The following is a 230,686-nucleotide window of genomic DNA, read 5'->3' as shown; positions in this document are numbered from 1 at the left end:
GTATAAACCTACTGTGTAACCGGCTTCCTGAAGTACGGATGCCAGCATATTGCTTGATGATCCCTTTCCATTGGTACCACCAACGTGGATGCATTTTATTTTTTCCTGAGGATTTCCAAAGTAATTACAAAGCTTGGTGATATTGTCAAGACCCGGCTTATAAGCCTGCTGTCCATCTACCTGGTAGTTGGGCATTTGTACGAAAAGCCATTCGATAGCTTCCTGATATTGTTCGTTTGTCATGATACAAAATTCTCAAAAGTTTTATTAAAATGAAACTATTTTTTTCAATCTGTAACTTTTTTATATTTACTTCGTCTAATAGGGAAAAATCTTAATATGAAATCGTCATGATTTGCAGACACAAATACTGATGAAGATGACGTAGATTTCATATGACCATTAAAAACAAATAAACATTTATATATGAAAAAAGTTTGGATTATCGTTTTTGGATTAGGCTATCTGGGTTTAAGTGCTCAGAAGAAATGGTCCTTAAAAGAGTGTGTAAGCTATGCAGTGGAGCATAATCTTCAGGTTATCCAAAATCAATATACCAAGCAAAATCAAGAATACAACCTTAAAGCAGCCAGAAAAGATTATTTACCTTCTGTATCGGGAAGTATGATGAACGGAGTGAGTTTCGGACAAGGATCATTAGGAGCAGGTAGTTATAGAAACGATAGATTCAATAACAGTGTTGGAGTAAGTGCCGATGTTCTGGTCTACAATAATGGAAGATTAGAGAAGAATGTGAGAAAGCTTCAGTTTGATGTAGAAGCCAGCCAATACGATATCGAAGCTATCAAAAATGATATCTCTGTACAAATTGCCCAACAATACTTAACAGCTTTGCTAAACAAAGAAATTGTTAAGATTTCTCAAAGTGCTGTAGAAAATGCTAAAAAACAGTACGATAGAGCGAAGATAACAACCCAGGTTGGAACTACAGCCCAAACTGTTTTGGCAGAAGCCGAAGCAGCACTAGCCAGAGAAAAACAAAATCTAAAAACAGCAGAAGTTAATGTGGGAAGAGCTCTATTTGCAATCGCTCAGCTTTTACAGCTTTCAGATTATAAAGATTTTGATGTAGAAAATGTAGATGTCCCTGAAGCATTAGATTCACAGTTGGTAACTACTGATGAGGTTCTGACAAAAGCCTATGAAATTCAGCCTCAGATCAAAGCCGCCGAAAGCAGGATAAGATCTGCCGAAGCACAAACTGAGGTAAGTAAAACAGCATTCTGGCCTACATTAACAGCGAGTGCTGGGCTTAATACTTTCTACAACAGATCATTTAATGTTCCTCCCGGTATCGTACAGGGAACTTTTTTTGAACAATATAAAGATCAGTTTGGACAAAATGTAGGATTGTCATTGAACATCCCTATCTTCAATAAAGGGAAAACAAAATTACAGGTTGAGCAGTCTAAATTAAATGAAAGCGTTAGCAAAATTACCCTTGAACAACAAAAACAAACCGTAAGACAGAATATACAGAAGGCTCAGTTTGATGCTGATGCGAACTATGAATCATATTTAGCTGCATTAGAAGCAGAAAAAAGCTCTAAGCTGGCACTTGATTTTGCAGATAAGAGTTATGCGGCAGGAAAAACAACCATTTACGACGTTAATGTTGCAAGAAATAATTATGCAAATGCACAGGGATCAGTAGCGCAGGCGAAATATAATTATCTTTTCAGCCTTAAATTATTGAATTTCTATGCAGGAATTCCACTAAGTTTGTAGAATGTCTATCCAATCGTTAGAAAAATATTTACCACAAAACACGCTTAAGTATTTAAGAATTTGGTTTTCAGATTATTATATTCATATAAAAGTCACAAGAAACAGGAATTCTAAACTGGGAGATTATAGAAAGCTTCCGGATAATTCTCATGAAATTACAGTAAACTCTACGCTTACTCCACAACTTTTTTTCTTTGTGCTTACTCATGAACTTGCACACCTGATTGCTTTTGAAAAATACGGAAGAAGAATTTCTCCCCATGGTAATGAATGGAAAGAAACCTTTAGAAATATGCTGCTGGAAAGCCTTGAAATTTACGATGAAGAACTGAAACCTATCATTGTGAAATTTTCAAAATCACCAAAGGCTAATTTTATGGCGAGCCCTGATCTTGTAAGATATTTTCATACTGAAAAACAAGATGATAGCCTCCATTTTATCGAACAGCTTCAAAAAGGAGAATTTTTTATATATCGCAACGAAAAGTATTTATTAGAAGGTCTGATTAAAAAAAACTATCTTTGTAAGAACCTGGCTACGGGAAGGAAGTATTCTTTCAAGCCTTTAGCAAGGGTAGAAAAATGTAGCTAAGAATGTTAAAATCAGATAGATACTGCGTAATAATGGCTGGAGGAATCGGGAGCAGATTCTGGCCAATGAGCACGCAGAAATTTCCCAAACAATTTCAGGATATTTTAGGAACAGGACGTACCATGATTCAGCAGACTTATGATAGAATCAGCAAGGTAATTCCAAAAGAACATATATTCGTTATTACAAATAAAGAATATATTGCGCTTTCCCATCAGCAACTTCCGGAAATTCCTGAGGAAAATATTGTGGGTGAGCCTCTGATGAAAAATACAGCAGCCTGTAATCTGTACATGGCTAATAAAATTGGTGAGATCAATCCGAATGCTACTATGATTGTTCTTCCGGCAGACCATCTGATCCTGAAGGAAGATGTATTTCTGGAAAAAGTAATGCTGGCATTTGACTTAGCTTCTAAAAATGACTACCTGGTAACACTGGGAATTACCCCAACAAGACCTGATACAGGCTATGGATACATCCAGTTTGTAGAAAAGAAAAATTCAGAATATTTCAAAGTAAAAACATTTACTGAAAAACCAATTCTTGAAATTGCCCAAAACTTTTTGGAAAGCGGTGATTTCCTTTGGAATGCAGGAATTTTTATCTGGAATATCAAAAGTATTCAACATGCTTTCGAGAGTTATCTTCCCGACATGACACAACATTTTATGGCTTGTGAATACAATTCTGAGAAAGAAAATAACTGTATAGAAATCATTTATCCTAAGGTTCAGAAAATTTCCATTGATAATGGAATTTTAGAGAAAGCCAAAAATGTATACGTTATTCCATCTGATCTGGGTTGGAGTGATCTTGGAACATGGACTTCTATCTATGAAAATACAGAAAAGGATAAGAACGAAAATGCAGTGAAAATAAAGCATTTACTCACTTATAATTCAAAAGGAAACATTATCCGTTTAAAAAATAACAACAAAGCAGTTATTATTGACGGTCTTGAAAACTATATCGTAGTAGATACAGACAAAGCTCTTCTTATTTGCCCCAGAGACAATGACCAATTAATCAAGGATTATGTTCTGGATCTGAAAAATTTCAAGAAAGGAGATAAATTTATGTAGTATTTGGTATCTTTTATGCTTATTTTTAGGCTATGATTAAATATACACTCCGATTCGCGACTTTAGCCCTTTTACTTTTTAGTATTCTGGGATATGCTCAGGAAAAGAAAAAGTTTTCTGGTATCTCCAATATATTACAGAGAATTGAACCTGATGCTAAGGTAGATCCCTGGGTTTTGGTATACAACAGCTATGGAAAAGGAGAGGAGCTTAAAACTTCCGGAGGGAAGTTAAGCTATACACCCCAGTTTTCCGGATTTAATCTGTTTCCTAATGAAGACAGTTTTTATTATATAGCCTATTCTTCCGGAGGGAAAATTAATTACATTCTTGATACAGAAACTTTAAAGAATTTTGTAGGAAAAATTGATAATGCTCAGGAAGCTGCTATTATATTGGCTTCCGATGGTTATATGGTGGATGAGGAATTCAAAGATCTTGCAGGTAATTATCATGAAGATCAAAAGAACTACTACCTGGACCTTGGAAAACTAACTTCAAAGGAATGCCCTTATCAGAAAACCCATTATACATTAACGGTTAATAAAACAACCGGGCTTGTAACGAATGTAAAAGATAATGGGACCTATATTGAGCTTTACAATAAAAAATGTGCTAATAACCCAAGACTTCTAAAAGTCGAAAAAAAAGAAGAACCAAAGAAAAATGAGCCTCAAAAAACACCCAAACGCAGATAATACCTATCAAACTGAACGACTGATACTTCGTCCCATGTCTGGTGAAGACAGAGATTTTATTTTTGAACTTTATAATCGGCCTAAATTTGTTCAATATATCGGTAACCGAAATGTAAATACAATTGAAGATGCTGAAAACTATATCCTCAACAGATTTGCCCCACAGATCGAAAGACTGGGGTTCGGGAACTACCTTTTAATAACCAAGGATACTAACGAAAAAATAGGAGCCGTGGGAATCTTTGAAAGAGAAGGGCTTGACATTGTAGATATCGGTTATTCTTTATTGGAAGAATTTGAAGGTAAAGGGTATGCTTATGAAGCGGCTCAGAAGGTGAAATCGATCGGTATGGAAGAATTTGGACTGCCAAAAATATCTGCAATTATATCAAAAGATAACCTTTCTTCACAAAAACTGATCGAAAAATTAGGGTTGAAGTTTAAGAAAAATGTTACCCTGCCCGGTGAAACAGAAGAACTGAATTATTACGAAACAGAATAATCATTACAATACAAAAAATCCACAAAGACTCTTGTGGATTTTTTTTCTTTTTATCAGTACTGGAAATTATCCTTCTAAGATCTGTTCAGCAGCTGTTTTTGAAGTTACTTTCTCAATAACTCTTGTACAAACGCCATTTTCATCAAAAATAAATGTGGTTCTTACAATTCCCATATACGTTTTTCCAAACGTCTTTTTCTCCTGCCAAACCCCAAATTTTTCAATAATATCACGGTTTTCATCCGCAATAAGATCATAAGGAAAAGCAAATTTGCTATGGAAATTTTTCTGTTTTTTTACAGAGTCTCCACTTACTCCCAATAGCTGATATCCAGCTTTTTCAAGCTTTGAATAATTGTCACTCAGATTGCAAGCTTCAACAGTACATGTAGGAGTACTAGCCTGTGGATAAAAAAAAACAACTAATTTTTTTCCGATTAAGTTTGATGAAGATACTGCTTCTCCATCTTGATTTGTTCCTTCAAATTGAGGTAATTTATCTCCAACTTTCAACATAATGATTTAATTTTGTTCAAATTTAAGGGTAAAATGACAAAAAAGCAAAGAGCTGAGCTCGTTCAGATTGAACTGGATAAATTGTATCCTACTACGCCTATTCCTTTGGATCACACCGATCCTTATACTTTAATGGTTGCCGTTGCCCTTTCTGCACAGACGACAGATAAAAAAGTAAATGAAGTTACCCCAAACCTTTTCGAGGTTGCAGGAACTCCACAGAGAATGGCGAAATTGGAAGAATTTCAGATCAAGGAATTAATTAAAGAAATAGGATTATCCAATACCAAAGCCAAAAACTTAAAGAGAATGGCCGAACTGTTACTGGAGAGGCATAATGGTATTGTTCCGCAAACATACGAAGAACTAGAGGCGCTTCCGGGGGTTGGACATAAGACGGCTTCTGTAGTGATGAGCCAGGGATTTGGATTCCCTGCTTTTCCGGTAGATACCCATATTCACCGCCTGATGACACAATGGAAACTTACTTCAGGGAAAAACGTAGTGGAAACGGAAAAGGATGCCAAGAAATTATTCCCCGAAGAAGTATGGAACAAACTTCATCTTCAGATCATTTTCTATGGAAGGGAATATTCTCCGGCAAGAGGAAAGGGAGAGAAAGACTTTATTACCAAAATGATGTTTGAAAAATAGCCAACATTTCTAGTGTAATGTTCGCGAATTTTATAATAATTGCATTAAAATAGTTCGCAAGGATACTTCATTTAGTTGTGGAAATCAAATTCTTAGCTGAGTAAAGTGTCCTTGCGAACTTAAGATAAAGCGCAGCGTGATATCACCTTATTTCCTTTGCATTCAATAGACTGTAAAAAACTAAATATCCAATAACCGTCTATGATAATTAATCTGTCCTAAATGATAATCCAGATGAGAGAGCAGATGAATCAGAAAATAGCCTGTTGTCATTTTATCTTCAAAAACAACAAGTGGATATTCTTTTTCCATTTCGCTCTCCGGAAGTTGGCTTACAACAAAATCTATCATGGTTGCTGTTGCCTCTATTTTGTCAATAAGTTCTGCTCTTGGAACGTCTTTTAATGAAAACTCTAACTCACGATTTCTTACATAACCGGTGTTCCCAAGGTAGGTTCCGATGAAATGATTAAGGTTTCCTATCAGGTGCAGACATAGATTTCCTGCAGAATTGGAAATGTTTTTATCAACTTTCCAAAGGTTTTCTTCTTTTTGATAAGCTTCTATCTCTGTTTTCAGTTTATTTAAATCTCTGTTGTAAAGAGATCTGAGACTTTCTGTGATCATGTTTTTATTTTTTTTAATTATTCAATTTTTTGAATAAGAAATACAAAAAAAGGTACTGTTTTTTTCAGCACCTTTTGTTTTTATTTTTGTTTTTTAGCCCAAAGCTCCATCTTTCTGTTCAGAACATCTAATGGAAGGCATCCCTGACTTAATACTTCATCGTGGAAGCTTGCCAGATTAAACTTATTACCCAGCTCTTTCTGATATTTTTCTCTCAATTCACGGATTCTTAAAGACCCTATTTTATATCCTAAAGCCTGTCCAGGCATAGCCATATATCTTTCCACTTCAGCTATTGCCGCTCCTTCATCATAAGAAATATTGCTCAGAAAATACTTTATAGCTTCTTCTCTGCTCATTTTTCCAGTGTGTAAGCCAGTATCTACTACTAATCTTACCGCTCTAAGCATCTGGTCACTTAAATAACCCATTTTCTGGTAAGGATCAGTATACAAACCAAATTCAGGACCTAGAGTCTCACAATAGTGTGCCCATCCTTCTCCATACGCTCCAAACCATCCGAATCTCATGAATTTTGGAAGTTTTGTGTTCTCCTGTTGCAGAGAAACCTGATAATGGTGACCCGGAATCGCTTCGTGTAAGAATAAAGATTCCATTCCTGAAGTGACATTGAACTTGGTAGGATCAGGAAGCGGAACATAGAAAATTCCAGCTCTTTTTCCATCAGGAGTTCCGGGAATATATTCTGCACTTGCGCTGGCTTCTCTGAATTTTTCCGTTTGTCTGATCTCAAACTTTGTTTTAGGAGTAACGTTGAACATAGTCTTCAGCTTCGGAGTAATCTTTGTCAGAATGCTATTGAACCCATTTAAGACATCCTTAGACGTCTTATAAGGCATTGCTTTTGGATCTGTTTTCACATAAGTGATAAACTCTTCCAGGGTTCCTTTAAAACCAACCTGCTGCTTCACTTTTTCCATTTCTGCGCGAAGCATAGCAACCTGCTGTTGTCCGATTTTGTTGATCTCATCCGGAGATTTTTTCGTTGTTGTCCAGCTTTTTACATAATAACCATAGATTTCATTTCCGTTAGGAAGACTGTTGTATCCGTCAGTATCTCTGCCTTTTGGTAGATATTCTTTTTCAAAGAATGCTCCCATTTTAGTATAGGCCGGAATAATTTTTTTAGTAATAGCGTCCTTGTAAAGTGCTGAAAATTTATCTTTTTGAGCCTGAGTGAAATTCTTCGGAAAGTTTTTAATCGGGCCGTAGAAAATATTTTTCTCCATATCCTGAGTCGTGATTTCCTCGGCTTTCATTTGAGGAATCATTTTCACAATCAGTTTTTTAGGAAGCACTATTTTATTATTAATCCCTTCACGGAAGTTATCTGCAGCCGCATCCATCCATTCCGGGAATTTTTCCATTCTTTTGAGCCAATCGCTGTAATCTTTTTCAGTTTTGAAAGGCTGGCTTCCCTGTCCGCTTCCGTACAAAGGAAAGTTCAAAGGAAGACCTCCAAACTGAGTGAACGGGATATATTCCGGATGATAGGCATAGGCTTCAATTTTATCTTTTAAAGTATAATCCAATACATCGTATACCACTTTGTCTTCATCAGAAAGTGCCTTATAATCTACATTTTCCAGCTGTTTCTGTACCGAATTGTAAAAAGCAATTTCTCCTGAGATGAAATCTTTATCAATATTGATGGGAAGTTGGTCATTATATCTTAGATCTCCCTGAGAAGTTGCATCTAAAGGATAGAGTTTAAGATACTGTTCATAATAATTGGACGCAATAGAATCCAGATTGGTAGGAGTCACCTTTGTTAGGGGAGAATCGGTCTTTTTGCACGAGGCAAGGCCAATCAAGAGCCCCAGTCCCAGAATACTTTTTGATAAAATACTTTTCATTTTCAGAATCTTTATAACAACAAAAGTAAGTATTATTGGGAGATTCATACCATTCTATGAATTGATTTTAAAAAATAATATTCAAAATCCTTTTCACATTAAATCAATTTTTTATCTTTGTCTAAAACGTTTAACAATCATATTATTACAGCTCTTTTTTAAGAAAAAATGAAAGGGATTTTAAAAATTTACCATCCGGACGAAACGCTAAAATACAATATCAGAAATACTTATTGTAAAGCAGTTTACAGCAACCAGCAACATTTTTTAGAGGTTGAAATTATTACGGATGACGGTCTGGATCACGTAGACGATGATTCATTACAGTACAATTTTCCGCAGCTTTCACTTGAGATCTTCGATTTTCCTATCGACTCTGCGGAAATAGAAGGAAAAACAATCAAAATCAATGACTCTGATGAAGAAACTTATACAGAGGTAGATCTCTTCGATGATGAAGAGGCCTATATCTATGATAATGAGCTTCTTTTTGAAAAAAATGAGGAGGGTGAGCTTCAGATGATATGGAAGGGAACCATTGATGATTTCTATACCGGATCAGATACTCCGATTCCGTTTAGGCTAAAATGCGAGTTCAAACAGGATGATATTGAAGTAGACGAAGACTAAACGCTGCTTATCATTCTTTTTAATACCAGATTTCTTTTCAAAATTTCTTTTGGAAAGAAATTTGCTATTTATAAATCATAACAAACTTTAAGTTGTTTTTAAGCAATTTTTAAGAGAGCAATTCATAATATTCCACTACATTTGTCGTTGAAACTTTAATAAAATTCACATTTAATGCTGTTAACGGAACTTTCTCAGATTTTATTTGCACAAATCACTACACCTGCAGTTGCCGCAGACAATTTAGAATTTTCATTCTGGAAAATCATGTTCCACGGAGGAGCCTTCGCTAAAATAGTGATGGCGACCGTATTACTGTTGGGCGTATTTTCCCTGTATCTGTTTTTTGAAAGATTTTTCTTTATTAAAAGGCTAACCTCAAAGACAGATTCTAACTTCATGAATAATATTGAAGACTTTATTAAGGCAGGAAAGATAGAAGCTGCAGCAGATTATTGTAAAACACAGAACTCTCCGGAAGGAAGAATTCTGGAAAAAGGGATCTCAAGACTGGGACGTCCTGTTTCTGATATCGTAAGTGCGATGGAGTCTCAGGCTCAGGTAGAAGTGGCCAATATGGAAAAAAACCTGAACCTTTTGGCGGTGGTGCCGAGTATTGCACCAATGTTGGGGCTTTTGGGAACAGTAATCGGGATGATTATTGCCTTCTTTAATCTATCACATGCAACCGGATCTTTCTCTCCGAAGACCCTTTCGGAAGGGATTTATACAGCCTTAGGACAAACGGCGGTAGGTCTTGCAGTGGCAATTCCTGCGAACTTCTGTTATAATATTCTTTTGACAAAAATTGACAAGTTTGTACTGAAAGCTCAGAATATGTCTGGAGAATTTTTAGATCTTATCAACAAACCTTTATAAGTCTTGTTATGAAATCGCTTTCAGAAAAAGTTCTTTATAAAGAGTTATCATTTGAGCGATTCCATCTGACCCTTAAAAATAATAGAATAAACAGATGAAAATTCAGAGAAGAAATAAAGCGAATCCGGAATTCAGTTTAGCAGCGATGACAGACGTTATCCTGTTAATGTTGATATTCTTTATGATTACCTCTTCTGCAGCCAATCAAAGTGCTATAGAGGTGAATCTGCCGAAAGCCGGAGCTGTTGAAGATAATATTCCCAATCCTGTCGTTGTAAGCATTAAACCGGATGGGGCTTATTTTGTAGATGACAATCCTGTGAACAGAGGTGATCTGGAGAAGATTATTGTGGATAAATTGACAAGCCAGACCAATAAGTCTTTTACGATCAGAGCAGATGAAAATACGATGCATAAAGATGTTGTTTTCGTAATGGAAATCGCTGAGAAACATAAATTTAACATTGCTATTGCCACCGTTAAAGATAAATAAATGCTAAGAATCATTTTTTAAGATGAGAAGCTATACTACAAACAAAAACGAGGAAAACCGGGACCGGATAAAGAGCGCATTACTTTCTATCCTGATTTGGTGTGCCATTCTGCTTTTTGTTTTTTATTATAAATTAAAGCCTGAACTGGATAAAGACCCTGAAGTAATTACAACAATGTTAGTGAACTTCGGAGACAACAGAAACGGAAATGGAGCTGAAGAACCTGCAGAACAACCGGGAAGTTTAGCTGCTGAGACAGAAGTGGTAACACCGGAACCTGTAGAAGTTCCTGTTCCTGAAACAAAAACAGAAGTAAAGCCTGAACCAGTAGTAAAACCTGAACCCAAGAAAATAGAAGCAAAGGATAAGGTTATTACTGGAAATAATTCAAAGAATACCGTTCCTAAAAAAGAGGAGTCTAAAAAAGCTGAGAAAAAAGAAGCAACAAGTACGAGTACCTCTAAAAATACTAAAAAATCAGGAGCTGCTAAAGGCAATTCAAAAACCGGAAACGGAGACGGACAAGGAAATGCTGCCATTGGTAAGTTTCTTGGAGGAAAAGGACAAAAACCTGGAGGACAGGGAGATGGGAATGGCCCAGGAAATGCAGGAGATCCACTAGGTGGAGAAGGAAATGGGGACAGTAAAGTAGGCATCGATAGAAAATTGGTAGGATATATTCCCGGAACCATGGGAAGAGGAGGTGCTCAACCTTCTCACAGTTGTACAGCCAGTGGATCTATAACCATTGCCTATACGGTAGATAAAGCAGGAAATGTAGTATCTGCAAGAAGGGCAGGAGGTATTTCAGATGCTTGTGTATCGTCTACATCCGTTGCCTGGGTGAAGAAATATGTAAAGGCTGAGAAAGCCAATGTATCCTCAAGCGGAACTTATAAAATAACATTCTAGAAATACAAAAGCACTTTATTCAAGTGCTTTTTTTAATTCGTTTATTCTGTTGATAACGGGAAGGGCAAAGATTCCACTGGTCTGAAGATATAGTTCATAGAATGTCTTTGCTTTATCCTGAAAATCTTTATTTTGATCACGTTTGCCTGTGAAATAAAAGAGGTTTCCAAGCATTTCATAATAATCTTTATGATCTCTTTCCTGTCTTTCATTGACAAGGGCAATCATTTCTTCTTTGGTCATTGAAGATACTTCTGCGAAGTTCATCTTAAAAATATCCCGCATCAAAGTATCAAAATCCAGTTCTTTCTGTAGTAAACTTTCTTCTGGTTTATCCAGTATGAGTTTTTCTAATGCCTGAGTGAGCTGGCGGATAAGTCTTAATGTGAATTCTTTATCTGTAATCATAAGGGGTAATTTAGTTGCTAGTTGCTAGTTATTGGATTATGTACGCCAGCTTAGCTGAACATATTTTATAAAATTATTTATTTTTCCTCCTAATAGTCTATATTGTTCAGATTTGTCTTTAAATTCTTGGCTTAATTCTGGGTAAAGTCTTGTGATTTTTGATAAGTGACATACAGTTTCATCACAACTTGCCTGAGAATAAGTGAGAAATCTGATAAAGTCTCCTTTGTAATTATTTCTTCCATAGCCTTCTGCAATATTTGTGACAACTGAGTCTGCTGAGCGTCTTAATTGACTACCAAGTTCATATAGTTCATACTTTGGTAGTTGAAGTGACAATTGATGTGTTTCAATAAACAATTCAAAAGCAATATTATAAATATCAAGTTTATTGTAGCTCATATATCATTTTTTAACGGTAAGAACCAGCAACTGACAACCAGCAACTATATTAAGCAAAGAATAAATAAGCAAGCGCTATAGAGGTAATAATACCTACCAAATCGGCCAGAAGCATGGCTATTACCGTATATCTTGTGTTCTTTATAGCTACGGCACCAAAGTATACCGCAATTACGTAAAATGTAGTATCTGAACTTCCCTGAAGAACGGCTGCTAACTTCCCTTGGAAACTGTCTGCTCCAAAAGTTGCCATCGTGTCTACCATCATTCCCCTTGCTCCCGAACCTGATAAAGGCTTGATTAATGCTGTAGGAAGTCCATCCACAAATCTCGGATCCAGTTTGGCTGCATTGGCGATCCATTTCATGCCGTCAATAAGAACATCGAAAACTCCGGAAGTTCTTAATAAGGAGATAGCGATCAGCATTCCAACCAGGTAAGGAATAATCTTTACACAGGTGGTAAATCCTTCTTTGGCACCTTCAATAAAGGCATCAAAAACGTTGATCTTTTTATACACGGCTCCAAGTACGATCGCAAGGAAAATAAAAAGAATAAGCCCGTTGCTTAATACTTTGCTAAAGTCATCAAGCTCGTCTTTGCTCAATTGTACAAGATAGACAACTAATAATCCGATAATCGCTGAAATTCCCCCCACATAAGCAATAACTATTGGACGAAGAAGATTGATTTTTTGGTATAAAGAAACAATAATCATAGCCGCCATAGTTGCGGTAAAGGTGGCAATCATACAAGGAAGGAAGATATCAGTAGGTGTTTTGGAACCCATCGAAGCCCTGATGGCAATAATTGACACCGGAATAAGTGTCATTCCTCCTGCGTGAAGACACAGGAACATGATCTGAGAATTACTGGCAGTATCTTTATTGGGATTTAAGGTCTGTAGACTTTCCATTGCTTTCAGTCCGAATGGAGTAGCAGCATTATCCAACCCCAGAAGATTAGCACTGAAATTCATCAGCATATGGCCAAATGCCGGGTGATTTTTGGGGATGTCTGGAAATAGTTTCGAAAAGAAAGGTTGAATAAACCGGCTTAAAAGATTAATTCCGCCTGCTTTTTCAGCAATACTCATGAATCCCATAAAAAGGGTCATGATTCCAATCAAACCCAAACATATTTTTACTGCAGTTTCTGAAGTTCCAATAACTCCATCAGCTTCCTGAACACGGTAAACTTTTACATTTTGCTTTAAAGAATCTGTTTTATAATGAATTCTGCTGTCTGCAAAATCATTTTTTTTCATCAGGCTGTCCTTCACAATTGGAGACAGGGTATTCATAGGCTGGGAGGTGATCTTCACTGTGTCACCGCCTTTTCCTACCACCATATCGTTAAAAATGGTTTTGTAATGGCTTGATGAAATGTATTTTATACTGGCAATGGCAATGGCAATGATAATAAAAGCCGACCAAATTCTGCTAAGAACCATTCGATTGATTTAATTGTTTAAACTTATCAAAAATACTTTAAACTACAAAAGTCACAAAAGAATTAAGTATTTAAGTTTTTAAAAAGTTTGGACTATATGGCTGAAAAGTATTTAAGCTTTTGAAAATCTTTGATTTCGACTTATGTTTTTATACAGATTTGTTTTAAGGCAAAATTCACAAAGGTTTTTATTGGAAAATATAAGTTTTACGTTAGTATTCAGCAGAGATTATTATTAAAGACCATTGCTGAATGAAGTGGCCTTGTGAACGAAAAATACCACAAGGTTTTATTGTTTATTTGCGCATTTTTAGCGTTTGAAATAAAAATAACAGGCACTCATCATTGTAATTCTGAGAAAGAAAGAATCTCAATGATACCTTAGATTCTTCATTTGAATTCGTTACATTAAAAATGACAGAACATCATGACTACCCCATAAGAGCAATATAAAATTTATATATTATTAAAAATTACTCTTCCAGATAAACAAGATGTCCTTCAAAATCATCATCCAGATTTTTTAACACCTTGGCATCATCCATCTTTTTTACTAATCCGTCTATAAAAAAGCTTTTTTCAAAGAACTGGCGGTGGATTCCTGGTAATAGCTCCATAAAATAATCCATTCCGAACTTGTTATTATGAAGATCCATTTTGGTTTCCAGAGGTTGATTGGGGAAAAGTTCTTCGTGCATATCGGTCATTCTTTTACAGAAGTCCAAAGCTTTTTTAGGCGAAGAAATTTTGCTGCAATACATCATAATGAAACAGCACCAGAGCGCATGCCTGAAAGCATTTCCTATCCCATTATTAGAGGCAGTAGCGGGAAATTTTGTCTGTGCAATGGTATATGCTTTAACGGTAGCATGAAAGCTGAGTATGGCAAAAAGAGGATGGGGGAGAATCAGTGATAAGAGACGGATGATCTTCTTAAAACTCATACTCCTGATGGTATTGAAAAATATTTTAAAAGTCCTCATAAAATAAAAATCTCTCCCTAATTAGAGAGAGATTGTATTGTTTTTGTTACAGAAACTATGCTTTAGCAGCTAATAAATTAACAGTTTTAGCTACAGTATCCTGAATTTCAGTTCTTTTTACAATGAAGTCAACAAATCCTTTTTCCTGTAGGAATTCAGAGGTCTGGAATCCTTCCGGTAGGTCTCTACCGATGGTTTCACGGATTACTCTTGGACCTGCAAATCCGATTAATGCTCCCGGTTCAGCCATGATGATATCAGCAGTCATCGCGAAAGATGCTGTAATTCCACCAAAAGTTGGGTCACAAAGGTAAGCGATATATAAAAGACCAGCTTCTGAAAGCTGAGCCAATTTAGCCTGCACCTTAGCCAATTGCATCAAAGAATAAGTGGCTTCCTGCATTCTTGCACCTCCCGACTGACAGATAATCATATACGGAAGTTTGTGCTGGATACAGTAGTCTACTGCTCTTCTGATTTTTTCACCCATTACAGAACCTAAAGATCCTCCAATAAAAGCAAAGTCCATACAAGAAACTACCATTTCAGTTCCTTTTACAGTTCCTACAGCGTTTCTGATAGAATCTGTAAGTTTTGTTTTTGCTTTTACTTCTTTTAAACGGTCTTTATAAGGTTTTGTATCCTTGAAGTTTAAGATATCAATACTTTCAACATTGGCATCCAGTTCGGTAAATTTACCACCGTCAAAAAGGATGTCAAAAAATTCCGCACTTCCTATTCTTACATGAAATCCGTCTTCAGGAGAAACATAACTATTTCTCTTTAATTCATCATGTTCCACAACTTTTCCGGATGGAGTCTGATGCCATAGACCTTTGGGAACGTCCTTTTTCTCATCAGTAGAGGTGGTAATGTTTTTTGCTTTTCTTTTAAACCAGTCGAATGCCATTTTTAATTGTATTAATGTATAAATGTAAAATGTACCAATGTAATTATATTCATTAGGAATACGTATTACATTGATACAGATGTACAGTTCTTATTTTAAAGTATTTACGTTATTTAAATCTTCAAATGCTTGTACCAATCTTGTAGAGAAAGTTTCCTCACCTTTTCTTACCCAAACTCTTGGGTCATAGAATTTTTTGTTTGGCTTTTCTTCACCTTCAGGGTTTCCGATTTGAGCTCTTAAATAATCAATATTGTTTACCATATAATCTCTAACCCCTTCTGTATATGCAAACTGAAGGTCAGTATCGATATTCATTTTGATTACTCCGTAGTCGATTGCTTCTCTGATTTCTTCCAAAGTAGATCCTGAACCTCCGTGGAATACAAAGTTAATTGGCTTATCAGCAGTTCCGAATTTCTCCTGAACATATTTCTGAGAGTTGTCAAGGATTTTTGGGGTAAGAACCACGTTTCCTGGCTTGTAAACTCCATGTACGTTACCAAATGCAGCCGCAATCGTAAAGTTATCAGAAATAGCTTTTAATTTTTCATAAGTATAAGCTACATCTTCAGGTTGAGTATATAATTTAGAGTTATCAACGTCTGAGTTGTCAACACCATCTTCTTCACCACCCGTTACTCCGATTTCTACTTCAAGAGTCATCTGAAGCTTAGCCATTCTTTCAAAATATTGAGCTGAAATTTCAATGTTTTCTTCTAAAGGCTCTTCAGAAAGGTCTAACATGTGAGAAGAGTAAAGAGATTTTCCTGTCTGCTTGAAGAATTCTTCGTTAGCATCCATTAATCCGTCGATCCAAGGCAATAATTTCTTTGCACAGTGGTCTGTGTGAAGAATTACAGTTGCTCCGTAAGCTTCTGCAAGAGTATGAATATGTTTTGCTCCTGCGATAGCTCCTAAGATTGCAGACTTTTGTCCGTCATTGCTTAATCCTTTTCCTGCATTGAAAGCCGCTCCACCGTTTGAAAACTGAATAATTACAGGAGAGTTTAATTTCGCTGCAGTTTCCATTGTAGCGTTTATGTTGCTTGATCCAATTACGTTTACTGCAGGTAATGCAAATTTGTTTTCTTTAGCATACTGAAAAATATCAGTAACTAACTGACCTGTGGCAACTCCTGCCGGAAAAATTCTGCTCATGTTTTACTTTTTATTATAAATTTATTAGGTGCTTAATTTCGTGTAAAGGTAATCATTTTTAAGAAATCATTAATTTCTTTTGTCACGTCCCCAAAGCAGCTTCTGACGGATGGTTTCGTAAAAACTCAAATTGTTCGGTTGTACCAGAAGGAGCTGAAAGTCTGCTTTTCTGATGATGATTTCCTTATCGGTTTCAATATGGATCAGTCTGGAGTCTAAAGACAATGAATATTGAGGGACTCTGCTTTCTACTCTGAATTTAATTTCCACTTTATCGTTTACTACTAAAGGTCTCACATTCAGGTTGTGAGGGGCAATAGGAGTGATGACGAAGTTTTCGTTATTCGGAGAAATGATGGGGCCGCCACAGCTTAAAGAATAAGCCGTAGATCCGGTAGGAGTGGAGATAATCACTCCATCCCCCCAGAATACATTTAAAAATTCATTATTAATATAAGAATCTACCGTAATCATGGAGGTGGTCTCCTTTCTTGAAATCGTTACGTCATTTAAGGCATAAGGAAAAGATCCTTCCAGATTTGGAGAAACCACTTCAATGACTGAACGACGGCTTGTTTTTACATCTCCTTTTAAGATAGAATCCAGTTCTTTAAAGGCCTCTTCTTTGGTAAAAAAGGCAAGAAATCCTAATCTTCCGGTATTTACACCTACGACTGGGATCTCAAGATCTTCAATAAATGTAAGGGAATTTACAATGGTTCCATCTCCCCCGAAGGTAAAGAAAAGATCTACCTCCTTATCTAAAAGGTCCTGTTTATTATTGAACGTTTCGAAAATTTTTGAAAACTGAAGTGCTTCAGCCATTTCATCATACAGAACAGATTTTACACCTCTGGTTTCAAGTTCAGAGATAAACTTGCTTAAATATAAAAAAGTATCAAGATCTTTTTTCTGAGAATATATGGCTGCCTTCATGTTATATTTCTATAAATTTTTGGAAAAAACCGAAGCGGTCTTTAAACAGATCGGATTTCTCATCAGAATAGTATTTTTCAACAATTCTGTAGTCGTACCGGTCAAAAGTTGAGTCTATCGAGGCTAAGTTTTCATTGCTGATCTTGATGGTAATGTGAATGACCTCATCTGACATAAAGCTAATGAATCCCCCATAAAATTTCGAATTATTGCTTTCCACAATATTGGCAATTTCCGTCATTGAGTATTTTCTGGCAGGCGTCTCTATCGTAAGAATAGCTCCTGATTCTGAAAATAGGGGATAACGGGAAAGGTCCTGAAAAATATCATCACAGGTAATATAACCCAAATACTTTTCACTCTTATTAATTACCGGGATCACATTGGTGCTAAACGTATAAAACAGACGGATACTGTCCATAATATTATTATCATCCAAAATGGCAAATCGTTCGATTTGATGCTCAAGATCCTTCAAAGTTCCCCCTTCCTCTTCGTATAAAAAGTCCTTAGCAAGGGCTCCATAAAAGTGGTGGGATTTTTTGATGAAAATATGAGAATATCCGAAGGCTTCCAATGTATTTCTTGCCGACTCTATAGAGTCCGACAAGCTAAAACATGGAAAATCTTTTGAGATATAGTCCTTGATAAACATTGTGCTAATTTATAAAAAATTAAACGAAACTGTTTCTGAAAACACGACTTTTTTTAAGTTAAAACAAAAAAAATGCCGTTAAAATTTGTTTGTAAACAAAAAAAAGGTACCTTTGTCGCCTTTCATTTTTACTTTTTATTAGATTTATTTCAAACTGCACTGTCTACTAATGACATATGCAGTTTTTTTATTTTAGGGCTTTTGCAAACTCCCACATTACAATTCCACCACATACACTTACATTAAGAGAATGCTTGGTACCAAGCTGTGGAATCTCTAGAAATACATCTACATTAGGGAGTACCTCATCACTGATTCCTTCCACTTCATTTCCTAAAATCAAAGCATATTTTTTTGATTTGTCAATAGTGAAATCTGTAATCATCTGGCTGCCGGTAGTCTGTTCAATTCCTATGATTTCATATCCTTTGCTTTTCAGATCTGCAATAGCATTGTTGGTGTCTTCTTCATGAGACCAGTCCACACTTTCTGTTGCACCCAAAGCCGCTTTGTGAATTTCACGATGGGGCGGTTGTGGAGTAATTCCGCAAAGAATTATTTTTTCAATTAAAAAGGCATCTGCCGTTCTGAAGGCAGCACCTACATTGTGCATACTTCTGATGTTATCTAAAATGACGACCAACGGAATTTTTTCAACTTTCTTAAATGTTTCTACATCTATTCTGTTCAGTTCCTCCAGTTTTAGTTTCTGTACCAATTGTATTATTTTGTTGAGATTAATTTTCCGTCTTTATAGACCTCTGTTTTTTCAATGCTTCCGTCTTCACGGTAATGGATTCTGTTGCCATTCCATTTATCATTGACAAATTCTGTTTCACGCTGTAGTTTGCCTGATGGATAAAATACTTTCCATTTTCCGGTGGCAAGACCATTATCATACAATCCGGTCTGCTTTATGGATTTTCCATCTTCATGAAAAAGTTTGGTTTCTCCATTCAGTTTTGCAAATTTATAATTAGAAACCTCTTCTACAACTCCTTTGGGAGAATAAAAAGTAGCGGTAAAGCTGTTATCATAAACATTTTTATCACCATTTCTATATATTTCTTTAGCAGTAAGCGTTCCATTTTTATCATAGTAAACCCATTCTTTTACTTTGAAATCTTTTTTGAATTCACCTTTTGCGTTTACTTTTCCGTTATCGTGATAAAAAACAGCATCCCCTTCTTTTTTCCCTTTCTTCCATTCGACCGTATTTTTTACCTGTCCGTTGTCATAGAATTCCTTGCAGCTTCCTTCCTGCAATCCGTCTTTATATCCACAAGGTTTCTGTGCCAGTCCCATCATGGAAAAAGAAAAAAACAATAGAAAAATGTATTTCATAGCTATTTTTATTTCAAAAATAGTAAAATACTTATATTTGATTCAAAAATATACTATGAAAAAATTATTCACTTTATTTATACTGATGTTTGCTTTTTTGCATACACAAGCACAAAATACGTATTATCCACAAGCTTTCTTTGATAAAAAATTAGCCCGTGATATGCTGGCATTCGGAAATTCAACGATTGAAGGGGTTGCTTCTACCAAACAAAAAAATAATTGGGGAATCAAACCATTGCTAGGACAGAAACATTATGCTCCGAAAGGAACAGTCATCATGCTTTTTCCGGTAACTCCTTATTTCGAAGAGTTTTATAATATGAGAAAGAAGTATGAAAATAAAAAAACAACGGTGTATATGTCTGAAGAGGCCTTTAAATATAGAGTGGAGGCTTTAACGGATGACCACGGGAGATTTAAATTTGAAAAACTGAAGCCTGGCAAGTATTACCTCGAAACGATTGTGAACTTTACGGCAACGGGAAGCTATCAGCAGCAGACCGGAACAACAGATACTTATAATGGATTGGGTAACTATTTGTATTCATCCCCTATCTATTCCACATTTTTCTACGGTTACGATGCTGCCAACAGAGAAAGTAAGTTTGTAGAAATTAAACAAGACGGAGAACTCAAAGAAATCAACCTTTAAAGGTTGATTTCTTATTTTTTGCTCATGATCTGATGAACATTTTTCTCAATATTCTGGGCTATTGTCTCCATTGGGATATCATTTTCATCATTGTTGAAAGGATCTTCTATCTCTTCAGCAATCATTTCAAGACTCATCAGTACATAATAGACAAAAACAGTAAGAGGTATCATGAAAAGCCCTATCGTAATCACGTAAGCAATAGGAAGAGCAAGTACATATAGGATGATGAATTTTTTAATAAACGAGGAATAAGAATAGGGAATAGGAGTATTTTTAATCCTTTCACATCCACCACATACATCAAGAAACCCTGACAGCTGAGTGTCCAGATACAGCATTTCAATCTCTGAAATCTTGCCTTCTTTTTTTAATTGGCTAAGTTTATGACTTAAAAGAATAATAATTTCACTCGGCCCATGGTTTTTCAACGTTTTTTCAATCTCTGAATAATCTCCGTCCAATGCCAGTCGGGTAGATTCCTTAGAAAGGTGTTTGGCTAAAAAGTGAGGGAAATATTTTAAATATCTTGAAACCTGTTCTGCATCCTGACGGTTATCTCCAAGAATGGTATTGATTTTTATAGCAAAGTTTCGGGTATCATTCACCAGCTTTCCCCAAAGTTTTCTTCCTTCCCACCATCTGTCATACGCAGTATTGGTTCTGAAGACCAGTAAAAGAGACAATACAAATCCCAGCAGGGAATGAATCATCCCTACATTACTGATGCCTGATTTTGCAGTAAGGTGAAAATATCCTACTTCCAGATACTGAATTCCCCAGGAATATAATCCAACCATAATCATACTTGGAAAAAGAATCTTCAGGGTATCACTTTTGTGTAAACTGAAAAGTATTTTAAGGAAATGTTTCGTGTTATAGACTCTCATAAATTCGCTTAATACCACAAATATAAATTTTTCATCCGAGCTCTGCTAATAAAGTAAGGAAGTCTGAAGTTGGAAAAGGGAAGTAATTGAAGCAAAAGAACAGGGATATCACGCTTTTAATGTCTTTGACAAATCCCGTCAATTTTATTATAACCGAATTCTTTTTTGAACCAACATTAACCTCGGGCCTCCTTTTTCCGGCTTCCCACCTTTTATCTTAATTTTTACGGTTTTCAAAAAAACACTATTTTTAATTCACATTAAATACAAAGTATATGATCCTCGAAAACGTAGATGTAGTCAATGATATCAGTAAAGAAGATTTTCAGAAGAATTATTTCAAAAAGCAGAAACCTCTTTTAATCAAGAATTTTGCGAGCCGTTGGGATGCTTTTGATCAATGGAATCTTGCCTATATCCGAGAGAAGGCAGGCGACCAGGATGTTCCTTTGTATGACAATAAACCTGCTGATGCGGCTAAAAGTTCCGATGCTCCGGTAGCCAATATGAAAATGAGGGATTATATTGATACGATAAAAAGTAAACCTTCAGATCTCAGGATTTTCTTCTACATTATTACAGACAGACTTCCGGAACTGCTTAAAAATTTCACCTACCCTGATCTTGGGATAAAATTCTTTAAAAGGCTTCCTACGTTATTCTTTGGGGGAAGTGAAGCTCATGTTTTGATGCATTATGATGTAGATTTGGGGGACTTTATGCACATCCATTTTGAAGGGAAAAAGAGAATTTTGTTATTCGATCAGAAACAGTCGCCGTTTTTATATAAAGTTCCATTATCTGTTCATACTATCTATGAGGTAGATTATGAGAATCCTGATTATGAAAAATTCCCGGCACTGAAGTACGCGAAAGGATATGAAATCTTTATGGAACACGGAGATGCTCTTTTCATTCCTGGAGCATTCTGGCATTTCAACCGATATCTTGAACCTGGATTTTCATTATCATTAAGAGCACTTCCCAATAAACCCAATGTGTTTGCCAATATGCTGTATCATGTCTTTATCATGAGATATACAGATAAGATTATGCGTAAGCTGTTTAAATCAAAATGGGTAGATTATAAACAAAAGTGGGCCTATAAGAAGAGTTCAGAAGCTTTGGAAAAACATTTGAGGGAAGGAAATTAGAAGTTTCTACCCTCCAGCATCTTCTTTCAACTTCCAGCCTTATTTATTAATCAACCCGAAGATTTTAGCGTCCACAAATTTTCCTTTTTCGAAAAAATAGTCCTTGAGGGTTCCTTCTTCCTGAAAATTCAGTGAGGTCAGAAGCTTTTCGGAGGAAATATTAGCAGGATCAATAAAAGCATCTACACGATGTAATCTCATACGTTCAAAACCGAATGTAAGAATAGGAAGAATGGCTTCTTTCATATAAGCCTGTCTCCAGTAAAGAGGATTGAGTTCATATCCAATTTCAGCTTTGAAATGTTCTTTGTACCAGTTATGATAACCGCAGGTTCCAATTACTTTACCATCTGATTTTAGCTGTAAGGCCCAACGGTAACCTTTTTCTTTCTCAAATTCACTGTTGAAATGCTGAATAATTTGCTGGGCATCTTCAATAGATTTGAATGCTTCAAGATCATAATATTCCATGACTTCTTCCAAAGAAAAATATTCGAACAGATCTTGGGTATCATTAAGGGTAAGCTGTCGCAAAATAAGTCTTTCAGTTTCTAAAACAGGAAATTCCATGGATGTGATTTTATGGTGAAAATACAATTAATTCCTGATAAAGAAAAGTTATTCAGGGATAACCGTGAAACAATTCTGTAACCCTGGATTTATTTTTTTAAATTTGGGGCTCATTTTTTACTATGGCAAAATCGAAGAAGGAAACTCCACTCATGACTCAGTATAACACCATCAAGGGCAAATACCCGGATGCACTTTTGCTTTTCAGAGTAGGAGATTTTTATGAAACTTTTGGGCAAGATGCCGTGAAGACCTCTCAGATACTGGGAATTGTTCTTACCAAAAGGAATAACGGAGAAGGAAGTGTAGAATTGGCAGGATTTCCGCACCATTCAATAGATTCTTATCTTCCCAAATTGGTAAGAGCTGGAATGAGGGTGGCTATCTGCGATCAGTTGGAAGATCCCAAAATGGTTAAAGGCATTGTAAAAAGAGGCGTTACAGAATTGGTAACTCCAGGGGTTACTTTCAATGACCAGGTTTTAAATTCCAAAAAAAATAACTTCCTGCTTTCCCTTCATAAAGAAAAGGAAAAATATGGAATTGCTTTAGTAGATATCTCTACGGGTGAATTTTTAGTAAGTGAGGGTAATCTTGAAAAGCTATTGCATATTGTCAATACTTTTGATCCCAGTGAAATCATTTTCCAGAGAAGTGTACAGATTCCAGAGCAAATTAAGAATAAAAATTCCTTTAAGTTGGAAGACTGGGCTTTTCAATACAGTTTTGCCTACGAGAAATTAACCAATCATTTTAAAACGAATTCCTTAAAGGGATTTGGAGTGGAAGCTCTTCCGTTAGCTATTACTGCAGCAGGAGCTATTTTTGCATATCTTGTAGAAGATACTCACCATAATTTACTTTCTCATATCACCAAACTTCAGATCATTCCACAGGAAGATTATCTGATGATGGATAATTTTACATTAAGAAACCTGGAGATCATTTATCCAAGCAACCCACAAGGAAAATCATTGCTGGATATTATTGATAAAACCTCAACCCCAATGGGAGGAAGGCTGCTAAGAAGAAGGATTATTCTTCCTTTAAAATCTGTTGATGAAATTTCGAGAAGACTTTCCCTGATTGATTTCTTAAACGAAAACGATCATCTTAAATATGAAATAGGGCAGCTATTAAAGTCAATTTCCGATCTTGACCGATTGATGGGGAAACTGGCTGCAGAGAAAATTTCGCCTAGGGAATTAGGGCATCTGCGTCAAAGTTTAATCAATATTCATAAAATTAAAGCATTATTGCATCCTCATGCGGATGTACTGGCATGGTTAGAGCCTCTGTTTGATCTTGAAGAACTGATCAAGTTCCTGCAAAATAACCTTAATGAAGAACTTCCGGTAAGTATTGCCAAAGGAAACGTAGTAAAAGATGGGGTTTCTGAAGAACTGGACCGATTGAGAAATCTTCAGAGCAAAGGACGTGGATTTCTGGATGAAATGTGCCAGAGAGAGATTGAAAGAACAGGTATTACAAGCCTTAAAATTGATTTTAATAATGTTTTCGGATACTATATTGAAGTCCGAAATACTCATAAAGACAAAGTTCCGGATGACTGGGTGAGAAAACAAACACTTGTGAATGCAGAACGATACATCACTGAAGAGTTAAAGGAATATGAAAGCCAGATTCTGGGTGCTGAAGAAAAAATAGGCGCTTTGGAAAGCCAACTGTACAGAAATGTATGTGCTGAAACTATGGTTTACATTGATCAGATTCAAGGAAACTCTAGTATTATTGCCCAGATTGATGTTGCTGCAGGGCTATCTGAGCTAGCAGTGTCAGAAAGCTATACTAAGCCTATCTTAAATGACGGCTATGCTATTGATTTGAAAGAAGCAAGGCACCCGATCATTGAAAATGCGCTTCCGTTAGGAGAAAAATATATTCCGAACGATATCTTCCTGGATAAAGATTCCCAGCAGATTATCATGGTTACTGGTCCCAACATGGCCGGTAAATCTGCGATTTTGCGTCAGACAGCTATTGTGTGTCTTTTAGCTCAGATTGGAAGTTTTGTACCTGCTAAATATGCGGAAATCGGGCTGCTGGACAAGATCTTTACAAGAGTAGGAGCTACAGATAATATTTCTGCAGGAGAATCTACTTTCATGGTGGAAATGAATGAAGCAGCCAATATCTTGAATAATATATCAGAACGAAGCCTTATTCTTTTGGATGAAATTGGGCGTGGAACGTCTACGTATGATGGGGTTTCCATTGCATGGGCTATTGCGGAGTATCTTCATCAGCATGTTACACAGGCTAAAACTTTATTTGCGACTCATTACCATGAACTGAATGAGATGACTGTGAATTTTGAAAGAGTAAAAAATTTCCATGTTTCTATTCAGGAGAACAAAGGGAATATTATCTTCATGAGAAAATTGGTTCCAGGGGGCAGTGAGCATAGTTTTGGTATTCATGTGGCTAAATTAGCCGGGATGCCTGCCAAAGTAGTAAACAGAGCGAATGAAATTCTTAAAACCCTTGAGGCGAGTAGAAGCCAGGAAGGGGGAGCTTCAGAAAATATCAAAAGGGTAACCGAAGAAAATATGCAGCTTTCTTTCTTCCAGCTGGACGATCCGGTTTTGGAGAATATTCGGGAAGAGCTTACAAAGATAGATATCAATACTTTGACCCCGATTGAAGCTTTAATGAAGCTCAACGCCATAAAAAAAATGATTGGAGGATAATCCAATCATTTTTTATTCTTAATATTTAAACTTGATTAACAGCAGTATCCGTCTTTACCTCTAGGACCGATAATCATAAAATGGCTGCTTACTCCTCTAAGTTTGCATAGGTCTTCTGCACAGTTGGCCTTAGCCCCACCGCTAATCTCCTTGAGCTCAGCTTTGGTAAGCTTCTTTTTTTGAGTGAATGATTTTTTCATATTTCTTAATTGGGTATTATTAATCTGTAACTAGCAGCAAGGTCCATCCTGAATGCCATAAACTCCATATAATTCTTCTCCTGTATTTCTGTCAGTACAGCTGAATACTAACGGACAGATAGGCCCTGCTCCGTTAATTGATTTCATTTCTCTCTTAGTAAGCTTCTTTTTTTGAATGGTTGATTTTTTCATAATAATTTGTTTTGATTGTATTCAAATATACAAAATTATCCAAATAATTCTATTGATCGTGAAAAAGATGTCAATGTAAGATAATAAAAAAGAGAGACTTAAGCTTTGTTGTATGTTTTAGAGAGGGAAAGGAGATGTTTCGAAGTGATTATGTTTTGTATACTTTTGATTTACATTATTTTATTAAATTTGAAGATGAAGAATTTATTAACACTCCTTGCAATCTTTATGTTCTGCACACTATATAAAGCTCAGCAGACCGAAATTTCTGTTTTGAAATACGAAGATCTGGAAAAGAAAATCCAATCGGAGAAAAATAAGTTTCTGGTCGTTAATTTTTGGGCAACCACCTGTGCTCCTTGTGTGAAAGAGCTTCCTCATTTTATGGAAATCAATAATCAATATGCCGGTAATTCTAAGTTTAAGATGATTCTGGTTTCACTAGACAGGCTGGTAGATAAAGAAAGGGTTTTAAAATTCATTAAAAACAAAAATCTGACCGCTGAAGTTGTGCTTTTAGATGATATTAAAAGAATGAATATCTGGATTCCAAGATTTGAAAAAAAGTGGGATGGAAATATTCCTGTAACAATTTTTTATAAAAACGGAGAAAAAGTATATTTCAATGACGGAGAAATGAGTAAAGAGGATCTTGGGAAAACAATTACTGAAAATCTACAATAAATAATTGATTATGAAAAATCTGAAAATTTTAATGGCAGCTTTTATCGCTGGATTAGGCTTATTAAGCTTTACAACAATGAATCACGATAAAAATAAACCTCAAAAAGAAAGTATTTCAGCTGTAAAAGGCTACGAAGTGGGAGATGAGGCTACTGACTTTAAGCTTAAAAATATTGATGGAAAAATGGTTTCCCTGAGTGATTTTAAAACAGCCAAGGGGTTCATTGTTATTTTTACCTGTAACCATTGTCCGTATGCCAAGAAGTATGAAGACAGAATCATTGAGCTTGATAAGAAATATAAAGATCAGGGATATCCGGTCATAGCAATCAATCCAAATGATCCAAATGTACAGCCTGAAGACGGCTACAAGCAGATGATAGATAGAGCGAAACAAAAAGGATTTACTTTTCCATATCTGGTGGACGAAGGGCAGAAGATCTATCCGCAGTATGGAGCTACCAAAACTCCGCATGTTTTTATACTACAGAAGGAAAACGGGAAGAATATTGTAAAATATATAGGCGCTATTGATAACAATTATGATAATCCTAATGATGTATCAGAATACTATGCTCAGGACGCGGTAAATGCTCTAATAAAAAGTGAACCATTAAAAATGACAAAAACGGTTGCTATCGGCTGTACAATCAAGGTAAAGAAATAATATATTTGTCAGAATAAAAATCGGTGTTTTTAATGAATGCCGATTTTTTATGTCCTAACTTTTAATAAAACATACACATGAAATTCCAATTTAGCCTGAAATATCTCCTTATCTCAATTTTTATTTTCCTTGTTGAGGTACTGATCGCAACAAAATTAAAGGATATTTTCTTTGTAAGAGCTTATCTTGGAGATGTCATTGTTGTCATACTTCTTTATACTTTTGTGAAAAGCTTTTTCAGAGTTAATAATGAAAAACTTATTCTTGGAATTTTAATTTTTTCTTGTTTCGTAGAGTTTGCCCAATATTTCAATATTGCGGAAAAACTAGGCTTCCGTCCTGGAAGCCTGATGTATATTGTGATTGGAAATTCTTTTTCCTGGATTGATATTCTGTGTTATGTCGCAGGTTGTGTATTCCTCTATGTGTTTGTAAAGCTGACAAAAAAAGAAAACTTAATCTCACCTTCAAACTCCTAGTTTTTTCTATCTTCCAAAGCTGTCATATTTATCTTCAGCATATTTAATAAATTTGTTCAGGAGTGCCACATTATCTTTTTCCATAGGGGAAAGCTCGTTATCTACATTATTGGAAACCGGAATATACCAATTGGTCTGTTCAAAGAAATCCCTGTAAGTTTCTTTTTTAAAGGAATATCCATGTCTTGCAAATACGGAGTTCTTGATAATTTCCAGATCCAGTTTTCTTAAGTTTTTAAGGTCTTTTTCATTGAGTTTTTGTTTAGAGGCATTCAGCTTAAAGACGGCATCAGAAGCTACCCGATTTTTTGATGTTGTATAGCTTTCGGTTTTCCCATCACTATCTGTGTACTTCTCAACAAAAGACTTAGGATTATTCCAGTCTACCAGGTTTGAATCCGGATCAAGCATAAAATTGGGGTTATAAACAAATTCCTTTTTAATGAGTTTGAGTGATTTTAGAGGAGCTTTTACTCCTTTTGTGTTGAAGGCATTCCATTTTCCCGTTAAGCTATCTCCACTCAGTTTTACCTCAAATCTGCCATCTGTTTTATCATTACCCGGCTCATCCAGTACAAAAGATTTTGACGTTTCATTAAAAACTCCTCTTACCGGGCGTTGGTTTCCATTCACAATGCTTTGTCCATACACACTGTCTTTGGTAATCCTGTTGATTTTTAGAGAAATTTTTTTGTAGACGCTCTCATTATATTCAGAGCCATCTACATCGTCAACTATTTTTTCCATTCCTGCAAAATCACCGGTGTAAATCCCGTAATATTCCTTATGGATCTCAGGAATGACCACAGAGTCTTTTTTTGCTGTTAGGGAATCTTTGTTGGATTCATTCGGTTTTCCATCTTTTTTACAGCTAATAAGCACTGCTGCAAGAAGAGAAATAAAGGTGTAATTTAAAATTTTCATATCTGTTTTTTTGTGATTAAATATTCAATTAAAAGGATATTGGGAATCCATCCCAGCCATGCAATGATTTGGTAAACATCCATAGGATTGGGATGAAATAAATATACGATAATAACTTTCCACATCCGTAATGTGATGGCTGATAATGTAAAAGCAAAGCTCCGCCACATCCATTGCTTATGTTCTTTAAACCTTTTCTGTCTGGCCAGCTGATAAGCTTTGAAGGTAGAAAACCACCATAAAAAGCCCAGTATAACGAATGAAATCTTTGAAAAAAGTCCTCCATTGGCAAAAAATCCCATATAAATTCCAGAAGGGGCAGCCAAAAACAATATAAGAAGAATATAGAGCTTTCCTATATTTCTGTGGAAATTTTTTAGCCTGAAATCTTTTCGGAGTATTGCAAGAAACCCTGAAAGAAGTACAAAAATACTGGTGTACACATGAGCGTAGAAAAAATAGAGATATTCCGGCCTGTGCTCCACTTCAGTTTGTTTAATCATCAGGAAGCTAACGTTAGGATTCAAAGGAATATATTCCAGAGTAATCATAACCATCAGCCAAAAGAAATATATAAATCCTATGATGAGCAGGATTTTGAAAAAAGTGATATTTCTTTTGGCTGAAAGCATACCCATATTTTAATCAAAATCTATCGACATTGGAAGGGTATACCAATAGTCTACAGGTTTGTTTTTATAAACTGCGGGCTCCCATTTTTTGTTTATGGTATTGATGACCCGTATCAATTCTTTATTAAAGCTTTCCTGCTCTCCGTTCGCTGTCACAGAGCTCAGTTCTCCCTTGGAATCAATTAGAAACCGTATCTCTGAGTTTGCTGAGTCTGTAATGGTACTAAAATTTAATTTACTCATAATGAGTGTTTTGAATACAGCAATTCCTCCTGGAAATTCAGGTCTTATATCTGCTTTATTGGTGTAATCTTTTACAGGGGATTCTGCCGGGTCCTGTTTTGCCTGAGAAAAACACAATGTGAACCCAAACGTAAATAATAGAAATATTAATTTTTTCATGTGTCGTTATCCTTATTTTTAGTGATTTTTTATAGGGAATTTAAATCCTGTGCAATCAACCAACCTTCACTCCAGCAGGCCTGAAAATTGAATCCGCCTGTTACAGCATCTATATTCAATACCTCTCCGGCAATATAAAATTTGGGAAGAAGTTTTGAAGACATGTTCTTAAAGTTAATTTCCTTTAAATCAACACCTCCTGCCGTTACAAATTCGTCTTTAAATGTTGATTTTCCGGTTACCTGAAACTTTTTCTTACATAAGTTTTCAAGGATTTTCTGCATCTCCTTGCCTGAAATATTGGCTACCTGCTTATTGAGATCTACCTTTGAAATATCCAGAATTTTCTGCCAGAATCTATTCGTAATATCAAAAATCTTCGATTGTCCGATGGTCTTTTTAGGATTGCTCTGTTTAAAGTTATGGAACATTTCCTCGGCATCTTCTAAATCAATCGAAATAAAATTAACCTCAATTTCAAAATTATATTTAAGCTTGGCCAAACTTATAGCCTCCCATGCAGAAATTTTCAAAACAGCAGGTCCGGAAAGTCCCCAATGGGTAATCAATAGAGGTCCGCTTTCATCGGTTTTCAGCTTAGGAATAGAAATTCCTGCGTTTTCAAAGCTTGTTCCCGGAAGATCTTTTAAAAGTTCATCTTTGATATTAAACGTAAAAAGAGAAGGAACAAGGTCTACAATCTTATGACCTAGATTCTCTACAATTTTTAAAGATTTAGGGGAGCTTCCAGTACTATATACGATATAATCTGCCTCAAAATCTCCGGAATTGGTTTTTACAAGATATTTTTCATCCTGTTTTTCAATTTCCTTTACAGAGCATTTTGTCTGCACCACCACATTTTTCTTTTGAGCTTCATTCAAAAAGGTATTGATGATGGTCTGTGAAGAGTTGCTTTCAGGAAAAGTTCTGTTGTCATTTTCTATTTTCAACGGAACATTGCGCTGATCGAACCATTCCATGGTGTCACCCGGTTGAAATTTGGTGAAAACGCTCAATAATTCCTTGTTTCCACGAGGATAGAACTGTACCAGTTCTCTTGGATCGAAGCAGGCGTGGGTCACATTACAGCGTCCCCCTCCGGAAATTTTAACTTTCTGAAGGACATCTGAGTTCTGTTCTAAAATCGTAATTTTATATTTCTTTTCGTCAAGGTTGGATGCGCAGAAAAAGCCTGCAGCACCACCTCCGATAATAATGATCTGTTTCATGTATGGGTAATCCTATGCTGAAGATTATTTTTTCAAAAGTACAATTTTTATAAACCATCTTATTTGAGTATTTTTGAAGATTATAATTTTTTATTATACCCAAAACGATTTCAGTATGATTTTCTACCATAAATTTGAAGTGCGTTGGAGCGACCTTGATGCCAATAAGCACTTAGCCAATTCATCATATGTACAATATTGTGCGCAAGCCAGGATGGCTTTTATGACCAAAGAGAAAATGGGGGTTACCCAATTAAGCAGATGGGGAATCGGTCCTGTTATCCTGCACGAAAGATATTCTTTCTTCAAGGAGATCTATGCTGATCAGGTAGTTATTGTAAGCGTAGAAATAGATGGATGTTCAGATGACTCTGCTATCTATCGTTTCGTTCATAAATTCTACACTCCGGATGGGGCACACTGTGCTACTGCCGAAGCTACGGGAGTTTGGATCGATATGATGTTAAGAAAAATGACAACACCACCAGATGATGTGGTGGAAGCAATGAATAAATACAAAACACCGGAAACTGTGGTACTATCAAAAGAAGACTTTAAAAAGTTTCCTTTTCATCCACACAATGTTGATCCGGCAGAATTTACAAAGTAATTCAACGTTTAAAGTTCAGAGTTCAGTGGTATAACAGACTTCCAAAGCTTTATACCATTTTGCCGTGAACATTGTACAAAAAAGAAATTTTATGTTTGAAGATAAATCCCAGGAGCTGACGCCCATTTCTAAATTAGGAGAATTCGGTCTTATTAAGCATTTGACTGAGCATTTTCCTCTATCCAATGAATCTTCGGAGCTTGGAGTAGGAGATGATGCAGCAGTGATTAACCCAGATAATAAAAAAGTAGTTCTTACTACGGATGTTCTGGCGGAAGGCGTGCATTTTAATTTAGGGTATGTTCCATTAAAGCATTTAGGTTATAAAGCAGTAGTTGTAAATCTGAGTGATATTGCAGCTATGAATGCGGTTCCTACACAGATTTTGGTCTCTTTAGCAGTTTCCAACCGTTTTCCGGTAGAGGCTTTGGAAGAAATCTATGCAGGAATTCAGGCTGCGTGTGCAAGATATAAAGTAGACCTGATTGGTGGAGATACCACAAGTTCCAACTCTGGATTGGTAATGAGCATTACAGCAGTAGGAATTGAAGCGGATGAAAATATCGTGAAGAGAAGTGGAGCAAAACCTAATGATCTTCTTGTGGTAACAGGAGACTTAGGAGGAGCTTATATGGGACTGCAAATTCTGGAAAGAGAGCATGCTGTTTACCTTGCAGATCCGAATATGCAGCCGGAAATGGAAGGGTATGATTATATCCTGGAAAGACAATTGAAACCTGAGGCAAGAACAGATGTTAAAGCAATTCTGGAAGAGTTGGATATTAAACCGACTTCCATGATTGATATTTCAGACGGTTTAGCTTCTGAAATCCTTCATCTTTCCGATCAGTCTAAAGTAGGATTCAGACTGTATGAAGAAAAGGTACCGTTGGATAACCTTACCATCTCTACCGCAGACGAAATGAACTTAAATCCTGTAATGACGGCATTAAGCGGCGGTGAAGATTATGAATTACTATTCACAATTTCACCAGACGATTTTGATAAAATTAAAAATCATCCTGACTTTACCATCATAGGACATGCTGTTGAAAAAGAAGAAGGGAACTTTATGGTAGCAAGAGGATCAAACCAATTGGTCGCTCTTACTGCTCAGGGATGGGATGCCTTTTTAGGAAACCAGAACGGATAAAATTATTTAATTTTAAATATTGTAGAAAACCGCAGCACTTTTTTTGCTGTGGTTTTTGTTTATAGAGTAACGATTAAAAAATACATTAATGATTATACCAGAAAAAGAAATACCAATGCATCATCTGACTTCTGAAAAATTTCAGATGAGCACTTTGAGTGCGGCTGGTCCAGAGAATTTTCATGATGTTCACCGGCATAATTTTTTTGAAATTATCTGGTTCAGAGAGGTGTATGACAATAGTTGTTTAGAACTGGATTTTGAAAGCTATACACTTGAAAACAATCAAATCTGTATTATTGCACCAGGGCAGGCTTTCAATATGAAAATAGAAGGAGAGGAAGGATATGCCATGGCCATAAGCCGTGAAATCTTCAACGAAGCCTGTGATATTGAATCTGTACTTACCGGAGGAGTGCTTCCGTTTTTTTTAGACCCTAAAAATGAGAAAACATGCAGTACAATCCTTTCATTGATTGAGCAGGAATACAAAGCAACGTCAAGGACAGAACTTTTAAAGGCCTATCTGAAAGCGTTTTGTATCATCATTGGAGAACAAATTAAATCTCAGGAACCTTTATTGAATGACCGTCAGCGAATTCAGGACCTGATAGGATTCATTGAGAAACATTATATAGAGCACAAAGAAACAAGTTTCTATGCTGAAAAATTGAAGATAAGCTCCCATCACCTTAATGACATTGTGCGTGTTCTGAGGGGAACAACAGTAAAAAAAATGATTGCCCAACGCCTTATCCTGGAAGCCAAAAGAGAACTAAGTTTTGGAGCGCTCACTGTGAAAGAGATTGCTTTTAAACTCGGTTTTAACGATGCTTCATATTTTTCAAGGTTTTTTAAGAAACATACCGGTCAAAACCCTGACTATTTTAAGAATAATGAAAAAAGATAATCTTCAGTATTTACAATTTTGATAAGCCTAAACTGATTGTTTTCATTTGTTTCTGTATTTAAATCTTCAGTTTGTCCTATACTTCCTTCAGTTCTTTTATTGTAATTTTTTGCTTTTTAAGGCAATTTTGCATCCTGAAAAAAAATCGCCTGTGAAGGCTTACAATTTATGAAGAAGTTAGGTATTGTAGTGTTTATTTTAGCATTACTCAACACGTTAGAATCCTTAAGTATAGATCTTTATCTTCCTGCTTTTCCGAGCATGGCTGAAATTTTTAAAACCGATATCGGGCATATTCAGATTTCTATTTCTGTTTTCTTTGCCGGATTTGCTTTTGGACAATTATTATGGGGACCTTTATCAGACAAAACAGGTCGTAAACCGATGTTATATTGCGGGCTTCTCCTTTTTATCATAGGAGCTACAGCCATCTATTTTACCTCAGACATTTACGTTTTATGGGCTATGCGTTTCTTACAGGCTTTTGGAGGAAGTGCAGGGATTGTTATTGGAAGAGCAATTATTATTGATCTTTATGATAAACAAAAATCAGTAACCATTTTTGCGCAGCAATCTCAGATCAGTGGAATTGCCCCTATTGTAGCACCCTTGATGGGAAGTGTATTTCTGAAATATTGGGGCTGGAACAGTTCATTTGCGTTTTTATGTATCATGGGACTCATTACCTTCTTTATGGTATACAAATATGTTCCGGAAACGAATACTAGAATCAACCTTCCTGATCATGAACGAGTTGATGAAAAAGGGTTAAAAGATCAGCTGAAAATGATTATTTCCAACAAAGAGTTTATCAACAGTACAATGGTTGGAAGTATTGCGTTTGCTTCTCTGATTATTTATATTTCAAATGCTCCGTTTTTATTTATGGAACTTCACGGGTTTTCCAGTGAGACTTTCAGTTTTATATTTGCATTTAATTCACTAGCCCTGATAACTGCGGCTTATATTACTCCGAGACTGATTAAAAGAATCAGTAATTCAGATCTTTTATTTGGAGCTACATTAATGTTGTTACTGGTATGTGCACTGCATATTCTGATTGCAGCAGGAAGTCTTTCTGTAGCATTGGAAATAGCAATGCTGTATTTATCATTGCTGGCCATAGGAATTCTGTTTCCTATTACTTCGGCACACGCTTTATCTCCTTTTAAAGAGGGAAGAGGGACTGCTGCAGCATTATTAGGATTCATGCAGCTTATGGTAACCTTTTTAATTTCGGGATTATTGGGTTTCCTGGAAGCAGATTCTATTATGCCGATGGTGGTTACACGCACCGGAATGGCGGTGGTGGCTGTATGGTTTGGATATCAGATTTTTAAAAGTAAAAAGACTACAGTACAGCAATCTGTTGCTTAAATGAGTAGGGAAGGGGAAAGAATAGATATTATTGAAAGTTGCTAAATTTCCGATTCCTCTTCCGAATGAAAATGTTTATCCTGCCATTGCTTCTATTGGTCATACTAATTAGACACTTAATCAAGTAATTTTTGTAAAAAATAGTCAAAAGGTTCTCTTTGCATAAAATTTAGAATATGAAAAGAAACCTTTTGACGGCTTTTTGCTGTCTGCTGCCGTTAGGGTATTGGGTAAATGCACAATCGGGAATCTCTGCAGAACTTAAAACAGAATACATTCCGTCCTCCAATTATATCCGCCCGGAAGACAGTGTGAAAACCAATTCCAAAAGTGATTTTAAAAGAGTAAATCTGAACCTCAGCATTCCATTATCAGTAAAAAAAGACAAAGAAGGGAAGGTAAAAGCATGGTCTATGCTGCTGAGTGGGTCTTATGCAAAAATGTCACACAAAAACTACGAAACTCCGTTATTTCCGGAGCAGATGCTGAACGCACAGGTCGGATTACAGCATGTAAGACCTTTAGGAAAGAAATGGAGTATGATGATGATGGCTTCAGTAGGAGTATATACTGATATGGAAAAAGTAAGCTTTGATGATGTGCTGGGGCAGGGAGGTATCGTATTTATCAGGCATTTTAGTCCGAATCTTGCTTTGGGTGGAGGTCCGGTGCTTACGACGGCATTTGGGGTTCCAATGGTTCTGCCATGGATTTATTTCGACTGGAAAACCAACGGGAAGGTCAAGTTCAGAATTAATTTCCCAGAAGGTGCGGAAGCCGGATATGAGTTTTCAGATGCTTTTACCTTAAAAGCAGTGGTTAACCTTAGTGGAATGACCGTAGAAAGAAAGAAAGACGGAGAATCTATAATGTTTGGTTATCAGCAGATCACAGCAGGACTAAGACCGGAAATAAAGCTCAATGATAAGCTGAGCATAGGAGTTACAGGAGGGTCAACCTTGGTAAGAAGCTTCACAGAAAGTGAGCGAAAAATCAAAAGTATCTTTAAAGAGAAAAAAATTGCAGATCCTAAGTTTGCCAGTACGTTTTATGTAGCTGTTTCTTTACGCTGGAATTTACCTTAAAATAGAAGAAAAGAGGCCGGAATGTATTTATTTGATCTTTTTTTTAACTTGAATAATTCCCCCATCATTTTCCGGCTTCTTCTTTTATTTACTAATCAGCTTTTTATACACCACCTGATTGAGCAATTCTTCTTTTCGGGTACGGGAAATGGGAAGCTCTGTTTTATTGATAAACAGGCGGCCTCCGGAGATCATATCAATATGGATGATGTTGATTAAAAACGATTTATGAATTCTGAAAAAATGTTCAGAAGGTAAGGATTCTTCAATGGCTTTCATCGTCTGATGAATGACCAGAGATTTATCCTTAAAATGAAGCTTGGTATAGTTCTGCATACTTTCAATATATAATATATCTACCCAGGAAACCTTGATAAAGGTATCAGACTGCCTCACATAAAGAAAAGGATCATCCAGAGGGGTGTTTTTCCTTAATTTTTCATTAATGATAAACTGTTGCTGAGCCTTATTCACCGCCTGATAAAAACGGTTAAAGGCAATAGGTTTTAAAAGATAATCCACCACCTGAAGCCTGAATCCTTCCAATGCGTACTCGGAATAAGCGGTTGTGAAAATACATAATGGCGGGTTTTCAAGCTGCTCAAGGAAATCAATACCATTCAGATAGGGCATGTTGATATCCAGGAAAAGAAGGTCTATTTCACTTTCTTTTACTTTGGCATCTGCTTCCAGAGCGGTGGCACAGGTTCCTTCTACAGACACAAAATCAATCTTGTCTGCCAGCTCCTTAAGGTGGAATCTTGCCAGAGGCTCATCATCTACGATAAGGCATTTCATTTTAGGAATATTATTGCTCATTTTCAGATAGTTTTAAGGTTAAATTTACTTTATAAATCAGATTATCGGACTCAATTTTAAGATCATAAGCATCTGGATACTGCAATTTCAGACGTTTCTGTACATTTTGGAGCCCAATTCCGCCATCTTTCTTTTTATGAACTGCCATTTCTGAATATGAATTCTCGACATAAAAATAAAGAGTATTGTTTTCCTCTTTGCAAGAAATTTTAACATAGCCGGTTTGCCCAGGCAGCCTGCAGACATATTTAAAGGCATTTTCAATAAAAGGAACCAATAATAGTGGAGCAATAAGAGCTTTTTTACTGTTCAGTTTAAAGGTTGATTTTACATCCAATTCATTTCCCCATCTTAATTTTTCTACCTCAATGAGATTTTGAAGATATTCAATTTCCTTGTCCAGAGAAACTAGATTTTGATTGCAATGATACAGCTGATACCGTAGAATATCTGAAAATTTCATTAATAAATAATCTGCAAGCTCTGTATCATGTTTCATCAGGATATGAATGTGGTTCAGAATATTGAATACCACATGTGGATTAATCTGATCCTGAAGAAGCTTAAGTTGATTTTCCAAATGTGCCTGTTGAAGAAGAATATGATCTCGCTCTATTTTTCCGAGCTCCTGATAGAACTTAATGCCACATGCGGAGCCATTAATTAAAAAAGAGGCTGGTAAACCCATATAAAAACCCCGCCATAAAAAAGAAAGGTGACCGGAAAAATTATCAGGAAGAGAGCCTTCAAATGCTACATCAACATAGGTATAGATACAAGAGTATATTAAACTCAGAATCAATATTATAATTGAAATCTCAATAAGGAATCTTTTCATTTTTTTTAACCGTAAAGCCTTAGGAAGTAGCTTATTGGTGAGAAAATGGGTCAAAATAAAAGAGCTGATGATAATAAGAATAGACTGGATAAGGGCAGACAGAGCTCCTGCCGAAACCTGTATATTACACCATAATACAACAGCGAGGGCAAGCCAAAAAATAAATGAAAAAATATATTCTTTTAAAACAATGGGTTTTGTCATAGGACGATTGGAAGAATGGGTTTATAAAAAATTAGAAACTGTAGAGGGCACAGTTTCTAATAAGTAAAGATAATTCAAGTTTTTAGAATAGGAAATAACCGATCCCAAGACTAAAGCTGTGAGGCTTGGATTTAAATTCCTTACTGATATTGGAAAGCCCGTTTTCGTATCTCAGGTCTACCGTGAAATTTTTATAGTCTACACCTACACCTCCAGTAATTCCAATATTTGACTTGTCAAATTTTTTAAAACTCTCCTGTATTGATTCAGAAGTGGATAATTTGTTATTGAAAGCATAGCTGTATACACCACCGGCAAATATTCTTACATTAAAATCATCATTTTTGATAAGTTTGTATCCAATTACTACAGGAATATCAATGGCGTTCCATGTTAGCTTGGCAGAACCGGAATCGTTTGCTTCGTAAGTTGTTTTTCTTTTGTTGAACAAGGTTTCTCCTTGTACATACAGGCTTCCAATATCCACTCTTGCCATTACACCTGCCTGATAACCGAAACCGTATTTCCCTTCCAAGGAAGAAGATTCCGTTGAGGTTTTTGTAAAATTTGTACCTCCCTTTATTCCGATGTGAATAGATGGAGTCTGCTGGGCCTGTGTATCCATAGAACAAGTGATACATAATAACAGTGAGCAGAATGCTAAAAATTGTTGCTTCATAAATTGATTGCTTTTAAAAATTTGATACAAAGCAAAGAATCTTAAAGAACGGTGGAAATTTTATTTGATGAATGGTAGAGATGCTTTGATAAGAATTCGGTTTTGGATGAATAAAAAAACGGAAGCCATTGTAGCTTCCGTAGATTTATTTGATTTATTTTTAATAAGGCTGTTCTGTGCAGTCATTTGGTGGAATACATCCACCGGTACCTCCACCACCAGGATTTCCACCGCCTCCGACGGCAATGCATTGTCCCGGGCTTCCGTCATCATACATTTCGCAGGCTTTCCCCCAGGCACATTGGCAGTCACTCTGGCAGTTATAGGAATCTCCTCCCATATGGCAGTTGTCTATTCCATTACCAAGAATCGTTGAAAGATCCTTTCTCAAAAGTTTTTTCATGTTTTTCATAATGTAATCTGATATTAAAATTAATAGTTTTGTTAATCTGTCATCAGTAAATATAATGAAAAATGAGATTGGTTATGCTTTTAACTCTCCGTAAATGAATGGAATATAAGTTGGGGTGGGTAAGAGGTAAAAAATAAACCCACTGTGAAGCGGGTTTATTGTATTTATTTTTTAAATGTTAAAACTAGTGGTAGAGATACCGTAGATGATACCGGCTTCCCATTAATTTCTGCGGGTTTCCACTTGCCTTTTTCCTTAATACGATAAAAGGCGGCTTCAATAAATGCATTCACATCTTCATTATTTCCCTTTGCCTGGGCATCCAAAGCATTTCCTTTAGAATCTACTACAAAGCTTAACGTTGCTTTATAAGAATTCGAAGCGTAGTTTAAGAAAACAAGATCAACTGTTTCATACAATGACTTTTGAAAAACTGTTTTTCCAGCTTCGTATTCCGCTTCTTTTGTCAATTTAGTTTTCACAGGAGGATCATTGGCCACTGCTTTCTTATCGTTTTCGGAAATCTTATCCAGAGCATTTTTATAAGATGTTATTTTGTCTTCTGTAAGAAGCCACTCTAGCTTAGTTCTCAAATCATTGGGCTTAGGGTATTTGTTGTACAATGCCGTTTTTTTTCTTTCATACTTAGAATCGGCCTTCTGAAATGCAGATATCTGAGCACTTCCGAAAGCAAAAGATAATATGAAGGCTAATGCTAAGAGTTTTTTCATCTCATTATGCTTTTACAATATTAATAATCACTTCTGTTGCCTTCTCCATACTTTCCAAGGCAACATATTCATACGGTCCGTGAAAGTTGATTCCTCCAGCAAAGATATTCGGACAAGGAAGTCCCATATAGGAAAGCTGAGCACCGTCTGTACCACCTCTGATGGCTTTGATTTTAGGCTCAATACCAGCTTCAGTCATTGCTTTGGCAGCAAGATCTACGATGTGCATTTTGCCTTCAAACTGCTGTTTCATGTTTCTGTATTGCTCCTTGATCTCCACTTCAGCGGTTCCTTCACCATGTTTTTGGTTGAATTCAGCCACTTTTTCTTCCATGAATTTCTTTCTTGCTTCAAATTTATCAGCATCGTGGTCACGGATGATGTATTGAAGTTTCGCTTCAGAAATATCAGCTGTAATGTCCATTAAGTGATAGAATCCTTCAAATCCTTTAGTGGTTGCTGGGGTTTCATTAGCAGGTAATGTTTGAGCGAACTCTGCAGCTAACAAAGCCGCATTAATCATTTTACCATAAGCATAACCAGGGTGTACACTTAATCCGTGGATTTTCACTACGGCTCCGGCAGCGTTAAAGTTTTCGTATTCAAGTTCTCCAACTTCTCCACCATCCATTGTATAGGCCCATTCAGCCCCGAATTTAGCCACATCAAATTTGTGGGCACCTCTTCCGATTTCTTCATCAGGAGTAAATCCTACAGCAATTCTTCCGTGCTTAATTTCAGGGTGAGCGATAAGATATTCCGCCGCAGTTACAATTTCTGCACAACCTGCTTTATCATCAGCTCCAAGAAGGGTATTTCCATCTGTAGTAATTAACGTCTGGCCAATATATTTTTTTAAACTTTCAAATCTTGAAGGTGATAAAGTAAATCCTGTGGTCTGGTTCAGTAAAAGATCATTTCCATCATAGTTTTTCCAAACCTGAGGTTTTACATTTTCTCCGTTGAAATCAGGAGATGTATCGTAGTGTGAAATGAACCCAATCGTAGGCCTGTCATCATTTTCAAGGTTAGAAGGAACATAGCCCATAATATAACCGTGTTCGTCAATTGAAACATCTTCCAAACCGATTGTTTTCAGCTCTTCTGTAATGTAATTGGCAATATCCCACTGGCGCTCAGTAGAAGGTGTTGATTCACTTTCAGCATCACTTGTTGAATATATTTTTACATAGCTAAGAAAACGGTTCAGTAATTTCTCTTTCCATAATGGATTGAATTCTATTGTACTCATCAGATTTATCATAAATTTTAACAAAGTTAGCAAATTTGATGCTCAGAATACATTATTTGCGAGTTAATATCAGTTATCGAAATTATAAATCAGATATAAAACTTTGAAAATCAAAATAATGTTAGATTTGTATGTACAGTATACTAAGTAGTTTAGTTTTATTATATTTGAGAAAATCAAAAAGTAAAAATGTTTCTTACCGAATGTCCTAGAGATGCAATGCAGGGATGGGGAGAGTTTATCCCTACTGATAAAAAGATAGATTATATCAACTCCTTAATGGATGTTGGTTTTGATGTATTGGATTGTCTGAGCTTTGTTTCTCCCAAAGCAATTCCCCAAATGGCTGACTCTGATGAGGTGGCTGAAAATATTGATAAATCCCACTCCAAGACCAAAGTTTCTGCTATTATCGGAAACTATAGAGGGGCTGAAAAAGCTTTAAAGCATGAGTCTGTAGATATCTTGGGGTTTCCTTTCTCTATTTCTGAAACATTTCAGCATAGAAATACCAATAAAAGTCAGGAAGAAGCTTTTGATGAGATCATTAAGATGCTTGAGTTGGTAAAAACTGAAGGAAAGCAGCTGAATATTTATTTCTCTATGGCCTTTGGAAATCCTTATGGAGAAATGTGGAAGTGGGAAGATGTAGACCAGTGGGCACAAAGATTCTCGGATATCGGCGTTAAAGATATTCTGCTTTCTGATACCACAGGAGTCGCAACACCTGAAACCATTGCTCTTCTATTTGAAAAAATTCCAGCAAAATACCCTGGAATTAATTTCGGTGGGCATTTCCATAACCGTTATGAAGAGTCATATTCAAAACTCAAGGCAGCTTATGATCAAGGTTGCAGAAGATTTGACAGTGCCATCAAAGGAATTGGCGGATGTCCTATGGCAAAAGATGATCTGGTAGGAAATATGCCTACAGAACAGGTGATTAATTTTATGAGTGTTGAAAAAGCAGATCACAAGCTGAATCTTTTAAACTTTGAAAGCTCTTATAATAAGGCTAAGGATATTTTTCATTTTTAAAATGACTTAGAATCTCTGGCAGATATAGCAAATTACGCAGATAAGACACTGGAAAATGAGGATCTGCTTGAAATCAAAATATAAATAGGAGCGGACTTTAGTCCGCTTTACTATATTCATTAATCCATTGGCTTTGGCCCAAACTTTATTACAATAACCTAAAATCAACACAATGTCTCCAATAGTTTCACCCTCTGATTTAAAAAAACTTCCAACGGAAAACCTCATCATTCTTGATGCAAGAGTAGGGAAAGATGTACAACAAAACTATCTTGAAAAGCATATCAAAGGAGCAAGGTTCATTGATTTGGATAAAGATCTGGCTGAAATAGGACCAGATGCTGCTTTTGGAGGAAGACATCCGCTTCCAACACCAGAAAAATTTGCAGAAACATTATCCGACCTTGGAATAGCTGAAAATTCTCATGTTGTTGTATATGATGATAAAAACGGTTCAAATGCTGCTGCCAGAGCATGGTGGATGCTCAGATCCTTTGGTTTTGAAAACGTACAGGTTTTGGATGGCGGAATCCAGGCTGCTGAAAATAATGCTATGGAACTTTCATCAGGAGAAGAGACTTTTGAAAAAGCTCCAACAATAAAAAAAGAAAATTGGACTCTTCCTATTTCAAGTTTGGAAGACGTTGAAAATGAATTGAAAAGCAATGTTTCCACCGTTGTTGATGTAAGAGATGCTTATCGGTACAGAGGAGAATCTGAGCCTATTGACCTGGTTGCAGGACATATTCCGGGGGCAATCAATATTCCTTTTTCTGAAAATCTGGATGAAAATGGATTCTTCCTGAGCCCTGAAGTTCTTAAGGAAAAATATAGCCGATTACTGGAAAATAGACCTGGGAACCTGATTGTTCACTGTGGTTCAGGAGTTACGGCATGTCATACTATTTTAGCATTAGCTTATGCGGGGTTAAAAATCCCTAATCTTTATGTAGGTTCATGGAGTGAATGGAGCAGGAGAGAAGGAAAAACAATCGCAAAAGAAGTGTAAGAGCAACCCTGAATTTGAGGTTTAACAATACAAAAAAGGATGTCATATCATGACATCCTTTTATATTTTCATATTACTTTTTACCCAATTGCAGCAGTGAGATAATGATAAACCCTATGCCGGTTATAAAAGGAGGCTGAGCCTGCATTTTAGATCCCAGATAAAGCATATATATACCTAAGAAAGCGAGGAGTATTGCTCCTATCTTTTTTGCCATAATTACTGAATAAATAGTTAGTAATATTAATTTTATCTGAGTAGAAAATGCTTAAGGTTTATAGCATTCCCAATTCAAATTTTGCTTCTTCGCTCATCATATCCTTATTCCAGCTCGGTTCAAAAGTAAGTTCTAAGTCAACACTTTTTACATGTTCTACTTCTGCTACTTTATCTTTTACTTCCTGAGGAAGTGTTTCTGCCACCGGACAGTTTGGAGTGGTAAGGGTCATTATTATTTTTACGTCAGCATCATCGGAGATCTGTACATCATAAATAAGCCCTAATTCGTAAATATCTACCGGAATTTCGGGATCATATACGGTTTTTAGCACGCTGATGATTTCTTCACCAATGTCTGCAATTTGATCGTCTGTAAATTTCATTTTTTAATCTAAATTGATATTCCTTTTCAACAAATCTTCCTGACGCAGGCGTCGGAAAATATTTGCCAAAGTTAAGACATCTTTTTCACAATAATCAACAATTCGCTGCAAGTCTTTTTCTATGTAGTAAATTGATGAAACCATTGAGCCATCGATATCATCCTTGGGAGTGGGAATGCCAAAGACATGAGCCAATAATTCCAGTGATACAAAACTTTTATAATCCCCGAATTTCCATAGTTCCATCGTATCTATATGAGGAATTTCCCACGGCTTTTTCCCAAACATCTGAAAAGGAGCAGGCGGCTGCATTCCGTTGATGAGATACCTTCGTGCAATCCATGGAAAATCAAATTCTTTTCCGTTGTGGGCGCAAAGAATGACATTATAAAGCCTTGGACTGTTGAAAATTTCTCCAAATTCCTGGAGCATCTTTTTTTCATCATGCCCTGAGAAGCTTTTGATCTTTAAAGTTTCGTTCTTCTCCACCATTCCGATCGTGATGCAGATGATCTTACCGAATTCTGCCATAATTCCGGCCCTGTCATAAAATTCAGCTGCCGAAACATCTTCTTTTCTCTGGAATCTGGTTTTCTTATCCCAAAGATGCTGATCTGTTTCAGATAAATCGTCCCATGATCCGGCCTGTGGAACGGTTTCAATATCAAGGAATAAGACCTTTTCTAATGGTATGTTTTGTATCATTGTGTGTTTTTTATTTGCTATCCTACCTGCATTCCGTTTTTAGTAGGTAATGAAGGGGCTAAAAGAGTGACATCATTTTTATCTTCTCCATATAATCCGAGAACTAAACATTCGCTGAAGAAGTTGGCAATCTGTTTTTTAGGAAAGTTAACCACTGCCAGAATCTGTTTTCCTACCAATTCTTCTTTCTGATAAAGAGAAGTGATTTGTGCAGATGATTTCCTGATTCCTAAGTCACCAAAATCAATCTCCAATTGATAAGAAGGATTTCTGGCTTTTTCAAAATCATTTACTGAAAGAATGGTTCCGCATCTGATGTCTATTTTTTCAAAATCTGCCCAGGTTATGTCTGGTTTTACGTTCATGGTAATGTATTAATTAAATGTTCTACTTCTATTTTCTGTTCTGCATATTTCTGTTGTAATTCCGAACCTTCGCCCATTCTTTTATAATATTCCAGGGCTTTTCCGCCAAAGAATTTTTTATGAAAAGCCGAAACCTCAGGAACTTGTGGGAAAACCTTGTGAAAAAGCATTTCATAGTAAGCCTGAAACTCTCTTTCATTTTTATCTTCAATTACCTGCCCCGGAGCCTTTTGTCTTACATGAAGCATTTCGTGGGCTACCATATTGAGGACAAGATTCAGATCAAAATCAAATAAATTTCTAGGAATCATCACAGTTTGAGGTCCTCCCAATTCTCCTTCTGCAGTAAGAAGCATCGAAGTAGGGGAAAGCTCTTCCCTGAAACCAAACCCTGCAAAATTGTCATGTTCCAGATCAAAAGAATGGATCAGATATTTTGCCGCATCCAGAATCTGATTATGTTCTTTATAGGCTTCAAGGTGTAGATTTATCTGCTCGAAATTCATTTGAAGTATGTTTTATAACAAATGTATTAAAATATTGAGAATTAGAGTATGTTTTGAAAGATAACCTTTATTGAAAAAAAATATGGAGAATAATCAAATGGAATTAGAAAATGAACCTCAAAATTCAAAAAAGAAGAAAAAGGATTACTAAATAGATTTTCAATTGTACCCTTCCAAATATAAAAATCTGTGTCTGTGTTCATTCATAAGTTCTTTGCAACTTTACACCAAGAAAAACGTATAATAACAGACGCATGAAAATTACACTAGTAGGCTTTAAAAAAGAAGACCGTTTTTCGGTGGGAGTAGCCAATGATGAAGATACGGAACTGATTAATTTTCTGAACAACAAAGGTGTGGATATTGTTCCCACCATTTGGAATGATGAAAATGTGGACTGGAGTCAGTTTGATGTGGCTATTATCAAGTCTCCGTGGGATTATCATAATCATTTGCATGAATTTCTGAACTGGCTGGATCATCTTGAAAGATTAGGAATTAAAGTGTTAAATCCAGTGGAAATCATCAAATGGAATTCAGATAAACATTACCTGAAAGATATTGCGGACAAGCAACTTCCGGTCATTGCCTCAGAATATGTGGAAAAAGGATCTTCTTTTGGTAAACATTTTTTTGAAGTTTTTGGAGCTGATCAATTGGTTGTAAAGCCTTGTGTGAGTGCTGGAGCTCAAAATACGGTAACCATAAACCGAGATAATTTTGATAAACGATCTAAAGAAATTAATGAGTTTCTGAAAGAACAGGATTATATGGTACAGCCTTTTGTAGAGGAAATTAAAAATGGAGAATGGTCATTCCTGTTTTTCAACGGAAAATATAGCCATTGTTCATTAAAAACGCCTAAACAAGGTGATTTCAGAGTGCAGCATTATCATGGCGGAAGTATCAGTTATCCAACCCCGGATCCGGTGCATATAGAACAGGCTGGGACGTATTTAAAAACTTTACCCCAATCAACATTGTATGCGAGGGTAGATGGTGTATTAATCAATAATTCATTTCACTTAATGGAACTGGAGCTTATTGAGCCTTATTTGTTCCTTAATGGCAGCAGTGAATTGCAAGAAAATTATTATCAGGCATTAATGACTTTGATTTCCTGATAATTTTATATTATTATATTAAGGATGATCTTCTACGTTGATAGCGTAGAAGATTTTTATTATTAGGATTATTTTATGATCTCATATTTTGAGACGGGAATAATTGCTGTATTTTCTGGCGGATCAGTGGTATTGGAGAAAGTTAGTCCTTGCGGGTTGGCTTTCAGTTTAAATCCGCCATTTGAAAAACTTCCATCAGGATTATTACTTTTTATCATATATATTATATTTCCAGACGTTAATTCTTCATTCATCTCACATTTAATCTCCTTAATCTTATAATTGGTGACCTTTTTGTCTTGTTTATTAGGCATTTGAATAATGGTTCTGATACTGGAATTAGCCGGATCGATGATAATTTCAGTTTGAATAGGTTGTTCATAATGGTCGGAGGTTAATATAATTTTATCAGAAGTCAGTTTCAACTTTTGCAGGCATTGTTTACTGGTCTTTTGTGCAGTCAAAGGAATACTTCCGATTAACAGCATACAGATAGTGAGGAATCTATAATAAAAAGAATTAGACTTCATAATACTTTGTTTTACAATAAAATTACAATTTATATTAAAATAAAAGTGATCGTTTTAATCCTAATGCTATTTGATTTGCAGAGATTATGGAGTAGAAATCAAAATAAGACCGAAGAAAACTCCGGTCTTATTAAACAAGATTAAGTGTAAAATTTAACCTTAAAAAGGCAAAAAAGGATAATTCAAATATGATTTTTATTGATTGAGTCTTAATCTATGTTTAGGGGGATTGATAGTAATGGAACTTTATTTTTATAGGCCATGATGGCTGTTTTGCTTCGATGGAAAAGAGATTCTACAAGATTATACCGGTAAGGAACCATTGTCAGGAGATCTGCATTGGCTAATTTTACTTCCTCCTCAATCGCTTTGATGATTTCAATAGATTTTATCATCTTAAAGCTGTATTTAATATCATCAAGATCATAACCGGAATTCAGATCGATATCATGAATGACTTCCGTAAAATCCTCTACACCCTCACCTACATTAAATACTTCAATTTCTGCATTGAACTCATTAATGAAAGAATAAATGTCATTCATAGCAGACCAGGTAATGGATTTATGAGTATCATAGGCAAAGAGAACCTTTTGGATTCCTGTATATTCTATATGTCCCGGAATAATTAATATCGGTTTTTTGATCCTGTGAATAGCCTTGATCACATTGTTCCCTAAAAGCCTTTGTTCAAGCGTTTTTTCTCCCATCCCCATCACAACAAAATCCCCATTTGTGGCTTGTATACAGTTATTCAGCTCATCAATGAAATTTCCTGAAGCTAGATAATACTCTGTTTTTACAGCATATAAACGATTTATCTCCATGGATTTATCAGTAAGCTTTTGTTGGTTTTTAAGGGTCTGTTCATAGAAAAAATCAGCAGAAATCTGAGCATTCAGGGCATGGATAGAAATGCTCTGTAAATTGAACAGTATAATATGATATTGGTTTTCTTTAGCCATAGAAGCTGCATAATGAATTGCATTTTCAGCTTCCTGGGAAAAATCTGTGCAGACAATTATTGTTTTCATTGTACCGATTTTAATACTGCAAAACTAGGGTAGAAGCCCGTGGCCTTTTATTAAAAATATGGTGATGTTGCATAAAATGATGATGAAATGTATTTTTCAGGTGATGAAACGTCAGGTTTCATTTGAACTTGTTTATTTTACGTTTCAGGGACGGTTTTGGCGGTCTCGTTAAAAATAGGGCATGGGCTTCTAAAATCTATTTTTATATTTACATTCACAAAGTCCCGGATATGAATAGGGTTTCTACGATTAGAAAAAATTTAGTACGAAGTAAAAAGATCCTTTCCGCTATGAAAAGGAGGCTGGTAATTTGGGCCGTAGCAGTAATTGCTTTCTGCGGATTTTCCTATCTTATTGATCCTTTTGATCCTGTTTGGCAAAGGTATTGGGAAACTCCATTGAAAATGTTTATTGAAGATGCTTTGTGGGTATTCTTTTTTTCAATCATCATTTCAGAGGTTAGTATTTTTATAGATTCTACTCTCAATAAGCTGCTTCCGTGGAAAGATAGAACGGTTAAGCGATTACTCATCCAGGGATTTCTTCAGATTGTAGGAAGTGTTTTGATTGTAATGATTATTAATGCCATTGTAGACTGTACCTCTGATAATTTACCGGAAATGGATTCCCGAAAAGAATATACACTATTAGGACAATGGGTTGCTACGAATATTGTGATTTCGTTGATTATAAGTGGTTTTAATACAGTGGATTATCTGCTTCAAAATTGGAAAAGGACTGCTGTAGAAGCAGCTCAGCATAAACTTAGAGCCTCCAAGCATAAACAGGCAGCTATGGCCGCTGAACTTCAGGCTCTTAAATTACAAATAGATCCCCATTTTATCTTTAACAACCTGAGTGTTCTTTCCGAACTAATTCTGGAAGATCAACAGTTAGGGTATGAATATTCAGAAAAATTTGCCCGTGTATACCGGTATTTGTTGGTGAACTCTAAAAAAGATATCATAGCCGTAGAAGAAGAACTGAAATTTTTAGATTCCTATATTTTCCTGATTGAAAAAAGAATTGGCGAGGGAGTATTATTTAAAATTGACATCCAAGAAGAATACAGATCTATGTATACGCTTCCATTATCCCTGCAGCTGTTGGTTGAAAATGCTATTAAGCATAATCAGACCTCAAAGGCGAACCCACTGGAAATTCATGTGTATACAAACTCAGAAAAAGAGCTGGTAGTTGCTAATACCTTTTTGCCATTACTCAATAAGCCGGATTCTTCAGGAGTAGGGCTTACCAATATCATTGCAAGGTATGAGATTCTGGGCTATACAAAACCGATTATAGAAAAAACTGAAGATAAATTTATTGTAAAACTCCCGTTGATATGAAGATTAATAAAATTTTAATAGTTGAGGATGAAAGACCCAATGCAGACCGGTTAAAAAGGCTGTTGCTAAAGTTAAGACCCCATATTGAAATTCTTTCCGTAGAAGATTCCATAACCTCTACTGTTAATTGGCTGGAAAACAATGTTGTTCCGGATGTCATTATGATGGATATTCGCCTGGCAGATGGTTTAAGCTTTGAAATTTTTAATAAACATGAAGTCAAAAGCGCCGTAATCTTTACAACAGCGTATGATGAATATGCCGTACAGGCTTTTAAATACAATAGCATAGATTACCTTCTGAAACCCATAGAAGAGGAAGAACTGGATGCCGCATTGAAGCGCTATGAGACCTTTATGGAAGCAGTTCCTGTTGTAGGATCAGCCATTGAGGGGCTTCTCAATTATATCCAGCCCAAAGACTATAGAAAACGATTCCTTATCGTTCATCGTGATGGATATAAAACAGTATTGGCAGAAGACATTTTATACTTTTATACAGAATTGGGAATCAGTAAGGCCATGCTGAACACTGGTGTAGTAGAAAATATTCCTCAAACACTGGAGGAGCTTGAAAAACAATTGGATCCGAAGTTCTTCTTTCGGGCCAACAGACAGTTTATCATTCATATTGATTCTGTAAAGCAGATTTTCAATCATTTCAATGGAAAACTGAAACTGGAGCTGAGAAAACAACCTGAGATGGAAGTGATCGTAAGCCGGGAAAAGGCATCAATTTTTAAATCCTGGATGGATTATTAATGGTAGGATGCTGGAGGTTATTGAAGACTGAAAAACAAAAGAAAATCAATTTAATTAACGCTTTTCAGAGAGCCTCAAACCTTTCTGTAGCTATTAGATTTTGTCTGCACAATAGTAACTTCCAGCTTCCAATCTTATAAATAAAAATCCCCCCAGGAATTGCTCATGAAGGGATCATATGAAGAAAAAGCTATGAATTAAAGATTACAATGGAATAGCATATCCTAGAGAGATCGCAAAACCTCTGTTTTTTACATCTACTCCTTTCTCATCGGAGATATTATTTAATCCTAAATTATATCTGCCATCTACAATTACTTTTCCGGGTCCTGCAGGAATGGCTACACCAGCTCCCATCTGTAATCCAAAATCTATGGATTTGGTTTTACCATATGCTGCTTTTACCTTATCATTCTTTCCCATCAGGAAGCCTATAGAAGGTCCTGCATTTACATACACCGGACCAAAGCTGTATTTGGCTAACACCGGAATTTCTAAATAATTAAAGTTGTACGTTTCACTTCCAAAGCTGTTTTTAAACTTTGTTCCCTTGCTGATAAAGTTAACTTCAGGCTGTACAGAAAAGTTTTTTATTCCTGTTTGAATATTTACCCCTAAGCCGGCCTGAAAAGATGTTTTTGATTTCTCACCATTTACATTTTTAATAGATTGATTGGCAATATTGATTCCGGCCTTTGGAATTAATTCTATCCCTGATTCCTTTTTCGGTGTTGTAGTTTGAGCCTGTACTCCTAATCCTAATACGATCGCTGTGATTGCTAAAAACTTTTTCATTTGATAAAAATTTAAATTATTGACTTATTTTTTGATGTTTTGATACTGCGAAATTAGAAGGGAAAATAACCTGAACGATGAGTTTTAAAAGTGAAACGTATAAATTGAAACCTCAACCGTATTTTTGAAATACTAAAGTGATAAAGCCCTTTTTTATCGATCTGAATGGTAGAAATAACCACTTTTCCTTTCATTTTTGGTATCATACGTTTCACCTGCGATTAACTACGTTTCACCGGATTTTTACATGCACATCCTTATTATATGAACTTATTTTGCTGTTGTAAAATTTAAAAACAAATGTTATGAACTACAGAAAAGGATATCTGGCACTTTCACTTATAACTGCAGCAATATTGTACTCCTGCGGTTCGGGAAACGCGCAGGAAAATGCGCAGCAGGTACAGGCACTTCCTACTGACTTTATCCAGGTGAAGTCAGGAAATGAAGATGTTGCAACGGGGTATCCCGGAAGTATAGAAGGGCAGGACAATGTAGAAATAAAAGCTCAGGTAACAGGATACCTGGAAGCTGTATACATAAAAGAAGGACAATATGTGAGCAAAGGGCAAACATTGTTTAGAATTAATCCATCGGTATACAATGAACAGGTAAATACCAATGCAGCCGCTTTGAAATCCGCTTTAGCAGCTCAGGAATCGGCAAAACTGGAAGTTGAAAAGCTGAAACCTCTTGTAGAAGGAAAAGTAGTTTCTGATATGCAGCTGAAAACAGCACAGGCAAGTTTAAAGGCAGCATCAGCACAAGTGGCTCAGGCACAATCTTCTTTAGGTTCTTCAAAGATCAATGCTAATTTCGCATACATTAAGGCACCGGTGAGCGGTTATATAGGAAGAATCCCAAACAGGGTAGGAAACCTCATCAGCCCGTCTGATGCATCACCATTAACAACACTTTCTAATATAAGCAGTGTAAATGTCTATTTCTCAATGAATGAGGCAGACTTTATTGCTCATAGCAGAGCTGCTGCTTCAGGTGAAAACACAGAGAATGTAGAGCTTATTTTAGCAGACGGTTCTACCTATGGTTTTAAAGGAAGGTTGGAAAATGCCAGTGGGAACTTTGACAGAAATACAGGAAGTATCCAGATGAAAGCTGTGTTCCAGAATCCGGATAAACTTTTAAGATCCGGAGGAACAGGACGTGTGATGATACACAATGCATTAGATGGTGTAGTAAAGCTTCCGAAAACGTCTGTAAAAGATATTCAGGATAAGTTCTTCGTCTATAAATTAGAAGGTAAAGATAAAGTGAAAATGATGCAGATTGAAGTATCTGGAAGCACTTCTCAAGATTACTTCGTGAAAAATGGAGTGAACGCAGGAGACAAAATCGCCATCAACAGAATAGATGCCCTTGCAGATGGGGCACAGGTTGTGGCGAAAGTATCTCCTTCAAAATAATTTTATAATCATTCTTAGAAAATTCGAAAATGTTAAAAAAGATAATAGACCGTCCGGTACTGGCGACGGTAATATCCCTTATCATTGTCATTTTAGGGATCATCGGGTTAAACCAGCTGGCAGTGACCAGGTTCCCGGACATTTCTCCACCCACCATTACCGTTTCAGGTTCGTACCCAGGAGGAAACAGTGAAACGGTAATCCGTTCTGTGGTAACTCCTTTGGAAGAGCAGATCAACGGGGTAGAAGACATGAGCTACATGAAGTCTACGGCAAGTAATGACGGAACATTTACCATTTCTGTAATATTTAAGCAAGGAGTAAATGCCGACCAGGCGGCGGTAAATGTACAGAACAGAGTACAGCAGGCCACACCGATATTACCTCAGGAAGTGGTAAGAATGGGATTAACGACCTCAAAGCAACAGAATAGTATGGTATTGATTTTCAATATTTATACTGAAGATAATAAACAATATGATGAAACTTTCCTGCAGAACTTTGCCAACATCAACCTTATCCCACAAATTAAAAGGGTAAAAGGAGTAGGACAGGCACAGATTTTTGGAATTAAAGATTATTCCATGAGAATCTGGCTGAACCCTCAGAAAATGGCATCTTATGGATTGGAACCAACGGATGTTTCGAATGCAATTGCCGATCACAGTTTAGAATCTGCTCCTGGTAAATTGGGGGAAGAATCAGATGCTGCATTGGAATATGTAATCCGATACAAAGGAAAGAAGAATAAGCCGGAACAATACGAAAATATCGTCGTTAAAAATGATGGAACCAATGTAATCAGGCTTAAAGATGTTGCCAGGGTAGAATTTGGTTCCATTAATAACAGTGGAGATAACCTTTCCAATGGTAAAAATGCGGTTACCGTAGCCATTATGCAGACCACAGGGTCTAATGCCAATGAAATTGAAATAGGAGTTAATAAAGCGATTGACCAGCTTTCAAAATCCTTCCCTCCAGGTATTAAATATACCAAGGTAATGAGTACCAAGGAAAGATTGGATGAAGCAACAGGACAGGTAAAATCTACCTTGATAGAAGCATTTATCCTTGTATTTATTGTTGTGTTTATTTTTTTACAGGATTTCAGGTCTACCATTATTCCGGCGATTGCGGTTCCGGTAGCCATTATCGGTACTTTTTTCTTCCTCTTGGTATTAGGGTTTACAATTAACGTATTGACATTGTTTGCTCTTGTACTGGCGATCGGTATTGTCGTAGATGATGCAATTGTCGTTGTAGAGGCGGTTCACAGTAATATGGAAGGGACAGACCTTTCAGGAAGAGATGCTACACACAAAGCGATGGGTGAAATTACAGGGGCTGTTATTTCCATTACATTGGTGATGTCTGCGGTGTTTATTCCCATTGGGTTTATGTCAGGTTCTGCCGGGTTATTCTATAAGCAGTTTGCCTATACTTTAGCGATTGCGATTATTATCTCGGCGGTAAACGCTCTTACTTTAACACCAGCTTTATGTGCGGTATTTTTGAAAAACCACCATGCAGAAGAAGGCGGAAAGAAAAAAGGCTTCGGACAAAGATTCGCCGTTGCTTTTAATGCAGGCTTCAATAATATGACAGAACGTTATGCAAAAGGTGTAAGATTTTTAATTGGTCGTAAATGGATTGCAGCAGGATTAGTAGCCGGAATTATAGGACTTTCGGCATGGTTGATGACAAGTACTACCAAGAGTTTTGTTCCAATGGAAGATGACGGATTCTTTATTTATTCATTGAGCATGCCTCCGGGAACCGGATTGACAAAAACTACAGAAGTTTCCAATAAGATCAATGCCATTTTAAAAACGGTAGATGCTGTTCAGGAGAATACTTCTATTACAGGATTTAACTTGTTAAGTAACAGTGCCGGACCAGCTTATGCCATGGGGTTTGTGAAATTAAAACCTAAGAAAGAAAGGGGAGCCGTTCAGGATATTGATGAAATCATGAATATCGTTAATGATAAGCTGTCTGTTATCAAAGAAGGAAGTGTAATGAGCTTCAGAATGCCTCCGGTTGAAGGATATGGAGTAACGAATGATGCAGAGATCGTTCTTCAGGACCGTATGGGTAGAGATCCACAGGTTCTTAAGGCAAAAGCAGATGATGTGATCGGACAATTGATGCAGGTACCGGAAGTAGCTTATGCCTACACGATGTTCAGAGCAGATTATCCACAGCTTGAACTTGAAGTAAACGAAGATAAAGCCAAACAGTTAGGAGTAAGTATCGCTAATTTATTAGGATCTATTCAGACGTATTTCTCAGGAGATCAGTCTCAGAACTTCTCAAGATTTGGAAAATTTTACAGAGTAAATATCAAGGCTGATGGTGTTTTTAGAATGGATGAACAGGCGTTTAATGATATTTTCGTGAAAAATAATAAAGGAGAAATGGTTCCTGCCAATACCTTAATCACCTTGAAAAAAGTCTATGGTCCGGAATCCGTTCAACGTTATAACCTATATAATTCATTGAACATTAATGTGGTACCAAAACCAGGGATCAGTAACGGAGCTTTGATGGATAAAATTGAACCAACCTTGAATAAACTTCCTTCTGATTATAGTTATGAATGGACCGGATTAAGTTTAGAAGAAAAATCAGCAGGAAACCAGACGGCTGTAATCCTCGGATTATGTTTACTGTTCGTATATCTGCTTCTTGCAGCACAATATGAAAGTTACATCCTTCCATTGGCAGTAATGCTTTCCATCCCAACGGGAATTGTAGGAGCATTCCTGGGAATCAAAGCTATTGGATTGGATAATAATATCTATGTACAGGTAGGATTGATTATGCTTATCGGATTGCTGGCTAAAAATGCAATTCTTATTGTGGAGTTCGCTGTCCAGAGGAGAAAAACGGGGCTTTCCATTATGGATTCTGCATTGGAAGGAGCGAAGGCAAGATTACGCCCGATCATTATGACATCATTAGCCTTTATTGTGGGGATGATTCCATTAATGATCTCTACAGGAGGAATGGCTTCAGGAAATAAATCTATCAGTGTGAGTGCGGCCATAGGAATGCTGAGTGGAGTGGTGTTAGGAGTATTTGTAATTCCTATCCTGTATATGTTTTTCCAATATCTTGATGAGAAATTTTCATCTAAAAAGAAGTATCCCGTAATCCAAAATCAATTGACAAATGAGAATATTTAATATAAAGAATTTCCTTATTTCAGGTGCAATGGCAGCGATACTGGTGTCCTGCACTGTAGGGAAACCTTATGCAAGAACAGAGCTTCAGGTGCCGGAATCCTACAAAGAATCTATGCAGGTAACAGGAGATACTGTAGTGCTACCGTGGAAAACGTTCTTCAAAGATCCTAAACTGATTGGGTTAATAGATAAAGCTTTAACAAGAAATAATGAAGTAAACGTTGCGCTGAAAAATATAGAACAGCTTGATCTGATGTATAAGCAAGCGAAGTTATCTCTTCTTCCAACATTGGATCTCAATGCCGGAGCCAACAGAAGCTGGGCTTCTAAAAATACGCTTAACGGATCGCTTAATGAGCAGTTTGTAGGAACAACGCACATGGATGATTTCAGTGCCAATCTGAGACTTTCATGGGAGGTTGATATCTGGGGAAAAGCGAAAATGCAGAAAGAATCGGCGGCAGCGGAATACTTTGCTCAAAAAGAAAATTTAAATGCTGTAAAAAGCAGAATTATTGTTCAGGTGGCCCAGGCGTATTATAATCTGATAAGTTTAGATGAGCAGATGAAAATCGCGGAGCAGAATATTGAATTGAGTAATAATACCCTGAAAATGATGGATCTTCAGTTTAAGGCAGGACAGATCAACTCATTAGCGGTACAGCAATCAGAAGCGCAGAAGAAGACAGCAGAACTTTTGATTCCTTTAGCCAAACAGAATATATCCATTCAGGAGAATGCTTTGAGTATTCTTTGTGGAGAGTATCCAGCGAAGATTGAAAGATCAGGAGATTTGAAAATGATGATCCCGGGAAATAAACTTTCAGAAGGACTTCCTGCACAATTATTAAGCCGCAGACCGGATCTTAAGATGGCTGAATTTAATGTGATAAGCCTGAATTCAAAAACAGGATTGGCAAAAGCAGCGATGTACCCAAGCATTAGTTTGAGCCCGCAGATTGGGGTAAACTCAAATAAATTCAGTTCATGGTTTGATATTCCGGGTTCTATTACTAAAGCAATTGCGGCGAACCTGGCAGCACCAATTTTTCAGAAAAAACAACTGAAAACAGCTTATGAAACGGCATTAATTGAACAGGAAAAAGCGGCAATCAACTTTAAACAGTCAGTAATGACGGCTGTTGGAGAAGTTTCTGATGCCATGGCGAAATCCCAGGGCACTTCAGAAAGATTACAGCTTTTAGAACAGAGAACAGCCATTTTAGATAAAGGAATCGGCGATGCGCTGAAGCTGTATAAAAGCGGAATGGCAACCTATCTTGAAGTGATTACAGCTCAGAATAATAAGCTTCAGAACGATCTGGAAGCGATCAACGTAACGTTGGAAAGATTAAATGCTGGGGTAGATCTATACCGTGCCCTAGGTGGTGGTGTAGAGTAAAATGCAGATGAAAACAGAGGAAAGGAAGTTACACAATGTAGCTTCCTTTTTTGATTACAGAGATCATATACTATTAAGAGATAAGTGGATCGAAAACCTAAACACGACAATATGAATTCCAGAACAATTATCATTTTTTATTGAAAAACTAATCATTTGAATTGATTTTTTTATTCATGAAATCAATGAGTTACGTAAAAATTTGATATTTTTTGAAAAAAACATGCAAGATTTCCGGGAAATGAGATTTATATCAATGAGTACTCAAAATAATTAATGTTTAATGAAAAAAAATAATGGAATGAAAAAATTTACAGTAACTCAATTTTTAACAGCTATTTTGATCGTATTAACAGGATTTTCTTTGTATTCATGCAGTGTTGATGGTCCGGAAATAAGACCCGTAAAACTGGAAGATGTAAATGGGAATTATAAAGGAAGACTTATTACCATACAAGGAGATAGCAAGTCAGAAAAAATAAAAAATTTTAAAGCAAAAAAAGATACGATTATGTTTTCAGAATTTCCGGTGGATGAAATTGTGAAAACAGTGGTGAAAGATCCGTTAAAAGCAGAAGCAGCGATTAAAGCAATAGGAAAGGTAAAATATGATATTAAATATACAGCGTCTATAAATGCAGGCAATAATGTGATTGAATTATCCTTGAGTCCTAAACCATTGATGATTCTGATTCCTGTAGATGGTGTGAACAAAAAGGCAGAAGTGGTATTGAATGCAAAGCAGAAAGGGTTTTATGTGGGAATGGATGGCTCACTGCGATTTGCTTTAACAGCAGAGAAAATTACCGTAGACGGTACAGTACTTGCCCCTTATGAAGCTATTAATTATAATTTTCCGTTCTGTGTAAAATATTAATTAACGGTTATTACTATAAATAGATTGTATTTATACGATGCAATCTATTTTAGCTTTAAAATTTTAATCAAAATATCGTATACTGGAGCAGTACATGGGAGAAAGTAAAGAACAGATGTTGGTAAACCGCCTTCTGCAGAAGGAGGAAACCGCCTGGAAGGAGCTTTTTGGAGCTTATTCAGGTAATCTGTCCTATGTGTGCTCCCGGTATATAACAGAAAAAGAAGATGTGCATGATGTCCTTCAGAACAGTTTTATCAAAATGTTTCGCTCAATAGAGTCATTTGAATATAGAGGTGATGGTTCTCTTAGAGCATGGATTACGCGTATTACCGTAAATGAATCTCTGAAGCATATCAGGCAGAAAGGAGACTTTAAATCTTCCGTTGAAGTAGAGGAGCTTCCTGATCTTCCCAATGAAGAAGAACCTGATTTTGAGGAAATTCCGAAAGAAGACATCATGAAGTTAATTCATTCTCTTCCAGATGGATATAGAACTGTTTTCAACCTATACGTGTTTGAAAAGAAAAGTCATAAAGAAATTGCATTGTTGCTGGGAATTGCAGAAAATTCTTCAGCATCACAGTTTCACCGTGCAAAAGGGCTGTTGGTTCAGAAAGTAAAGGAATTTAAAATGTCAAAAAAAGCACAATATGAATAACGAATGGCTCAATAACCTGCGAAGCAGAATGGAGAACCATGAAGAAGAGGTTCCGGAAGGATTGTGGGATGACATCAAGGATGAATTGTTCTCAGGAGAAGAGGAAAATAAGCTGGTGACAGGAATTATTCCTGCAACCGACACTGAAAATGAAGAAAAGAAGACCGATAGAGGAGGTGTTGGAAGTATAATCTGGCTTTATCGTATCGGAAGTGTAGCTGCAGCAGCTGTTTTGATTTTTATGATGATAAAGATGTGGCCGGAAGAAAATCAAAAAAAACTTACACAAAATTTATCAGATCCTCATAAAGGAACAGATAGAAAGCTGCCTTTGAAAAATGAACAACAGCAGGAGAATATAAAGATTGAGGAGAAATCAAAGGCGGATTTTTCTTTAGCACAAAATGATTTTGATACAATAGATTCTCCTGTCAAAAATATAAAATACACAAAGGCTGAAGAGAAAGGGAAAAGAGGCGCTGAAAATCAAGGAAATAATCAGGTTATTATCAAAATACCTGTAACAAAGGAATCAGTATCCATTTATGATAATAAACCGCAGGAAATGCCTCTGGCGAATGATAAAATAGAGAATAAAGAGGCTGAAAAAGAAATAAATAAGGTGGAAAATGAGCTGTCTGAAAAATATGCAGATAATGCTAAAGTGAAGAATATAAAGGCTCGTTCTGAGAGGAAATGGATGCTCAGTATGCTTACAGGAAATGCCTCCTCCAATTCTGCAGAGCAGCAGTTTCATGGTTATGCTTCTGTCAGCGGAAAACCAATGAATTTTGAGCAGGTATGGAGCGCTTCCGAGTATGTAGATGATCCTTTGACACAAATACTATTGGCCAACCAAAGTAAGCCGGTAGAAGCCAGGATCAGACATAAAGTTCCGGTAACATTCGGGCTATCGGTGTATTATAATCTGGGAAAAAGATGGGGAATTGGGACAGGTTTGAATTATACCAAACTGGCTTCAGAACTTCATTCAGGAAGCAATGATAATTATATTAAAGGAGAGCAGAAAGTTCACTATCTCGGAATTCCTGTTCAGGTTAATTATAATGTTATTCAGAAAGGAAGGTTTACAGGGTATATTACAGGAGGTGCACTGGTAGAGAAACCAATAGCAGGGAGTATTACAACAAGTTATGTAGTACATGATGAGGTAAAGGAGACTTCGAAGGAAAATCTGGATCATAAACCGCTGTCATTTTCAGTGAATACGGCAGTAGGGCTCCAGGTGAAAGTGGTTAATAGACTAGGAATTTATGCGGAGCCGGGGATTGGTTATCATTTTAAAGATGAGAATTCTCCCAACACCATTTATAAAGAAAAACCCCTGCATTTTAATGTGAAATTCGGGATCAGATTGTTGATTGATTAATGCTGATGACTTTTAAAACAGAAATCAACTTAAATGTCAATATATATGAAAACAAAACTGATTTTTTTAACATTTTTATTATTTAACCTTCTGATTGTAAAGGCGCAGTGTAACCCTACTATTACCAGTCCAAGGCTGGGGGCTATCTTTGCAGATAAAATCCTGTTTTGTGAAAGTGAAGATGAAATTCTTTCTACTACACAGACATATTCTTCTTATCAGTGGTATAAACAGGAATGGACCTGGCAAAGTCCTAATAATAATCCTTGGGAGGTCATTCCCGGAGCCACATCACAGCAGTTAACCATCAATGGGAATGATCAATTGTATTATTTCAAAGTAAAAGTTACACAAGGAGATTGTATTGAAGAAAGCCCTGCAGTAATGGCAGATGGGTATGTTTATGGTCTTCCTGCCATGATGTCTACCTTTGTTCCCGGAACTTATGAGATTGTAGATGGTGGAATAGCCCATGTATGCAATGAAGCTCCTGTAAAGTTTGATGATGTATTTCCTGTCGTGTATGGCCCTCATACATGGTTCAAATGTGTTCCGACAACTACGGCCCCATTTACCGGAGATCCTTGTGTAATTCCTAATCAGACCGGGGATAGCTATACCACTTCTGAACCTGGAGAATATGGTTTCTATGCCTGTACAGAATATTGTCCCAATCAATGCCAAATGTTAGATCCTTTTGCCTTTGTAAAATTAGAATATGGTAATTGGGAGTTCTGTGGAAAATTAGGAACAGGAGAAGTAAAACCTAAAGAAAATAAATTAAATATATACCCCAATCCTACAGCACAGTTCCTTTATATTGGCAAAGAATCAGAAGAATATAAAGAGATTAACATTATGGATATGTCCGGGAAACTGATTTTGAAGAAAAATGACCATCAATACAGACAAGCCATTGATGTAAGCCATTTGGTTCCCGGAAATTATATCATCGTTTCTAAAAGTAGTAAAGGAGAAGTCTATAGAAATAAATTCATAAAAAAATAAAGGATTAAATAATCTTTTCGTTAGTTTTTAATAGTGGTTAAATCGGTACATGTATTTGTGCCGATTTTATTTTGATACAGATTATCTATAATTCTGTGATGAGTATCTTATAAAAAACAGCTATAAATTGAAAGATTTCTATATATCTGCTTTGTATGTAGGGATAAAGACTTTGTTATTTGAACTTGATTTTATATAATATTGTATTTCTGTTTGATTATCAATGATATTGAAATATGACCCTGATGAAATGAGAAATAATAGACTTTTTATGTTTCACATGAAACAATGAGTATGTTTTTTTGTTATTATGGATCATTTTTTATTGTAAGGTATTTTATTTTAATAAGTTATCCGAAGTGTGTTTTTGCCGTGTTTGATAATATCTTCTATGAATAAAGCAAAAATCATCAAATAATACTTTATCCAACAACTAAAATTTGCAAGAATCCGGAGATTGTTCTGCCATTATTCATCATTCACATAAAAGTACCATAGGCTTTACCCTTTCCAAACGAATCAGATCCATGTATTTCATTATACTTTGTATGATTATAAAAGTCTAGTTTACAATCATTTTTTTAAATCAATTCAAGTGAAAATTCACCTTTATGAAAATTTTTAGAGTTCTGCCGTGAGATTTTTACGATATTTATCAAAATGTTTAATGATGGAATTGAATCTTAATAAACTGCTTTTGCCTTTGATGGTATTCTGTACCGTGTTGATATATGCTCAAAAAAATGAAGAAAACATCGATGGGGTGTATAAAGCAAAGGGAGCGGCCTTTGTTATTAATAAAAATAAAACATTTGTGATCATTGCCTATGCAACCTTGATAAAAGGAACATGGACTGTTGAAAAAGATCTTCTCTATCTGAAGCCTATAAATCCAGAAGCTAAATTTTATATGTATGCCCGCAAAAACCCTGACATAAAAGAAGGAATGAGAGTCAATTTTACTGGTGATGGTATAGGAAATAGCAATATTGTAGTGGGTGAATTTCCAAACAAAATGCAATCTCTTTTCAACGATGGAGCTAACTGCCTGGATTATCCCAATGTCCATATTTTCAAAGAAAAATTTTCTGCTATTACCTTATTGGAAGAAAAAAACTCTGAAAATAGGATAGAGGCAGATATTCCAAAATTGATGTATCAATTTTCAACCGGTGATTATAATGATTTTATTGTTCAGCATATGCAGGATAGCTTATATCATCATGATTTTATTTTTAAAATTACAAAAAAAGGGTTGTCAGATGTGAATAGAGATTCAGATGAAGTTATTAAAAAACATTCTGTTAAAGAGGTGTTTTCCAATGAAAAAGAATTAGAATTTTTGAATCAATCTTTCAATATGGCTTTTGCCGCAGATTATAAGTTGGTGAACAATTCCTATAACACAAATGATGATATGAACGGCACAATAGATTTGAATGACTATAAATATGACAAATTAAGGAATGTATACATAAATCCTGCTGTGCCAGTCAAACAACTGAATTTTAAAAGTAAAGACTATCATTATAATGATGTATTGATGAAATTTGATAGAATTACAGGCACTTCACAGCCTCGGGTTGCTGTAAAAAAGTCAGGGAAACCTCTGTTTGTTGCTAATTGTAATAACTAAGAATTAAATAGATTTTAAACATTCACTTTTCTTAAAATCATTTTCAAAATTTTATTTTCTATAGAAAATTATCAGCATAACTATCAGATTTTTAAAATAGTATATTAATTACATTTACTTCAAAAACACATTATGCTGATCAAAATTTATGGCAGTGCTATTCATGGCGTTGCGGCCCAGACGATAACGATTGAAGTAAATGTAGATACTGGTGGAGTAGGATACCATCTGGTAGGGCTTCCTGATAATGCCATCAAAGAAAGCAGTTACAGGATTTCTGCTGCATTGAAAAATGTAGGGTATAAAATTCCCGGAAAAAAAATTACAATTAATATGGCTCCGGCTGATCTGAGAAAAGAAGGTTCCGCTTATGATCTAAGTATAGCTATTGGCATTTTAGCCGCATCAGATCAGATTCTGGCCGAAGAAATTCAAAACTATATCATTATGGGTGAGCTTTCGCTGGACGGAAGCCTACAGCCTATCAAAGGAGTTTTACCAATCGCAATTCAGGCTAGGGAAGAGGGTTTTAAAGGAATTATTCTTCCCATACAAAATGCAAGGGAGGCGGCGATTGTTAACGATCTTGAGGTTTATGGGGTAGAAAATATAAAGACAGTTATTGATTTTTTTAATGAAGGAAAACCTATTGAGAAGGTGATACTGGATACCCAAAAAGAATTTCATGAAAGAATTAATAATTTCCCATTTGATTTCTCAGAAGTTAAGGGCCAGGAAACGGCAAAAAGAGCCATGGAAGTGGCTGCTGCCGGTGGTCATAATATCATTCTGATCGGCCCTCCAGGAAGTGGAAAAACAATGTTGGCCAAAAGAGTTCCGAGTATTTTACCTCCCTTAACATTAAAAGAGGCTCTGGAAACTACAAAAATACATTCCGTGGCAGGGAAAATAGGAACAGAAGCTTCATTAATGACGGTTCGCCCTTTTAGATCTCCCCACCACACGATTTCAGATGTTGCCCTTGTAGGTGGAGGGAGTTACCCTCAGCCAGGAGAAATTTCACTGGCTCATAATGGAGTTCTGTTTCTGGATGAAATGCCAGAATTTAAACGGACAGTGCTGGAAGTGATGAGGCAACCTTTAGAAGATCGGGAAGTGACCATTTCAAGAGCTAGGTTTACGGTCAATTATCCTGCAAGCTTTATGCTAGTCGCTTCAATGAATCCCAGTCCAAGTGGCTTTTTTCCGGATGACCCCAATAATACCTCATCTGTATATGAAATGCAGCGGTATATGAATAAGCTTTCCGGACCGCTTTTAGACAGGATTGATATTCATATTGAAGTTCAGAAAGTAGAATTTGAACAGCTTTCAGAAAAGAGAAAAGGAGAGAAAAGTAAAGATATCCGGGAAAGGGTTCTGAAAGCAAGAGAGATTCAGAATGAACGATATAAAAATCTTAATATCAGCAGCAATGCCCAGATTGGCCCAAAAGAAATTGAAGCATTCTGTGAATTGGATGAAGCGTCTTTCAAACTTATTAAGTTGGCTATGGAAAAACTGAACCTTTCCGCCAGAGCATATGACAGGATCCTTAAAGTTGCCCGTACCATTGCTGATCTTGAAGCATCCGAAAAAATACTCTCCCATCATATTTCTGAAGCCATACAGTACAGGAGTTTAGACCGGGAATTTTGGAATGCTTAGTGACGATTAGAATGTTGTCTTTGTAATTTAACCTCCTAACATAAAAATACCAGACAGAAAGCTGCCTGGTATTTTTTATTTCATCATATGAATTTAGTTCACCGTGACCTTAATTACATTTTGTACAGCAGGAACAGGATACTGGTTTCCAACTTTTGAAATAACCATGGATTCACTTTGTGGGGTTCCTCCAAATAACGCCTGGCGGTTTCCAGCTCCAGGGTATTGATCTACTCCAGTACCGGAATCAAATAAAGCTGTTTTGGAGCTCAGCTCACCCTTTACTGTTGCGTCAATACTTACTTCATTTGCATAGAACCAATCATTGGAAAAACCAAACATGGTAACGTAAGCAATTTTATCCCCCGGATCTGCTTTGAAATTAGTCATAATTTTATTTCCCGGTGGAACAGGAGCATTTCCGGCAACATAGATTCCTTTAATCCCTGGTAAAGATTGTAAGCTGCTTTGAAGTTTACTTACATTTCCAAATTGGGCAATCTCCTTTAATCCCATTCCATTATCCATTTTTCCCAATTCATAGATTGGATTTTTATCTCCGCGATAAATTACAACCAAAGCAGGGGAAAGGCCTGTTATAATCCCAGTATTGGCGCTAAGCTTTGCTGTCATCTTACCAATACTTCCCATCTGGGCTATGTCCGTAATTTCGGGATTAGATAAAGCATTCGGAGTAAAGAACGGTGCGTTGTTTAGCAGCTGAGAGCCGTTGTAATTAGAAACAGCCCAGACTCCAGGTGAAAAAGGCGTTTCATTGGCTGTTCCACCAGAAGTATTGGTAATTGTTAATGTGAATTCCGACGTCATCTCATTGTAGTCAAGATTAAGTTTCATCAGCTGTGAGGCATTCACATTAGGAACCTGAGCAATAGGCTTGCTTTCCACTTGTCCGGTCATATTATCCTTCGTTCCGTTGTCCCACAGCAATACGCTGGAAGAAACATCTCCGGTAATGGCTTTCCCGTTGGTTTCAAACAATTTGATGCCTGGCTGTTGAGAAGCAAAGAACCAATCTTTTGAAGCGCCATACATCGTTGCGAACATCAATGCCTGTGTTTTCCCCGCACTGAACTTGACGGATACGGATTGTCCGGGTAAAATGACAGGAACGGCTCCGGTTCCCTGAAAGTTCCCACTTTCCACAAAATCTTTTGGGGTAATGACATTTTCAAAGATGATGGTTCTTTGAGAAGATAAATCCATCATATTATTGTCTGAATCATTGCAGGAAGAAAGAGTAAATGCTGTCATAATTCCTGCTACAGCCACCGTAATTTTTAAAAAGGTCCTTTTCATAATAGTGATTTTTTTAAGTTGTATTTAAAAGGATAGTCGGGGACTTTTTCTAATCCTGACAAAAAAATTTTTTAATAATGGAAATAAAGGGGGGTAGGAGGATTTTTTTAGAAATAATACGTCAAGTTTTGGCGTTGGGTAGGACTAAATTTGCTTGAGAACAAAAGATGAATAGTTACCTAAGATAATCTTTGTTTCAAAACTAACCAACAAAAAATATTTTTATGAGTTTTCCATGTATTGTAAAGAACACTATGGCTGAGATGAAAAACCTATCGGCTTCAGAAGTAACAGATCTTCAAAATGGTGTTTATAAGGGAGTCTGTCTTTTAGGATATTATGAAAAAAGAGATACTCCCAACCCTATTGTTTATCACTTGTCTGCCACACTAGATGCAGATGATGCAGGGAGTATCGTTGAGACCGGAGGGATCAAGCTGGAACATAATTTTGCCCATGATTTGGATATCAGATACTTTGGGGTAAAAGGGAATGGAATGTATGATGATTCTCAATCTGTAATATCCTATTTTAAGTATGTAAATGCTAATAACCTCTTTTGGGTGATTCCGGGAAAATGTAAAGTGGTTGTAAAGCAGTCTTTTGAAATTAAAACAAGTGGGAGATGTGATGGGAAATTTATCCTGATTAATGAAAATACAGAGGTTGCCATAAAGATTACCCGAAAATTTAATGAGGAAATAGTGGATATAAGTTCATGGATTCCTGGAAAAATGAAAAGAGGAAGTGTTGATGTAGGCTTTAGTAATATTGGAGCTGTTAACTTATTCTTTCAATCTGAGGAGATTTTAACTGATCGTGATAATTCTTTAGAAACAGCTTATAAAAAGAGTGAGTTTATTAGAAGTTTAGATGGTAGATTGACAACGCCTTTAGTTTGTTCTTATCTGCAAGAAGCTAATTCACCCCCGCTAAATGTGAAGAAATTTGTTCCGGAGGAACATATCACTATAGATAATCTAACAATTGAAATAGCAGAGTCTTTAAATAAAGAAGCATATTTATTTGTATATAGGGATAATGTTACTCTTAATAGTCCACAAATTCTTAATAAGCTTAATAATTTTGGTGCCGTAGCACTGGAAGTGAATGCTTGCGCTGATGTTATCATAAATAGTCCTTTTATACATGGATTCAGGAAAGATGGTAGTGGTTATGGTATTGCAAATTATTATTCAATAGGACTTGTTATTAATGATGGAAACGTAATAGAATGCAGACATGGTTATACCGGTAGAAATAGTGTAGATGTTACGATCAACAGAGGTGTTTGGCAAGATGGGATAGATGACCATTGGACAGATAGATTTATAGCTAATCATACTATAGTAAAAACAGGTCTAGGGGCGGCGGCATTTCAATTTGCAGGCAATGATATTACTCTAAATTCTCCCGTAGTAAATGGGAGTGCTACTATATTCTTTGGAATCAGATTGGATACTCCCAGCTTAGGAGGAATTGTAAAGATAAATACCCCTGTTTTTAATAGCGAAAATCCTAATGACCAATCAGGCAAAAGAGATATCTATATGTTCTCGTATACTACTCCTGGGGGTAATGTTGGAGATAAAATGCTGGATAAATATAAGGTAACTCCAAAACTTCCTGAAAGTCTTCATATAATCAATCCAATTATTAATACAGATGCAGGTAAAGTATATGGATTTTTTTTAGGTGTGTTGAATAGGGAGTATGTTAACATTAAACACCTGAGAATTACAGATACGATTCTCAATGCGAAGTCTACGACAAGTTATGCTGCTGTACAAATTATTAAAGATGATATCAAACAGTTGATCTACGATACAAATATAGAAATTAGCGGGAGGTTGACAACAAATGCACTTGATACAACATGTGTCTATTTAAATTCTATAGATCACAAAGTTAATAGCCGCCGAGCTAATATATATTTAACTGACTGTTTTGGGTATGGTAGAATTGTGTTTAGTGGCGCAAATTTAGGAGAACTGATTATGGATGGAGGAACGATTAATAGTTTCAATACCGATTACGCAAGTGCATCGTTTTCTACTTCTAATATCCAGTTTAATAATGTAGAATGGAAAGGCGGAGTTATTGACATGTTGAGTCATGCTCTTTTTCAAAACTGTGTCTTTACCGGAGATTATACATTTCCTTCAGCAGACAGTGTGTCTTTTGTAAATAATGTAAAACATGCCAATGTTTCAGGGTTGCCAACAAATATTGTAAATGATTTAAAGGCTCCATTTGTATAAAATAGATCTAAATGATCCAAATGAGATAAAGGCTGCCCGGAATTTTTCGGGCAACCTTTTTATATATTCCTTTTTTTTTAATAAGTTGGTTATCTGTCAGGTTATTTTTGATAGCTCATTTTTAATAAATAACACGTCGAGTTCTGTCGCTACAGATCAAGATTTTTGTTTCAGGATAAAAAATATAATCAAAAATAACAGAAAATGAATAATTGTATGGTAATAGCTAAGGAATTTGTAGCCTATGAAAGTGTAGTGATAGATCTTAAATCATCTGGCGTTGCAAACAGGCTCAATTCATTGATCTTTAAGAACCAAAGAGGAAAATCTGCACAGTTTTTATGGCAACCTGATAATATACAAAAGAGAGGATATTTTAAAGAGGTGATAAACGATCTTGGTGTGAAGATTGCTCATTATGACGGATTTCTAACAGTTACCAACGGCGGTGGGCAACAATATTTAGAAGCAGAAGTGAAAATGTAATAGGTAAAGAAAGGAGTCTATATCCCCTTTTTTCCTTCAAGAATCATCTGAATCATTTTTATCTTTCTGTTTTCTCTTGTTTCAGGCTTCTTAGCTTCTTCAATCCAGCGGATATATTCTTTTTTATGAGTATAACTCATCTTATCAAATAATACTTTTGCATCCGGATTTTCATTAAATATAAAAGCAATATCATTGGCAATCTCAACAATTCGTTCTTCCTTATCTTCAATAAGAGAAACGGAAATTTCATCTCCAAAAGTTTTTCCAAGCTGTTTTCTGATTTCCTGAGTCAGCCCTAATATATGGCAATCGGATTTCATTTTAGCTAGACTTCCGCGATATTCAACCTTCCCATCTAATGTGGCCTTAATTTTTATCTGGCCTTTTTTGTTGAATAGCTCTTCTGTTGAAAAAGGAAACTCTACAAAAGCAGCATTCATTGTTCCGTTTTGTTTAATGATAGCATTGAATAATATAGGTTGAGAACTCATGATCAGTATTTTAATATTCAAAAATAAAAAAAACCGTGAAAATTACTTCCACGGTTTAAAAATATATCAGATAAGATTATTTTTTCTTTGTTTTCTTAGGCATTGTTGTAGTACCTGAGTTTTTAGTTTTTGTATCAGCCGGAGTGTTTGCATCTCTCACAAGCTTTAATTCATCAACTAATCTTCTTGCCCCAGCAAATTTATCAATCGTCCAAAGAACGAAACGAACATCTACGTTGATTGTTTTCTGCCATTCAGGCTCGAATACGATATCTCCGCTTAATGCTTCGCTGTTTCCGTCAAATGCAATACCGATAAGGTTTCCGTCTCCATCAATTACCGGAGAACCAGAGTTACCTCCTGTAATGTCATTGTTAGAAAGGAAGTTTACAGGCATATAACCTTTTGCGTCAGCATACTGTCCAAAATCTTTAAGGTTATAAAGATCGATTACTCTTTGAGGAAGGTCGAATTCTTCATCACCTTTCTTGTATTTTCCAACAAGACCAGACATGTCTGTATAGTAGTTATCTGTAACACCAAAATAGTTTCTGTCTTCTCTGATAGGAAGTTTATCTACAGTACCATAAGTTAATCTCATCGTAGAGTTAGCATCCGGATAGAATTTCTTCTCAGGCATAGCTTTTACTAACCCAGCTAAGAATAGACGGCTGTTTTTAGCGAAATTATCATCTATTTTAACAAATCTTTCATTATTCATTTTCTGATCCGCAACGATACCGTTTGCTGCTTTCCAAAGTGGATCAGCATCAAGTTTTAAAGCATCAGGATTTAATAAGAAGTTTGTAACAGAAGTTTTGTTTGCAAAAATAGAAGAGTAAGCTAAGTTAGAAACCGTTTTAGCATCTAATGCTAAGATGGTAGCAGAAGCAACATCTTTATTTACTCTTGCCTGGTAAAGGCTGGTCATTGCAGCAAGCATTTCTCCTTCTAGTGGAGTGCTGAAGTTTTCATAAGCCGCTTTAATTGCAGCTTCAGTTTTAGACTTCATAGCCAATCTTCCTTGCATATCTTGAGCAGCATAAGCTTTTAAAGCAGAACCTACCTGTAACGCAAGGGAAATATATTTAGCATTTCTAGTGAACTGAGCAGCATAGTTTCTTTCAACACTTCTGTCAGAAGTTTGTTTGTAATAGATACTGATATCATCTAAAATACCATCATACATAGTATTTCCTGGTTGAGCCGCCCATGTTTTGAACTTGTCCTCAATACCTATCTTATCAGTGATCGTTCCGTTTTTCATCACGGCATCAATGGTTCCCTGTCTGTTTTTCCAGTAGTTAGCAACAGAAGCATATTGAGAAGCATAGTTAAGCTGAGTCGCTTTATCTTTATCCATGTACTTCTTCATTACGTCCATTGCCGTTTTAGAAGCTTCAACCCAAGCCGGATAGTCTTTGTTTACCATCTGCTGAATTCCGTAAGAAGTAAGGTAACGGTTTGTTCTGCCAGGATATCCAAGAATCATAGAGAAATCACCAGGCTTAATTCCTTTAAGAGAAACCGGTAAGAAATGCTTAGGCTTCATAGGAACGTTGCTAGGAGAATATTCAGCAGGATTTCCAGCAGCATCAGCATACACTCTGAAAACAGTAAAGTCCGCAGTGTGTCTTGGCCACTCCCAGTTATCCGTATCACCACCGAATTTTCCTAATGATGAAGGAGGTGCACCTACTAATCTAACATCTTTATAGTCTTGATATACAAAATAGTAGAATTCATTTCCGTTGAAGAAATCTTTTACCACTACAGTATATTTTCCGTTTTCAGAGTTTTCTGTTTGGATGGCTTTAGTTTCAGCATCAATTACAGCTTTTCTCTCTGCTCCGGTCATGTTGTTGTTTAGCTTGGATGTGATTCTTTGAGTAGCATCATCCATTCTTACTAAAAATCTTACGTAAAGATCCTTTGCATTGAATTCATCCTTCTGTTTCATGGCCCAGAAACCATTCTTCAGATAATCTTTTTCAGGAGTAGAAGCCGCAGCTACAGCTCCGTAACCACAGTGGTGGTTTGTGAATAAAAGTCCTTTATCAGAAACAATTTCCCCCGTACAGAATCCGCCAAAACTTACAATAGCGTCTTTTAAGCTGGAATTGTTAACTGAATAAATTTCTTCAGGCGTTAGATGTAAACCTTCTTTTTGCATATCAACACCGTTAAGTCTTTTGACAAGCATAAGAAGCCACATCCCCTCATCCGCCCTCATCTGAGCAAAACTCAGCAAGAAAGTGAATAGTAGAAATAGTCTTTTCATTTTATAAAATAATTTTTGTGTCGCTAATTTACTAATTTTTATGAGATTCTGCCCCGGATTGGTACGAAAATGGGATGATAATCAGCATGAAAAAAATATTATTCCCCCTTTTGGCTGTCTTATTCTTAGGACTTATGTTCAATTGTTCCGCTGTCCCGGATAAAAATCCTTATTTACAAAGACAATGGATGTTGGTTTCTTTCGATGGTTTTTCTAAAGATCAGTTGATCGCTCATAAAGCAGAGATGAACCTGACCGGGAAGATGGAAAAAGGTAAGATTTATGGAAGTGCATATATGGGTTGTAACCAGATGTCTTTTACTTCCGAATTTAAAAAAGGCGGAGCTGTGAAGATTTCCCAAGGAGTAAGTACGATGAAAGCCTGTCAGGATATGAATCTGGAAAGCTCTTTTCAGAAGAAGCTTGAGACTATGACAAGGTATTCTGTTGAGGGACATTTTCTTACGTTGTCTGACAACCAAGGGAATACTATGAAATTTGTAGCAGCTGATTGGGATTGATAATCTCAATGCTTACATATAAAAGTCCGCTAATGAGCGGACTTCTTTTGTTTGAAAAATCTAGTTTGGTTATCAGCTTTTCTGGGCTATTAGTTTTTAAGGGTCATTAGTTTTTAGAAATTGTTTTTTTATTTCTGCCAAAGAGGCAGTAGTGGATAGCCCGATCATTGTTTTTGTGTTCCTAGAATTTATTGTATTATGATATGCCTGTCTGTTGGGAATTGTTTTGTAATGTCCTGAAATAAATGCTTTTTCATAGATAACTGTTTTAAGATGATGAATTCAATTTTTTTACATAAGAAAATTCGGAAGACTAAATTACTACCTATCATAACCAGATTGCTGGAAAATAGACCAACTGCAAAAATAATCGACCAATGGCATTTTGATAATTATTGTTGATTTGTAATCGCTTTTTAAGGCTCAAAGAAAGACAGGTTATTTTTATACGTTCTGCCGATAGGAAGCTTGATATGATGAATTAACTCTATTTCATGACAGCTTTTCCCACGGATGAGATGTTTGGGTACCGCATAGCTTCTGTGTATCCTCACAAAAGAATCGAAAAAACTTTTATGTAAAAGGTTTCCCAGAGAATCAAGAATACAGTGTTTTTTTTCAAGTGTAATGATTCGGGTGTAATCTTTGAGTGCCTCCAGGTAAAGAATATCCGTCTTTCTGATCTGAAAGATGTTTCCACTTTCCTTAATTTTAATAAAATCATGCCCCAATATAGCATCATAGTGTTCACATTTTTCTTTTACCTTGAAAAACTCGAAGAGCCTCTGCATGGAGTAATGAAAACGTTCTGAAGTGAGGGGTTTGGTGATAAAATCCAGGGTGTTGATCTCAAAAACACAGGCGGCCACTTCCGGATGGGAGCTTACAAAGATACAAGCAGGAATTCGATGCGCTAGTTTGCGAAACTCCAGGCCGCTCATCCCTTTTAAATTGGTTTCGGCGATCAGAAGATCAATGGGAAGTTCGAGATAAGGAATTGCTTTTTCAGCCGAATCAAAAGAAGCGACAATTTCTATATTCTCATACTGTTTAATATAATGCTGAAGAACCAGCCTGTCCAGTTCATCATCATCAATAATCATACATCTAATATGGGTAATCATGATTTTCTGGAAATTAATTTTTAAGTTAAACGTTTAAAAATCAGAAAATTATTATATAAAGTTATTGATTTTTTATAAAATAATAAATAATTGAGATTAAATTTATATTAAAAAATGTTATTAACGAAAAATTGATTTTGTTTTTTTTCTGAAAAATATTATCTTGTAAAAATCATAAACATAGACAGAACTTTAATGTTAGAAAAGAAAGAACATAATTATGAGAAGGCAGTCCTGGTGGGTATTATTACTCAAAATCAGGATGAAGAAAAACTGGTGGAATATATGGATGAACTGGAGTTTTTGGCTTTCACAGCTGGGGCAACCGTACAAAAGCGGTTCACTCAAAAATTAACACAGCCTGACTCCAAAACCTTTATTGGAAGCGGAAAAGCACTCGAAATAAAAGAATATGTAAAGGAAAACGAAATCGGAACGGTAATTTTTGACGACGAACTTTCTCCTTCACAGCTTAAAAATCTGGAAAGAGAAATGGAGGTTAAAATCTTAGACCGTACCAATCTTATTCTCGATATTTTTGCCCAAAGAGCACAGACTTCTTATGCAAGAACTCAGGTAGAATTGGCTCAATACCAATATCTTTTACCTCGATTGACCAGAATGTGGACTCACTTGGAACGTCAGAAGGGAGGTATCGGGATGAGAGGTCCCGGTGAAACGGAGATTGAAACTGACCGTCGTATCATTCGTGACAGAATTACTTTATTGAAGGATAAACTGAAAATCATCGATAAGCAAATGGCTACTCAGCGTAACAATCGCGGAAAAGTGGTGCGAGCAGCTTTGGTAGGATACACGAACGTTGGAAAATCTACCTTGATGAATTCTATTTCAAAATCTGAGGTATTTGCTGAAAATAAATTATTTGCGACCCTGGATACCACGGTACGAAAAGTTGTAATCGGAAATCTTCCGTTTTTGCTTACGGATACTGTAGGTTTTATCAGAAAATTGCCTACTCAGCTGGTAGAATCATTTAAATCTACGTTGGATGAGGTTCGTGAAGCAGATCTTTTGATTCATGTGGTTGATATTTCTCACGAAAGTTTTGAAGATCACATTGACTCTGTTAATCAGATATTAATGGATATTAATGCTCATCAGAAGCCAATGATTATGGTGTTCAACAAAATTGATGGCTTTAGCTATGAGAAAAAAGATGAAGATGATCTGACCCCTGGTACAAAGAAGAATGTTTCTCTTGATGAATGGAAAAAAACGTGGATGGCCAAATCAAAGCACCCCACCGTTTTCATTTCTGCTTTGACCAAGGAGAACTTCCCTGAAATGAAAAAAATGATCTACGATGAGGTTATGAAAATTCATATCTCCAGATTCCCATACAATGATTTCCTTTTCGAATACTTTGATGACGAAGAGGAAGAAAACAACAATTAATGAAATATCATTTTTTCCTTTTATTCATTCTGCTTTCGGTTTTTGGGTTCAGCCAGAAATCAAAAGTAGACTTTAAAGCCATTGAAAAGAGCCTTAAAAGTTCTGATTCTCCATATAATTACGAGAAACTTATTTTTAAGTACAAAGGATATCCGAAATCTCTGGATAGTATAGAAGCACAATATCTTTACTATGGAAGGAGTTTTAGAGAAGATAAGATAAGTACTTCAGACGAAGGTTTCAAAAATCTGGCAGAAGCTTTTAAGCAAAATAATTTTGAAGAATGTATCAAACAGGGAAAGGCTTTGTATGAGAAAGACCCTACCAATCTGGACATTTTGCTAATCTTGCTCAGAGCATATGATTCTCTAAAGGATGGGAATAATTTTATACATCACCTGAGTCAGTTTCGGGCTTTGGCAGATGGAATAAAAAGTTCCGGAGACGGAAAGTCTGAGAAAACGGCTTACCTGGTGAATTCGGTGGGAGACGAATACATTCTGCTGAATATTCTGAATATAGGAAATGATTACACCAGAGGATCAAAGCCATCGAAGGATGGCATGTTTGATATCTGGGAAAAAGGCGGTCAGAAGATATACATCAAGGTCCTTTACTTAGACTTATAAATTAATTTTAAAAAGAACACTGAGTGGAATTATATTATTCATTTTCAGCATTAATCGTATTAGCATCCATATTTGCCTATCTTAATTACAGATTCTTAAAACTTCCGAGTACCATCGGGATTATGGTAATTGCCATTGTGGTTTCCATTTTTCTGGTATTATTTGGAGAAACGATACTTCCAAGAACTTTTGGACATCTTCATAATCTGATGAACAGCATCGACTTTACGGAGGTTCTGATGGGAGCGATGCTTAATTTTCTTCTTTTTGCAGGAGGAATTCACATTAATATCAACGATCTTAAAGAACAATTCAGGCCTGTACTGATATTTTCTACTGTAGGCGTTGTGATTTCTACATTTGTAGTAGGTTTTGGGATGTTCTATTTACTCCCATATGTGGGTATTCAGCTTCCATTTATCTACTGTCTTGTTTTTGGAGCACTGATTTCACCTACCGATCCGGTGGCAGTTCTGAGTGTACTGAAACAGGCGAAAGTTTCCAAATCGCTGGAAACAAAGGTTGCCGGTGAATCTCTTTTCAATGATGGTATGGCCGTTGTGGTCTTTACAGTTGTATTACAGCTTGCTGTTGGTAAAGAAGTAGATCTTGGAGTAGAAAGTATTGGACTGCTATTGCTTCATGAAGCCGGTGGTGGTCTTTTATTGGGTGTTTTATTAGGATGGGTTACTTCCAGATTAATGCGTGAAGTGGATGATTATATTATTTCCGTACTGGTAACACTTTCTGTTGTGATGGGAGGTTATCTTATTGCAAGACAGATGCATATTTCAGGACCATTAACGATGGTAGCTGCAGGGTTATTTATGGGGAACTTTAATAGGAACTTTAAAATGAAATCTGTTACCCAGGATTACTTAATCAAATTTTGGGAGCTTATTGATGAAATTCTGAATGCAGTATTATTCTTATTCATTGGATTTGAACTTCTAATGATTAAAGATTTGAAACACTTCATGATTCCAGGCTTATTGGCCATTTTTGTAGTTCTGTTTGCAAGGTTTATTTCCATCTGGGGACCTACGAAGTTTACTTCTCTGAGAAGGAGTTTTAGCCCACAAACGGTAAAAGTTTTAGTTTGGGGAGGAATTCGTGGTGGGGTTTCCATTGCATTGGCGATGTCTATTCCTAAAAGTGAATATAGTGAGACAATCTTAAGTATTACGTATTGTGTAGTGGTATTTTCTATTATTGTTCAGGGGCTTACCATAGCGAAGGTTGCCAATCCTAAACAGATTGTAAAAGAAGAAGAGGAGCAGGAAAATAGTGTTTTAGAGAAGAATGCTTAGTTTTTAAAATTAGATGATCCATGCATACGGGTATTGTTAAAGAAATACAGGTGGCTCTTGCAGTTTTATCCATTCCTGAAAAAGCTGAATTCTTTCCAAGATTTTTCAAAACAGGAAAGGGAGAATACGGTGAGGGAGATCTGTTTTTAGGGGTAAAAGTTCCTGATCAGAGAACTGTTGCTAAAGAATATTACTCAAAAATCAGTTTGAAAGAATTGAGTGAAGTACTTTCTTCAGCATATCATGAACACCGGTTAACAGCTCTTTTTATGCTGATTTCAAAGTTTGAAAAGGCAAAAGATATAGTCGTAAAAGATGAAATCGTGGAGTTTTATCTTAAATATCTTCAGTATGTTAATAATTGGGATCTGGTAGATTCCAGCTGTTATTAAGATTCTTGGCAGATATGCTTATGAAAATAAGAAAGAAATCCTATTGAGAGATCTTTCTAAGGCGGATGAGATGTGGCATAAGAGAATTGCGGTTGTGGGAACCATGCATTACATTAAAAAGGGATCTTTTGACCTCACCAAAGAATTTGTTACAAGAAATCTAAAGCATTCCCATGATTTGATGCACAAAGCCAATGGCTGGCTGTTGCGGGAAATGGGAAATAAAAATGAACAGGAACTCATTGGCTATCTGAATGAGTTCTATAAAGAAATGCCAAGAACCTGCCTGCGCTATGCTATCGAAAAACTTGACGAGGATCTTCGCCAGGATTATTTGAAAGGACGTATTTAAAAATAAAAAGTAGTAGAGTTTCCGGTCTGAAAAAGTACCGGAAAACAGCTATTTATGCTCAAAAAAATAAAGATTGTAAGGATTTAAGACCAGAATTAAGTAATTTTGTGGTTTTAAACCAATCATGAAAAATTTTCTTAAATTATTTCTTCTATTTTTCCCCTTGCTATTCCTGACAAGTTGTTTTGATATTCTTGATAAAGTGAATGTAAAAGCAGATGGTACAGGAGAATACACCATCATTCTTAATGCCAGCAAGAGCAAGACAAGATTAGCTTCAATCTCCAAGATGGAAACCATCAATGGGAAAAAAGTTCCCAAAAAAGCTGAAATTGAAAACAAAATCAATGAAGCGGCTAAGATTTTTAAAGGAACTCCGGGAATCAGCAATGTAAAAACGTCCCTGGATTTTGATAATTATATCATCAAACTGAGCTGTAATTTCAAAAAAATTGAAAACATCAATGCAGGGCTGGAAAAGCTAAAAGCTCAGAAAATATTGGGCAAAATGATTCCAACACAAGTCTACAGCCAGAATCTTGAGAAAAAGACATTGACAAGAAATAAAGTCAATACCTTCAAAGAAGATTATGATAAGATGAGTAAGGCAGATAAAGAAGTTTTTAATGATGCGCGATACACTTCCATCATGCAATTCGAAAATGCTGTGAAATCACAAACAAACAATACTTATGTGCTTTCTCCTAACAAAAAAGCACTTAAACTGGACGCTGATATCCTGGATTTGATTCTTCAGAAAAAACAAATACAAAACACAATTCTTTTTCAATAAATTTCTAAACTATAGTCATGAAATCTATCTTATTAAAAACGCAAAAAATTATTTTCATACTTTTTGGCTTTACATTGGTTTTTGCTCAAAACAGCATGAAAATTCCGTCTGATGCTGTATTTTATATGGAAGTCAACGGAAAACAGCTTAATAATAAAATAAACTGGGATAAACTGAATCCTTTGCTGCATGAACTAAGCAAGAAGAGTAAAGAAAAACCTTCATGGACAGATTATTCCAAAACAGGAATCAAATACGATGCTGTTCAGTATCACTATGCAAGTTTTAATGATTCTATTAAGACTTACAATACTCATTTTATCATTGATAATAACGAAAAATTCCAGGATTTTGTCAATTCTATGAAGAAAAAGGGACAGGAAGTTTTCAAGAAAAAGAACTATTCTTACGTAGATATTGATGATGATATCTTTGTTGCCTGGAATGGAAGTAGAGCCGTTCTGAGCATGATAAGTTATACCAAACCTTACAAAGATTTGTGGGCTGCAGAAGCCGTTGCAGACAGTACGGCAGTTGCCGGTGATGCTGTTGCGGTTGATTCTGTTGCAGTAGATGCCACCACAGATGGTGTTTATACTGATGAACCGGAAAAACCTTTTAATTATAAAGAGGAAATTAAAAGTCTGAAGGAAGATATTAAGTATCTGAAAGAAAGTATTAAAGACAATAACAACGAGATCGCAAGAATTCAGAAAGATATTAAATACCTGCAAAAGCATCATCAATATCCCAAAGAAAAAGAAAGTGCAGAGAATCCTGAAAACGGAGAGGAGATGCCTAACGAAGCTTATGATGAGGAATATGAAAAAGCCTACCAGAAAGAACAGGATTCTATCCGCAAAGAAAATTTCAAAGTTGTTCAAAAGAATGCTGAGGACAGGTTTGATCTATATTTCAATTCAAATTTAGAGATTGAAGTTCCTAAAGAAATGCTTTCATTCAGAGATGCTAATTCTGATGTTTTTGTTTACACAGATTACGGAAGAATTGTAAATGAAGGCATCTATGGTAAAATGACGAAGTATTATACCTACGGGCAATTCTTCAAAAATATGTACAATTCTAACTATGCATACAACCTGTATTTTGATAAAGACAAAGTAAGGCTGGTTAATAATTATCAGCACAAAAATACTGAGATTCAGAAGAATATTTCTGCCATTTATAAAGGAAAGAAAAACAAAAAACTTCTACAGCTTATCAATGAAAAAAGTGTTGGTTACTATGCGATGAACGTAAATGGAGCGAAATGTTTTGACATGATGTACAGTTTACTTCAGAATTCAGGAGAAAATGAGTACAAAAAAGAAATGGAGCTTATTATGGAAACCATGAAAATTGTTCTGGATGAAGAAGCCATTACGAAAATAGCTCCAGGAAACGGAATTTTTGTTTTGAATGAATTGAAATCCAAAAAAGTAGAGTACACGGATTATGAATATGATGCTGATTTCAATGAAAAAGAGGTAAAGAAAACTAAGGAGATCGCTGTTCCGAATTTCACTTTTGCCTTTGCAACGGAGAACGAAGGATATTGGACCCGTATTTTTGATTTGCTGACTACCAATAAGAAACTGTCTAAAAGATTTTCTAAAAAAGGAAACCTATACACTTTTAAAGAAGATAAAAATGGAGGGTATATTGACCAGCTGTTCTTTACTGTAAAAGATGGAATTGTCTATCTGATGAGCTCTGCAGACAATATCTTACCTGTTAACCAGTCTGATATTTCCAGAAAATGGGCGAAAGATTCTGCTAAATATCCTTTATCCGGAAGATTGGATATCCAAAAACTTTTAACCGGTTTAGATAAAGAATTCAAAAGTCCTAAAGAAAGAAAAGCATTGGATGCGATCAGAAAAAGTGTAGGAGAATTGTATTATAAAACTGAAGTTAAAGGAGAAAGTATCCAGACAGAAATGAATTATAATATCAAAGGTTCTTCGGAGAATAGCTTAATGTATTTCTTTGATGTGTTCGATCAGGTTTTTAAAACAAAAGAAACAGAAAAGAAACCACAAATCTTATAGATGAAAAAAAAGAAGATTATTGTCCCGTTGCTTTTGTTGCTTGCTGTTGCTGTGTATTTTGTAGGTTTCTATAAAGACAAAAACCTTAAATATATTCCTGAACATGCAGATGCAGTTGTTTTAATTGATACTAAGAAATTAACGGGACAATATCTCTTCAGTTTTGTAACGCACCCTTCAAAGTGGTCTGGAAATAAAACAAAAAGCAAAACCGGTTCGGTGAGAGATTCGGGAATCAAAATTCCGGATTTTTTGCAGATTTTTCATGTTAAAGATACCAAATTCTCCGAGTGGTACAGTGTTTTAGAACTTAAAGATCCACAAAGGCTTATTGCCTTTTTAAAAAAGCAAAAGTTTACTGCTAAAGGGAATAATCACTTTCAAAAGGACCAGATTTTCTTAATGATAGAAGGTAGTCATTGCATTGTAGGAACTTCTGATCTTGCTTTTGAAACAATTAAGAAGGGACTTCTCCAATCTCCTGCAAATCCGGTTTGGGAGGCAGATCAGTTTATTCAAAATACATTGGGGAGTATTTCTGTTATTTCAGGACAGAAAATTCAAAACTTTTCTATCGAATTACATGATGATGAAATTGAAATAAAAAATAATTCAAACCCTGAAGCTTTTAACTCCATCGCTTCAAAACTTGAGAAAAGAAATCAGTTTCTGGAACTTGAATTAGATAAAGAGAACCTCAGAAATTTCAGCCTTTTTTTCAATAAGAGTATCGTAGATTCCTCGCAGGCAACTTCTTTAAAGGCTACTGCAAATATTGAACAGGTCAATGATACCATTATCAGTTATGAATATGATGATAATTTTAATGAGGTTGAAAAAAAGAGCTTCCAAAAGATTACACAACCTAATTATATCATTGATATTCAAAGTAAAAATCCTGAGAAAACATGGGGGTATTTCCAATCTAAAAAGTGGATTAATGGAGAAAGCCAATTCACAGCAATTCCTTTTCAGCCCAATGAGATCACCCGAAATAATAATGGGGTTATCATAAAATCGACCAGAAAACCTGTAATATTATCCCCTCAATTAAAAGAAAATTACATCCTGATCAGAAACAATGCTTTGTTGTATTCATCTTTGAAAGCATTGAGCAACACGGAGAAAAGGATTATTTCTGACATCGATTATGTGCTGTATGGAAATAAATCACAGAATTATTGGGTGAAAATAAAAGCGAAGAAAGGAGATTTACCCTTAATTTTACGGTGGTAACTGAAAAATATCCATTAATGGCTCCGTCAGAAATTGCTTTGCTCAAAACCTGTACACATTATTTTTTACATTTTGTATTTCCAGTCTTTATAGCACTGGTCTTTTATCCTAAAAACTGGAAGAAGGTATATCTTATTTTATTGGCGACCATGCTGGTAGATCTGGACCACCTTTTTGCCAATCCCATTTTTGATCCGTCACGGGAAAGTATAGGTTTTCACTTTTTACATTCCTATTATGCCATTGCGGTGTATTTTTTGATGTTATTTTTTAGAGGAAATGTCAGAATTATAGGAATTGGATTATTATTTCATATGTTGACGGATTATCAGGACTTTAACTTCTGGCCTCATTAAAATATTATTAATATTTTCTTTTGATATTTAAAATATTATAGATTTTTTGTATTTTGTAGTCACTTTATGAGACCAAAAGAATTTTTACACTACACTTATATTTTTCCTGTCCTTGCGGTAGGTTACTACTTTTCCGGACTAATGGGAAGTGGTGTTATTTATGATGTTATTGCCGGTATTTTACTTATTGGAAGTGTTTTATCTGCAGTACATCATGCAGAAATGGTAGCTCATAAAGTAGGAGAACCCTTTGGAACAATTATCCTTGCCCTTTGTATTACGATTATTGAAGTAGCGCTAATTATCTCACTGATGATTGCCGGCGGGGATCAGGCGATCACGCTGGCCAGAGATACCGTTTTTGCTGCTGTTATGCTTATTCTTAATGGTATTTTGGGAATCTGTATATTGGTGGGTGGTGTTAAATATCATGAACAGTTTTTTGCCAGAACTTCCGCTACAACCTATTTGGTGAGTACGGTTTCAATTCTTATTCTTACTCTGGTTCTTCCTAACTTTACATCAAGCGTTAACGGACCGTTTTACAATCAGGCACAGCTTATTTTTGTATCCATTGCCTGTCTGATCATCTATGGTGTTTTCCTGATGGTACAGACCGTGAGACACAGAAGCTATTTTATTGTTCCCGATGAACATCCTGAAGAACATTATATTCCTACATTAACTAAAACACTGATCAGTTTTGGCTTTTTAGTCGTTTGTCTGGTTATCGTTGTTTTGATGGCTAAAGGTCTATCTGATACCATTGAAGGAATGGTACAGAGTGTAGGGGCTCCTAAATCTTTAGTAGGAGTAATCATTGCTGCTGTTGTCCTTCTTCCCGAAGGTGTTGCAGCAATACGTGCCGCGAGAGCCAATCAAATCCAATCCAGTTTAAATCTTGCACTAGGTTCAGCGCTAGCAAGTATCGGATTGACGATTCCTGCAGTTTCTGTAGTGTGTATTACCTATGATATTCCGTTAGTTCTGGGATTGGATAAAAAAGATATTATTTTACTTTCTTTATCGGTATTTATCGTAATGCTTTCATTAAGCCGGGGAAAAACAAATATCCTGTATGGAACTGTACTATTAGTGAATCTGGCTGCCTATATCTTTACGGTAATTGTTCCTTAAAGAGAACTGCCTCGTAGTATGAATTTCATCTCCCGGAACCCGAACTCCGAAAAACCCGGAACTTACTAAAGTCTTCTCGCCAATTCCATTTTAAAAGCCATCAGTTTGGCAATATTCTCGGATTTGTATATCGCCATATCAGCGTTTTCACCTACGAAGTTCTCTTCAATAGTTGTTCTCCATAGCTCAAGCCATTTGTCGAAGTGCTTTTGCTCCATAGCCTGTATTTCATTAATCGGAAAATGGACGCCCATCGGATTTCCTTTGTAGGTCATCTGTCCAAAAAGAATAGATTCCCAAAACGAATACATTTTTGGAAGGTGTTTATCCCAGTCAACTTTAGCAATATCATTGAAGAAGAAACTAATGGTTTCATCTTTTACTACTTTGGCATAAAATGCGTTCACCAGATGTTCAATATCTTCTCTTGATTCAAGCTTTTTCATATTCCAAATTTACTGTAAAATCAAATTGAATGAGTAAAGGTTTCAATTGATAAAATTCATGAAAACAATATTTTATCTTTGTATCCGGAAACGCGATAAGGTGAATAATAAGTAATTAAGTTATTGAAAAACAAATAATATAAGATGACAAGAGGATTCAGAAAAAAGATCCGCCAGAAAAACACTGAGAATAGTGGTTTCGGAAGCAATGCCTCAGGAAGATTCATCAATAAAGATGGTCTCCCGAATGTGAAGAGAACAGGGGTGAATGTTTTCAACAGTCTTAGTTGGTATCATACCATGCTGAATCTGTCCTCATTTCGTTTTATTTCGTATCTCGTCGTAGCATATATTGTGATTAACCTCATATTTGCCATGATTTATTACCTGATTGGAGTAGAGCATCTTACAGGAATAGATAAAAGTGACCCATTGAATGAGTTTATTGACGTTTTCTTTTTCAGCTCACAAACCTTTACTACTGTAGGATATGGAAGAATTGCTCCTGTTGGTTTTTTGGCTAGTTTAGTGGCTACTTTTGAAGCTTTTCTGGGATTGCTTACCTTTGCCATTGCAACGGGACTCTTCTATGGGAGATTTTCAAGGCCGAGAGCTTATTTAAGGTTCTCAGATATTGCAGTAATTGCACCTTTTGAAGAAAGTACGGCTCTCATGTTCAGATTAGCTCCTTATAAAAACAATGCACTGACAGATGCTGATGTGATTGTGTCTACAGCTATCGAAGTGATTGAGAACGATGTTCCTAAAAGCAATTTTTACAGGTTGGAAACACATTTAAGTAAAATCAATACGCTGGCTCTGAATTGGACGGTTGTTCATAAAATAAATGAAAGTTCACCGTTTTTCGGTTTCTCTGAGGACGATTTTAAAAGCACAGATATCGAGATCATTGTTCAGGTACGGGCATTTGATGAAGTGTTTTCAAATACTGTTGTTCAGCGATCTTCGTATGTGACGGGTGAGATTGTATACGGGGCGAAATTTGTTCCTATGTATTATCCTGATAAAAAGAATCTCGCTACCATTTTAGATCTGGATAAGATCAATGAATATCAAAGAGCTGATCTCCCGGTGCAGGTAGGAAATAAAGAATAAATGAATTTAGATTTTTATAAAAAGCAAGCTTTACAAAAGCAGAAAGAACATAAAAAATTTCTGGACGGATTAAAGAAAAAGCCGCCCAAAAATCTTGATTATGTCGTACAGGAAACCCATGATGAAGTTTTTGACGAAATAGATTGTTTACAGTGTGCCAATTGCTGTAAAACCACAGGCCCGTTATATACTGAGAAGGATATTGAGCGTATTGCCAAACACCTCCGTATGAAATCAGCTGATTTTGAAGCTAAATTCCTGAGAGTGGATGAAGATAATGATAAGGTGTTACAGAACCTTCCGTGCTTTTTTCTGAATGGTGACAATACTTGTTCCATCTATGAAGTAAGACCAAAAGCCTGCAGAGAATATCCTCATACTGACCGTAAAAAGATCTACCAGATCAATAATCTGATGCTGAAAAATACAGTGATTTGTCCTGCCGCTTTTGAATTTGTAGAAAAGATGATGAAGAATATAACGAAGTGATTTTGAAGGGAGAACGGGAATCTTTGTCAAGATTTTAAACCTTGTCAAGGATGAAGAAAAAAAGCCTCCTATAACTAAGACATATTTTCATATCCAGCTTCGGTTTTCCTTAAAATTTCAACTGAAATATTTTTGTAAATTCTTCTTAAAAAATGATAAAGTACGTTAAATAAGTAACTTACGTATAATTTTTATAAATGATGTCTCGTTTAGTTTAAACAATCATTTAAATATTACATTATGAAAAAGTTATTTTTAACGGCAGCATTTGCATTAGTCGGAGTCACCACAGTATCGGCTCAAACACAAACTCAGAAGCCAGCTGAAAGCACGACTAATACCCAAACAACAACGCAAACTCAACCACAGACATCGGAAACCAAAACGGATTGGAGTTCTACCACTACTAATGGGAAGAATCAAAGTACCACTACAACGGAAGCTTCAACAGCAACACCTGTCGCTGAAGCCACTGTTAGTACAGGAACTACGATGGAAGCTACAAAGCCTGCGGAAGCAACAAAAGAAGAAAAGAAATCTAAAAAGAAAAAGTGATAGTATTTTAGCAAACACTAGTCTGAATCCTGGAATCTTGTATTTCAGGATTTTTTTGTAAGCACTTGATTTTAGTTATCAATCAGTATATTATTTACGTATATTTCAGGTTTAAAGATATAGCCCAACCATTTGAGCCCAACTTAATTTTTTTAATGAAAAGACTAAACCCTTCCATTAAGCATCATTTACTGATAGGAATTTTCCTGAGTATATGGCTTTTCATTTTCGCTTTTTTTATAAGACCATTTGATGATGGAACGATCAGTTTTAAGATGTGGGCAATAATTAGTATAGGATTTAGTGTAATTGCATTCTTGTGTTATGGGATAATCGCTATTCTTCAGAAAAGGGTTTATGATAAACTATTAAAATGGAATATCGGACTTGAAGTAATAAGTATTCTTTTTTTTCAGCTTCTTTTTTGGGTTGGTACTTATTGTTTTTATAAAAGTCCTGTTTTGAATGGAGGGTATGATTTTTTTAAGTTTTTGAAGGTAATAATTCTTAAATCAGCTTTGATTTCAACACCCATAATTATTCTGGCAAGAATATATATTGTTTCATTAATTCCTATAAAAGAAGATACAATCATTATAAGAGGTGAAAATAAGTTGGATATTTTAAAAATAAAAAAAAGTGATGTGATTTGTGTTTCTAATTCACAAAATTACGTTGAGATTTTCTTTCTGGATGGAAGTGAATTAAAAGTAAAACTCATTCGCAGTACACTTAAAAAAGTTCAGAATAGCTTTGATTTTTTGATCCAGATCCATCGTTCACACCTGATCAATCCATCCCATTTTAAAGCTTGGAAAAATGCAGATACCATTTATCTTACTCAAATTGAACTTCCTGTTTCTAAAAATTACAGGGAACGTTTATTATCCTTATAATTTCCGTACCTAAAACCGCATATTTCATACCTAATCCCTGAAATTACCTTACAGAAAGGGTTTTTTGTTTTTATTTTGCCTTCCAAATAAAAATAAATATATATGAAAAAGCTTTGGATTAGGAGAGTTCTGTATTCGGTTATAGCATTGTTTGGTGTTCTTATTTGTGTTTTTATTTGGGCAGATCATGAATTAAATAAAGTCATGGGCAAGTCTACTAAGGTTATTGATTTTTCTTCATTTATAAAATCATCCCAAATCGTTCAGATAAGAAATGCTAATGTCCTTTCAGAGGATTGTACCCATTTCATTAAAAACCAAGATGTACTCATTAAAGATGGTATGATTGTTCAATTAAGTGAAAACCTGGCTATAAATAAAGATGCTGTTCTTATTGATGGTACAGACAAATATCTTATTCCGGGGCTTGTAGACAGCCATGCTCATTTACAAGAAAGTAAGAATGACTTATTTTTGTACCTGGTGAATGGGGTTACCTATATTAGAGATATGGCAGGAAGGGCTGTTGTATTAGAATGGAGAAAGTCAATACAGAAAAATGGCCTCGGTCCACAAATGTTTATTGCGTCCCGGCCTATATATAGCGAAAGCGGATTGATGGGTTATTATTATGCCTGGACAAGGAAGGCCGTCGACTATTCAAACAAAGAAGATGCTCAAAAAGCCATAAAAAAAATAAAAGAACAAGGTTATGACGCTATTAAAATGTATGGTTTTGTAAATCCGGAGATGTTTAAAACAACACTTGAAATTGCTAAAGAAAATAATATTCCGGTGATTGGTCATATCCCTTTGGTTAATTTAGATACCTTTTATCAATCGGGTCAAAAAGAAGTGGCTCATATTGAAGAAATAACCAAGAAAACTATTGAAGATTTTGGAAAGTCAATAGCTAAAAATCCTAATGAATATCTTGCATTTTTAAAAGCACGTTCAGCCCAAATTGCGAAAAACCTAAAACAGAATGATATTAGTGTTACTTCAACGGTTTGGTTGTGTGAAAGTTTTGTAGGGCAAAGATTTAATTTAAAATCTAAACTTAAAGAAATAGAATTAAAATATGTCAATCCGAAGATTGTTGAAGGAACTCCATTGTACAAATCCGGCTGGCTGCCCGGTAGAAATGGATATGAGTATAATGGAAAAGATGATCCGGGTGCAAGAAAATTATCATTAACATATTGGAAGACCTATGCAGAGGCCATTCATATTATGACAAAAGCACTGGTAGATCATAAAGTTCCCATTATGGCCGGAACAGATGCTACTGTAGCAACCGTTGTTCCTGGATTTTCTCTTCATGATGAACTAGAATCATTATCTAAATCTGGAATGACCAATTCACAAGCCATTTATTCTGCTACTGTGGAGCCCGGTCAATGGATGAAAAGTAAAACCGGGAAGATAAAAATAGGCTACCATTCGGATTTAGTCCTGCTTACTAAAAACCCATTAGAAGATATAAGAAATACAAAAGCTATTGAGTATGTATTTTTTAATCAACATATCATAGATAAAACTCAGATTAAAATGATTCTGAAAGCTATAGTAGATGCCAATAATGAAAACCGGAGTATAGAAATTGACGAATACTTAAAATAAAAAAAGCGCTGCATATAGCAGCGCTTTCTCCTTTCACTTTTTACTTTTTTCCCATTATCCCGGGAACAGGCTATATCAAAAAAGGTCGGGAGTTTTTCCCAACCTTTATCTTTTTATGTTACACAACTCCTTGAGCTAACATTGCTTCTGCTACTTTTACGAAGCCGGCAATATTGGCACCTTTTACGTAGTTTACATAACCGTCTTCGTCTTTTCCGTAGTCTCTACAAGCTTTGTGGATACCGATCATGATTTCCTTTAATCTTGCGTCAACTTCTTCAGAAGTCCAGTTAAGACGGATAGAGTTCTGAGTCATTTCTAATCCTGATGTAGCAACACCTCCAGCGTTGGAAGCTTTACCAGGAGAGAATAATACTTTATTGTCTAAGAAATAGTTGATTGCGTCAAGTGTAGAAGGCATGTTAGCCGCTTCAGTTACACAAAGACATCCGTTTTCAACTAATTTTCTTGCATCATCTAAATCTAATTCGTTTTGAGTTGCAGAAGGGAATGCTACGTCACACTTCACTTCCCAAGGACGTTTTCCAGCGTGGAATTCAGCAGATGGATATTTTTTAGCATAGTCCTCAGCTCTGTTGTTTCCAGAAGCTCTAAGTTCTAATAAATAGTCAATTTTTTCTCCGCTGATACCATCTTTATCATAGATATATCCATCAGGACCAGAAAGTGTTACAACTTTTGCTCCAAGCTCAGTTGCTTTTTTGATAACTCCCCAAGCTACGTTTCCGAAACCTGAAACAGTTACTATTTTTCCTTGGAAATTCTGTCCGATCGTTTTAAGCATTTGCTCAGCGAAGTATACCACTCCGTATCCTGTAGCTTCAGGACGGATTAATGAACCTCCGTAAGCAAGACCTTTTCCTGTAAGAACTCCGGTAAATTCGTTTCTGATTTTCTTGTATTGTCCGAATAAGTAACCGATTTCTCTTGCTCCTACACCAATATCTCCTGCAGGTACATCTGTTTCAGGACCAATGTGCTTACATAATTCCGTCATGAAAGCCTGGCAGAAACGCATCACTTCCATATCAGATTTTCCTTGTGGATCAAAATCTGAACCTCCTTTACCTCCACCCATTGGAAGAGTCGTTAAAGAGTTTTTAAACACTTGTTCGAAAGCTAAGAATTTAAGAACTGATAAGTTTACAGTAGGGTGGAAACGGATTCCTCCTTTGTATGGTCCAATAGCAGAGTTCATTTGGATTCTGAAACCTCTGTTAACCTGAATTTCTCCTTTATCGTCAACCCATGGAACTCTGAAGATAATAATTCTTTCAGCTTCAGCCATTCTTTCAAGCAGCTTCATTCCGGTATATTCTTTTCTCGTAGCAATGAATGGAATTACAGTTACGGCAACTTCTTTTACAGCCTGTAAGAATTCCGGTTCGTTAGGATTTTTTGCTTCAATTTTTGCAATAAACTCTTGGATTTTCTGGTCAATATTATATTGTTCCATATATTAAGGTTGAATATTATTGTCAACAAATTTAATTTTTTTTTCAAGATTCACAACACTCTATTTTAAGATTGTTAAAAATTAAATAATAATGTTTGGAAATATTATTAAATTAATAATTTATGATTAAAATTTATTAAAAATGAAATGTTATGTGTGAAATAATGCAGTATTAAGAAATCGTTAATTCTTAATTTGCTATAAATTGTCTCCCGGAAAATGATTTTACTTTCCCTAAAAGTTCTAATTCCAAAATAATCGGTAAGATTTTATGCGAAGAAAGATCAATTTCCTGTGCAAGATCGTCCAGAGAAATCTGTGGATTTTGTTTAATAAATTGATAGACATTTTTCTGATTGTCAGTTAATTGTATTGTTGTTTCGCTATAAGGAAAAAGCTCAGCAATTTTTTCTTTTGGATTATGGAGGCCAAGCATACTGATAAGATCTTTGAGGGTAGAAATAGCAGTAGCTTTATTGTGTAAAATCAATTGATTACAGCCTTGGCTATGAACATCGGTAATCTTTCCCGGAAGAGCAAAGACCTCTCTGTTATAATCATTGGCGAAAGTTGCTGTACTTACAGATCCGCCACCAAATCCCGTTTCAACTACAATGGTTGCAGGAGAAAGTCCTGCCACAATTCTGTTCCTCTGAATAAAGTTTTCACGGTCCGGCTTTCTTGCCGAACAAAATTCTGTTAATAAAACACCCCCTTCCTGGAGAATTTTTTCTGAAAGTTTTCTGTTTTTGGCAGGATATAAAAACTCAAAACCATGGGCAAGAACTGCGATGGTTGGTTTCTGACTACAGATAGACTGCTCATGAACCTCTTTGTCTACTCCTAAAGCAAGACCACTCACAGAAACATATTTTGAAGATTGGGTGGCTTCAAAAAAATCTATGATAAACTGTTTTCCATAAGAAGTCATATTGCGGGTTCCGACCAAGCTAATCTTTTGAAGGGATTCATCAATGTTTCCTTTTTGGTAGAGAATAGCAGGAGCGTCTATGCATTCATTAAGAAGGGAGGGAGCTTCATCCAGATGCCTTAATCTGACCTGGATACTATTTTTTTCACAAAATAACAGTTCTTTTTCTGCAAATTTCAGATGGGTTTCATTCCCAATATCAGCAACTGTTTTTTGTCCTATACCTTCAAGCTTTTTGTATTCTCTTTTTGCTTTTTTCCATGCATTTTCTGCACTACCAAAGGTTTTTACAAGTTTATGGAAATTGATGTCGCCAATCTGACTGCTTTCGCGCAAGGCGATGGCATATAAATATTCTTCGGAGATCATGTGTGTTTTTTATCAAATGTAATGAAATAAGTTTTATTTTCCTCTTAATTCATCCAAATGATCCCATATATCATCTCTTTTTTTATACGGGAGTTCCATGAAATCTTCCGGGTGGTTTTCTTTATATTCCTGCCAAAGTTTATCATCTTTTTCACTGTAATAATTAGGATATTCCCAGATGAATTTTTTCTTTTTCTCCCCTACATTTTTAAAAGCAAAAGCGATGATACTTCCTACAATCGCTCCGGAAAGGTGAGCCTGCCATGATATTTTACTAGGTTCCTGCATATTATAGAACAGTTCCTCGGGAAGCATTCCCCATACTAAACTCCCATAATATAAAACAACCAGTAAGGAAATGGTCAGAAATTTCATATTCCATTTAAAAACCCCACTGAAGAAGAGGAAAAAGGCTAATACATATACTACACCACTGGCTCCGATGGTACAGGTATACATATATTCGCCAGTCATGATGTCAATAGGAGGGAGCAGCCATACCAAAAGTCCTGTTGCAATCCATCCGATAAAGAATACTTTATTGGCCACTAGGGGATAGAATTGATACAACAGAAACATCAATGCTGCTATAGGGATAGAGTTTCCTATGATATGGTCTATATTTCCATGTAATAGAGGAGAGGTTAGGATTCCCAGCAGTCCTTCCGGTACCAATGGAATAATGGCTCCGAAGCAACTTCCAAAAAAGCCATGCATTTGTAAAAAATATCCGAACCACATTGCAGAGAGCATTAGCAAAGGGTATATAATCGCTTTTTTGGAAATTACATTTTTAAACATGGAGATTGTATGTCAAATCAAAAGCCAATGATAAATTTCGGAAAATTTGTCGATGAAATTATTTATACTTCCCTGATTTTAAGACAAAAGGTATTAAATTTAACTTTTAAACCTTTTATTTTGGCATTTGTTTCATTGAAGTATTTTGTTGTCAATGGGTTGAAAATTAGAAAAAGTATATTGTTTAAGGCTAAATTTACCTTTAAAAAAAATTATATTAATACTTTTGCATTGAAATTATTAGAGTAATGAAGAAGTTTTTATTGATTCTTTCCATATTTATGGGGGTTTATGCAAGTGCACAAGAAGAGTTGAAAAAAGATTCCGTGAAGGTAGATACAGTAAAATACTGGTCAGTATTAGGAAAAAACACTGTAATGATTAATCAGGCAGCCTTTTCAAATTGGGTAGGAGGAGGAGCCAATAACGTTGGTTGGTTGGCTGGTGCTAATTATAATATTACCTATGAAAAAGACAATGATCTTTGGGAAAATATTATTGTCCTAGGATATGGACAGAATGATACTAAAGGGTTGGGAATAAGAAAAACCCAAGACGTCATCAACGTTTCTACAAACTACGGGCGAAAGTTTTCCAAGAGTTGGTACTTTTCTTTAGGAGCAGGCTTTCAGTCTCAATTTGCTCCGGGATATGAGGATGGAAATAATCCGGAAGCAAAGAAAATTTCAAACTTTATGGCTCCGGGCTATATGAACCTCGGGATGGGTATCACTTACAGGCCTAATGACAATCTTACGGTCACTCTACGTCCTACCAACGCCAGATGGACGTTTGTCTTGGATAAAGAACTTCAGTTTGCAGGCAGTTATGGTTTGAAAAGTGACGGTGATTCTTCTCTTTTCCAGTTCGGTTTCCTGGGAACAGCAATGTATAAGCTGAAAATCATGGAAGATGTTCATTTAACAAATACAGCTTCAATCTTTTCCAATTACCTGGATCGACCGGATAGACTGGTGTTGGCTTATGGAGCGCTTCTGAATCTAAAAGTTAACAAATATATCTCATCCAATATCTCATTAGATTTACTGTATGACCATAATCAGATTGAAAAAACACAGTTAAAGCAGACGCTGGGAATTGGATTTGCCTATACATTGGATAATGGGGTAAAACGTTCTGATCGTAAAGACAGCCAATGGTGGATTAAAAAATAAATCAACAATCAGAATTCAATCATAAAAGCACTTCAGCAATGAGGTGCTTTTTTCCTTAGTTTAAATGTTAAGATTTTAAGTTGTTTTAAGTTTGCTGCGTGTGGGATGATTATTTAAGTGATTTATTTTCATTTTGTTATCACCGTGTTTTTAATTAAGAGCAATTCATTTTAATGTGAGTTTTATCTTGGCGTAAATTATTATTTATACATTTGTAGGAAATCGTTAATTATGAAAAAAGTTTTATTGATCGTTTCCGTTTCTTTTGGAGCTATGGCCATGGCTCAGGAAACAAAAACCGATGCTCCTGCAGCAGACACTGTTAAGGCCTGGTCTATTCAGGGACAAAATACTTTAATGCTTAACCAGGCTGCCTTTTCAAACTGGGTAGGTGGTGGAGCCAACAACGTAGGATGGCTTGCGGGTGTCAATTACAATCTTACTTATGAAAAAGGTAAAGACCTTTGGGAAAACATCATTATTCTTGGTTACGGACAAAACAACACACAAGGTACCGGAGTAAGAAAAACTCAGGATGTTATTAACTTATCTACAAACTATGGTAGAGAGTTTGCCAAACATTGGTATATTTCCGGAGGTATGGGTATTCAGACCCAATTTGCTCCAGGTTATGAAGATGGTAACAATCCTGATGCAAAGAAAATTTCAAACTTTATGGCACCTGGTTACTTGAGCGTTGGGGCAGGGGTTACTTATCGTCCGGATGATAATCTTACCGTGACACTACGTCCTGCAAATGCCAGATGGACCTTTGTTTTGGATAAAGATCTTCAAAAAGCAGGAACTTATGGACTTAAAAATGATGGTGATTCTTCTCTTTTCCAGTTCGGTTTCTTGGGAACAGCCATGTATAAGCTGAAAATTATGGAGAACATCACTTTGCTTAACACAGCATCCGTATTTTCAAACTACCTGGACCATCCGGAAAGGTTAGTGCTTGGATATAGCGGAATTTTAAGTATGAAGATCAATAAATATATCTCTACGAATGTGACACTGGATCTGTTGTATGACCATAACCAGATATGGAAAACCCAGTTGAAGCAAACGTTAGGAGTAGGTTTAGCTTATAATTTTGATAACGGAAAGAAACGTTCAGAAAATAAGGATAACCAAAGCTGGTTAAAGAAATAGCCCAAAAGGGTATAAATATAAAAAGCACTTCGTAAGAAGTGCTTTTTTATTGTCAATTATATAAGAATTAAAATTCTATATCTACTTCCAATTTCTCAGCTAAAAGCTTTGAAATTTTCTCTTTTAGAGGTTCAATATCGATATTTTGCATGGCATCATTAGCAAAGGCATATAAAAGTAGTGCCTGTGCTTCTTTTTTAGAGATTCCTCTCGCTCTCAGATAAAATAGGGCATCTTCATTAAGCTGACCTACTGTACATCCGTGAGAACATTTTACATCATCCGCAAAGATCTCCAATTGAGGTTTGGTATCAATACTTGCTCCCTCGCTTAGCAATACGTTATTATTCTGTTGATAAGCATTGGTTTTCTGAGCGATTTTATCAACAAAAACTTTTCCGTTGAAAACTCCGTGGGCATTACCATCGAAGATCCCTTTGTAGTTCTGATAACTTTCACAGTTCGGGAAATTGTGGTGAACAGCAGTATGATGATCTACCAACTGATCTTTTCCGATAATTGTGATTCCGTTCATGAATGAATTGATATTTGATCCATTATGAATAAAATCAAGGTTATTTCTTACCAATTTTCCTCCAAAAGAGAATGTATTCACAGTGGTTAAGCTGTCTTTCTCCTGTTTTGCGAAGGTATGATCTACAAGGTAAGAAGTATTATTGTCGTTCTGAAGTTTGTGCCAGTCTGCTTTTGCATTTGGATAAGTGAAGATTTCTGTCACAGAGTTCGTTAACACATAAGTGTCATCAAAATTGTGGTGACTTTCAATAACTTCAACTTTCGCTCCATCTTCTACAATTAGTAAGTTTCTTGTATTGTAGAATGTGTTTTCTTCTTGATTTTGAGAAATATAGAAAACATGAATAGGCTTTTCAATCACTACATTTTTAGGCACCTTCAGGAAGAAACCATACTTGCAGTACGCAAGATTTAAGTTGGTGAAAGCTAAATCTTTGGAAGCAATTGTATTGAAATATTTTTCAAATACCTCTTTATGTTTGTCATCATTCAACGCATAATTGAATGACAGAAATTCTACATTTTCAATAGAAACTTTTGAAAGTTCTTTATGAAGTTTACCGTTTACAAAAACAATCCAATCAAAATTTTCTTCTCCAAGATGCAATTCATCAAACTGCTCTTTAGTGATATTGTGGCTTTCTTTCGGGAAGAAGTTGTAGCTTTTTTCCGTGATCTCCTTTAGATTGGTATATTTATATTCTTCGTCTTTTTTTGTCGGAAAACCCATGTTTTCAAACTTTTGAAGAGCAGCTTTTCTATTGTCATCCAGAAATCTGTGACGAAGACTCTCCAAAAACTCATGATGGTTTTCGATGATTTGTTCTTTTAATGCCATTACTGGTATATCTGTGGTTTGCACCATTTTTTCTTTTTATTTTGAACTAAAAATATTGCTGTTCCGAGAAACAGTGAAATCCAATTTTTAATATTAGAGATTCTTTTTTTGCTACATTTATGAATGACCGCGAAAGTTTTTAATCTCTGAAATAATGTTTCTTCTTAGTTAAGAAGCCAGTCGTACCCTTTTTCTTCAAGCTCTAATGCTAAAGATTTATCACCTGTTTTGATGATTTTTCCATTAGCTAAAACGTGAACGAAATCAGGTTGAATATAGTTAAGCAATCTTTGATAGTGAGTAATCAAAAGGACTGCGTTTCCTTCATTTTTAAAGTGGTTTACCCCATCCGCTACAATTCTTAATGCATCGATGTCTAATCCTGAATCCGTTTCATCAAGGATAGCCAATTTAGGGTTCAGCATCATCATCTGGAAGATCTCATTTCTTTTCTTCTCCCCTCCGGAGAATCCTTCGTTCAATGATCTTGAAAGGAAATCTTTTTTGATGCCTAATTTTTCAGATTTTTCACGGATTAATGCAAGCATTTCTTTTGCCGGCATTTCTTCCAATCCATTTGCTTTTCTTGTTTCGTTTAAAGCAGCTTTGATGAAGTTCGTTACAGAAACTCCCGGAATTTCCACTGGATATTGGAAAGATAGGAAGATTCCTTTGTGTGCTCTGTCTTCCGGAGCATCTTCGATGATATCTTCTCCCTGGAACAAGATTTCTCCACCTGTCACTTCGTAATCCTCTTTTCCTGCGATTACAGAAGAAAGGGTAGACTTACCAGCTCCGTTTGGCCCCATAATAGCGTGAACTTCTCCTGGTTTTATTTCAAGGTTAATCCCTTTTAATATTTCTGCGCCATCTTCAATTTTGGCGTGAAGGTTTTTAATTTCTAACATTTTATTTGCTTAAACAAATTATTTTTGAATTCTATATACTAAACTTTCAGGTTGACCAGGAACATCATTTAGAGTCCCGATTTTGATCATACCTGCCTTTTCCAAAACTTTAACAGAAGCTAGATTACTAGGACGGACAATGGCAAATATTTCTTCTTTATTGTCTTCATTCAATCCAAAATCTATAGCTTTCTTTGTGAATTCTGTAGCATATCCTTTCCCCCATGCCTGGGAAGCAAAACGATAGCCTAAATTCAATTTTTCTTGTTCTCCGTAGAGTCTGTAGCTCAGTCCGCCAAAACCAATTATATTTTCAGGATTATCCTTTTCAACAATTGCCCAGCTTCCAAAACGATGGTTTTCCCAATGATCAAGCATTCTGGTAAATGTACTTTCTGCTTTTTCAAAACTCATCGGTCCGCCTGGGTTATGAATATTGGTTTCAGGATCATGATTAATTTCGAAGAATCTTTCAAAATCTTCTTTTGCAGGTTTTCTTAAAATTAATCTTTCTGTAGCTACCATGTTTTGTTATCCTACTGATCCTTCTAGTGAAATTTCAAGTAGTTTTTGCGCTTCAATAGCAAATTCCATTGGAAGCTTATTTAAAACTTCTTTACTGAATCCGTTTACGATCAACGCAATCGCTCTTTCTGTATCAATACCTCTCTGGTTACAATAGAAAATCTGATCTTCTCCAATTTTCGAAGTAGTTGCTTCGTGTTCCAACTGTGCAGTAGGATCTTTAATTTCAATATAAGGGAATGTGTGTGCTCCACATTCATTACCCATCAATAAAGAGTCACACTGAGAGAAGTTTCTTGCTCCTTTTGCAGAAGGCATTACTTTTACCTGTCCTCTGTATGAGTTTTGAGATTTTCCTGCAGAGATCCCTTTAGAAATGATCGTTGACTTGGTATTTTTCCCAATGTGGATCATTTTTGTTCCTGTATCTGCATATTGATGATTGTTGGTTACAGCGATAGAGTAGAACTCTCCGATGGAGTTGTCACCTTTCAGAATACAAGAAGGATATTTCCATGTTACAGCAGAACCTGTTTCAACCTGCGTCCAAGAGATTTTTGCATTTCTTTCACAAAGACCTCTTTTCGTTACAAAGTTGAATACCCCTCCTTTTCCTTCTTCATTACCAGGGTACCAGTTCTGTACCGTTGAATATTTAATTTCAGCATTGTCTAACGCAATCAATTCTACAACCGCTGCGTGAAGCTGATTTTCGTCTCTTGACGGAGCTGTACATCCTTCAAGATAAGAAACATAACTTCCTTCATCAGCAATGACAAGCGTTCTTTCAAACTGTCCTGTTCCTGCCTGGTTGATACGGAAGTAAGTGGAAAGCTCCATTGGACATTTTACCCCTTTAGGAATATAGCAGAAACTTCCGTCAGAGAATACTGCGGAATTCAATGCTGCATAGAAGTTATCTCCTCTAGGAACTACTTTTCCAAGATATTTTCTTACTAAATCAGGATGGTTTTTAATAGCCTCAGAAATAGAACAGAAAATAATTCCTTTTTCTGCCAAGGTCTCCTGGAATGTTGTTTTCACAGAAACAGAGTCTATTACAATATCTACAGCAACTCCTGAAAGTCTTTTTTGCTCCTCAATATTAATCCCTAGCTTTTCGAAAGTTTTCAATAATTCAGGATCTACCTGATCAAGGCTTTCCAATTCAGGTTTTGCTTTTGGAGCTGCGTAGTAACGGATCGCTTGAAAATCAGGTTTTTCATATTTGATGTTGGCCCAGGTAGGTTCCACCATTTTTAACCAGATTTTGAAAGATTCCAAACGCCATTCAGTCATCCATTCCGGCTCCTCTTTTTTGGCGGAGATGGCACGGACGATATCCTCATTTAAACCAATCGGGAAATCTTCATAATCAATTTTGGTTTCCCAACCGAATTCATATTTTTTATTTTCTAGATCGACTCTTAAATCGTCTTCAGTATATTTACTCATTATAATTTTTTAGATTTCAGATTTTAGACTTCAATTTTGCTTGATGCCTAGTATCTTATGTCTTTTCTCTAAAGACTAAATGATTCTCCACATCCACATGTTCTGGATGCGTTCGGGTTGTTGAAAACAAACCCTTTTCCGTTCAATCCTCCTGAATATTCAAGAGTTGTTCCTGCTAAATAAAGGATGGATTTTTTGTCTATAATAATTTTAATGTTATTATCTTCAAAAATCTGATCTGTGTCTGTTTTTTGGTTGTCAAACTTTAAAACATACTCTAAACCAGAGCATCCGCCGCTTTTTACCCCAACTCTTATATAATCTTCAGCAGGGTTAAAACCATCTTCCGTCATTAACTGGATGGCTTTCTCCTTTGCATAGTCTGATACCTTTATCATTGTATTTATTTAGAATGATTTAATGATGCAAAAATACGAACTAATTTCCGCAATCTCAAATCGAAGATATCTATTTTAATGATTCTGATCTTCATAGACAATTTTAATGTCTCGTGATTTATGTTAAAGTTCCATAATTTTCTCCTTTAAACCTAAGGATCTGCTTTTTGATTTTAACCTTGAATTCTATTTTTTATCTATAAAGAAAATGAATCATGAAACAAAAACTGCTGGTCTTTTGTGTATTGTTTTCGGCCATAATGTCTAATGGACAAACCATAAGATACGTATATGCAACACTGGTGAATCCGGACTCCATTAATCTGGTAAGTATGAAAAGTGAAAGAACTTTTCTGGATATTAAAAACAATAGGTCTTTGTTTATCAGTGAGAATAAATTAATACGGGATTCTCTTTTGGCTTCTTTTAAATCGCAAGTAAAAGAAACTCATAAAAAAGAAGAAAAAGATTTTTCAAAACTGGAGGGAAGAAGATCTGCTGAACCTACTTTTTTTGAATATTTTATTATTAAGAATGTTCCGGAACAAAAAGTGTACTATTATGATAAAGTAGCCGGGAAACAAATTTATTATCAGGAAGACAGACCTGTAAAATGGACTGTTTCCAATATTGTAGAAAAACAAAACGGATATACAGCGCAAAAAGCGGAGGTTAATTTTGGAGGCAGGATCTGGACTGCCTGGTTTACAAAAGATATTCCTGTTTCTGATGGACCTTATAAGTTTTCAGGATTACCGGGACTGATTGTGAAACTGGAAGACGATAAGGGAGATTATAAGTTTGATCTGGTTCAAAAAGTAACCATTAATAATGCTTTTGAGGAATCAATCAGTACAGAGGCGAAGCAAAGTACAAGAGTAAATTTTCATGGAGATAAAGCGGCATTAGAATTGGAATTTGGAAAAAACCGTAAAATAATGGCAGGAAATGGAGCTTCTGGTGAGAAGCCTATGGATTTTAATGGAGGCGGAAGACATGGAGGCGGAATGAATGGTGGTGGCATGAGAGGCGGCGGTCATTCAGGCGGAGGAATGCACCGGGGAATGGGCAATAATGGACAGGATTTTCCGATGTCAACTGCCAATATGAGTGATCTTTCTTTTAAAAACGGGATAGGGCAGAACCAAAACCCAATTGAGTTGAATTAAATAAAAAAATATAAATGAAAAAATTAAGTATTATTGCTCTGGCATTGTTTATACAACAGGTTTCTGCACAAGCCAACCGATTTGTGTATCAGGTAACGATGAAGCCGGATGCTGAAAATAAAGCAGATATAAAAACTGAAAATGCATATCTTGATATTTCTCAGGATAAATCTGTTTTTTACTCTGAAAACAGAATTAAAAGAGATTCCATTATGCAGAAAGCCTTTCAAGGCGGCGGTGGAAGAGGAAGTATTAACAGGGATCAGATGGAAGGTCTGAGGTCCAATATCAATTATTCTGTAGAAAAAGATAAAGCTAACCAAAAAACTTATTTTAAAGACAGAATAGGACGGGATATTTATTCTTATGAAGAAGACAGGCCTTTAAATTGGAAAATTTCCTCAGAAACCAGAAAAATAGGGGAGTATAAGGTTCAGAAGGCAGAAGCAGATTTTGCAGGAAGAAAATGGACTGCCTGGTTTACTACAGATCTACCCTATCAAGATGGACCTTATAAATTTGGCGGACTTCCGGGACTGATTGTAAAAGTTGAGGATGATAAAGGAGATTATTCTTTTGATCTGATGAAGAATTACAAGATTGCAGAACTTCCTGCTTTAAACCAGTTTGGAAATACCTTAAAAGTAAAAAGAAGTGATTTTGTAAAACAACAACAAAAGTTTAAAACAGATCCGATGTCTTTTATGACTCAGGGATCTGGAGGAATTTCTTCTCCAATGCGAATTGGCGGTGGTGGAAGAGGTCAAGGGGGAGGCAATCAGGATCCTGCTGAGATGAGAAAACGAATGGAAGAAAGGGTAAAAGAAGAAGCTAAGAAAAATACAAATCCAATCGAATTGCAATAAATAAAATCGCCAGTGAAATCATTCGCTGGCGATTATTTTATAATGTAAGTCTATTGACTATTTTAAAAGTTGATTGAAAGTATCCCCTTGTCTGATATCTCCGGTATTATATCCTTTCATAAACCATTCTTTACGCTGAGCAGATGACCCGTGGGTAAAGCTTTCCTGATTGACATATCCCTGTCCTCTTCTTTGGATATTGTCATCACCTACAGCTTCTGCAGCATCTATAGCAGACTGAATATCTCCTGGTTCCAGAATTTTTTTAGTATCATCAGTACGTTTAGCCCAAACTCCGGCATAAAAATCTGCCTGTAGCTCCGTAGCTACAGATACCCTGTTCATTTCAGCTTCAGAATATCTTCCGCTTCTTCTTAAGGCATCTACTTTTTGTGTAGTCCCTAAAAGCGTTTGTATATGATGTCCCATTTCATGAGCAAGAACATAAGCTACAGTAAACTCAGTGACTTTAGCTCCAAATCTTTGTTGGAGTTCCCCGAAAAATTCCATGTCCATATAGATTTTCTGGTCAGCAGGGCAATAAAATGGTCCCATGGCAGACTGCGCTGTACCACATCCGGAATTCGTTGTACTTTCGAAAAGAACAATTTTAGGATCAGTATAGTTCATTCCATTTTCTTTAAAAATCTGGCTCCAGGTTTGGGAGTTCCATCCGGCCATCATATCAACCATTTCCCCGATCTTTTTTTCCTGTACAGAAAGTTCTCTTCTTTCTCCTGTATTTCCTGAAGATTGTATGCTCCCGGAATTCAATATCCCAGAAGGGTCACCTCCCAAAAAGAAAACAATGGCTGCTATAATTAAAGTTCCGAGTCCGCCACCTACAATCATACCGCCGCCTCCTCCGGAGCCACGGCGATCCTCAACGTTGCCGCCTCTGTCGTCTGTCCATCTCATAATAATATGTTTTTGTGTCGTAAATTTATAAAATTAAAGTTTACAACCGTTTATTAAGTTGTGAATGCTTCTATTTATTATTCATTGAATTTTTCCCTCAGGATTCTTTTGTAATATTCTTTATTGTGTCCCTCAATATGATTAAGGTAGTTATATTTCTCCTGAAAATATTGTTTTTGACAGTTTTGTGGCAGATACTGGTTAATTGTGTCATCATCAGTATGCTCAACAATAGGGTAAGTAGGGAGTTCTGCCGGCAATAGAGATTTATTTTTTGCTATAACCTCAATGACACGATATTGTAAAGATGTCGCACAGCTGAATTTTGGGATATCTGTTTCTATATATTTTTTGTAATAATAATTAAGCGCTTCTTTTTTGAAGTGTTTATCCTGATGATTGATCGTTGTAAATAAGGTATAAAGCCAATTATATTTAATATAATTTTTTAATCTTCTTATGGAGGTTGTATCCTCCGGAGAAATAATAATATTAGGTAATTGGGTTTTCCTTAAAATGTCTACAAGCAGCAATTCTGAGACATTTTTTAATTCACCGTTATTTCTTCTCTGACCTATTTGTTCGTAAGTACTTATTTTTCCAAAAGTATCTACACTTAATTGTTGGGTAAGGTATTCATGGCGTTCAGCCTGATCTCCTGTATAAACAAACTTGTTATCCTTTTCTATGGTGATATTTAATTTTTCTTTGGGCTCAAGAAACAGAGTAATATTTTGAACAAATTCATTGAGGATATTTATGGAAACGTTATTAGTTTCTGTAAACTCTTTTTTATCACGGTTGTTGAGAGTAACTTCCTTTTTGCCATTTTTTATAATGATAGGGTTACCTGAGTTATTAATGATGGTAAGTGTCTGGGCTCCCACTCCTGAAAATAAAAATAAGAGGATGAACACCATCCTCTTATTTAAAAATGAATAATAATTCATAATATCTTAAAGTATAAAACTCAATACGTTAATAAGCGCTGCATTCATTTACAGTTTCTTTATTCTCTTCTTGAATTTTTTGATTTTGGTTAATGTTTTATTCTTTCAAATATAATAAAATATCCAATATTGGTGATTTTAAGAAAGAATTATTTTACCGGTTAAGTTGTTTAGTTTTCAACCAATAAGATGTTGATTGATAGGCTGAAATAGCATCATCTACGAGTTTCTGATCTGTGTTTTTCAACAACTTTTCATTATAATACAACTTAAACTCTGGAGCCAAATCACTTTTTTCCAGCTCAAGAGAATATTGTTTTGCTTTCTTTACTGGAGAAATAATGGTTAAACGATTGTCTTTTACAAAGCCAAGATCCTGGTAAGTAGCAATATAAGCTTTAGGCTGGAATTCCGGTTTGAAAACATCTTGTCCTAAAAATTTAGATTGGTAGCTGAAATTTAGCAATCCGAAAAGAGTAGGCATAAGGTCAATCTGCGACATCAATGTATCAAACTTCTGAGGCTGTATAAATCCTTCTGAAAAGATCATCGCAGGAATTCTGTATTTATCCATTGGAAGTTCCGTTTTTCCGGCACTGGAAGCGCAGTGGTCTGCAACGATCACAAAGACTGTATTCTTATACCAATCCTGTTTCTTTGCCATGTCGAAAAACAGTTTTAGAGAATAATCCGTGTACTTCACACCCCCTTCACGGGATTTTGAAGTTCCGGGAATATCAATTCTTCCATCAGGATAGGTAAAAGGTCTGTGGTTGGAAACCGTCATCCAATGGTTAAAGAATGGTTTTCCTGATTTCGCTTCAGCATTCATGACCTGAATGGCTTTTCTGGCCATATCTTCATCTGCAACCCCCCAAACATTGGCAAAAGTAATTTCTTCCGGTTTAAAGTTGTTTCTGTCTACAATATCATATCCGTTTCCTGCGAAGAAATCCTGCATATTATCAAAATAGCTGTAACCGCCGTATAGGAATTTAACATCATATCCTTTTGATTTGAATACATTTCCCGTAGTGAACTTGTTTTTATTATCATTTCTTTTGATGATACTTTCTCCTGCGGTAGGAGGAATACAAAGAGTCAAAGCTTCCAATCCACGAACGGTTCTGTTTCCTGTAGCATATAGATTCGTAAACATCATAGATTTATCTGCAAGACTATCCAGGAAAGGAGTAATTTTTTGAGTGTTGCCATAATGTTCTAAGAAATCTGCGGAAAGACTTTCGATAGAGATCAGGACTACATTTTTCTTTGCTTCCGGCTGTTCTGCCACAATATTTCTTGCTAACGTATGTTGTGGAAATTGGCTTAGGAAGTTTTTTTCTGCCTGCTGTTGATTAAGCTGTGAATAAAACTGGAAATAGTCAAGTTCATTATGGGTAAAAGCCCAGTAAAATTTAGGAAGTCCATTTGCTTCAATTTCATCAGCAAAAACATTGTCTGATTTGATCTCCATTAATGATGGAAGAGTCAGTAAACTAATGGCACAAAGTACAGCAAAAGACCCTAATAAGATCAGTTTCTGTTTAAAATCAGGTAACTCCAGTAATTCATCTTTTGTCTTTTTATAGATAAACCAGGTAATGGTTAATGTAACAATCATTATCCCTGAAAATAAAGGAATAACAGGGTAGCTTTCCATGATATTTCCAATAACCTCGTTGGTATATATTAAGTAATCTACTGCAATAAAATTGTAACGTACTCCAAATTCATTGTAAAAGAAGTATTCACTTACTCCATTGAAGATGATAAGGAGCACATACAGTAATAATGTGATAAAATATAAAACATTACGGATTTTAATTCTTTGAGTAGGAAGGAAAAGCATTAAACCAAATAAGAATGTTTTTACTCCTACAAAGGAAAGCGCTACTTCGGTTACAGAGCCTCCGTATTGTTTGAAAATATTATTAGGAATAAGCCAGATATACAGGAAAAATGCGACCAAGGCTCCAAAAATAATATACCCATAGGGTTTTTTATATTTAGAATTGGAGAGGAATAAAAAGTAGAGCGCAAGGATGGAACTGGCGAGGATAAAAACAAAGATATCGTTGATAAGGCCTACAAACAGTACTTTAATAATCTCAAAAAATCCAAAACTGGCTGTGGTGATAGGATGGAAAAAGAATACTGTCCTTATTATCAATGAAATAATCAGATAAAAAACTCCTAAATATAGGAAAGGTTTTATTTTTTTTAGAAACATGGATTTATGGTCTATACGATTTTCACAAAGATAGTTGTTGTATACAACTTTTAAGTCAAAAAAAGCAAAACCTGACATTTATTAATAAGATTTTAAGACTTATTCCATGTGATTTAAACAGATGTTTAATGAATTTGTCTTTATTCTGAAATCTTCCAACAAAAAAGGACTATTAAAAAATAGTCCAATTATATTGTTAAAGGGGTCACCGAATTAAGAATGTCCAAAACCGATGTTTCCTTTTTTATCAGATAATTTCTTTTTGAAATCAATCATTCTTAAAGCTGTTACTGCTGCTTCTACTCCTTTGTTTCCAAGGTCTCCGCCGCTTCTTGCAATAGATTGCTCTTTGGTATCATCTGTCAGTACACAGAAGATCGTAGGGGTATCGGTCATGATGTTACAATCCTTGATTCCTTGTGCTACAGCAGAACAAACATAATCGAAGTGAGGGGTTTCTCCACGAATCACACATCCGATAGAAATTACAGCGTCGAATTTTCTTTCTTTGCAAAGCTGCATGCTTGCATAGCTTAATTCAAAAGCTCCGGGAACAGGGAAAAGCTTAATGTTTTCTGCCTTTACACCTTCTTTTTCAAGAATTTCTAAAGCTGCATCACGAAGATTGTATGTTACAAAATCATTCCACTCAGAAAAAACAATGCCGATAGAAAAATCTTCGGCATTAGTTATATGAAGTGGCTTGTAATCGGAAAGATTAACTGTTGCCATTTTTTAGTAATATTTAGTCATTTCAATGTAAGAATCAGACATTCCGTTGTCATAATCCTGGTATTTCTCGTCAATTGCAGAGAAGTATTTCTTAGCATCTGCATTTTTCTTTAATCCTAATGCTACAATACCTGCTTTTCTTGTGAAGAAATAAGTAGTATAAGGATCATCAGAAGCAGTCGCTGCTTTGTCTAATAACGATAAAGCTTCGTCGTTTTTGTTCAATCCTGATTTTGCATCAGCCATAGCTCCATATTTCATAGCCATTAGCGTTTTGTTGTCAGAAGAGAATTTATCTAAAAGATCGTAAGCTTCCTGGAATTTTCCCTCTTTGAATTTCAATAAACCAGCATTGTAAGCAGATAGCTGTCCGATGCTTGTTCCTGAATATTCATTAGAAGTTCCGATGAAACCTGGGTTTGCAGCAGATTTTCCTCCTAAAGCTTCTGCGTTTTTATTTTCTGTAAGATTTTTCTGAGCAGCAAGGAAGCTTTTTACAGCTTCAGCATTTTTAGGCGCAACTACAAATTGCTTATATCCAAAGAATCCTAAAACTCCTAAAACTAAAACTCCAAATACAATCCCTAAAGGTTTTGAATATTTTTCAAGAAATCTCTCAGTGTTTAAGGCCTCTCTGTCAAGGTCTTTGAAGAACTCAACTGTTTCTTTACCTTCTTGCTCATTCTGAGCATTCTTTCCCAATTTTGCCATAAGTTTTTAAAAATTGAATTGCAAATTTAATTGTTTCTTAGAGATTTACAAAATACTTTTAGAGCATTGTTATATAAATGTTATGAATTATCAACTGTTACTATAGAAAATGCCCCGAAAACATAGTTTTCGAGGCATTATTTTTTATTGATATAGATTAATATTCTAAAATGTGGTAGACTTCTGCACCAAATTTCTTCAGCTTTTCATCGCCATTCAGACCTTTTAAACCAATAAGGAAACTGAATTGAGAAACAGTAGCACCTTGTTTTTCTACTAATTTAGCAGCAGCTTCAGTTGTTCCTCCTGTTGCTAAAAGATCATCATGGATTAGTACTCTTTGTCCTGGTTTTATCTGTCCTTCACGGGTTTCGATAATTGCGCTTCCATATTCCAGGTCATATTTTTCTGAAATGATTGGCGGGGGAAGCTTTCCAGCTTTTCTGATTAAGATAAAAGGAACTTCTAATGCTACAGCAATCGCAATTCCAAAAAGATAACCACGGCTTTCTATTCCACATACTGCATCTACTTTTCCTTTACTGAAAGCAGCAAGGTCTGCAATGACATCTTCATAAAGTTTCGGATCTAAAAAAATGGGCGATATATCCTTAAACTGAATTCCCGGAATAGGAAAGTCAGGAATATTTTCAATTGTTTCTTCTAGTCTTTTGATTAATTCTGCTGAAGCCATTATTTATGGGTTGATTTTATAGCTGGAAATTTTCCAGTCTCCGTTTACATTTTTAAGTCCGAAAGTTACCTTTAATGAGGTTGTCTTACCATTTTTATCCGTTACATCATAAGTAGCATTTACACTCGCTCCGTTAGGATTAGAGGCACTTGTTGTAATATTTTTAACACTTACATTTTTAACGGCTCCAAAACCAGAGTTAGGGTTAGAGAATGATTCATAACTTCCCCAGCTTGGGTTATTGGACGTTTCATAAGCCGCTTTTAAATTCTGAGAACTTACACTGTTCAGGAACTTGCTTACTGTATTTTTAGGATCTGCAGTCGGCTGTTTTGGAGTAGCCGGAGCTGTAGGGGTTACTGTACTTGGATCCGTTGTAGCAGGTGGAGTAGTGGTACCCGGATTATTAGGGTCTACTACCGCACTTGGTTGTTGCGGAACTGCCGTTGTATCTGTTTTTGGAACGGCAGGAACTTTCAGGGCTGCTGCATTTACATCCAATCCGATTTTAGACATTTTGAATGTCTTTGCCGTTGTTTTTACAGAAACAGTGATATCAATTTTGTTATCTACTACTTTTGAAGCCGGAATAGAGGAGAACTTAAGATTGAATCCTTTAAAGTTATTATCCTGCATCAGGTTTTTAGCAGTAGAAAGTCTTACTCCATTGCTGAAAACTTCTAATGTAGCTTCCAGACCTGCTCCGGTAAATGATACAGGATTTCCTGCTGCATCTACTAATCTTGGAACGATCTGGATGGATGTTGGTGCACCGCTTCCATCGTCTCCTGTTGGTCTGGTCACAAGGCTTAATGCTCCTGCTTTCACGTCATTAGGATCACTTTCCTTGGCTTTATCATCACCAAAGATATTCATTTCACCTAATGATGGTGGGGCAGAACTAGCCCATTCAATTCCATTTTTCTGTGCAACTTCGTCAGCTAAGGTCATGATTTCAGGAACTTTTTTCCCGTTAATCAGTTTTCCAAGAGCTTTTAGCTCATTTACATCCCCATCTGCTTCCACGCCAAATGTTTTAAGGATATAAAGAGCTTCATTAAACTTAATCTGTTTAATGGTTGGTAGGCTGGAAGTCATATCATTAATACTTGACTGCAGCGTTTTAGTATTCGTAGCATCTACATGATCTTTCTTACATGCTGTAAAAAGCAACAGACTGAAAACAAGTAGAAAAGAAAACTTTTTCATTTTTATTTGGTTTGTTGCAAATTTACTAAAACCTTTATTAATAGTGGATTTTATTTTTTGTTTTGTTTTTTCTGGAGTTTTCATTTGAAATTGTTGGAGAAAAATAACCGGCATATTTTGAACATAAAAAAAGACTGATTGCTTAAACAATCAGTCTTTTAGAGTTTATTGTGTTACAAGTCCTTAGAAAGGATACTCATAAATTTCAGATTCATGTAAGTATGGGTTTCCTGTAGGAATCAACTTTAATTTTGATAAAGCTGTTAATACAGTAAACATAAATAGTCCTGCAACAAATAAAACCGCTCCTGCTATTAATAGGAATACCTCAGGAGTGTTCCAGTAAGGTCCTACCGTTCCTGGCATTACCATATTGAAATAATCTAAAAGGTGACCTAAAATAACTACAACAGCCATTGTTGTTACTACTTTATAGTTTCTCTTGATGCTGCTACTTACTAATACCAATAAAGGTAATAAGAAGTTAACGATTAGCATTGGAAGGAACGTTGTTCCATAGTGTTGGAATCTTCCGAAGAAGTAGTTAACCTCTTCCGGTACGTTTGCATACCAGTAAAGCATGAACTGTGCGAACCATGTATATGTCCAAAGCATACTTGTAGCGAAAAGGAATACTCCTAAATCGTGTAAGTGGTTGTCATTGAACTGTGGTAAGAAACCATTTTTCTTAAGATAAACACTTAATAAAATGATAACAGCAATACCACTTGAAAGGCAGCTAACCATTGAATACCAGATATACATTGTAGAATACCAGTGAGGGTCAATAGACATCAACCAGTCCCAAGCCCAAGCTGCAGAAGCAAATCCGAAGAATGCAATATATCCTACCGCCCATCTGTAAAGCATTTGATACTCTACTTTTGAGTTCGTGTCATCTACTTTCTTAGATTGAGCTTTCAGTTTCCATGCAAAGAATGAAGCACCTATCACATAAATAAGAGTTCTGATAGCATAGAAAGGAATATTTAAGAATCTTTTCTTTTCAAATAAAATCACATCGAAATGTGCAGATTCTGGATTTGTTAAATCCGGATCCATCCAGTGGAATAAGTGACCTTGGTGGAAAATATTCAATAGCATAATTATTACTAGAATAGCACCTCCGTAAGGAATATAAGAAGCAATAGCCTCCATTACTCTTGTAATGATAATTGGCCATCCTGCATGTGCTGCATGCTGAATACAGTAGAAAAATAATACTGCACAACTTACTCCGAAGAAGAATACAGCTACGAAATGTATGGATGCTAAAGGCGAATTATGAACCTGCATTGTTGCATGCTCTAAATGAGCATTGTGATCCTGAGGTCCTACCATTTCACTTGAGTGTGTAGGAGCAGTATGACCAGAAGCATGAACAGCCTCCATCATGTGTTCTATTTTCTCAGTAGAAATTCCTTTGTTCAAAAAGAAACCAATACCGAAAAGAACTAAACCTACAACAAGAAGTATTATAGAAGTTGATTTTAATTTTGGTGAAAAACTATACATTTCTTTTCTTATTTTTTAGTTTCAGTAGTCGTTTCAGTTGCTGGTGCTACGGCTGCCGGTGCTGCTGCGCCTTTTTTGAAAGCACTCATCACATACATTGCCACTCTCCATCTATCACCAGGGTTTAGCTGTCCAGCGTAAGATCCCATCGCGTTTCTACCGTTTGTTAATACATAATGAACAGACCCTACAGTAATTTCTCTGTCAGCATAGTTTGGTACTCCAGAGAATGCACCTGTTTGTACAATTGGTCCTTGTCCATCACCTCCTGTTCCGTGACATGCGGCACAAGTGTGGTCAAACAATACTTTTCCTCTTTCAATATCCTTAGCAGCATTAGCTGGGTTTAGAGGAGAAGCTGTTAATTTTTTAGAAGCATCATAACCTGCGTTGTACTCGTCAACATTCTTTGGCTTTAAACCTTCTTCAAAAATACCATCTTTATTTTGTGCTACTGATCCTTCTACTGGAGAAAGACCTGTTGCACCATTATTTTTAACAAAAGCAGGGATTTCATTTTCATGATCTGAATATGCATCCTGAGCTTTCATCAATGGATCATAAGCTACCGGAAAATACATGTCCGGGAAGTATACCAACGGAGTGTTCTCCTTTGGTCCGCAAGAGTTAAGCAAAACTGTTGTTAAACCTAAAACTGCTGTAATTCTTAATACATTCTTTTTCATTTTAAGCGTCTTTAACAGTTATTTCTTCAACTCCAGTTTCAATTAGCAACTGCTTTACAGATTCTACATCTTCAGTTACGAATTCCATCATGAATTTATCATCAGTAGTTCTTGGATCCGGATTCTGAGCTGGAGCTCCCGGATACATTTTGTTTCTAACTAAGAAAGTTAAAGACATCATGTGAGCAGCACAGAATACCATTAATTCAAACATTGGAACTACGAATGCCGGCATATTGTGTGCCCAGTCAAAAGCTGGTTTACCACCAATATTCTGAGGCCAGTCATGGTTCATTACATACCAGGTAACCGTAGCACCGATAGTAACACCATAAAGAGCATATAGGAAAGCAGCATCAGAAATTCTGGTTTTCTTTAAACCTAAAGCTTTGTCTAGTCCGTGAACCGGAAACGGAGTATAAACTTCGTTTATTGCGATTCCTTTATCGTTGAATGCTTTAACGCCGTTCATTAAATCGTCGTCGTCAGCATAAAGTCCGTATACAATTTTAGTGGTGCTCATCTCCTTCTTTTGCTTTATAAGTTTCACCTGAAATTTTCAGAATCGATTTTAATTCAGCCTGTGCAATTACAGGGAATGTTCTTGCGTATAGTAAGAATAATACAGAGAAGAATCCGATTGTTCCTAAGTATACACCCACATCAATGATCGTTGGCTTAAACATAGTCCAAGATCCTGGTAAGTAGTCTCTAGAAAGGTTGATAACGATGATATCAAAACGCTCAAACCACATACCGATGTTGATGATTAATGCAACAATGAATGTCCAGATAATGTTTGTTCTTGCTTTCTTGAACCAGAACGATGCAGGAACAACAAGGTTACAGATAATCAATGACCAGAATGCCCACCAGTAAGGTCCTACTGCTGCACCCGGTGAAAGGTATGTAAAGTCTTCAAATCTTGATCCTGAATACCATCCGATGAAATATTCAGTAGCATAAGCTACCGTTACCATACCACCTGTTAAAACGATTACAATGTTCATAATTTCGATATGATACATCGTAATATATTCTTCTAAGTGACAAACTTTTCTAGCGATTAACAATAGAGTTTGTACCATTGCAAATCCTGAGAAGATCGCACCAGCAACGAAGTAAGGAGGGTAGATAGTTGAGTGCCATCCTTTAATTACTGAAGTCGCGAAGTCAAAAGATACGGTTGTGTGTACTGAGAATACAAGTGGGGTTGCCAAACCTGCAAGAACCAAAGAAAGTTCTTCGAATCTTTGCCAGTGTTTTGCTTTACCACCCCAACCGAATGCAAGGAATGTATAAATCTTCTTAGTCCAAGGAGTTTTTGCTCTATCTCTGATCATTGCAAAGTCAGGGATTAGTCCCATGAACCAGAATACAGTTGATACTGAGAAATACGTAGAGATTGCAAATACGTCCCAAAGTAGAGGAGAGTTGAAGTTCCCCCAAAGAGAACCGAATTGGTTTGGTAATGGGAATACCCAGTATCCAACCCAAACTCTACCCATGTGAATTACAGGGAAGATTGCTGCCTGTACAACCGCAAAGATCGTCATCGCCTCTGCAGATCTGTTTACAGACATTCTCCATCTCTGTCTAAATAATAATAATACTGCTGAGATTAGGGTTCCGGCGTGACCGATACCTACCCACCATACGAAGTTGGTAATATCCCAACCCCAGTTAATAGTTCTGTTAAGCCCCCATGAGCCAATACCTGTTCCGATAGTATAAGCGATACATCCGAATCCATAGATGAATAGAACTAAGGCTGCATATAATGAGATCCACCATAATTTACCTGCTCTTTCTTCGATAGGTCGTGCAATATCCTCTGTGATATCGTGATAAGTTTTGTGACCAATAATTAGAGGTTCCCTTATCGGAGCTTCGTAATGTCCTGACATTTTTTACCTATTTATTATTTAAACTTTATTTTTCTACTCTGTTTCTTACTTTAGTGTGATAGAACACGTTTGGTTTTGTTCCGATCTCCTCTAGTAAATAATATCTTCTGTTGCTAGAATATAAATCTCTAACTTCAGATTCTTTATCATTCATGTCTCCGAAAGTCATTGATCCTGTAGAACAAGCAGCAGCACAAGCACAAGAGTTTTTGAACTCAGCATCTGTTACTTTTCTGTTCTCTCTCTTCGCTGCTAAAATAGTAGCTTGAGTTTCTTGGATACACAATGAACATTTCTCCATTACCCCTCTAGTTCTTACAACTACATCTGGGTTAAGTACCATTCTTCCTAAATCGTTGTTCATGTTGAAATCGAACTTATCGTTTAGGTTATAAGTAAACCAGTTAAAACGTCTTACTTTATAAGGACAGTTGTTTGCACAATATCTTGTACCGATACATCTGTTGTAAGCCATGTGGTTTTGACCTTGCTTACCGTGTGAAGTAGCCGCTACCGGACATACTGTTTCACATGGAGCGTGGTTACAGTGCTGACACATTACTGGTTGGAAGATTACATCTGGATTATCAGCTGGGTGGTTTAATGCCCCTCCGTCTCCGAATGCAGTACCATACAATTCAGGTACAGCCATTCCTTCTTTTAATCCTTCGTATACTTCTACTTTCTGTCTTGAAGAATAGTAACGGTCAATTCTTAACCAATACATATCTCTAGACATTCTTACTTCTTCTTTACCTACTACAGGAACGTTGTTTTCAGCCTGACAAGCAATTACACAAGCTCCACAACCTGTACAAGAGTTCAAGTCGATAGATAAGTTGAAGTGAGGACCGTCAGTATCATCAAATGCATCCCAAAGGTCAATTTTTCTTGCTGGAAGAGCTCCACTGATCGTGTGGTATTCCAAAGGCTTGTTCCATCCTTTGTGCTCATCATCGAAAGGAACATTAATGAATTCAGCTAAAGGAACTTCCTTCGCGATTTCATAACGACCCATCAATGTATTTTGAAGCTGGATACCTGCAAATTCGTGGTCTTCTCCTGTCTTTTCAATTTTAACCCCTGAAAGAGCAAGGTTAGAACCGTCAAATAAAGGATAAGCATTTACCCCTGTATCTGCAGTTGCTCCTGAATTCTTTTTACCATAACCAAGGGCAAGACCTACAGATCCTTCTGCCTGACCAGGTTGAATAAATACAGGAACATCTTTTATTGTTACTCCATTTACAGTAAGGTTTACAATAGAACCATCCAGCTGCATTCTCGCGTTAAGATCGTTGTCAATTGCAAATTTCTCTGCATCTTTAGGAGAAATTGTCAAGTAGTTATCCCAAGACATTCTTGTCAATGGATCTGGCAATTCTTGTAACCAAGGGTTGTTTGCCTGAGTACCATCTCCCATTGAAGTCTTAGTATATAATACCAATTCTAATTCAGAAGCTTTGAAGTTTCCTAGTTCAGCAACAGCTTGAGCAGCGTTTCCACCTGTGTAAGCTAATGTTGTTGAATTATTAGAAGTACTGATACCATTATACAATGCTTTGTTGAAAGAAGTACCCCCTAGGATAGAAGCTGAGCTAGCTTTTAAATAATCGTAGTAATTGTTTGCCGCATTGTTTTTACCATTCTTCCAAACCAATAGAGACTCTTCAATCTGTCTTGATTTGTAGATTTTTTGGATAGTAGGCTGCATCAATGAATATACTCCAGTCTGAGGCTCAATATCTCCCCAAGACTCTAACCAGTTTGCAACTGGAATTACAGCTTTTGCTGCTTTGTACATTTCATTTTTCTTATCAGCTACAGCAACTACATAAGAAACTTTAGATAAAGATTTTTTGAAATCTTCTCCTTTTGGATGAGAGTAGATAGGGTCTACGTTGTTTGTAATTAATACTCCAACCTGACCTGCATTTACCCATCCTAAAAATTCCTGGTATCTTGCTTTATCAAATTCTTTTAGGAAGTTTGCTTTACCAGTGAAAGCTACTGAACCTAATTTTTGGTTGATTAAGTGTGCTAAAACCTGTGCTCCTTTAGAACCATCAGCTAAAACAACAGCTTTGCTGCCTTTTGCTTTCAATTCGTTAGCAATTTCTGTAGCGGTCTTATCAGAAGTACCACCACCTACAATTGCATTATAAACTTCAACTAAAGTTTTGTTTACAGCACTTGGTTTTAATCTATATCTTGAATCAGAGTTAGCTCCGGTTAATGACATGTTTGATTCCACCTGAATGTGTCTCAACATGTTTGGACCTGGTTTTCTAGCCGCAGCGTAAGATGTTTCTAAGCTTGAAGCGTTGTAATCTCCTAAGAAATCAGCGTGGAAAGAAACTACCAATTCAGAACCTTTAAGGTCATAAACAGGTAATGCTCTCTGTCCGAATACTTCCTGTGCTGCATCTAATGCTGCAGAGTATGGGAAAGCATCGTAAGTTACTAATTCTGCTGTAGGATATTTTGCTTTAAATTCACCAAATAACTTTTTGAAAGTAGGTGAAGCAAAAGAGTGTGATAAAAGCACAATCTTTTTACCTGAAGCTTTAGCTTCCTCTAAACCTTTAAGAACAAAGCTGTCTACTTTATCGAAAGTTTCATCCTTACCGTCTAATTTAGGCTGCTTTACTTTATCATTATCATAAAGAGAAAGTACACTTGCCTGAGCTCTTGCGTTAGTTTTACCTAAATCACCAGCAGCTGGGTTTGGATCAATTTTGATAGGTCTACCTTCACGGGTTTTTACTAAAACACTAGCGAAATCGAAACCGTCAAAATATGTTGATGCATAATAATTAGGAACCCCTGGAATAATATCGTGTGGTTTTACCACGTAAGGGATTGTTTTGATTACCGGAGCTTCGCAGGCAGCTAAAGTTACTGCTGCTGTAGAGAATCCTAGTAATTTAAGGAAATCTCTTCTTGAAGTACTTGATCCGTTTGTCTCAGCATCTCCAAGGAAATCTTCTACCGGAATTTCTTCCTGAAACTCTTTCTGAGCCAGCTTATTATTTAAAGCTGGATCTTTAAGTTCATGAATACTTCTGAATTGTATTTTGTTTGAAGCCATTTATACTTCTAATTTTTTAGTTATTAATAATGACATTTACCACACTCAAGACCTCCAATTGCATCTACAGTGATCTTACCTCCATCTTGTGGATATTGTTTTTTCAACTTGTCGTGTAGATTTTTGAAGTACTCTTTATTATAACCGTTGTTCATATCAACCTCAGTCGTTCTGTGACATTCAATACACCATCCCATAGTAAAGTCGTTAGCCATTTGAACAACATTCATCGTATCAATTTTACCGTGACAAGCCTTACATACAACATCAATTTTGTTGTTAGGATTCTTTTTGTTGAAAGAATTGATGATCGCTTGTTCACCCGCTACTACGTGCTGAGAGTGGTTGAAGTAAACGAAATCTGGCATGTTGTGGATTCTTGTCCATTCAACCGGCTGTGTTTTTCCTGTGTACTGTTGTTTAGCAGGATCCCAACCTGTTGCAGCGTAGATCTTCTGGATTTCTCCGTCATAGAATGCCTTGTCTTTTCCTGGCTCCATGTAGTGATCTGCGTTGTATTCAGAAATTGTTCTGTGACAGTTCATACAAACGTTCATAGAAGGAATTTCAGATACTTTTCCGTATTTAGCACTAGAGTGACATAATTGACAGTCAATTTTCTGTTCTCCAGCGTGGATTTTGTGAGAGAAGTAGATAGGCTGCTCAGGCTTATATCCTTTGTAAACCCCGATCCACATTAACCAGTTCCAAACTCCGTAAGCAGCAAGAATAGCAAGAATAGCTATTATACCTTTTCCTACATAGTGGAACTTCTCATACATTTCCTTAAACGAACGAACTCTCGTTTCGTTAAGCCCTGTTAATTCCTCAGATTGGCCTAGTTTTACTAATTGTCTTAGCTTAACCAAGATCCAAACTAATAGACCAGCAATGGCTAAAAGTGAAATGATGACAATGTTTGTTGTGCTTTTGTCTGCAGGAGCTGCCGCATCAGCGCCAGGTGCAGGAGTGGCTTCCGTTTTTTTCTCTTCCGGAGCCGGAGGATTAGTAGTGAAAGCTAAAATGTCATCAATATCCTTCTCCGTAAGGTTAGGAAACTGTAACATTTCAGTTTTATTATACTTTTCAAAAATTTCATTGGCGTATTTATCCCCAGAAGCTCTAAGAGCTTTGTTGTCTTTAATCCACTTGTGAAGCCAATCTCTGTCTACACCACCTTCTGTCTTTACACGTTCTACAACCCCCTTTAATGGTGGTCCTATTACTTGCTTGTCCAGCGCGTGACATGCAGTACAATTCGCTTTGAAAAGTTTCTCTCCGTTTTTAGGATCGCCGTCTTGCCCGTAAAATGAAGCACTGGTTGATAGCAATAAGCCTATTGCGATCAACGTTTTTTTATAATGCTTTCTCCAACTAATCATTTAAATTATCTTATGTTAGTAAATTATTGAAACATATCAATTCGGCAAAAATAATATTTTTAACAGAAATTTAACGGCATATATAAAGGGGAAAATATCATTTACGTTTAATTTGTATTGATTCTAAATAACTCGTTTGGTATAGTTTTTTAATTTGTATAAATTTGCGGAAACAAGTTTAAATGAGAAATTTGATCAAAATATTTTCGATATTATCATTGTTTGGTTTTTATAGTATTGAAGCCCAGCAGGTTGTTAAAAAAGATACGCTTTCAGGAACAGAGCTTGTCATCACTATGGATTCCAAAATAAATGCTGCTTTGGAAGGAGTTGAAGATAAATGTTCAAAGGTTGCTGTCAATAATCCCACTAAAGATTATAGTAATAACGACTATGGTATTTCTTCAGGAACAAATACAAAACCTAATAAGATTTATGTGCCGAATAGGGAATTGACTAATGCAGAAATTTGTAGAAAAAATCCTAGAATTTTAGGATATAAAATTCAGATCACAACGGTTAAAAGCAATGAGGAAGCTAATGAGGTGAAGTCTTATTTCAGAAAAAGATTTCCTAACCTTAAAGTGGAAACAGATGCTTCTTTAAGGCCAAATTATAAAATCTTGGCCGGAAGTTATTTCAGTAAGCAAAGTGCTGCAGGTGATCTTTCAAGAGTGAGAGAGTATTTTAAATCAGCAGTTGCTGTACAGTACAGAATTTTCTGTTCAGAAGCAAAATAATGTTCAAAATTTCAAAATATAAAAGCCGAGAATATTCTCGGCTTTTTTTATTGATAATAGGTTTCTAAAAACCAAAAGAATTCTGACATTCTGAATAGGTTATTAAGGAATAAATAGGTGATTAATAAACTGGTGACCAGCGTTAAAAAAGCAATGGTTTTTGCGGAGGATTTATAGGCGTAAAATAGCCAGCCAATAAGCAGTGGATACACAAAAACAAAGTGCCCACCGTAGATGTATGAGGTATGAAGACCAAATCTCATTATGCAATGAATGAAAATATCAAAGAAGAAAGAGATCATGATGACCTGTACCCATTTGTTTTTAAAATTCTTTAGATAACTCCAACTTATCAGTATCAATAATATAATGATAAAAATATAGGAAAATACTGATGAGTAAAGATCCATATAAAGGCCTTTAAAGTTAAAACCTTTCATATTGTGTTTATCCGAAAGGATGAAGCTGGGAAGCAAAATATTGCCTCCGAAAAAGAAGGAGAGTATCATATCCCAAGTCGGCATAGATTCTACATTGGAAAACTTCTCGTATTGCTGATTTGTTTTTGAAAAAATATTCTGGTATTTGAAATCTATCCTATAAAGATAAAGCAGTACATATATGAGAATGGCGATTGTTCCTCTTAAAATAGCACCTCCTAATCTTTTCCAGCTTTTAAAAAGGTCTTTTTCAAAGAATACCGGAATGAAAACTTTTACAATGTTTGTAATGGTGAGTCCACCAATGGTAATGCTTGCTAGTGAAAGGGCTGCTGCGGGTATTTTTTCTTCCTTTTTAAGTTTTATCGCTGCATAATGGTTGTACAATGAAAGTAAAAAGAGAGTGTATGTAAAGTTTTCAGGGGTGAAAGAAAGAATAATGTTGGTAGAAAAGATTCCAAAAAATAACGTAATCAAAAGACTGTAAGGTAACGGAAGCCTGATAATGTTCTTGAGGTATTTGAAAATTTGAACAACATTTAAGGTAATGATGATATTACTGAGCCATGCCAAGGTAAGTCTGAAGGTCATGTCCATTTTTCCACCTGATATGAATAGGCAAAATTCTCTTATCCAATTGAAAAAATAATAGGATAGGGGATGTCTTTCAAAACTGCCTCCTGTCATTAGGATAGATTTGTTGTCAAAGCTGAAATAGGCATCCCAAGGAATTCTGCTGTCGAAAATGATTCTGTAGTGTATCGCAATATAAGAACCAAGAATTCCGTAGCAGGTGATGAAGAACAAGAATACACTTAGTTCTGTATAAGAAGATGGAAAAACCAACCTTAAAAAGTTGACAAATTTTGTTTTGATAAATGACACGTGTCTTTTTTTTTGCAAAAGTAAAATAAAAAACCACCAGAATTGGTGGTTTTATGAAGATTGTATAACGTTATGGTTATTGTTTGATAATTTTTTCCGTAGTAGAAGTTCCATCAGTAAATTCTACCTTCATCAGATAGATTCCTTTTGGAAGACTTGAAATATCTGTATTTCCTGATTCTGCTCTACTAAGGGTTTTTCCTGACATGTCAACCACAGAAGTTGCTTTTATTTTTTTGTCAGTTTTAATATTGACTTCTCCTTTTGTAGGGTTAGGGTAGATAGATGTATTTGTTTTTGATTTTAAAGCTTCGGATGTACCAAGAGATCCATTCGCTACAATTTGTACATCATCTATTGAAACGGCATCAGCATTATCTGCTACATATTGGAATCTTATTTTGACATTTGCCTGCCCTACATAAGCTGCTAAATCTCTTTGTACAGTCACTGTATTGTATAGATCGGTATCTACGTCTCCATCTCCATCATCAATGAAGCCTGGTTCGTTGTCTTCATTCCATATTGTTGTCCAGGTTGTTCCTCCGTTAGTTGAAATTTGTGCAAGAAGGTTGCCCTCATTTAAGCTTATCATATATGACCAGCCTAATTTTACTTTGAAGCTGAGTACTGGATTCGTTACGCCAACTAAACTAAAAGACGGGCTTATCAAGCTAGCGTCATTTGCTCCGTCCACCCAGTCAATGGTTGCAGAATTGCTTCCGTTAATGGTAAATCTATTTCTTAATTCAGTAGAAATAGGAGTGATACCGGCAAAAACAACACTGGTAGAGTTCCACTCTCTTTGAGAATTGGTATTTGATTTCGTCCAACCAGTTGGAGGAAATGTTGTACCATCAAAATTTTGTGAAAGTATCGTCTGTGCATTACTGTAAAAGCATGATATTACTGCTAAAGAAAGTATAATTTTTTTCATATTAAAAGATTTCTCTAAAATTAGTGAAAATATTTAATATGGTGTCAATAATTTAATATTTGGTGTCTTTTTGTGGTATATTTGTTAAGAACTGCACGAAAGTGTAGAACATCCGGCAGTGTCGTCATATCCTGATGGCCTTTTATTGGAAAATTCCGGAAATATTTCTTTATAGGGATTTTCTAATGCTTCAGTAAGCTTATTTAGCATTTCTGTTCGTCCATTGTTGATCTCCTCAATACATTCGTAAAGTAAATAATTTCTGAGGATGAATTTTGGATTTGATTTTGCCATCATTTGTAAAGACTCTTCTCTTGAAATGGAGTTTGAATTCAATCGGGATTCATATTTTTCAATAAAATTCTTAAGTTTCCCAAGCTTTTCATCCGTTAAAAAAGAGTAGGATATACTACTGAAGTGTTCTTTTAAGTCAATACCAGTGGCTAACTTTTCCAATTGATTAAAAAATAAAGTATAATCGAACTCCAGTTCCTGCATTAATCCCTGCCAGTTGGTAAAAAATTCTTCGTCATCTTTTTTCAGTTCATCAAATCCGAATTTTTGGCAAAGCATTTTATCATGAGCTTCCCAGAAATAAGTACCATAGCTGTTTAATGTATTTTCTAAAAATTTTTCATCCTTGATTAACGGGTGAAGTGCATTGGCTAGTTGCCAAAGGTTCCATTGAGAGATCTGCCCCTGTTTTCCAAAAGCATATCTTCTTCCCGGAAGATCTGTAGTATTGGGAGTGAAATTTAGATCATATTCATCCATCATGGAATAAGGCCCATAATCGATAGTGAGCCCTAAAATTGACATATTATCAGTATTCATTACTCCATGTACAAAGCCGACCCTGAACCATTCAACCATAAGATTTGCGGTACGGGTGCAAATGCTTTCAAAGAAGTCTTTATATTTTTGAGTGTCTGATGATGTGATTTCAGGATAATAATTTTCAATAGTGAAGTCTAATAACTCCTGTAAGGTTTTATATTCCTGCTGGGCAGACATCAGTTCAAAGTGACCAAACCGAAGGAAACTTTCAGCGGTTCTGATGACTACCGCACCTTTTTCCAATTGTGGATTTCCATTATACATGATATCACGAACGACATCTTCGCCGGTGAAAGCCAAGCTTAAAGCTCTGGTTGTAGGAACGCCTAAATGATACATCGCCTCACTCATCAAATATTCTCTTACGGAAGATCTGAGCACAGCTCTTCCATCAGCGTGTCTGGAATAAGGGGTTGCTCCAGCACCTTTCCATTGAATTTCTGTTCTTTTTCCTGAGCTGTTGGTAATTTCTCCTGCAAGGATGGCTCTTCCATCTCCAAGCTGCCCAGCCCAGTTGCCAAACTGATGCCCCGCATAGGCTGTGGCATAGGTCTGAACATTATCAGGTAGATGATTTCCCACTAAGAAATCAAGGTCCTTCTCTTCGAACGTGCCTAATCCTATTTCTTCAGATAAAGTTTCATTAAAGGCTATTAACTGTGGTTTGTCAAAGCCCGCAGGTTGGATGGTTGAGAATAAAACCTTAGGAGTATTTCTCTGCATAGGGTTGTTGGAAAAATCTCCAGGAAATTTCTTGAGAAAAGGTTGGCTGATGCGTTCGATATTCATCCTTCAAAGGTATTAATTATAAAAGAAAAGACCTTCCAAATTATTGAAAGGTCTTATGTATTTCTAAAAGAGAAATTATTTATTAAAATCTACCTCATCATTCGAGTGAAGGTTTTCGTTGATGTTTTCCTCTTTCTTTTCTGTCGTTTTCTTAGGCGTTGGGTCTACCGGTCTTGGGTTCTTGATTTCGTCAATAGTCTGAAGACTTCCGTCATCTCCATATCCGCCACCTAATCCTTTAAGATTTGAACAGCCGTCTTTCCAATCTGAAGGTTTGATAAACTTGTCATCAGGACTCACTCCTAATGTTTTGTCTGCCCATACCTTTTTCATGAAGATGGCCCATATTGGTAATGCCATTCTCGCACCCTGTCCCTCACCGGTTCCGAAGAAGTGGGTGGCTCTGTCTTCCCATCCTACCCAGGCTCCGGTTGCCAGTTTTGGAGTGATCCCCATGAACCAACCGTCGGAGTTATTTTGTGTAGTACCTGTTTTAGCAGCAATTTCAACACCTTTTGAGATTCCTCTTCTTCCTAATTCTCCTGATGCGGTACCATATTGTGCAACACCTTTCATCAATTCAATCATGGTATAGGCGTACATTGGATTCATTACTTCCTTAGGTTCTACATTTACTTCTTTAATAACCCTACCGTTGGCATCTTCAATTCTCCAGATCATTTCCGGTTTATTGTGATTTCCATAGTTGGCGAAAGTACTGTAGGCCCCTAACATCTCATAGATGGTAATATCTGATGAACCTAATGCGATGGTATTATTTCTTGGAATATCTTCTGTTACCCCCAGGTCTCTTGCAGTCTGGATAACAGCGTCTACACCCGTCATTTCAATAAGTCTTGCGGCAATCGGGTTTTGAGAGTGTGCTAAACCATCTTTTAAAGTAAGCATTCCTCCTCTTCCCGGAACGTGCCATCCATTGTGATCGTAAGTTCCGTTAGAAACAGTTGAACAAGGAGTCATTCCCAGTTTCATAATTGCAGTTGCATATACGAAAGGCTTGAAGGTAGATCCTACCTGTCTCTTACCTTGCTTAATATGGTCATATTGGAAGTGCTGCCAGTCAATACCTCCTACCCAGGCTTTGATTTCTCCCGTTCCCGGAACCATAGACATAAGTCCAGCCTGTGCAATTTGTTTGTGGTATCTGATAGAGTCCCAAGGTGACATTTCAACCTCTTCTTCTCCATTCCATGTGAATCTTGAAGTTTTGATTGGTTTTTTGAATTCCATCATAATGGAGTCATCTGGCATGCCGTCAGCTTTTAACAACTTGTACCGGCCGGTTCTCTTCATAGCCTGAAGCATCACATCGTTGATTTGTTTATCAGTAAGATAATAGAAAGGTCTGTTCTTTCTTCCTCTCTGCTCAGCATCAAATCTTTTCTGAAGATCAGTTAAATGTTCCTTAATCGCTTCCTCTGCATACTTCTGCATTTTAGAATCAAGGGTAACATAGATTTTTAAACCGTCTTTGTATAGATTAAGCTTTTTACCGGTTTCCTTTTCGTGAGACTCAAGATATTTATCAATCTCTTTTCTCAGATAGAATTTGTAATAAGCAGAATATCCGTCAGTAATACTCTTAATGGGATGGAAATCTACTTCTACAGGAGTATTGATTGCTTTTTCATAAGTAGCAGCGTCAATATATCCCGTTTTTTGCATCTGATCCAATACAACATTTCTTCTCTCTTTTGCTTTCTCAGGATATCTGTAAGGATTGTTTTTTCTTGGGTTTTCAAGCATGGCCACAAAAGTTGCAGCTTCCGGAAGCGTAAGCTCAGAGGTCTTTTTGTTGAAATAAACTCTGGATGCCATTTCAACACCGTTTGCATTGAATAAGAAATCAAACTTATTGAAGTAAAGAGTGATAATTTCTTCTTTAGTATATCTTTTTTCAAGACTTACAGCCACTACCCATTCTTTCAGTTTCTGGAATGCTCTTTCAAATTTATTCTGAGATGCAGTTCCTGTGAAAAGAAGTTTTGCTAACTGTTGGGTAATGGTAGAACCACCACCACGTCCTCCACCATAAGCAACGGCTCTGGCGATAGAGTATAAGTCGATTCCTGAATGTTCCTTAAAACGTTCATCTTCTTTTGCCTGAAGGGCATAGATAAGGTAAGGTGGAAGATCCTTGTACACAATAGGCTGAGTTTTTTCTTTCTCAAATTTACCTAGTGTGACCCCATCTGAAGATATGATTTCAGAAGCGACGAAGATATCCGGGTTTTCAAGTTCTTTTACATCCGGCATCTCTCCAAGGAACCCTTGGGAAACCGCAAAGAAAAGTCCTGAAATCCCTAAAACTACCGCAATGAGTCCAATCCAAATAAATGAGACCCATTTCTTCCAAGAGGTATTCTTTTTTTTGGGAGGGAGAGGAAATGTTTTCCCCTTATTTCCTGCATTTTTATTGTTTACTTCCATTTATGGTTACGGTTTAGCCGTTTCTATTTTTATGCCAATATCCTCAATTCCAGGAAGGTTGTCATTTCTCATTGCCTGGGTCAGGCCGATTTCATATTTTCCTTTCGCTGGGAATTTGTAATTTAATTTATACTGAAACAATGTTTCCTTTGTGTCACCAAAGCCTGTACCAAGCCATTCGCCATTTGGTTTTGCCAAAACATAATTCAGGGTATCGGTTTCCTTTTTCTTGTTCTGAAGGTTGGTGAAATTCACAATAAACCTGATATTACTGTAAGGATAATTATTGTTATTTCTTACGACAAATATAATATTTTTAGGATTTTGCGGATCTGAAATTTCAAGATTAAATTTTTGCTCACTTTTCTTATTCCATTTATTGTCAACGGAATTCATAATAACATCTTCTCCCGAAGAAGAGTTACAGCTAAAGAAAAGGATAAAGGTGAATAATCCTAAAATTTTACGCATTTTTATCTTTTTTTGGAGGATATTTTTTTTTAAATTTTTTCTTGTTTGGGTTGCTTTGTTGCACTTTATCCACATCAGGATTGGCTGTAGCTTTTACATTTTCCTTTTCCACAGGTGTTTTTTGTTGCTGTTGCTGTTGCTGTTGTGGTTTTTGTTGCCTTGGCTGGTTTCCGGAATTTGTATTAGGATTTTCAGATTTCTCAGGCCTGTTAGGTCTTTCCTGTCTTTCTGGTCTGTTTTTCTTTTGTCCCTGAACTTGCCCTTGTCCTTGATTTTGATTGTTGCTTTGCTTATTCTGATTGTTTCTGTTTCTGTTGTTTCTGTTCTTCTTCTCGAAGCGGTCTACATTGTTTTCCTGAATCAGGTCAATGCTTTGAGATGGTGTCTCAGGCTGTTTCAGATCTTCTAAAGGGAGTATTCTCTCTCCTCTCTTGTTCTTTGAAATCAGTTTTTTAACGAGATCAATATCAAAATCATACCATGCAATAGAATGGTCTACATAAGCAAACCACATTTTCTTTTTGAAAACATCTATTTTGATACAAAATGCCTTTCCTTTTTCTGTTTCCAGTGTAGTAGAAGAAGATGGGAAATTGCTTAATGCATCCAAATAGCTGTCAAGCTCATAGTTAAGGCAGCATTTAAGCTTACCGCACTGTCCTGCAAGTTTCTGAGGGTTAATACTTAATTGCTGATATCTTGCTACGTTAGTGTTTACAGATCTGAAGTCTGTTAACCATGTGGAACAGCAAAGCTCACGTCCACAAGATCCAATTCCTCCTACTTTTGCAGCTTCCTGTCTGAACCCGATTTGTTTCATATCAATCTTGGTTCTGAAAGCTCCTGCATAATCTTTAATCAGCTGTCTAAAGTCTATACGGTTATCAGCTGTATAATAAAAAGTTATCTTTGATGAATCACCCTGATATTCTACATCAGTTACCTTCATTTCAAGACCTAATCTTTGAGCAATTTTTCTTGCTTCAAGTTTTACTCCGTCTTCTTTTTTTCTTGCTTCCTGCCATACCTCAAGATCCTTTTGGTTGGCCTGTCTGTATATTTTAAGTGCTGATTCTTCAGAAAACTTTTTCTTTTTCATCTGAATCTTTACTAATTCTCCCGTAAGGCTTACTACGCCTACATCGTGTCCCGGACTAGATTCTACTGTAATTACGCTACCTATATGTAAAGGGATATTATTTACATTCTTATAAAACGATTTTCTGTCATTTTTAAATCTAACTTCTACAAAATCACACCTGTTTGGTGCCGGATTGTTGATGTTAGAAAGCCAGTCAAAAACACTTAATTTATAACTATTCCCGCAGGTATTTACATTTTCACAGCCATTTGCGGTTTTTTTAGGACCACAAGAATGTGCAGAATCGCCGGATGTTTTGCATCCACAACTCATATTTCTATTATTTATAATCTTGCAAATTTATGTATTTTTATCTTTATGCAATTCTAAAATACTCAAATAACCTGAATTCCGGGTAAAACATTTCCATATTTTGATAAGGAGATAATTTGAGAATTGTAAAGAAGGTGAGTTTACCAGGTTTTGTGAGCTTCTTTTTGAATCATTCTAAAATTAAGAATCGTTGAAAAATAATCCAACGGAAAATTTTAACATTTTTTCAGATTTACCTTAATCGTAGTTTATAATAAAGTCAAAACTGTCTTGTGTTAAACAATTGTTTAATATTAAACAGGTATCATAGTGTCTGTAATATATTTTTATAATCAATTGCTAACTATGGTTTTGTGCTTTATTATGTCTAGAATGTTATTTTAAACATAATTTTCTTTTTGTATAATATTTAAAATGTTGGGAAATATTAACAGGTGTATTCAAAATAATTTTATATTTGGGTTATATAATAATAGTCTATGAAAAAAATATTAGTATCAACTGCTTTATTGGCGGGCGTTTTATCTTACGCAGGAGGCTTCAGAGTTTCTTTGCAGGGGGTAAAGCAATTGGCAATGGCGCATACTAGTGCTCATGCTGAAGATGCAAGTGTGACATTCTTCAACCCGGCAGGTATGTCATTTATTCCTTCCAAGCTGAGCGTGGTAGCGGGAGGGTTTGGTGCAAGTAATAAAGTTACTTTTCAAAACTTAAATACTTTGCAGAGTACGGAAACGGATAACCCTCTAGGGACCCCGATCTATGCAGCGATTACTTATAAACCAATAGAAAATTTATCTGTAGGGTTTAGTTTCTCGACCCCTTTCGGAAGTACGGTTAAGTGGCCAGATAATTGGGAAGGAAAGGAAATGGTGCAGAAATTAGAACTAAAGAGTTATTATTTCCAACCAATGGTTTCTGTAAAGTTAGCTCCTTGGTTGGCTTTCGGAGCGAGCTATATCTATGCAAGAGGAAAAGTAGATTGGGATAAAGCTGTGACACAATTTAATGGACAGGTCAATATCAATGACGATAAAGCAAGCGGACACGGATATGGGTTCGGTTTCTATTTCAGACCTGATCCGAAATTGGATGTAAGTATTGCTTACCGTTCAGCGATTGATATGAAAGCTAGTAACGGAACTGCTACATTTAAGTTCCCGTCTCAGACTCCTTATTCATTATTGAAACTGAATGCTGCAGGACAAGATGGTTTTACAGCAACGCTTCCATTAGTTGAAGAATATACCATTGGTTTAACCTATAAGGTGACACCTAAATGGCAGGTTTCTGCAGACTTCAACTATCATGGATGGGAGAGATACAGCAAACTTGTATTGGATTTTGATAATGCACCGATCGGAAATCAGGCAGATCCTACTGTTCTTGTGAGTCCTAAGAACTTTAGAAACTCCAAGACATTTAGATTGGGAACTCAGTATGCATTCTCTAATATAATTTACGGACGTTTAGGAGCTTATTATGATGAATCTCCTTATACGAATGAGAACTTTATACCAGAAACCCCTTCATTTAATACTTATGTAATTACAGGTGGAGTAGGATTTAAACTAAAGCAGTTTGGGGTTGATATTGCAGGAGGATATGCAATGCCTCAATATAGAAATGTAAATAATGCTAATCTTGGATTCTACGGACAAGCGAAAGCAAAAGCGTTCTATTTTGGTCTAGGTTTATCTTATAATCCTTTTTAATTTAAAAGACTATGAAAAAAATTATAATATCAACAATAGCAGTTTCTGCACTTCTTTTTACTGTAACAAGCTGTAAAACTGATTTTGATACTGATGTAAAAGACATACAGGTATCAAAGGGAAGTGCTGATTTCTCAAAATATGTTGCTTTAGGGAACTCTCTGACTTCTGGATACAGAGATGGGGCTCTTTATATAGATGGCCAGAACGAATCTTATCCGTCAATGATTGCTCAGCAAATGAAACTTGTTGGCGGTGGAGAGTTTAAACAGCCTTTAATGGGAGATAATAACGGAGGATTGCTTCTCCCTCTAGGAGGAACTGCTACACTTCAGATTCAGGATACAAAGCTTTATATAAAAGGTTTTGTTGATGGAGCTCCTGATATTGGTCCGGTTAATGATAATAAGGCAGCCAATCTAGTAACCAATTTTGTGAAAGGTCCTTTTAATAATATGGGAGTTCCGGGAGCAAAGGTGGCTCATTTATTAGCGCCGAAATATGGTGATGTTGCTGGGTTAGTGACAAAAACGGCAAACCCTTACTTTGTGAGATTTGCTTCTTCTCCTAATGTAGCGGTAATTGATGACTTTGTTAGCCAAAATCCTACATTCTTCTCCTTGTGGATAGGAAATAATGATGCTTTATTATACGCATTAGCAGGTGCAGATAGTTCTGTTGAAACATTGACGCCTCCTGCTCAGTTTAAGCAATATTATGATTTGTTGATTTCTAAAATTGAAGCAACAAAAGCTAAAGGTGTTATTGCGAATATTCCAAGTGTAACCTCTATTCCTTCTTTGACAACAATTCCAACAAATCCTTTGACTTCTGCAGTTTTAGGAAAAGGTAATGTTGCTGTGGGGGAGGCCACAATTGATGACCTAAATAAAAATGTATATGGTCCTTTAAACCAGATCTTAACCGCATTAGGAGCTGGAGACAGAATTAAACCTCTTTCTAAAACAGCATCCAATCCATTATTGATTAAGGATGAAAGTATTGCAAACTTAGGAGCGCAGATCACTGCTGCTGCTACAGCGTCCGGAAATCCAACTTTAATGGCACTTGCTGGTTATTTCGGTGTTACTTATGGGCAAGCAAGACAGGCGAAATCCGGGGATCTTATTCCTTTGACAACAAAAGCCGCTATTGGTACACTTGAGACGCTTCCTACGGGAGTTCCGCCAACTCTTGGAGCTAGAGGAGTAGCGTATCCATTTGCAGACAAGTATGTTCTGATTCCATCTGAAATTAAGGAAATCAATGATGCTATTGATGCTTATAACGTAACCATTAAAGCAGCTGCCACCGCAAAAGGATATGCTTTTGTAGATGCAAATGCTAAACTTAAGCAATTAGCTGCAGATTCTGGTATTTCCTGGGATGGAGTAAAATATACGGCTAAATTTGTATCCGGAGGTGCATTCTCATTGGATGGAGTGCATTTAACGGGTAGAGGATATGGTGTTATTGCCAATGAATTTATTATGGCAATTAACGCAACTTATAACTCATCGTTACCTCTTGTAAACCCTAATAATTACTCAGGAGTTACACTACCATAATTATTGATTAAATAAAAACTTAAAAACCACAGGAGTAAATCTTGTGGTTTTTTTTTAAATTTGCAAAATCTTTTAAAAAGTAAAAATGGCCGATCAGTTAAGTTATCTATTTTGTACAAGAACCAGCAGGGACTTGGCAGAGAAAATTGCCCAGAGTTATGGGAAAGAATTAGGAAAAATCAACTTTCAGGAGTTCAGTGATGGGGAATTTGAACCTGTTTTGGATGAATCTGTAAGAGGAGGAAGGGTTTTCCTAATCGGATCTACATTCCCGCCTGCAGACAATCTTTTAGAACTTCTTCTAATGATTGATGCAGCAAAAAGAGCTTCTGCAAAGAGCATTACCGTTGTAATTCCTTACTTCGGACTTGCCAGACAGGACAGAAAAGACAAGCCAAGAGCGCCGATCGGTGCTAAGTTAGTTGCGAACCTTCTTACAGCAGCGGGAGCAACAAGAATAATGACAATGGACCTTCATGCAGATCAGATTCAAGGATTTTTCGAAATCCCGGTAGATCACCTTTATGCTTCGTCCATCTTTGTTGATTACATTAAATCTTTAAATCTTGATAACCTTACCATCGCTTCTCCTGATATGGGAGGTGCAAAAAGAGCAAAAAACTATGCAGGTCACTTAGGGGCAGAAGTAGTAATTGCTTACAAGGAAAGAAAGAAAGCAAACGTTGTAGAAGAAATGTTCCTAATTGGAGATGTTACCGGTAAGAATGTAATTCTTATTGATGACATGATTGATACTGCAGGGACCCTTTGCAAAGCAGCAGATATTCTGATTGAGAAAGGAGCAAAAACGGTAAGAGCTATGGCTACGCATGGAGTGCTTTCAGGAAAGGCTTATGAGAATATTGAGAACTCAAAACTTTTGGAAGTTATTGTAACTGACTCAATTCCTGTTAAAAATAATTTGTCATCTAAAATAAAAGTGCTATCTTGCGCCCCATTATTTGCAGACGTTATGACGATGGTTCATGAGCACAAATCAATCAGTAGCAAGTTTGTTATTTAATTGATTTTAAATAGTTTGCGGATTAAATAAGAACAATTTTTTAAATTTTTTATAAATGAAATCTATTACAATTCAAGGTACAAAAAGAGAAAGCGTGGGCAAAAAGTCTACAAAAGCTTTACGTGATGCTGAATTAGTTCCTTGTGTTGTTTATGGAGGTGAGACACCTTTAAACTTCTCTGCTGAAGAGAGAGCTTTCAAAGGTTTAGTATACACTCCTGAAGCACACACGGTATCTATTGAAGTTGACGGAAAAACAATTCCAGCAGTTCTTCAAGATATTCAGTTCCACCCAATTACTGACAAAATTCTTCACATTGACTTCTATCAATTATCTGACGATAAGCCAGTTGTTATGGAAGTTCCGGTAAGAATTACAGGACGTTCAAAAGGTGTTGTAGCTGGTGGTGTTTTACGTCAGTCTTTCAGAAAGCTAAAAGTAAAAGCTATTCCTGCTAACTTACCTGACGAAATCGTTGTAGATGTTACTCCATTAAAAATCGGTAACAAACTTTACATCGGTGGTATCAAAACTGAAGGATATTCTTTCATGCACCCAGACAATGCAGTAGTAGTTGCTGTTAAGATGTCTAGAAATGCAATGAAAGGTGGTGCAGCAGCAATGGATGATGAGGATGAAGAAGAAGCAGCAGAAGTTGCTACTCAATCTCCTGATGTTCCAACAACAGAAGAAAAATCTGCAGAATAAGAATTGCTTATTTAAACCATATAAGACCCGTCATTTTTTGACGGGTTTTTTATTGGGAACAAGAGCAAAAAATTTCAATTTTATCCTTTCGTCTTTCTCTTATCGGTTTTCTTAGCGATCTCCCATTGAATATTTCTATCAACTGACAAGTATCACCTCTTCATCCCATACTTCCTTTCGGAAAAAAAGCCGTAAATTTGAAGTGTTCTAAATAAGAACGCTTTTAATTTAAAAAATAAATAAATGTTTGACATTCAGGAAATAAGAAGCCAGTTTTCTATATTGGACAGAGAAGTGAATGGTAAGCCGTTGGTTTATCTGGATAATGCTGCTACATCTCAAAAGCCAAATTCGGTTTTAGAAGTCTGTCACGCATATTATACAGAACTTAATGCGAATGTTCACAGAGGAATTCATACATTAAGTCAACTTGCAACAGAAGAAATGGAACTTTCAAGAAGAAAGATCCAAAAGTTCATTAATGCAGAACATGATTTTGAAGTTATTTTCACCAAAGGAACAACAGAAGGATTGAACCTTATCTCTTATATTTTAACTCAAAAACTTAAAAAAGACGATGAGATTATCATTTCCTACCTGGAGCATCACTCCAATATTGTTCCATGGCAATTGCTTTGTGAAAGAACCGGCGCAAAACTTCGAGTGATTCCTATTGACGAAAATGGAATTCTTCAGTTAGATTATTTTGATAAGTTTTTAAGTGAAAAAACGAAAGTGGTTTCTGTTAATCAGGTTTCTAATGCATTGGGAATTGTAAATCCTATTGAAGAAATTATTGCAAAAACAAGAAAGAATACAGATGCTTATGTTGTTATTGATGGGGCGCAGTCTGCTCCTCACTTCAATATTGATGTTCAGAAGATGGATTGTGATTTCTTTGTTTTCTCAGGGCATAAAATGTATGCTCCGATGGGAACGGGAGTTTTATATGGTAAACGAGAGATATTGGAAGCTTTACCCCCATTCCATGGAGGAGGAGAAATGATTGCAACATGTTCTTTTGATGGGACAACCTATGCAGGGCTTCCATTTAAATATGAAGCAGGAACACCAAATGTTGGAGGGAATATTGCTTTAGGTGCAGCGGTTGATTTTATGAATAGAGTGGGGCGTGAGAATATTCAGAACCATGAAAATGCTTTGTTGGAATATGCTCAAAGACATCTTTTAGAAATTGAAGGGTTGAAAGTATATGGTGAAAAAGCGAAGAGGGTAGGAGTTGTTTCCTTTAATCTGGAAGGAGTAGGGATTTCTTCCGATGTAGGGATGATCCTTGACAAAATGGGTATTGCTGTAAGAACAGGACATCACTGTACGCAGCCTATTATGGAATTCTTTAATATTGCCGGAACAGTAAGAGCTAGTTTTGCTGTTTATAATACTTTTGAAGAGATTGATCTTTTGGTAGAAGGAGTGAAAAAAGCACAACGAATGCTGAGTTAATAATGAATTCTATTAAACATATAAAAAAGCCCTGTCAGTAATGATAGGGCTTCTTTTGTTATCTTAAACCTTTAGAGTGAAGGTTTTTTAATTCTTATAGATTAGGTTTCCAGTCAACAACCGCTCTGATGAATGCTTCAGCATTTTCTACAGGAACGTTTGGCAGAATACCGTGTCCTAGATTAGCGATATATCTGTCCTTTCCGAAACGGTTAATCATTTCAGTTACCATTTTCTTGATGGTTTCAGGTGTAGAGTGTAATCTTGCAGGATCAAAATTTCCTTGTAAGGTCATGGTGTGGTTTGTCAGAGTTCTTGCAAATTCCGGTTTAATTGTCCAGTCAACACCAAGAGCAGAAGCTTTAGACATGGTCATATCTTCCAATGCAAACCAACATCCTTTTCCGAATACGACTACATGGGTAAGAGGACTTAATGCCTCAACGATTTGGTTGATATATTGCCAAGAGAATTCCTGATAATCAGTTGGAGAAAGCATTCCCCCCCAAGAATCAAAAATCTGTACAGCAGAAACTCCTTTTTCAACTTTTCTCTTTAGATAAGCAATAGTAGTATCGGTGATCTTCTGAAGCAATAAATGAGCGGCTTCAGGTTGTTGGAAACAGAAAGATTTTGCAATATCAAAAGCTTTACTTCCTTTTCCTTCCACACAATAGCAAAGAATTGTCCATGGAGAGCCGGCAAAACCGATCAATGGAATTTCATTATCTAATTTCTGAAGCGTTAATTCGATAGCATCAAAAACGTATCCTAACGTATCATTCACATCCGGAGTTTCAATATTCTGAACCTGTTCCATAGTTCTGATAGGAGTATCTAACCAAGGACCAACAGATTCTTTCATTTTGAAATCAATTCCCATAGCCTGTGGAACTACCAAAATATCAGAAAACAGGATCGCTGCGTCTAAAGGAAATCTGCGGATAGGCTGTAAAGTGATCTCAGCAGCAAGCTCAGGGGTCTGACATCTTGTAAAGAAATCATATTGGTCTCTTAAAGCAATGAATTCCGGCAGATATCTTCCAGCCTGCCTCATCATCCAGACAGGAGGTCTTTCAACGGTTTCTCCGCGAAGTGCTTTTAAATATAGGTCGTTTTTTATCATAATCTATTTAAACTAATATCACCGTTTAAATCCGGTAACAGATATTCTAAAGTTTGTTCACAATTTCCAGTCTTATCAGCTCAAAAATAGAGCTCAAGGTGTTCTCTTCAGACGTGAAAATGTTTTCGTGAGTATAATTTCTTAATTCTCCTGATGTAGTTTCTCCAATAGAAAACAGCTTCATATCTTTCAGGGAATTTTGCTTTGCAAAACTACGAACTCCGCTTGGACTAAAAAATACTGCGGCATGATATTTTTCAGGAATTAAGGGATTGGTTTCTTCTGTATTGTAGATCGTAATCTTTTTATACTTAATATTTTGAAGAGGAAGCTCCTTATCAAGAACATTAATGGCAAGATTGCCACAGAAGTGAAGAAACTGTTCATGCTGGCAGTTCCCGATAATAAATCTTGAAAGTGCATCTGCATTCCTTAAGACCTTAAATGTCCCAAAGCCGTGCTTCCTTAATGCTTTTTTTGTCTTTTCACCCACGCAGTAGATCTTATTGTAGTTTTTAGCCGTGAAATTTTCATTAGGCTTAAATCTGTTTTTAAAAAACGAAGCTACGCCATTTACACTGGTGAAGATCAAAGAGTAGTTTTTCAGTTCAAACGGACTGATGAGAATAGGCTTGGTCTTAATTACCTCAACACAATCAACCAAGATATCCTCTCCTAATTCTTTGGATATTATAGCTTGGTCTATATTTTTGGTAAATAAGATTTTCATGTCTGTTGGATTAGAAAATGAAAAGAGTTTAAAAGAAATTAGAAATCTAAAATTGAACTAAATAATCTTAGATCTGGCTTTTGATTTCTGCCATCAATTCTTTTCCTCCGTTTTCCAGGACTACCTTGGCGAACTTTTCTCCAAAATTTTCTTCCAGGTTATACTCGAAGTTCTCATCAATTGCAATACAGTTTTTACCATCAAGAGAGCAAAGTGCAGCTGTAAAGCGGATCTGATCCTCAATAATTTCTGCAAAAGCTCCGATAGGTGCTGTGCATCCTCCTTCCAGCGTACTTAGGAAGTTTCTTTCGATTTCTACACAGATCTGAGTAGGATTGTGGTTGATCTGCTTCAGGATTTCATTAATCTCCGGTTTATCGGAATGTCCTGCAACCGCAATAACGCCCTGGGATGGGGCAGAAATCATTACTGGAAGCATTTCATAATCAATTTCCATTTTCATTCTTTTGATTCCGGCCAAAGATAGAATGGTGGCATCAAAATCTCCATCTTCAAGTTTTTGAAGACGCGTCTGAATATTTCCACGGATATCAGAAAACTCAGTATTCGGGAAATGTCTTAACCAGAAAGCTCTTCTTCTCAAACTGCTTGTTGCAAGCTTCAGTTCATGAAGTTCTTTGTTTTTAGCCGATTCTTTTCTGATCAGAATGTCTTGTGGGAAATCTCTTTCCAAATAGGCAATCATCTCAATATTTTGAGGTAACAGGGTAGGGACATCTTTTAAAGAGTGAACCGCAATATCTATTTCATCATTCAATAGGGCAATATCAAGGTCTCTTGTGAAAACCCCGGTAATTCCTAATGAATATAAAGGTTGATTAAGGTTCTTATCGCCAGAAGAAACGATAGGAACAATCTCCGTTAAATAATTGTTGTTCTGAAGGTGCCTCGCAACCTCTCTAGCCTGCCAAAGTGCAAGTGCGGAACTTCTTGTTCCGATTCTAATGCTTTTCATTGAATTCGTTGTTTGGTTGTTCAACTAATATTTCGTGCATTAATTTACTAATTTCTTCGGCTTTTAAAGGATTATCGATGATATATTTTGCAAAACGGTTGGTGATCTTCTGGATCATTTTATCAGAAAGTTCCATGTCCGTGATGTCTATATATTTATTTTTCTTGTAAAAATTATGCATTTCATTGCGTTCCATGTTCTTTAAAACCGCTTTGAAATGGTGAATGTTTGGTGCTAGTTTTCTTTTTTTCTCCCACTCAATAAAGTCTTTCATCAGTTCCTTAATGATCTTTTCAGCTTTAGGGATTTCTTTTTCCCTTTGTTGAATGGTTTCCTGGATCTGTTTTGAAAGCTCATCCACATCAATTAACGTTACATTTTCATTTTCTGTAACATTCTTCTCAACGTTATGAGGAATGGAAAGGTCTATCACCAATGTTTCTTTTCCGTTCGGGAAATGTGATTGGTTGATAATCGGGTGCTTGGCTCCCGTAGCCACGATAAGAATATCGGTGTTTTTTAATTCCTTGTCAAAATCAGAATAATCAACGTGAGGAATATTATATTTCTGAGAAATCTTTTCAGCTTTCTCCTGAGTTCTGTTAGCGATTTTAATTTTCGGCTGATAAACATGTTTTACCAGATTCTCAACCGTGTTTTGTCCGATTTCACCCACTCCTAAAAGAAGAATATTCTTTTCAGTAATTTTCTTTTGACTGTTTAGGATATAATGAACGGCTGCATAAGATACAGAAGCAGCGCCATTGGAAATTCCGGTTTCGTTCTTTATCCTTTTGGAAATCTGAATAGCTGCATTAATGGCTCTTTCCAGATACGGATTAGAATTCTGTCTTTCCTTTTTAAAACGGCTGTATGCTTTTTTGATCTGACCGATAATCTCAAAATCTCCGATAATCTGGCTTTCAAGTCCGGCAGCAACTCTGAAAAGGTGTATTAAAGCCTCTTCTTTAGTTAAAATATTAGCAAACTGAAGAAAATCAGTAATGTTTACCCCAATGGTTTTGCAATATTCTTCTGCTACTAAAAGATAATTGGAAGAAGTGGTGTAGATCTCTGTCCTGTTACATGTGGAAACCACAAATGCATCCCCAAGATCTTCCTGATGGACGCGGGAAACAAAATTTTTGATGTTTTCATCAAAGAATGCAAATTTTCCTCTCGTTTCTACATCAGCCTTTTCGTAGCTTATAGAAAGCACGGCAAAATTCGATGTTCGATGGATGTTGGAATACTGTAACATAAGCAACGGCAAATTTACGCTTTTTTTAATTAATCATCCTCTGAAACTGTATATGATAATTATCGTAAAAAACTATAGCGTTAAGTTGAAAAAGGTCAAGAAAGGAGATCAGTTAATTTTTTCTATTTTCTTTGATCTTTTCCCGGTCTTTTTTAGCCTTTTGATGTTCCATTAATTTTGGTTGAAATCAAACTCTGTAATTATCTAAACAGAAAGTTAATAAAGAATTATAAATTTTAATAAAATTTTAACCAAATTATGTTGTGTTGAAATTTCTTTCGTAGTGTTAAATTTATATCTTTGTAAACTTAAAATCAGAAGAAAAATATGAGTTTATTTGATATGTTTACGCAAGAAATTGCGATAGACCTGGGAACAGCCAATACCCTTATCATCCATAATAATAAAATTGTTATAGATCAACCGTCAATTGTTGCAATTGAACGTTCTTCGGGTAAACCGATTGCTGTAGGTGAACAGGCGAAACATATGCAAGGTAAAACTCACGAAGATATCAAGACAATCCGTCCATTGAAAGATGGGGTGATCGCAGATTTCCACGCTTCTGAACATATGATTAAGGAATTTATTAAGAAAATTCCTGGAATCAAAGGTAAATTCATACAGCCTGCATTAAGAATTGTAATCTGTATTCCTTCTGGTATTACTGAAGTTGAAAAAAGAGCGGTAAGAGACTCTGCTCAGAAAGTAAACGCAAAAGAAGTACGATTGATCTACGAACCAATGGCAGCCGCTATAGGAGTTGGAATTGATGTACAGAAACCTGAAGGGAACATGATTATCGATATAGGTGGAGGGACTACGGAAATTGCTGTAGTAGCTTTAGGAGGTATCGTATGTGATAAATCTGTGAAAATTGCTGGAGATGTATTTACCAATGATATTGCATATTACTTAAGAACTCACCATAACCTTTACATTGGAGAAAGAACTGCTGAAAGAATTAAAATTGAAGTAGGTTCTGCAGTGGAAGATCTTGATGTAGACATCGAAGATATTCCGGTACAAGGTAGAGACCTTATTACAGGTAAACCAAAAGAAATTATGGTTGGGTATAAAGAAATTGCCCGTGCATTAGACAAATCGATCATCAGAATAGAGGATGCTGTAATGGAAACGCTTTCCCTTACGCCACCGGAATTGGCTGCTGATATTTATAAAACGGGTATTTATCTTGCCGGAGGTGGTGCATTGTTAAGAGGTCTTGCGGACAGAATTCACAAAAAAACAGGTCTTCCTGTATTTGTAGCTGAAGATCCGTTGAGAGCTGTAGTTCGTGGAACCGGTATTGCTCTTAAGAATATGGATAAATTCAATTTCTTAATTAAATAATTTTAACTTTTTACGACTGTATATCTGAATGGGATTTTTGCTGAGATTATTTTCGAAGAACACACTTTTTGTCTTCTTTATATTCCTGCAAATCATTGCTCTGGTTCTGATATTCTCTAGAAATGCCATGCAGAGATCCTGGATTGCAGGTCAAACGGCTGCGTTAAATTCATGGATTTCCGGGTATATCGATGAGGGAGTTTCTTATCTGAAGCTAAAACAGATCAATGAAGATCTTGTGGTTCAGAATAAAGCCCTTATGGCAGAATTGTATGGAAAAGATGGTACAAAGAACCCTGTTTTCAAAAGAGTACATGATACCATCGGAGGCGGTCAGATCTATACTTTTGTTGATGGTGAAATTGTTTTCAACAGCATCAACAGAAGAAATAACTATTTTACAATCAACCGTGGCCGAAGAGACGGAGTATTTCCTCAGATGGGAGTAATGGCACCTAGAGGTATCGCGGGGATTGTTATCAATTCTACAGACAGTTATGCATTGGTTCAATCTGTATTAAGTGTAAACAGGATCAGAATTAATGCCGCTCTGAAAAATTCCGGATACTTTGGAACGTTAACATGGAACGGAGATAACTCCAGGGTGATGCACCTTGCAGATATTCCGAAATATGTTGCTTTAAAAGTTGGAGATACCGTTGTTACAGACGGGAAATCTGCAATTTTTCCAAAAGGGGTAACCATCGGAACTATTGCCGGATATTCAGTAGATAATAAAACCGGTTTCTGGGATATCTCAGTAGAGCTGAGTGAAAAAATGGGTGCGTTGAATAAAGTGTATGTCGTGAAGAACCTGAAGAAAGCAGAAGTGCAGAAAATTCAGGACACGATGCAGGCTGTAATAAAAAAGGAAAATGATTAGCAGAACTTTATTTACGGACATATTAATCATGATATTTCTTGTTGCATTACAGATTTTTGTATTGAACAGGATTACTATTTTCGGGAAGTATACTCCGGTATTATATCCTGTGTTCGTCATGTTCTATCCTTTCTTCAGAAACAAATTTCAATTCCTTGCTTTAAGTTTTTTGATAGGGCTGTCTATTGATGGTTTCCTCTATTCTTGGGGGATTAATGCCTTTGCTACAACGCTGATAGCCTATTTCAGAACCTTGATATTCAGAACATCTACAGATACGTCTACAGACTTTTTCTCTTTTCAGTCCCTGCAATGGGCGCAGTTTTTGCTGTTTTTATTTTCAAGTATTTTCCTGCATCAGCTTTTAGTACAATATATAGAGTTCTTTAAGTTTAGCAGATTTTTTGAAATATTATTTAATGTGTTGGTGACAAGTGTAATTTCATTTATATTTATAGTGGTCTATGCATTAATATTTAAAATCAAACAAAAAGTTTGAACACACGTTATTTAAAAATTTTTTCCATCCTTGTTGTTATCGCCCTTATTTTTGTGGCGAGACTTGCGTATTTACAGTTGTTTACAGATCGTTATGCCCTGAATGCAGCCAATACTTCCATCAAAATTGAATATGTAATTCCTCAGCGTGGAGTTATTTTTGATCGAAACGGAAAGATCATGGTAGGAAACCAACCTGCTTATGAAATTTCCTTTACCCAAGGTTTAATGAAACCGGATTTTGATACATTAGGCTTTTGCAGTCTGATGAAGATCAGTAAAACGGATTTCATCAACAAGATCAATGTTATTAAGAAAGAAAAATATTATTCTAAGCTGACTCCTATGACCTTTCTAAAGGACCTCAGCAGGGAAGATATTGCGAGAGTACAGGAAATTATTTTTAAATATCCTGCATTTAATATCGTACAGAGACCTCAGCGTCAATATGAAGTTTCTACTTCAGGAAACCTTTTAGGGTATACCAGTGAAGTAAATGAAAGAGAAATTAAAAAAGATTCTATCTATTATTTACCGGGAGACTTTATTGGGAAAACAGGAGTTGAAAAGTCTTATGAAAAGGAACTTCGTGGAGTAAAAGGAATGAAGTACATCCAAAAAGATATCAGGCTCAGAAATATAGGTTCTTATAAAAACGGATCTTTGGATAAAGATGTAATTACAGGTAAAGATATTACTCTGACTATTGATTATGATCTTCAGAGAACCGCTGAAGAAATGCTTGTCAACAAACATGGGGCAATTGTAGCTATTGATCCTAATAATGGAGAAGTATTAGTGGCAGCAACAGGACCGGATATTGACCCGAACCTCTTCACCGGACCTTATAAATCCAAAAATTTATATGCTCTGTCAAAAGATACGCTTTATGAGAATAAACCTACTTTCGATCGTTCTTTGCAAGCAGGATATCCTCCAGGATCAACTTTCAAATTATTGACAGCCTTAGCAGCAATGCAAATGGGAGTAATGGATGAAAAAACGGTTTTCCCTTGTGGAGGTGGATTTTTCTATAAAGGTAAAAGAATTAAAGGGCATGGTGGAGCTGATCCGTTAATTCCTTCTATTCAGGTTTCCAGTAACTGCTTCTTTACTTATGCATTTATTGCAATTATTAAAAAGTATCCGGGAAATCCTTCAAAAGGTGTTGATGAGTGGAAAAAAATCATGAGCAGCTTTGGAGTAGGAGAATTTTTAAATAATGACTTTGCAGTGGGTGCAAAGGGTAGAATACCTTCCGGAGATTTTTACGAAAAAAGGTTTAAAGCCATCATGAAGGCAAGTGGTTCCAAGAGAACAGATTTCCAAAATTGGGATGAAATGTCAACCGGAGCTATCTATAATGGAATGGGGCAGGGAGATGTTTTGGTAACTCCTATTCAGCTGGCAAATTATGTAGCTGCTATTGCCAACAAAGGATGGTATTATACTCCTCATATCGTAAAAGCAATTGATGGAAAGGCTAATCCCGATCCAAGATTTAAGGTTAAGCACAAAACATTAGTTGATCCAAAGCATTTTGAACCTGTTTTAAAAGGTATGGAAGCCGTAGTTTTGAGAGGAACGGCAAGAGGATTGAAATCCAATGACTTTACACAATTAGCCAAAACAGGTACAGCACAGGTTCCACAAGGAAAAGATAATTCTATCTTTGTATTGATTGCTCCTGCAGATAAGCCAAAAATTGTTGTAGTTGCGGTAATGGAGCATGCTGGATTTGGAGCTACTTGGGCAGGTCCGGCTTGTACAGTGATTGCTGAAAAATATATTACCGGTGATTTGAAAAGAGAAAATCTGTATAAAAAAATGATTACCTCGAGTTTCATGCCGGAATACAAAAGGCAATGGATTGCAGATTTGAAGCGTAAAGGACTTTATAAAGACCCTAAACCGGATTCAATTAAACAAAAAAGAATAAAGGATAGCCTGGAACTTGTTAAACAACAAAAAGTCAAGCTCCAGAAAAAAATAGAAGAGGATAAGAAGAATACTAACGCTGCTAAAAAACCTGTTAAGCAATGAAATGGACAGAAGGAATAGATAAATTGGGTCTAGGACTGTATTTCATGCTTTGCATTTTTGCCATTGCTAATATTTACAGTGTTGACCAGAAATTAGGAGAAAAGCAATTGATCTTCTTCTGTATATCTTTAGTGGTAGGACTCGTTATATTTGTAGGAAGAAGTAAATTCTTCGAGAATATGGCAGGTATTATTTATATAGGCGGTGTTCTCTTACTGATAGGTCTTTTCCCTTTTGGAAAGGAAATTCTGGGACAAAAGAACTGGTATAAATTTGGAAGCCTTACGATGCAGCCTGTAGAGTTCGCAAAAATTGGTACAGCATTGATGCTGGCCAACTATGTTTCAGGACCTGATTTTAATCTTAAGAATAAAAAATCACTGCTTACGGCTTTAGGGATTATCGGTATTCCAGCGGTTGTGGTATTGGCTATTCCTGATGTGGGGTCTATGCTTGTATTTATTGCATTTTTTATTGCTTTATATAGAGAAGGATTAAGTGGCTTGCTATTTGGGGTGGGATTTGTTTTTGCTGCTGTTTTTTTAGTAGCTCTAGCGATTCCGCCAGTATATGTTGCTGTGGCTATTTTAATCATCGCCGGTATTCTGATCGCGATGAATTACCACAGAATGTCCTGGGATGTGATTTCTATATCAGGAATTTCTGGATCTATTCTTTTATTATGCGGATTGGCATTTGGTTCTCCTTATATTTTAGAAAAATTACCTAAACACCAGAGAGAAAGAATTGAGGTTCTTTATAAAGGTGAAAAAGCATTTAGAGATACTTCAGGATACAACTTATTATATTCCAAAACGGCGATCGGATCTGGAGGACTTTTAGGAAAAGGTTACCGTGAAGGATCAGTTACCCAGGGAAAATTCGTTCCAGAGCAGGAAACCGATTATATTTTCTGTACGGTAGGAGAAGAATGGGGTTTCTTAGGAAGTGCTATCCTTATTTTATGTTATATGGTCTATATCGGACGAATCTATTACCTTGCGGAACAACAGAAGTCTACCTTTAACCGAGTATTTGGGTATTGCTTTGCTTCGATTTTACTGATGCACTTTTCAATTAATTTAGGGATGGTTATGGGGCTTTTTCCAACGGTAGGGATTCCGCTTCCTTATTTCAGTTATGGTGGAAGCTCTTTGCTGGCCTTCTCCATGATGACTTTTATTTTCTTTAAACTTAATTATTCAGATAAAAATAGCTTAGTATAACTCTTTCCAAAGATTTAACTTAGTTTTAGTCTGCAACATTTGTGGATTCTATTTCTGTACCTATTAAATCATTACTTTTTTATGAAAGATGCTTATGTTTTAGATCAAAATTTTGAAAATACAGATTTCGTAGAGGTTCCATTGGAAAAAGGAGAGTATGAAAACTGTACTTTTAAGAATTGTAGTTTTGAATATGGAAACCTATCCGGTTTTAGTTTTACAGATTGTGATTTTATAGGGTGTAATTTAAGCATGGCAAAGCTTACCTCAACAGCTTTTCGGGATGTCTCTTTTAAAGAATGTAAGATGCTCGGTCTACAGTTTACTGATTGTAATGGCTTTGGGCTTTCTTTTAAATTTGATGGTTGTGCTCTTCATAGTTCTGTTTTCTATCAAACATCAATCAAGAAAACTATTTTCAAAGATTCTAAACTTATTGAGGTGGATTTTACAGAATGTGACTTATCTAGTTCGGTCTTTCATAACTGCGATTTGTCAGGTGCTGTTTTCGATACGACTAATCTTGAAAAGGCAGATTTAAGGACTTCTGTTAACTATTCGATTGATCCGGGTTTAAATAGGCTTAAAAAGGCTAAATTTTCGCTTTCAGAAGTATACGGACTGTTGTATAAGCTGGATATTGAAATAGACAGAAACAGCTAGGTTCTGAAGGCTGGTATAAACATTAATCATTAAATTCAATAGAAGTGGGCTTTAGCCCGCTTTTTATATAAAATATTTTCCTTTGGCTTTAGCCAAAACTTAATTTTAAGTAAGACAATAAAAAAGCCATCAGAATTTCTGATGGCTTCATTATTTAAATCAATTATTTATAAAATTAAAAATTTGCTGGTGTAGCTTGAGTAGTAGAAGCTAGGTTGTTGTAAGCTTCCCCTTCTGCATTGATTACTCTTTTTGCGAATCTGAACTTAGGTCCCCAGTAAGAGTCATTCAGTGAAGAAACCATTACTCCTTTAGATGTTGCCGCGTGGATAAATTTGATCTCACCTTCTTCAGTAACACTTTCTACAATCCCTACGTGAGAAATTCTTCTTCCATGAGAAAAGAAGATTAGGTCTCCTTTCTGTAATTCTCCTTTTTCAATTCTTTCACCTTCCTGAGCCTGAGAAGCCGCTACTCTTGGTAGAGTAAGACCTGCTGCAGCTCCGAAAACAGAAAGAACGAAAGCTGAACAATCAATACCTCTTCTTGTTGTTCCTCCATATCTGTAAGGAGTTCCAAGGTAAGTTTCAGCTTCTTCAAGGATACCGTCAATGGTTTTATTATGTTTGATTGCTTTTGCAATCTCAGAATTTTTAACAGCTTTTTTAGCATTTGCTATAGATGCAGCCTTTTCAGCAAGGAAAGAGTCGATCAATTTCTGCTTATCCTGCTCCATTTTTTTGTTATCAATAGAAGCTAGTTTGGCATCTGTTTTGTATTCTTTACTGTAAGTTGCTGGTTTTGAAACTACATAATTAGTAGCGCACGATTGCAATGATACTGTAGTAACTAGAGCAACTAAATAAAACAAAACTCTTTTCTTCATATATATTTGATTAACCGTGTTAAAATGGAATATTTATTTTCAAAAGCAATACAAAAGTAGAGATTCCGAGCAAAAGACCCCTGATATGATAATTGTCAGGATCTTATTTTAACACTATTTAACATATTATTTACATATGTTAAAGAAAAATAAACCGCAATTGCCTGTTTTTGGTAAGACTGCGGTTTTTTTTATTAAGATTCTTTAACAAAATCTATCGATTTTCTTCTATAAATCACGTTTTGGAATTTAAAACTCTAATTTTCCCGGCTGTTAAAAAAAAAAAATAAATTCTATATAAATGCTTTGTTAGAAGGCGTTTAAGGGATTTTTTGTTGGTGGTCTTACGTTATATATCGCTTTTCAGGATGAAAAAAGGATATGAGAAAATGTTTTGGTTAAAAGTAAAAAGTCTTAACACAGAAGGAATGGTTATACTAAGGAAATAGCTATCATAAAAAAAATTCCTCAGAAAACTGAGGAATTTAACTAATATGGAACTTTACAGAGTTATTTTGTGAACAACATCTCTCTGTATTTTGTCATCGGCCAAAGCTCATCGTCTACCATCATTTCCAGGTCATCAGAAGCTTCTCTGATTCCGTCAAATAATGGTTTTACTTTGTTACAGTATTCTTCTGCCTGCTTTTGGCTGTTTGATATGCCTTTTGCCGTCTCTCTGGCTTTAATAAGATCTTCAACACCCAGCTTGATTTTAGAAACATTTTCAGAAATGCTGGTGATCAGGCTCATCTGTTCTTTTGCCAATGGCTTAAATTCTTTATCTCCGAAAATATCCTTAAGACCTTTAACGTTCTCAATTAATCTGTTCTGATAATTTAAAGCTGAAGGAATGATATGGTTTCTTGCGATATCGCTTAATACTCTTGCTTCAATATCAATAACCGTAGAATATTTCTCTAATTTTATTTCGTTTCTTGCTTCAACCTCTCTGTGATTAAAGATTCCCATTTCCTCATAAAGATCCAGGAATTTTTTATCCATTTCCTGCTTAAGAGCTTCTGGAGTAGTTTTCAGATTGTTCAGTCCTCTTTTCTCAGCTTCTTTTGCCCAATCATCAGAATATCCGTCACCTTCAAACATAATGCTTTTACATTGCTTGATGTATTCTCTTAATACATTGAAAATAGCTTCGTCTTTCTTCAGTCCTGTTTCAATCAAAGCATCTACTTCTTTTTTGAAATCACCTAATTGTTTTGCAGCAATAGTGTTCATTACAGTCATCGATTCTGCACAGTTTGCAGAAGATCCTACTGCTCTGATCTCAAACTTATTTCCTGTAAAGGCAAATGGAGAAGTTCTGTTTCTATCTGTATTATCTAATAGGATTTCAGGAATTTTTCCAACTACATTTAATTTTAATTCTGTTTTTTCTTCAGGAGATAATTTTCCGTTGGTAACTTTTTCAAGTTCTTCTAAAACGCTGAATAGCTGACTTCCGATAAATACAGAGATAATTGCTGGTGGAGCTTCGTTAGCACCCAGTCTGTGGTCGTTACTCGCAGAAGCAATACTTGCTCTTAAAAGATCTGCATATTCATATACAGCCTTAATAGTATTCACGAAGAATGTTAAGAACTGTAAGTTTTTCTTAGGGTTTTTTCCTGGACTTAAAAGGTTTTCACCAGTATCAGTAGCTAAAGACCAGTTGTTGTGCTTTCCGCTTCCGTTTACTCCTGCGAATGGTTTTTCGTGGAATAAGATGTGGAAGTGGTGCTTGTGAGCTACTCTCGCCATGATGTCCATCAATAAAGAGTTGTGATCTACTGCAACATTTACTTCTTCAAACATTGGTGCCAGCTCAAATTGGTTTGGAGCCACCTCGTTGTGTCTTGTTGTAGCAGGAATTCCCAGTTTCATACACTCAATTTCCAACTCTTTCATAAAGTTCATTACCCTTGTAGGGATTGAACCGAAGTAGTGATCGTCTAATTGTTGTCCTTTTGCCGGAGAATGTCCTAATAATGTCTTACCTGTTAATACAAGATCCGGACGTGATTGGTATAACGCGGAATCAACCAGGAAGTATTCTTGCTCCCAACCTAAAGTAGGAGTTACCTTTGTTACGTTTTTATCAAAATACTGCATTACATTGGTTGCAGCTTCATCTACAGCATTTAAAGCTCTTAAAAGAGGTGCTTTATAATCTAAAGTTTCTCCAGTATAAGAGATGAAAATCGAAGGAATACATAATGTAGTTCCCATAATGAAAGCCGGAGAAGTAGGATCCCAAGCTGTATAACCTCTGGCTTCGAAAGTATTTCTGATTCCTCCATTCGGGAAAGAAGACGCATCCGGTTCCTGCTGAATCAATAAGTTTCCGCTGAATCTTTCGATCGCTCTACCGCCTTCGATAGGGGTGAAGAAAGAATCATGCTTCTCTGCAGTAGTCCCCGTTAAAGGCTGAAACCAGTGAGTATAGTGAGTTACTCCTTTGCTCATTGCCCAGTCTTTCATTGCTACAGCAACCTGATCTGCGATGTGTCTCTGGATTTTAGTCCCTTTTTTTACCGCATCCATAATAGACTGGAATGCTTCTTTTGTTAAATATTCTCTCATTGTTTCTTCTGAGAAAACATTTTGGCAGAATAGTTCTGACAATTTCCCGGGGATTTCGACAGTGTTGTCTTTTCTGAAATCCTTAAATGGTAGGGTTTCTAATGCTTTGAATCTTAAGGTTGACATATTTGGGTGAATTTTGATAGGGCAAATTTACAAAAAAAATGAAATTAAATTCATTTGACCCCTAAAATTTTTAGGGTCATTTTGAAATTTATATAAATTAAACGGTTGTTTGGTGGGTTTTAATTGGGGGGGTATTTGTTTTTGTATATGTTAAAATATAATATTGAAGGGTGTTTAGAAAGGGTGGTGGACTATAAATACATTTTACATGATACATTCTCCAATCCTATGCGAATTTAAGCCACTTATTAAAAGATAGTTAAAATAAAATGGGCAAAGATTTCGTATATTTGTGTGAAATTTATTTTATGACAAATTCTAGAGCAAGAGAAACAACAGAGGCTATTGAAAGATTATATATCTCTATGAGACATTTATTCTATAGAGGATTTTTCAAGCCAGGGGGTGTTTCAGGAGAAAGTATCAGAAGTTTGTTGAAAACCATCAATCCAGAAATTTATGGAACCATGAATATTCCAAGCAAATTGGAGTTGGACGGTTTGATGTATGTTTTAGACAGGCTTCCGGAAGGGATTGAGGAGTGTGCTTTTATTCATCTTACATCTGATGAAGGGTTTGATAAAGGAAGTTTCGAACCTATTGTTCCAAAGAAAAGAAGAAGAAACTGTTATAGAATAGACGAACACCAGATGAATATTGAGGTTCTTTTGGGCCGTTCCGAAATTTATGACATTCTTACCCACCTTACATTCTTATTTATAGAAGCTGATAAAATCCGTAACCTGGCTTTCATTCAGGATGAAAACTGGAAACCAACACGTGCCTTCAAAATTATTGAAGAAGTAGTGAAAGGAGAAAAGAAATTCAGCAGAAAAGAAAAAGAAGTGGCATTGATTCACCTTTCTTCTTTAATAGGAAGATCTTTTGATGAAACATTAAGAGCTTACAATACTTTTGGAGATGATAATAATCCTGACCGTTTATTTAAAATCATCTATAACTTAGGAAAAGTAAGTCTTGAAGACGCAAAAGGATCCAGAGAAAGAGAAATTCATTTTAGTGCTATATTAAAGGAAAGAGTAGGGCATCACTATTTTGGTGAGAAATGGGCTAATAAAGTGAAGGAGGTATTATTTGAAAATAATCTTCATACACGCCCATTACATATCATTTCAGCGAATATGCACTCAGTGAAAAATATGCTGTATGCGAATGAAGCTCTTAAAAAGAAGCATCAAAACGAGGTTGACTATAAACTGTATGAAGAAATTTCCAACAAGAAAGAACTTCGTGATAAGGTATTGAAGTATGCATTAGATGAAGGAATGATCCATATTGCAGATAAAAGCGGAAGTAATATTGATGTACAGATTATTGATCTTAGTAAGATGAATCTGAAGAATACTCCGTTTGCTGACTGTAAGTTTGGAGGAGACGATGTGGTAATGGTATTTGACTATGCTTTCGGAGAACAGGCTTTTGAGGTAATGGATGAATTATTAAAGCCTTATGAACATAAAGGAGAAGTGTACATGATGCATGTGAAATCTGTTTCTATTATGGGAAAAGCGGGAATTCTTACCGGAGAGAAAGGAGATATTATGATTCCGACTTCTCACATTTTTGAAGGAACCGCAGATAATTATCCTTTTGAAAATGCATTGAAGCTTGATGATTTTAAAGACGATGAACTGAAGGCTTTTGAAGGACCGATGATTACCGTTTTAGGAACCTCTCTTCAGAATAAAGATATTCTTTCATACTTTATGAATACTTCATGGAGAGCAATTGGTCTTGAAATGGAAGGTGCTCACTATCAGAAAGCGATTCAGGTTGCTTCTAAAATCAGACATCATATTTCACCGGATCTGTTCGTTTGCTATGCTTATTATGCTTCGGATAATCCTTTAGAGACGGGAAGTACTTTATCTTCAGGTGGTTTAGGTCTTACAGGAGTAAAACCAACCTATCTGATCACTTTAAGAATCCTTGAAAAGATACTAAGAAGCGGAAAGAAAGAAGTTTCTGCTAAGAAATAATTGTAATTTCTAATGATAATATAAACCTCAGCTGTTTTTACAGTTGAGGTTTTTTTGTTTTAAAGAGAGCCTTGTCAAGGTTTTAAACCTTGACAAGGCTAATAGAAATCTGCGTTATCTGCAAAATCTGCGAGAGATTAAAAATCAATATTTTAATTACTTATCTTTAGAAAAACATATTGATCATGAGTTCAGTATTACAATTAGCTAAAAGATTTAGAGAAGTGTTGTTTGATGGTCTCTGGATTGCCAATACCAATTTTAAGAATCAGCTTTCTGATATTACATGGGAGCATGCTGTAATGAAGGTTGGTTCTTTAAATACGATTGCCATGCTCACTTTTCATATTGATTATTATATAGCTGGACTTGTCCATGTTTTTGAAGGAGGAGACCTGGAAATAAAAGATAAATACAGCTTTGATCTTGCGCCCATTGAATCTCAGGAACAATGGGAAAACTTGTTAAATAAACTATGGAGGGATTCTGAAAAGTTTATAGCATTATTAGAAAAAATGCCTGATTCAAAGCTTAATGAAACATTTGTAGATGAAAAATATGGATCATATCAGAGAAATATAGACGGTATGATTGAACATGCTTACTATCATTTGGGACAGGTTACTCTCATAAAAAAACTGTTGAAAGAACAATACATGGAGTAAAGTCCAAAATAATACTCCTAATTATCTATGAAAATCTGTGTAATCTATGATTGAAAAAATAATTTTACTTTTCATTTAACAAGACCAGTAGAAAATCATCTAAAACAGACAAAACCCTCTTGTAACTCCACGTTTGAGGGTTTTATTTTAATTACCTACCTTTAGAAAAAATAAAATTTTAAATGAGAAAATCGGCTGCAATCATTTTTGCGTTTATCATTTCACAATTTCAGGCTCAGCAAGGAGCTTATTATCAGCAGGCTGCGAAGTACAAGATGGATATTGATGTCAATGCTGAAAAATTTACCTATCAGGGAAAACAAACCTTAGAATACACCAATAACTCACCGGATGAGCTGAATGTGGTGTATTTTCACCTGTACTGGAATGCTTTCAAGCCTAATTCCATGATGGATCAGAGAGTGTCTTCCCAAGGGAAAAATGGTGATGGAAGGTTGCAGAAAAATGGAATCTCAACACTGTCTTCCATTCCAAAAGATCAGGAAGGAGCTCAAAATATTCACTGGATCAAACAAAATGGTAAGGATCTGAAATTTGAAGTTCAGGAAACCATTATGAAAGTATATCTGGCAGAGCCTATTCAACCAAACTCTACAACAACTTTTACCATGGATTGGGATGCTGTAATTCCTCAGCAGATCAGAAGAAGTGGAAGAAACAACAGAGAAGGGGTGGATATGACTATGACACAATGGTATCCGAAGATTGCTGAGTACGATTATGATGGCTGGGCAACTTTTGATTACCTGGGAAGAGAATTCCATGCACCGTTTTCAGATTTTGATGTTACGATTAAAATTAATAAAGACTATGTAGTAGGAGCTGGAGGAATTCTTGAAAACCCAACAGAAGTAAAAGGATATGATGCTGCTGCAAAGATCAAAACAGAAAAAGATAAAAAAGCAACCTGGAAATGGACGGCGAAAAACATCCTTGATTTTGCATGGAGTGCAGACAGAGATTATTCTGTGGAAAGCTTTAATGTTCCGGAAGGTCCAAAAGTATATTTAGTCTATCAGAAAAATGATAAAACTAAGGTTTGGGGAGAAGCACAACCCTATATTACCAAGTATTTCCAGATCATGAATTCTCATTTCGGGAAATATGTGTATCCAACTTATGCCTTTATTCAAGGAGGTGACGGTGGAATGGAGTACGGAATGTGTACCATGATTCTTGGTGAGGCTAAAGATATCAAAGGACTGATGGGACTAATGGCTCACGAAGGTTCTCACTCTTGGTATCAGCAAATGCTTGCGACTAACGAATCTGTACGTCCTTGGATGGATGAAGGTTTTACCAGTTATGCAGAAGGATATACCATGTATCAGCTATTTCCCGAAGAGCTTCCGAATCCGTTTGCCAACACTTTGAACGCGTACAGAAACTTTGTTAAAAAAGGAATTGAAGAACCTGCGGTTTGGTTAGGAGATCACCATGATAACGGAACTTCTTACACGTATGCTTCTTACGTAAAAGGAGAATTGTACCTGGTACAGTTAGGATATATTATGGGAGAGCAGAATCTTGCAGAAACTTTAAAACAATATTATGACCAATGGAGTATGAAACACCCGTCAGACAGAGATTTCCTTCATATTGCTCAAAAGGTTTCAGGAATGGATTTAAAATGGTTCCAAAATTATTGGATCAATACTACCAAAACGATCGATTACGGAATTAAGGAGGTAAAGTATGATGCAAAATCTACTACAGTTACCCTTATCAATAACGGTCAGGTTCCGATGCCAATTGATTTCAGTGTAATGACTACGGATAAGAAAATTGTAACTTATCAGATTCCATTGAATATGACGCATACGTGGAAAGAAAAAGATGCTTATGGTGAATTCAAGACAATGCCTTACTGGCCTTGGACTCAGAAAGAATATACCATCACAATCCCTTATACAAAATCTCAATTGTCAGTATTGGGAATTGATTTCAGCCAGAGACTTGCAGATGTGAATATGGCGGATAATATAGTAGAAGTGAAATAAAAAGATCAACATAGAGATAAAAGGAGTATTTGTAAATACTCCTTTTATTTTTTTATAAATTTGGAACTCAAATTTTTTCAAATCATAGCCTGTTTAAATATAAATGAATTCAATTGTAATTAACGTAGGGAACAGCAATATCAGATTCGGCCTTTTTAATGGTGATAATTGTGATATTTCATGGGTAATCAATACAAAACCTTACAGAACAGCAGACGAGCTTTATGTACAGATGCTGATGCTTTATCAGACGTATAAAGTTGACCCAAAAGAAATAGAGAAAGTAATTATAGGATCAGTAGTCCCTCAGCTTACCAAAGTGATGAGTTCGGGAATCAAGAAGATCCACGGAGTCACTCCGGTAATTGTTGATCGTACAACGCCATCAGGAGTGCAGGCGAAGTCTAAGCAGATGGGAACGGATATTTATGCCAATCTTGTAGCGGCTCATAACCTTTACCCGAACAGGAAAAAGATCGTGATTGATTTTGGAACGGCACTTACAGCAAGCTGTGTGGCTGAAACGGGTGAAACGTTGGGCGTAATTATTGCTCCTGGAATTGTAACATCCTTAAATTCTTTAATTAACCAGACTGCTCAGCTTCCGGATATTGAACTTAAAAAGCCTAAATCAGTATTGGGATTAGATACGGTAACCTGCATGCAAAGTGGAATGGTATACGGTTTCCTGGGAATGGTAGAAGGGTTTATTAACCGTATCAATGATGAGGTGAATGATGATTGTTTTGTGGTGGCTACAGGTGGCGTTTCTCATGTGTATAAGCCATTAACGGATAAAATCCATGTAATGGATAGACTCCATACCTTGAAAGGGCTTTATTTCCTTGGTAAAGATCTGTAGATATCATCCATAGATGTTGGACTAAACCTCAACTTTTATTTCAATGTAACCATGAATAAAATGAAAAAATTAAAAGAATTTCCAAGAATAGAAACTGAAAGGCTGATTCTCTCTCAATTGGATGAGAAGGATATCCCTTTTATTGTTGAGTTTCTTAAACATAGAATTTATTCAGATCTCACTTCTAATATTCCTTATCCTTATACGGAAAATGATGCTCAGCTTTGGGTGAAAATGTCCAAAGAGGCTTTTGAAGGTAAGACTGGTTTTACGTTTGGAATTAGAAATAAAGAAGAGGAACTTATAGGTGCTATCGGACTTCATGACAGAGATGATGATAAGGCTGAGCTGGGGTATTGGATAGGAATTCCCTACTGGAATAAAGGATATGTTACAGAAGCAGCGAGGGCTATAGTAGATTTCGGCTTTAATGACTTAGGTTTTAATAAGATTTATGCTACTCATTTCCTTCACAATCCTGCTTCCGGAAAAATCATGGAAAAAATAGGAATGGAGCAGGAGGCTCTTTTAAAACAACATGCCAAAAAAGACGACGAATATTTTGACCTTGCCATGTATTCTATCTTCAAAGATTAATTGGGATACGACCTTATAAAAACAAAAATCAGAGAACATTATATTCTCTGATTTTTTTATGGTTTTCAAAAGGGCCTTTTTAGAGATCTCCTGTACATGAATCACATTCTTTCAATGGATAGATCCATGTGCCACTATCCTCATTAAAAAAAGGTTGAGTTCTGCATCCGATTTTTCTTACCCCACTGTCATCAATATAAAAACATTGATCAGGGCGGATTCCACCATTAATTTTGGCCGTTTCTTTTCTTGCTAATTTTTTCATGTTGTTTTAATTTGAAGGTAAATGGAATTAGTTTAATTGTCTTTATTCATTTTTAAAGATCAGTAACTGTACATGGCTGGCATGCGTATTCAGGATTTGGATAAATCCATCCTCCACAACAGTCTGGAATGGGTCCTAATTGGCATCCAAGTTTTCTCTTGCCTGTATTAGGATCAGTGTAAAAGCATTGTCCCGGTGCGATTCCACCATTGATTTTAGCTGTTTCTTTTCTGGTTAACTTTTTCATATTGTTTTAATTTGAATGTAGATCAAATGTAGGTAATTATTTGATTACTTGTATCTTGTTTTTCAATATGCGGTGACAAAAAAGAAAGTTATCTTTTGCTTTTAAAAAAATCTTTAACAATGGCAGAGCACTCATTTTCCATAATCCCTGTAATGACTTCTGTTTTTGGATGTAGAGAAAGATGTTTATTGATAAAACCCCTCTGTTCATCTCTGGCACCAATAACCACTTTGGAAATCTGTGACCATGATAAGGCTCCTGAGCACATGACACATGGCTCCATGGTAACATAAAGAGTGCAATCCTTTAGATATTTACCTCCTAAGAAATTAGCGGCTGAGGTGATAGCCTGCATTTCTGCATGAGCAGTAACGTCGTTTAATGTTTCAGTGAGGTTGTGTGCTCTTGCAATAACACGGTTGTTGGAAACAACCACACATCCGATAGGAACCTCATCCTGTTCCAAAGCAGCGGCTGCTTCCTGCAGGGCCATTTTCATATAATATTCGTCTGTAAACATCTAATTTAATCAACCATCGTTAAAGTTAAAGGAATCCTGAAACGGAATCTTGCCGGATCACCCTTTACCATTGCGGGAGAAAATTTTTCAGAAATAGAGTAGAGGGCAATTTCAGCTTGTCTGTTGAACGTGAAATTATCACCCTGAGCATGAACATTACTGACGCTTCCATCTTTTTCCACAATAAATATAACATCTGTTTTTACTGTTTTGGAATCGGAATTCACACCATCTACATAAAGAAGATCTGCAACCTCTTGTCTTAGGGTATTGATGCCTCCGGGATAATCTGCCATCTTTTCTACATTCGCAGATTTATCGGTAAAATCCTGAGAGATTCCTTTTGTTGTTTTTAAAGTCTGAAGATCTTCAATATTTCTTACCCTCAACAGTGCTCCAATTAAAGCAGTGTTTTCAATGCTATCCATTTTTTTCATAAAAAAAAGGAAATCTCCTTTGATTGCATCCTTTTTAAGAACATTGGATTCTGCATCAAATTTTTTCTTGAATTCAGTATTCAGCATACCTCTGTGCTGGTTGTAATAATTTTTTACCAACCGGAATTCCTCTTTTTGCTGAGATAAACAAAATGAAGAAATCATACAAAATATGCAAATGAATAAAGTTCTCAATAGGGATATTTATGTAAATATAACTAAAAAATATGAGATTAGTTTACGATCTGTTAACTTTCAAGATAGCGATTTAGGGATTCCTGAAGATGGTTGCGGATATCGTCAACTAAACCTTTCGGTTCTAGCACGGTGACTTCTTTTCCATAGGATAAAATCTCCTGCATGAAATCATAAGTAGGATGAAGGAAAAACTCAAAATAGATCTCTTCCGGAGTTTCTTTAGTCTCTTTTTGTGACTGGTGAAGCGGGAAGCTTCTAATGTATTCTCCCTGATGGCGGCTGCATTTTAATACAATATTCTGCGGCTTTTGTTCTGCCAGATTCATCACACCAAAAGCATTTTTAAAATGCTCTCTGAAGTTATATTTATACTTTTCTCTGAACTGATTTTTAGCCACATCCAGATAATTGATTCTGTCTAGTCCAAACGATTTTAAAATTTTATCCTTAGTGTCAATCGCAATAAGATACCATCTGTCTTTGGATTCTTTTAAAGCCAAAGGATGGACCTTTCGGGAAGTCATCAGTTTATTTTTGTAATTGTAATGTTCAAAAGTGACCACTCTTTTGTTACGGATGGCAAAGAACAAATCATAAAAATGCTCTATGCCGGTTGGTTTACGGCTTTCAAAGAAAATAAAATTTGAAAAATCAGGGTGAAGATTCAAGGCGTTGCTTACCTGGAAAGATTCCAAAAGTTTTTGGTTATACTCATCCACTTCCATGATGGGGCGGCTTTCAATATAATACCGGTTGTCGCCTTTTTTCTTATTGTGAATGGAAAGGTTGAAAAGGTCGGAAATCTCACGAATATCTCTCTGCAAGGTACGGATAGAATAACTTTTGATCCCGGCATCCTGGAATTCAAAAGAATTTAATAGATAGTCTTCCAACTGGGAATAGGTAGCCGGAGAACTTTCTAGTCTTTTAATAATTAAGGCATATCTTGTCAGATAAAAATCTTTCTTCATGGTAAAATTTTGTACCACAAATATATGGGCTTAATGCGACAAAACGTGTCGTGTTTTATTTTTTTGTGATGAAGTTTGAAAAATAATAAGCCACAGAAACCCTGTGGCTTATTCAATATTCTAATATTTATTTTCAGAATAAATTTTAATTTGAAGCTTTACAAGATCGCTTCAGGATCTTAGGCCTTGTTTTATGTGGTCGTAGGCCGAATTTCCACAGGTGTGTTATATTTTCAGACATCGTTCTGGCTGTCCAACATTTGTGAATGGTGATTCAAAGGTGTTGAGAATGTTTAATGAGACTGCTGGGTGCATGATAGAGAGTAATGACGGACAGCATCAGAACTTGTCATATTTTTATTTAAAAGGGATCTTCTTCCAGGATATCTTCATCAAAATCTTGTCTGAAGAAATTTTCAATGTCATTGAGATAGTTTTCATAATCCATCTCTGCATTTTCGATGTCACTCCATTCCACGGTGTAGAGATCTTCATCGAAGAGTATATCTGTATTGTGATTGGATGTTTCCATGTTTTGTATTGTGATTTGGTATTGGTTGTTTTTTGAACATACTTTAGGTTGCTCAGCATAGATCAATGTTGAATTCAAAGGCTTTTTAAAGTTTTTTATTAATTGTTTTTGTGCTCTTGTTTATATTTCAAAGGTAATAGAGGGTGGCGTCAAAACTTGACGTATAAAAAATAACTCAAAAGAATTTTGAGTTATTTTAGTTTTTAAGAAAAATCGTTAATATCTATTTCATCAGCAATAAGCATAATGATATCCATTTCAGAAAGCATTGATTTGAGTTTAATACCTCCTAATTTTAAATCATTATCAGAAAGGATATGGGACCAGACTTTCTGTACAAAATCTTCAAATGTTATTTCTGAAGTATAAAGCGGGCTTGTTGTTTGTGCTGCTAAAGCCAGGATTTGCTTGGTGATATCTCTGCATTCATTCATTTTTGTTTCATGGGGCAGTAACACATTAAGCACACAGTTTTGTGCATCGTGAAGAAGATTTGCGGTAACCTTGAGCTGGTTTTTTTTAGCATTAAAACTTCTTTCATCACTGATTTTACCTGCCAGGATCTTACTTCTGAAACCGGCTATTTCCGAAACTTCACTAATGGTGTTCGTAGAAAGAATGTTCTCTACAGACTTCAGCCATGAAAGCATTTTCTCAACAAAAAAAGGATCTTTTTTCTCCAACAAAGAAACAATAGCTGGAAATTCCAGCAGCTGATCCTTTAACTGGGAAACTAAAATAAACTGTGACTTTTTCATTCTATTATTCAGGGATAAGCGTTTCTATAATATTTCCATTGATATCCTCATATCTCGACCACTCCATTCCTGCTTCACTCACACTCATTTTAGCGAAAATCAGGCATTTGGCATCCAGTTGCATCAATTTGCTTGCCTCTACAATAATCTCCCGGTTATCTATCTTTTCAATAACTCTTCTGGCTTCCAAAACAATCCTGTTGAAAAGGTTTTGCTGTAAAAGCTGGGGATCTGTATTCTTCCATGTAAAATTGGGAAGAGAACGACAGTATTCTACTGTATATTTTGAAATAGGTTCAAAATACTGTATTTGAGTATCGGTGAGCGTCGGTTTGTTTTCAGACTTAATCTTCGTTATATAATCATTATAACTAAACTCCTGATTGGCTAGGAAATTTCTTAAATTCTGATCATTTTTAGTATCAGAAGCATTATAATCCGTTGAGGCAACTTTGGTAATTTCTTCATAAGAAAAATCTCTGAAAAGCAAGATAGGGGAGCTTCCTGCTGTAGCAAAAGGAATAGTAAGGTCTACCGTCCCCACTTTCATTCTTGGAATGGAAAAATGTTTCAATAAATCATCTTTAGCATATTCTTTTGCAATTTGTACAGTCTGTAAGTCTGTCATTTTTCTGGCTGCTGCAATTTCAGAGACAATACCTCCTAAATATTCATTCAATTTTGGCATGATAAGTTTTTTTTAATTGATAAAGATTTTTTAAAAGGATGGCTGCCGGAGCAACCATCCTGAAAATAATTAAGTAGTAGTTACCGGTGCTGCGGAAGCAACAATAGCATCTTCTAACATATCCATAATTTTTGAAAGCCCTGCAGGTAATTCGTCATTTACAGCTTTTACATGTACGCCCAACGTATATGTTTTTTCCGTAGTTGAGGTACTTGAGTTGGTTTTCTTATAAGAAGCTGAAGCATTGAATTTAACTTTCCAGAATTTAGCGCTGATAGAAGCGCTTCCCTGGAATTCACTAGCAATATTCTGAGTTTCCACAGAATTAAGTTTGGCATTAAAATCAATAGTCATTTCATCAATTCTTAAAGCCGGAATTGTCAGCATACAAAGCAATGGGACACTTAATTTTACTTCTGATTTTACTACGCTGTCATTGTTTTCAGCTGTGCTGGGAACTGACTTTGTATAGATAAAATCCACATACTTAAGTTTTTTAGCGCCTCCTTCTGGTGCTCCTTCTTCAAAGCCAACTTCTTTAATGAAATTTACTTGCGACATGGATGCGTCATGCTGAGCCTTGATCGCTGCCTGCATAGGTCCTCCGATGTAAACACTGAAATCTAAACTGTTTAATTCTTGTACTAAATTTGCCATAATTCTAAAAATTTTTAAGGTTATTAATTGGTTAATAATATATAGTAGTGCTAGCAGACTAATATTCAATATTGGGCAATAGATATCCTGTTCAGTATTTGATTAACTGAAGATTATTAAAAATAATAGGGATAATGTAAGTTTGGAATGAGCTTATTTAGCTTTGGTTTCCTTGGTTATTTTGTTTATTTAAAGATCGTTGACTCAAGCGTCAAAACTTGTCGTGTTATAATTTCTTTTCATTTTTATTTCATTTTTGATAAATATTATAAACTGACAAGGTCAAGTGTTTTAATTCAGTGAGAATTTTAATATAAGCTTAAAAGCTTATTTAAGTTCAATATAAGCTTTTAAGCTTATATTTTGTTTCTGATGAGCTTTTGGACAATCTGGTTCAGGACTTCTCTGTTATCATCAATATAGCTTAGTCCGGCTTGTATCAGGTTTTCAATATTAGACCGTCTTACGTTATCCATGGCTGGAGAAGCGTTTTTCAATGAGGGATTCAAACGGTAATAGTTTTTCTGGTTTCTCAGCCCCAAGGTCTGGAACATTTGAGAAAGCTGATAATCTACGGTTTCTGCATTGGCAGACATTAAAATATCAATAATGGGATTTACCCAGCCAATTTTTCCTGCCTTTTCGAGTTTATGAAAAGAATAAGGCCTCGCTTCAATTCCGGTTCCGATAGATATGATAATCATATCATTTACTCCGGGATGATTGGCTTTCTGATGATTTTTCAAAACTTCTGCAAAGGGAATTTTTCTGGCCTCTGCATAAGCACAAAGAGCAGGATTATTCGCAAACATACCGCCGTCAATCAGGCTGAAGATTTGCCCATACATTGATTTGATCTGTACCGGGCTGAAATAGGTAGGTGCTGCGGATGTTGCCCTGCAAACATCTTTTACATAAAAATTATCTGTACTGAGATGAGCTTCACAGGAATTGAAAAGTTTCGCTCTTCTGTTCTCTATATCATAACTTGTTATTAAACATGGCTTTATTAATTCCTTTAATTCTAAATTTCCAAAAAAGTCATTCAGGTTTTTTTCAAGAGCTTCCTGAGAAATTCTTTCATTCAATAATCCAAATGGATTAACCAGCTTTTCCCAAAAGGAAACCTGGAAGATATCACCGCCCTTTTCAGCATATAATTCCAATCCCTTTTGGATAGAATATTTTGCTTTACGGACTTCATCAGGACATAGAATAATAGAAGCAATCAGTCCTCCTGTGCTGCTGCCAGCCACCAGATCAAAATAATCCCCAAGCTTAGCACTTGGTTTATCATAATACTGGAGCTGTTCTTCTATGTAACGCAGAATAATACAGGTAATAATTCCCCTTATTCCGCCTCCGTCCAAAGAAAGAATGGTTGTCTTTTTCATGTTATTTTGTTAATTATTTTTTAAGAATACATTGCAATATGATCTTGTGGAATTGGTAATTTTGGGTCAGAAAAACAGTGAAACTCCATGTTCAGATCTTGTTGCTTTTAGTGGCTTTCTTGTAAAACAAAGGTAGGGCGGGGAAGCGACAGAACTTGACGTATTTAAATTAATTTTAAAGAAAAAAAATTAAAAAACAACATAATTTTGTTGATCTCTAGACATCTTCAAAAGCTTTCTCCAACTGGTTTTTACAGGTCCTTTCTTCGATGGAATTGTCTTTTTTTCAAAGCGGGGGAGATCTTTAAAAGTTTTCCAGTTTCCACCCCAATCCCAGCCATGTTTTGCAAAGATTTTTACACATTCATACCAGTCTGCAACCTTATCATTATCCCAGTCTTTTACAGTGTCCCAACTGGCCGTTTTTCCGTCGATCATCAGGCAGATATCTACAGCAAGACCATAATTGTGGATACTCTGACCTGCTTTGGCATTCGTTACCTTTTTTCCGGATGTTATTCTTCCGATGGCATAAAGCTTTTCCTGTTCTTCAAAAGATCTTAATCCTTGGGTAATTCTTATCTTAGCTCTGCCGGTAAGCGCTTCATCACATTCTTTAATCATTTGCTTTACTTCATCTCTTACAAATGGGTGAAGTTTCTGAATTCTCTCTAATGTTACTTTATCCATAAATCTATATCGTTTGAGGCAAAAGTAGGAGTGGGAAGCGACAAAAACTGACGTGTTTTAATTAAAAATTCCAAGTAAATGGAAGAAATTATAAAATGTTGAGAATGAATTTGAACTATTAAGACCCGAACTAAGCAATAAGGGGAATTAAAAATCTGCAAGCGGATTAAAGAGTATAATGTTAAGGATCATTAAGTGTATAAATTATACTTCTAAGATTTTTCTTTTAAGATATTATTTTCAAAATCTTCAGACCGTTGTCTATATTGCTTTTTTCTATCGCCTAGAATTTTGATTGAAGAGTATGTAAATGGATATCACTGCTAGATAATAGTAAATTTATGAGCATAAAAATTATAGTATCGGAGATAAGCTTAACCTAAGGAGGAGCTTGTGGGGTTATTATTTTTAATGCTTTCCAGAACAATAAATACAGTCTAAAATTGACTGCCTGTGTCTTATGAGTTTTTTAAAGAAATAAACCAAAGCCCAAAAATGATTTTCATGTATTTTTTTATTAAGAAACGTCAAAATAAAATAGGCTGCCATAAAAGGCAGCCTATCTTCTTAGTTTTTGATTATTTTTTTGACTTTTATTGTATTAGTATCTGTTATTATTTTTATTACATATTGTCCTTTAACTAAATCATTGGTCTGAATGGTTTTTTCTTTGAGACTTCCCTGTTTAATTAATTTTCCAGAGACATCATACAATTCATACGATTTTAAATTTTCTCCTTTTATGGTAAAGAAGCCGTTAAATGGATTTGGATAAACATCAATCACAGTGTTTGTTTCAACATCTGCAGTTTTTTGCAGCCTGTTTTTTGCAATTGAATCGTTTTTATTAGGCTTTCCTGTATTAGACGCTGTCCCCAATACCTGCCCAAATCTTGAGTCTTCTTTCACACATCGTACATTCATAGCATTCATTGGATGATTGATGTTTGCATCATTCATTGTCGTTAGCTTGGATGAAGTAATACTGTTTGTTGAAAAAGCCAGATTATATGCCGTTCCGTAGCCATTCGCTGATCGCAGTCCGGCAGTCCATACTCCGGAGATGCCTAATTTCATTGAAGCTGAGATGGCTTCCGTGTCTCTAAAGCCTCTGATTCCTGTTACAGGATAATTTCCAATCGTATATTTTGAATTAGAATTATCTGCATCATTGGAAATGCCAAACTGATATCCATATACAGTATTGGTATTCTTAACGGTATTGCCCAAATAAAAAGGAACGCCTCCATTATAAATATCTGATGTATTTTTAATATCGTAACCTATTTCCTGACTGATTCCCATACTATGAATTCTAAACGGATCTACAGAGGCATTGGGCTTATAAAACCCATTATACCATGGTGAGCTTCCTTTATTGTCTTCAATAGGAGGGTAATTCTTAGAATCTTTCGTATGAGGATGCTCAGGGTCAGTATCTGGTACTGTAAAAGTAATATCCGGAACTCTCCATCCTCCAGGACAAGGATCAAACGCAGATTTTGCAGTAGCATGCCCCCATCTGTCCATCATTTGATTAGGAGTTGAATATAGCCAGTCTTGTCCGTAAAAACTATTCAGGGCTGATCTATTTGTATATTTTGCATTTGGAATCATAAAAGCCAATGGGTTTTCTACAGAATATTTTAAATTATTCATAATGTTTTCAGCCTTGGTAATTCCAATTGTTCCGTAATCAATACTTCTTCGCTTAACGTAGCTGTTCTCGTAAGCATTTCCTGTAAGTTCAGTAAATGATGAAGGGTAAATGTTTCCGTTGGCATCAGGTCCGGATGAGGTCCAGATACTGTATTCCCCTGTTTTTACCGCTCGATTGGAAACCATAATTACTCCTGGTGTGATAAAACTAGGTATCGGGTCTTTTCTACCCCATTGATATTGCATTCCACCAGAGTTATTGATTAAAGGAAGCTCATTGGTATTATCAATAGATTCCGGAGCAGCAACATCGGGAAATGCATCTACAGCACCGAGGTTTCTATCCATGAATATATTTTTCATCGGTTGAGCACCAGAGTTTGTGAAATTCACATAATTTGCTGTAGGCGGTAACAATACATCTTCTGTCTGGTAAGCCACTTCATCTACCATGGTATTCGTTACCCAGATATGCCAGCTCCAGTAAGCAGGACTGGAAACGGATCCGTTATGCAATGAAACCACGGCATTCCCTGTGGCATTTGGGGCAACCTTCACAGAAATATAGGCGTCTTTTATATTGTCTCTGCTTGTGGGAGCATTAACAACTTTGATATTTGAAATCAAAGATTTACTATCTGACCAGTATACATTTACTTTTAGATTGTTAAAGTTAAGCATTCCGTGATCCGATAAATATTGATTATACACAGAAAATGCCTTGCTGATCGGGATCTTTATTTCTTTTTCAACATTTGTCCTGGTTATTAAATAACTGTTAGGGTCTTTAATGCCTTCGGTATAATTAACCATAGTCTCATTGGTGAAAAATTGAGTTGGGAAGTCATATTCCTTTACATATTTATCCTCTATACAACGGCAGGCCATTGCTCCGTCCGGAGAAGTATTTTCATATGGATTAAGGTAGTAGCGACCAAACATATTGGGGTATAAGGCCGGATCAGGTTTTGCAGGTTTTGATTGGCTCCCAAACTGCCCTGCATCTCCATAAGCGTAAAAGTAATATTCATAAGGTTTCTTATCATTTTCTAAAAGGGCAGAAAGTGATGCTGAATGAATACTGATTTCATGTAAATCCTGATGATAAAACAGCCCTTTTTCTGTAACATATTTCCCATTCCCCGGATAGATTCCCATGTTTCTTGGAAAGCTTCCTGCATAGGTATTGGTAAAGTCCATCCCTAAATTGGCATAAATTTTTACTCCCTTTAAAACAGTATTCTCTGTAGTAGGTTTTATATCAAAAAAAGCTTTCTCATCACCTTTGCCACCTCGGTTTCTACCCCAGGGAGAGAATGTATTGCTACTGTTTATAGCAGCAGCATTATTAATAAATGATGGTATCCTCCAGTTATTTGGGCAAGGATCATAGGCTGTCTTAGGTTTGTAAGTATTTATAGTTCCGCCAGATGTGTTAGAAGCATTCTGAGAGTTATCCCCCCAAAGATCTGCTTTTTTCCTGGATACATTATCGGTCCCGATACTTTGTACAAACCATGCGTCTCCTGATACAGCATTCATAAAGATAAGATCCAGCGGATTGTTGACTGAATACTTAATATTACTGTTAATATCATTATAAGGTCTTTGGATGCTTGTTATGTTTTCCGTAGCACCATTTCCGGTATAATCATATAGATGTTTTTTTACTCCAACAGTTCCGCTTATTTCATATTTTGCACTGTCTTTATAGTCAAAAGAAGGAAAAGGGTCTTTTCTTCCCCACTGGTAAGAAAGTCCTCCCGATTTATTCCAGTCATAACCTATAAAATCACGGTTTGTAGCGCCAAGATTTCTGTCCATCCATTTTGGAGTAAAGGTTTTGGTGACTCCGTTTTCCACATATCTTGCTCTTTCCTGGCCTGCTGGTGTATTACTCTCTACTACATGTCCGTAAGTTACTCCGTTTGAAGGATCATCTGTAACCCAGATATGCCAGCTCCAGACAATTTTGTTGTTAATCTTTAATGCAACTACGGCGTTTCCTTTGCCTTTTGCTTTGTCTATTTCTACTTTGATATTTGCATCTTCTCCTGAACCTTCTATTGCAAGATTATAATTGGTAGAACGAATCAAGCCTGCTACATCTTCCCAATATACTTCTGCCGTTTGAGAGCCGTCAAGTACCGTAGCATCATTTAATAATCCATTTTGATCCTTCCATGTTGCATAGGCTTTTTTTACCGGAATGTATAATCCATTATTTTTTTGACTAGGGTCAAAAATGTAGCTGTTAGGCGCTTTTGTCCAATCTCTGCAATCTTTGGCTTCAATAGCTGCACTGGCCACAGCGGTACATCCATTGCTATTTTTAACGGTGACCTGATAGATACCTGCTTGTAAACCACTCTTCGTATTGGATGTTTGATAGGTTTGGCCGCCATCAAAGCTATACTCTACTCCCGAAGCAGGTGAACTTACCGTAATGCTTCCTGTATTGACCGTACATGTAGGCTGAGTAACTGTAAATGCTGGTGCTGCAGGAACAGCAGGCGCGGTATTTATAGTGACAATCGTTGCTTCTGAAACCGAACCTCCTGTACTTTTTACCTTTACCCGATAGTCGCCAGAAGATAATCCTGAAATTGTATTGGATGGCTGGAATGTATTTCCATTATCAAAACTGTAAGTAACTCCTGAAGATGGAGAGGTCACCGTTATAGATCCTGATGGAACATTACAATCAGGTTGTGTCACGGAAACAACTGGTGCATCGATTTGAGTAGTCTGAATATAATTATCAATTTTTAAAGAAGAGATCAGATTATTGTCATAATCTACACTTAATTCCGCGTAATGATTCCCTGTTGTAGAAAACGCTACCGTAGGATTACTTTGAGTTGAGGTAAGTATATTGCTTCCATCCTCGAATTTCCACAAAGTTGATGTGGGTGTGCCCTGTGAAAGGTTTGTAAATTGTACAGTACTTCCTACAAAAGTGGAAGTGGGTGATGCCGAAAATTCTGCAATGGGTGAAAAGGTAAACCCTTGTCCGAAATTCACATTGGCATTCACATCTATAGCTTGTCTTTGTGCTGTTGAATTCGTAAATGCTTTTACTTTGATATAATATCTTCCCGGAGCTACAGGATAATTAACAACTTCAGGACTTCTGGAATTGAGCCAGCCCTTCGCTCCATCCCTCATTAAGGTAGTAAGCGTTATTTCTGTTTCTGTTTCCGTTCCATCAGAATTTTTTTTGACTAGATAGGTCCAGTTTCTAACAAAAGATAATGATCTTAAGTTTAAAACAGCAGTAGTGACTTCCTCTGGAACCTCAAACTCTTTACTTGCATAATAATGAAATCCTGTAATTGCATTATTTCCGGTGATCCATCTTGAAATTCCTGCGACACCTCCTGTTGATGCAGAAGCCCAACCAGCAGCTGTTGCTGCATAACGTGTAATAGGTGTACTGATGATTTGATTGGGATCTGTATAGGTCCAGTCTGAATCCGGAACTCCTGTGTCATCCATTAAGGTTCCGTCATCATTTCTTCCGGAACTTAAGTCAATAATATTTCCTGCTGAAACTTTAACGGTTCTTACAGAAACTGAACTTCCAGCAGAATTGGTAATGGTAAGTTTAGCGGTATAAACTCCAGCTGTAGCATATGATACATTGGGATTTGAAATGGTAGAAGTAGAAGGACTTCCTCCGGTAAACTCCCATGAAAATGAGGTCGGATTACCATTGCTAGTGCTTGAAAAATTAACTGTATTCCCCCCTGAGGGTACTGCAGTAAATCTGGATAATGGACTTTGGGCGTAGATATGCCCTATCAACATTAATCCAAAAAGGAAAATAATTTTTTTCATGTGGTTTTTTTTTGATTATGAATATTTCTATGAAAGAAATAGTTGTGCTTAAAAAGTATTTAAGTCCTTGCCTTATTTTTTTAGGTGGTTTCTGGCAGAGATATCCACCTTATGTTTTTAAATCTATTTGCATTTTTTGTGTTTTTTTTATCCCAAAGAGAAAGTCAATATCTCTTAAGGAACTGTTTTGATTTTCAAAGGTAAATAAAAAAATATTTCTATTAAATGTGAATTAAATTGATAACATACATTGTTTTTCCATTTTTTGTTGTTTTCCAAATGATTGTTTTCACTCCAATAATGAGACAGGTATCACTAGCAAGAAGTTTTTCTATTTATCTTTGAAGATAGGGTCCTTGGGTAATATTAAAAAGTACAACCCATAACAAAGGATTTAATATTTGGGAGATTTTGTATTTATCCTGAATGGAGTTATATTTCTGATTAGTGGTTTTGAGATTCCTAAGAGTGTAAGGGAGGTATTCAGGAGAAACGCTTTTAAGAATGATAATAAAAATCATCCTCATTCAAAGAGGAAAATAAATATTTTTGAAAACAAAATTAGGATGTTAATGCGACAAAATATGTCGTATTTAAAAATAATATTTATTTGTTTTTCAATGTGTTAAATATGATGTTAATTAATGGCAAAAAAGTGATTTTATTCTTGAAAAAGAATAATTTTGTGTAGATAATTCACAATGGTCATGTATGCGTTGGTAGATTGCAATAACTTTTTTGTTTCCTGTGAAAGGACTCTGAACCCTTCCCTTGAAGGCAAACCCGTTGTGGTTCTCTCTAACAACGATGGATGTGTAGTGTCTCGAAGTAAGGAGGCAAAAGACCTTGGAATTCCTATGGCAGCGCCTGCATTCAAATACAAAGAACTTTTCAACCAACATGATGTAAAAAGTTTTTCTGCAAAATTTGAACTCTATAATTATAAAAGTCAACAGGTAATCAATATAGCCCGTTCTTATGTTTTAGAGTATGAAGTTTATAGTATCGACGAGCTTTTTCTAGATCTTACAGGCTTTAAATATATTGACATTCACGAGTATTGTTCTAAAATCAAAACAGAAATTCAGGAGAAAGAAAATATTCCTGTCAGCATAGGAATTGCGCCCAGTAAAACTTTATGTAAAGTGGCTAATAGAATTGTGAAAGAATTTCCGGAGCAATGTAAGGGAGTTTATATTATGGATACTCCTGAGAAAATAGAGAAGGCATTGAAATGGCTGAATATAGGAGACGTTTGGGGAATAGGGAGAAAGCTGGCTGCTAAAATGAATGATAATGGTGTTTATAAAGCCTGGGACCTTCTTCAGAAACCTGAAATGTGGGTTCGGAAAATTATGGGAATTCATGGGGTAAGGATGATTCATGAATTAAGAGGAATTCGTCAATTGGAACTGGATGCTCCATCTCCTAAAAAATCAATTGCTGTTACCAGAAGCTTTATGCAAATGCTTACCGATAAAGAATCCGTTAGGGAACGCGTAGAAACCTTTGGAATGTACTGTTCAGAAAGATTGAGAAAGCAAAATACCTGCTGTAAAATGATTACTGTTTTCGTACAAACAAATCGTTTTAGAAAGGACCTTCCTGAATACAGAAATGCTATGACCCAAATTCTTCCCAATCCAACCAATTCATCTATATTGATTGGAAGGGTCGTCAATGAGCTTTTTGAAGCCGTTTACAGAGACGGATTTCATTATAAAAGGGCAGGGGTGATGGTAAATGACTTTGTTCCTGAAGATCAGAGACAGATCAGCCTTTTTGAAGAAGATACACAAAATCAACATCTTCCTGTAATGAAGGCGATGGATGCCATGAACCGGAAATTCGGAAAGGATAAAGTACGTTTGGGAAGCATGAGCGGTGAAAATACTTTTGGCCGTGCCCAGCTATCTCCGGAGTATGAAGCTTTCTTAAAAAAGAATACGCTGCCGGAAGCTAATTTTAGGTTTCATTGATACTGGAAAAATTGAGATAAAAGAGATTCGTTGTTTTAAAAAATTCCATAAAAAATTAAATTTTCATTTAAAAAAATATTAAAATTCCGTATTTTGATATTGTAAAACAATTGTGTATCCGTTACATTTTCAGTGTTTTATGGTTTGTTTCGCACAGTGTCTGTTGTGTGGAATTTGTTTTTGAGTCTATCTTTGGTGGAGAATTATACTCGTTTTAAAATCACAAATTACATGAAGAACTTAATTATTTTGAGGAAATGGATATTCATTGCCGGATGTCTTTTTATACATTCCTTGGGAGCACAGGTTGGTATTAATACCTCCAATCCCCAAACCATTTTCCATATAGATGGAGCTAGAGATAATCCGGCATCCGGAACTCCTTCTTCTGCACAAGCCTCCAATGATGTAGCAGTTACTTCTTTGGGAGAAATAGGAATCGGTATTCTGTCCCCGGTTGTAAAGATTGATACAAGGTCTGCCAGTAATACTGACAATTCGATTGGGGTGGGAGAGACTTCCCAGACTGCGTCTGCGGCAGGAAGTGGGGCAATAAGATATAACCCGTTAAATGGAGGGAAGATGCAGTATTCTGATGGAATAGTATGGCAGGATCTTATTTCTTCACCCACTAAGGCTGTAATCGTGGCGAATATTCAGGCAGCCAACTTTGCAATTAAAATTCCTTATCAGATTTCTACGGGTATTTCCGGTTGGAATGAAATCTCCGATTCTACAGTCAGCTTTAATCCGGGGACAGGAGTTTTTACTGCTCCACGAACCGGGGTATATCTGGTCTCTTTTACTTATGATTTTGTGAGAATTCCTATTGTATCCGGTTATTTTTCTGAGGCCAGGTATGTAGTAAACGGAAGCAATATCGTAAAAAAATGTGTGAAATCTTTTTCCAACATCTCAAAACAGGCACAGGTTGCAGGTTCATGCGTTGCAGGAGTTCAACTTAATAAAGGAGATACCTTCCAGCCACAGATCTATCAGTCTGTTTATAATGGCAGTTTGAGTTTACGTACAGATATTTCTTCTGCAAGTAATGACTATGGCTTTGTAAATCTTTCAATTTTAGAACAATAACACATTTGAATATGAAAAAACAATTAATACTAGCCTTGCTCATGTGCGGAAGTGTATGGATGAGTGCTCAGGTAGGAATTAATATGTCTACTCCTGAGAGGATATTACATGTGGATGGTCTGAAAAATACTTCAGCTTCCACCCTTTCCAGCTATTATGATGATGTAGTGATCACCTCTTCCGGAAATATGGGAGTGGGAACGAAAACTCCCAAAACGAGATTGGATCTAAGATCTGGAGAGCGATTAAATGCTATGGGGATCGGAGGAACTGTGCAGACAGCTGCTACTGCTAAAGCTGGTGCGCTGAGGTATAACTCAGGGACGCAGGATCTTAGCTACTCTAATGGGACTTCCTGGATCTCTCTGGCCCATAAAACATCCAATGATTTTGTAGATGCCGAAAATTCTTCTGCACAGAATTTTACTGATGGAGTACCATCTGCAATCACGGGTTGGACAGAGAGAACAGATGTTAACGATAGTTTTAATGCATCTACAGGAATTTTTACAGCTTCAAAAACAGGAGTATACGTCGTTTCTTTTAGCATTTCATTGGCTTCAGGAAATATTGGCAATGATTCCCGGTATGAAACACTTATTCAGACGAACTCCGTTTCTTCTTCAACGAATAAAGTGTTCAAATGTGTAGGGAGCTATCCGGGAAATAATACGATTGAAAACCGTGTGGCCGGAAATTGTTCAGGAATATTTAATTTAAATCAAGGAGACAATATTACCGTGAGCCTGAACCAGAAGCTGGGAAGTTCAAAGACTTTAGATACAGATGCAACCCTTACCTCTTTAAGTATTTTCGGATTATAAAAAATAAGATGATGAAAAAGAATTGTTTATTTATACTTATGTTTTTAAGTTTCCATTGTGTATTCTCGCAGGTTGGAATCAATACCCCAAACCCACAGGGTATTTTACACATTGACGGGCAGAAGGATAATCCGTCTACAGGATCATCGTTTACTCCATCTCAGCAAAGTAATGATATAATAATTACAGCTGCCGGCAGGGTCGGAGTAGGAATGCTTACTCCAGCGGTAAAAGTTGATGCGAGAAATTCAGGAAACGGTGCGATTGGATTTGGTACTTCTTCACTGACAGCAGCTGCGGCAGATGAAGGGGCACTTCGTTACAATAACGGTGTGGAATATTCTAATGGAAATGAATGGCTGCCTTTACTGACGGCACAGCCGGCAAGTAATAAAGTCATTGTGATTGCTGCCAAAACTAACAATAATGTAAAGCTTGCAGTTCCTTCTGCTGCGACAGTAACTGCGGGTCTTCAAAACCGGTCGAGCAATTATCTCGTAGACTGGGCAAAGATTTTTGAAAGTAATTCAGGAACTAACTTTAACGCATCCACAGGAGTTTTTACCGCTCCGCGAAATGGGGTGTATGTGGCTACTTTTACAACAGATCTGGCTCCTCTGGCCATCAATTATACAACAGACCCGTTAAATCCGATTCAAATAGAAGCTATCTGGCAGCTGTATGACAATACAGCAGGGTTATTGCCTGCAAATATTGTGAATACCATAAAATGTGTGAATACAATGTCTTCCAATAGTATAGGAAATATTGATGCCGGAAGTAATTGTACAGCATCATTCTATATGACTTCGGGACAGCGGCTGATGCCTTATATCTGGTTTAATTTAAATAATTCAAACCTGGCGAATTTCTCTTTGAACAACACGGGAGGATATAACAATCTTACAATAGCAGAACAATAATCAGGAGATCTCATCCAGAGTTTTGATAAAAGCGGAGGGATGAAGTCCTATAACCTTTTTGAATTCAAGGGAGAAGGCACTATGTGAAGAATATCCTGTAATCTCAGCAAGATGATTGATTTTGTATTTCCGGTATTGTGGTTCATTTTTTAATTGATTAACAATATAGTTGATCCGAAGATGATTGATGTACTGATTGAAGTTGAAATTTTTGTGCTTTTTAATGACCGCTGAAAGATATTTTGTATTAATATTCAAAGTATGGGCAAGGTTGTAACGCGAGATATTCTTGTCATTAAAATGCAGATTTTCCTCAAAGGTCTGTAAGCCTATTAAAATATTTTTCTCTACTTCAGGGGAAATTTTTATTTCTGAAGGATGGTTGATAGCTTGGAGTAGAGGATCTTCTCCTTTTTCTATAGGATCTTCTTCATAACTAACCGGAGAAATCCCTTCCTGGTATATTTTAGAGACCATTTCTTTATGCTTTTTTCTGAGTCTCATGATGTGAAACACAACAATACCCAGGACTGCAGTTAAAATAAGGCAGGCGGCAACTAAGGTTGTTGAAATCTTTTTACTTTTTGTAAGCTGCTGATCAAAATTCTCTTCTTTTTTTGAAAGGGTTTTATTGACTGCCATGGCTTTATTGTAGGCAATACTGTCTTTTAGTTTAAGATTTTCAAGATTGTATTTTTGAACATTGGGAACATCATTCAACTGAGAATAGGCTTCTTCAAGATTTTTTGTAACCTCTATTTTTTTCTCATTAAAGCCATACCGATTAACGATGGCTAATGCTTTTTGGTAATATAAAACAGCACTGTCAGGCTTGTTTTGTTTAAAAAATGAGAATCCAATGTCATTGAGAATATTAGATTTAAGATAATAATTACTCTCACCTACTAAAGAAAGAGCCTTTACAAAATATGGCTTTGCTTCTGTGAACCTGCTGACTTCGGATAAACTGTAGCCTATATTGGTATAAGCAGAGACCAGTAGTTCATTTCTTCTAGAGGCGTTTTTGATCTTTTGAAATTCTCGGATTGCGCTTATTGAATAGAATTCTTTCTTTTTATACTCATTTTTATTGAGGAGAATCAAAAAAGAATTATAGATCATTCCTTTCAATTCGTGTCCTTCATCAGTATTATTATTTTTTACCTCAGATAAAGCACTTTCGAGGCTTTTGGAAGATTCGTTGAGAAGACCCAGTTTTGCATATTGTGTTCCCTGCATTCTGTAAGCCAGCGCTTTCCCTATTGGATAATTGCTTTGCGTGGAGATTTTTAAAGCCTTTTCTGCAAAATCAAGACTGCTTTTGGCGTCTGATCTTAGATAGCTATTGTACGACTTTAAATAATAAGCTTTAGCAAGATATTCCGGAAAATTTCCTTTCTGTGCAGAATCAATAATATGATTCAAAACAATTTCTGAGCTGTCTGGATTTTTAGAAGAAAGAACCCGTGCATATTTATATTGTTCATCAAAATCAAATGTCTGTGAGAATGTAAAAATTGAAATAATGAAAAAGAAAAAGAAAGTGATTTTTTTCTTCATTGTGTTTTGTGTTTATTTTTTTTCGTATTTCCAGTTTCTCCCTTTTCCTTCCAAAATCCATTCCAATGACTGTTCTATTCTTTTATTCCGGGTAGTTTCTGTTTTTGCTTCTGCAATCCATGTAATGTATTCTTTTCTGAATGATGGGGAAGCTTTTTTAAAAACGTCCAATGCTTTTGGCTGAGCTTTAAGTGCAGATTGAAAATAATCAGGAATTTCCATTTCTGTTTTGCTCGGAGCAGCTTTTTTCATGGTAACCCCCATATCCGTAAGTTCTATGGCTTCTTTGATCGCTTTTTTCAGCTGAGGTTTTGAAGGAAGGTCTTCAATCTTTGTGATTTTACCCAAGCTAAACATAGAATTCTTTTCAATATCCTGAGTGATTTCCTGCATGGTTTTCATTTCTTTTTCCAGCCAGAACCCGAAGGTACAGTGTTGTTTGAATGAAGCCATCGCACAAAGGTTTTTTCCTTTGTAGATAAAATGCGGAAAACTCCACTTCATAGTTTCCTCAGCATCGGGACAGTATTCATGAACGATTTCGCGGATATAAATGAGAATCGGTTTCGCAAAATCGTGAGACTTTTCAATATAGGCATCTATTTTTGAACTGTATTTTTCCATAGCTTTATTGAAATAATTGTACAATTTCATTCACCAGGAATTTCACCTGATCTGGTCTTCCCCTGTCATTTTTAGGATTGTTAGCATAGCTTCCCGTTTTTACAATAACCATATTGTACTCAGGAACCATAATGATATATTGTCCCTGAAGCCCTAGAAAATAATAATGTTTGATGGGGTTGTCGTGATTGATCCAAAGACCCATTCCGTAAATGTTTTCAGACTTTTCTGTTGGGGTTCTCATCTGCTCAATAAAATCTGTATTAAGAACCTGCTGATCTCCAACTTTACCATCATTCAGAAATAAAAGTCCCAGTTTGGCAAAGTCTCTTGCATTGGAGTGGATACAGCAATAGGTTTTTTCCATTCCATAATTATCTGTACTCCATTTTGCATCCTGTTCCATTCCCATTGGAATCCAGAATTTTTCAGAGAGATAGTTGGCCAGTGGTTGTTTCAGTGCCTTTTTTAAAGCAAAACCAAGAAGTTGAGTAGTTCCGCTTTGATATTCAAATCTTGTTCCCGGCTGTTCTTTGAATTTTCGTGAAAATACGGCCTTTACAAGACTCTTTCCATAATACGCTTTGGCATTAGGAAGAAAAGGATTATTATAGTTTTCATCCCAGTCAAGACCAGATTCCATTTGAGCCAGATTCTTAATGGTAACCTGGTCTCCGAAAGTTTTCTCTTTAAATTTAGGATAAAAATTGGATAGGTTTTCATTAATATTATTAATTATCCCTTCTTCTAAAACTTTTCCTAAAAGCATAACGGTAACAGCCTTTGCCATAGAAAAAGAGTTGGTCTGAGAGAGCTGATTATAACCCTCCCAGTATTGTTCATGAAGAATCTTCCCATCTTTTATCACTACAAAAGCTGCCGTTTTAGAATGTTTTAAATTATCAACTAAGATTTTCGGTAATTCTTTTTTGTTGTATTCGGAATGCTCTTCCCATCGTTTAGGAGATCCTGTAGGAATAGGATGACTGGGAAACAGATTTCCATCATCAATATAGGCGCTTGATCTTCCTTTAAGGTAAGTTTTGGAAATGCCACTAAATAAATAATCATATCCCAAAAAGTAAGCTGCTGCTGCACCTGCTACAGCACCACCTATCATGTATTTTAGTATTCTCATTTTTCGTCAATTGGTCTTTAACAAATTTAAAATAATTTGGATGAAAAAATGAAAATGAATTATCAAATACATTATTTTTGTTTCATTGATGAAAAATATGACCAGAAAACTTATTGTATTGATGTGCTTCCTGCTATCTGTGGCAGGAATTTCCCAAACTTATAAAACAATAGATACCGCAGATTACCTTCAGCGGAAAGAATTTTTAAGAAATTTCACAGTCAATAATGAAAACCTAATAAAAAGGCTGAGGTCACAGTATTCGGGACGAGGAGGGGCTACAATTTCCAAGATGTATAAAGAATTCGGGACTAATTTTGAAAATCAGGTGAAGAATAAAGACTTTGTTTTTAAATCTGAGTTTGATGTTGTTATTAAATCTTTAGTAGAACGCCTTAGAAAAAATAATCCCAAAGTTCCCAAGGATCTTAAAATTCTGATCGCAAGAGATAATACTCCTAATGCTTACTGTCTTGCAGACGGAACTTTTGTCATTAACATGGGACTGTATAACTGGATGGATAATGAAGTGCAGATTGCGGGGGTAATTTCCCATGAATTAGGGCATAAAATGGAGGAGCATACCCTAAAAATGGTTCTGAATCTTGTAGAACAAAATGAGTTGGATAAAAGCACCGTGCAGAATATCAAGGAAACTACCGATATACGAAGCCTGGGGCGAAATCAAAAAGCATTTGATATTTTTAAAAATAGAGTTTACAAAAAAAGCATCGAAAAAAGAAAGCAGGAAATGCAGGCCGACTCTTTGGGGTATGTTATTTTTAGAAACAGTGAATTTAAGAACAGTGAATTTGTCAACGGTTTGAAAGTGCTTCAGACGTTTGATTCAATTTCTCCCAGAGAACTTAAAATAGAAACCTATAAAAAACTTTTTGATCTTCCCAAGCAGGCGTTTAAGGAGAAATGGATGAAGAAAGAGGATTTTTCTCTTTACAATTATAATTTTTATAAAGAAAAGCTCAACAAAGATTCTGTAGCATCACATCCCGAAATGGTTAGAAGGATAGAAAAACTTAAAAAGATTTTTCCTGAGCTGAATACTTCCATAGAACAGGAAAAACCTTCCGAAGCTTATCTCGCTTTGAAAAAAACGGCAAGGATGGAGATTCTTCCGAACTATTTCCATTCTGAGGATTATGGAGTTGGGATTTATGCAGCGATGCAGTTTATTCAGGATGGAGAAGAGGAAAGATACTATAAAGAATGGTTAGGTAAATGTTTTGCTAAAATTTATGAAGCCAGAAAGAATTATAATCTAAATCGTTATCTGGACCGGATAGAACCTAAAAATCAAAGTGAAAGTTATCAGCAGTTCCTGAATTTTATGTGGAATCTAAGTCTGGATGAGATCAAAAATATTTCAGATTATTATCAGGTCGCTGGAATTGCTACAATACCGAAATAGTATCATAAGTCGGTGTGAGCATCACAATACTTTAGATTTCTAAAACGAAAAACTATCTCAAATGTGAGATAGTTTTTCGTTTTAGCCAAGTATACACAAATAATTTTATTTACTTAAAGCCTACGTGCCTATATGGGTTAAAAAAATCTTTACCATATAGGCACATAGAATACAGATGTGAACAATAATGTTGAAAGAACAATTTTTAATTAATAGTTCAGTTTTTCTAAACGGATTTTGTTGAATTTTTCTTTCTCATTATACTCACGAAGTAAGATATAGCCTTCTTTTCCTACATATGGGATAACGGTGTAATTGTCTTTTTCCGAAATAGGAATGATCTCCTGTTTAAATTTTCCGTCAATAATAGTATTGATAAAGAGATTCCATCTTTTTTGCTTTGTAACTTCATCCTTCTGATAGTCACGATAGAAGAATACCACATCTTTACCTCCGTTAAGATATTGCGAAAACAGGTAGTCACTGTTTACCCACTTTGATTTTTCCTTTTCAAAAACCTGAACATTTTTTACTTTGAAGTCTTTATCTGTGTAAATGTAAACAAGATCGGTTGTTTTAGGAGCAGAATATTGGCCTGCAGGCTTATATTTTTCGGATAAAATCCCAACACTTCCGTCATTCATAAAATACATGTCTTTGGTTTGCAGCATATAGCCATTTTCTACAAAACCATTTTTATCAACTTTGGGAAGAAAAGCAGCAATATTCGGATCAAAATTAATGACCTTGGTATCTGTCGTAAAATTTGACTTATCCACCATCATTCTTGCAAACCCTACAAAATCAGAATTATTGTAATTTCTTCCCAAGAGGACCACTTTGTCATCAAACGTTTTATCATTATCAAGCTTTCTGTAATCAGAATAGAAAGAGTCAATATTATCTATAGCATCATCAGAAAGCCCTGTAATAGGTTTATTTGATGCTTCTTTTCCCGTTTTCATGTCAATGACCAGAAGACTGAATGTTTTGTCTTTTTCATTTACCTTTTTCATCACACAATACATATAGTTTTCATCTCTTTCAAGAACCGATAATGTGGTGAAAATATTTTTGCTACCTTCGGTATTGTACTTATACCTCCAGACCTCCTTTTTGTTAGTATCAAAACGGATCAGGTTATTGCTGTTTTGATACTTTCCATAATCCTTATATTCTATAGCAAAATAACCTCCTTCTTTTAATTCTCCAACTGCCGAAACATAATTATAGCCTTTTTCCTTTTTCTCGTCACGGTTTTCTTTACGCTGTTCTTTCCAGCTTTTGGGTTCATTGATCTCTTTGAAAGTGCCATCTTCCAGATAATCATAATATATTTTTCTGGTAATTGTATTTGTCTTGGGATCTATGACCATAGAAACAGGAGTGAATATTTCTCTGCTCTTTACCAGGGAATAATCCATCATAGAAGGTTTGAGAATAATCTGTCCTTTGAAGTCCACATATCCTCTATAGGAAGCTGCTGTAATATCTCCTTCGAATTCCCTGTTCGCAACGGGGTTAAGATTTTTGTCTAAAATAACATATTCAAACTTCTTTGCCTTTTCTCCGGATTTCCCATAAGAATAGAGGGAAACATAGCCATAAAGATTGTCTTTATCATCAAATAGAGCATTCATTCCTACATGATCTCCTGCGGCTAATGTTGTTAAATCCTGAGTTTGGGAAAATGCAAATGTTTGGGTAAGTCCAAACATCAATAAAGTAATTTTTTTCATGGTTGAATTTTGAACTAAAATAATAAATTATAGTACTCTTTGTTAAAGAAAATAAAAAGCCCTGAAAAATCAGAGCTCAGTATCTTAATAAAGTAAACAATTACTTGTTATACTCGTAAAGGTAAGTGTGTTTATTGGTTCCAAAAGCAGAGCTTGTATAGGTCATTACCGATTTAGTAGGGTAATTAGCGGTATTAAGAGTATGAACGGCGCTGGTCTTGGTCGTTCCATTCGATGCCCCTGCATAATTTCCATCTGCTTTTACCAGGTTATTGTAGCCTAATTCCCCATCTGAGAGAGAGAATAGATCCATTTTTATATACCCTTTTACGTTTTTCATAGGATGGTTATTGCCGTCATAAGAAAATGTAGTACTGTAGGTTGTTCCGTTGTTCGAATAAGTGATTGAAAGCAGGTTTCCATTAGCATCCAGATAAATATCTTTGTCCTGGTACTTAATATCTGAGTAAGTTCCGGTCGTTGGATTATAGAGATAGGTTTGAAGAGCTTTATGTTTTACATGGCTGTCACTCAGATATTGAAGGGTTTCGGTGTAAACCAGTGTTCCGGGCTGGTGTTTATCCGTTACTTTTTCAGAAATCAGTTTTCCGTTGGCATAAGAAAACTCTCTCATAATTTGTAGTGCACCAGTCTTGGAATATACTTCAGATTTTATGATATAATCTCCGTCATACGTATATAATGTCTTTTCATTATCTGCAACATCAAAAGCTTCAACTATTCTTGTACCGTTGTACTTATACTCTATAGTAAAAGAATCGCCGTCCTGAGTAATCTCGGTTGATTTCTTTAGAAGATAAGGAGTAGATTGATTATTATTGTTGTTATCTGTACTGTCATCATTTGATGAACTGCAGCTGGCCATTACTGCCAAAACAAGTGATGAAATAATTAATTTCTTCATAGGTATAATTAGTTTTTTTAATTGCTTCAAAAGTAATCATTTTCCCAATACGGATATGAATATTTTTTGAAAAGGAAAAAGCCCTGAATTATCAGGGCTTTTACATTATATTTTAGAAAGTAGATTTCTGAAGTTGGTCTTCTCATCAATGATCCTTCTTAACTCTGAAACCGGAACTCTTTCCTGCTGCATCGTATCTCTGTCTCTGATGGTAACGGTATGATCTGTTAATGAATCATGGTCTACGGTGATACAGTATGGAGTACCGATCGCATCCTGTCTTCTGTAACGTTTTCCGATCGCATCTTTTTCTTCGTAGAATAAGTTGAAATCGTATTTCAGATCGTTGAAGATCTTTTCTGCATATTCTGCTAAACCATCTTTCTTCATTAATGGAAGAATAGCCGCTTTAATTGGCGCTAAAGCCGGAGGTAAAGATAAAACTGTTCTTTCAGAACCGTCTTCTAATACTTCGTCTTTTAAGCAGTGAGAGAAAATAGAAAGGAATAATCTGTCTAAACCTACAGACGTTTCCACTACATAAGGAACATAGTTTTCATTTCTTTCAGGATCGAAGAACTGAAGCTTTCTTCCGGAGAATTTTTCGTGAGCCTTAAGGTCAAAATCAGTTCTTGAGTGAATTCCTTCCAATTCTTTGAAACCAAACGGGAAGTTGAATTCAATATCAGCCGCTGCATTGGCATAGTGCGCTAATTTTTCGTGATCGTGGAATCTGTAATTATCATTCCCTAATCCTAAAGCTAAGTGCCAGTTCAGACGCTTTTGTTTCCAGTTTTCGTAGAATTCCAGTTCTGTACCCGGAGCTACGAAGAACTGCATTTCCATTTGTTCGAATTCACGCATTCTGAAGATAAACTGTCTTGCAACAATCTCGTTTCTGAAAGCTTTACCAATCTGTGCAATACCGAAAGGTAATCTATGACGTGAAGTTTTCTGAACATTTAAATAGTTCACAAAAATACCTTGTGCCGTTTCCGGTCTTAAGTAAAGATCCATTGCGCTGTCTGCAGAAGCACCAAGCTTAGTTCCAAACATTAAGTTGAACTGTCTTACTTCTGTCCAGTTTTTGGAACCTGTATCAGGATCAGCAATTTCAAGCTCTTCAATTAATGCTTTTACATCAGCAAGATCTTCATTTTCCAGAGACTTTGCCAATCTTGAAAGAATCGCCTCTCTTTTTGCTCTGTATTCTAAAATTTTTGGATTTGTAGCAACAAATTGGTCCTTATCGAAAGCATCCCCGAATCTCTTCGCTGCTTTTTCAATTTCTTTATTTTCTTTATCTTCAATTTTAGCACAATAGTCTTCTACCAAAACGTCTGCTCTGAAACGTTTTTTAGAATCCTTATTATCAATCAATGGATCGTTGAAAGCATCTACGTGGCCTGATGCCTTCCATGTGGTTGGGTGCATAAGGATTGCCGAATCAATACCCACAATATTTTCGTTAAGCTGTACCATAGCTTTCCACCAGTATTGTTTGATATTATTTTTAAGTTCAGCTCCATTCTGTCCATAGTCATAAACAGCGGATAAACCATCATAGATCTCACTTGAAGGGAAAATAAACCCATATTCTTTGGCGTGAGAAATTACTTTCTTGAAAACATCTTCTTGCTTTGCCATAATTTTTTTACGTCTGATGTGCAAAAATATGAATTTGGATTCCAAAATCATGAAATTCAACAAAAAAAGGTATAATAATACTTGAAATAGGTCTTTTTTTGTTTTTTAGGAGCCGGGAACCTGCTTTCGCTACTCGCTTTTTCTTAGTTTCGGCGGCGGCTTTGCCGCCGCCGAAACTAAGAAAAGAGCTCAAACATACCGCTCAATCAGGGCTATTGACTGCTGCGCCTCTACAAGCCTGTTAGGTTTAGAATAAGAATAACCTCTTACATTTTTAAACCTTCTCACTGAAATAAGAATCAGTAGAAAATTTCTACTTTTGCACCATGTTAGAAATTCTTTATCGGGACGAGCACATTATTGCCATCAATAAACCCAGTGGACTATTGGTTCATAAATCTTTCTATGCAGGAGAAGCCGATACTTATGCTATTCAGGAACTGAAGAAACAAATTGGGCAAAAGGTTTATCCTGTGCATCGTCTAGACCGCAAAACTTCAGGAGTTTTGCTGTTTACTTTAGATAAAGATACGCTTAGAATTATGAGCGAACAGTTTGCATCACGTGAAGTAGAAAAGAAATATCTTGCCATTCTTCGAGGCTGGGCCAAAGAAGAAGAAACCATCGATTACGACTTGGTTAATGAAAATGAAGTCAAGCAAAATGCAGTGACCAACTATCGTCGTTTGCAGACTTCGGAAATAGATTTACCTTTTTTAAAACATCAGACTTCGAGATATTGTTTGGTAGAAGCCATTCCTGAAACAGGAAGATTTCATCAGCTGAGAAAGCATTTTAAACATATTCTGCATCCTATCTTAGGTTGTAGAAAACATGGCTGCAATAAACAGAATAAGTTGTGGCTTCAAACATTTGACATTAACAAAATGACGCTTCATGCTCATCAATTGATTTTTAATCATCCTATTTCTAACGAAAGAATTATAGTAAATGCCACTATAGATGAAGAGTTCAAAAGAGTAGGGGATATTCTGAAATTTGATTTAAGTTCGTACTCTAAACCCAAAGACTTTATTGAATAAGCTTTCTGTATCAAAGGAAAAATTTCCGGGAATTATCCATGTCAAGGTTTAAAACCTTGACATGGATAGTCGAATAGAGTAAAAAAATATCTCACTGATATTGTTGATTAAGCGGATGTTTAGGTTCTATAGATAGCGTTCATAATACCTTTTTTGATAAAATATCATAGGGTAATCAACCATTAATTTTAAAATGAGTAATTTTGTAAAACTTTTTTTCAATGTACAAATCGCTCATTCGTCCGATTCTTTTCAAATTTGATCCCGAAGAAGTGCATCACTTTACTTTTTCGATGCTTAAGAATTTTGGATTTCTTACTAAATTATTTTTCCCCAAACCTATTGAAGATAAACGTCTGGAAAGAGAAGTTTTCGGATTGAAATTTAAAAATCCTGTAGGGCTGGCTGCCGGTTTTGATAAAAATGCTGTTTTATTTAATGAATTGGGAGACTTAGGTTTCGGGTTTGTAGAAATTGGAACGGTTACCCCAAGAGCTCAGGCAGGAAATCCTAAGAAAAGATTATTCCGTTTGATTGAAGATGGAGGAATTATCAATAGAATGGGATTCAACAACGATGGGTTACAGGCTGCGATTGAAAAACTGAAATCCAATAAAGGAAAAATAATCATCGGTGGAAACATCGGAAAAAATACAGATACAAAACCTGAAAACTATACACAGGATTACCTGGATTGTTTTGAAGGCCTTCATCCGCATGTAGATTATTTTGTACTCAATGTAAGCTGTCCGAATGTTGGAAGTCATGCGAAGCTGGAAGATGTGGAATATCTTCGTGAACTGATTACGGAGGTAAAGAAAATCAATCAGTCAAAATCTGTACAGAAACCTATATTACTTAAAATTGCTCCGGATCTTAATGATGTCCAATTGGATGAAATTATAGATCTTATTGCAGAAACAAAAATAGATGGTGTAATCGTTTCCAATACCTCGGTGAATAGAGAAGGATTGAAGACCTCTCCTGAAGTTTTAGATCAGATCGGAAACGGAGGGTTAAGCGGAAAACCAATTCGTGAGAGAAGTACAAAAATGATTAAATACCTTTCCGATAAAAGCAACAGAGCATTTCCAATCATCGGAGTAGGAGGAATTCACTCCGCAAAAGATGCTATTGAGAAATTAGATGCCGGGGCAAGTCTGGTTCAGTTATATACCGGATTTATTTATGAAGGACCAGAGTTGATTAATGAAATTAACAAAGAAATTTTAAAAAGAGCAAGCAGATTGCCAAGATAAATATAAAGAGACCGATGGTCTCTTTTTTTTGTTTTAGCCACGGATGCACGAATTTTCATTAATGCTATCTGCTATAAATTCACATAAAAACCCTTTATTTCCTGAATGCATAAATAAAAAATTCGTGCATTCGTGGCAAGAAAAAATATGATGTTAGATAGAATCCTTTTTATTTTGACTTTGTTACAGCAGCATTTTTAATATCAACAGTTAGTGTATAAGCTGGAGAAGAATTCGATTTGCCGATTTTATACATTATCGTTTTGCCATCCTTTGATTTTGTTTTGGTGGTGTCATAGATATTTTCCAGACAGCTTTCAGTAAGGAATTCTTCATATCTTTTATAATTCCAGTCTTTGGTAAAATAAAGAAGCCGATAACCTTTTTCACCCTCGCTGGCTCCGCATCTTCCACAAGCATTAAGGTTAGATGAATGTTCGAAATACAATAAAACCCGGTTCCCTTTTTCTCCGGAAATGGAGGAAATCAGTTCATTCCCTCCATATTGATTGATGATATCAAATGTATTGATTCTTTTATGGTTAGGTAAGATTAGATAATTATTGTAACGATAGATCATATCATTGCCGGTGAATAATTTAGCAGACTGAACTTTATCTTTATTCTCCAGATAAAAGCTTCCTGAAATAGGATTTTTCTGAGTTTGATCCTGCCCAAATAAGATCGTTTCTTTGGGAGTAAAATTTTTGACAATTTCAGCTGTTTTTTCAATGTCCTGTGGCGAGTTGATTTTTTCTTTAAACTGGTTGGAAATCTGTTTGTGCTTAGGACCAAAATTATACAATGACAGCTTACCATAATCATAAAGTCCTGTTAGAGGAATTTTCTTCTGGTATTTATCGTAGTAATACCAACCCTCCACAAAATGCTGGTATAAATTGCAATCCGGAATGCCGTCATAATGAAGCTCCAGTGTAACGGGAGCACCTGCAATTTCTCCCTTAAAGATTTGAGAAGAATCTGTGACGGTTTTTAATTCTACTTTTTGGCTTTTACCCGGAAGGAAAAAGGAAAGTAAGAGAACAATAAGAAGTTTTTTCATGGTTATATTACCGTTTTTAAATAAAGAAATGGGCAATGGTATAAATGATAAGCCCTACCAGGCCTCCTACCAAGGTTCCATTAACACGGATGAACTGAAGATCTTTTCCTACTTCCAGTTCCATTTTTTCGCTCAATTCCTTACCCTTCCAGTTACCCACAGTAGTACTGATGAGGTTTCCGAATTGATGCGTGTTTTTCAAAATATATTTATAGGCCGTTACCCGAACCCAATGATCGATTTTATTTTGAAGATTTTCATCGGCTTTTAAATTTTGTGAAAATTCGTTCAGGTTTTTGGAAAGATAATTTTTCAAGGCAGAATGGTCTTCCTGCAGTTCTTTTATCAGTGTTTTTTTGATAGAGACCCAAATATCATTGGAATACTCATCAAGCTTATCATTTTTAAGTAATCCATCTTTAATAGTTTTAAATTCCTCCTCCCATTTAGGATCTTCTTTAAGATCAACGGAAAATTCATGAATTTTTTGAGTAATTAAAGTTCTTACTTCATGTTCCGGATCTTCTTCTATTTCTTTGAAGAAATCAGACAGCCCATCTGCAATCTTATCTGCAATTTTATTATCAACAAAAGAGGGGATGAAAGTGTAACTTCCTTTCTTTACCCGGTCTTTAATCATTTCATCATTTTGAATAATGTATTCCTTGATCTGTTTGGAAAGATTGGTAATAATTCTCTGATGGTCATTCTTTTCCAGGATATAATGAATACCATTTCCTACCACTTTGTTAAGTTTGATATCATCTGTCATTTCTGAGACCTTTTTACTGATGAACAGACTCACGGTAGAATCATCAAGCTTATTGAGAATATCAAGAACTATATCCGACAGGTTGCGGATCAGAATATCTTGATTTTTTTCCTTGGCAAGCCACTCTCCGGCAAAGCCTGAAACTTTTATTTTTTGAATGTAAGGCCGGATATTTTGGGGCGAAAGAAAATTACTGACAACAAAACTTCCCAGATTATCTCCTAATCTCTGCTTGCTGTTTTCAATCAGATTGGTATGCGGAATCGGAAGCCCCAGCGGATGCCGGAACAAAGCGGTCACTGCAAACCAGTCGGCCAATGCACCTACCATAGCAGCCTCTGCAAAAGCACGTACATAGCCAATCCAATGAGAAGAATTGGACTTCTGCATGATGGTTGTCACAATGAAAATAAGGGCCATCAGAACAAATAGCCCTGTAGCAAATGCCTTATATTTTCTAAGCTGTTTTCTTTTTGCTTCGTCATTCATATTCTCAAATTTACTAAATTTGGTTATGAAACCATTTAATCTTAATAAAGCTTTTTAGTATAAAGGTTTATTAAACTTTAAAAGTTAAAATTTATGATGAGATTTTTAATTTCAGTCATCATATTAATTGTCCTGCAGGGATGTACGCAGAAACAACAACCTATTAAAATTACTTCTATGGAAAATAAAGAAGCAAAAAACAATCCATATTACTCAAGAACCGATACTGCAAAACTGAATGTCTCCAATGACGAATGGAAGAAAATTCTGGCTCCTGATCTTTACGCAATCGCAAGAGAAGCAGCTACAGAAAGAGCTTTTACCGGAAAATATAATGACTTTGATGAGTTAGGAGATTATTATTGTGCGGTTTGTGGGAATCATTTATTCCGATCCACTTCAAAATTTTCGAGCAGCTGTGGATGGCCAAGTTTCTTTGAAGCAGATAAAGAAGGCGTATACTACAAAAGAGATCAGGCGTATGGAATGGATAGGGTAGAAGTGCTTTGTAAGAGATGTGATTCTCATTTGGGACATGTGTTTGATGACGGGCCAAAGCCTACAGGATTGAGATATTGCATGAATTCCGTAAGTCTGGAATTCGTCCCGGATTCGCAAAAATAAAATCACTTTATTTTGTCGTTATGGAAAAAGATAGCCTAGAAAAACGGAAGCAGGTCTGGGTCGCTTTGTCGGAACTATATCTTGATACTGAGCTGCAGGAATCAGATTTTAAATACTTGATAAAGACTCTCTTTGAAAGCCCATTTACTTTAAAAGAGACCAAAAAGATTGACCAGTATGAGGTTTTTCCTGTACTTTTCTCAAACCTATTGAGTCCGGCAGGAGAATGGGGAGGATTCAGTGAACAAATATTGGTTAAAAATATTATGAAATGGATTGAAACAAGAAGTAAGCTGGATATTTTTGCCATTCAATGTCTTTACCCTATTTATAGCAAGATAAATAGGAGTTATTGGAAAAGGATAGAAGAGATTTATAATCAGATAGATGGCGGAGCTCACCGTTAAAGTTTCTTAAATTCAGTTAAACTTTTTAGACTTATAAGTGGCTGATAGCGATGTTTTTATAATTTTGCCCCACTAATTTGGTACTAATATATTATTGAATGAAAGGATTTTATGGCGTAATAGGCCTTGTTTACATGGTGACGACTTCATTCTACATCTCTCCGAAAGCGGTGGTGAAGAATGAAAACGTCAACATAACAAAGACAGAAAGAGTAACTGACACGAAATCTGAGAAAAATACTACTACAGCAGTATCTTCTTCAGAAGCACTCTACCAATCCATTGAATTTGACCCTGAGCATGAACTGAACTATGAAGTTTTTTCTAAAGCATTAACAGGATTTGAAAACCTAAAGAAAGCAGGATTGCTTACTGATGAGTCGCATTTATTGACTATCTGCGATTTTTCTATGTCTTCTAATACCAAAAGACTTTGGGTCATTGATCTTAATGACAAAAAAGTAGTATTCAACTCATTGGTTGCCCATGGTAAAAATACAGGCGAAGAATTTGCCACGAATTTTTCTAACACGGAAAGTTCGCGACAGAGTAGCATGGGATTTTATATCACAGATGCAACGTATCAGGGAGATAATGGATATTCATTGAGATTATTAGGAATGGATAAAGGATTCAATGATGCTGCGTACAGAAGAGCAATTGTAATGCATGGTGCAGATTATGTAAGTGATGCATTTGCAGCAGTACATAAAAGAATCGGAAGAAGCTGGGGATGTCCTGCTGTTCCCAGAGAACTCTCACAATCAATGATCAATACGATAAAAGGAAGAAATCTATTATTCATCTACTATCCTGATCAGAATTATCTTTCCTCTTCGGAATGGTTAAAAGCATAAGAAAAAGCAGTCTGATCAGACTGCTTTTTTAATTTTAGAAGAAAATTCTATGGTAAATGTACTTCCTTTAGAAACCTCAGAATCTACATAAAGGTTTCCTTCATGAATTTCTACAATTCTTTTTACGATAGACAACCCAATCCCGTTTCCTTTTTCAAAATTTTTATTGGACCCTCTGTAAAACAGTTCAAATATTTTTGAGAGATCCTGTTCAGACATTCCTACACCTTGATCTACAAAACGGATTTTTATCGATGAGGTATGGGCTTCAATTTCTACCCTACAGCTTTTATCATTGGAATATTTACAAGCATTTTCCATAAGATTTGAAAAGGCTACTTGCAGTAAATAAGGGTTGCCATACCCATCATAATTGCTTTCCTCTTCATCATTACTTATATAGTTGATTCCGATTTTATAGTGGATGTTTTTTTTGATCAGTGCCAGCTTTGCCTCTGCTAAAATTTCATCTAAACGAATATTGGTAAAGCTGATCTGTGAAACATCATAACTGGCTCTTGCGAAATCTAAAAGCGCTGATGAAAGCTCTGAAGCATCATTAGCGTCCTGAAGAGCATTGTCAATAGAAAGTTTATAATCATCCAATGTTACATTCAGTTCTTTTGCAAGTTCGAGTTCTGCAATCAGGGTAGAAAGTGGTGTACGGAATTCATGAGAAATGGTCGTCACAAATTGTTTATGATTGTTAAATGATTTTTCCAGCCTGTTAAAAGTAGAGTTAAAAGTTTCGGTAAGCTCGTAAATTTCATCTTTGGCTTTCGGAACATCCAGACGCTGGTTGAGATTATGTTCTGAAATATCCCGGATTTGAAGAATGATATCTTTCAGAGGCTTCAAAGTATAATAGGAAAAAAGAAACCCGATAATGAAAATAACAATAACCGAACTGATATAAATGATAATAATATCTTTCTTAAACTCGGCGATATGGGCATTCCCGGTTACATCTACTGCACTTCCGATGATATAATAATCTTCTCCTGCCGATTTGAATTTAATGGCGATATACTGGCGATCATCCTGTTGCCAGAATAGTCTGTTTTTGTTGGATTTAATGATTTTATCGAGATATTTTTCATTGCTTTTTAATGGCGGAATATCAGTAAATGTCAGGTCTTTTTTGCTGTTGTAAACGCTGATATCGGCCTCATTCAACAATCTCTGGTTTCTTTGATGCAGTTCACGGATCTTTTCATCACTGATTCGGACATCAAAAATAAATTCGGAGCGCCAGATGACTTTATATCCTAAACGATCATTAAACTCATCTTCTCTGTTTTTTTCAGAGACCACATAGAGCACATAAGCAAACATAAAGAGAATGCCTGCCGTAAGAATGGCGTAAATTAATGCTGTTCTGGTTGCTATTTTCATAATTGTGAAGCGAAAATAAATCCTACGCCCGGTTTGGTGTGAATGAGTTTAGTATCAAAATTCTTATCTATTTTTTTACGTAAATAGGCAATGTATACATCAATATAGTTGGTTCCTGTATCAAAATGATTTCCCCAGACATTATCCGCAATTTCTTCACGGGTAAGAATTCGTTCCGCATTACTTACAAGAAAAACCAGGAGTTTGAATTCTTTTGGAGTAAGTTCTATTTCTTCATTATTTCTGAAGACACGGTTTATTTTTCGATTAATCTTAAGATCATGATATTCCAGATCAGTAAGGTAAGTTTCTTTGGCTTTATTTGAACTTCTTTGGAGAATAGCCTTTATTCTTACAAAAAGCTCTCTTATTTCAAATGGTTTTACCATATAATCATCGGCACCGGCATCAAATCCTTCTACCTTCTCATCAATGGTTCCCAATGCTGTAAGCATGATAATTGGGAGATCAGTATATTTCTGTTTAATGAATTTACACAAGTCTATGCCGTTCATTTTGGGAAGCATAATATCTGTAATAGCCAAATCAAAAGTTAATTTACCAAGCAGCGTAATAGCATCTTCTGCATCTTCAGAAATATATACCTGATAGCCCTGGCTTTCTAACCCTCGCTTTAACAGACTTGAAACCCGTGAATTATCTTCTATTATTAAAATTCTCATAAGGAAATATTAAAGGTGTTGAAGGCTGATTTTCAGTTCAGTATTTTGTTTTTAAAATATTGATTTCCAGCTTTCCTAAAGCCCTTTGCAAAGGTATTTCTTATTTTCTTTTTATGGTAGCAGATTAATTCTTTTAATAGTTTTCTAAAAGGTTTCTAATAGATTTCTAATAACGGAGCAGGCCTTCCCGATCTAATTTTGTCCCGTTGAAATCAACAAAAAAGATTAGAACAGAAAAATATGAAGACAAGATCTTTCAGAACCGGAATCGCTTTATTTGTCCTGTTGGGAATTACGGGAAAATTAGAAGCTCAGAAAAAAAATGACTTTAATAACCCGGGATTGACTCATTATTTTAATGATGAACATTCCCGGTATATTTCCCTGAGTGGTTATGCCGAATTATGGGCAAGATATGCTCAGCTTAACCCCGGAAGCCTTATCAATAACGAAGCAAAAACGGATGTTTCTGACCTTTCTCTTCGTAGAGTTCGGGTAAAAATGACGTACAAGCCTACTGAAAAATTAATGTTTGTTCTACAAGGAGGAACTACCAATGTCAATGTCAACGCAAAAGGAAGTAATTATTTTGATTTATTGGATGCTTATGCAGAGTATTCTTTCAGTGATAAAATTGCTTTCGGGGCTGGGCGTTCTACCTGGAGAGGTCTTTCAAGATTTACAACAGGCCCTTTGAATACGCTGCTGTATGATTTGCCGGCTTATGCAACAGCTAATGCAGGAGCTACTGATTATACGGTACGTGAGCTGAGTGCATATGTGAAAGGTCAGCTGGGAAAATTTGATTATCGATTGGTTGTTGCTGATCCTTATACTATGGCAACTTCAGATCCTAAATTTAATGTGGCCACCTTTAGTAAGAATTCTCCAGGAAAAGATTTCTCAGGGTATTTCAGATATGCTTTTTTAGATAAAGAAAATATTTCAACACCCTTTAATTCAGGTACCTATGTGGGGAAAAAGAATGTGTTAAGCTTAGGAGCAGGTTTTGATTACATTCACAATGCCTTATGGCATCAGGATGCTGCTAAAAATACAGTCAATGATGATATGAAGAGCTTTGCGGTAGACTTATTTTATGATGCTCCTTTAAATAAAGAAAAAGGAACTTCAGTAAGTGCTTACGGAATGGCAATGCATAATGATTATGGGCCTAATTATATCCGTTATGTAGGAACAAACAATCCAGCTACTTCAGTAGATGTTACACAAGCCAGTCTAAACGGTGCTGGAAATGCAATGCCGGTTATTGGAACAGGGAATACGTATTATGTACAATTAGGAGGAACACTTCCTTATTTAAATAAAGAAAAGAAAAATCTTCAGCTTCAACCTGCTGTTGGAGTACAATTGTCAGATTTAAAAGGACTTCATGATAATGCTGTAGTCTATGATGCAGGAATATCATTGCTGATGAATGGAATGTCTTCGAGATTAACCTTTGACGCTCAGAATAGACCGGTCTACACTAATGATCCTTCAAATAATGCGGTTGTTTCGGATAGAAAATGGCAGTTTGTCCTTAAATACAGAATTGATTTTAATTAAAATATGTGACTATGGAAAGAAGAAAATTTTTATTCCGCTCTGTACAGGCTTCGGCTCTGTTACTAATTTCCGGAAATATGCTGGCATCTGCTTTACCCATGTTTAACCCTATAAAAAAGAAAAAAATGTACTTCCATTATTTATTATTCTGGCTAAGAAAAGATCTTTCAGATCCAGAGATCAAAGAGTTTGAAAATTTTTTTGAAGGCCTTAAAAAACTTCCTTATCAGAAAAACCTCCGCTATGGAAAACCGGCAGCCTCAAGTCCTAGAAATGTTTTAGATAATACATTTACCTACAATGCATCTATGGAATTTGATAGTCTGGAAGAACTGGAAGCTTATGGCCAGCTTCCTGAGCATCTTGCATTGGTGCAAAAATATAAACCATTCTTTGAGAGAATGTTAGTTCACGATACTGTATATAATTAAAAAATAAAATTTAAATTTATAATGAAAAAAATAGGTAAAGGGCTTAGCCTTGTTTTAGCATTAAGCACCGTAGGATTTATGAATGGACAACATAAAAATCATAAAAATGTGAGCGTAACCACGGAAGCATCTACAGAATTTATTCCTGCCATAAGATTAATTAATAATCCGGATGGCTCATGTTCTTTCGAAAAAGGAAAGATTCCGACGCTGAAACACATGAATACAACTACTTTCTGGATGAGTAACAAGACTGAAGAATGGGAAAAAAATGCCCATCCTGCTCCAAGAAGGCAATATGTTATTACCATCAAAGGAAATATCAGGTTTAAAGTAACAGATGGCTCTACTTTTATGATTAAACCTGGGGTAGTACTTCTTGCTGAAGATCTAAAAGGAACGGGACATAGCTGGGATATGGTGAAAAGTAAAGAATGGGAAAGATTGTACATCCCCATTTCGGAAAATGCTGATGACTTTTTTGTACGTGATGGTCAGTAACTTTTAATACAACTCTTTAGAGTATATAGATTCGTTATGTTATGAAGCAGCCATTTGGCTGCTTTTTTATTTTAAAGAAATTATTTTAAATATTCTTTGATAACGGTTCTGGCTTCCTCAATGCTGTTGCTGATTCGGGCAATTATTTTTCCGTTTTCGTCAATGATAAAATGAAGAGGATAGCTTGTAGCGTTTACCTTCTTTTGGAAGTCTTTGTTTGTATCAAAGAAATTAACCCAACTGGCATTGTTTTTCTTTAGAATATTCTTTGCAACCTCCATTCTATTGAGTTTTTGCTCGTCAGTAATCGTAATGAAATTTACATTTTGGTCTTTATATTCATGATAGAGTTTCACAACTTCGGGCATACTTTTTATGCACGGGGCGCAAGTAGTTGACCAATAGTCAATAAACGTTAATTTATATTTCTTAAAGTCTTCAGAAGTCAACTTATTTTCCTGGTCAAAATAAATATCAGGTATTTTTTGTCCAATGGAGGTGGACTGTTCTGCTTTTAAACGAGCTTCAACACCTTTGTATAATTTATTTTGTTTAAATTTTGCTGAAAATAAATTCAGGTTTTTCAAGTAAGCAGGGTGGTAATTTTCAAGAGTATAATCATTCACAATTTCCCATAATGCAACATACGAATTGGGATTTTTCCTTATATATTCCCCTAAAAACTCCTGTTTTTTGTCCATGTTTATCAAACTGTCGCGTTGATGGGAACCTTTGGATTTGATATAAAACTGTTCCAATGTTTTTTGTAAATCTTTATATTCTTTATTGGTGGGAGAATCTATATTTAGCTCCAGATTATTAATGTTTTGAGGTAAATCAATTTTATATATTCCTTTTTCTAAGAAAAATATTTTGGTATTATAAACTCCCTCACCTTTTTTTCCTATATAACTAAAGGCTACAGGCTGAGGATATTCTATAAAACCATTGACAATATTTTTCTTTTGAATTTTAAAATAATAAATTGAATGATCTGTCTTGAACTTTTTCCCAAAATCAGAAATATTTTGGTTCGTTTGTATTTTAAAGGTATAAAGATCTCCAAATCCTTTTCTTATCATTGGAGCTCCGAACATGAGACTGTCATTAATATATGAATCTGAACTGAAATCAATTTCAAAATTATTTTGAGAATAAATAAAATTTGAAATGAGAATTAGGAATACGTAGTGAAATTTCTTCATAAAATAATTTGTACGGAACTAACTTACAAAAAAATTATACACAAAAATCCCTGTGCTTTAAAAACACAGGGATTATAAATATTTTCTTGTATTTTGTCCTTCGGACTCAATAAGAATGCATTGTTCAATTTCCGATTGAAAAATCTCTCAGAATGTTATTTTAAAAATTAAGAAAACTTCTTAAAAACTAAAGTAGCATTGTGTCCTCCAAAACCAAAAGCATTACTCAATGCAAAATTGATCTCTTTTTCCTTAGCCTCTCCGAATACAATATTAATGTCTTTCGGAATGCTCTCATCAATGCTGTGAAGGTTGATGGTTGGCGGAATAATACCATTTTGAATAGCTTTAATAGAAAGAATGGCTTCAACAGCTCCGGCAGCACCTAATAAATGTCCGGTCATTGATTTCGTTGCACTGATGTCAAGATTTTTACTTCCTTTGAAAGCATTATTAATTGCTTTTAATTCGATCAGATCTCCCAAAGGAGTAGAAGTAGCATGTGGATTAATATAATCAATGTCTTCTATGTTAGCACCTGCTTCTTTTACAGCTAAGTGCATTGCTTTGATGGCTCCAACCCCTTCAGGATGAGGTGCTGTCATGTGATATGCATCTGCCGTCATGGCTGCACCTGCTAATTCTGCATAGATTTTTGCTCCTCTGGCCACTGCATGTTCGTATTCTTCAAGAACCAATGCTCCTGCGCCTTCACCCATTACAAAGCCATCTCTTTCTGCATCATAAGGACGGCTGGCTGTAGCAAAGTCATCGTTTCTTGTAGACATGGCCTTCATAATAGAGAACCCTCCTATTGAAGCGGGAGTAATAGCAGCTTCAGAACCTCCGCTGATGATTACTTTAGCTTTCCCGAGACGGATGTAATTGAAAGCATCCATCAATGCTGTATTTCCTGTTGCACAGGCAGAAACGGTTGTATAATTGATCCCCTGAAGCCCGTATTTCATGGAAATCATCCCTGAAGCCATATTGGCAATAAATTTAGGGACAAAGAACGGATTAAAACGAGGAGTTCCATCACCCTGTGCAAAATCCATTACTTCCTTTTCAAAAGTCCACATTCCGCCCTGTCCTGTTCCCCAGATTACTCCTGAATCGAAAGGATCCATATTTTCAAGGTCTAAGCCGGAATCCTGTATTGCCTCTGCTGAAGCATACATTGCATATTGTGTAAAAAGATCACTTCTTTTGATTTCGTTGTGAGTAAGATGTAGTTTTGGATCAAAACCTTTTACCTCACAAGCAAAGTGTACTTTAAATTTTTCTGAATCGAAATGAGTGATTAACCCTGCTCCGCTAGCTCCGTTAATACTGTTCTGCCAAAAATCTTCGACATTATTTCCCAAGGGTGTCACTGCGCCCAATCCTGTAATGACAACTCTTTTCATATTGGTTGATTATTTAAAACTGATTAGATTTTCATGAGGTAAAGTGTTTTTACCCATGCTTCATTTCACTGCTTTTCTTTATCATTCTGTTTTCCGTTTGCAATATTATCATTTTTCTTTCGCTGCAGACGAATAAACAGGTGTATTATTTATAGCATAATGAATGTTTTTTTAATAAAAATAGCTGGAAACTACTTTTCTAAGATCATTGTTACCCCTTGTCCGCGGGCAGCACAAATGGAAATAAAGCCTTTTCCGCTTCCTTTTTCATTCAGGAGTTTGGCTAAGGTGGCTATTATTCTTCCGCCTGTTGCTGCAAAAGGATGAGCGGCTGCAAGACTTCCACCTTTTGCATTGAGTTTACTTCTGTCTATCTTTCCAAGGGCTTTTTCTAATCCGAACTGTTGAGCCAGATCATCATTTTCCCAAATTTTGAGGGTGGCCAGCACTTGAGCAGCAAAGGCTTCATGAATTTCGTAATAGTCGAAGTCTTCTAAATTCATTCCTGCTTTTTTTAGCATTTTTTCTGCTGCGAAAACAGGTGCCAGTAACAAGTTTTGTTTGTTTTCAACATATTCTATCCCAGCAAGCTCTGAAAATGTTATATAAGCTAAAATAGGAAGATTATTAGCTTTAGCCCATTCTTCACTAGCTAATAAAACAGAAGAAGCTCCATCTGTAAAAGGAGTAGAATTTCCTGCTGTTAAAGTTCCGTTTTGCTTATCAAAAGCTGGTTTTAATTGGGATAGTTTTTCAAGGCTGGTATCACGACGTAGATTATTATCTTTCTCCAAGCCATAGGCAGGGGTAATCATATCATCAAAGAATCCCCCATCATAAGCTTTGACCATATGCTGATGACTTTTCAAAGCCAATTCATCCTGATCTTCTCTTGGAATTTTATAATATTTTGCTGTTATCTCAGTATGTTCTCCCATCACCAAACCTGTCTTCGGTTCCTGGCCCTTGTAAGGGATGGGCATCCAGTCTTTTAGCCTTGGACTTAATAACTGTTTTATTTTTCCAAATGCAGATTTTTCTTTATTTGCTTTTAAAAGAGCTTTTCTTAATCGGGGAGAAGATTCAAAAGGAATATTACTCATGGCTTCTACACCACAGGCAATACCACTTTCTATTTGTCCAAGAGCAATCTTATTTCCGATATAGATAGCCGCTTCAATTCCTGTATCACAAGCCTGTTGAAGATCGCAGGCAGGAGTGGCAGGGTTCAATGATGTATTCATTACCGTTTCTCTGATGAGATTGCTTTCAGAGATATGTTTGATAACTGCACCACCAGCTACTTCTCCAAGTAATTTACCCTGTAAGTGATAACGGTCTATCAAACCATTCAGAGCAGCCAGTAAAAGCTCCTGATTACCTTTTTCCGAATAGGCGGTATTCATTCTGGCAAATGGGATTCTGTTGTATCCTACAATAGCCACTTTTTTTGTTTCCATAGTATGCAATTTATGATGGAATAATTGTGAGTTCATGATCGATCATATCTTTTACCTTATCCAGAGCCTGGTTCAGGAATCGTTCATCATCCATGGTTTTTGAAAGTAAGATTCCCCCTTCAATAAGCATGATAAACAAAGACGCGTATTTATCAGCATTTATTGAAGCTTTCAATTCACTGCTTTTTTGTCCCTGAGTGATCACTGCAGATATTTTCTCCGTCCATAGGATAAATGATTTCTGAACATATTCTTTAAGTGCAGGAAAGGAATCATCAGCTTCCGTTGCGGCATTCATTAGAGGACAACCTCCGTTTGAAAATACAGAACGCCAGTTTTTCCTGTAGAAAGATACAAAAGCATGAAGTTTATCAGTTGAGGTTGAGTATTGATCTCCAAGTGAATGGTTCATTACCTTACTCAGCAGTCCTGCATTATATTTATACACTTCAATAGCTACCTGATCCTTATTTTCAAAGTTTCCATAAATGCTCCCTTTGGTTAGTCCGGTTGCCTGGGTGATGTCTGATAAGGATGTAGCGCTATAGCCTTTGGTATTAAACAAAGTAGCCGTTTTCTCAATGATAAATTGTTTTGTCTTTTCCGCTTTTGACATTTTAAACACTTAATTATGATGCAAATATACAAAAATATACCAAATGGTATATTTTATTTTAAAATGAAGTCTGAGAACGTATCAGAACTCAGACTTATTGTATTAATAGAGGAGCTTTTTAAGCTAACGTGGCATTCAGGGTAATTTCAAAGTTAAACGCTGCGCTAACCGGGCATCCTTCTTCTGCTATTTTAGCATATTTTTGAAATTCTTCTTCTGAAATCCCAGGTACCTTTGCAGTAAGGGTTAGTTCAGATTTTGTAATCTTTCCGATATTTGGATCAAGGGTGATTACCGACGTGGTGGTTAATTCTTCAGGAGTATAACCCGCTTGAGAAAGTTCTGCACTTAATTTCATCGTAAAACATCCGGCATGGGCAGCCGCCAGTAGTTCTTCAGGATTGGTTCCTACACCATCTGCAAAACGGCTGTTAAAAGAATATTGAGTCTGGTTTAAAGTGGTACTTTGGGTAGTAATGTGTCCTTTTCCTTCTTTAATGGTACCGTTCCAAACGGCTGTTGCGTTACGTCTCATACTGTTGGTTTTGATTAATATTAATTGATATTGATGTGAAAATTTATTTTCCTGATGAAAATTGTTCCGTATAAAGATACAAAAAAGCAATGCTTGAAGGAGATTAAATTACAGGAGCCTGATTTTATTCTGATATGCATCCCAAAATGAGATAAAAAAAACGGTCAATATGTTTTTACATTGATATTATTTTATCATTTTTACAAAGATTTGTACTGTGAACGATATTTTAACCTTTTTTCAAAATTGGCTGCATGAATGGACTAGAAAATATTCTTAGAGAAATAACTCCACTATCTCCTGAAGACAGTTTTCTGGTGTTTGACAGGATCAAGGCTTCATTTGATTTTCCCTATCATTATCATCCGGAGATTGAAATTAATTTTGTGTACAAAGGAAAAGGATATCGCAGAATGATTGGAGATCATACAGGGGAGATCGGAGATATTGAATTGGTTTTAGTTGGTCCGAATTTACCACATTGTTGGGCCAATTATAAATGTAAAAACAGGAAGACCCACGAAATAACCATACAGTTTAATCAGGATTTTTTTAATCAGGCATTGATGCAAAAAAACATTCTGAAACCAATTAATCATCTGATTAAGGATTCGATCCGGGGAATTTTATTTTCTACGGAAACTGCTGAAAAACTAAAAGATTCGTTTCTCAATCTATCCAAGATGAACAGTTTTGAATCTTTCATAGAAATTATGAAAATTCTCAACGAGTTAGCCATTGCAGAAGATAAAACGCTTTTGTCTTCTTACAGTATTGAGCTTGAGACTTTTGATGATAATGATAAAATGAAAGTTATCCACGATTTTGTTCATAAGAATTTTGAGAATAAAATAACATTGGACACGGTAGCTTCATTGGTTAATATGAGTAACGTAACATTCAACAGATTCATTAAAAAAAGAACGGGTAAAACGTTTATCAATTATCTTAATGAAATCAGAATAAGCTATGCTGCCCGCTGGCTGATGGAAAAAAATCTTACTGTGTTTGAAATTGCTTTCGAAGCTGGGTTCAATAATATCGCGAACTTTAATAAAGTCTTTAAATCAATTAAAAAGACGACTCCTACTGAATTCAGAGAACAGTTTAAAGGAGTTAAAAAAATTGAATAACGTTCTCCTTCTATTTTTGTTCTACACTCTTTGAGTTTTCTACATTTCTCAATATACTTTCATATTTAATGGTGAAAAAAAATAAGAAATAATTCCTCTTTTTTGATTGTTTCAATTTGGATTTAATTTTCTGATAATTAAATTGTTATATGTTTTTAAATGAATGGACTGAAAAAATAATATCGTTTTATGATAAAATAGTATTATATCGGACTGGTTACAAAATTTAGATTTGTTAATGTGAATTAAATCTTAACAAAACTTTAAATAATTTAATCCATAAACACCAAAATATTGCTAAAAAAACAATAAACTTTTTGGTAATAAAAAACAAAGCAATGTTATTGATTCTCAATTAAATCTAACTAATCTAAACCTTATGAGAAAAGCAGTTATACCGGTTCTATTTGTTTTTTCCCTTTCAGCAGTTGCACAGGAAAAAAAAGCGGCCGACACTACAAAGGCAACCGATATTCAGGAGGTCGTAGTCACCTCTTTGGGGGTCAAAAGGCAGGCTCGCTCTCTTACTTACTCCAGTCAGCAAATTGGCGGGGATGAGCTGACAGAAGTGAAAACGCCCAACCTTTTAAACGCCGTTAATGGAAAAGTTTCCAATGTACAAATCAACAGAACCAATGGTGTAGGAAGCTCGGTAAGGGTAATTATGAGAGGTAATAAATCGGTATCGAATAGCCAGCCTTTATATGTAATTGATGGGATTCCTATTATTAACGGAACCGGAAAATCAGCAGAAATAGGACAGTATTCCAATATGCCGGATCCCGGAGATGTATTGAGTTCAATAAACCCTGATGATATTGAAAGTATGAACTTCCTGAAGGGAGCTTCTGCTTCTGCATTATATGGTTCTGCCGGAGGAAACGGAGCTATTTTGATTACCACAAAAAAAGGACGTATAGGTAAAAGTTCAATTTCTTATAGCAGCAGTCTTACTGTGGAAAATGCATACAGTCTTCCAAAACTGCAAAATAGCTATTTATCTTATGATCCAGCAGTGCCGGGTCAGGCTGCGGGAGATAATGAATTTAGCTGGGGAGCTAGAGGAGCATCTAAAAATTATCTTAAAGATTTTCTGAAAACAGGTACGACTTGGGTGAACAGTCTTTCTTTCCAGTCTGGAAATGAGAAATCAACAAACTATTTTTCTATAGGAAATACAACGAATAAAGGGATCGTTCCAATGTCCTATTTTGATCAGTATAATGTTTCATTCAGAAACTCCAGTAAGTTCTTGGATGATAAACTTACATTGGATGCCAATTTTATAGGTTCCATTCAGGAAAGTAAAAACAGACAAACGCCAGGAGCTTCTTTCTCACCTTTGACTTCTTTATACTGGTTACCAAGAGGAATAGATTTTGATCAATATGGCCCGAATAATTATTCCTATCTCAATAAAGAAAGATTACTGCCTGCACAAAATTGGTGGGAGATAAAGCCGGATGGAAGTTTTAAAAGAAACCCGGAAACACAAAACCCATATTGGATTTTAAATAGAAATGCGGTTACCGTAAGCAACAAAAATGCTTATGGGGCTGTTTCATTGTCTTATCAGATTAATCCATGGTTATCAGCAAGGGCAAGAGGAAACTACAGCTGGAATACTTCCGATAGCCAGCGTGATATTGCCGCATATTCTGCACCTAGTCTTGTAGCAGGGGGTGAAAATGGAAGAATTTTAAAAAATGTCTATGAAAATTCCTCTACTTATGGAGATCTTATTGGTTGGTAGCCCAAAAATAAGTGAGTCTATTTCATTAGACTTTACAGTAGGAGGAAGTATCAATACGACAAGAAATAAAATAACAGAAATAGATAACGCTTATCTTGCGGCTCCCAACCTGTTTACATTAAATAATTTACAATGGAATGTAGATAGGAAACCTGGAGACGGATATCACAATATTTATACAAATATGAAAAAGCAGGTACAATCAGTATTTGCAAGTGCTTCATTAGGATACAAAAATATGTTTTATGTAGATATGACCTTTAGAAATGACTGGGACTCTACATTATCTCTCACTGGAAGAACCGGATTTGATTACGAATCTGTAGGAGCAAATGCGATCTTATCTTCTATTTTTAAGCTTCCGGAAGTTATTAATTTTTGGAAAATCAGAGGATCCTATGCGACTGTAGGTTTAGGTTTACCAGCTAATATTTCCAATGCAATGGTTGAATATAGTAAGGGATATTCTTATGGAGTAGATGCTGGAAATATTGTATACCCTAAGAGCTCATTTGTTACAGATCCTAGATACAAAGACCTTTTCCCTAGACCGGAATTAAACAAGACTTTTGAAGCAGGAACGGAATTCAGATTATTGAATAATAGATTAAGTTTTGATATTACCTATTATAATTCAAATGCAACCAATCAGTTGCTAGAAACAACCATCTCTTCCAACTTAGGAGGAATTCCTACAGGTTCATACTACATCAATGCAGGTAAAATTAAAAATACCGGTTTTGAAGCTTCATTATCTTATAAGGTATTGAGTTCAGAAAAATTCGGTTGGACAACTATGGTTAATGGTTCAGCTAATAAAAATACAATTGTTGAGTTATTTCCATCTAGTTTAAGCATTCCGCAAGATCAGCTTTTTACACTTACCGGTGGCGGACAGTATACGCAACTTAAATTGGGCGGATCTTTTGGTGATCTTTATGGAATAAAATTCAAAAGAGATGAGCAGGGACGTATTCTGGTAAATGACAAAGGAGTTCCTATGGCAGAAAGTAATCCTTCTTATTTAGGAAATCCAAACCCTAAATTTATTATGGGATTCAGTAATACATTTAATATTGGTAAACTTGGAATTTCTTTCCTTATCGATGGTAAATTTGGAGGTCAGGTTCTTTCTCTTACTGAAAAAGCAAATGATTTCTATGGGGTAAGTCAGGCTTCTGCTGATGTAAGAAATGCCGGAGGAGTCTCTATTCCTAATGCAGTATATGCACCAGGAACAGCTAACACAGGGCAAGCCTATACAGGTTTGACAGACCCAAGAGAATATTATAAAGCTGTAGGAACAACAGAAGGGTATGCAAAAGGAATTGATGAAGCTTATATATACAGTGCTACAACAATACGTTTACGCCAGGCTTCTATTTCATATACATTCGATGTCAACTCAAAATATATGAGAAATGCCACAGTAAGCTTAGTGGGATCTAATCTCTTTTTCTTCTATAAAAAAGCACCGTTTGATCCTGAGCAAGTATCTGGAAATACACCAGGAGGGGTAGGAGTAGACTCATTTGGGTTGCCGGTTACCCGATCTATCGGATTATCATTAAAAGCTAACTTCTAACTTTTACAATTACAAAAATGAAATTCAATCATATTAAAATACTAGCATTTGGAACTGTAATGTTGCTTTCTGCTACAGGATGTACCAATGATTTTGAACAATATAATCAAGAAAAATTAGGTGGCCCGGAAAATTTTTATGCAGACTTTAAGGCAATTGTAGACCCTATGAAATCCATGCAAAGAGAGTTGCAGGCAGATTATCAGAGGTATCCTAACCTTAGTGCGGATATGTACAGCGGAATGTTCAGTACAGCAACCCCATTTAATGGTGGAGTAAATAACCTTACTTACTCCATGGTGGAGGATTGGAATAATAAAATTATCAATAAGCAAAAGGATATTTTCAATTTGTCTCTGATTATTGATGATGCTGCTAATAAAATATATGCAGGAAGAGATTTTACTGGTTTCTTTGCTGTAAAAAACATACTGAAAGTGATTACTGCAGCAAGAGTATCCGATAATCATGGTCCGGTTGTATACAGTAAATATTCAACTCCTAATCCTAATGGAGTAACCGATTTCGACTCTCAGGAAGCTGCTTATAATTATTTTATTGCAGATCTAACCTCTGCTATCAACGACTTGCAAAAAGTAATTGCAACTTCTGCTACGGAAAGAATAGAAGATAAATCTGCTCTGAAGAAAGCCGATCTAGTGTATGGAGGAAGTATGGTTCAGTGGGCAAAACTTGCTAATTCTCTTAAGCTGAGGTTGGCGATGAGAATGAGTTATGCAGATCCTGTAAAATCAAGGCAATATGCTGAGGAAGCCTTAGCTTCATCCGCAGGGCTTATTATGGAAAATACAGATAATGCTTTAATAAGTGTGGGACAGTCTGAATTAAGTTTTATTATCTACTCTTGGGGAGATTGTATGATAGGTGCTCCTCTAATGGCTTATATGAACGGGTATAAAGATCCAAGGCTTCCAGCTTATGCTCTTCCAACAACGGATCCTCAGATTAAGGATATTTCCCAATATAAGTATTTAGGAATACGTCAGGGAATTAATTTATTAAATGGTAAGTCGACCTATGGAGACTTCTCTAAACCTCAGGCAAAAGCGGCATCAGCAGATTATTTTTCTGCAACCGATGGTAAGCTTAAGATATTTACAGCTGCAGAAACCTGGTTTCTAAAAGCTGAAGCAGCATTGAGAGGATATGCTGGAGCAGGAGATATACAGACCAATTATCAAACCGGGGTACAGCAGTCTTTCGGAGAATGGGGAAAGGCGGCAGATGTAAGTACTTACCTTGCTAACTCTACAGATACAGAAATGCCTTATGTAGATCCTAAAAATGCTTCCAATAACGTAAATGCAGGAGATTCTCAACTAAGTACGATTACTATTGCGTGGAATAATAGCGATTCTAATGAAAGAAAGCTGGAAAGAATTATTACCCAAAAATGGCTTTCTCTTTATCCAAACGGCCCTGAAGCTTGGGCTGAACAGAGAAGAACAGGATATCCAATCCTTTTCAAAGTAAGAGAAAATAATAGTGGTGGAACCATAAGTACAGAAGAAATGATCAGAAGAATTCCTTATACAATCAGTACTAAAACATCATTGTATAATTATCAGCAAGCCGCACAAATGCTTAATGGGCCGGATACCGGAGGAACCAAGCTATGGTGGGATAAAAAATAATCAAATCACTTCAATAATACAGAGACATCTCAGGTCAGATTTATCTGATTCATTCAGGCAGGAGAGGTACGTAGGATCTCCAAAAAAATTATAGTTTCGTTTTTTAGCCGGAATGAACCTTGAGATGTTCTCTTTTTCTTTAGAATCTTATTTTTAAATATGGGAAAAAACAACTCCGGAACCCGTCGGATTCAGCCAATTCTCTGGATATCCACATTATATTTTGCAATGGGAGTACCCTTTGTAACCATTAATGCGGTGTCGGGGATCATGTATAAGGATATGGGTGTTTCGGATTCACAGATCACATTCTGGACGGCTTTGATTATGTTTTCATGGACATTAAAGCCACTTTGGAGCCCTTTTCTGGAGATCTATAAAACTAAAAAATTCTTTGTTGTTTCTACCCAGTTTGCCATAGGAATTCTATTTGCTTTGGTTGCCTTAAGTCTGCCTTTGCATGACTTTTTCAAATACAGCATTGCTCTTTTTGCAGTAGTTGCATTTTGTGGAGCAACCCATGATGTAGTAGCAGACGGAACGTATATTGGTTTTCTGAGTAATAAGGAACAGGCTAAGTACATTGGTTGGCAGGGCGCATTTTACAACCTGGCCAAAATTATCAGTAGTGGAGCTTTGGTGTATGCTGCCGGAGTGTTGGAAAAAACAAAAGGAGTTACCCATGCCTGGATGATTATTATGGTGATCTATGCATTATTATTTTTTGCATTAGCGATATATCACTATTTCATTCTGCCAAAAGAAAATAAAGAAGAAAATAAAGAAGAAAAAACGGCAGGTAATGTCCGTAAAGAATTATTGGAAGTCATTACTTCCTTCTTTACCAAGAAGAAAATCCTGTGGTGTATTTTGTTCATTATCTTGTATCGTTTTGCAGAAGGTTTTGCAATAAAGATTGCTCCTTTATTTTTTAAAGCTCCAAGAACTTCAGGTGGATTAGGGTTGTCAACTTCAAATATCGGGCTTATTTATGGAACTTATGGTTCTGCGGCATTCATTCTGGGATCTGTTTTGGCTGGATATTTTATTTCAGCCCGCGGATTGAAAAAATCATTGATATGGCTGTGCTGTGCATTTAATATTCCGTTTGTGGTATATGCATTACTGGCTTATTATCAGCCGGTTGATCTTTTACCTGTAGGAATGGCTGTAGTGGTAGAATATTTTGGATATGGATTTGGTTTTGTGGGATTGATGCTCTATATGATGCAGCAGATTGCTCCCGGAAAACATAAAACAGCCCATTATGCCTTTGCCACAGGAATTATGAACCTTGGAGTAATGATACCGGGAATGTTCAGTGGGATGATTAGTGACTGGGTAGGATATAAAATATTCTTTATCTGGGTGCTGATCGCTACCATTCCTGCATTCCTTGTCACCCTGTTTGTTCCTTTCCCTTATTCAGAAAATCAGAAAGAAGAAATAATCAATTAATAAACAAATTTTAAATAAAAAAGTAAAAATACTTTATGACAGCTCAATCAGTAATGATCCCTTGGCAGGATCGCCCGGAAGGTTGTAATGATATTATGTGGAGGTTTTCCGAAAACCCGATCATTAACAGATATGCAATACCAACATCCAATAGTATATTCAATAGTGCAGTAATTCCTTTTGAAGATGGATTTGCAGGGGTATTCCGTTGCGATAATAAAGCCGTACAGATGAATATCTTTGCAGGGTTCAGTAAAGATGGAATCAATTGGGAGATCAATCATGATCCTATTGAAATGCAGGCAGGAAATACCGATATGATTGAATCCGACTACAAATATGATCCGCGTGTTACCTTTATAGAAGACCGATACTGGATCACATGGTGTAACGGATACAATGGACCTACTATTGGAATTGGATATACTTTCGATTTTAAAGAATTTTTCCAGTGTGAAAATGCATTCCTTCCCTTCAACAGAAACGGAGTCCTTTTCCCGGAAAAAATCAATGGTAAATATGCGATGTTGAGCCGCCCAAGTGACAACGGACATACTCCTTTTGGAGATATTTATATCAGCTACAGTCCTGATATGAAATATTGGGGTGAGCACCGTTGTGTGATGAAAGTTACTCCTTTCGAAGACAGTGCGTGGCAGTGTACTAAGATTGGTGGTGGACCGGTTCCTATCAAGACAGAAGAAGGATGGTTATTGTTTTATCATGGAGTAATCAACACTTGTAGAGGATTCAGATATTCAATGGGAGCTGCTTTGCTTGATCTTGAAGATCCTACAAAAGTATTGTATAGGACAAAACCTTATTTATTGGCTCCGGCAGAGGTGTACGAATTAACAGGAGATGTACCGAATGTGGTTTTTCCTTGTGCAGCTTTAACGGAAGGAGACAAAGTAACAGTATATTATGGGGCAGCCGATACTGTAGTGGCAATTGCCTTTGGGTATATCTCAGAAATTATTGATTTTATGAAAAAGAATTCAATCTAATCATTGTAAGATGAAAAAAATATGTTAACCAGCTTAATTTCTCTGCTTTTTGGGATCTTTGTAATGGTTTTCATATTTTTAAACAAACTTTTAAATTAAAAAACCTCTGATACTCTCTTATCATGAAAAAAGAATTGCTGATCTGTTTTTTTACATCCCTGATTTCCATAGCGAATGCCCAACAAAATAAGAATGACATTTTATCCTGGGTAGATCCGTTTATAGGGACAGGAGGACATGGACATACCTTTCCGGGGGCCACTACACCATTCGGAATGATTCAGCTGAGTCCGGATCAAAATACCAAAAGTGGAGATTGGGACTGGTGTTCCGGATACCACTACAGCAGTAAGACGATCATGGGATTCAGCCATAACCATCTGAGCGGAACAGGGTGGGCAGATCTTGGGGATATTCTGGTAATGCCAACTGTGGGACAGGTAAAAATGGTTCCCGGATCAGAAGATAAACCTGAAACCGGATATCGTTCAACATTCACTCATGATAAAGAAACCGCAGCTCCGGGATATTATTCCGTAATGCTGGATAGCTATGGAGTTAAGGCTGAATTGACGGCCTCTCCAAGAGTCGGTTTTCATAAATATACCTTTCCGAAGACTGATGAAGCCAATATTATTATTGATCCTACAAATAAGATCTTCGGAAATATTTACCATACATTGGTAAGCGTAGAAGGTAATAACAAAATAAAAGGATATTGCTACAGTAATGGCTGGGGTGGAAAAAGATTTGCCTATTTCGTGATGGAATTTTCCAAACCGTTTAAATCTTATGGAGTATATGCTGAAGGGAAAATAAAGAACAATGAAAAAATTGCGCTGGCAAAAGATGCCAAAGCCTTTGTAAGGTTTGCTACAGAAGATCAGGAAAGTATTGAAGTAAAAGTTTCTTTATCTCCGGTAAGCACAGAAAATGCACAGGAAAACTTTGATACAGAAGCGAATAATGTGGATTTTGCAAAAGCTAAAGAAACTGCACAAAAAACATGGCGGGATCTTATCGGAAGATTCCAGGTAACCGGGGGAACAGATAGTCAGAGAAAAATCTTCTATACAGGAGTTTATCATACATTTATTGCTCCGAATCTATATATGGATGTTAACGGAGATTATGTAGCAGCCGAGGAAAATATGAATACGAAATGGTTTACGAATTACAGTACCTATTCATATTGGGATGGTTTCAGAGCTACTCATCCATTATTGACTATTATGGATCAAAAACATACCAAGGAATTTGCTAACTCTCTCATCAGCAGATATACTGATCGTAAAGATCATATGCCGATCTGGGAACTATGCGGATATGATAATTTCTGTATGCTGGGTTATCACAGCGCATCGGTAATCTGGGATGCTATTTCCAAAGGAGTACCTGGTATTGATGGTGAAAAAGCTTTTGCAGCCATGAAAGATGCTTCTCTGACGGATAAAATGAGCAGCAGTGATGGAGGCGGAGGGCTTAATGATTATATTAAGCTAGGATATACTCCTTCAGAAAATGGGGCTTCTGTCTCTGCAACATTAGAATATTCCTATGATGACTGGTGTATTCAGCAGTTGGCAGAAAAATTAGGAAAAAAAGAGGAAGCTGAAGTATACAGAAAACGCTCCATGAACTTCCTGAATACTTTCAATAAAGAAAATAACCATTTCTGGCCGAGACAAAAAAATGGAAAATTTCTGGCAGATTTTCCTCTTAATGACTGGAAAAAGCTTCAGCCACATTGGGTTTCCGGAAATATCTGGGCTTATGATTTCTTTGTTCCACATCAAATCGATGAAATGATGAATCTGTATGGCGGAAAGAAAGGATTTGAAGAAAAACTGGATAAAACATTTACTGAAAACCTTAAAATGGAAGGAGAGCAGCATGTTGATATTTCCGGATTCATCGGGTCTTTAGGATTTGGAGATGAGCCGGGGCATCATGTTCCATACCTGTACAACTATGCTGGAAGTCCTTATAAGACACAAAAGATGGTAAAATACATCCGTGATAATATGTATGCTGCCAAACCTGATGGAATTGTGAATAATGAAGACTGTGGACAAATGTCAGCATGGTATATTTTCTCTTCATTAGGATTTTATCCTGTTACACCTGGAAAGCCTGTTTATTCGATTGGAGCCCCTCAGTTCCCGAAAGCTTCATTACAATTGGAAAACGGAAAAACATTCACAGTGATTGCTGATAAAATATCAGATAAAAATATCTATGTACAGAAAATGTTCCTGAACGGAAAAGAGTACAAAAGCTGGGAACTGAACCATAGTGACATCATGAACGGTGGAGAGCTGAGATTTGTCATGGGAAGTAAGCCTGTAAAATAAGACTAATAAAAATAAACGAAACAAAAGTATCAATGGAAAGGAGAAATTTTATTAAAACAAGTGCACTGGCAGGAGCCGGATTGCTGTTTACTCAAAATGTTTTTGCAAAAACCCTGGCTACGGAAGGTTTTCCTGTTGTCCGTGTTCCTAAAGATAAAAGACATTTTACCAGTGAATCCGTAGAAAGTGCTATTGCAGCTTTTAAAAAGAAAGTAAACAATAAAGAGCTAAGCTGGCTTTTTGAAAACTGTTTTCCAAATACATTAGATACTACTGTTTTTTATAGTGAAAGCAACGGTACACCGGATACTTATGTGATTACGGGAGATATTGATGCGATGTGGCTTCGCGATAGTTCTGCACAGGTTTTTCCTTATCTGCAGTTCTCAAAGAAAGATGAAAAACTTCACAAGTTGATTTCAGGAGTAATCCATAAGCAAACAACTTTCATCCTGAAAGATCCTTATGCCAACGCATTTTATAATGATGACAAGAAGATAAGCAAATGGAAAGAGTATGACCACACCGATATGAAGCCGGGAACTCATGAAAGAAAATGGGAGATCGATTCATTGTGTTATCCTATTCGTTTGGCATATCATTTCTGGAAAACAACAGGAGATACAAAACCTTTTGATGCTAACTGGCTACAGGGAATTAAACTTACTTTGCAGACCTTTATAGAACAGCAGAGGAAAAAAGATTTAGGACCTTATAAATTTGAGCGTACAACATCCTGGGCTACTGACGGAGTTCCTATGGGCGGATATGGTTATCCAACAAAACCTGTCGGGCTTATCAGTTCTATGTTCCGTCCAAGTGATGATGCTACGATCTATGGCTTCCTGATTCCTTCTAACTTATTTGCAGTAGTAAGTTTACGCCAGGCCGCAGAAATGGTGTCTCAGATTAAAAATGAAAAAACGTTGGCTCAACAACTGAACAGCCTGGCTGATGAGGTAGATGCAGCCATCAAAAAATACGGAATTTACAATCATCCTGAATTTGGAAAAATATATGCTTTTGAGGTGAATGGCTTTGGAAGTTATAACCTGATGGATGATGCCAATTGTCCAAGCCTGTTAGGATTACCTTATCTGGATGCGGTGAAAGCTGACGACGCTGTTTATCAGAACACGAGAAAATTCGTGTGGTCGGAAAATAACCCATTCTTCTTCAAAGGAAAGCTGGCAGAAGGGATAGGAGGTCCACATATCGGACTTGACATGATCTGGCCAATGAGTATCATTATGAAAGCGCTCACTACAAAAGATACAAGTGAGATCAGATGGTGCATCAATACCTTACAGAAAACGCACGGAGGGACAGGCTTTATGCATGAATCCTTCCATAAAGACAATGACAAAAAATTCACCAGAGAATGGTTTGCATGGGCCAATACCTTATTTGGAGAATTGCTATGGAAAACCTTTAACGAAAACCCTGAGCTACTGACATAGCCCCATATTTTATACGGCTTATTTACTTAAGATGCTTTCCTCAAAAAGAAAGGATCAGGAGAATGCTATATAAAATTCAGACACCAAAACACCTTAAAAAAATTATACAATGAAAAAAAAATCCATCCTTACCGCACTGATGGCCATGGCGCTTCAGTCTGGTGCTTTTCTTAATGCACAACAGCTTAATCCTAAAGGAATATGCTATGTGGAAGTGAACAACAATAACCTCCTGAATGCAGGAGCATATAAACTGCAAACATCGAATAGTTACCTGTTCAATGTGGTCAATATTTTTGCGGCCAATATTAATTATGATACCAGCCGTGGAAGAGCCTATCTGTACTCTAATAATAATGTGACGAAGGTTCTTACCAATGCAGATACCTACATAAAGCCATTGCAGCAGAAAGGAATGAAAGTGGTCCTTACCATTCTGGGAAATCACCAGGGAGCAGGAATATGTAATTTTCCTACCCGTGAGGCAGCAAAAGACTTTGCATTACAATTAGCCAATACAGTAAATACTTATGGTCTGGATGGGATTGATTTTGATGATGAATATTCAGACTATGGAAATAATGGGACCGGGCAGCCTAATGACAGTTCCTTCGTAATGCTTGTTCAGGAACTAAGAGCATTACTTCCGGATAAAATCATTTCATTCTATTATTATGGAGATGCTGCTTCAAGACTTTCCTGGAACGGAGCCCGAGTAGGAGATAATATCAATTACAGCTGGAATGCGATGTACGGAACATTCTCCGCACCTAATGTTCCGCCTCTTACCAAAGCACAGATTTCTCCGGCAGCAGTATGGCTTGGGAATACTTCCAATTCTACTACCACCAGTCTGGCTACCCAAACAAAAAACGGGGGGTATGGATTATATCTTTGGTATGATCTTAAAGGAACCAATCAAACGTCACAACTTTCAGCAGGTACCCAGACATTATATGGTGAACCAACGGTTTTAAGCGGTACTTTACAATCATGGACCCAAGGAACCAATTGTGATGCTCCTATCGGATTATACACCAGCAATCTTACCGGAACAAGTGCGAAATTAAACTGGTCTACGGTAGGAACCAATACTTATGATATTGACTATAAACCAGCCTCGTCAACAACATGGACGAGTGCAGCTACAGCGGTTAACTCTAGTTCAATCACAGTTTCAGGACTAGCCGCTAATACCGAATACGATTGGAGAGTCAGAACAAACTGTAGCGTAAAAAGTACATATATGTTTGCTCCAAGATTCAATAGCGGATCTGGAACAACGACACCTACGGGTTCTTATGCTCTGTCTTTGGATGGAAGCACTGAATCCGGAGCAGCCGGAAATATGAACTTAAATGGTTCCACATTATCTTTCGAAGGCTGGATCAAACCTTCATCTTTTAAATCAGCATCCCCATACATCTCATCAATTATGGGAACGGAAGTAAGTGATAGCAATTCAGCGTTCTTGCGATTAGGAGATGCCAGCCTTGCCAATAATAAGCTTCAGTTTGTAATAAGTGTCAATAATGTACAGCAAAAACTAGCTTCTGCTACTGCTTTAAATGCCAATACATGGTACCATGTGGCAGCAACCTATGATGGAAGTACGATGAAACTTTATATCAATGGTGCTTTGGATGCAAGTAAAGCACAAACCGGAAATATAAGTTCCAACGGAGCTTTCAATGTAGGATATTTATATAACACTTCCAGAAACTTCAATGGTAAAATAGATGAGGTAAGAGTTTGGAAACGTGCATTGAGCCAGACGGAAATCAGTCAGAATATGTGTAATGTATCTGTTCCTGCCTCTTCCCTGGCAGCTTACTGGAAGTTTAACGAGGGGAACGGTTCTACCGTTCAGGATAGTTCAGGGAATGGTGTGACTCTAAGTTTGACAGGGGTAGATGCTTCCAACTGGGTAACTGATCTTCCATGTGCGACAGGGACTTCAAAATTATCAAGTAATACAATAGTTCAAAGAGGAATCAGTTCCGGAGAAATCAAAAGTAGTAATCAGATAAAATTGTATCCGAATCCTGTAAGCAAAGCTTCTTCATTTACGGTTTCAGTTCCTGATGAATACAACAAAGGAAAATTGACAATCTATGATTTTAACGGAAGAATGATAGACACAAAATCATTGAACACCGGAGATAATCATTATGAATCCTCAGGGCTTTCAACAGGAAATTATATCCTTCAGTTTGAATCCCAGAATGGAGGTAAAAAGCAGACCGAAAAATTAATAGTAAAATAATAAATCAGTCATTGGGTCTCAGGCCCAATGGCTTTTTCTCATTTTAATAAAATTAATAGACTATGAAAAAAAAATCCTTTCTTATTCCCCTGATGGCCCTGATGCTTCAAGCCGGGTCTCAACTCAAAGCCCAACAGCTCAATCCCTTGGGAGTATGTTATGTGGAGGTAAATAACAATAACATGCTGAATGCAGGTTCTTATACTCTACAAACCACCAACAGGCAGCTTTTTGATGTTGCTATTATCTTCGCTGCCAATATCAACTATGATGTTTCTAAAAGCAGAGCGTATATCTCAAATAATAATAACGTTACCAAAGTATTAAATGATGTAAATACCTATGTAAAACCTTTACAACAAAAAGGAATTAAGGTATTGCTGGACCTTTTAGGAAATCATCAGGGAGCTGGGATCTCCAATTTTCCTAATCGTGAAGCCGCCAAAGACTTTGCTTTACAGGTAGCTCATACAGTATATACTTATGGTTTAGATGGAGTGGATCTGGATGATGAATACGCAGGATATGGAAATAATGGGACAGGACAGCCTAATAACAGTTCTTTTGTAATGTTGCTGCAGGAGCTTAAAGCTGCAATGCCTGATAAGCTGATTACATTCTATTATTATGGACCTGCAACTTCAAGACAAACTTATAATGGGGATTTAGCAGGAAATTATATCAACTATAGCTGGAACGCTATGTATGGAACTTATGTTGCTCCAAATGTTCCTCCTCTTGATAAATCAAAACTCTCTCCTGCGGCAATTTGGATACAAAATTCAAATCCACAGTCTACTTCAGCGTCTACACTGGCATCTTTAGCTACCAGTACTAAAAATGACGGATATGGTGTATTTATGTGGTACGATTTAGGAGGAACCAATATGGCAAATTATCTAAGTACCGGTTCCAATATTCTTTATAATGAAGATACTCAATTAAGCGGACAATTGTATTCATGGAGCCAGGGCCAAACCTGTGATCCGCCATTAGGGTTGGATGTAAGTAATGTAACAGGAACTTCAGCTAAATTAAACTGGACTTCTAATGCTTCTCAAACTTATAATATTGATTATAAACCCGCCAATTCAACAACCTGGATCAATGTAGCAAGCAATTATTCAGGAGGTAATGTAGTCATCAATAATCTGACTATGAACACGGATTATGATTGGAGAATACAATCAAATTGCTCCCCAACTTTAACCAGTACCTACCTTTTTGCTCCAAGATTCAATTCCGGAAACGGATGTGCAACACCTTCGGGACTAGTATCAGGAAGCTATCTTGGAAATTCTGCTCAATTGTCATGGGATGCCGGAACTGCATCTTCTTATACATTACAGTACAAAACAACAGCAGCCACGTCATGGTCTGAAGTTCAGAATATATCAACCAATACTTATTTACTGCAAAATCTTACTCCTAATACAACTTATGTATGGAAAGTACAGGCAGCATGTAACGGAGGAACAACAAGTACTTATTCAGGAGAAGGATCTTTCAATAGTGGCTTTGCACCTGTGGTAAGTCCTGGTCCAAGATCACTTTCCTTTAACGGAAGCACAAATTACCTGAATGCCGGACAATTTAATTTAAGTGGAAATGCAGTAACGATTGAAGGATGGGTAAAAGTAAATGCTTTTAAAACAGCTTTCCCTAATATTTCATCAGTGCTTGGCATTGAAGTGGGAGATAATAATTCTGCAATGCTTAGATTTGGAGACGGCAACCTGGCGAATAATAAACTTCAGTTTATATTGAGCTTTGGTTCCTCACAGACGAAAATCAATACCAATACAGCATTTAATACCAATACATGGTATCATGTGGCGGCAACGTATGATGGAACAGCGATGAAATTGTATGTGAACGGTAATCTTGATGCAACTACACCTGTTACAGGTAACTTTACCGCCAATGGTATTCTTTATTTAGCAAGAAATTATGATAATTCCCGTGCGCTTAATGGTGCTTTGGATGAATTCAGAGTGTGGAAGAGAGCATTAACAGCCCAGGAAATTATGAATAACAGTTGTAACGTGGCAGCGTACTCACAAGGCCTGGAGGCCAACTGGAAAATGGATGAAGGAAGTGGAGCAGGAGCTTTGGATGCTACTGCAAATACTCACTTTGCCACATTGGTGAATATGAGTGATACCAATTGGAAAACAGAGGTTCCCTGCAACGCTTCATTGTCTGTACGAGATCTTGAATCTGTAAAAGAAAACAATACCGTTTATCCGAACCCCGTTAAAAGAGGAAGTGATATTCATTTTACAGGTATCGATAACTCCGGCGAAGTTTCATTCTATGATATTTCAGGGAAATTATTGAAAAAGCAGGAAATTAATCAAAATAATAACACAGTGAATACACAGGATTTAACCAGTGGTACTTATATTTACAAGATTACATCCTCAAAAAATAAAGTGGTATCATCAGGTAAAATCATCGTAAAATAAAAATCAGTTGATGAAGATTTTATCTGGAAAATAAAAGAGACTGTAAAGCAGGCAGACAAGCAGTATCTTGTTTGTCTGTTTTTTAAGTCAATAGAACAGCTTGAATTTAAAATAAAAAATGATGCAGAATATATTAGGAATCGATATTGGCGGCTCACATATTACATTGGCACAGGTAGATCCTGAAAAAAGAGAAATTATCACTTCAACGTATGTAAGAGAGCACGTTAATTCTTTTGATAATAAAGAAACCATTTTCTCAGCCTGGACTTCAGCTATTGAGAAAGCGGCCCATGATCTGGTGAAAGAAGATCTTTTACTTGGAATTGCTATGCCGGGGCCTTTCGACTATGAAAACGGAATCTCTCTAATGCAGCAAGGGAAATTTATTGATATATACCAGGTCAATATAAAAGAAGAACTGGAGAATAGATTATCCATTTCTTCAAAGCAGATTTATTTTGTAAATGATGCTGCTGCCTTTATGGAAGGAGAAGTATTTGGAGGCTGTGTTCAGGGTTTTAAAAGCATTTTTGGAGTAACACTGGGTACAGGATTGGGAACCACATTTTATAACGGAGAATTTGCGACCGATGAAGACTTATGGGACTCACCATTTAAAGACTCAATATGTGAAGATTACCTAGCTACACGCTGGTTTGTAAATAGGTATGAGAAACTTACCGGAGAGAAAATTTCAGGAACTAAAGATCTTTTGGATAAACCTTTAGAAATACAGCAAAAGATGTTTGATGAATATGCAGATTCTTTCTCCGATTTTATTGTAAAATATGTAGATCATTACAAACCGGAAGTTTTAGTTATAGGAGGAAATATCGCAAAAGCATATCCTTATTTTGAGCAAAGATTTATTCAGAATCTAATAAAGAATAATATTAACTTGCAGGTTAAAATTTCGGCCATCTTTGAAGATGCGGCCATTCTGGGAGCGGCCAGCTATGCATTAAAAAAGCTTATATAAATTAACAAACGAAACGATACAATGAAGTCTATTTTTTCTACTTGCTTTCTTTTATTACAGGCCTTAGTGTTTGGTCAGAATATATCTCCTGTAGATTATGTGAATCCATTGATGGGAACCCAATCCAAACCCTCATTATCCAACGGAAATACCTATCCGGCAGTTGGGCTTCCATGGGGGATGAATCTCTGGACGGCACAAACCGGAAAGATGGGTGACGGATGGGCCTACACTTACGATGCCGATAAAATAAAAGGATTCAAACAAACCCATCAACCCTCTCCCTGGATGAATGATTATGGCGCATTTTCCATCATGCCGGGAGTAGGAAAATTAAAATTTAAAGAAGACGACAGAGCAAGTTGGTTCAGTCATAAAGCTGAGGTTGCAACCCCTTATTTCTATAGTGTTTATTTAGCAGATATCAATGTAACTACAGAATTTACCCCTACGGAAAGAGCTTCTTTTTTCAAATTTGATTTCCCGAAAACAGATAGTGCATATATAGTTATTGATGCCCTGAATAAAGGTTCATACATCAAAATAGTACCCAAAGAAAGAAAAATTCTGGGGTATACTACCCGATATTCCACAGGGAAATATGAGAATTTTAAAAACTATTTTGTCATCCAGTTTGATAAAGACTTTGAACTGACAAAAACATGGAAAGATGATAACTTGGTGAATGATAAGTTGGAGATTACCAGCGATCATACCGGAGCAATAGTTGGCTTTAAACTGAAAAATAAAGAAACCGTTTATGCAAAAGTTGCCTCTTCATTCATTAGTTTTGAGCAGGCTGAGCTTAATCTTAAAAGAGAAATCGGGAACAGAAATTTTGATCAGGTAAAGACCGATGCTAAAAATATCTGGAATACAACTTTAGGAAAAATAGAAGTAAAAGGAGGAACAGATCAACAGATGAGAACCTTTTATTCCTCATTATACAGAACTTTATTCTTTCCTCAAAAATTATACGAGATCGATGCTCAGAATAAAATAAAGCACTGGAGTCCTTACAACGGAAAAATTACAGACGGGAGAATGTTTGCAGGAACAGGATTCTGGGACACTTTCCGCGCTTTATATCCTTTTCTGAATCTGGTATATCCAAGCATCAATGTAGAAATGCAGGAAGGATTAGCCAATGCTTATAAAGAAGGAGGATTTTTACCAGAGTGGAGCAGTCCGGGATATTCTGATATTATGATCGGAAACAATTCCGCTTCCGTAGTAGCAGATGCGTATATCAAAGGACTTCGCGGCTTTGATGTGGAAACCCTTTGGCAGGCAGTAAAACATGGTGCCAACAATGAAGGTCCGATGAAAGCAGTAGGACGTGCAGGAGTAAAATATTACAATGAATTAGGTTATGTTCCTTATGATGTAAAAATTAATGAGAATGCAGCCAGAACATTAGAATACGCTTATGATGATTTTGCAATCTATCAATTAGGAAAGGCATTAGGAAAACCTGCCTCAGAAATTGATATTTACAAAAAAAGAGCGTATAATTACAAAAATCTGTTTGATAAGGAAACAGGATTGATGCGTGGTAAAAATAAAGACGGTAATTTTCAGAAACCTTTCAATCCTTTTAAATGGGGAGATGCTTTTACAGAAGGCAATAGCTGGCATTATACCTGGTCGGTTTTCCAGGATATCAATGGTCTTTCAGAACTAATGGGCGGTAAAAAGAAATTTGAAGCCAAGTTGGATGAGGTATTTTCTTTACCACCGGTTTTTGATGACAGCTATTATGGTGGAGTGATCCATGAGATCAGAGAAATGCAGATTATGAATATGGGGCAGTATGCTCACGGAAATCAGCCTATTCAGCACATGATCTATCTGTACAATTATGCCGGGGCACCTTACAAAACTCAATATTGGGCAAGACAGGTAATGAACAAGCTGTATCAGGCTACTCCGGATGGTTATTGTGGAGACGAAGATAATGGGCAGACTTCCGCATGGTATATTTTCTCAGCATTAGGTTTTTATCCGGTAACACCGGCAACAGATCAATATGTGTTGGGAGCACCATTGTTTAAAGAAGCAACCATTCACCTGGAAAATGGCAAGAAAATTGAAATAAAAGCACCGGAAAATAATGCTGAAAATTTATATGTAAAATCATTGAATGTAAATCAGCAGCCTTATTCCAAAAATTGGTTAAGTCATAAAGAATTAATCAAAGGAGCGGTTTTAGACTTTAAAATGGATAGTAAACCGAATACTGACAGAGGAACGCAGGAAAAAGATTTCCCCTATTCAATGTCAAAAGAAGAGTCAGGTAAATAATTTTTAATTAAGAGAAAAAAGATATATGAGTACGGAAAAAAAAGAAATATTCGATAGAGTTGAAAAAACTTTGGAAACTCAGGGTTTTACAATTGCTGCAAAAGATGAAACCAGACCATGGGGAGGTTTTTTTGTAATAGATGAAACACAGGCACAGGATTTTGCCAACCAATACTTTGATGGAATTGATGTGGAGAACTTAAGAATAGGCGGGAAGCTAAGTCCAAAAATTCTTATTGTAGCTCCGGAAGCAAGATTAAGCTGGCAGTATCACCACAGAAGAGCAGAGATCTGGCAGGTTGTAGAAGGAACGGTAGGAATCAAAAGAAGTCCTACAGATGAAGAAGGAGAAATTGGAGAATACCATCCGAAAGATCAGGTCAAACTTCAACAGGGAGAAAGACACAGATTAATAGGTCTGTCAGGCTGGGGAATTGTAGCCGAAATCTGGCAGCATACCGATGCATCCAATCCTTCAGACGAAGATGATATCGTAAGAGTACAGGATGACTTTGGAAGATAAAATGAAAGAGCAGTATCAATTTTGATACTGCTCTTTTTATTGGGTAAGGAAGCAGGATGCTGGAAGAGGAGAGTTACTGTCAATTTTCATAACAGCTGTCCATTATTTTACCATCGAATTTATTGATCGAGATAGGTCTCCGGATTTTTGTAAAAATATATGAATACTTAAACCTATAAGGTTTTTTTGAAAGTTTTGATAATAAAAAAACAGCATCAATTTGATGCTGTTTTATATTTTCAAGGATTTTCTGAAATAGAAAAAGAAGTTATAAATATTTCAACTCAATAAACTGTCCAGCAGTATTTCAATCTCCCTCTTTAAAACGTTACGTCCAGTCCCACATAAAAGTTCGCTTTCATAATCGGAGCGTATACCATTCCGCCATCAAAATAGTTTCCGAATGGATTTCTAAAATCGATGATTGCATTTTTCTGGTAATAAGAAGTAAGATTTTCTCCACCTACGTAAGCCCTTAGCTTCTTATTGAAGTTTTTTGAGATCTGTGCATTCAGTACAGCATAAGAATTGGAATAGGTTGGTAACTGAAATTCTGCAGGATTACCAGCCATATTCGGAAGTCTTTGTTTTCCTACCCAGTTTAGCGTGGTATCAAAACTCCAGAATCCACCTTTATCGTTTTTGTTCGTAGAATAGGCAAGGTTTATAAAACCTCTGTGTTTTGCCATAAAAGGAACCTCTCTTCTTCCGCCGATATAGTCCGCCTGTACATCATAGTATTTATAAGCTAATCTTACATCAAAATTTTTGAAAGGAGTAAAATCCCATTGCGTTTGGAAGGAATTCGCAAATGATTTTCCTTCCAGGTTATAGAATGTAAGTTGTTGAGGAGATCGGTCTAAATCTACCAATACCTGATTCTGGAAATCGGTTCTGAAAAAATCAGCAATAATTGTGGATTTTCTTCCGAAAAGCTTGAACTCCTGTTGTAAGCTTGCTCCATAATTCCATGCAATTTCAGGCTTTAAACCATAAATGTTTCCTCCGTTTGGTAGAATATTAATTGCTCTGTTAGAGGCAAAATACTGCTGGCTTTCGGCAAAAACATTCGCTGTTCTGAATCCTCTTCCAGCAGAAAGTCTTAAAATAGTTTGCGGGGTAAAATCATATTTGAAATTCACTCTTGGTGTAAACTGAGTTCCTGCCAGGTTGTGGAAATCCACTCTGGTTCCGGCTACTAAAGTATATTTTAAACCTGTTAAAGTATATTCGGCAAAAATTCCCGGAACAATTTCATTTCTCTTAATATTGTCCGTTAAATATGTCTCCTCATAACCATCATACAGGAAACTAGCTCCCGCTTTATATTTATGATTGGTATTTCCAAGGATGCTCTCAAAAATTAAATTTGAATAATATGTATGCTGTTTTCCTGAATAATTTCTCAATCCAAAGAAACTGTCCTGCTGGTGGTATACATATTGATTCATCCAACCAATACTCTGGTAAGGTTTTCCTTCAAAAACATATCCTGTTTTATTCCAAACCTGAAATCTTGAGATATCAATTCCTACCCCATAAGCAGATTGTTTATCCTGAGCCAGTTTCTTGTCAAAAGCAGTTTGACCTGCAGTTCTTTCATCTCTGATGAAATTAATTCCAAAATGAGATCCAAATCCTGATTTTTCCAGGTCATTATAGTTAAGAAGGTAAGCCGCATTGATCTGCGTTCCTTTTGGTCTGTCAAGAAAGCCATCATCATTCATATCCGTATTTCCAAACGTTCCGTTTCCGTGAAGAAGGAAAGTCTGTGACCATTTATCATTAATGGGAGATACACTGGTAATATTTGCCTCAGCTCTTCCGTTAAAATCAGAAAAAAGGTTCAGGGAAGTTTCCGGAGTTTTGGCATTCTTCAACAATTCAGTGTTGATCTGCCCTGTAATACTTTCATAACCGTTGGTTACTGTACTTCCGCCTTTCGTTAGCTGAATACTTTCAATCCATCTTCCGGGAATGAAATTTAATCCATAAGCCGAAGCCAATCCTCTGATCTCAGGGAGCTGCTCTTTTGTTAAGCTTGTATATTTTTGATCCAGACCCAGCATTTTTAGCTGTTTCGTTCCTGTTACAGCATTGCTGAATGATACATCTACAGTGGCATTCGTTTCAAAGCTTTCAGATAAATTGCAACATGCCGCTTTTAATAGTTCTTTTTTATCAATATTAAAAACTAATCCTGCTTCTTTCTTGTTTAAAGAAGTAGCGGCTTTAGAACCTGTTACTACAACACCGTCAATACTCTTTTCATGCTTGCTGTGAGCATCATTGTCAGATGGAGCTGATTGATTTTCATGTTTAGCTTCTTCATAATGAACTTTTGGATTGGCTTCTCCAAAGGTAAAATCTCTGTCATACAGGCAACATCCGGGAAGACCATTGTAAGTAGCATCCAAAGCCTTGTATTTTTCATTATCATGCCCTGCATCGGCAATTGCTTTTAAGATTGTATCCGATGAAGTTTTTGCAGCATCAAAATGTAAAGTAACCGTTTGTTTTTCTGCACTCCATTCCGCGGAATCTGCTCCTGCTCCCTGAGCTGCTTTTTCAATTCTTGCTTTGCATGAAGCACAGTTTCCTCTTACGTAAAATTCATTTTCTTTTTTGGCTGCAGGATGATGCTCATGATGTTCAGCTGCAGCTTGAGTAGGTTGTAAATCTCTCTCGTATAGACAACATCCCGGCAGGTTTTTGTAAACATCATCAGAAGCTTTAAATTTTTCATTATCATGACCTGCTTCCGCTACTTTTTTTAGAACTTCATCTGTGGAAACCTTATCCGTTTCTAAAGTCAATGTTTGAAGGTCAATAGAATAAACAGCCGTTTTTGCGCCTGCCTTTTTAGCGGCACCTTCAATTCTTGTTTTGCACATTTCGCAGTTCCCTTTTACTTTGAACTGGTTTTTCTGAAGATTTTGAGCGTATATAAATTGAGTAAATAAGAATAATGCACCAAGTATCAACCTGGAAATATATAATTTCATTTGTTTAAAATTTAGATTAAATAAAATACGGTTCGCTATAGAATATAACGAACTCACAATGTTTTAATTAACCTATTTTAGGCGGCTGCCAGATTTCCTTTAAACGGTCTGAAAGATAAGGGTCTGAATATTGAAACTGAGGATTCTTATTGGCTTTGTAATAAGACAGTTCCAAACGCAGGTTTTTTGAAAAAGGGGTCTCAATAAAAGTATAGCAGGCAATACATGATGAGCAGCAATCGTCATTACATGACTTTGTCGCATCATCTTTACCCTCTTTTTTTGAAGAATGATTTTTACAACAGTCACTCTTCTTTCCGGACTCTGCCTTGCAGCAGGTTTCCTGCATAGATTGAGCATAGAAGCCGTCCTTAGGAACCAAAAAGATTCCCAAACAAAATACTATTGCCAGTAGGTGAAACAGCTTCATATCTGCAAAAATACAAAATTTATGGCAAAGGATCACCAACTTTTAGAGAACAGCTATGCCAAGGTTCCCCATGAGCAGGGTTTACTTTGGGTTTTTCTCCCATAGCCAGATTTTGTGAAGCCACCTGAGCAGGGGTTGGTGTAGGGGTAACCTGGATGTTATTTTGAACCGTTTGCTGAGCCGGAGCCGGTTTACTGCTCAAAGGTTGTCCAACAGGAATATCACATCGGTGTCCCGGTTGCCCATGTGGTGGGTTCATTCCCGGAGCTGTTTTCCCGGGTTTAGCATTGTCCATCGTTATTTTCGCTGGAGATGCTGAACTAGGGTCAATTTGAATGGCATTGTTAGCACCTACGCTGATATTTTGTGAAGCAGGAGTAGCTGCAGGCTGGCTGTTTAAAGGCTGTCCAACAGGAATATCACATCGGTGCCCCGGTTGTCCGTGCGCAGGATTCATTCCCGGAGCAGTGGCCATAGCAACCGTTGCCGGATTGGATTGAACTCCCGCCTGATCCATTAATGAAACTTTTGGGGTATTATTGATAGCTACAGAAGATTGCTGAGAACCAGCCTCTTCTTTTAAATAAGTTGCTTTTTCATCTTTCTTACAAGAGACAGCTAATATTGATACAGAGATCAAACCTAAAAACGTATTTTTCATATCCTTGATGGGGTATGAAACAAAATTAGCAAAACATTTTCAATTGTTTTGCTAATTTTATATTTATAATACGGTTTTTAGATTAATTTTTTACAAGAAGTCTAAATCCTTCACCGTGAACGTTGATAATTTCTAATCCTTCGTCATCTTTCAATAATTTACGAAGCTTGGCAATATACACGTCCATACTTCTTGCCGTAAAGTAATTTTCCTTTTTCCAGATCTTTCTAAGAGCAAGGTCTCTTGGCATGAAATCGTTTCTGTGGATGCAAAGAAGTTTCAATAATTCGTTTTCTTTTGGAGAAAGCTTATATTCTTTATCACCCACCTTCAGCTGTCTCAGCATAGAATCGAAAAAGATATTACTGATCTTAAATTGCTCCTGTTCCTCATTTTCCAGGGTAGAGCTTCTTTGAAGAATTGCTTTGATTTTGTATAAAAGAAGTTCCGTATCAAATGGTTTCGTGATGTAATCATCAGCTCCCAGTTGGTACCCTTTAAGGATATCTTCTCTCATATTTCTTGCTGTAAGGAATATGATCGGTGTATTTTTATCAATCTTTTTTACATCTTCAGCCAATGAAAACCCGTCTTTCTTAGGCATCATGACATCAAATATACAGATGTCGAATTCATTTTCCGTAAATTCTTTCAATCCCTGTTCTCCATCAGTAGCAAGGGTTACTTCAAAATTATTGATTGTTAAATAATCTTTAAGCACCGCCCCGAAACTCTGATCGTCCTCTACTAATAATATTCTGTTGCTCATAACTTTTACTAATTAATAATTAACAATTAAGAATGAACTATCTCACTCTCACTCTTCTTATATTTTGTTTTTTGGTTCTTTATTTTATAATTGATGGGTATAATTCATTAATCTGGTATTATTCATCAATCAATACTTATATATTTATCCCATTGGAAGTTTTATCGTAAACGTACTTCCAGTTCCTTTGTTGGATTCTACGATAATCTGTCCTTTGTGCAGTTCTACAATCTTTTTAACATAGGAAAGGCCTAATCCCTGTCCTTTTACGTTGTGAATATTTCCGGTTTCTTCCCTGAAGAATTTCTCGAAAATTTTTGTTTTATTCTGGGTTTCCATTCCCATTCCTTTATCTGAGATCTCAATAACATACCAATGGCCCTCATTTTTAGTTTCTACATGAATTTCCGGCGCTTCGGGAGAATACTTGTTAGCATTATCCAGTAAATTCACCAGCATATTCGAGATGTGGAATTCATCAATTTTAAAATTATAATGAGTGGCATTGAATTGTTGAGTCAGGGTACCATTTCTCTGTTGTACGATCAGATTAAAAGATTCTGTTGTTCTCTGGATCAATTCCCTGACATTGGTTTCCTTTAGGAAGAGTTCTACCTCATTTCTTTCAAGTTTAGACATATTCAGGACATTTTCCACCTGCTTTTTCATTCTCAGATTTTCTTGCTTAATCAATTCCGAATAGTATTTTACTTTATCCGGGTTGGTCGCAATTTTGTCATTCGCTAATGAATCCGTTGCGACGGAAATAGTTGCGAGCGGTGTCTTAAATTCATGAGACATATTATTGATGAAGTCTGTTTTCACTTCAGCAAGTTTTTTCTGTCTCATCATATAATTGATAGAAATGATATAAATTCCAAGAATCGTAAGCAATGAAAGGAAAGTTCCCAGGAGCATCGGCCAGTTGTTCATCGCCAAAGCATATTCCTTTTTAGGGAAGACTAAAGCAAGATTGTATAAAGTATTGTATTTTTTATCTGTGAAAAGAGGATAGCTATAGGTATTGCTGTCTTTCTTTTCTTTGTAAGCCTTATTGGCAATGGAGGTAAGTTTATTGTCTTTATCAATAATTCCATACCCAAACTTTGCTGTAATCCCTCTGATTTTCAATTCTTTTGTGATCACTGAATCAAGAGTGGCCGGGCTTACCCTTTGTGCAATAGGTAAATTGTTTCCATATACCTTTACAAACTCTTTTACGGCATAATCCCCGGTTTCAATATCCTGATTGATATCCGAGGTAAGAATTTCGCGGTTGGTGGTATCTCTTTTTATTTTATAAGCGGCTTCATCAGTATATAAAGTTGTCAGCTTTACAGAGTCTCCTTTTTTAGAAATAGGAAGCTGTGCATTGGAAATAATATTTTTGGAATAAATAATTTGTCTCTGAGTCCCGGAATCCTCTACCTGTTGAATAGTGGTAAGTGAGGGGTTCTTACTGTTGGCAAGGATCGTACTTCTGTTATCCTTGGTAAGATATTTGTCGGCTTCAATTTCTTCAATTGTTTTTGATGTACTTTCTAAAACAGAATAAACTTTATTGGAAAAGTCCTGTTCCAGTACACCGTAATAGCCTTTCAGCCAATAAAATTGGAGCGTAACAAAGACAATCAGTGAGATCGTCATAAACACCGAAATTATTGGGATGAATTTATTATTCATTATTTAATTGTATATGTTTTGGAAAAATGAATGTTAAAATTAATTGTTTTAAGACTACGTAAACAAAAAACGAGCCAAAAAATTATGTTTTTTTTCTTAAAAGATAGTTTTTTAACAATTATTTATGAATTATTGTTTACTTGTCATAGGAAAAGTCCTTTCTGTAAATAAAGCGCTAACTTTATTTAAAATTATTACTTTATGGAATCTAATATCATTTTCAACAAAGATTTTGACTCGAAAAGCGTGTATGTAATGAATATTTACAACACTGATGTTTCGAAAGTATGGAATTATTTTACCCAATCCGAATTATTGGATCAGTGGTGGGGCCCCAGACCCTGGAAGTGCGAAACAGTAAAACAGGATTTTAAAGAAAACGGGATCTGGCTTTATGCAATGGTAGGTCCGAATGGTGAAAAAGGATATTCTCAATCCCAATATGGGGAGATTATAGAACATAGAAGTTTTGATTGGACCAGTGCTTTCTGTAATGAAAACGGAGAAGTGAACGAAGAAGCCCCAAGATCAAAATGGCTGATTGGTTTTACAGGAGTAGAAGAAGGAACAAAAGTAACGGTAAATATTCACTATCAGTCCGAAGAAGTAATGAAAAAAATGCTGGATATGGGTTTTGAAGAAGGTTTTAAAATGGGATTGGGTCAACTAAAGGAAATTATTGGGTGATAGGATAGTAAAAATGTGATGATAGATCATAAATTTTATGATATGAAAATAGGGTACTTCAATTGAGGTACCCTATTTAATGAAATATGGAGTAAAAAATGTTTCGCATTATTTCAGACTTAGAGTTTTGTATGCTCATGAAAGTTTCTTCTATAAAATGGTGAAATTCAGATATAATCAATCGGTAACGAAATAATTTTGGGGGTTGATTTTATTCAAAAAAAATAGAGACAAGTTTTATTTGTCTCTATTTATATAAGGAAATATGGCGTTTTTTAATTAATTATGATATAGTTTCATTATTAAATTTTCAAAATACCATGTTTTCACATTTAAATAAGTTCCTCTTCCTGAAAGTACTGAATAATAGCCTTTTTCATAAGCAAGGTCTGCTCATTAGGCTTTAATTCCGGAAGATCTTCCAGCTTATCAAACTGGGGCCACCCATCTTCATAGTGAGTGAATTTATAATATCCAAAAGGTTCAAGCAATCTGCAAACTGCAATATGGATAAGGTTTACTTTATCTTCTTTCGTATATTTTTGTTGTCCACTGCCCAATTCCTGTAGACCAATTAAAAACAGTAACGTTTCAATGGGCGGATTTTTCTCGGTTTGGAAATTATCTTCGAAAAACTGTTCTATTTTTTTCCAATATTCGGACTCGTTCATATAATTTACATTATTAATGTTTTGATTCCTCTTCTCATTTCATTTGTAAAGGAGGAAAGTTATTTTCAAAGTTTCGTCAACTTTGTTTTATTCTTTATTATCAATCTTCAATAAGAATGCATATTCTAATGCATCTTCTTTCAGAGATTCAAATCTTCCACTGGCACCTCCGTGTCCTGAACTCATATCTGTTTTAAAAACCAGGATATTGTTGTCTGTCTTTAATTCTCTAAGCTTGGCTGTCCATTTTGCTGGCTCCCAATACTGTACCTGGGAATCATGGAATCCTGTTGTGATAAGGATATTTGGATAGTCTTTAGCTTCTACATTATCATAAGGAGAATACTCTTTCATATAATGATAATATTCTTTGTCATTTGGATTTCCCCATTCATCATATTCTCCGGTCGTTAATGGGATTGTATCATCCAGCATTGTAGTCACAACATCTACAAACGGAACCTGTGCAACAATTCCATTGAATAATTGTGGTTCATAATTGACAACGGCTCCTACCAAAAGTCCTCCTGCGCTTCCACCCATTGCATATAAATGCTTGGATGAAGTATAGTTTTCCTTTATCAGATATTTTCCTGCATCAATGAAATCGAAGAAAGTATTTTTCTTGAATAGCATTTTTCCATCCTCATACCATTCTCTTCCCAGATATTCACCACCACGGATATGAGCAATAGCATAAATAAAACCACGATCAAGAATAGAAAGTCTTACATTGGAGAAACTGGCGTCTACAGTGTGTCCATAACTTCCATATCCATAAAGTAGAAGGGGAGTGTCTGCTGATTTTTTGGTGTCCTTATGATACACCAGAGAAATGGGGATTTTGGTTTCTCCATCTCTGGAATCTGCCCAGATTCTTTCGGATATATAATTTTCCGGGAAGAATTTTCCACCTAAAACCTCTTGTTGTTTCAGAAGTTTTGTGGTTTTATCTTTCATGTTATACTCATATGTAGAACCAGGTTGAGTAAGGGAAGTGTAGCCATAACGTAACACCTCTGTGTCAAATTCAAGGTTGATTCCTATATAAGCAGTATAAGTTGGATCAGAGAATGGCAGGTAATAAGACTCCTTGGTTTTTTCATCAATAATTTTGATTTGAAGCAGCCCTTTTTCTCTTTCTTCCAAAACCAGATATTCTTTGAAAATCTCAAACCCTTCCAGCAAAACTTGAGCGCGGTGAGGGATAACATCTATCCAGTTTTCCTTACTGCATTGGTCAATCTTTGTTTTTACGATTTTGAAGTTCGTAGCATCATCAGCATTGGTGATAATGTAGAATTCATCTTCATAATGTTCTACGGAATATTCAAGATCATCTATTCTTGGCTGGATAACTTTCCAGTCTACAAAAACATTGTCTGCAGGAATAAAATGATGCTCATCAGAAATCGTGCTTGAACTTGCAATAAAAATATATTGTAAGGATTTTGTTTTAAATACGTTTACATCAAAAGTATCATCCTTCTCATGGAAGATAAGGACATCCTCAGAAGAATCGGTTCCCAGTGTATGTCTGTACACCTGGAATGCACGGAGGCTTTTATCTTTTCTTATATAGAAAACATGTTGATTGTCATTCGCCCAAACTGCCTTTCCTGTAGTATTGAGTATTTTATCAGGAAGAATCTCGCCGGTCTTTAAGTTTTTAAAATTTAAAGTATAGATTCTTCTTCCTACATTGTCCGAAGAAAAAGAAGTCAGTTCGTTGTTTGGGCTTACTGCTACACTCCCCACTTCAAAGAAATCTTCACCTTCTGCTAAAATATTTACGTCAAGTATAATTTCCTCTTCGTTATCCATGCTTTCATGCTTTCTACAGAAAATAGGATATTCTTTGCCTTCTTCATAGCGTACAATATACCAGTATCCGTTAAAGAAATATGGTAGTGATTCGTCATCCTTTTTATAACGGGCTTTCATTTCTTCGAAGAGTTCTTCCTGAAGTTCTTCAGTGTCTTTCATGATGAATTCTTCGTAAGCATTTTCTTCTTCAAGATATTGAATGACTTCCGGGTTTTCCCTTTCATTAAGCCAGAAGTAATGATCTGCTCTTATGTCGCCGTGGGTTTCTAGTATTTTTTCTATTTTTTTTGCCTGTGGAGCTTTCATCAGAATATTTTAATTTTTATACGCTCAGAACTGCTTCTGAGAACATACTATTCAATGTTAATTTTTGTTCAAATGTAGTTAAAAAAAAACCATCTTTCCTTTATTGGAGAGATGGTTAGCTTTATTTTTGTATTAAAGGCTATTTGTGTAGCGCTTTAATATATTTTTCTAGAGCCATGGTCATAGAAGGTGTTTCCTTCGTAGGAGCCATTAGGTCTACTTTTAATCCTGCTTCTTCTGCAGCAGCTAAAGTAGTATTTCCGAAAACTCCGATCTTTGTTTCATCCTGCTTGAAGTCTGGGAAATTCTGCTGTAGAGACTTGATTCCCTGTGGGCTGAAGAAGATCAACATGTCATAATCTTTAATGTTGATGTCTGTCAGGTCACTGCATACGGTACGGTACATGATTGCTCTTGTCCATTCTACGTTGGCAGAATCCAAAGTTTTTACAATATCCGGACTTAAAACATCTGAAGATGGCAACAGATACTTTTCAGTAGGAAACTTCTTGAACAGAGGAAGAAGATCTGAGAAGTTTTTCTCCCCAAAGCTGATTTTTCTTTTTCTGTACACGATGTGTTTCTGAAGATAGTTGGCAATTGCTTCCGACTGGCAGATATATCTCATTGTATCCGGCACTGCGAAACGTAATTCTTCCGCAAGTCTGAAGTAATGGTCAATAGCATTTTTACTGGTAAAAATAATACCGGTGTATTGCGTCAGATCTATTTTCTGAGTTCTGAGTTCTTTATTGTCAACCCCTTCGACGTGGATAAATGGACGGAAATCAATCTTTATTTTTTCCTTCTTCGCTATATCCAGATATGGAGAAGACTCACTAGGCGCTGGTTGAGAAACCAATATAGACTTTATTCTCATCTTTGACTTTATTAAAAAAATAACAACTTCCAAAGCAGTAATAATGGTGCGATTTGGAGCGTGCAAATATACAAAAATTTATAATACCATTTCTCGGGAAGAATCTTGTTCTTGTGAAATAAATAGAAAAAAACTTTGAAAATGAATACAAAAGAAAAGAAGAAGAAATAATAGATGAAGATTTTATTTCTGTCTACAGGGAAGTAATAGTGGCTAACACACAGAATTATCAACAAAAAAGACAGGATAAAATAAAATTTTGTGGAAGTGAAATAGAAAATAGTCCATTTTTTTCCATCACCTATACTTTGATAAAATAAAAAACCTAATGTAGATTTTATCAGATAAAAAAACATAACCGCCAGCAGAGTATATCCAAACTTATTAAGCTGATATCCCAAAATATGCAGATCTGCAATGAATTTAGGAACTACCGGAATATACTGAGAGATTAGGGCTGATAAAGTAAGAGTAGTTACGCAGGATGTGATAATCCAGCTCGGAAGGTTATTGCTTGCATCAAAATACTTTTGAAGCAGGAAGTCTTTAAGACTGGCATCTCTTTCTACAATGTTCATCATAAAAACATATAAAAATATACAGCCTATAAGTATAAAAATGACCCAATCATTGTTCTCAGGTATTCTTACATAATTGATGTAGTTTGGTGATGATGGCAAATTTTAAGTTTTTTTATTTTTTTATTTAACTATAAATAACACAACTTGGCATAGAATTTCTTTATTGCTTCATCTGTTAAATCTAATCTTAAACACTTTTTTCATTGATTTTTATACATCATTCACAACTGCGCAAAACAATCTTAGTCTGATCCACGAATCTTTGAAAAAGTTTTTTGCAAAATTATAGATTATTTTGTATAAAATAAAAAGGTTAAATAAACTATCTTTGCAAACTGAAATGAAAAAGCTCGTCATCATCCCAACCTATAACGAAAAGGAAAATATTGAAAATATTATTTCCGCAGTTTTTGCATTAGAGGATGACTTTCATATCTTAGTGGTGGATGATTCTTCTCCAGACGGAACATCGGATATAGTAAAGGAATTACAGAAGAAACACCCACATTATCTGCATCTTTCGATAAGACATAGTAAAGATGGATTAGGTAAAGCCTATATTCATGGATTTAAATGGGCGATCGAAAATAAATACGACTATATTTTTGAAATGGATGCCGATTTTTCGCATAATCCTAATGATTTGCCCAAACTTTTTGAAGCCTGTCTGAATGCAGATATGGCCATCGGCTCCCGTTATTCAAAAGGAGTAAATGTGGTAAACTGGCCTATGGGGAGAGTTTTACTGTCCTATTTTGCATCAAAATATGTTAGATTTGTTTTAGGACTTCCTATTCACGATACCACAGCTGGTTTTGTCTGCTTTTCGAGAAAAGTGTTGGAAGAAATAGGATTAGATAATGTAAAACTGAAAGGATACGGATTCCAGATAGAAATGAAATTCAGAGCTTTTAAAAAAGGTTTCAGAATTGTAGAAGTTCCTATTATATTTACCAATAGAATTTTAGGAGAAAGCAAAATGAATGGCGGAATTATCCATGAAGCTGTTTTTGGTGTTTTAAACTTAAAATGGAAGTCAATCATCAATAGATTATAAATAAGACATGACTAATTCTTCCAATACAAAATATAAAAATAAGCTGATGAAAAATTGGATCCTTGTTTTTGTTTTTCTGGGGCTGTTTTCATGTAGTGATTATATTGATAAGCCTAAAAATCTGATCGATCAGGAGGTGATGGCAGAAGTTATCGCTGACCTTGTGATGAACGATCAGGTTAATTTTATGTATCAGAACAGGAATATGGAAGCTGGTACAAGGTTTATTTTAAAATCTCATAATGTAAAGCCGGATGACTTTGTTGAAAGTTTTAAGTATTATGTGATTAAAGAAGAAATGGCAGACATCGCCACCGAAGCACAGCAAATTTTATTAAAGAAGGATCCTAAAGCGGATCAATATGTAAAAGATAAACTAAAGAAGGCTGAATTGGGAATGCCTCAAAAATAAATAATGGTGAAGCGGGTTTTGCCCGGACAATGATAATCGCTGATCGCAGCGAATTAAAAAAGTGTACAGATGAAATTTTTTAATATCGAAAAAACCTCTGAAGGAAAAGCCAGGGCAGGGGAGATTACTACAGATCACGGGAAGATTCAAACTCCTATTTTTATGCCGGTGGGAACTGTTGCAAGTGTGAAAACAGTTCATCAGAGAGAATTAAAAGAAGACATTAAAGCCCAGATTATTTTGGGAAATACTTACCACCTTTATCTTCGTCCAGGAATGGAAACGATGCAGGATGCCGGTGGTTTACATAAATTCATGAACTGGGATCTTCCTATTCTTACAGATTCAGGAGGTTTTCAGGTATTCTCGTTAGCGAGCAACCGAAAAATGACAGAAGAAGGGGCTAGATTCAAGTCTCATATTGACGGAAGCTATCACATGTTTTCTCCGGAAAGATCAATGGAAATTCAAAGACAGATCGGGGCTGATATTTTTATGGCTTTTGACGAATGTACTCCTTATCCTTGTGATTACAACCAGGCAAAATCATCTATGGAGCTTACTCATCGTTGGCTGAAAAGATGTATAGAATGGACCAATGATAATCCTGAATTATATGGACATAAGCAAAGACTTTTCCCAATTGTTCAGGGATCTACTTATTCCGACTTAAGAAAAATTTCTTCAGAAGTAATTTCTGAAGCAGGAGCAGAAGGAAATGCGATTGGAGGTCTTTCTGTAGGAGAACCGGAAGAGGAAATGTACAGAATTACTGACGAAGTAACAGATATTCTTCCAAAAGAAAAACCAAGATATCTGATGGGAGTTGGAACTCCTTGGAATATTCTGGAATCCATTGGATTAGGAATTGATATGATGGATTGCGTGATGCCTACAAGAAATGCCAGAAATGCAATGCTTTTCACATGGCAAGGGGTAATGAATCTTAAAAATGAAAAATGGAAGCGTGATTTCTCGCCTTTGGATGAGTTTGGAACAAGCTTCGTAGATCGTGAATATTCAAAAGCGTATCTTCGTCACCTGTTTGTATCCAAAGAATATCTGGCGAAACAAATCGCTTCAATTCATAACTTAGCATTTTATCTTGACTTGGTAAAAGTAGCAAGAGAACATATCATTGCAGGAGATTTTTATGAATGGAAAAACTCTATCGTACCGGTTCTTAGACAAAGAATGTAAAAAGAATTATGCTTAAGATTGTAGACAGATATATCATCAAAAAATACCTTGGAACTTTTAGTTTCATGCTGGTACTGTTGTCTATAGTAGTACTGGTTATCGATGTTCAGCAAAAAATCCCAAGGATAGAAAATGCAAAGGCTCTTGATCCTAAACTGGATCTTGGGTATTTCCTGCTTCATTTTTATCCTTACTGGATCATCAATCTTGTAGTAACATTTCTTTCCATTTTGGTATTTATCACGGTGATTTACTTTACCTCCAGGATGGCAAACAATACTGAAATTGTGGCTATTATCAGTAGTGGTGCTAGTTTTCACAGGTTTTCAAAACCTTATCTGTATACTTCAATTCTGATTGCATTAATGGCACTTGTGGTGTATCATTTGGTTCTCCCTTGGGCTAATATCAAGAAAAATCAGCTGGAAGCATATACCTATAATGCGGCCAATAAAGAAAAAATCCTGGGAACTGCTCCTGCCTCTTCACAATTGAGTAAAACAGAGTATATCTTTGTAGATTCCTGGAATAAAAGAGAAAAAAGAGGATCCAGCTTTGTGTATCAAAAGTTTGATACCCATAGAAAAATGGTGTACGAATTGAAGGCTAGTGAAGTATACTGGGATCAGGATAAAAAGCAGTTTGTACTCAATAACTATCTG

General features: G+C 36.1%; 214 protein-coding genes and 1 pseudogene (2 of these 215 only partly in view). 106 read left to right on the top strand and 109 right to left on the bottom strand.

The window, feature by feature from the left end; translation table 11 throughout:
- On the bottom strand, positions 1 to 243 hold the 5' end (the start) of the coding sequence (locus NBX25_RS01325) for a bifunctional folylpolyglutamate synthase/dihydrofolate synthase (RefSeq protein ID WP_250252487.1). It extends 1,002 nt beyond the left edge of the window; the window shows 243 of its 1,245 coding nt (coding positions 1–243); the start codon lies at positions 241 to 243; the stop codon falls past the left edge of the window.
- A gap of 183 nt (positions 244 to 426) precedes the next feature.
- On the opposite strand from NBX25_RS01325, the gene NBX25_RS01320 reads away from it, so the two are divergent.
- From NBX25_RS01320 to NBX25_RS01300, 5 genes are read left to right on the top strand one after another with little or no spacing between them, the layout of a single operon-like run.
- Positions 427 to 1,749 carry a TolC family protein gene (locus tag NBX25_RS01320; RefSeq protein ID WP_123909497.1) on the top strand — a complete coding sequence of 441 codons (1,323 nt, stop codon included), beginning with the start codon at positions 427 to 429 and terminating at the stop codon, positions 1,747 to 1,749.
- A gap of 1 nt (position 1,750) precedes the next feature.
- Positions 1,751 to 2,341, top strand: coding sequence for a SprT-like domain-containing protein (locus tag NBX25_RS01315; RefSeq protein ID WP_123858443.1), 591 nt, complete (start codon positions 1,751 to 1,753; stop codon positions 2,339 to 2,341).
- A 2-nt stretch (positions 2,342 to 2,343) separates the two neighbouring features.
- On the top strand, positions 2,344 to 3,426 hold the full coding sequence (locus NBX25_RS01310) for a mannose-1-phosphate guanylyltransferase (RefSeq protein WP_250252485.1): 1,083 nt from the start codon (positions 2,344 to 2,346) through the stop codon (positions 3,424 to 3,426).
- Positions 3,427 to 3,458: 32 nt separating this feature from the next.
- Positions 3,459 to 4,124, top strand: coding sequence for a hypothetical protein (locus NBX25_RS01305; RefSeq protein WP_250252483.1), 666 nt, complete (start codon positions 3,459 to 3,461; stop codon positions 4,122 to 4,124).
- The gene (locus tag NBX25_RS01300; protein WP_123858445.1) at positions 4,093 to 4,626 is read left to right on the top strand and encodes a GNAT family N-acetyltransferase; all 534 of its coding nucleotides are present in this window, start codon (positions 4,093 to 4,095) and stop codon (positions 4,624 to 4,626) included. The genes NBX25_RS01305 and NBX25_RS01300 overlap by 32 nt, the downstream gene beginning before the upstream one ends.
- Positions 4,627 to 4,692: 66 nt before the next feature.
- On the opposite strand, the gene bcp is transcribed toward NBX25_RS01300, so the two are convergent.
- Complete coding sequence (gene bcp, locus NBX25_RS01295) at positions 4,693 to 5,142, bottom strand: thioredoxin-dependent thiol peroxidase (protein WP_123909494.1); 450 nt, start codon at positions 5,140 to 5,142, stop codon at positions 4,693 to 4,695.
- A gap of 33 nt (positions 5,143 to 5,175) precedes the next feature.
- Here bcp and NBX25_RS01290 point away from each other — a divergent pair, with 33 nt between their 5' ends.
- A complete protein-coding gene (locus tag NBX25_RS01290) occupies positions 5,176 to 5,796 on the top strand; it encodes an endonuclease III domain-containing protein (protein WP_123858447.1) in 621 nt (206 codons plus the stop codon).
- A gap of 180 nt (positions 5,797 to 5,976) precedes the next feature.
- On the opposite strand, the gene NBX25_RS01285 is transcribed toward NBX25_RS01290, so the two are convergent.
- Positions 5,977 to 6,423 (bottom strand): DinB family protein, encoded by a 447-nt coding sequence (locus NBX25_RS01285; RefSeq protein WP_250252481.1) that lies wholly within the window; start codon positions 6,421 to 6,423, stop codon positions 5,977 to 5,979.
- A gap of 80 nt (positions 6,424 to 6,503) precedes the next feature.
- On the bottom strand, positions 6,504 to 8,300 hold the full coding sequence (locus tag NBX25_RS01280; protein WP_250252478.1) for a DUF885 domain-containing protein: 1,797 nt from the start codon (positions 8,298 to 8,300) through the stop codon (positions 6,504 to 6,506).
- A gap of 168 nt (positions 8,301 to 8,468) precedes the next feature.
- Here NBX25_RS01280 and NBX25_RS01275 point away from each other — a divergent pair, with 168 nt between their 5' ends.
- From NBX25_RS01275 to NBX25_RS01260, 4 genes are all read left to right on the top strand, one after another.
- Positions 8,469 to 8,930, top strand: coding sequence for a hypothetical protein (locus NBX25_RS01275; protein WP_250252476.1), 462 nt, complete (start codon positions 8,469 to 8,471; stop codon positions 8,928 to 8,930).
- A 174-nt stretch (positions 8,931 to 9,104) separates the two neighbouring features.
- Positions 9,105 to 9,809 (top strand): MotA/TolQ/ExbB proton channel family protein, encoded by a 705-nt coding sequence (locus tag NBX25_RS01270; RefSeq protein ID WP_123858450.1) that lies wholly within the window; start codon positions 9,105 to 9,107, stop codon positions 9,807 to 9,809.
- 94 nt (positions 9,810 to 9,903) lie between these two features.
- On the top strand, positions 9,904 to 10,302 hold the full coding sequence (locus NBX25_RS01265; protein ID WP_068941092.1) for an ExbD/TolR family protein: 399 nt from the start codon (positions 9,904 to 9,906) through the stop codon (positions 10,300 to 10,302).
- Positions 10,303 to 10,324: 22 nt separating this feature from the next.
- Complete coding sequence (locus NBX25_RS01260; RefSeq protein WP_250252474.1) at positions 10,325 to 11,215, top strand: ferric siderophore ABC transporter substrate-binding protein; 891 nt, start codon at positions 10,325 to 10,327, stop codon at positions 11,213 to 11,215.
- A gap of 15 nt (positions 11,216 to 11,230) precedes the next feature.
- Here the strand turns inward: NBX25_RS01260 and NBX25_RS01255 are convergent, their stop codons facing one another.
- The 10 genes from NBX25_RS01255 to NBX25_RS01210 all read right to left on the bottom strand — a co-directional run bounded on the left by NBX25_RS01255 (position 11,231) and on the right by NBX25_RS01210 (position 19,466).
- Positions 11,231 to 11,623, bottom strand: coding sequence for a hypothetical protein (locus NBX25_RS01255; RefSeq protein ID WP_123858452.1), 393 nt, complete (start codon positions 11,621 to 11,623; stop codon positions 11,231 to 11,233).
- 36 nt (positions 11,624 to 11,659) lie between these two features.
- Positions 11,660 to 12,025: a four helix bundle protein gene (locus tag NBX25_RS01250; protein ID WP_250252471.1), complete on the bottom strand. Its 366-nt coding sequence runs from the start codon at positions 12,023 to 12,025 to the stop codon at positions 11,660 to 11,662.
- A 49-nt stretch (positions 12,026 to 12,074) separates the two neighbouring features.
- On the bottom strand, positions 12,075 to 13,478 hold the full coding sequence (locus tag NBX25_RS01245) for a spore maturation protein (RefSeq protein ID WP_250252470.1): 1,404 nt from the start codon (positions 13,476 to 13,478) through the stop codon (positions 12,075 to 12,077).
- A 472-nt stretch (positions 13,479 to 13,950) separates the two neighbouring features.
- Positions 13,951 to 14,460, bottom strand: coding sequence for a DUF6973 domain-containing protein (locus NBX25_RS01240; RefSeq protein ID WP_123909487.1), 510 nt, complete (start codon positions 14,458 to 14,460; stop codon positions 13,951 to 13,953).
- A gap of 55 nt (positions 14,461 to 14,515) precedes the next feature.
- Positions 14,516 to 15,370 carry an acetyl-CoA carboxylase, carboxyltransferase subunit beta gene (accD, locus tag NBX25_RS01235; RefSeq protein ID WP_123909486.1) on the bottom strand — a complete coding sequence of 285 codons (855 nt, stop codon included), beginning with the start codon at positions 15,368 to 15,370 and terminating at the stop codon, positions 14,516 to 14,518.
- 90 nt (positions 15,371 to 15,460) lie between these two features.
- The gene (gene fbaA, locus NBX25_RS01230; RefSeq protein WP_123909485.1) at positions 15,461 to 16,531 is read right to left on the bottom strand and encodes a class II fructose-bisphosphate aldolase; all 1,071 of its coding nucleotides are present in this window, start codon (positions 16,529 to 16,531) and stop codon (positions 15,461 to 15,463) included.
- Positions 16,532 to 16,600: 69 nt separating this feature from the next.
- Positions 16,601 to 17,467: an NAD kinase gene (locus NBX25_RS01225; protein ID WP_068941078.1), complete on the bottom strand. Its 867-nt coding sequence runs from the start codon at positions 17,465 to 17,467 to the stop codon at positions 16,601 to 16,603.
- A 1-nt stretch (position 17,468) separates the two neighbouring features.
- On the bottom strand, positions 17,469 to 18,122 hold the full coding sequence (locus NBX25_RS01220; protein WP_123858458.1) for a CBS domain-containing protein: 654 nt from the start codon (positions 18,120 to 18,122) through the stop codon (positions 17,469 to 17,471).
- 187 nt (positions 18,123 to 18,309) lie between these two features.
- A complete protein-coding gene (locus tag NBX25_RS01215) occupies positions 18,310 to 18,840 on the bottom strand; it encodes an RNA methyltransferase (protein WP_123909484.1) in 531 nt (176 codons plus the stop codon).
- Positions 18,841 to 18,845: 5 nt separating this feature from the next.
- Entirely contained in the window at positions 18,846 to 19,466 is a 621-nt protein-coding gene (locus NBX25_RS01210; RefSeq protein WP_250252469.1) for a toxin-antitoxin system YwqK family antitoxin, read from the bottom strand.
- Between the two features lie 55 nt (positions 19,467 to 19,521).
- On the opposite strand from NBX25_RS01210, the gene NBX25_RS01205 reads away from it, so the two are divergent.
- Positions 19,522 to 20,121, top strand: coding sequence for a hypothetical protein (locus tag NBX25_RS01205; protein ID WP_123909482.1), 600 nt, complete (start codon positions 19,522 to 19,524; stop codon positions 20,119 to 20,121).
- An 11-nt stretch (positions 20,122 to 20,132) separates the two neighbouring features.
- On the opposite strand, the gene NBX25_RS01200 is transcribed toward NBX25_RS01205, so the two are convergent.
- Entirely contained in the window at positions 20,133 to 21,011 is an 879-nt protein-coding gene (locus NBX25_RS01200) for a bestrophin family protein (RefSeq protein ID WP_250252467.1), read from the bottom strand.
- 275 nt (positions 21,012 to 21,286) lie between these two features.
- Between NBX25_RS01200 and NBX25_RS01195 the strand changes: the two genes are divergently transcribed.
- Entirely contained in the window at positions 21,287 to 22,165 is an 879-nt protein-coding gene (locus NBX25_RS01195) for a cupin-like domain-containing protein (RefSeq protein WP_123909480.1), read from the top strand.
- Between the two features lie 39 nt (positions 22,166 to 22,204).
- Here the strand turns inward: NBX25_RS01195 and NBX25_RS01190 are convergent, their stop codons facing one another.
- On the bottom strand, positions 22,205 to 22,735 hold the full coding sequence (locus NBX25_RS01190) for a GNAT family N-acetyltransferase (RefSeq protein ID WP_250252465.1): 531 nt from the start codon (positions 22,733 to 22,735) through the stop codon (positions 22,205 to 22,207).
- Positions 22,736 to 22,857: 122 nt separating this feature from the next.
- On the opposite strand from NBX25_RS01190, the gene mutS reads away from it, so the two are divergent.
- Positions 22,858 to 25,446 (top strand): DNA mismatch repair protein MutS, encoded by a 2,589-nt coding sequence (mutS, locus tag NBX25_RS01185; RefSeq protein ID WP_250252463.1) that lies wholly within the window; start codon positions 22,858 to 22,860, stop codon positions 25,444 to 25,446.
- Positions 25,447 to 25,676: 230 nt separating this feature from the next.
- Here mutS and NBX25_RS01180 read toward each other — a convergent pair whose 3' ends face one another.
- Positions 25,677 to 25,838: a hypothetical protein gene (locus NBX25_RS01180; protein WP_164464421.1), complete on the bottom strand. Its 162-nt coding sequence runs from the start codon at positions 25,836 to 25,838 to the stop codon at positions 25,677 to 25,679.
- Positions 25,839 to 26,033: 195 nt separating this feature from the next.
- Between NBX25_RS01180 and NBX25_RS01175 the strand changes: the two genes are divergently transcribed.
- The 3 genes from NBX25_RS01175 to NBX25_RS01165 all read left to right on the top strand — a co-directional run bounded on the left by NBX25_RS01175 (position 26,034) and on the right by NBX25_RS01165 (position 27,668).
- Entirely contained in the window at positions 26,034 to 26,522 is a 489-nt protein-coding gene (locus tag NBX25_RS01175; RefSeq protein ID WP_250252461.1) for a TlpA family protein disulfide reductase, read from the top strand.
- Positions 26,523 to 26,532: 10 nt separating this feature from the next.
- Positions 26,533 to 27,189, top strand: a complete 657-nt coding sequence (locus tag NBX25_RS01170; RefSeq protein WP_250252459.1) for a thioredoxin family protein — start codon at positions 26,533 to 26,535, stop codon at positions 27,187 to 27,189.
- A gap of 77 nt (positions 27,190 to 27,266) precedes the next feature.
- The gene (locus NBX25_RS01165) at positions 27,267 to 27,668 is read left to right on the top strand and encodes a ribosomal maturation YjgA family protein (RefSeq protein WP_250252457.1); all 402 of its coding nucleotides are present in this window, start codon (positions 27,267 to 27,269) and stop codon (positions 27,666 to 27,668) included.
- 6 nt (positions 27,669 to 27,674) lie between these two features.
- On the opposite strand, the gene NBX25_RS01160 is transcribed toward NBX25_RS01165, so the two are convergent.
- From NBX25_RS01160 to NBX25_RS01145, 4 genes are read right to left on the bottom strand one after another with little or no spacing between them, the layout of a single operon-like run.
- A complete protein-coding gene (locus tag NBX25_RS01160) occupies positions 27,675 to 28,592 on the bottom strand; it encodes a YARHG domain-containing protein (RefSeq protein WP_250252455.1) in 918 nt (305 codons plus the stop codon).
- Positions 28,589 to 29,224 (bottom strand): DUF2306 domain-containing protein, encoded by a 636-nt coding sequence (locus NBX25_RS01155; RefSeq protein WP_250252453.1) that lies wholly within the window; start codon positions 29,222 to 29,224, stop codon positions 28,589 to 28,591. Before NBX25_RS01155 ends, NBX25_RS01160 begins: the two co-directional genes overlap by 4 nt.
- Positions 29,225 to 29,233: 9 nt before the next feature.
- A complete protein-coding gene (locus NBX25_RS01150; protein ID WP_123909472.1) occupies positions 29,234 to 29,626 on the bottom strand; it encodes an energy transducer TonB in 393 nt (130 codons plus the stop codon).
- 29 nt (positions 29,627 to 29,655) lie between these two features.
- The gene (locus NBX25_RS01145) at positions 29,656 to 30,858 is read right to left on the bottom strand and encodes a BaiN/RdsA family NAD(P)/FAD-dependent oxidoreductase (protein WP_250252451.1); all 1,203 of its coding nucleotides are present in this window, start codon (positions 30,856 to 30,858) and stop codon (positions 29,656 to 29,658) included.
- A 115-nt stretch (positions 30,859 to 30,973) separates the two neighbouring features.
- On the opposite strand from NBX25_RS01145, the gene NBX25_RS01140 reads away from it, so the two are divergent.
- The 5 genes from NBX25_RS01140 to NBX25_RS01120 all read left to right on the top strand — a co-directional run bounded on the left by NBX25_RS01140 (position 30,974) and on the right by NBX25_RS01120 (position 35,993).
- Positions 30,974 to 31,468 carry an acyl-CoA thioesterase gene (locus tag NBX25_RS01140; protein ID WP_123909470.1) on the top strand — a complete coding sequence of 165 codons (495 nt, stop codon included), beginning with the start codon at positions 30,974 to 30,976 and terminating at the stop codon, positions 31,466 to 31,468.
- Positions 31,469 to 31,559: 91 nt separating this feature from the next.
- Positions 31,560 to 32,621, top strand: a complete 1,062-nt coding sequence (thiL, locus tag NBX25_RS01135) for a thiamine-phosphate kinase (protein WP_250252449.1) — start codon at positions 31,560 to 31,562, stop codon at positions 32,619 to 32,621.
- Between the two features lie 88 nt (positions 32,622 to 32,709).
- On the top strand, positions 32,710 to 33,531 hold the full coding sequence (locus tag NBX25_RS01130; protein WP_250252447.1) for a helix-turn-helix domain-containing protein: 822 nt from the start codon (positions 32,710 to 32,712) through the stop codon (positions 33,529 to 33,531).
- 168 nt (positions 33,532 to 33,699) lie between these two features.
- Positions 33,700 to 34,908: a multidrug effflux MFS transporter gene (locus tag NBX25_RS01125; RefSeq protein ID WP_250252445.1), complete on the top strand. Its 1,209-nt coding sequence runs from the start codon at positions 33,700 to 33,702 to the stop codon at positions 34,906 to 34,908.
- Between the two features lie 176 nt (positions 34,909 to 35,084).
- Positions 35,085 to 35,993, top strand: a complete 909-nt coding sequence (locus NBX25_RS01120; protein ID WP_123909466.1) for a DUF6268 family outer membrane beta-barrel protein — start codon at positions 35,085 to 35,087, stop codon at positions 35,991 to 35,993.
- An 84-nt stretch (positions 35,994 to 36,077) separates the two neighbouring features.
- Here the strand turns inward: NBX25_RS01120 and NBX25_RS01115 are convergent, their stop codons facing one another.
- Positions 36,078 to 36,812, bottom strand: a complete 735-nt coding sequence (locus NBX25_RS01115) for a LytR/AlgR family response regulator transcription factor (RefSeq protein ID WP_123909465.1) — start codon at positions 36,810 to 36,812, stop codon at positions 36,078 to 36,080.
- Positions 36,802 to 37,650, bottom strand: a complete 849-nt coding sequence (locus tag NBX25_RS01110; protein WP_250252443.1) for a sensor histidine kinase — start codon at positions 37,648 to 37,650, stop codon at positions 36,802 to 36,804. Before NBX25_RS01110 ends, NBX25_RS01115 begins: the two co-directional genes overlap by 11 nt.
- A 67-nt stretch (positions 37,651 to 37,717) precedes the next feature.
- On the opposite strand from NBX25_RS01110, the gene NBX25_RS01105 reads away from it, so the two are divergent.
- Positions 37,718 to 37,921, top strand: a complete 204-nt coding sequence (locus NBX25_RS01105; RefSeq protein ID WP_250252441.1) for a hypothetical protein — start codon at positions 37,718 to 37,720, stop codon at positions 37,919 to 37,921.
- A 15-nt stretch (positions 37,922 to 37,936) separates the two neighbouring features.
- Here the strand turns inward: NBX25_RS01105 and NBX25_RS01100 are convergent, their stop codons facing one another.
- The 4 genes from NBX25_RS01100 to pepT all read right to left on the bottom strand — a co-directional run bounded on the left by NBX25_RS01100 (position 37,937) and on the right by pepT (position 40,928).
- Positions 37,937 to 38,533, bottom strand: coding sequence for a porin family protein (locus NBX25_RS01100; protein ID WP_250252439.1), 597 nt, complete (start codon positions 38,531 to 38,533; stop codon positions 37,937 to 37,939).
- A 160-nt stretch (positions 38,534 to 38,693) separates the two neighbouring features.
- Entirely contained in the window at positions 38,694 to 38,936 is a 243-nt protein-coding gene (locus tag NBX25_RS01095) for a hypothetical protein (RefSeq protein WP_123909462.1), read from the bottom strand.
- 173 nt (positions 38,937 to 39,109) lie between these two features.
- Positions 39,110 to 39,676, bottom strand: coding sequence for an energy transducer TonB (locus tag NBX25_RS01090; RefSeq protein WP_250252438.1), 567 nt, complete (start codon positions 39,674 to 39,676; stop codon positions 39,110 to 39,112).
- A 4-nt stretch (positions 39,677 to 39,680) separates the two neighbouring features.
- Positions 39,681 to 40,928 (bottom strand): peptidase T, encoded by a 1,248-nt coding sequence (gene pepT / locus NBX25_RS01085; RefSeq protein ID WP_123858483.1) that lies wholly within the window; start codon positions 40,926 to 40,928, stop codon positions 39,681 to 39,683.
- 189 nt (positions 40,929 to 41,117) lie between these two features.
- Between pepT and NBX25_RS01080 the strand changes: the two genes are divergently transcribed.
- Together NBX25_RS01080 and NBX25_RS01075 are read left to right on the top strand one after the other, a co-directional pair.
- The gene (locus tag NBX25_RS01080; RefSeq protein WP_123909460.1) at positions 41,118 to 41,966 is read left to right on the top strand and encodes a hydroxymethylglutaryl-CoA lyase; all 849 of its coding nucleotides are present in this window, start codon (positions 41,118 to 41,120) and stop codon (positions 41,964 to 41,966) included.
- Positions 41,967 to 42,138: 172 nt separating this feature from the next.
- On the top strand, positions 42,139 to 42,975 hold the full coding sequence (locus tag NBX25_RS01075) for a sulfurtransferase (protein WP_250252436.1): 837 nt from the start codon (positions 42,139 to 42,141) through the stop codon (positions 42,973 to 42,975).
- A 73-nt stretch (positions 42,976 to 43,048) separates the two neighbouring features.
- Here NBX25_RS01075 and NBX25_RS01070 read toward each other — a convergent pair whose 3' ends face one another.
- Genes NBX25_RS01070 through NBX25_RS01050 form a run of 5 tightly spaced genes read right to left on the bottom strand, consistent with a single transcriptional unit; the run spans position 43,049 to position 45,153 of the window.
- Positions 43,049 to 43,192 (bottom strand): hypothetical protein, encoded by a 144-nt coding sequence (locus NBX25_RS01070; RefSeq protein WP_164464420.1) that lies wholly within the window; start codon positions 43,190 to 43,192, stop codon positions 43,049 to 43,051.
- Positions 43,193 to 43,250: 58 nt separating this feature from the next.
- Positions 43,251 to 43,577: an SUF system Fe-S cluster assembly protein gene (locus NBX25_RS01065; RefSeq protein WP_027372057.1), complete on the bottom strand. Its 327-nt coding sequence runs from the start codon at positions 43,575 to 43,577 to the stop codon at positions 43,251 to 43,253.
- 3 nt (positions 43,578 to 43,580) lie between these two features.
- A complete protein-coding gene (locus NBX25_RS01060; RefSeq protein WP_250252426.1) occupies positions 43,581 to 44,282 on the bottom strand; it encodes a 3'-5' exonuclease in 702 nt (233 codons plus the stop codon).
- Between the two features lie 17 nt (positions 44,283 to 44,299).
- A complete protein-coding gene (locus tag NBX25_RS01055) occupies positions 44,300 to 44,647 on the bottom strand; it encodes a tRNA-binding protein (RefSeq protein ID WP_123858488.1) in 348 nt (115 codons plus the stop codon).
- Positions 44,644 to 45,153 (bottom strand): hypothetical protein, encoded by a 510-nt coding sequence (locus NBX25_RS01050; RefSeq protein ID WP_250252423.1) that lies wholly within the window; start codon positions 45,151 to 45,153, stop codon positions 44,644 to 44,646. The genes NBX25_RS01055 and NBX25_RS01050 overlap by 4 nt, the downstream gene beginning before the upstream one ends.
- A gap of 254 nt (positions 45,154 to 45,407) precedes the next feature.
- Between NBX25_RS01050 and NBX25_RS01045 the strand changes: the two genes are divergently transcribed.
- Positions 45,408 to 46,277, top strand: coding sequence for an ATP-grasp domain-containing protein (locus NBX25_RS01045; protein WP_250252420.1), 870 nt, complete (start codon positions 45,408 to 45,410; stop codon positions 46,275 to 46,277).
- A 68-nt stretch (positions 46,278 to 46,345) separates the two neighbouring features.
- On the opposite strand, the gene NBX25_RS01040 is transcribed toward NBX25_RS01045, so the two are convergent.
- Both NBX25_RS01040 and NBX25_RS01035 read right to left on the bottom strand, forming a co-directional pair.
- Positions 46,346 to 46,807, bottom strand: a complete 462-nt coding sequence (locus NBX25_RS01040; RefSeq protein ID WP_250252417.1) for a hypothetical protein — start codon at positions 46,805 to 46,807, stop codon at positions 46,346 to 46,348.
- A gap of 209 nt (positions 46,808 to 47,016) precedes the next feature.
- Positions 47,017 to 47,841: a universal stress protein gene (locus NBX25_RS01035; RefSeq protein ID WP_250252414.1), complete on the bottom strand. Its 825-nt coding sequence runs from the start codon at positions 47,839 to 47,841 to the stop codon at positions 47,017 to 47,019.
- Between the two features lie 230 nt (positions 47,842 to 48,071).
- On the opposite strand from NBX25_RS01035, the gene NBX25_RS01030 reads away from it, so the two are divergent.
- Together NBX25_RS01030 and NBX25_RS01025 are read left to right on the top strand one after the other, a co-directional pair.
- On the top strand, positions 48,072 to 49,190 hold the full coding sequence (locus tag NBX25_RS01030) for a sensor histidine kinase (protein WP_250252411.1): 1,119 nt from the start codon (positions 48,072 to 48,074) through the stop codon (positions 49,188 to 49,190).
- On the top strand, positions 49,187 to 49,951 hold the full coding sequence (locus tag NBX25_RS01025; RefSeq protein WP_123909441.1) for a LytR/AlgR family response regulator transcription factor: 765 nt from the start codon (positions 49,187 to 49,189) through the stop codon (positions 49,949 to 49,951). Before NBX25_RS01030 ends, NBX25_RS01025 begins: the two co-directional genes overlap by 4 nt.
- Positions 49,952 to 50,155: 204 nt before the next feature.
- Here NBX25_RS01025 and NBX25_RS01020 read toward each other — a convergent pair whose 3' ends face one another.
- Complete coding sequence (locus tag NBX25_RS01020) at positions 50,156 to 50,746, bottom strand: porin family protein (protein ID WP_250252409.1); 591 nt, start codon at positions 50,744 to 50,746, stop codon at positions 50,156 to 50,158.
- 305 nt (positions 50,747 to 51,051) lie between these two features.
- Between NBX25_RS01020 and NBX25_RS01015 the strand changes: the two genes are divergently transcribed.
- The 9 genes from NBX25_RS01015 to NBX25_RS00975 all read left to right on the top strand — a co-directional run bounded on the left by NBX25_RS01015 (position 51,052) and on the right by NBX25_RS00975 (position 64,000).
- Positions 51,052 to 52,170: an efflux RND transporter periplasmic adaptor subunit gene (locus tag NBX25_RS01015; RefSeq protein WP_123909439.1), complete on the top strand. Its 1,119-nt coding sequence runs from the start codon at positions 51,052 to 51,054 to the stop codon at positions 52,168 to 52,170.
- 29 nt (positions 52,171 to 52,199) lie between these two features.
- Entirely contained in the window at positions 52,200 to 55,358 is a 3,159-nt protein-coding gene (locus NBX25_RS01010; RefSeq protein WP_250252406.1) for an efflux RND transporter permease subunit, read from the top strand.
- Complete coding sequence (locus NBX25_RS01005; RefSeq protein ID WP_250252404.1) at positions 55,345 to 56,760, top strand: efflux transporter outer membrane subunit; 1,416 nt, start codon at positions 55,345 to 55,347, stop codon at positions 56,758 to 56,760. The genes NBX25_RS01010 and NBX25_RS01005 overlap by 14 nt, the downstream gene beginning before the upstream one ends.
- 301 nt (positions 56,761 to 57,061) lie before the next feature.
- A complete protein-coding gene (locus NBX25_RS01000; protein ID WP_250252401.1) occupies positions 57,062 to 57,637 on the top strand; it encodes a DUF4840 domain-containing protein in 576 nt (191 codons plus the stop codon).
- Between the two features lie 94 nt (positions 57,638 to 57,731).
- Positions 57,732 to 58,298 carry an RNA polymerase sigma factor gene (locus tag NBX25_RS00995; protein ID WP_123858499.1) on the top strand — a complete coding sequence of 189 codons (567 nt, stop codon included), beginning with the start codon at positions 57,732 to 57,734 and terminating at the stop codon, positions 58,296 to 58,298.
- The gene (locus tag NBX25_RS00990) at positions 58,291 to 59,688 is read left to right on the top strand and encodes a porin family protein (protein WP_250252398.1); all 1,398 of its coding nucleotides are present in this window, start codon (positions 58,291 to 58,293) and stop codon (positions 59,686 to 59,688) included. Before NBX25_RS00995 ends, NBX25_RS00990 begins: the two co-directional genes overlap by 8 nt.
- 45 nt (positions 59,689 to 59,733) lie before the next feature.
- Positions 59,734 to 60,696: a T9SS type A sorting domain-containing protein gene (locus NBX25_RS00985; RefSeq protein ID WP_250252397.1), complete on the top strand. Its 963-nt coding sequence runs from the start codon at positions 59,734 to 59,736 to the stop codon at positions 60,694 to 60,696.
- A 667-nt stretch (positions 60,697 to 61,363) separates the two neighbouring features.
- Positions 61,364 to 62,332: a hypothetical protein gene (locus NBX25_RS00980; protein WP_250252396.1), complete on the top strand. Its 969-nt coding sequence runs from the start codon at positions 61,364 to 61,366 to the stop codon at positions 62,330 to 62,332.
- Between the two features lie 132 nt (positions 62,333 to 62,464).
- Complete coding sequence (locus NBX25_RS00975; protein ID WP_123909432.1) at positions 62,465 to 64,000, top strand: YifB family Mg chelatase-like AAA ATPase; 1,536 nt, start codon at positions 62,465 to 62,467, stop codon at positions 63,998 to 64,000.
- A gap of 93 nt (positions 64,001 to 64,093) precedes the next feature.
- Here NBX25_RS00975 and NBX25_RS00970 read toward each other — a convergent pair whose 3' ends face one another.
- Positions 64,094 to 65,317: a spondin domain-containing protein gene (locus NBX25_RS00970; protein ID WP_250252394.1), complete on the bottom strand. Its 1,224-nt coding sequence runs from the start codon at positions 65,315 to 65,317 to the stop codon at positions 64,094 to 64,096.
- Positions 65,318 to 65,541: 224 nt separating this feature from the next.
- On the opposite strand from NBX25_RS00970, the gene NBX25_RS00965 reads away from it, so the two are divergent.
- Positions 65,542 to 67,578, top strand: a complete 2,037-nt coding sequence (locus tag NBX25_RS00965) for a hypothetical protein (protein WP_250252392.1) — start codon at positions 65,542 to 65,544, stop codon at positions 67,576 to 67,578.
- A 204-nt stretch (positions 67,579 to 67,782) separates the two neighbouring features.
- Entirely contained in the window at positions 67,783 to 68,064 is a 282-nt protein-coding gene (locus NBX25_RS00960) for a hypothetical protein (RefSeq protein WP_250252390.1), read from the top strand.
- A 17-nt stretch (positions 68,065 to 68,081) separates the two neighbouring features.
- Here the strand turns inward: NBX25_RS00960 and NBX25_RS00955 are convergent, their stop codons facing one another.
- Together NBX25_RS00955 and NBX25_RS00950 are read right to left on the bottom strand one after the other, a co-directional pair.
- On the bottom strand, positions 68,082 to 68,558 hold the full coding sequence (locus NBX25_RS00955; protein ID WP_250252388.1) for a YdeI/OmpD-associated family protein: 477 nt from the start codon (positions 68,556 to 68,558) through the stop codon (positions 68,082 to 68,084).
- Positions 68,559 to 68,634: 76 nt separating this feature from the next.
- Positions 68,635 to 70,839: a S46 family peptidase gene (locus NBX25_RS00950; RefSeq protein WP_250252386.1), complete on the bottom strand. Its 2,205-nt coding sequence runs from the start codon at positions 70,837 to 70,839 to the stop codon at positions 68,635 to 68,637.
- Between the two features lie 86 nt (positions 70,840 to 70,925).
- Between NBX25_RS00950 and NBX25_RS00945 the strand changes: the two genes are divergently transcribed.
- Complete coding sequence (locus NBX25_RS00945; protein ID WP_250252385.1) at positions 70,926 to 71,360, top strand: META domain-containing protein; 435 nt, start codon at positions 70,926 to 70,928, stop codon at positions 71,358 to 71,360.
- 416 nt (positions 71,361 to 71,776) lie between these two features.
- Here NBX25_RS00945 and NBX25_RS00940 read toward each other — a convergent pair whose 3' ends face one another.
- Positions 71,777 to 72,484 (bottom strand): LytR/AlgR family response regulator transcription factor, encoded by a 708-nt coding sequence (locus NBX25_RS00940; RefSeq protein WP_250252384.1) that lies wholly within the window; start codon positions 72,482 to 72,484, stop codon positions 71,777 to 71,779.
- Between the two features lie 195 nt (positions 72,485 to 72,679).
- Here NBX25_RS00940 and hflX point away from each other — a divergent pair, with 195 nt between their 5' ends.
- The 9 genes and pseudogenes from hflX to NBX25_RS00895 all read left to right on the top strand — a co-directional run bounded on the left by hflX (position 72,680) and on the right by NBX25_RS00895 (position 82,159).
- Positions 72,680 to 73,903 carry a GTPase HflX gene (gene hflX / locus NBX25_RS00935; protein WP_250252382.1) on the top strand — a complete coding sequence of 408 codons (1,224 nt, stop codon included), beginning with the start codon at positions 72,680 to 72,682 and terminating at the stop codon, positions 73,901 to 73,903.
- Positions 73,903 to 74,532 (top strand): DUF4919 domain-containing protein, encoded by a 630-nt coding sequence (locus tag NBX25_RS00930; protein WP_123909426.1) that lies wholly within the window; start codon positions 73,903 to 73,905, stop codon positions 74,530 to 74,532. The genes hflX and NBX25_RS00930 overlap by 1 nt, the downstream gene beginning before the upstream one ends.
- Positions 74,533 to 74,555: 23 nt before the next feature.
- On the top strand, positions 74,556 to 75,842 hold the full coding sequence (locus NBX25_RS00925; RefSeq protein WP_123909425.1) for a cation:proton antiporter: 1,287 nt from the start codon (positions 74,556 to 74,558) through the stop codon (positions 75,840 to 75,842).
- A gap of 20 nt (positions 75,843 to 75,862) precedes the next feature.
- A pseudogene (locus NBX25_RS00920) lies at positions 75,863 to 76,586 on the top strand (DNA alkylation repair protein).
- A 124-nt stretch (positions 76,587 to 76,710) separates the two neighbouring features.
- The gene (locus NBX25_RS00915; protein ID WP_123909423.1) at positions 76,711 to 77,379 is read left to right on the top strand and encodes a hypothetical protein; all 669 of its coding nucleotides are present in this window, start codon (positions 76,711 to 76,713) and stop codon (positions 77,377 to 77,379) included.
- 17 nt (positions 77,380 to 77,396) lie between these two features.
- Positions 77,397 to 79,430 carry a hypothetical protein gene (locus tag NBX25_RS00910; protein WP_250252379.1) on the top strand — a complete coding sequence of 678 codons (2,034 nt, stop codon included), beginning with the start codon at positions 77,397 to 77,399 and terminating at the stop codon, positions 79,428 to 79,430.
- A complete protein-coding gene (locus NBX25_RS00905) occupies positions 79,431 to 80,666 on the top strand; it encodes a hypothetical protein (RefSeq protein ID WP_250252378.1) in 1,236 nt (411 codons plus the stop codon).
- A 17-nt stretch (positions 80,667 to 80,683) separates the two neighbouring features.
- On the top strand, positions 80,684 to 81,022 hold the full coding sequence (locus NBX25_RS00900) for a DUF6122 family protein (protein WP_185145603.1): 339 nt from the start codon (positions 80,684 to 80,686) through the stop codon (positions 81,020 to 81,022).
- A 66-nt stretch (positions 81,023 to 81,088) separates the two neighbouring features.
- A complete protein-coding gene (locus NBX25_RS00895) occupies positions 81,089 to 82,159 on the top strand; it encodes a calcium:cation antiporter (protein WP_123909420.1) in 1,071 nt (356 codons plus the stop codon).
- Positions 82,160 to 82,224: 65 nt separating this feature from the next.
- Here the strand turns inward: NBX25_RS00895 and NBX25_RS00890 are convergent, their stop codons facing one another.
- Positions 82,225 to 82,605: a group III truncated hemoglobin gene (locus NBX25_RS00890; RefSeq protein ID WP_250252376.1), complete on the bottom strand. Its 381-nt coding sequence runs from the start codon at positions 82,603 to 82,605 to the stop codon at positions 82,225 to 82,227.
- Between the two features lie 144 nt (positions 82,606 to 82,749).
- On the opposite strand from NBX25_RS00890, the gene NBX25_RS00885 reads away from it, so the two are divergent.
- The 5 genes from NBX25_RS00885 (at position 82,750) to NBX25_RS00865 (ending at position 87,284) form a co-directional block, all read left to right on the top strand.
- The gene (locus NBX25_RS00885) at positions 82,750 to 83,721 is read left to right on the top strand and encodes an ion channel (protein WP_123909418.1); all 972 of its coding nucleotides are present in this window, start codon (positions 82,750 to 82,752) and stop codon (positions 83,719 to 83,721) included.
- Entirely contained in the window at positions 83,722 to 84,210 is a 489-nt protein-coding gene (locus NBX25_RS00880) for a YkgJ family cysteine cluster protein (RefSeq protein ID WP_250252373.1), read from the top strand. It abuts the gene before it with no gap.
- Between the two features lie 240 nt (positions 84,211 to 84,450).
- Positions 84,451 to 84,765: a hypothetical protein gene (locus tag NBX25_RS00875; RefSeq protein WP_250252371.1), complete on the top strand. Its 315-nt coding sequence runs from the start codon at positions 84,451 to 84,453 to the stop codon at positions 84,763 to 84,765.
- 155 nt (positions 84,766 to 84,920) lie between these two features.
- Complete coding sequence (locus NBX25_RS00870; protein ID WP_250252368.1) at positions 84,921 to 85,661, top strand: LytTR family DNA-binding domain-containing protein; 741 nt, start codon at positions 84,921 to 84,923, stop codon at positions 85,659 to 85,661.
- Between the two features lie 102 nt (positions 85,662 to 85,763).
- Positions 85,764 to 87,284 (top strand): amidohydrolase family protein, encoded by a 1,521-nt coding sequence (locus NBX25_RS00865; protein WP_250252365.1) that lies wholly within the window; start codon positions 85,764 to 85,766, stop codon positions 87,282 to 87,284.
- A gap of 118 nt (positions 87,285 to 87,402) precedes the next feature.
- On the opposite strand, the gene gdhA is transcribed toward NBX25_RS00865, so the two are convergent.
- The 3 genes from gdhA to NBX25_RS00850 all read right to left on the bottom strand — a co-directional run bounded on the left by gdhA (position 87,403) and on the right by NBX25_RS00850 (position 90,862).
- Complete coding sequence (gene gdhA / locus NBX25_RS00860) at positions 87,403 to 88,761, bottom strand: NADP-specific glutamate dehydrogenase (protein ID WP_123909414.1); 1,359 nt, start codon at positions 88,759 to 88,761, stop codon at positions 87,403 to 87,405.
- Positions 88,762 to 88,951: 190 nt separating this feature from the next.
- The gene (dprA, locus tag NBX25_RS00855; RefSeq protein WP_123909413.1) at positions 88,952 to 90,061 is read right to left on the bottom strand and encodes a DNA-processing protein DprA; all 1,110 of its coding nucleotides are present in this window, start codon (positions 90,059 to 90,061) and stop codon (positions 88,952 to 88,954) included.
- Positions 90,062 to 90,094: 33 nt separating this feature from the next.
- Positions 90,095 to 90,862 (bottom strand): rhomboid family intramembrane serine protease, encoded by a 768-nt coding sequence (locus tag NBX25_RS00850; RefSeq protein WP_123909412.1) that lies wholly within the window; start codon positions 90,860 to 90,862, stop codon positions 90,095 to 90,097.
- A gap of 9 nt (positions 90,863 to 90,871) precedes the next feature.
- On the opposite strand from NBX25_RS00850, the gene NBX25_RS00845 reads away from it, so the two are divergent.
- The 3 genes from NBX25_RS00845 (at position 90,872) to NBX25_RS00835 (ending at position 93,192) form a co-directional block, all read left to right on the top strand.
- Positions 90,872 to 91,111, top strand: a complete 240-nt coding sequence (locus NBX25_RS00845; protein ID WP_250252362.1) for a hypothetical protein — start codon at positions 90,872 to 90,874, stop codon at positions 91,109 to 91,111.
- Positions 91,111 to 92,037, top strand: a complete 927-nt coding sequence (locus tag NBX25_RS00840; protein ID WP_123909410.1) for a DUF3078 domain-containing protein — start codon at positions 91,111 to 91,113, stop codon at positions 92,035 to 92,037. Before NBX25_RS00845 ends, NBX25_RS00840 begins: the two co-directional genes overlap by 1 nt.
- 231 nt (positions 92,038 to 92,268) lie before the next feature.
- Positions 92,269 to 93,192, top strand: coding sequence for a DUF3078 domain-containing protein (locus NBX25_RS00835; RefSeq protein WP_250252359.1), 924 nt, complete (start codon positions 92,269 to 92,271; stop codon positions 93,190 to 93,192).
- Between the two features lie 67 nt (positions 93,193 to 93,259).
- Here the strand turns inward: NBX25_RS00835 and sufD are convergent, their stop codons facing one another.
- The 5 genes from sufD to NBX25_RS00810 form a co-directional block, all read right to left on the bottom strand.
- The gene (gene sufD / locus NBX25_RS00830; RefSeq protein WP_123911800.1) at positions 93,260 to 94,567 is read right to left on the bottom strand and encodes a Fe-S cluster assembly protein SufD; all 1,308 of its coding nucleotides are present in this window, start codon (positions 94,565 to 94,567) and stop codon (positions 93,260 to 93,262) included.
- A gap of 164 nt (positions 94,568 to 94,731) precedes the next feature.
- Positions 94,732 to 95,475 (bottom strand): Fe-S cluster assembly ATPase SufC, encoded by a 744-nt coding sequence (gene sufC / locus NBX25_RS00825; RefSeq protein WP_123909408.1) that lies wholly within the window; start codon positions 95,473 to 95,475, stop codon positions 94,732 to 94,734.
- Between the two features lie 18 nt (positions 95,476 to 95,493).
- Positions 95,494 to 96,000 carry a GNAT family N-acetyltransferase gene (locus NBX25_RS00820; RefSeq protein ID WP_123909407.1) on the bottom strand — a complete coding sequence of 169 codons (507 nt, stop codon included), beginning with the start codon at positions 95,998 to 96,000 and terminating at the stop codon, positions 95,494 to 95,496.
- Positions 96,001 to 96,006: 6 nt separating this feature from the next.
- Positions 96,007 to 97,455, bottom strand: a complete 1,449-nt coding sequence (gene sufB / locus NBX25_RS00815) for a Fe-S cluster assembly protein SufB (protein WP_123909406.1) — start codon at positions 97,453 to 97,455, stop codon at positions 96,007 to 96,009.
- Between the two features lie 68 nt (positions 97,456 to 97,523).
- Positions 97,524 to 97,853, bottom strand: a complete 330-nt coding sequence (locus NBX25_RS00810) for a HesB/IscA family protein (protein ID WP_027372006.1) — start codon at positions 97,851 to 97,853, stop codon at positions 97,524 to 97,526.
- A 215-nt stretch (positions 97,854 to 98,068) separates the two neighbouring features.
- On the opposite strand from NBX25_RS00810, the gene NBX25_RS00805 reads away from it, so the two are divergent.
- The gene (locus tag NBX25_RS00805; RefSeq protein ID WP_250252356.1) at positions 98,069 to 99,022 is read left to right on the top strand and encodes a GLPGLI family protein; all 954 of its coding nucleotides are present in this window, start codon (positions 98,069 to 98,071) and stop codon (positions 99,020 to 99,022) included.
- 14 nt (positions 99,023 to 99,036) lie between these two features.
- Complete coding sequence (locus tag NBX25_RS00800; RefSeq protein WP_250252354.1) at positions 99,037 to 99,888, top strand: GLPGLI family protein; 852 nt, start codon at positions 99,037 to 99,039, stop codon at positions 99,886 to 99,888.
- 57 nt (positions 99,889 to 99,945) lie between these two features.
- Here NBX25_RS00800 and ypfJ read toward each other — a convergent pair whose 3' ends face one another.
- The 13 genes from ypfJ to NBX25_RS00735 all read right to left on the bottom strand — a co-directional run bounded on the left by ypfJ (position 99,946) and on the right by NBX25_RS00735 (position 115,916).
- Complete coding sequence (gene ypfJ, locus NBX25_RS00795; RefSeq protein WP_250252352.1) at positions 99,946 to 100,806, bottom strand: KPN_02809 family neutral zinc metallopeptidase; 861 nt, start codon at positions 100,804 to 100,806, stop codon at positions 99,946 to 99,948.
- A gap of 77 nt (positions 100,807 to 100,883) precedes the next feature.
- Positions 100,884 to 101,726 (bottom strand): hypothetical protein, encoded by an 843-nt coding sequence (locus NBX25_RS00790; protein WP_250252349.1) that lies wholly within the window; start codon positions 101,724 to 101,726, stop codon positions 100,884 to 100,886.
- Between the two features lie 184 nt (positions 101,727 to 101,910).
- Positions 101,911 to 103,989: an LTA synthase family protein gene (locus NBX25_RS00785; RefSeq protein WP_123909401.1), complete on the bottom strand. Its 2,079-nt coding sequence runs from the start codon at positions 103,987 to 103,989 to the stop codon at positions 101,911 to 101,913.
- Between the two features lie 213 nt (positions 103,990 to 104,202).
- Positions 104,203 to 104,721 carry a 6,7-dimethyl-8-ribityllumazine synthase gene (gene ribH, locus NBX25_RS00780; protein WP_250252347.1) on the bottom strand — a complete coding sequence of 173 codons (519 nt, stop codon included), beginning with the start codon at positions 104,719 to 104,721 and terminating at the stop codon, positions 104,203 to 104,205.
- Between the two features lie 3 nt (positions 104,722 to 104,724).
- The gene (locus NBX25_RS00775; RefSeq protein WP_123320372.1) at positions 104,725 to 105,432 is read right to left on the bottom strand and encodes a YfgM family protein; all 708 of its coding nucleotides are present in this window, start codon (positions 105,430 to 105,432) and stop codon (positions 104,725 to 104,727) included.
- Between the two features lie 157 nt (positions 105,433 to 105,589).
- Positions 105,590 to 106,126, bottom strand: a complete 537-nt coding sequence (locus NBX25_RS00770; RefSeq protein ID WP_250252345.1) for an adenine phosphoribosyltransferase — start codon at positions 106,124 to 106,126, stop codon at positions 105,590 to 105,592.
- Between the two features lie 3 nt (positions 106,127 to 106,129).
- Positions 106,130 to 107,335 (bottom strand): hypothetical protein, encoded by a 1,206-nt coding sequence (locus NBX25_RS00765; RefSeq protein WP_123909398.1) that lies wholly within the window; start codon positions 107,333 to 107,335, stop codon positions 106,130 to 106,132.
- Positions 107,336 to 107,518: 183 nt separating this feature from the next.
- Positions 107,519 to 108,850: a quinol:cytochrome C oxidoreductase gene (locus tag NBX25_RS00760; protein ID WP_250252342.1), complete on the bottom strand. Its 1,332-nt coding sequence runs from the start codon at positions 108,848 to 108,850 to the stop codon at positions 107,519 to 107,521.
- A gap of 8 nt (positions 108,851 to 108,858) precedes the next feature.
- Complete coding sequence (locus NBX25_RS00755; protein WP_250252340.1) at positions 108,859 to 109,536, bottom strand: c-type cytochrome; 678 nt, start codon at positions 109,534 to 109,536, stop codon at positions 108,859 to 108,861.
- A 1-nt stretch (position 109,537) separates the two neighbouring features.
- Complete coding sequence (locus NBX25_RS00750) at positions 109,538 to 110,059, bottom strand: DUF3341 domain-containing protein (protein WP_047376185.1); 522 nt, start codon at positions 110,057 to 110,059, stop codon at positions 109,538 to 109,540.
- The gene (gene nrfD / locus NBX25_RS00745; protein ID WP_089735129.1) at positions 110,046 to 111,443 is read right to left on the bottom strand and encodes an NrfD/PsrC family molybdoenzyme membrane anchor subunit; all 1,398 of its coding nucleotides are present in this window, start codon (positions 111,441 to 111,443) and stop codon (positions 110,046 to 110,048) included. The genes NBX25_RS00750 and nrfD overlap by 14 nt, the downstream gene beginning before the upstream one ends.
- A gap of 25 nt (positions 111,444 to 111,468) precedes the next feature.
- The gene (locus NBX25_RS00740; RefSeq protein WP_123858566.1) at positions 111,469 to 114,534 is read right to left on the bottom strand and encodes a TAT-variant-translocated molybdopterin oxidoreductase; all 3,066 of its coding nucleotides are present in this window, start codon (positions 114,532 to 114,534) and stop codon (positions 111,469 to 111,471) included.
- Positions 114,535 to 114,557: 23 nt separating this feature from the next.
- Entirely contained in the window at positions 114,558 to 115,916 is a 1,359-nt protein-coding gene (locus tag NBX25_RS00735) for a c-type cytochrome (protein ID WP_123858567.1), read from the bottom strand.
- A gap of 182 nt (positions 115,917 to 116,098) precedes the next feature.
- On the opposite strand from NBX25_RS00735, the gene NBX25_RS00730 reads away from it, so the two are divergent.
- The gene (locus NBX25_RS00730; RefSeq protein ID WP_250252337.1) at positions 116,099 to 116,656 is read left to right on the top strand and encodes an SPOR domain-containing protein; all 558 of its coding nucleotides are present in this window, start codon (positions 116,099 to 116,101) and stop codon (positions 116,654 to 116,656) included.
- A 47-nt stretch (positions 116,657 to 116,703) separates the two neighbouring features.
- On the opposite strand, the gene NBX25_RS00725 is transcribed toward NBX25_RS00730, so the two are convergent.
- The 6 genes from NBX25_RS00725 to NBX25_RS00700 form a co-directional block, all read right to left on the bottom strand.
- A complete protein-coding gene (locus NBX25_RS00725) occupies positions 116,704 to 117,981 on the bottom strand; it encodes a DUF6080 domain-containing protein (protein WP_250252335.1) in 1,278 nt (425 codons plus the stop codon).
- 76 nt (positions 117,982 to 118,057) lie between these two features.
- The gene (locus NBX25_RS00720) at positions 118,058 to 118,918 is read right to left on the bottom strand and encodes a T9SS type A sorting domain-containing protein (RefSeq protein ID WP_250252334.1); all 861 of its coding nucleotides are present in this window, start codon (positions 118,916 to 118,918) and stop codon (positions 118,058 to 118,060) included.
- A gap of 84 nt (positions 118,919 to 119,002) precedes the next feature.
- On the bottom strand, positions 119,003 to 120,544 hold the full coding sequence (locus NBX25_RS00715) for a protein adenylyltransferase SelO (protein ID WP_250252331.1): 1,542 nt from the start codon (positions 120,542 to 120,544) through the stop codon (positions 119,003 to 119,005).
- A 75-nt stretch (positions 120,545 to 120,619) separates the two neighbouring features.
- Positions 120,620 to 122,995: a transglycosylase domain-containing protein gene (locus NBX25_RS00710; protein WP_123909392.1), complete on the bottom strand. Its 2,376-nt coding sequence runs from the start codon at positions 122,993 to 122,995 to the stop codon at positions 120,620 to 120,622.
- A 6-nt stretch (positions 122,996 to 123,001) separates the two neighbouring features.
- Entirely contained in the window at positions 123,002 to 123,466 is a 465-nt protein-coding gene (locus NBX25_RS00705) for a gliding motility lipoprotein GldH (protein ID WP_123909391.1), read from the bottom strand.
- Positions 123,459 to 124,880 carry a PSP1 domain-containing protein gene (locus tag NBX25_RS00700; RefSeq protein ID WP_250252329.1) on the bottom strand — a complete coding sequence of 474 codons (1,422 nt, stop codon included), beginning with the start codon at positions 124,878 to 124,880 and terminating at the stop codon, positions 123,459 to 123,461. The genes NBX25_RS00705 and NBX25_RS00700 overlap by 8 nt, the downstream gene beginning before the upstream one ends.
- Positions 124,881 to 125,359: 479 nt before the next feature.
- Between NBX25_RS00700 and NBX25_RS00695 the strand changes: the two genes are divergently transcribed.
- The 5 genes from NBX25_RS00695 (at position 125,360) to NBX25_RS00675 (ending at position 131,360) form a co-directional block, all read left to right on the top strand.
- The gene (locus tag NBX25_RS00695) at positions 125,360 to 126,595 is read left to right on the top strand and encodes an OmpP1/FadL family transporter (RefSeq protein ID WP_123909389.1); all 1,236 of its coding nucleotides are present in this window, start codon (positions 125,360 to 125,362) and stop codon (positions 126,593 to 126,595) included.
- Between the two features lie 11 nt (positions 126,596 to 126,606).
- A complete protein-coding gene (locus NBX25_RS00690; protein WP_250252327.1) occupies positions 126,607 to 128,163 on the top strand; it encodes an SGNH/GDSL hydrolase family protein in 1,557 nt (518 codons plus the stop codon).
- Positions 128,164 to 128,248: 85 nt separating this feature from the next.
- Entirely contained in the window at positions 128,249 to 129,187 is a 939-nt protein-coding gene (locus NBX25_RS00685; RefSeq protein ID WP_123909387.1) for a ribose-phosphate pyrophosphokinase, read from the top strand.
- Positions 129,188 to 129,242: 55 nt separating this feature from the next.
- On the top strand, positions 129,243 to 129,896 hold the full coding sequence (locus NBX25_RS00680) for a 50S ribosomal protein L25/general stress protein Ctc (protein WP_123909386.1): 654 nt from the start codon (positions 129,243 to 129,245) through the stop codon (positions 129,894 to 129,896).
- A gap of 243 nt (positions 129,897 to 130,139) precedes the next feature.
- Positions 130,140 to 131,360: a cysteine desulfurase gene (locus NBX25_RS00675; RefSeq protein ID WP_250252325.1), complete on the top strand. Its 1,221-nt coding sequence runs from the start codon at positions 130,140 to 130,142 to the stop codon at positions 131,358 to 131,360.
- A gap of 94 nt (positions 131,361 to 131,454) precedes the next feature.
- Here the strand turns inward: NBX25_RS00675 and hemE are convergent, their stop codons facing one another.
- The 4 genes from hemE to hemA all read right to left on the bottom strand — a co-directional run bounded on the left by hemE (position 131,455) and on the right by hemA (position 135,453).
- Positions 131,455 to 132,486 carry a uroporphyrinogen decarboxylase gene (gene hemE, locus NBX25_RS00670; RefSeq protein ID WP_103288900.1) on the bottom strand — a complete coding sequence of 344 codons (1,032 nt, stop codon included), beginning with the start codon at positions 132,484 to 132,486 and terminating at the stop codon, positions 131,455 to 131,457.
- A gap of 46 nt (positions 132,487 to 132,532) precedes the next feature.
- Positions 132,533 to 133,216 carry a uroporphyrinogen-III synthase gene (locus NBX25_RS00665; RefSeq protein WP_123909383.1) on the bottom strand — a complete coding sequence of 228 codons (684 nt, stop codon included), beginning with the start codon at positions 133,214 to 133,216 and terminating at the stop codon, positions 132,533 to 132,535.
- A 67-nt stretch (positions 133,217 to 133,283) separates the two neighbouring features.
- The gene (gene hemC, locus NBX25_RS00660; RefSeq protein WP_123909382.1) at positions 133,284 to 134,192 is read right to left on the bottom strand and encodes a hydroxymethylbilane synthase; all 909 of its coding nucleotides are present in this window, start codon (positions 134,190 to 134,192) and stop codon (positions 133,284 to 133,286) included.
- Positions 134,179 to 135,453, bottom strand: a complete 1,275-nt coding sequence (gene hemA / locus NBX25_RS00655; RefSeq protein ID WP_123909381.1) for a glutamyl-tRNA reductase — start codon at positions 135,451 to 135,453, stop codon at positions 134,179 to 134,181. Before hemA ends, hemC begins: the two co-directional genes overlap by 14 nt.
- Before the next feature lie 327 nt (positions 135,454 to 135,780).
- On the opposite strand from hemA, the gene NBX25_RS00650 reads away from it, so the two are divergent.
- The 6 genes from NBX25_RS00650 to NBX25_RS00625 all read left to right on the top strand — a co-directional run bounded on the left by NBX25_RS00650 (position 135,781) and on the right by NBX25_RS00625 (position 142,119).
- Entirely contained in the window at positions 135,781 to 136,806 is a 1,026-nt protein-coding gene (locus tag NBX25_RS00650) for a rod shape-determining protein (protein WP_002982450.1), read from the top strand.
- A 28-nt stretch (positions 136,807 to 136,834) separates the two neighbouring features.
- Positions 136,835 to 137,689, top strand: coding sequence for a rod shape-determining protein MreC (gene mreC, locus NBX25_RS00645; protein WP_123858583.1), 855 nt, complete (start codon positions 136,835 to 136,837; stop codon positions 137,687 to 137,689).
- A complete protein-coding gene (locus tag NBX25_RS00640) occupies positions 137,682 to 138,188 on the top strand; it encodes a rod shape-determining protein MreD (protein ID WP_115968295.1) in 507 nt (168 codons plus the stop codon). The genes mreC and NBX25_RS00640 overlap by 8 nt, the downstream gene beginning before the upstream one ends.
- Positions 138,185 to 140,230 carry a peptidoglycan D,D-transpeptidase FtsI family protein gene (locus NBX25_RS00635; protein ID WP_250252322.1) on the top strand — a complete coding sequence of 682 codons (2,046 nt, stop codon included), beginning with the start codon at positions 138,185 to 138,187 and terminating at the stop codon, positions 140,228 to 140,230. Before NBX25_RS00640 ends, NBX25_RS00635 begins: the two co-directional genes overlap by 4 nt.
- Complete coding sequence (gene rodA, locus NBX25_RS00630; protein ID WP_123909379.1) at positions 140,227 to 141,456, top strand: rod shape-determining protein RodA; 1,230 nt, start codon at positions 140,227 to 140,229, stop codon at positions 141,454 to 141,456. The genes NBX25_RS00635 and rodA overlap by 4 nt, the downstream gene beginning before the upstream one ends.
- Positions 141,457 to 141,537: 81 nt before the next feature.
- Positions 141,538 to 142,119: a pentapeptide repeat-containing protein gene (locus tag NBX25_RS00625; protein WP_250252319.1), complete on the top strand. Its 582-nt coding sequence runs from the start codon at positions 141,538 to 141,540 to the stop codon at positions 142,117 to 142,119.
- A 175-nt stretch (positions 142,120 to 142,294) separates the two neighbouring features.
- Here the strand turns inward: NBX25_RS00625 and NBX25_RS00620 are convergent, their stop codons facing one another.
- Both NBX25_RS00620 and NBX25_RS00615 read right to left on the bottom strand, forming a co-directional pair.
- A complete protein-coding gene (locus NBX25_RS00620) occupies positions 142,295 to 143,005 on the bottom strand; it encodes a C40 family peptidase (protein WP_089735083.1) in 711 nt (236 codons plus the stop codon).
- 510 nt (positions 143,006 to 143,515) lie between these two features.
- A complete protein-coding gene (locus NBX25_RS00615; protein WP_123909377.1) occupies positions 143,516 to 145,711 on the bottom strand; it encodes a glutamine synthetase III family protein in 2,196 nt (731 codons plus the stop codon).
- Positions 145,712 to 146,019: 308 nt separating this feature from the next.
- Here NBX25_RS00615 and NBX25_RS00610 point away from each other — a divergent pair, with 308 nt between their 5' ends.
- From NBX25_RS00610 to NBX25_RS00590, 5 genes are all read left to right on the top strand, one after another.
- On the top strand, positions 146,020 to 147,711 hold the full coding sequence (locus tag NBX25_RS00610) for a DUF6909 family protein (RefSeq protein WP_250252317.1): 1,692 nt from the start codon (positions 146,020 to 146,022) through the stop codon (positions 147,709 to 147,711).
- A 185-nt stretch (positions 147,712 to 147,896) separates the two neighbouring features.
- Positions 147,897 to 148,376 (top strand): DUF1572 domain-containing protein, encoded by a 480-nt coding sequence (locus NBX25_RS00605; RefSeq protein WP_250252316.1) that lies wholly within the window; start codon positions 147,897 to 147,899, stop codon positions 148,374 to 148,376.
- 182 nt (positions 148,377 to 148,558) lie between these two features.
- The gene (locus tag NBX25_RS00600; RefSeq protein WP_250252313.1) at positions 148,559 to 150,397 is read left to right on the top strand and encodes a M1 family metallopeptidase; all 1,839 of its coding nucleotides are present in this window, start codon (positions 148,559 to 148,561) and stop codon (positions 150,395 to 150,397) included.
- 103 nt (positions 150,398 to 150,500) lie between these two features.
- On the top strand, positions 150,501 to 151,259 hold the full coding sequence (locus tag NBX25_RS00595; RefSeq protein ID WP_123909373.1) for a type III pantothenate kinase: 759 nt from the start codon (positions 150,501 to 150,503) through the stop codon (positions 151,257 to 151,259).
- A 60-nt stretch (positions 151,260 to 151,319) separates the two neighbouring features.
- Positions 151,320 to 151,856, top strand: coding sequence for a GNAT family N-acetyltransferase (locus NBX25_RS00590; protein ID WP_123909372.1), 537 nt, complete (start codon positions 151,320 to 151,322; stop codon positions 151,854 to 151,856).
- Between the two features lie 79 nt (positions 151,857 to 151,935).
- Here the strand turns inward: NBX25_RS00590 and NBX25_RS00585 are convergent, their stop codons facing one another.
- The 12 genes from NBX25_RS00585 to NBX25_RS00530 form a co-directional block, all read right to left on the bottom strand.
- Positions 151,936 to 152,121 carry a hypothetical protein gene (locus NBX25_RS00585; RefSeq protein ID WP_250252311.1) on the bottom strand — a complete coding sequence of 62 codons (186 nt, stop codon included), beginning with the start codon at positions 152,119 to 152,121 and terminating at the stop codon, positions 151,936 to 151,938.
- 52 nt (positions 152,122 to 152,173) lie between these two features.
- A complete protein-coding gene (locus NBX25_RS00580; protein ID WP_123858595.1) occupies positions 152,174 to 152,368 on the bottom strand; it encodes a hypothetical protein in 195 nt (64 codons plus the stop codon).
- Between the two features lie 88 nt (positions 152,369 to 152,456).
- Positions 152,457 to 152,888, bottom strand: a complete 432-nt coding sequence (locus NBX25_RS00575; RefSeq protein ID WP_250252308.1) for a nucleoside deaminase — start codon at positions 152,886 to 152,888, stop codon at positions 152,457 to 152,459.
- 5 nt (positions 152,889 to 152,893) lie between these two features.
- A complete protein-coding gene (locus tag NBX25_RS00570) occupies positions 152,894 to 153,490 on the bottom strand; it encodes a hypothetical protein (protein WP_228412903.1) in 597 nt (198 codons plus the stop codon).
- 83 nt (positions 153,491 to 153,573) lie between these two features.
- Positions 153,574 to 154,494: a helix-turn-helix transcriptional regulator gene (locus NBX25_RS00565; protein WP_123909370.1), complete on the bottom strand. Its 921-nt coding sequence runs from the start codon at positions 154,492 to 154,494 to the stop codon at positions 153,574 to 153,576.
- A 361-nt stretch (positions 154,495 to 154,855) separates the two neighbouring features.
- Positions 154,856 to 155,104, bottom strand: coding sequence for a hypothetical protein (locus tag NBX25_RS00560; RefSeq protein ID WP_250252306.1), 249 nt, complete (start codon positions 155,102 to 155,104; stop codon positions 154,856 to 154,858).
- 125 nt (positions 155,105 to 155,229) lie between these two features.
- Positions 155,230 to 155,784, bottom strand: coding sequence for a hypothetical protein (locus NBX25_RS00555; protein WP_250252304.1), 555 nt, complete (start codon positions 155,782 to 155,784; stop codon positions 155,230 to 155,232).
- 4 nt (positions 155,785 to 155,788) lie between these two features.
- Positions 155,789 to 156,472, bottom strand: coding sequence for a hypothetical protein (locus NBX25_RS00550; protein ID WP_250252302.1), 684 nt, complete (start codon positions 156,470 to 156,472; stop codon positions 155,789 to 155,791).
- Between the two features lie 69 nt (positions 156,473 to 156,541).
- Positions 156,542 to 157,129: a DUF2589 domain-containing protein gene (locus NBX25_RS00545; RefSeq protein WP_123909367.1), complete on the bottom strand. Its 588-nt coding sequence runs from the start codon at positions 157,127 to 157,129 to the stop codon at positions 156,542 to 156,544.
- A gap of 356 nt (positions 157,130 to 157,485) precedes the next feature.
- On the bottom strand, positions 157,486 to 158,523 hold the full coding sequence (locus NBX25_RS00540) for a patatin-like phospholipase family protein (RefSeq protein WP_123909366.1): 1,038 nt from the start codon (positions 158,521 to 158,523) through the stop codon (positions 157,486 to 157,488).
- Between the two features lie 189 nt (positions 158,524 to 158,712).
- Entirely contained in the window at positions 158,713 to 159,213 is a 501-nt protein-coding gene (locus tag NBX25_RS00535; RefSeq protein WP_250252299.1) for a M15 family metallopeptidase, read from the bottom strand.
- 567 nt (positions 159,214 to 159,780) lie between these two features.
- Complete coding sequence (locus NBX25_RS00530; protein ID WP_250252295.1) at positions 159,781 to 164,712, bottom strand: PKD domain-containing protein; 4,932 nt, start codon at positions 164,710 to 164,712, stop codon at positions 159,781 to 159,783.
- Positions 164,713 to 165,413: 701 nt separating this feature from the next.
- On the opposite strand from NBX25_RS00530, the gene NBX25_RS00525 reads away from it, so the two are divergent.
- The 4 genes from NBX25_RS00525 (at position 165,414) to NBX25_RS00510 (ending at position 169,530) form a co-directional block, all read left to right on the top strand.
- The gene (locus tag NBX25_RS00525) at positions 165,414 to 166,691 is read left to right on the top strand and encodes a Y-family DNA polymerase (protein WP_250252293.1); all 1,278 of its coding nucleotides are present in this window, start codon (positions 165,414 to 165,416) and stop codon (positions 166,689 to 166,691) included.
- Positions 166,692 to 166,922: 231 nt separating this feature from the next.
- Positions 166,923 to 167,783 carry a complement C1q domain-containing protein gene (locus tag NBX25_RS00520; protein WP_250252291.1) on the top strand — a complete coding sequence of 287 codons (861 nt, stop codon included), beginning with the start codon at positions 166,923 to 166,925 and terminating at the stop codon, positions 167,781 to 167,783.
- A gap of 11 nt (positions 167,784 to 167,794) precedes the next feature.
- Positions 167,795 to 168,607: a complement C1q domain-containing protein gene (locus tag NBX25_RS00515; RefSeq protein ID WP_250252289.1), complete on the top strand. Its 813-nt coding sequence runs from the start codon at positions 167,795 to 167,797 to the stop codon at positions 168,605 to 168,607.
- An 11-nt stretch (positions 168,608 to 168,618) separates the two neighbouring features.
- Positions 168,619 to 169,530, top strand: coding sequence for a hypothetical protein (locus NBX25_RS00510; RefSeq protein ID WP_250252286.1), 912 nt, complete (start codon positions 168,619 to 168,621; stop codon positions 169,528 to 169,530).
- Here NBX25_RS00510 and NBX25_RS00505 read toward each other — a convergent pair whose 3' ends face one another.
- Genes NBX25_RS00505 through NBX25_RS00495 form a run of 3 tightly spaced genes read right to left on the bottom strand, consistent with a single transcriptional unit; the run spans position 169,531 to position 172,852 of the window.
- Positions 169,531 to 171,090, bottom strand: coding sequence for a helix-turn-helix domain-containing protein (locus NBX25_RS00505; protein WP_250252283.1), 1,560 nt, complete (start codon positions 171,088 to 171,090; stop codon positions 169,531 to 169,533).
- Between the two features lie 12 nt (positions 171,091 to 171,102).
- The gene (locus tag NBX25_RS00500) at positions 171,103 to 171,744 is read right to left on the bottom strand and encodes a YdeI/OmpD-associated family protein (RefSeq protein ID WP_228412902.1); all 642 of its coding nucleotides are present in this window, start codon (positions 171,742 to 171,744) and stop codon (positions 171,103 to 171,105) included.
- Positions 171,719 to 172,852, bottom strand: a complete 1,134-nt coding sequence (locus NBX25_RS00495) for a serine hydrolase domain-containing protein (RefSeq protein WP_250252280.1) — start codon at positions 172,850 to 172,852, stop codon at positions 171,719 to 171,721. Before NBX25_RS00495 ends, NBX25_RS00500 begins: the two co-directional genes overlap by 26 nt.
- 97 nt (positions 172,853 to 172,949) lie before the next feature.
- On the opposite strand from NBX25_RS00495, the gene NBX25_RS00490 reads away from it, so the two are divergent.
- The gene (locus tag NBX25_RS00490; protein WP_250252278.1) at positions 172,950 to 174,278 is read left to right on the top strand and encodes a M48 family metalloprotease; all 1,329 of its coding nucleotides are present in this window, start codon (positions 172,950 to 172,952) and stop codon (positions 174,276 to 174,278) included.
- Between the two features lie 209 nt (positions 174,279 to 174,487).
- Here NBX25_RS00490 and NBX25_RS00485 read toward each other — a convergent pair whose 3' ends face one another.
- The 3 genes from NBX25_RS00485 to NBX25_RS00475 all read right to left on the bottom strand — a co-directional run bounded on the left by NBX25_RS00485 (position 174,488) and on the right by NBX25_RS00475 (position 178,589).
- On the bottom strand, positions 174,488 to 176,017 hold the full coding sequence (locus tag NBX25_RS00485) for a hypothetical protein (RefSeq protein WP_250252276.1): 1,530 nt from the start codon (positions 176,015 to 176,017) through the stop codon (positions 174,488 to 174,490).
- A gap of 100 nt (positions 176,018 to 176,117) precedes the next feature.
- Positions 176,118 to 176,942, bottom strand: coding sequence for a hypothetical protein (locus NBX25_RS00480; RefSeq protein ID WP_123909356.1), 825 nt, complete (start codon positions 176,940 to 176,942; stop codon positions 176,118 to 176,120).
- A gap of 105 nt (positions 176,943 to 177,047) precedes the next feature.
- Complete coding sequence (locus tag NBX25_RS00475) at positions 177,048 to 178,589, bottom strand: glycine--tRNA ligase (protein ID WP_123909355.1); 1,542 nt, start codon at positions 178,587 to 178,589, stop codon at positions 177,048 to 177,050.
- 326 nt (positions 178,590 to 178,915) lie between these two features.
- On the opposite strand from NBX25_RS00475, the gene NBX25_RS00470 reads away from it, so the two are divergent.
- The gene (locus tag NBX25_RS00470) at positions 178,916 to 179,632 is read left to right on the top strand and encodes a pseudouridine synthase (protein ID WP_250252274.1); all 717 of its coding nucleotides are present in this window, start codon (positions 178,916 to 178,918) and stop codon (positions 179,630 to 179,632) included.
- Between the two features lie 221 nt (positions 179,633 to 179,853).
- Positions 179,854 to 180,891 carry a quinone-dependent dihydroorotate dehydrogenase gene (locus NBX25_RS00465; protein WP_250252272.1) on the top strand — a complete coding sequence of 346 codons (1,038 nt, stop codon included), beginning with the start codon at positions 179,854 to 179,856 and terminating at the stop codon, positions 180,889 to 180,891.
- 169 nt (positions 180,892 to 181,060) lie between these two features.
- Here the strand turns inward: NBX25_RS00465 and NBX25_RS00460 are convergent, their stop codons facing one another.
- Entirely contained in the window at positions 181,061 to 181,954 is an 894-nt protein-coding gene (locus tag NBX25_RS00460) for a hypothetical protein (RefSeq protein WP_250252269.1), read from the bottom strand.
- Positions 181,955 to 181,970: 16 nt separating this feature from the next.
- Complete coding sequence (locus NBX25_RS00455) at positions 181,971 to 183,215, bottom strand: DUF445 domain-containing protein (protein ID WP_250252267.1); 1,245 nt, start codon at positions 183,213 to 183,215, stop codon at positions 181,971 to 181,973.
- 177 nt (positions 183,216 to 183,392) lie between these two features.
- Here NBX25_RS00455 and msrB point away from each other — a divergent pair, with 177 nt between their 5' ends.
- The 3 genes from msrB to NBX25_RS00440 all read left to right on the top strand — a co-directional run bounded on the left by msrB (position 183,393) and on the right by NBX25_RS00440 (position 185,103).
- Entirely contained in the window at positions 183,393 to 183,839 is a 447-nt protein-coding gene (gene msrB, locus NBX25_RS00450) for a peptide-methionine (R)-S-oxide reductase MsrB (RefSeq protein WP_502799721.1), read from the top strand.
- A gap of 20 nt (positions 183,840 to 183,859) precedes the next feature.
- Positions 183,860 to 184,246, top strand: a complete 387-nt coding sequence (locus NBX25_RS00445; protein WP_123909350.1) for a DUF7079 family protein — start codon at positions 183,860 to 183,862, stop codon at positions 184,244 to 184,246.
- A gap of 98 nt (positions 184,247 to 184,344) precedes the next feature.
- Positions 184,345 to 185,103: a murein L,D-transpeptidase catalytic domain family protein gene (locus tag NBX25_RS00440; protein WP_250252265.1), complete on the top strand. Its 759-nt coding sequence runs from the start codon at positions 184,345 to 184,347 to the stop codon at positions 185,101 to 185,103.
- Between the two features lie 15 nt (positions 185,104 to 185,118).
- On the opposite strand, the gene NBX25_RS00435 is transcribed toward NBX25_RS00440, so the two are convergent.
- Both NBX25_RS00435 and NBX25_RS00430 read right to left on the bottom strand, forming a co-directional pair.
- Positions 185,119 to 186,498 (bottom strand): HAMP domain-containing sensor histidine kinase, encoded by a 1,380-nt coding sequence (locus tag NBX25_RS00435; protein ID WP_250252264.1) that lies wholly within the window; start codon positions 186,496 to 186,498, stop codon positions 185,119 to 185,121.
- Positions 186,495 to 187,181 (bottom strand): response regulator transcription factor, encoded by a 687-nt coding sequence (locus NBX25_RS00430; RefSeq protein WP_250252262.1) that lies wholly within the window; start codon positions 187,179 to 187,181, stop codon positions 186,495 to 186,497. Before NBX25_RS00430 ends, NBX25_RS00435 begins: the two co-directional genes overlap by 4 nt.
- Before the next feature lie 240 nt (positions 187,182 to 187,421).
- Between NBX25_RS00430 and NBX25_RS00425 the strand changes: the two genes are divergently transcribed.
- The 3 genes from NBX25_RS00425 to NBX25_RS00415 are packed head-to-tail and all read left to right on the top strand — an operon-like array spanning position 187,422 to position 189,682.
- Entirely contained in the window at positions 187,422 to 188,750 is a 1,329-nt protein-coding gene (locus NBX25_RS00425) for a hypothetical protein (protein ID WP_250252260.1), read from the top strand.
- Positions 188,751 to 188,761: 11 nt separating this feature from the next.
- Entirely contained in the window at positions 188,762 to 189,181 is a 420-nt protein-coding gene (locus NBX25_RS00420) for a Dabb family protein (protein WP_123858624.1), read from the top strand.
- A gap of 21 nt (positions 189,182 to 189,202) precedes the next feature.
- Entirely contained in the window at positions 189,203 to 189,682 is a 480-nt protein-coding gene (locus NBX25_RS00415) for a cupin domain-containing protein (protein ID WP_228412900.1), read from the top strand.
- An 80-nt stretch (positions 189,683 to 189,762) separates the two neighbouring features.
- On the opposite strand, the gene NBX25_RS00410 is transcribed toward NBX25_RS00415, so the two are convergent.
- From NBX25_RS00410 to NBX25_RS00390, 5 genes are all read right to left on the bottom strand, one after another.
- Entirely contained in the window at positions 189,763 to 190,887 is a 1,125-nt protein-coding gene (locus tag NBX25_RS00410; protein ID WP_250252257.1) for a TlpA family protein disulfide reductase, read from the bottom strand.
- A 167-nt stretch (positions 190,888 to 191,054) separates the two neighbouring features.
- Positions 191,055 to 192,296, bottom strand: a complete 1,242-nt coding sequence (gene fabF / locus NBX25_RS00405) for a beta-ketoacyl-ACP synthase II (RefSeq protein ID WP_123909344.1) — start codon at positions 192,294 to 192,296, stop codon at positions 191,055 to 191,057.
- A 191-nt stretch (positions 192,297 to 192,487) separates the two neighbouring features.
- Entirely contained in the window at positions 192,488 to 193,756 is a 1,269-nt protein-coding gene (locus NBX25_RS00400) for an acetyl-CoA C-acetyltransferase (RefSeq protein WP_250252255.1), read from the bottom strand.
- 10 nt (positions 193,757 to 193,766) lie between these two features.
- Positions 193,767 to 194,372 carry a TetR/AcrR family transcriptional regulator gene (locus tag NBX25_RS00395; RefSeq protein ID WP_250252253.1) on the bottom strand — a complete coding sequence of 202 codons (606 nt, stop codon included), beginning with the start codon at positions 194,370 to 194,372 and terminating at the stop codon, positions 193,767 to 193,769.
- A gap of 118 nt (positions 194,373 to 194,490) precedes the next feature.
- Positions 194,491 to 194,907 carry an OsmC family protein gene (locus NBX25_RS00390; protein ID WP_123909341.1) on the bottom strand — a complete coding sequence of 139 codons (417 nt, stop codon included), beginning with the start codon at positions 194,905 to 194,907 and terminating at the stop codon, positions 194,491 to 194,493.
- Between the two features lie 254 nt (positions 194,908 to 195,161).
- Here NBX25_RS00390 and NBX25_RS00385 point away from each other — a divergent pair, with 254 nt between their 5' ends.
- The 13 genes from NBX25_RS00385 (at position 195,162) to NBX25_RS00325 (ending at position 215,855) form a co-directional block, all read left to right on the top strand.
- Positions 195,162 to 196,040: an AraC family transcriptional regulator gene (locus NBX25_RS00385; RefSeq protein WP_250252252.1), complete on the top strand. Its 879-nt coding sequence runs from the start codon at positions 195,162 to 195,164 to the stop codon at positions 196,038 to 196,040.
- Between the two features lie 379 nt (positions 196,041 to 196,419).
- Positions 196,420 to 197,793, top strand: a complete 1,374-nt coding sequence (locus tag NBX25_RS00380) for a TonB-dependent receptor plug domain-containing protein (protein WP_250252250.1) — start codon at positions 196,420 to 196,422, stop codon at positions 197,791 to 197,793.
- On the top strand, positions 197,753 to 199,378 hold the full coding sequence (locus NBX25_RS00375) for a SusC/RagA family TonB-linked outer membrane protein (RefSeq protein WP_250252248.1): 1,626 nt from the start codon (positions 197,753 to 197,755) through the stop codon (positions 199,376 to 199,378). Before NBX25_RS00380 ends, NBX25_RS00375 begins: the two co-directional genes overlap by 41 nt.
- A gap of 17 nt (positions 199,379 to 199,395) precedes the next feature.
- Entirely contained in the window at positions 199,396 to 201,033 is a 1,638-nt protein-coding gene (locus NBX25_RS00370; RefSeq protein WP_250252246.1) for a SusD/RagB family nutrient-binding outer membrane lipoprotein, read from the top strand.
- 159 nt (positions 201,034 to 201,192) lie between these two features.
- Positions 201,193 to 202,491, top strand: a complete 1,299-nt coding sequence (locus NBX25_RS00365; protein ID WP_250252244.1) for an MFS transporter — start codon at positions 201,193 to 201,195, stop codon at positions 202,489 to 202,491.
- Between the two features lie 35 nt (positions 202,492 to 202,526).
- A complete protein-coding gene (locus tag NBX25_RS00360; protein ID WP_123909336.1) occupies positions 202,527 to 203,498 on the top strand; it encodes a glycoside hydrolase family 130 protein in 972 nt (323 codons plus the stop codon).
- A gap of 122 nt (positions 203,499 to 203,620) precedes the next feature.
- Positions 203,621 to 205,852 carry a GH92 family glycosyl hydrolase gene (locus NBX25_RS00355; protein WP_123858633.1) on the top strand — a complete coding sequence of 744 codons (2,232 nt, stop codon included), beginning with the start codon at positions 203,621 to 203,623 and terminating at the stop codon, positions 205,850 to 205,852.
- A gap of 32 nt (positions 205,853 to 205,884) precedes the next feature.
- Positions 205,885 to 207,312, top strand: a complete 1,428-nt coding sequence (locus NBX25_RS00350; RefSeq protein WP_250252243.1) for a glycoside hydrolase family 125 protein — start codon at positions 205,885 to 205,887, stop codon at positions 207,310 to 207,312.
- Between the two features lie 109 nt (positions 207,313 to 207,421).
- Positions 207,422 to 209,578, top strand: coding sequence for an endo-beta-N-acetylglucosaminidase H (locus NBX25_RS00345; protein WP_250252241.1), 2,157 nt, complete (start codon positions 207,422 to 207,424; stop codon positions 209,576 to 209,578).
- Between the two features lie 62 nt (positions 209,579 to 209,640).
- Positions 209,641 to 212,046 carry an endo-beta-N-acetylglucosaminidase H gene (locus tag NBX25_RS00340; RefSeq protein WP_250252239.1) on the top strand — a complete coding sequence of 802 codons (2,406 nt, stop codon included), beginning with the start codon at positions 209,641 to 209,643 and terminating at the stop codon, positions 212,044 to 212,046.
- A gap of 118 nt (positions 212,047 to 212,164) precedes the next feature.
- Positions 212,165 to 213,028 (top strand): ROK family protein, encoded by an 864-nt coding sequence (locus NBX25_RS00335; protein WP_250252237.1) that lies wholly within the window; start codon positions 212,165 to 212,167, stop codon positions 213,026 to 213,028.
- A gap of 21 nt (positions 213,029 to 213,049) precedes the next feature.
- Positions 213,050 to 215,332 (top strand): GH92 family glycosyl hydrolase, encoded by a 2,283-nt coding sequence (locus tag NBX25_RS00330; protein ID WP_250252235.1) that lies wholly within the window; start codon positions 213,050 to 213,052, stop codon positions 215,330 to 215,332.
- A gap of 25 nt (positions 215,333 to 215,357) precedes the next feature.
- Entirely contained in the window at positions 215,358 to 215,855 is a 498-nt protein-coding gene (locus tag NBX25_RS00325) for a cupin domain-containing protein (protein ID WP_250252233.1), read from the top strand.
- A gap of 320 nt (positions 215,856 to 216,175) precedes the next feature.
- On the opposite strand, the gene NBX25_RS00320 is transcribed toward NBX25_RS00325, so the two are convergent.
- From NBX25_RS00320 to NBX25_RS00300, 5 genes are all read right to left on the bottom strand, one after another.
- The gene (locus tag NBX25_RS00320; RefSeq protein ID WP_250252231.1) at positions 216,176 to 218,860 is read right to left on the bottom strand and encodes a TonB-dependent receptor domain-containing protein; all 2,685 of its coding nucleotides are present in this window, start codon (positions 218,858 to 218,860) and stop codon (positions 216,176 to 216,178) included.
- Between the two features lie 67 nt (positions 218,861 to 218,927).
- Positions 218,928 to 219,290, bottom strand: a complete 363-nt coding sequence (locus tag NBX25_RS00315) for a hypothetical protein (RefSeq protein WP_164464418.1) — start codon at positions 219,288 to 219,290, stop codon at positions 218,928 to 218,930.
- A 19-nt stretch (positions 219,291 to 219,309) separates the two neighbouring features.
- The gene (locus NBX25_RS00310; protein ID WP_250252229.1) at positions 219,310 to 219,951 is read right to left on the bottom strand and encodes a hypothetical protein; all 642 of its coding nucleotides are present in this window, start codon (positions 219,949 to 219,951) and stop codon (positions 219,310 to 219,312) included.
- Between the two features lie 82 nt (positions 219,952 to 220,033).
- Positions 220,034 to 220,720, bottom strand: a complete 687-nt coding sequence (locus tag NBX25_RS00305; RefSeq protein ID WP_002982671.1) for a response regulator transcription factor — start codon at positions 220,718 to 220,720, stop codon at positions 220,034 to 220,036.
- Positions 220,721 to 220,864: 144 nt separating this feature from the next.
- Positions 220,865 to 222,403: a sensor histidine kinase gene (locus NBX25_RS00300; RefSeq protein ID WP_123909328.1), complete on the bottom strand. Its 1,539-nt coding sequence runs from the start codon at positions 222,401 to 222,403 to the stop codon at positions 220,865 to 220,867.
- Positions 222,404 to 222,604: 201 nt separating this feature from the next.
- On the opposite strand from NBX25_RS00300, the gene NBX25_RS00295 reads away from it, so the two are divergent.
- On the top strand, positions 222,605 to 223,090 hold the full coding sequence (locus NBX25_RS00295) for an SRPBCC family protein (protein ID WP_123909327.1): 486 nt from the start codon (positions 222,605 to 222,607) through the stop codon (positions 223,088 to 223,090).
- Positions 223,091 to 223,422: 332 nt separating this feature from the next.
- Here NBX25_RS00295 and NBX25_RS00290 read toward each other — a convergent pair whose 3' ends face one another.
- From NBX25_RS00290 to NBX25_RS00275, 4 genes are all read right to left on the bottom strand, one after another.
- A complete protein-coding gene (locus tag NBX25_RS00290; RefSeq protein ID WP_066694474.1) occupies positions 223,423 to 223,761 on the bottom strand; it encodes a hypothetical protein in 339 nt (112 codons plus the stop codon).
- An 87-nt stretch (positions 223,762 to 223,848) separates the two neighbouring features.
- Positions 223,849 to 225,894 (bottom strand): S9 family peptidase, encoded by a 2,046-nt coding sequence (locus NBX25_RS00285; protein WP_250252227.1) that lies wholly within the window; start codon positions 225,892 to 225,894, stop codon positions 223,849 to 223,851.
- A gap of 139 nt (positions 225,895 to 226,033) precedes the next feature.
- The gene (locus NBX25_RS00280; RefSeq protein ID WP_034721908.1) at positions 226,034 to 226,774 is read right to left on the bottom strand and encodes a uroporphyrinogen-III synthase; all 741 of its coding nucleotides are present in this window, start codon (positions 226,772 to 226,774) and stop codon (positions 226,034 to 226,036) included.
- Between the two features lie 11 nt (positions 226,775 to 226,785).
- Positions 226,786 to 227,454 (bottom strand): DUF4271 domain-containing protein, encoded by a 669-nt coding sequence (locus NBX25_RS00275; protein ID WP_123909325.1) that lies wholly within the window; start codon positions 227,452 to 227,454, stop codon positions 226,786 to 226,788.
- A gap of 241 nt (positions 227,455 to 227,695) precedes the next feature.
- Between NBX25_RS00275 and NBX25_RS00270 the strand changes: the two genes are divergently transcribed.
- The 4 genes from NBX25_RS00270 to NBX25_RS00255 form a co-directional block, all read left to right on the top strand.
- On the top strand, positions 227,696 to 228,412 hold the full coding sequence (locus tag NBX25_RS00270; protein ID WP_123909324.1) for a polyprenol monophosphomannose synthase: 717 nt from the start codon (positions 227,696 to 227,698) through the stop codon (positions 228,410 to 228,412).
- A gap of 46 nt (positions 228,413 to 228,458) precedes the next feature.
- Positions 228,459 to 228,824 (top strand): DUF4296 domain-containing protein, encoded by a 366-nt coding sequence (locus tag NBX25_RS00265; protein WP_123909323.1) that lies wholly within the window; start codon positions 228,459 to 228,461, stop codon positions 228,822 to 228,824.
- A 69-nt stretch (positions 228,825 to 228,893) separates the two neighbouring features.
- A complete protein-coding gene (tgt, locus tag NBX25_RS00260) occupies positions 228,894 to 230,024 on the top strand; it encodes a tRNA guanosine(34) transglycosylase Tgt (protein ID WP_250252223.1) in 1,131 nt (376 codons plus the stop codon).
- Positions 230,025 to 230,032: 8 nt separating this feature from the next.
- On the top strand, positions 230,033 to 230,686 hold the 5' portion of the coding sequence (locus tag NBX25_RS00255) for an LptF/LptG family permease (RefSeq protein WP_123909321.1). It continues 459 nt past the right edge of the window; 654 of the gene's 1,113 nt are visible here — the first part of the coding sequence; its start codon is at positions 230,033 to 230,035; its stop codon lies beyond the right edge, outside the window.

Source organism: Chryseobacterium sp. Marseille-Q3244 (genome assembly GCF_940807095.1).
In the GTDB taxonomy this organism is placed as follows: domain Bacteria; phylum Bacteroidota; class Bacteroidia; order Flavobacteriales; family Weeksellaceae; genus Chryseobacterium.
Note: the sequence above shows the minus strand (reverse complement) of the source record. Positions and strands in the feature narration are given on the sequence as shown.

Bases quoted from the DNA above. Each gene is read 5' to 3' on its own strand.
- NBX25_RS00625 (WP_250252319.1), top strand. From the start codon at position 141,538: ATGAAAGATGCTTATGTTTTAGATCAAAATTTTGAAAATACAGATTTC.
- thiL (WP_250252449.1), top strand. From the start codon at position 31,560: ATGTTTGAAGATAAATCCCAGGAGCTGACGCCCATTTCTAAATTAGGA.
- NBX25_RS00620 (WP_089735083.1), bottom strand. From the start codon at position 143,005: ATGAAGAAAAGAGTTTTGTTTTATTTAGTTGCTCTAGTTACTACAGTA.
- hemA (WP_123909381.1), bottom strand. From the start codon at position 135,453: ATGTTACAGTATTCCAACATCCATCGAACATCGAATTTTGCCGTGCTT.
- NBX25_RS00835 (WP_250252359.1), top strand. From the start codon at position 92,269: ATGAAAAAAGTTTTATTGATCGTTTCCGTTTCTTTTGGAGCTATGGCC.
- NBX25_RS00320 (WP_250252231.1), bottom strand. From the start codon at position 218,860: ATGAAATTATATATTTCCAGGTTGATACTTGGTGCATTATTCTTATTT.
- NBX25_RS00975 (WP_123909432.1), top strand. From the start codon at position 62,465: ATGCTGATCAAAATTTATGGCAGTGCTATTCATGGCGTTGCGGCCCAG.
- NBX25_RS00700 (WP_250252329.1), bottom strand. From the start codon at position 124,880: ATGAGTTGTGGATGCAAAACATCCGGCGATTCTGCACATTCTTGTGGT.
- NBX25_RS00875 (WP_250252371.1), top strand. From the start codon at position 84,451: ATGAAAAAGTTATTTTTAACGGCAGCATTTGCATTAGTCGGAGTCACC.
- NBX25_RS00470 (WP_250252274.1), top strand. From the start codon at position 178,916: ATGTTAGAAATTCTTTATCGGGACGAGCACATTATTGCCATCAATAAA.
- NBX25_RS00535 (WP_250252299.1), bottom strand. From the start codon at position 159,213: ATGGATAAAGTAACATTAGAGAGAATTCAGAAACTTCACCCATTTGTA.
- NBX25_RS00775 (WP_123320372.1), bottom strand. From the start codon at position 105,432: ATGGCAAAATTGGGAAAGAATGCTCAGAATGAGCAAGAAGGTAAAGAA.
- NBX25_RS01265 (WP_068941092.1), top strand. From the start codon at position 9,904: ATGAAAATTCAGAGAAGAAATAAAGCGAATCCGGAATTCAGTTTAGCA.
- NBX25_RS00760 (WP_250252342.1), bottom strand. From the start codon at position 108,850: ATGTATAGTTTTTCACCAAAATTAAAATCAACTTCTATAATACTTCTT.
- NBX25_RS00845 (WP_250252362.1), top strand. From the start codon at position 90,872: ATGTCAAATCAAAAGCCAATGATAAATTTCGGAAAATTTGTCGATGAA.
- NBX25_RS01140 (WP_123909470.1), top strand. From the start codon at position 30,974: ATGATTTTCTACCATAAATTTGAAGTGCGTTGGAGCGACCTTGATGCC.
- hemE (WP_103288900.1), bottom strand. From the start codon at position 132,486: ATGATAAAAAACGACCTATATTTAAAAGCACTTCGCGGAGAAACCGTT.
- NBX25_RS00615 (WP_123909377.1), bottom strand. From the start codon at position 145,711: ATGTCAACCTTAAGATTCAAAGCATTAGAAACCCTACCATTTAAGGAT.
- NBX25_RS00990 (WP_250252398.1), top strand. From the start codon at position 58,291: ATGAATAACGAATGGCTCAATAACCTGCGAAGCAGAATGGAGAACCAT.
- NBX25_RS00485 (WP_250252276.1), bottom strand. From the start codon at position 176,017: ATGAAAAAAATTACTTTATTGATGTTTGGACTTACCCAAACATTTGCA.
- ribH (WP_250252347.1), bottom strand. From the start codon at position 104,721: ATGGCAACAGTTAATCTTTCCGATTACAAGCCACTTCATATAACTAAT.
- NBX25_RS00970 (WP_250252394.1), bottom strand. From the start codon at position 65,317: ATGAAAAGGACCTTTTTAAAAATTACGGTGGCTGTAGCAGGAATTATG.
- NBX25_RS00735 (WP_123858567.1), bottom strand. From the start codon at position 115,916: ATGATTAGTTGGAGAAAGCATTATAAAAAAACGTTGATCGCAATAGGC.
- NBX25_RS00800 (WP_250252354.1), top strand. From the start codon at position 99,037: ATGAAAAAATTAAGTATTATTGCTCTGGCATTGTTTATACAACAGGTT.
- NBX25_RS00300 (WP_123909328.1), bottom strand. From the start codon at position 222,403: ATGAATAATAAATTCATCCCAATAATTTCGGTGTTTATGACGATCTCA.
- NBX25_RS01005 (WP_250252404.1), top strand. From the start codon at position 55,345: ATGAGAATATTTAATATAAAGAATTTCCTTATTTCAGGTGCAATGGCA.
- NBX25_RS01160 (WP_250252455.1), bottom strand. From the start codon at position 28,592: ATGAAAATTTTAAATTACACCTTTATTTCTCTTCTTGCAGCAGTGCTT.
- NBX25_RS01285 (WP_250252481.1), bottom strand. From the start codon at position 6,423: ATGATCACAGAAAGTCTCAGATCTCTTTACAACAGAGATTTAAATAAA.
- pepT (WP_123858483.1), bottom strand. From the start codon at position 40,928: ATGAGTACAATAGAATTCAATCCATTATGGAAAGAGAAATTACTGAAC.
- hflX (WP_250252382.1), top strand. From the start codon at position 72,680: ATGTTAGAAAAGAAAGAACATAATTATGAGAAGGCAGTCCTGGTGGGT.
- NBX25_RS00455 (WP_250252267.1), bottom strand. From the start codon at position 183,215: ATGAATGACGAAGCAAAAAGAAAACAGCTTAGAAAATATAAGGCATTT.
- NBX25_RS01290 (WP_123858447.1), top strand. From the start codon at position 5,176: ATGACAAAAAAGCAAAGAGCTGAGCTCGTTCAGATTGAACTGGATAAA.
- mutS (WP_250252463.1), top strand. From the start codon at position 22,858: ATGGCAAAATCGAAGAAGGAAACTCCACTCATGACTCAGTATAACACC.
- NBX25_RS00355 (WP_123858633.1), top strand. From the start codon at position 203,621: ATGAAAAAAGAATTGCTGATCTGTTTTTTTACATCCCTGATTTCCATA.
- NBX25_RS00730 (WP_250252337.1), top strand. From the start codon at position 116,099: ATGAGAAATTTGATCAAAATATTTTCGATATTATCATTGTTTGGTTTT.
- NBX25_RS00395 (WP_250252253.1), bottom strand. From the start codon at position 194,372: ATGTCAAAAGCGGAAAAGACAAAACAATTTATCATTGAGAAAACGGCT.
- NBX25_RS00895 (WP_123909420.1), top strand. From the start codon at position 81,089: ATGAGACCAAAAGAATTTTTACACTACACTTATATTTTTCCTGTCCTT.
- NBX25_RS01165 (WP_250252457.1), top strand. From the start codon at position 27,267: ATGAAATTCCAATTTAGCCTGAAATATCTCCTTATCTCAATTTTTATT.
- NBX25_RS01060 (WP_250252426.1), bottom strand. From the start codon at position 44,282: ATGATACAAAACATACCATTAGAAAAGGTCTTATTCCTTGATATTGAA.
- sufC (WP_123909408.1), bottom strand. From the start codon at position 95,475: ATGTTAGAAATTAAAAACCTTCACGCCAAAATTGAAGATGGCGCAGAA.
- NBX25_RS00310 (WP_250252229.1), bottom strand. From the start codon at position 219,951: ATGAAAAATACGTTTTTAGGTTTGATCTCTGTATCAATATTAGCTGTC.
- NBX25_RS00335 (WP_250252237.1), top strand. From the start codon at position 212,165: ATGATGCAGAATATATTAGGAATCGATATTGGCGGCTCACATATTACA.
- NBX25_RS00680 (WP_123909386.1), top strand. From the start codon at position 129,243: ATGAAATCTATTACAATTCAAGGTACAAAAAGAGAAAGCGTGGGCAAA.
- NBX25_RS00500 (WP_228412902.1), bottom strand. From the start codon at position 171,744: ATGAAATTGTACAATTATTTCAATAAAGCTATGGAAAAATACAGTTCA.
- NBX25_RS01000 (WP_250252401.1), top strand. From the start codon at position 57,062: ATGAAAAAATTTACAGTAACTCAATTTTTAACAGCTATTTTGATCGTA.
- NBX25_RS00960 (WP_250252390.1), top strand. From the start codon at position 67,783: ATGAATAATTGTATGGTAATAGCTAAGGAATTTGTAGCCTATGAAAGT.
- NBX25_RS01080 (WP_123909460.1), top strand. From the start codon at position 41,118: ATGTTTCTTACCGAATGTCCTAGAGATGCAATGCAGGGATGGGGAGAG.
- NBX25_RS00415 (WP_228412900.1), top strand. From the start codon at position 189,203: ATGAAAAAAATAGGTAAAGGGCTTAGCCTTGTTTTAGCATTAAGCACC.
- NBX25_RS00360 (WP_123909336.1), top strand. From the start codon at position 202,527: ATGACAGCTCAATCAGTAATGATCCCTTGGCAGGATCGCCCGGAAGGT.
- NBX25_RS00665 (WP_123909383.1), bottom strand. From the start codon at position 133,216: ATGAAAATCTTATTTACCAAAAATATAGACCAAGCTATAATATCCAAA.
- NBX25_RS01155 (WP_250252453.1), bottom strand. From the start codon at position 29,224: ATGCTTTCAGCCAAAAGAAATATCACTTTTTTCAAAATCCTGCTCATC.
- NBX25_RS00930 (WP_123909426.1), top strand. From the start codon at position 73,903: ATGAAATATCATTTTTTCCTTTTATTCATTCTGCTTTCGGTTTTTGGG.
- NBX25_RS00435 (WP_250252264.1), bottom strand. From the start codon at position 186,498: ATGAAAATAGCAACCAGAACAGCATTAATTTACGCCATTCTTACGGCA.
- NBX25_RS00445 (WP_123909350.1), top strand. From the start codon at position 183,860: ATGGAAAAAGATAGCCTAGAAAAACGGAAGCAGGTCTGGGTCGCTTTG.
- NBX25_RS01090 (WP_250252438.1), bottom strand. From the start codon at position 39,676: ATGAAAAAACTCTTAGCATTAGCCTTCATATTATCTTTTGCTTTCGGA.
- NBX25_RS01220 (WP_123858458.1), bottom strand. From the start codon at position 18,122: ATGTTTATCAAGGACTATATCTCAAAAGATTTTCCATGTTTTAGCTTG.
- NBX25_RS00880 (WP_250252373.1), top strand. From the start codon at position 83,722: ATGAATTTAGATTTTTATAAAAAGCAAGCTTTACAAAAGCAGAAAGAA.
- NBX25_RS01115 (WP_123909465.1), bottom strand. From the start codon at position 36,812: ATGAGCAATAATATTCCTAAAATGAAATGCCTTATCGTAGATGATGAG.
- NBX25_RS00505 (WP_250252283.1), bottom strand. From the start codon at position 171,090: ATGAAGAAAAAAATCACTTTCTTTTTCTTTTTCATTATTTCAATTTTT.
- NBX25_RS00790 (WP_250252349.1), bottom strand. From the start codon at position 101,726: ATGGTGTTCATCCTCTTATTTTTATTTTCAGGAGTGGGAGCCCAGACA.
- ypfJ (WP_250252352.1), bottom strand. From the start codon at position 100,806: ATGAGATGGACAGACGACAGAGGCGGCAACGTTGAGGATCGCCGTGGC.
- NBX25_RS00495 (WP_250252280.1), bottom strand. From the start codon at position 172,852: ATGAGAATACTAAAATACATGATAGGTGGTGCTGTAGCAGGTGCAGCA.
- NBX25_RS00985 (WP_250252397.1), top strand. From the start codon at position 59,734: ATGAAAACAAAACTGATTTTTTTAACATTTTTATTATTTAACCTTCTG.
- msrB (WP_502799721.1), top strand. From the start codon at position 183,393: ATGGAAAATAAAGAAGCAAAAAACAATCCATATTACTCAAGAACCGAT.
- NBX25_RS00940 (WP_250252384.1), bottom strand. From the start codon at position 72,484: ATGATTACCCATATTAGATGTATGATTATTGATGATGATGAACTGGAC.
- NBX25_RS00705 (WP_123909391.1), bottom strand. From the start codon at position 123,466: ATGCGTAAAATTTTAGGATTATTCACCTTTATCCTTTTCTTTAGCTGT.
- tgt (WP_250252223.1), top strand. From the start codon at position 228,894: ATGAAATTTTTTAATATCGAAAAAACCTCTGAAGGAAAAGCCAGGGCA.
- NBX25_RS00720 (WP_250252334.1), bottom strand. From the start codon at position 118,918: ATGAAAAAAATTATACTTTCTTTAGCAGTAATATCATGCTTTTACAGT.
- NBX25_RS01110 (WP_250252443.1), bottom strand. From the start codon at position 37,650: ATGAAAAGATTCCTTATTGAGATTTCAATTATAATATTGATTCTGAGT.
- NBX25_RS00340 (WP_250252239.1), top strand. From the start codon at position 209,641: ATGAAAAAAAAATCCTTTCTTATTCCCCTGATGGCCCTGATGCTTCAA.
- NBX25_RS00385 (WP_250252252.1), top strand. From the start codon at position 195,162: ATGAATGGACTAGAAAATATTCTTAGAGAAATAACTCCACTATCTCCT.
- NBX25_RS01035 (WP_250252414.1), bottom strand. From the start codon at position 47,841: ATGAAAACAATAATTGTCTGCACAGATTTTTCCCAGGAAGCTGAAAAT.
- NBX25_RS01305 (WP_250252483.1), top strand. From the start codon at position 3,459: ATGATTAAATATACACTCCGATTCGCGACTTTAGCCCTTTTACTTTTT.
- NBX25_RS00870 (WP_250252368.1), top strand. From the start codon at position 84,921: ATGAAAAGACTAAACCCTTCCATTAAGCATCATTTACTGATAGGAATT.
- NBX25_RS01010 (WP_250252406.1), top strand. From the start codon at position 52,200: ATGTTAAAAAAGATAATAGACCGTCCGGTACTGGCGACGGTAATATCC.
- NBX25_RS00540 (WP_123909366.1), bottom strand. From the start codon at position 158,523: ATGAAAAAGACAACCATTCTTTCTTTGGACGGAGGCGGAATAAGGGGA.
- NBX25_RS00995 (WP_123858499.1), top strand. From the start codon at position 57,732: ATGGGAGAAAGTAAAGAACAGATGTTGGTAAACCGCCTTCTGCAGAAG.
- NBX25_RS01315 (WP_123858443.1), top strand. From the start codon at position 1,751: ATGTCTATCCAATCGTTAGAAAAATATTTACCACAAAACACGCTTAAG.
- NBX25_RS00770 (WP_250252345.1), bottom strand. From the start codon at position 106,126: ATGGCTTCAGCAGAATTAATCAAAAGACTAGAAGAAACAATTGAAAAT.
- sufB (WP_123909406.1), bottom strand. From the start codon at position 97,455: ATGAGTAAATATACTGAAGACGATTTAAGAGTCGATCTAGAAAATAAA.
- NBX25_RS00965 (WP_250252392.1), top strand. From the start codon at position 65,542: ATGAGTTTTCCATGTATTGTAAAGAACACTATGGCTGAGATGAAAAAC.
- NBX25_RS01245 (WP_250252470.1), bottom strand. From the start codon at position 13,478: ATGGTTCTTAGCAGAATTTGGTCGGCTTTTATTATCATTGCCATTGCC.
- NBX25_RS00510 (WP_250252286.1), top strand. From the start codon at position 168,619: ATGAAAAAGAATTGTTTATTTATACTTATGTTTTTAAGTTTCCATTGT.
- NBX25_RS00555 (WP_250252304.1), bottom strand. From the start codon at position 155,784: ATGAAAAAGTCACAGTTTATTTTAGTTTCCCAGTTAAAGGATCAGCTG.
- NBX25_RS01320 (WP_123909497.1), top strand. From the start codon at position 427: ATGAAAAAAGTTTGGATTATCGTTTTTGGATTAGGCTATCTGGGTTTA.
- NBX25_RS00520 (WP_250252291.1), top strand. From the start codon at position 166,923: ATGAAGAACTTAATTATTTTGAGGAAATGGATATTCATTGCCGGATGT.
- NBX25_RS00370 (WP_250252246.1), top strand. From the start codon at position 199,396: ATGAAATTCAATCATATTAAAATACTAGCATTTGGAACTGTAATGTTG.
- NBX25_RS00595 (WP_123909373.1), top strand. From the start codon at position 150,501: ATGAATTCAATTGTAATTAACGTAGGGAACAGCAATATCAGATTCGGC.
- NBX25_RS00425 (WP_250252260.1), top strand. From the start codon at position 187,422: ATGAAGACAAGATCTTTCAGAACCGGAATCGCTTTATTTGTCCTGTTG.
- NBX25_RS00290 (WP_066694474.1), bottom strand. From the start codon at position 223,761: ATGAACGAGTCCGAATATTGGAAAAAAATAGAACAGTTTTTCGAAGAT.
- NBX25_RS01270 (WP_123858450.1), top strand. From the start codon at position 9,105: ATGCTGTTAACGGAACTTTCTCAGATTTTATTTGCACAAATCACTACA.
- NBX25_RS01050 (WP_250252423.1), bottom strand. From the start codon at position 45,153: ATGAATTTCGAGCAGATAAATCTACACCTTGAAGCCTATAAAGAACAT.
- NBX25_RS01150 (WP_123909472.1), bottom strand. From the start codon at position 29,626: ATGAAAAAATTAATATTTCTATTATTTACGTTTGGGTTCACATTGTGT.
- NBX25_RS00675 (WP_250252325.1), top strand. From the start codon at position 130,140: ATGTTTGACATTCAGGAAATAAGAAGCCAGTTTTCTATATTGGACAGA.
- NBX25_RS00440 (WP_250252265.1), top strand. From the start codon at position 184,345: ATGAAAGGATTTTATGGCGTAATAGGCCTTGTTTACATGGTGACGACT.
- NBX25_RS01310 (WP_250252485.1), top strand. From the start codon at position 2,344: ATGTTAAAATCAGATAGATACTGCGTAATAATGGCTGGAGGAATCGGG.
- NBX25_RS00810 (WP_027372006.1), bottom strand. From the start codon at position 97,853: ATGATAAAGGTATCAGACTATGCAAAGGAGAAAGCCATCCAGTTAATG.
- NBX25_RS01095 (WP_123909462.1), bottom strand. From the start codon at position 38,936: ATGAAAAAACTTTTGAGAAAGGATCTTTCAACGATTCTTGGTAATGGA.
- NBX25_RS00885 (WP_123909418.1), top strand. From the start codon at position 82,750: ATGACAAGAGGATTCAGAAAAAAGATCCGCCAGAAAAACACTGAGAAT.
- NBX25_RS01070 (WP_164464420.1), bottom strand. From the start codon at position 43,192: ATGGCAAAAAAGATAGGAGCAATACTCCTCGCTTTCTTAGGTATATAT.
- NBX25_RS00315 (WP_164464418.1), bottom strand. From the start codon at position 219,290: ATGAAGCTGTTTCACCTACTGGCAATAGTATTTTGTTTGGGAATCTTT.
- NBX25_RS00890 (WP_250252376.1), bottom strand. From the start codon at position 82,605: ATGAAAAAGCTTGAATCAAGAGAAGATATTGAACATCTGGTGAACGCA.
- NBX25_RS00900 (WP_185145603.1), top strand. From the start codon at position 80,684: ATGGCTCCGTCAGAAATTGCTTTGCTCAAAACCTGTACACATTATTTT.
- NBX25_RS00565 (WP_123909370.1), bottom strand. From the start codon at position 154,494: ATGAAGAAAGATTTTTATCTGACAAGATATGCCTTAATTATTAAAAGA.
- fbaA (WP_123909485.1), bottom strand. From the start codon at position 16,531: ATGAGCAGAATTTTTCCGGCAGGAGTTGCCACAGGTCAGTTAGTTACT.
- NBX25_RS01145 (WP_250252451.1), bottom strand. From the start codon at position 30,858: ATGAAACAGATCATTATTATCGGAGGTGGTGCTGCAGGCTTTTTCTGC.
- NBX25_RS00755 (WP_250252340.1), bottom strand. From the start codon at position 109,536: ATGAAAAAGAATGTATTAAGAATTACAGCAGTTTTAGGTTTAACAACA.
- NBX25_RS00715 (WP_250252331.1), bottom strand. From the start codon at position 120,544: ATGAATATCGAACGCATCAGCCAACCTTTTCTCAAGAAATTTCCTGGA.
- NBX25_RS00650 (WP_002982450.1), top strand. From the start codon at position 135,781: ATGAGTTTATTTGATATGTTTACGCAAGAAATTGCGATAGACCTGGGA.
- NBX25_RS01030 (WP_250252411.1), top strand. From the start codon at position 48,072: ATGAATAGGGTTTCTACGATTAGAAAAAATTTAGTACGAAGTAAAAAG.
- accD (WP_123909486.1), bottom strand. From the start codon at position 15,370: ATGGCATTCGACTGGTTTAAAAGAAAAGCAAAAAACATTACCACCTCT.
- NBX25_RS01065 (WP_027372057.1), bottom strand. From the start codon at position 43,577: ATGAAATTTACAGACGATCAAATTGCAGACATTGGTGAAGAAATCATC.
- NBX25_RS01280 (WP_250252478.1), bottom strand. From the start codon at position 8,300: ATGAAAAGTATTTTATCAAAAAGTATTCTGGGACTGGGGCTCTTGATT.
- NBX25_RS00530 (WP_250252295.1), bottom strand. From the start codon at position 164,712: ATGAAAAAAATTATTTTCCTTTTTGGATTAATGTTGATAGGGCATATC.
- NBX25_RS00955 (WP_250252388.1), bottom strand. From the start codon at position 68,558: ATGAGTTCTCAACCTATATTATTCAATGCTATCATTAAACAAAACGGA.
- NBX25_RS01195 (WP_123909480.1), top strand. From the start codon at position 21,287: ATGATCCTCGAAAACGTAGATGTAGTCAATGATATCAGTAAAGAAGAT.
- NBX25_RS00325 (WP_250252233.1), top strand. From the start codon at position 215,358: ATGAGTACGGAAAAAAAAGAAATATTCGATAGAGTTGAAAAAACTTTG.
- NBX25_RS00685 (WP_123909387.1), top strand. From the start codon at position 128,249: ATGGCCGATCAGTTAAGTTATCTATTTTGTACAAGAACCAGCAGGGAC.
- NBX25_RS00460 (WP_250252269.1), bottom strand. From the start codon at position 181,954: ATGAAAAAACTTCTTATTGTTCTCTTACTTTCCTTTTTCCTTCCGGGT.
- sufD (WP_123911800.1), bottom strand. From the start codon at position 94,567: ATGGCATTAAAAGAACAAATCATCGAAAACCATCATGAGTTTTTGGAG.
- NBX25_RS00295 (WP_123909327.1), top strand. From the start codon at position 222,605: ATGGAATCTAATATCATTTTCAACAAAGATTTTGACTCGAAAAGCGTG.
- fabF (WP_123909344.1), bottom strand. From the start codon at position 192,296: ATGAAAAGAGTTGTCATTACAGGATTGGGCGCAGTGACACCCTTGGGA.
- NBX25_RS00410 (WP_250252257.1), bottom strand. From the start codon at position 190,887: ATGAAGAAATTTCACTACGTATTCCTAATTCTCATTTCAAATTTTATT.
- rodA (WP_123909379.1), top strand. From the start codon at position 140,227: ATGAAATGGACAGAAGGAATAGATAAATTGGGTCTAGGACTGTATTTC.
- NBX25_RS01190 (WP_250252465.1), bottom strand. From the start codon at position 22,735: ATGGAATTTCCTGTTTTAGAAACTGAAAGACTTATTTTGCGACAGCTT.
- NBX25_RS01170 (WP_250252459.1), top strand. From the start codon at position 26,533: ATGAAAAATCTGAAAATTTTAATGGCAGCTTTTATCGCTGGATTAGGC.
- dprA (WP_123909413.1), bottom strand. From the start codon at position 90,061: ATGATCTCCGAAGAATATTTATATGCCATCGCCTTGCGCGAAAGCAGT.
- NBX25_RS00850 (WP_123909412.1), bottom strand. From the start codon at position 90,862: ATGTTTAAAAATGTAATTTCCAAAAAAGCGATTATATACCCTTTGCTA.
- NBX25_RS00380 (WP_250252250.1), top strand. From the start codon at position 196,420: ATGAGAAAAGCAGTTATACCGGTTCTATTTGTTTTTTCCCTTTCAGCA.
- NBX25_RS00820 (WP_123909407.1), bottom strand. From the start codon at position 96,000: ATGGTAGCTACAGAAAGATTAATTTTAAGAAAACCTGCAAAAGAAGAT.
- NBX25_RS01210 (WP_250252469.1), bottom strand. From the start codon at position 19,466: ATGAAATACATTTTTCTATTGTTTTTTTCTTTTTCCATGATGGGACTG.
- NBX25_RS00305 (WP_002982671.1), bottom strand. From the start codon at position 220,720: ATGAGCAACAGAATATTATTAGTAGAGGACGATCAGAGTTTCGGGGCG.
- NBX25_RS00480 (WP_123909356.1), bottom strand. From the start codon at position 176,942: ATGAAGAAATTAATTATTTCATCACTTGTTTTGGCAGTAATGGCCAGC.
- NBX25_RS01040 (WP_250252417.1), bottom strand. From the start codon at position 46,807: ATGAAGTCTAATTCTTTTTATTATAGATTCCTCACTATCTGTATGCTG.
- NBX25_RS00345 (WP_250252241.1), top strand. From the start codon at position 207,422: ATGAAAAAAAAATCCATCCTTACCGCACTGATGGCCATGGCGCTTCAG.
- NBX25_RS00390 (WP_123909341.1), bottom strand. From the start codon at position 194,907: ATGAGACGTAACGCAACAGCCGTTTGGAACGGTACCATTAAAGAAGGA.
- NBX25_RS00950 (WP_250252386.1), bottom strand. From the start codon at position 70,839: ATGAAAAGACTATTTCTACTATTCACTTTCTTGCTGAGTTTTGCTCAG.
- NBX25_RS00570 (WP_228412903.1), bottom strand. From the start codon at position 153,490: ATGATTTCTTCATTTTGTTTATCTCAGCAAAAAGAGGAATTCCGGTTG.
- hemC (WP_123909382.1), bottom strand. From the start codon at position 134,192: ATGAAAAGCATTAGAATCGGAACAAGAAGTTCCGCACTTGCACTTTGG.
- gdhA (WP_123909414.1), bottom strand. From the start codon at position 88,761: ATGGAACAATATAATATTGACCAGAAAATCCAAGAGTTTATTGCAAAA.
- NBX25_RS01100 (WP_250252439.1), bottom strand. From the start codon at position 38,533: ATGAAGCAACAATTTTTAGCATTCTGCTCACTGTTATTATGTATCACT.
- NBX25_RS01200 (WP_250252467.1), bottom strand. From the start codon at position 21,011: ATGAGAGTCTATAACACGAAACATTTCCTTAAAATACTTTTCAGTTTA.
- mreC (WP_123858583.1), top strand. From the start codon at position 136,835: ATGGGATTTTTGCTGAGATTATTTTCGAAGAACACACTTTTTGTCTTC.
- NBX25_RS00375 (WP_250252248.1), top strand. From the start codon at position 197,753: ATGAAAATTCCTCTACTTATGGAGATCTTATTGGTTGGTAGCCCAAAA.
- NBX25_RS00785 (WP_123909401.1), bottom strand. From the start codon at position 103,989: ATGTTTCTAAAAAAAATAAAACCTTTCCTATATTTAGGAGTTTTTTAT.
- NBX25_RS01225 (WP_068941078.1), bottom strand. From the start codon at position 17,467: ATGAAGGCAGCCATATATTCTCAGAAAAAAGATCTTGATACTTTTTTA.
- NBX25_RS00740 (WP_123858566.1), bottom strand. From the start codon at position 114,534: ATGGCTTCAAACAAAATACAATTCAGAAGTATTCATGAACTTAAAGAT.
- NBX25_RS00285 (WP_250252227.1), bottom strand. From the start codon at position 225,894: ATGAAAGCTCCACAGGCAAAAAAAATAGAAAAAATACTAGAAACCCAC.
- NBX25_RS01260 (WP_250252474.1), top strand. From the start codon at position 10,325: ATGAGAAGCTATACTACAAACAAAAACGAGGAAAACCGGGACCGGATA.
- NBX25_RS01055 (WP_123858488.1), bottom strand. From the start codon at position 44,647: ATGAACGTAAAACCAGACATAACCTGGGCAGATTTTGAAAAAATAGAC.
- NBX25_RS00710 (WP_123909392.1), bottom strand. From the start codon at position 122,995: ATGGAAGTAAACAATAAAAATGCAGGAAATAAGGGGAAAACATTTCCT.
- NBX25_RS00545 (WP_123909367.1), bottom strand. From the start codon at position 157,129: ATGGCAAATTTAGTACAAGAATTAAACAGTTTAGATTTCAGTGTTTAC.
- NBX25_RS01105 (WP_250252441.1), top strand. From the start codon at position 37,718: ATGATAATAAGAATAGACTGGATAAGGGCAGACAGAGCTCCTGCCGAA.
- NBX25_RS00475 (WP_123909355.1), bottom strand. From the start codon at position 178,589: ATGGCAAAGCAAGAAGATGTTTTCAAGAAAGTAATTTCTCACGCCAAA.
- NBX25_RS00265 (WP_123909323.1), top strand. From the start codon at position 228,459: ATGAAAAATTGGATCCTTGTTTTTGTTTTTCTGGGGCTGTTTTCATGT.
- NBX25_RS00600 (WP_250252313.1), top strand. From the start codon at position 148,559: ATGAGAAAATCGGCTGCAATCATTTTTGCGTTTATCATTTCACAATTT.
- NBX25_RS00590 (WP_123909372.1), top strand. From the start codon at position 151,320: ATGAAAAAATTAAAAGAATTTCCAAGAATAGAAACTGAAAGGCTGATT.
- NBX25_RS00350 (WP_250252243.1), top strand. From the start codon at position 205,885: ATGGAAAGGAGAAATTTTATTAAAACAAGTGCACTGGCAGGAGCCGGA.
- NBX25_RS00910 (WP_250252379.1), top strand. From the start codon at position 77,397: ATGAAATCTATCTTATTAAAAACGCAAAAAATTATTTTCATACTTTTT.
- NBX25_RS00575 (WP_250252308.1), bottom strand. From the start codon at position 152,888: ATGTTTACAGACGAATATTATATGAAAATGGCCCTGCAGGAAGCAGCC.
- NBX25_RS00330 (WP_250252235.1), top strand. From the start codon at position 213,050: ATGAAGTCTATTTTTTCTACTTGCTTTCTTTTATTACAGGCCTTAGTG.
- NBX25_RS00585 (WP_250252311.1), bottom strand. From the start codon at position 152,121: ATGAAAAAATTAGCAAGAAAAGAAACGGCCAAAATTAATGGTGGAATC.
- NBX25_RS01130 (WP_250252447.1), top strand. From the start codon at position 32,710: ATGATTATACCAGAAAAAGAAATACCAATGCATCATCTGACTTCTGAA.
- NBX25_RS00980 (WP_250252396.1), top strand. From the start codon at position 61,364: ATGATGGAATTGAATCTTAATAAACTGCTTTTGCCTTTGATGGTATTC.
- NBX25_RS00905 (WP_250252378.1), top strand. From the start codon at position 79,431: ATGAAAAAAAAGAAGATTATTGTCCCGTTGCTTTTGTTGCTTGCTGTT.
- NBX25_RS00420 (WP_123858624.1), top strand. From the start codon at position 188,762: ATGGAAAGAAGAAAATTTTTATTCCGCTCTGTACAGGCTTCGGCTCTG.
- NBX25_RS00490 (WP_250252278.1), top strand. From the start codon at position 172,950: ATGACCAGAAAACTTATTGTATTGATGTGCTTCCTGCTATCTGTGGCA.
- NBX25_RS01240 (WP_123909487.1), bottom strand. From the start codon at position 14,460: ATGAGGACTTTTAAAATATTTTTCAATACCATCAGGAGTATGAGTTTT.
- NBX25_RS00640 (WP_115968295.1), top strand. From the start codon at position 137,682: ATGATTAGCAGAACTTTATTTACGGACATATTAATCATGATATTTCTT.
- NBX25_RS01120 (WP_123909466.1), top strand. From the start codon at position 35,085: ATGAAAAGAAACCTTTTGACGGCTTTTTGCTGTCTGCTGCCGTTAGGG.
- NBX25_RS01255 (WP_123858452.1), bottom strand. From the start codon at position 11,623: ATGATTACAGATAAAGAATTCACATTAAGACTTATCCGCCAGCTCACT.
- NBX25_RS00805 (WP_250252356.1), top strand. From the start codon at position 98,069: ATGAAACAAAAACTGCTGGTCTTTTGTGTATTGTTTTCGGCCATAATG.
- NBX25_RS00400 (WP_250252255.1), bottom strand. From the start codon at position 193,756: ATGGAAACAAAAAAAGTGGCTATTGTAGGATACAACAGAATCCCATTT.
- nrfD (WP_089735129.1), bottom strand. From the start codon at position 111,443: ATGTCAGGACATTACGAAGCTCCGATAAGGGAACCTCTAATTATTGGT.
- NBX25_RS01275 (WP_250252476.1), top strand. From the start codon at position 8,469: ATGAAAGGGATTTTAAAAATTTACCATCCGGACGAAACGCTAAAATAC.
- NBX25_RS00280 (WP_034721908.1), bottom strand. From the start codon at position 226,774: ATGAGAATAAAGTCTATATTGGTTTCTCAACCAGCGCCTAGTGAGTCT.
- NBX25_RS00690 (WP_250252327.1), top strand. From the start codon at position 126,607: ATGAAAAAAATTATAATATCAACAATAGCAGTTTCTGCACTTCTTTTT.
- NBX25_RS01175 (WP_250252461.1), top strand. From the start codon at position 26,034: ATGAAGAATTTATTAACACTCCTTGCAATCTTTATGTTCTGCACACTA.
- NBX25_RS00515 (WP_250252289.1), top strand. From the start codon at position 167,795: ATGAAAAAACAATTAATACTAGCCTTGCTCATGTGCGGAAGTGTATGG.
- NBX25_RS00840 (WP_123909410.1), top strand. From the start codon at position 91,111: ATGAAGAAGTTTTTATTGATTCTTTCCATATTTATGGGGGTTTATGCA.
- NBX25_RS00270 (WP_123909324.1), top strand. From the start codon at position 227,696: ATGAAAAAGCTCGTCATCATCCCAACCTATAACGAAAAGGAAAATATT.
- NBX25_RS00915 (WP_123909423.1), top strand. From the start codon at position 76,711: ATGAAAAATTTTCTTAAATTATTTCTTCTATTTTTCCCCTTGCTATTC.
- NBX25_RS01075 (WP_250252436.1), top strand. From the start codon at position 42,139: ATGTCTCCAATAGTTTCACCCTCTGATTTAAAAAAACTTCCAACGGAA.
- NBX25_RS00550 (WP_250252302.1), bottom strand. From the start codon at position 156,472: ATGCCAAAATTGAATGAATATTTAGGAGGTATTGTCTCTGAAATTGCA.
- NBX25_RS00430 (WP_250252262.1), bottom strand. From the start codon at position 187,181: ATGAGAATTTTAATAATAGAAGATAATTCACGGGTTTCAAGTCTGTTA.
- NBX25_RS01205 (WP_123909482.1), top strand. From the start codon at position 19,522: ATGAAAAAATTATTCACTTTATTTATACTGATGTTTGCTTTTTTGCAT.
- NBX25_RS00605 (WP_250252316.1), top strand. From the start codon at position 147,897: ATGAGTTCAGTATTACAATTAGCTAAAAGATTTAGAGAAGTGTTGTTT.
- NBX25_RS01020 (WP_250252409.1), bottom strand. From the start codon at position 50,746: ATGAAAAAGTTTTTAGCAATCACAGCGATCGTATTAGGATTAGGAGTA.
- NBX25_RS01015 (WP_123909439.1), top strand. From the start codon at position 51,052: ATGAACTACAGAAAAGGATATCTGGCACTTTCACTTATAACTGCAGCA.
- NBX25_RS01180 (WP_164464421.1), bottom strand. From the start codon at position 25,838: ATGAAAAAATCAACCATTCAAAAAAAGAAGCTTACTAAGAGAGAAATG.
- NBX25_RS00865 (WP_250252365.1), top strand. From the start codon at position 85,764: ATGAAAAAGCTTTGGATTAGGAGAGTTCTGTATTCGGTTATAGCATTG.
- NBX25_RS00610 (WP_250252317.1), top strand. From the start codon at position 146,020: ATGACAAATTCTAGAGCAAGAGAAACAACAGAGGCTATTGAAAGATTA.
- NBX25_RS00945 (WP_250252385.1), top strand. From the start codon at position 70,926: ATGAAAAAAATATTATTCCCCCTTTTGGCTGTCTTATTCTTAGGACTT.
- bcp (WP_123909494.1), bottom strand. From the start codon at position 5,142: ATGTTGAAAGTTGGAGATAAATTACCTCAATTTGAAGGAACAAATCAA.
- NBX25_RS00525 (WP_250252293.1), top strand. From the start codon at position 165,414: ATGGTCATGTATGCGTTGGTAGATTGCAATAACTTTTTTGTTTCCTGT.
- NBX25_RS01025 (WP_123909441.1), top strand. From the start codon at position 49,187: ATGAAGATTAATAAAATTTTAATAGTTGAGGATGAAAGACCCAATGCA.
- NBX25_RS01300 (WP_123858445.1), top strand. From the start codon at position 4,093: ATGAGCCTCAAAAAACACCCAAACGCAGATAATACCTATCAAACTGAA.
- NBX25_RS00750 (WP_047376185.1), bottom strand. From the start codon at position 110,059: ATGAGCACCACTAAAATTGTATACGGACTTTATGCTGACGACGACGAT.
- NBX25_RS00365 (WP_250252244.1), top strand. From the start codon at position 201,193: ATGGGAAAAAACAACTCCGGAACCCGTCGGATTCAGCCAATTCTCTGG.
- NBX25_RS01250 (WP_250252471.1), bottom strand. From the start codon at position 12,025: ATGAGCTACAATAAACTTGATATTTATAATATTGCTTTTGAATTGTTT.
- NBX25_RS00695 (WP_123909389.1), top strand. From the start codon at position 125,360: ATGAAAAAAATATTAGTATCAACTGCTTTATTGGCGGGCGTTTTATCT.
- NBX25_RS00580 (WP_123858595.1), bottom strand. From the start codon at position 152,368: ATGAAAAAGTTAACCAGAAAAGAAACAGCTAAAATCAATGGTGGAATC.
- NBX25_RS00465 (WP_250252272.1), top strand. From the start codon at position 179,854: ATGTACAAATCGCTCATTCGTCCGATTCTTTTCAAATTTGATCCCGAA.
- NBX25_RS00765 (WP_123909398.1), bottom strand. From the start codon at position 107,335: ATGAAAAAGTTTTCTTTTCTACTTGTTTTCAGTCTGTTGCTTTTTACA.
- NBX25_RS01125 (WP_250252445.1), top strand. From the start codon at position 33,700: ATGAAGAAGTTAGGTATTGTAGTGTTTATTTTAGCATTACTCAACACG.
- NBX25_RS01045 (WP_250252420.1), top strand. From the start codon at position 45,408: ATGAAAATTACACTAGTAGGCTTTAAAAAAGAAGACCGTTTTTCGGTG.